Origin of the sequence: Arthrobacter sp. CAN_A2, from assembly GCF_015752045.1 — a bacterium.
Taxonomy (GTDB): Bacteria; Actinomycetota; Actinomycetes; order Actinomycetales; family Micrococcaceae; genus Arthrobacter_D.
In genome coordinates this window covers 1-230,686 of the sequence record NZ_JADOUS010000004.1, presented here as the reverse complement: position 1 = coordinate 230,686, position 230,686 = coordinate 1, and the positions used below count along the sequence as shown (strand labels likewise).

The 230,686-nt window shown below is 69.6% G+C and carries 206 protein-coding genes, 2 tRNA genes and 2 pseudogenes; 75 read left to right on the top strand and 135 right to left on the bottom strand.

All coding sequences use genetic code 11. The features are described from left to right. Positions 1-42 precede the first annotated feature (42 nt). Positions 43-345, bottom strand: a complete 303-nt coding sequence (locus IWX63_RS07010; protein WP_199277440.1) for a chorismate mutase — start codon at positions 343-345, stop codon at positions 43-45. A gap of 169 nt (positions 346-514) precedes the next feature. On the opposite strand from IWX63_RS07010, the gene IWX63_RS07005 reads away from it, so the two are divergent. The 3 genes from IWX63_RS07005 (at position 515) to IWX63_RS06995 (ending at position 2,581) form a co-directional block, all read left to right on the top strand. Continuing rightward, positions 515-772, top strand: coding sequence for a mycoredoxin (locus IWX63_RS07005; RefSeq protein WP_334685704.1), 258 nt, complete (start codon positions 515-517; stop codon positions 770-772). Between the two features lie 94 nt (positions 773-866). Next, positions 867-1,952, top strand: a complete 1,086-nt coding sequence (locus tag IWX63_RS07000; protein WP_199277439.1) for an S-(hydroxymethyl)mycothiol dehydrogenase — start codon at positions 867-869, stop codon at positions 1,950-1,952. Beyond that, complete coding sequence (locus IWX63_RS06995; RefSeq protein WP_199277438.1) at positions 1,952-2,581, top strand: MBL fold metallo-hydrolase; 630 nt, start codon at positions 1,952-1,954, stop codon at positions 2,579-2,581. The genes IWX63_RS07000 and IWX63_RS06995 overlap by 1 nt, the downstream gene beginning before the upstream one ends. 18 nt (positions 2,582-2,599) lie before the next feature. On the opposite strand, the gene IWX63_RS06990 is transcribed toward IWX63_RS06995, so the two are convergent. The 4 genes from IWX63_RS06990 to IWX63_RS06975 form a co-directional block, all read right to left on the bottom strand. Beyond that, entirely contained in the window at positions 2,600-3,415 is an 816-nt protein-coding gene (locus IWX63_RS06990; protein ID WP_442859106.1) for a lipoate--protein ligase family protein, read from the bottom strand. A gap of 49 nt (positions 3,416-3,464) precedes the next feature. Next, positions 3,465-4,496, bottom strand: a complete 1,032-nt coding sequence (locus IWX63_RS06985) for an aldo/keto reductase (protein WP_199277437.1) — start codon at positions 4,494-4,496, stop codon at positions 3,465-3,467. A gap of 108 nt (positions 4,497-4,604) precedes the next feature. Continuing rightward, a complete protein-coding gene (locus IWX63_RS06980) occupies positions 4,605-4,889 on the bottom strand; it encodes a DUF427 domain-containing protein (protein WP_199277436.1) in 285 nt (94 codons plus the stop codon). An 89-nt stretch (positions 4,890-4,978) separates the two neighbouring features. Beyond that, a complete protein-coding gene (locus IWX63_RS06975) occupies positions 4,979-5,761 on the bottom strand; it encodes a thioesterase family protein (RefSeq protein ID WP_199277435.1) in 783 nt (260 codons plus the stop codon). A 193-nt stretch (positions 5,762-5,954) separates the two neighbouring features. Here IWX63_RS06975 and IWX63_RS06970 point away from each other — a divergent pair, with 193 nt between their 5' ends. From IWX63_RS06970 to IWX63_RS06955, 4 genes are all read left to right on the top strand, one after another. After that, positions 5,955-7,484, top strand: a complete 1,530-nt coding sequence (locus IWX63_RS06970; RefSeq protein WP_199277434.1) for an MDR family MFS transporter — start codon at positions 5,955-5,957, stop codon at positions 7,482-7,484. Between the two features lie 111 nt (positions 7,485-7,595). Beyond that, on the top strand, positions 7,596-8,396 hold the full coding sequence (locus IWX63_RS06965) for an SGNH/GDSL hydrolase family protein (protein WP_199277433.1): 801 nt from the start codon (positions 7,596-7,598) through the stop codon (positions 8,394-8,396). 62 nt (positions 8,397-8,458) lie between these two features. After that, positions 8,459-9,367 (top strand): KPN_02809 family neutral zinc metallopeptidase, encoded by a 909-nt coding sequence (ypfJ, locus tag IWX63_RS06960; RefSeq protein WP_199277432.1) that lies wholly within the window; start codon positions 8,459-8,461, stop codon positions 9,365-9,367. A 43-nt stretch (positions 9,368-9,410) separates the two neighbouring features. Next, positions 9,411-10,172 (top strand): glycosyltransferase, encoded by a 762-nt coding sequence (locus IWX63_RS06955; RefSeq protein WP_199277431.1) that lies wholly within the window; start codon positions 9,411-9,413, stop codon positions 10,170-10,172. Positions 10,173-10,208: 36 nt separating this feature from the next. Here the strand turns inward: IWX63_RS06955 and IWX63_RS06950 are convergent, their stop codons facing one another. The 4 genes from IWX63_RS06950 to IWX63_RS06935 form a co-directional block, all read right to left on the bottom strand. Then, on the bottom strand, positions 10,209-10,829 hold the full coding sequence (locus tag IWX63_RS06950) for a DNA alkylation repair protein (RefSeq protein ID WP_334685702.1): 621 nt from the start codon (positions 10,827-10,829) through the stop codon (positions 10,209-10,211). Positions 10,830-10,966: 137 nt separating this feature from the next. Then, positions 10,967-12,223 carry a formamidase gene (fmdA, locus tag IWX63_RS06945; protein ID WP_199277430.1) on the bottom strand — a complete coding sequence of 419 codons (1,257 nt, stop codon included), beginning with the start codon at positions 12,221-12,223 and terminating at the stop codon, positions 10,967-10,969. 34 nt (positions 12,224-12,257) lie between these two features. Further along, positions 12,258-12,548: an FmdB family zinc ribbon protein gene (locus IWX63_RS06940; RefSeq protein WP_199277429.1), complete on the bottom strand. Its 291-nt coding sequence runs from the start codon at positions 12,546-12,548 to the stop codon at positions 12,258-12,260. 201 nt (positions 12,549-12,749) lie between these two features. Next, positions 12,750-13,577: a CPBP family intramembrane glutamic endopeptidase gene (locus tag IWX63_RS06935; protein WP_199277521.1), complete on the bottom strand. Its 828-nt coding sequence runs from the start codon at positions 13,575-13,577 to the stop codon at positions 12,750-12,752. A 477-nt stretch (positions 13,578-14,054) separates the two neighbouring features. Between IWX63_RS06935 and IWX63_RS06930 the strand changes: the two genes are divergently transcribed. From IWX63_RS06930 to IWX63_RS06920, 3 genes are read left to right on the top strand one after another with little or no spacing between them, the layout of a single operon-like run. Continuing rightward, the gene (locus IWX63_RS06930) at positions 14,055-15,206 is read left to right on the top strand and encodes an AI-2E family transporter (RefSeq protein WP_199277428.1); all 1,152 of its coding nucleotides are present in this window, start codon (positions 14,055-14,057) and stop codon (positions 15,204-15,206) included. 39 nt (positions 15,207-15,245) lie between these two features. Then, positions 15,246-15,920, top strand: coding sequence for a GAP family protein (locus tag IWX63_RS06925; RefSeq protein ID WP_199277427.1), 675 nt, complete (start codon positions 15,246-15,248; stop codon positions 15,918-15,920). A 45-nt stretch (positions 15,921-15,965) separates the two neighbouring features. Then, positions 15,966-16,847 (top strand): ribonuclease Z, encoded by an 882-nt coding sequence (locus IWX63_RS06920; RefSeq protein ID WP_199277426.1) that lies wholly within the window; start codon positions 15,966-15,968, stop codon positions 16,845-16,847. 70 nt (positions 16,848-16,917) lie between these two features. Here IWX63_RS06920 and IWX63_RS06915 read toward each other — a convergent pair whose 3' ends face one another. The 4 genes from IWX63_RS06915 to IWX63_RS06900 form a co-directional block, all read right to left on the bottom strand. Beyond that, positions 16,918-18,567, bottom strand: a complete 1,650-nt coding sequence (locus tag IWX63_RS06915; RefSeq protein WP_442859108.1) for an ABC-F family ATP-binding cassette domain-containing protein — start codon at positions 18,565-18,567, stop codon at positions 16,918-16,920. Between the two features lie 274 nt (positions 18,568-18,841). Next, positions 18,842-19,858, bottom strand: a complete 1,017-nt coding sequence (locus IWX63_RS06910; RefSeq protein WP_199277424.1) for a DUF808 domain-containing protein — start codon at positions 19,856-19,858, stop codon at positions 18,842-18,844. A 116-nt stretch (positions 19,859-19,974) separates the two neighbouring features. Then, the gene (locus IWX63_RS06905) at positions 19,975-21,036 is read right to left on the bottom strand and encodes an ion channel (RefSeq protein ID WP_199277423.1); all 1,062 of its coding nucleotides are present in this window, start codon (positions 21,034-21,036) and stop codon (positions 19,975-19,977) included. A gap of 150 nt (positions 21,037-21,186) precedes the next feature. Continuing rightward, positions 21,187-22,020: an SRPBCC family protein gene (locus IWX63_RS06900; RefSeq protein WP_199277422.1), complete on the bottom strand. Its 834-nt coding sequence runs from the start codon at positions 22,018-22,020 to the stop codon at positions 21,187-21,189. A gap of 247 nt (positions 22,021-22,267) precedes the next feature. On the opposite strand from IWX63_RS06900, the gene IWX63_RS06895 reads away from it, so the two are divergent. Together IWX63_RS06895 and IWX63_RS06890 are read left to right on the top strand one after the other, a co-directional pair. Beyond that, positions 22,268-23,314 carry an AAA family ATPase gene (locus IWX63_RS06895; RefSeq protein ID WP_199277421.1) on the top strand — a complete coding sequence of 349 codons (1,047 nt, stop codon included), beginning with the start codon at positions 22,268-22,270 and terminating at the stop codon, positions 23,312-23,314. Between the two features lie 618 nt (positions 23,315-23,932). After that, positions 23,933-25,384 carry an HNH endonuclease gene (locus IWX63_RS06890; RefSeq protein ID WP_199277420.1) on the top strand — a complete coding sequence of 484 codons (1,452 nt, stop codon included), beginning with the start codon at positions 23,933-23,935 and terminating at the stop codon, positions 25,382-25,384. 151 nt (positions 25,385-25,535) lie between these two features. Here the strand turns inward: IWX63_RS06890 and nrdF are convergent, their stop codons facing one another. From nrdF to IWX63_RS06850, 8 genes are all read right to left on the bottom strand, one after another. Further along, positions 25,536-26,510: a class 1b ribonucleoside-diphosphate reductase subunit beta gene (gene nrdF / locus IWX63_RS06885; RefSeq protein WP_199277419.1), complete on the bottom strand. Its 975-nt coding sequence runs from the start codon at positions 26,508-26,510 to the stop codon at positions 25,536-25,538. Positions 26,511-26,594: 84 nt separating this feature from the next. Further along, the gene (gene nrdE / locus IWX63_RS06880; protein ID WP_199277418.1) at positions 26,595-28,754 is read right to left on the bottom strand and encodes a class 1b ribonucleoside-diphosphate reductase subunit alpha; all 2,160 of its coding nucleotides are present in this window, start codon (positions 28,752-28,754) and stop codon (positions 26,595-26,597) included. Continuing rightward, on the bottom strand, positions 28,751-29,221 hold the full coding sequence (gene nrdI / locus IWX63_RS06875) for a class Ib ribonucleoside-diphosphate reductase assembly flavoprotein NrdI (RefSeq protein ID WP_199277417.1): 471 nt from the start codon (positions 29,219-29,221) through the stop codon (positions 28,751-28,753). The genes nrdE and nrdI overlap by 4 nt, the downstream gene beginning before the upstream one ends. A 37-nt stretch (positions 29,222-29,258) precedes the next feature. Beyond that, positions 29,259-29,504 (bottom strand): glutaredoxin-like protein NrdH, encoded by a 246-nt coding sequence (gene nrdH / locus IWX63_RS06870; protein WP_199277416.1) that lies wholly within the window; start codon positions 29,502-29,504, stop codon positions 29,259-29,261. A 471-nt stretch (positions 29,505-29,975) separates the two neighbouring features. After that, positions 29,976-31,262 (bottom strand): class I SAM-dependent methyltransferase, encoded by a 1,287-nt coding sequence (locus IWX63_RS06865; RefSeq protein ID WP_199277415.1) that lies wholly within the window; start codon positions 31,260-31,262, stop codon positions 29,976-29,978. A gap of 58 nt (positions 31,263-31,320) precedes the next feature. Continuing rightward, positions 31,321-32,601: a class I SAM-dependent methyltransferase gene (locus IWX63_RS06860; protein ID WP_199277414.1), complete on the bottom strand. Its 1,281-nt coding sequence runs from the start codon at positions 32,599-32,601 to the stop codon at positions 31,321-31,323. Further along, positions 32,598-33,323 (bottom strand): DUF1365 domain-containing protein, encoded by a 726-nt coding sequence (locus tag IWX63_RS06855; RefSeq protein ID WP_199277413.1) that lies wholly within the window; start codon positions 33,321-33,323, stop codon positions 32,598-32,600. Before IWX63_RS06855 ends, IWX63_RS06860 begins: the two co-directional genes overlap by 4 nt. Beyond that, positions 33,320-34,684 carry an NAD(P)/FAD-dependent oxidoreductase gene (locus tag IWX63_RS06850; protein WP_199277412.1) on the bottom strand — a complete coding sequence of 455 codons (1,365 nt, stop codon included), beginning with the start codon at positions 34,682-34,684 and terminating at the stop codon, positions 33,320-33,322. Before IWX63_RS06850 ends, IWX63_RS06855 begins: the two co-directional genes overlap by 4 nt. Before the next feature lie 190 nt (positions 34,685-34,874). On the opposite strand from IWX63_RS06850, the gene IWX63_RS06845 reads away from it, so the two are divergent. Further along, on the top strand, positions 34,875-35,807 hold the full coding sequence (locus IWX63_RS06845; RefSeq protein ID WP_199277411.1) for a LysR family transcriptional regulator: 933 nt from the start codon (positions 34,875-34,877) through the stop codon (positions 35,805-35,807). On the opposite strand, the gene IWX63_RS06840 is transcribed toward IWX63_RS06845, so the two are convergent. Together IWX63_RS06840 and IWX63_RS06835 are read right to left on the bottom strand one after the other, a co-directional pair. After that, positions 35,804-36,706 carry a methylenetetrahydrofolate reductase gene (locus tag IWX63_RS06840; RefSeq protein WP_199277410.1) on the bottom strand — a complete coding sequence of 301 codons (903 nt, stop codon included), beginning with the start codon at positions 36,704-36,706 and terminating at the stop codon, positions 35,804-35,806. The two genes, IWX63_RS06845 and IWX63_RS06840, sit on opposite strands and share 4 nt — an antisense overlap. Positions 36,707-36,822: 116 nt before the next feature. After that, a complete protein-coding gene (locus tag IWX63_RS06835; protein WP_199277409.1) occupies positions 36,823-37,974 on the bottom strand; it encodes an App1 family protein in 1,152 nt (383 codons plus the stop codon). 157 nt (positions 37,975-38,131) lie between these two features. On the opposite strand from IWX63_RS06835, the gene IWX63_RS06830 reads away from it, so the two are divergent. The 3 genes from IWX63_RS06830 to IWX63_RS06820 all read left to right on the top strand — a co-directional run bounded on the left by IWX63_RS06830 (position 38,132) and on the right by IWX63_RS06820 (position 40,018). Beyond that, complete coding sequence (locus tag IWX63_RS06830) at positions 38,132-38,485, top strand: hypothetical protein (protein WP_199277408.1); 354 nt, start codon at positions 38,132-38,134, stop codon at positions 38,483-38,485. A gap of 183 nt (positions 38,486-38,668) precedes the next feature. Next, positions 38,669-39,058, top strand: a complete 390-nt coding sequence (locus IWX63_RS06825; RefSeq protein WP_199277407.1) for a hypothetical protein — start codon at positions 38,669-38,671, stop codon at positions 39,056-39,058. A 33-nt stretch (positions 39,059-39,091) separates the two neighbouring features. Continuing rightward, positions 39,092-40,018 (top strand): HNH endonuclease, encoded by a 927-nt coding sequence (locus IWX63_RS06820; RefSeq protein ID WP_199277406.1) that lies wholly within the window; start codon positions 39,092-39,094, stop codon positions 40,016-40,018. Positions 40,019-40,092: 74 nt separating this feature from the next. On the opposite strand, the gene IWX63_RS06815 is transcribed toward IWX63_RS06820, so the two are convergent. Then, positions 40,093-40,272: a hypothetical protein gene (locus IWX63_RS06815; RefSeq protein ID WP_199277405.1), complete on the bottom strand. Its 180-nt coding sequence runs from the start codon at positions 40,270-40,272 to the stop codon at positions 40,093-40,095. A gap of 137 nt (positions 40,273-40,409) precedes the next feature. Next, on the bottom strand, positions 40,410-40,727 hold the full coding sequence (locus tag IWX63_RS06810; protein ID WP_199277404.1) for a hypothetical protein: 318 nt from the start codon (positions 40,725-40,727) through the stop codon (positions 40,410-40,412). Positions 40,728-40,984: 257 nt separating this feature from the next. Here IWX63_RS06810 and IWX63_RS06805 point away from each other — a divergent pair, with 257 nt between their 5' ends. Next, on the top strand, positions 40,985-41,389 hold the full coding sequence (locus IWX63_RS06805; protein ID WP_199277403.1) for a hypothetical protein: 405 nt from the start codon (positions 40,985-40,987) through the stop codon (positions 41,387-41,389). Between the two features lie 172 nt (positions 41,390-41,561). Here IWX63_RS06805 and IWX63_RS06800 read toward each other — a convergent pair whose 3' ends face one another. Next, a complete protein-coding gene (locus tag IWX63_RS06800) occupies positions 41,562-42,476 on the bottom strand; it encodes an alpha/beta fold hydrolase (RefSeq protein ID WP_199277402.1) in 915 nt (304 codons plus the stop codon). Positions 42,477-42,611: 135 nt separating this feature from the next. On the opposite strand from IWX63_RS06800, the gene cls reads away from it, so the two are divergent. Then, positions 42,612-44,096 carry a cardiolipin synthase gene (gene cls, locus IWX63_RS06795; RefSeq protein WP_199277401.1) on the top strand — a complete coding sequence of 495 codons (1,485 nt, stop codon included), beginning with the start codon at positions 42,612-42,614 and terminating at the stop codon, positions 44,094-44,096. 48 nt (positions 44,097-44,144) lie between these two features. Here the strand turns inward: cls and IWX63_RS06790 are convergent, their stop codons facing one another. Further along, positions 44,145-44,321, bottom strand: a complete 177-nt coding sequence (locus tag IWX63_RS06790) for a CsbD family protein (protein WP_199277400.1) — start codon at positions 44,319-44,321, stop codon at positions 44,145-44,147. A 246-nt stretch (positions 44,322-44,567) separates the two neighbouring features. On the opposite strand from IWX63_RS06790, the gene IWX63_RS06785 reads away from it, so the two are divergent. Next, positions 44,568-45,731 (top strand): fatty acid desaturase family protein, encoded by a 1,164-nt coding sequence (locus IWX63_RS06785; protein ID WP_199277399.1) that lies wholly within the window; start codon positions 44,568-44,570, stop codon positions 45,729-45,731. 112 nt (positions 45,732-45,843) lie between these two features. On the opposite strand, the gene IWX63_RS06780 is transcribed toward IWX63_RS06785, so the two are convergent. From IWX63_RS06780 to pnuC, 5 genes are all read right to left on the bottom strand, one after another. After that, positions 45,844-47,010, bottom strand: coding sequence for a phosphotransferase (locus tag IWX63_RS06780; RefSeq protein WP_199277398.1), 1,167 nt, complete (start codon positions 47,008-47,010; stop codon positions 45,844-45,846). Positions 47,011-47,100: 90 nt separating this feature from the next. Continuing rightward, positions 47,101-47,226: a hypothetical protein gene (locus IWX63_RS16765; protein WP_334685701.1), complete on the bottom strand. Its 126-nt coding sequence runs from the start codon at positions 47,224-47,226 to the stop codon at positions 47,101-47,103. A gap of 23 nt (positions 47,227-47,249) precedes the next feature. Further along, a complete protein-coding gene (locus tag IWX63_RS06775; RefSeq protein WP_199277397.1) occupies positions 47,250-47,999 on the bottom strand; it encodes an NUDIX hydrolase in 750 nt (249 codons plus the stop codon). Next, positions 47,996-49,105: an AAA family ATPase gene (locus IWX63_RS06770; RefSeq protein ID WP_199277396.1), complete on the bottom strand. Its 1,110-nt coding sequence runs from the start codon at positions 49,103-49,105 to the stop codon at positions 47,996-47,998. Before IWX63_RS06770 ends, IWX63_RS06775 begins: the two co-directional genes overlap by 4 nt. Next, a complete protein-coding gene (gene pnuC / locus IWX63_RS06765) occupies positions 49,102-49,764 on the bottom strand; it encodes a nicotinamide riboside transporter PnuC (RefSeq protein ID WP_199277395.1) in 663 nt (220 codons plus the stop codon). The genes IWX63_RS06770 and pnuC overlap by 4 nt, the downstream gene beginning before the upstream one ends. A 141-nt stretch (positions 49,765-49,905) precedes the next feature. On the opposite strand from pnuC, the gene IWX63_RS06760 reads away from it, so the two are divergent. The 3 genes from IWX63_RS06760 to IWX63_RS06750 all read left to right on the top strand — a co-directional run bounded on the left by IWX63_RS06760 (position 49,906) and on the right by IWX63_RS06750 (position 52,704). Then, a complete protein-coding gene (locus IWX63_RS06760; protein WP_199277394.1) occupies positions 49,906-50,079 on the top strand; it encodes a hypothetical protein in 174 nt (57 codons plus the stop codon). 87 nt (positions 50,080-50,166) lie between these two features. Next, positions 50,167-51,594: a pyridoxal phosphate-dependent decarboxylase family protein gene (locus IWX63_RS06755; protein WP_199277393.1), complete on the top strand. Its 1,428-nt coding sequence runs from the start codon at positions 50,167-50,169 to the stop codon at positions 51,592-51,594. Between the two features lie 621 nt (positions 51,595-52,215). Continuing rightward, the gene (locus IWX63_RS06750) at positions 52,216-52,704 is read left to right on the top strand and encodes a hypothetical protein (protein ID WP_199277392.1); all 489 of its coding nucleotides are present in this window, start codon (positions 52,216-52,218) and stop codon (positions 52,702-52,704) included. A 261-nt stretch (positions 52,705-52,965) separates the two neighbouring features. Here IWX63_RS06750 and IWX63_RS06745 read toward each other — a convergent pair whose 3' ends face one another. From IWX63_RS06745 to IWX63_RS06670, 16 genes are all read right to left on the bottom strand, one after another. Then, positions 52,966-53,286, bottom strand: a complete 321-nt coding sequence (locus IWX63_RS06745) for a GYD domain-containing protein (protein ID WP_199277391.1) — start codon at positions 53,284-53,286, stop codon at positions 52,966-52,968. 503 nt (positions 53,287-53,789) lie between these two features. Next, a tRNA-Ala gene (locus tag IWX63_RS06740) sits at positions 53,790-53,862 on the bottom strand. A 95-nt stretch (positions 53,863-53,957) separates the two neighbouring features. After that, positions 53,958-54,638, bottom strand: a complete 681-nt coding sequence (locus IWX63_RS06735; RefSeq protein ID WP_199277390.1) for a histidine phosphatase family protein — start codon at positions 54,636-54,638, stop codon at positions 53,958-53,960. After that, the gene (gene rsfS, locus IWX63_RS06730) at positions 54,635-55,045 is read right to left on the bottom strand and encodes a ribosome silencing factor (protein ID WP_199277389.1); all 411 of its coding nucleotides are present in this window, start codon (positions 55,043-55,045) and stop codon (positions 54,635-54,637) included. The genes IWX63_RS06735 and rsfS overlap by 4 nt, the downstream gene beginning before the upstream one ends. Positions 55,046-55,072: 27 nt before the next feature. Then, positions 55,073-56,194: a hypothetical protein gene (locus tag IWX63_RS06725; protein WP_199277388.1), complete on the bottom strand. Its 1,122-nt coding sequence runs from the start codon at positions 56,192-56,194 to the stop codon at positions 55,073-55,075. Between the two features lie 7 nt (positions 56,195-56,201). Further along, positions 56,202-56,864, bottom strand: a complete 663-nt coding sequence (gene nadD / locus IWX63_RS06720) for a nicotinate-nucleotide adenylyltransferase (RefSeq protein ID WP_199277520.1) — start codon at positions 56,862-56,864, stop codon at positions 56,202-56,204. A 92-nt stretch (positions 56,865-56,956) separates the two neighbouring features. After that, positions 56,957-57,184: a hypothetical protein gene (locus IWX63_RS06715; RefSeq protein ID WP_199277387.1), complete on the bottom strand. Its 228-nt coding sequence runs from the start codon at positions 57,182-57,184 to the stop codon at positions 56,957-56,959. Positions 57,185-57,289: 105 nt separating this feature from the next. Further along, complete coding sequence (locus tag IWX63_RS06710) at positions 57,290-58,609, bottom strand: glutamate-5-semialdehyde dehydrogenase (protein ID WP_199277386.1); 1,320 nt, start codon at positions 58,607-58,609, stop codon at positions 57,290-57,292. A 48-nt stretch (positions 58,610-58,657) separates the two neighbouring features. Beyond that, positions 58,658-59,815 (bottom strand): glutamate 5-kinase, encoded by a 1,158-nt coding sequence (gene proB / locus IWX63_RS06705; RefSeq protein WP_199277385.1) that lies wholly within the window; start codon positions 59,813-59,815, stop codon positions 58,658-58,660. Between the two features lie 6 nt (positions 59,816-59,821). Next, on the bottom strand, positions 59,822-61,405 hold the full coding sequence (gene obgE, locus IWX63_RS06700) for a GTPase ObgE (RefSeq protein WP_199277384.1): 1,584 nt from the start codon (positions 61,403-61,405) through the stop codon (positions 59,822-59,824). 114 nt (positions 61,406-61,519) lie between these two features. After that, the gene (rpmA, locus tag IWX63_RS06695; protein ID WP_028280075.1) at positions 61,520-61,780 is read right to left on the bottom strand and encodes a 50S ribosomal protein L27; all 261 of its coding nucleotides are present in this window, start codon (positions 61,778-61,780) and stop codon (positions 61,520-61,522) included. Positions 61,781-61,837: 57 nt separating this feature from the next. Beyond that, a complete protein-coding gene (gene rplU, locus IWX63_RS06690) occupies positions 61,838-62,146 on the bottom strand; it encodes a 50S ribosomal protein L21 (protein ID WP_043444935.1) in 309 nt (102 codons plus the stop codon). A 645-nt stretch (positions 62,147-62,791) separates the two neighbouring features. After that, a complete protein-coding gene (locus IWX63_RS06685; RefSeq protein ID WP_199277383.1) occupies positions 62,792-66,280 on the bottom strand; it encodes an Rne/Rng family ribonuclease in 3,489 nt (1,162 codons plus the stop codon). Between the two features lie 411 nt (positions 66,281-66,691). Beyond that, the gene (dxs, locus tag IWX63_RS06680) at positions 66,692-68,665 is read right to left on the bottom strand and encodes a 1-deoxy-D-xylulose-5-phosphate synthase (protein ID WP_199277382.1); all 1,974 of its coding nucleotides are present in this window, start codon (positions 68,663-68,665) and stop codon (positions 66,692-66,694) included. Positions 68,666-68,789: 124 nt separating this feature from the next. Next, the gene (locus IWX63_RS06675) at positions 68,790-70,163 is read right to left on the bottom strand and encodes a class I SAM-dependent RNA methyltransferase (RefSeq protein WP_199277381.1); all 1,374 of its coding nucleotides are present in this window, start codon (positions 70,161-70,163) and stop codon (positions 68,790-68,792) included. Positions 70,164-70,174: 11 nt separating this feature from the next. Next, positions 70,175-72,151 (bottom strand): APC family permease, encoded by a 1,977-nt coding sequence (locus IWX63_RS06670; RefSeq protein WP_199277380.1) that lies wholly within the window; start codon positions 72,149-72,151, stop codon positions 70,175-70,177. Between the two features lie 102 nt (positions 72,152-72,253). Between IWX63_RS06670 and IWX63_RS06665 the strand changes: the two genes are divergently transcribed. Continuing rightward, positions 72,254-72,928 carry a potassium channel family protein gene (locus IWX63_RS06665; RefSeq protein WP_199277379.1) on the top strand — a complete coding sequence of 225 codons (675 nt, stop codon included), beginning with the start codon at positions 72,254-72,256 and terminating at the stop codon, positions 72,926-72,928. Next, a complete protein-coding gene (locus IWX63_RS06660; RefSeq protein ID WP_199277378.1) occupies positions 72,925-73,596 on the top strand; it encodes a potassium channel family protein in 672 nt (223 codons plus the stop codon). The genes IWX63_RS06665 and IWX63_RS06660 overlap by 4 nt, the downstream gene beginning before the upstream one ends. Here the strand turns inward: IWX63_RS06660 and IWX63_RS06655 are convergent. The 4 genes from IWX63_RS06655 to dut form a co-directional block, all read right to left on the bottom strand. Further along, positions 73,593-74,369, bottom strand: coding sequence for a DUF3159 domain-containing protein (locus IWX63_RS06655; RefSeq protein WP_199277377.1), 777 nt, complete (start codon positions 74,367-74,369; stop codon positions 73,593-73,595). The genes IWX63_RS06660 and IWX63_RS06655 overlap by 4 nt on opposite strands. Positions 74,370-74,379: 10 nt before the next feature. After that, a complete protein-coding gene (locus tag IWX63_RS06650; RefSeq protein ID WP_334685700.1) occupies positions 74,380-74,733 on the bottom strand; it encodes a hypothetical protein in 354 nt (117 codons plus the stop codon). A 5-nt stretch (positions 74,734-74,738) separates the two neighbouring features. Continuing rightward, on the bottom strand, positions 74,739-75,563 hold the full coding sequence (locus IWX63_RS06645; protein WP_199277376.1) for a DUF3710 domain-containing protein: 825 nt from the start codon (positions 75,561-75,563) through the stop codon (positions 74,739-74,741). A 78-nt stretch (positions 75,564-75,641) separates the two neighbouring features. Beyond that, positions 75,642-76,133, bottom strand: a complete 492-nt coding sequence (dut, locus tag IWX63_RS06640) for a dUTP diphosphatase (RefSeq protein ID WP_199277375.1) — start codon at positions 76,131-76,133, stop codon at positions 75,642-75,644. A gap of 142 nt (positions 76,134-76,275) precedes the next feature. Between dut and IWX63_RS06635 the strand changes: the two genes are divergently transcribed. Then, positions 76,276-76,752 (top strand): DUF3093 domain-containing protein, encoded by a 477-nt coding sequence (locus IWX63_RS06635; RefSeq protein WP_199277374.1) that lies wholly within the window; start codon positions 76,276-76,278, stop codon positions 76,750-76,752. A gap of 3 nt (positions 76,753-76,755) precedes the next feature. On the opposite strand, the gene IWX63_RS06630 is transcribed toward IWX63_RS06635, so the two are convergent. Further along, on the bottom strand, positions 76,756-77,058 hold the full coding sequence (locus tag IWX63_RS06630) for a DUF4193 domain-containing protein (RefSeq protein WP_199277373.1): 303 nt from the start codon (positions 77,056-77,058) through the stop codon (positions 76,756-76,758). A 200-nt stretch (positions 77,059-77,258) separates the two neighbouring features. On the opposite strand from IWX63_RS06630, the gene sepH reads away from it, so the two are divergent. Continuing rightward, complete coding sequence (gene sepH, locus IWX63_RS06625) at positions 77,259-78,713, top strand: septation protein SepH (RefSeq protein ID WP_199277372.1); 1,455 nt, start codon at positions 77,259-77,261, stop codon at positions 78,711-78,713. A gap of 89 nt (positions 78,714-78,802) precedes the next feature. Here the strand turns inward: sepH and IWX63_RS06620 are convergent, their stop codons facing one another. The 4 genes from IWX63_RS06620 to IWX63_RS16760 are packed head-to-tail and all read right to left on the bottom strand — an operon-like array spanning position 78,803 to position 84,412. After that, the gene (locus IWX63_RS06620; protein ID WP_199277371.1) at positions 78,803-79,543 is read right to left on the bottom strand and encodes a thymidine kinase; all 741 of its coding nucleotides are present in this window, start codon (positions 79,541-79,543) and stop codon (positions 78,803-78,805) included. After that, on the bottom strand, positions 79,536-80,753 hold the full coding sequence (locus tag IWX63_RS06615; RefSeq protein ID WP_442859105.1) for an alkaline phosphatase family protein: 1,218 nt from the start codon (positions 80,751-80,753) through the stop codon (positions 79,536-79,538). The genes IWX63_RS06620 and IWX63_RS06615 overlap by 8 nt, the downstream gene beginning before the upstream one ends. 5 nt (positions 80,754-80,758) lie before the next feature. After that, positions 80,759-81,436, bottom strand: coding sequence for a DUF5998 family protein (locus IWX63_RS06610; protein ID WP_199277370.1), 678 nt, complete (start codon positions 81,434-81,436; stop codon positions 80,759-80,761). A 60-nt stretch (positions 81,437-81,496) separates the two neighbouring features. After that, positions 81,497-84,412, bottom strand: coding sequence for a bifunctional acetate--CoA ligase family protein/GNAT family N-acetyltransferase (locus IWX63_RS16760; protein ID WP_334685699.1), 2,916 nt, complete (start codon positions 84,410-84,412; stop codon positions 81,497-81,499). A gap of 124 nt (positions 84,413-84,536) precedes the next feature. On the opposite strand from IWX63_RS16760, the gene IWX63_RS06595 reads away from it, so the two are divergent. The 9 genes from IWX63_RS06595 (at position 84,537) to IWX63_RS06555 (ending at position 94,389) form a co-directional block, all read left to right on the top strand. Then, positions 84,537-87,134: a DNA gyrase/topoisomerase IV subunit A gene (locus IWX63_RS06595; RefSeq protein ID WP_199277369.1), complete on the top strand. Its 2,598-nt coding sequence runs from the start codon at positions 84,537-84,539 to the stop codon at positions 87,132-87,134. Positions 87,135-87,195: 61 nt separating this feature from the next. Then, positions 87,196-88,149 (top strand): ABC transporter ATP-binding protein, encoded by a 954-nt coding sequence (locus tag IWX63_RS06590; protein WP_199277368.1) that lies wholly within the window; start codon positions 87,196-87,198, stop codon positions 88,147-88,149. Continuing rightward, a complete protein-coding gene (locus IWX63_RS06585; protein ID WP_199277367.1) occupies positions 88,146-89,762 on the top strand; it encodes an ABC transporter permease in 1,617 nt (538 codons plus the stop codon). Before IWX63_RS06590 ends, IWX63_RS06585 begins: the two co-directional genes overlap by 4 nt. A 93-nt stretch (positions 89,763-89,855) precedes the next feature. Then, positions 89,856-91,136: an MFS transporter gene (locus IWX63_RS06580; protein WP_199277366.1), complete on the top strand. Its 1,281-nt coding sequence runs from the start codon at positions 89,856-89,858 to the stop codon at positions 91,134-91,136. A gap of 39 nt (positions 91,137-91,175) precedes the next feature. After that, positions 91,176-91,580: an ArsR/SmtB family transcription factor gene (locus IWX63_RS06575; protein WP_199277365.1), complete on the top strand. Its 405-nt coding sequence runs from the start codon at positions 91,176-91,178 to the stop codon at positions 91,578-91,580. A gap of 94 nt (positions 91,581-91,674) precedes the next feature. Continuing rightward, the gene (locus IWX63_RS06570) at positions 91,675-91,923 is read left to right on the top strand and encodes a hypothetical protein (protein ID WP_199277364.1); all 249 of its coding nucleotides are present in this window, start codon (positions 91,675-91,677) and stop codon (positions 91,921-91,923) included. Beyond that, positions 91,899-93,092, top strand: coding sequence for a ferredoxin reductase family protein (locus tag IWX63_RS06565; RefSeq protein ID WP_199277363.1), 1,194 nt, complete (start codon positions 91,899-91,901; stop codon positions 93,090-93,092). Before IWX63_RS06570 ends, IWX63_RS06565 begins: the two co-directional genes overlap by 25 nt. Further along, positions 93,089-93,562, top strand: a complete 474-nt coding sequence (locus IWX63_RS06560; protein WP_199277362.1) for an FMN-binding protein — start codon at positions 93,089-93,091, stop codon at positions 93,560-93,562. The genes IWX63_RS06565 and IWX63_RS06560 overlap by 4 nt, the downstream gene beginning before the upstream one ends. Then, positions 93,559-94,389, top strand: a complete 831-nt coding sequence (locus tag IWX63_RS06555; RefSeq protein ID WP_199277361.1) for an FAD:protein FMN transferase — start codon at positions 93,559-93,561, stop codon at positions 94,387-94,389. The genes IWX63_RS06560 and IWX63_RS06555 overlap by 4 nt, the downstream gene beginning before the upstream one ends. A gap of 105 nt (positions 94,390-94,494) precedes the next feature. On the opposite strand, the gene IWX63_RS06550 is transcribed toward IWX63_RS06555, so the two are convergent. The 6 genes from IWX63_RS06550 to IWX63_RS06525 form a co-directional block, all read right to left on the bottom strand. Beyond that, complete coding sequence (locus tag IWX63_RS06550) at positions 94,495-94,683, bottom strand: hypothetical protein (protein WP_334685698.1); 189 nt, start codon at positions 94,681-94,683, stop codon at positions 94,495-94,497. Further along, positions 94,680-95,825, bottom strand: a complete 1,146-nt coding sequence (locus IWX63_RS06545; RefSeq protein ID WP_199277360.1) for a TerC family protein — start codon at positions 95,823-95,825, stop codon at positions 94,680-94,682. The genes IWX63_RS06550 and IWX63_RS06545 overlap by 4 nt, the downstream gene beginning before the upstream one ends. Before the next feature lie 226 nt (positions 95,826-96,051). Beyond that, on the bottom strand, positions 96,052-97,101 hold the full coding sequence (locus IWX63_RS06540; protein ID WP_334685697.1) for a GNAT family N-acetyltransferase: 1,050 nt from the start codon (positions 97,099-97,101) through the stop codon (positions 96,052-96,054). Positions 97,102-97,197: 96 nt separating this feature from the next. After that, positions 97,198-100,764: a thiol reductant ABC exporter subunit CydC gene (cydC, locus tag IWX63_RS06535; protein ID WP_199277359.1), complete on the bottom strand. Its 3,567-nt coding sequence runs from the start codon at positions 100,762-100,764 to the stop codon at positions 97,198-97,200. Continuing rightward, entirely contained in the window at positions 100,761-101,783 is a 1,023-nt protein-coding gene (gene cydB, locus IWX63_RS06530) for a cytochrome d ubiquinol oxidase subunit II (RefSeq protein ID WP_199277358.1), read from the bottom strand. The genes cydC and cydB overlap by 4 nt, the downstream gene beginning before the upstream one ends. 66 nt (positions 101,784-101,849) lie before the next feature. Further along, a complete protein-coding gene (locus tag IWX63_RS06525; protein WP_199277357.1) occupies positions 101,850-103,424 on the bottom strand; it encodes a cytochrome ubiquinol oxidase subunit I in 1,575 nt (524 codons plus the stop codon). Positions 103,425-103,649: 225 nt separating this feature from the next. Between IWX63_RS06525 and IWX63_RS06520 the strand changes: the two genes are divergently transcribed. Next, the gene (locus IWX63_RS06520) at positions 103,650-104,018 is read left to right on the top strand and encodes a BlaI/MecI/CopY family transcriptional regulator (RefSeq protein WP_199277356.1); all 369 of its coding nucleotides are present in this window, start codon (positions 103,650-103,652) and stop codon (positions 104,016-104,018) included. 8 nt (positions 104,019-104,026) lie between these two features. Continuing rightward, on the top strand, positions 104,027-105,019 hold the full coding sequence (locus IWX63_RS06515) for a M56 family metallopeptidase (protein WP_199277355.1): 993 nt from the start codon (positions 104,027-104,029) through the stop codon (positions 105,017-105,019). 7 nt (positions 105,020-105,026) lie between these two features. On the opposite strand, the gene IWX63_RS06510 is transcribed toward IWX63_RS06515, so the two are convergent. Continuing rightward, entirely contained in the window at positions 105,027-107,132 is a 2,106-nt protein-coding gene (locus IWX63_RS06510) for a DNA gyrase/topoisomerase IV subunit B (RefSeq protein WP_199277354.1), read from the bottom strand. A 264-nt stretch (positions 107,133-107,396) separates the two neighbouring features. Here IWX63_RS06510 and IWX63_RS06505 point away from each other — a divergent pair, with 264 nt between their 5' ends. Then, entirely contained in the window at positions 107,397-107,618 is a 222-nt protein-coding gene (locus IWX63_RS06505) for a DUF7455 domain-containing protein (RefSeq protein WP_199277353.1), read from the top strand. Positions 107,619-107,827: 209 nt separating this feature from the next. Here IWX63_RS06505 and IWX63_RS06500 read toward each other — a convergent pair whose 3' ends face one another. The 4 genes and pseudogenes from IWX63_RS06500 to IWX63_RS06485 all read right to left on the bottom strand — a co-directional run. Continuing rightward, positions 107,828-109,039, bottom strand: coding sequence for an RNA polymerase sigma factor (locus tag IWX63_RS06500; RefSeq protein WP_199277352.1), 1,212 nt, complete (start codon positions 109,037-109,039; stop codon positions 107,828-107,830). Positions 109,040-109,442: 403 nt separating this feature from the next. Further along, entirely contained in the window at positions 109,443-110,840 is a 1,398-nt protein-coding gene (locus tag IWX63_RS06495; RefSeq protein ID WP_199277351.1) for a DUF4192 domain-containing protein, read from the bottom strand. A 79-nt stretch (positions 110,841-110,919) separates the two neighbouring features. Beyond that, entirely contained in the window at positions 110,920-112,251 is a 1,332-nt protein-coding gene (locus tag IWX63_RS06490; protein ID WP_199277350.1) for an MFS transporter, read from the bottom strand. Between the two features lie 332 nt (positions 112,252-112,583). Next, positions 112,584-113,477, bottom strand: a pseudogene (locus IWX63_RS06485) (proteasome assembly chaperone family protein); the annotation flags it as partial. Between the two features lie 173 nt (positions 113,478-113,650). Here IWX63_RS06485 and IWX63_RS06480 point away from each other — a divergent pair. From IWX63_RS06480 to IWX63_RS06460, 5 genes are all read left to right on the top strand, one after another. After that, positions 113,651-115,198 (top strand): leucyl aminopeptidase, encoded by a 1,548-nt coding sequence (locus tag IWX63_RS06480; protein WP_199277348.1) that lies wholly within the window; start codon positions 113,651-113,653, stop codon positions 115,196-115,198. Between the two features lie 270 nt (positions 115,199-115,468). Beyond that, entirely contained in the window at positions 115,469-116,851 is a 1,383-nt protein-coding gene (lpdA, locus tag IWX63_RS06475) for a dihydrolipoyl dehydrogenase (RefSeq protein ID WP_199277347.1), read from the top strand. A 153-nt stretch (positions 116,852-117,004) separates the two neighbouring features. After that, on the top strand, positions 117,005-118,831 hold the full coding sequence (sucB, locus tag IWX63_RS06470) for a 2-oxoglutarate dehydrogenase, E2 component, dihydrolipoamide succinyltransferase (RefSeq protein ID WP_199277346.1): 1,827 nt from the start codon (positions 117,005-117,007) through the stop codon (positions 118,829-118,831). 139 nt (positions 118,832-118,970) lie between these two features. Next, positions 118,971-119,402 (top strand): OsmC family protein, encoded by a 432-nt coding sequence (locus tag IWX63_RS06465; RefSeq protein ID WP_199277345.1) that lies wholly within the window; start codon positions 118,971-118,973, stop codon positions 119,400-119,402. Between the two features lie 144 nt (positions 119,403-119,546). Next, positions 119,547-120,443 (top strand): TIGR01777 family oxidoreductase, encoded by an 897-nt coding sequence (locus tag IWX63_RS06460; RefSeq protein WP_199277344.1) that lies wholly within the window; start codon positions 119,547-119,549, stop codon positions 120,441-120,443. Positions 120,444-120,461: 18 nt separating this feature from the next. Here IWX63_RS06460 and IWX63_RS06455 read toward each other — a convergent pair whose 3' ends face one another. Together IWX63_RS06455 and IWX63_RS06450 are read right to left on the bottom strand one after the other, a co-directional pair. Next, complete coding sequence (locus tag IWX63_RS06455) at positions 120,462-122,048, bottom strand: serine/threonine-protein kinase (RefSeq protein ID WP_199277343.1); 1,587 nt, start codon at positions 122,046-122,048, stop codon at positions 120,462-120,464. Then, positions 122,048-122,623, bottom strand: a complete 576-nt coding sequence (locus IWX63_RS06450; RefSeq protein WP_199277342.1) for a hypothetical protein — start codon at positions 122,621-122,623, stop codon at positions 122,048-122,050. The genes IWX63_RS06455 and IWX63_RS06450 overlap by 1 nt, the downstream gene beginning before the upstream one ends. Before the next feature lie 136 nt (positions 122,624-122,759). Here IWX63_RS06450 and IWX63_RS06445 point away from each other — a divergent pair, with 136 nt between their 5' ends. The 4 genes from IWX63_RS06445 (at position 122,760) to IWX63_RS06430 (ending at position 125,772) form a co-directional block, all read left to right on the top strand. Then, a complete protein-coding gene (locus tag IWX63_RS06445; RefSeq protein ID WP_199277341.1) occupies positions 122,760-123,137 on the top strand; it encodes a hypothetical protein in 378 nt (125 codons plus the stop codon). Positions 123,138-123,216: 79 nt separating this feature from the next. After that, positions 123,217-123,951 carry a lipoyl(octanoyl) transferase LipB gene (lipB, locus tag IWX63_RS06440; RefSeq protein ID WP_199277340.1) on the top strand — a complete coding sequence of 245 codons (735 nt, stop codon included), beginning with the start codon at positions 123,217-123,219 and terminating at the stop codon, positions 123,949-123,951. Continuing rightward, a complete protein-coding gene (gene lipA, locus IWX63_RS06435; protein ID WP_043446934.1) occupies positions 123,948-124,949 on the top strand; it encodes a lipoyl synthase in 1,002 nt (333 codons plus the stop codon). Before lipB ends, lipA begins: the two co-directional genes overlap by 4 nt. 70 nt (positions 124,950-125,019) lie before the next feature. Then, a complete protein-coding gene (locus IWX63_RS06430) occupies positions 125,020-125,772 on the top strand; it encodes a DUF4191 domain-containing protein (protein ID WP_199277339.1) in 753 nt (250 codons plus the stop codon). A 95-nt stretch (positions 125,773-125,867) separates the two neighbouring features. Here IWX63_RS06430 and IWX63_RS06425 read toward each other — a convergent pair whose 3' ends face one another. Continuing rightward, positions 125,868-126,305, bottom strand: coding sequence for an RDD family protein (locus IWX63_RS06425; RefSeq protein WP_199277338.1), 438 nt, complete (start codon positions 126,303-126,305; stop codon positions 125,868-125,870). Positions 126,306-126,562: 257 nt separating this feature from the next. Here IWX63_RS06425 and glnA (IWX63_RS06420) point away from each other — a divergent pair, with 257 nt between their 5' ends. Beyond that, positions 126,563-127,987 carry a type I glutamate--ammonia ligase gene (gene glnA, locus IWX63_RS06420; protein ID WP_043446939.1) on the top strand — a complete coding sequence of 475 codons (1,425 nt, stop codon included), beginning with the start codon at positions 126,563-126,565 and terminating at the stop codon, positions 127,985-127,987. A 5-nt stretch (positions 127,988-127,992) separates the two neighbouring features. Here glnA (IWX63_RS06420) and IWX63_RS06415 read toward each other — a convergent pair whose 3' ends face one another. After that, complete coding sequence (locus tag IWX63_RS06415) at positions 127,993-129,072, bottom strand: tyrosine-type recombinase/integrase (protein WP_199277337.1); 1,080 nt, start codon at positions 129,070-129,072, stop codon at positions 127,993-127,995. Continuing rightward, positions 129,047-129,433, bottom strand: a complete 387-nt coding sequence (locus IWX63_RS06410; protein WP_199277336.1) for a helix-turn-helix domain-containing protein — start codon at positions 129,431-129,433, stop codon at positions 129,047-129,049. The genes IWX63_RS06415 and IWX63_RS06410 overlap by 26 nt, the downstream gene beginning before the upstream one ends. Before the next feature lie 104 nt (positions 129,434-129,537). Here IWX63_RS06410 and IWX63_RS06405 point away from each other — a divergent pair, with 104 nt between their 5' ends. The 10 genes from IWX63_RS06405 to IWX63_RS06360 all read left to right on the top strand — a co-directional run bounded on the left by IWX63_RS06405 (position 129,538) and on the right by IWX63_RS06360 (position 137,526). Then, complete coding sequence (locus tag IWX63_RS06405; protein WP_199277335.1) at positions 129,538-129,735, top strand: helix-turn-helix transcriptional regulator; 198 nt, start codon at positions 129,538-129,540, stop codon at positions 129,733-129,735. Further along, complete coding sequence (locus tag IWX63_RS06400) at positions 129,732-130,034, top strand: hypothetical protein (RefSeq protein ID WP_199277334.1); 303 nt, start codon at positions 129,732-129,734, stop codon at positions 130,032-130,034. Before IWX63_RS06405 ends, IWX63_RS06400 begins: the two co-directional genes overlap by 4 nt. Before the next feature lie 231 nt (positions 130,035-130,265). Next, positions 130,266-131,351 (top strand): AAA family ATPase, encoded by a 1,086-nt coding sequence (locus tag IWX63_RS06395; protein ID WP_199277333.1) that lies wholly within the window; start codon positions 130,266-130,268, stop codon positions 131,349-131,351. After that, the gene (locus tag IWX63_RS06390) at positions 131,348-131,566 is read left to right on the top strand and encodes a hypothetical protein (protein WP_199277332.1); all 219 of its coding nucleotides are present in this window, start codon (positions 131,348-131,350) and stop codon (positions 131,564-131,566) included. The genes IWX63_RS06395 and IWX63_RS06390 overlap by 4 nt, the downstream gene beginning before the upstream one ends. Before the next feature lie 634 nt (positions 131,567-132,200). Next, entirely contained in the window at positions 132,201-133,523 is a 1,323-nt protein-coding gene (locus IWX63_RS06385) for a terminase large subunit domain-containing protein (protein WP_334685696.1), read from the top strand. Between the two features lies 1 nt (position 133,524). Beyond that, positions 133,525-134,850: a phage portal protein gene (locus tag IWX63_RS06380; RefSeq protein ID WP_199277330.1), complete on the top strand. Its 1,326-nt coding sequence runs from the start codon at positions 133,525-133,527 to the stop codon at positions 134,848-134,850. Next, entirely contained in the window at positions 134,847-135,371 is a 525-nt protein-coding gene (locus tag IWX63_RS06375; protein ID WP_199277329.1) for a VG15 protein, read from the top strand. The genes IWX63_RS06380 and IWX63_RS06375 overlap by 4 nt, the downstream gene beginning before the upstream one ends. Positions 135,372-135,857: 486 nt before the next feature. Then, on the top strand, positions 135,858-136,130 hold the full coding sequence (locus IWX63_RS06370) for a hypothetical protein (RefSeq protein ID WP_199277328.1): 273 nt from the start codon (positions 135,858-135,860) through the stop codon (positions 136,128-136,130). Positions 136,131-136,255: 125 nt separating this feature from the next. After that, positions 136,256-137,131 carry a phage major capsid protein gene (locus tag IWX63_RS06365; RefSeq protein ID WP_199277327.1) on the top strand — a complete coding sequence of 292 codons (876 nt, stop codon included), beginning with the start codon at positions 136,256-136,258 and terminating at the stop codon, positions 137,129-137,131. A gap of 68 nt (positions 137,132-137,199) precedes the next feature. Then, the gene (locus IWX63_RS06360) at positions 137,200-137,526 is read left to right on the top strand and encodes a hypothetical protein (RefSeq protein ID WP_199277326.1); all 327 of its coding nucleotides are present in this window, start codon (positions 137,200-137,202) and stop codon (positions 137,524-137,526) included. Between the two features lie 575 nt (positions 137,527-138,101). On the opposite strand, the gene IWX63_RS06355 is transcribed toward IWX63_RS06360, so the two are convergent. Together IWX63_RS06355 and glnA (IWX63_RS06350) are read right to left on the bottom strand one after the other, a co-directional pair. Next, on the bottom strand, positions 138,102-141,110 hold the full coding sequence (locus tag IWX63_RS06355; RefSeq protein WP_199277325.1) for a bifunctional [glutamine synthetase] adenylyltransferase/[glutamine synthetase]-adenylyl-L-tyrosine phosphorylase: 3,009 nt from the start codon (positions 141,108-141,110) through the stop codon (positions 138,102-138,104). A gap of 32 nt (positions 141,111-141,142) precedes the next feature. Then, on the bottom strand, positions 141,143-142,483 hold the full coding sequence (glnA, locus tag IWX63_RS06350; RefSeq protein ID WP_199277324.1) for a type I glutamate--ammonia ligase: 1,341 nt from the start codon (positions 142,481-142,483) through the stop codon (positions 141,143-141,145). Positions 142,484-142,813: 330 nt separating this feature from the next. Between glnA (IWX63_RS06350) and panB the strand changes: the two genes are divergently transcribed. Beyond that, positions 142,814-143,683 (top strand): 3-methyl-2-oxobutanoate hydroxymethyltransferase, encoded by an 870-nt coding sequence (gene panB / locus IWX63_RS06345; protein WP_199277323.1) that lies wholly within the window; start codon positions 142,814-142,816, stop codon positions 143,681-143,683. An 18-nt stretch (positions 143,684-143,701) separates the two neighbouring features. On the opposite strand, the gene IWX63_RS06340 is transcribed toward panB, so the two are convergent. Next, a complete protein-coding gene (locus tag IWX63_RS06340; RefSeq protein WP_199277322.1) occupies positions 143,702-143,866 on the bottom strand; it encodes an SPOR domain-containing protein in 165 nt (54 codons plus the stop codon). Between the two features lie 96 nt (positions 143,867-143,962). Here IWX63_RS06340 and map point away from each other — a divergent pair, with 96 nt between their 5' ends. Beyond that, entirely contained in the window at positions 143,963-144,841 is an 879-nt protein-coding gene (map, locus tag IWX63_RS06335; RefSeq protein WP_199277321.1) for a type I methionyl aminopeptidase, read from the top strand. A gap of 92 nt (positions 144,842-144,933) precedes the next feature. Continuing rightward, positions 144,934-145,746: a polyphosphate--glucose phosphotransferase gene (ppgK, locus tag IWX63_RS06330; protein WP_199277320.1), complete on the top strand. Its 813-nt coding sequence runs from the start codon at positions 144,934-144,936 to the stop codon at positions 145,744-145,746. 158 nt (positions 145,747-145,904) lie between these two features. On the opposite strand, the gene nrdR is transcribed toward ppgK, so the two are convergent. The 3 genes from nrdR to IWX63_RS06315 all read right to left on the bottom strand — a co-directional run bounded on the left by nrdR (position 145,905) and on the right by IWX63_RS06315 (position 148,502). Then, a complete protein-coding gene (gene nrdR / locus IWX63_RS06325) occupies positions 145,905-146,405 on the bottom strand; it encodes a transcriptional regulator NrdR (RefSeq protein ID WP_199277319.1) in 501 nt (166 codons plus the stop codon). A 139-nt stretch (positions 146,406-146,544) separates the two neighbouring features. Next, the gene (gene hisD, locus IWX63_RS06320; protein WP_334685695.1) at positions 146,545-147,909 is read right to left on the bottom strand and encodes a histidinol dehydrogenase; all 1,365 of its coding nucleotides are present in this window, start codon (positions 147,907-147,909) and stop codon (positions 146,545-146,547) included. Between the two features lie 65 nt (positions 147,910-147,974). Then, positions 147,975-148,502 (bottom strand): hypothetical protein, encoded by a 528-nt coding sequence (locus tag IWX63_RS06315; protein ID WP_199277318.1) that lies wholly within the window; start codon positions 148,500-148,502, stop codon positions 147,975-147,977. A 123-nt stretch (positions 148,503-148,625) separates the two neighbouring features. Here IWX63_RS06315 and IWX63_RS06310 point away from each other — a divergent pair, with 123 nt between their 5' ends. Next, entirely contained in the window at positions 148,626-149,120 is a 495-nt protein-coding gene (locus tag IWX63_RS06310; protein WP_199277514.1) for a flavin reductase family protein, read from the top strand. A gap of 36 nt (positions 149,121-149,156) precedes the next feature. Here IWX63_RS06310 and dnaE read toward each other — a convergent pair whose 3' ends face one another. The 23 genes from dnaE to dinB form a co-directional block, all read right to left on the bottom strand. Continuing rightward, positions 149,157-152,696 (bottom strand): DNA polymerase III subunit alpha, encoded by a 3,540-nt coding sequence (gene dnaE / locus IWX63_RS06305; RefSeq protein ID WP_334685693.1) that lies wholly within the window; start codon positions 152,694-152,696, stop codon positions 149,157-149,159. Between the two features lie 70 nt (positions 152,697-152,766). Continuing rightward, positions 152,767-153,702: an RluA family pseudouridine synthase gene (locus tag IWX63_RS06300; RefSeq protein ID WP_199277317.1), complete on the bottom strand. Its 936-nt coding sequence runs from the start codon at positions 153,700-153,702 to the stop codon at positions 152,767-152,769. Continuing rightward, the gene (lspA, locus tag IWX63_RS06295; RefSeq protein ID WP_334685712.1) at positions 153,692-154,231 is read right to left on the bottom strand and encodes a signal peptidase II; all 540 of its coding nucleotides are present in this window, start codon (positions 154,229-154,231) and stop codon (positions 153,692-153,694) included. The genes IWX63_RS06300 and lspA overlap by 11 nt, the downstream gene beginning before the upstream one ends. A gap of 278 nt (positions 154,232-154,509) precedes the next feature. Continuing rightward, the gene (locus IWX63_RS06290) at positions 154,510-155,151 is read right to left on the bottom strand and encodes a DivIVA domain-containing protein (protein ID WP_199277316.1); all 642 of its coding nucleotides are present in this window, start codon (positions 155,149-155,151) and stop codon (positions 154,510-154,512) included. A 147-nt stretch (positions 155,152-155,298) separates the two neighbouring features. Beyond that, positions 155,299-155,589, bottom strand: coding sequence for a YggT family protein (locus IWX63_RS06285; RefSeq protein ID WP_199277315.1), 291 nt, complete (start codon positions 155,587-155,589; stop codon positions 155,299-155,301). 57 nt (positions 155,590-155,646) lie between these two features. After that, a complete protein-coding gene (locus tag IWX63_RS06280; RefSeq protein WP_199277314.1) occupies positions 155,647-156,168 on the bottom strand; it encodes a cell division protein SepF in 522 nt (173 codons plus the stop codon). Between the two features lie 93 nt (positions 156,169-156,261). Beyond that, positions 156,262-157,029: a YggS family pyridoxal phosphate-dependent enzyme gene (locus IWX63_RS06275; protein WP_199277313.1), complete on the bottom strand. Its 768-nt coding sequence runs from the start codon at positions 157,027-157,029 to the stop codon at positions 156,262-156,264. After that, entirely contained in the window at positions 157,026-157,760 is a 735-nt protein-coding gene (locus IWX63_RS06270) for a polyphenol oxidase family protein (RefSeq protein ID WP_199277312.1), read from the bottom strand. The genes IWX63_RS06275 and IWX63_RS06270 overlap by 4 nt, the downstream gene beginning before the upstream one ends. Positions 157,761-157,778: 18 nt before the next feature. Further along, complete coding sequence (gene ftsZ, locus IWX63_RS06265; RefSeq protein WP_199277311.1) at positions 157,779-158,972, bottom strand: cell division protein FtsZ; 1,194 nt, start codon at positions 158,970-158,972, stop codon at positions 157,779-157,781. 221 nt (positions 158,973-159,193) lie between these two features. Further along, complete coding sequence (locus tag IWX63_RS06260; protein WP_199277310.1) at positions 159,194-160,075, bottom strand: cell division protein FtsQ/DivIB; 882 nt, start codon at positions 160,073-160,075, stop codon at positions 159,194-159,196. Further along, a complete protein-coding gene (gene murC / locus IWX63_RS06255; protein WP_199277309.1) occupies positions 160,072-161,559 on the bottom strand; it encodes a UDP-N-acetylmuramate--L-alanine ligase in 1,488 nt (495 codons plus the stop codon). Before murC ends, IWX63_RS06260 begins: the two co-directional genes overlap by 4 nt. A gap of 77 nt (positions 161,560-161,636) precedes the next feature. Further along, positions 161,637-162,758: an undecaprenyldiphospho-muramoylpentapeptide beta-N-acetylglucosaminyltransferase gene (murG, locus tag IWX63_RS06250; RefSeq protein WP_199277308.1), complete on the bottom strand. Its 1,122-nt coding sequence runs from the start codon at positions 162,756-162,758 to the stop codon at positions 161,637-161,639. A 25-nt stretch (positions 162,759-162,783) separates the two neighbouring features. Beyond that, positions 162,784-164,166 (bottom strand): putative lipid II flippase FtsW, encoded by a 1,383-nt coding sequence (gene ftsW / locus IWX63_RS06245; protein WP_199277307.1) that lies wholly within the window; start codon positions 164,164-164,166, stop codon positions 162,784-162,786. Beyond that, positions 164,166-165,746: a UDP-N-acetylmuramoyl-L-alanine--D-glutamate ligase gene (gene murD / locus IWX63_RS06240; protein ID WP_199277306.1), complete on the bottom strand. Its 1,581-nt coding sequence runs from the start codon at positions 165,744-165,746 to the stop codon at positions 164,166-164,168. Before murD ends, ftsW begins: the two co-directional genes overlap by 1 nt. Continuing rightward, positions 165,743-166,843, bottom strand: a complete 1,101-nt coding sequence (gene mraY, locus IWX63_RS06235) for a phospho-N-acetylmuramoyl-pentapeptide-transferase (RefSeq protein WP_199277305.1) — start codon at positions 166,841-166,843, stop codon at positions 165,743-165,745. Before mraY ends, murD begins: the two co-directional genes overlap by 4 nt. Continuing rightward, positions 166,840-168,393 carry a UDP-N-acetylmuramoyl-tripeptide--D-alanyl-D-alanine ligase gene (locus IWX63_RS06230; RefSeq protein ID WP_199277304.1) on the bottom strand — a complete coding sequence of 518 codons (1,554 nt, stop codon included), beginning with the start codon at positions 168,391-168,393 and terminating at the stop codon, positions 166,840-166,842. The genes mraY and IWX63_RS06230 overlap by 4 nt, the downstream gene beginning before the upstream one ends. A gap of 6 nt (positions 168,394-168,399) precedes the next feature. Then, a complete protein-coding gene (locus tag IWX63_RS06225; protein ID WP_199277511.1) occupies positions 168,400-170,055 on the bottom strand; it encodes a UDP-N-acetylmuramoyl-L-alanyl-D-glutamate--2,6-diaminopimelate ligase in 1,656 nt (551 codons plus the stop codon). A gap of 58 nt (positions 170,056-170,113) precedes the next feature. Continuing rightward, entirely contained in the window at positions 170,114-171,901 is a 1,788-nt protein-coding gene (locus IWX63_RS06220; protein ID WP_334685692.1) for a peptidoglycan D,D-transpeptidase FtsI family protein, read from the bottom strand. Between the two features lie 54 nt (positions 171,902-171,955). Continuing rightward, positions 171,956-172,537 carry a hypothetical protein gene (locus IWX63_RS06215; RefSeq protein ID WP_199277303.1) on the bottom strand — a complete coding sequence of 194 codons (582 nt, stop codon included), beginning with the start codon at positions 172,535-172,537 and terminating at the stop codon, positions 171,956-171,958. Further along, positions 172,534-173,535, bottom strand: coding sequence for a 16S rRNA (cytosine(1402)-N(4))-methyltransferase RsmH (gene rsmH, locus IWX63_RS06210; protein WP_199277302.1), 1,002 nt, complete (start codon positions 173,533-173,535; stop codon positions 172,534-172,536). The genes IWX63_RS06215 and rsmH overlap by 4 nt, the downstream gene beginning before the upstream one ends. A gap of 216 nt (positions 173,536-173,751) precedes the next feature. Then, positions 173,752-174,183, bottom strand: coding sequence for a division/cell wall cluster transcriptional repressor MraZ (mraZ, locus tag IWX63_RS06205; protein ID WP_199277301.1), 432 nt, complete (start codon positions 174,181-174,183; stop codon positions 173,752-173,754). A 301-nt stretch (positions 174,184-174,484) separates the two neighbouring features. Beyond that, on the bottom strand, positions 174,485-174,862 hold the full coding sequence (locus tag IWX63_RS06200; protein ID WP_199277300.1) for a DUF3040 domain-containing protein: 378 nt from the start codon (positions 174,860-174,862) through the stop codon (positions 174,485-174,487). Positions 174,863-175,092: 230 nt separating this feature from the next. Next, positions 175,093-176,460 (bottom strand): DNA polymerase IV, encoded by a 1,368-nt coding sequence (dinB, locus tag IWX63_RS06195; protein ID WP_334685691.1) that lies wholly within the window; start codon positions 176,458-176,460, stop codon positions 175,093-175,095. Between the two features lie 164 nt (positions 176,461-176,624). Between dinB and IWX63_RS06190 the strand changes: the two genes are divergently transcribed. Beyond that, positions 176,625-177,758 carry a polyprenyl synthetase family protein gene (locus IWX63_RS06190; protein ID WP_199277299.1) on the top strand — a complete coding sequence of 378 codons (1,134 nt, stop codon included), beginning with the start codon at positions 176,625-176,627 and terminating at the stop codon, positions 177,756-177,758. A gap of 57 nt (positions 177,759-177,815) precedes the next feature. Here IWX63_RS06190 and IWX63_RS06185 read toward each other — a convergent pair whose 3' ends face one another. Then, positions 177,816-178,169 (bottom strand): Rv2175c family DNA-binding protein, encoded by a 354-nt coding sequence (locus IWX63_RS06185; RefSeq protein WP_199277298.1) that lies wholly within the window; start codon positions 178,167-178,169, stop codon positions 177,816-177,818. Between the two features lie 285 nt (positions 178,170-178,454). Between IWX63_RS06185 and IWX63_RS06180 the strand changes: the two genes are divergently transcribed. Both IWX63_RS06180 and pknB read left to right on the top strand, forming a co-directional pair. Then, positions 178,455-180,029 (top strand): LysM peptidoglycan-binding domain-containing protein, encoded by a 1,575-nt coding sequence (locus tag IWX63_RS06180; RefSeq protein ID WP_199277297.1) that lies wholly within the window; start codon positions 178,455-178,457, stop codon positions 180,027-180,029. Between the two features lie 84 nt (positions 180,030-180,113). Continuing rightward, positions 180,114-182,285, top strand: coding sequence for a Stk1 family PASTA domain-containing Ser/Thr kinase (gene pknB / locus IWX63_RS06175; RefSeq protein WP_334685690.1), 2,172 nt, complete (start codon positions 180,114-180,116; stop codon positions 182,283-182,285). An 85-nt stretch (positions 182,286-182,370) separates the two neighbouring features. Here pknB and IWX63_RS06170 read toward each other — a convergent pair whose 3' ends face one another. After that, positions 182,371-183,753, bottom strand: a complete 1,383-nt coding sequence (locus IWX63_RS06170) for a class II 3-deoxy-7-phosphoheptulonate synthase (protein WP_199277296.1) — start codon at positions 183,751-183,753, stop codon at positions 182,371-182,373. Positions 183,754-183,871: 118 nt separating this feature from the next. Then, the gene (locus IWX63_RS06165; protein ID WP_199277295.1) at positions 183,872-184,741 is read right to left on the bottom strand and encodes a lysophospholipid acyltransferase family protein; all 870 of its coding nucleotides are present in this window, start codon (positions 184,739-184,741) and stop codon (positions 183,872-183,874) included. A gap of 261 nt (positions 184,742-185,002) precedes the next feature. Between IWX63_RS06165 and IWX63_RS06160 the strand changes: the two genes are divergently transcribed. Beyond that, a complete protein-coding gene (locus tag IWX63_RS06160; protein WP_199277294.1) occupies positions 185,003-185,590 on the top strand; it encodes a hypothetical protein in 588 nt (195 codons plus the stop codon). A 64-nt stretch (positions 185,591-185,654) separates the two neighbouring features. On the opposite strand, the gene IWX63_RS06155 is transcribed toward IWX63_RS06160, so the two are convergent. Continuing rightward, complete coding sequence (locus IWX63_RS06155; protein WP_442859104.1) at positions 185,655-186,743, bottom strand: ROK family glucokinase; 1,089 nt, start codon at positions 186,741-186,743, stop codon at positions 185,655-185,657. 130 nt (positions 186,744-186,873) lie between these two features. On the opposite strand from IWX63_RS06155, the gene IWX63_RS06150 reads away from it, so the two are divergent. Then, positions 186,874-188,682: an AMP-dependent synthetase/ligase gene (locus tag IWX63_RS06150; protein WP_199277293.1), complete on the top strand. Its 1,809-nt coding sequence runs from the start codon at positions 186,874-186,876 to the stop codon at positions 188,680-188,682. A gap of 42 nt (positions 188,683-188,724) precedes the next feature. Here the strand turns inward: IWX63_RS06150 and IWX63_RS06145 are convergent, their stop codons facing one another. Continuing rightward, a complete protein-coding gene (locus tag IWX63_RS06145) occupies positions 188,725-190,128 on the bottom strand; it encodes a mycothione reductase (RefSeq protein WP_199277292.1) in 1,404 nt (467 codons plus the stop codon). 110 nt (positions 190,129-190,238) lie between these two features. Next, entirely contained in the window at positions 190,239-193,661 is a 3,423-nt protein-coding gene (locus IWX63_RS06140; protein ID WP_199277291.1) for a pyruvate carboxylase, read from the bottom strand. A gap of 229 nt (positions 193,662-193,890) precedes the next feature. Between IWX63_RS06140 and IWX63_RS06135 the strand changes: the two genes are divergently transcribed. After that, positions 193,891-194,715, top strand: coding sequence for a ParA family protein (locus tag IWX63_RS06135; RefSeq protein ID WP_199277290.1), 825 nt, complete (start codon positions 193,891-193,893; stop codon positions 194,713-194,715). Positions 194,716-194,791: 76 nt separating this feature from the next. Here the strand turns inward: IWX63_RS06135 and IWX63_RS06130 are convergent, their stop codons facing one another. The 5 genes from IWX63_RS06130 to gcvH form a co-directional block, all read right to left on the bottom strand. Beyond that, entirely contained in the window at positions 194,792-195,379 is a 588-nt protein-coding gene (locus IWX63_RS06130; RefSeq protein ID WP_199277289.1) for a MerR family transcriptional regulator, read from the bottom strand. Between the two features lie 225 nt (positions 195,380-195,604). Further along, positions 195,605-196,108 (bottom strand): bifunctional nuclease family protein, encoded by a 504-nt coding sequence (locus IWX63_RS06125; RefSeq protein WP_199277288.1) that lies wholly within the window; start codon positions 196,106-196,108, stop codon positions 195,605-195,607. 10 nt (positions 196,109-196,118) lie between these two features. After that, entirely contained in the window at positions 196,119-196,868 is a 750-nt protein-coding gene (ftsR, locus tag IWX63_RS06120) for a transcriptional regulator FtsR (protein ID WP_199277287.1), read from the bottom strand. Between the two features lie 8 nt (positions 196,869-196,876). Further along, positions 196,877-197,368, bottom strand: coding sequence for an FHA domain-containing protein (locus tag IWX63_RS06115; protein WP_199277286.1), 492 nt, complete (start codon positions 197,366-197,368; stop codon positions 196,877-196,879). Positions 197,369-197,442: 74 nt separating this feature from the next. Then, positions 197,443-197,829, bottom strand: a complete 387-nt coding sequence (gcvH, locus tag IWX63_RS06110; protein ID WP_199277285.1) for a glycine cleavage system protein GcvH — start codon at positions 197,827-197,829, stop codon at positions 197,443-197,445. Positions 197,830-198,066: 237 nt separating this feature from the next. On the opposite strand from gcvH, the gene IWX63_RS06105 reads away from it, so the two are divergent. Further along, positions 198,067-198,600, top strand: coding sequence for a flavodoxin family protein (locus IWX63_RS06105; RefSeq protein WP_199277284.1), 534 nt, complete (start codon positions 198,067-198,069; stop codon positions 198,598-198,600). Here the strand turns inward: IWX63_RS06105 and IWX63_RS06100 are convergent. From IWX63_RS06100 to IWX63_RS06050, 11 genes and pseudogenes are all read right to left on the bottom strand, one after another. After that, entirely contained in the window at positions 198,591-199,907 is a 1,317-nt protein-coding gene (locus tag IWX63_RS06100; RefSeq protein ID WP_199277283.1) for a wax ester/triacylglycerol synthase domain-containing protein, read from the bottom strand. The two genes, IWX63_RS06105 and IWX63_RS06100, sit on opposite strands and share 10 nt — an antisense overlap. Further along, complete coding sequence (locus IWX63_RS06095) at positions 199,904-200,881, bottom strand: hypothetical protein (RefSeq protein ID WP_199277282.1); 978 nt, start codon at positions 200,879-200,881, stop codon at positions 199,904-199,906. Before IWX63_RS06095 ends, IWX63_RS06100 begins: the two co-directional genes overlap by 4 nt. 121 nt (positions 200,882-201,002) lie before the next feature. After that, positions 201,003-201,079, bottom strand: a tRNA-Pro gene (locus tag IWX63_RS06090). A 78-nt stretch (positions 201,080-201,157) separates the two neighbouring features. Next, complete coding sequence (gene der / locus IWX63_RS06085; RefSeq protein WP_199277281.1) at positions 201,158-202,708, bottom strand: ribosome biogenesis GTPase Der; 1,551 nt, start codon at positions 202,706-202,708, stop codon at positions 201,158-201,160. 95 nt (positions 202,709-202,803) lie between these two features. Beyond that, on the bottom strand, positions 202,804-203,556 hold the full coding sequence (gene cmk / locus IWX63_RS06080; protein ID WP_199277280.1) for a (d)CMP kinase: 753 nt from the start codon (positions 203,554-203,556) through the stop codon (positions 202,804-202,806). Further along, complete coding sequence (locus IWX63_RS06075) at positions 203,556-204,680, bottom strand: prephenate dehydrogenase (RefSeq protein WP_199277279.1); 1,125 nt, start codon at positions 204,678-204,680, stop codon at positions 203,556-203,558. Before IWX63_RS06075 ends, cmk begins: the two co-directional genes overlap by 1 nt. Before the next feature lie 3 nt (positions 204,681-204,683). Then, a pseudogene (locus IWX63_RS16755) lies at positions 204,684-205,952 on the bottom strand (pseudouridine synthase); the annotation flags it as partial. A gap of 195 nt (positions 205,953-206,147) precedes the next feature. Next, on the bottom strand, positions 206,148-206,783 hold the full coding sequence (gene scpB, locus IWX63_RS06065) for an SMC-Scp complex subunit ScpB (protein ID WP_199277277.1): 636 nt from the start codon (positions 206,781-206,783) through the stop codon (positions 206,148-206,150). Continuing rightward, a complete protein-coding gene (locus tag IWX63_RS06060; RefSeq protein WP_334685687.1) occupies positions 206,780-207,652 on the bottom strand; it encodes a segregation and condensation protein A in 873 nt (290 codons plus the stop codon). The genes scpB and IWX63_RS06060 overlap by 4 nt, the downstream gene beginning before the upstream one ends. Positions 207,653-207,698: 46 nt before the next feature. Beyond that, entirely contained in the window at positions 207,699-208,586 is an 888-nt protein-coding gene (locus IWX63_RS06055) for a ParA family protein (protein ID WP_199277275.1), read from the bottom strand. A 305-nt stretch (positions 208,587-208,891) separates the two neighbouring features. Then, positions 208,892-210,301 (bottom strand): cation:dicarboxylate symporter family transporter, encoded by a 1,410-nt coding sequence (locus IWX63_RS06050; RefSeq protein ID WP_442859107.1) that lies wholly within the window; start codon positions 210,299-210,301, stop codon positions 208,892-208,894. Between the two features lie 224 nt (positions 210,302-210,525). Here IWX63_RS06050 and IWX63_RS06045 point away from each other — a divergent pair, with 224 nt between their 5' ends. Beyond that, positions 210,526-212,172, top strand: a complete 1,647-nt coding sequence (locus tag IWX63_RS06045; protein WP_199277273.1) for a sensor histidine kinase — start codon at positions 210,526-210,528, stop codon at positions 212,170-212,172. Next, positions 212,169-212,891, top strand: a complete 723-nt coding sequence (locus tag IWX63_RS06040) for a response regulator (protein ID WP_199277272.1) — start codon at positions 212,169-212,171, stop codon at positions 212,889-212,891. Before IWX63_RS06045 ends, IWX63_RS06040 begins: the two co-directional genes overlap by 4 nt. 27 nt (positions 212,892-212,918) lie before the next feature. On the opposite strand, the gene IWX63_RS06035 is transcribed toward IWX63_RS06040, so the two are convergent. Continuing rightward, positions 212,919-214,862, bottom strand: a complete 1,944-nt coding sequence (locus tag IWX63_RS06035) for an AMP-binding protein (RefSeq protein WP_199277271.1) — start codon at positions 214,860-214,862, stop codon at positions 212,919-212,921. 192 nt (positions 214,863-215,054) lie between these two features. Here IWX63_RS06035 and IWX63_RS06030 point away from each other — a divergent pair, with 192 nt between their 5' ends. Genes IWX63_RS06030 through IWX63_RS06015 form a run of 4 tightly spaced genes read left to right on the top strand, consistent with a single transcriptional unit; the run spans position 215,055 to position 219,381 of the window. Further along, positions 215,055-215,699, top strand: a complete 645-nt coding sequence (locus IWX63_RS06030) for a GntR family transcriptional regulator (RefSeq protein WP_199277270.1) — start codon at positions 215,055-215,057, stop codon at positions 215,697-215,699. A 56-nt stretch (positions 215,700-215,755) separates the two neighbouring features. Continuing rightward, on the top strand, positions 215,756-217,276 hold the full coding sequence (locus IWX63_RS06025) for an MmgE/PrpD family protein (RefSeq protein ID WP_199277269.1): 1,521 nt from the start codon (positions 215,756-215,758) through the stop codon (positions 217,274-217,276). A gap of 9 nt (positions 217,277-217,285) precedes the next feature. Continuing rightward, entirely contained in the window at positions 217,286-218,242 is a 957-nt protein-coding gene (gene prpB, locus IWX63_RS06020) for a methylisocitrate lyase (RefSeq protein WP_199277268.1), read from the top strand. Beyond that, positions 218,239-219,381: a bifunctional 2-methylcitrate synthase/citrate synthase gene (locus IWX63_RS06015; RefSeq protein ID WP_199277267.1), complete on the top strand. Its 1,143-nt coding sequence runs from the start codon at positions 218,239-218,241 to the stop codon at positions 219,379-219,381. Before prpB ends, IWX63_RS06015 begins: the two co-directional genes overlap by 4 nt. A 20-nt stretch (positions 219,382-219,401) precedes the next feature. Here IWX63_RS06015 and IWX63_RS06010 read toward each other — a convergent pair whose 3' ends face one another. The 10 genes from IWX63_RS06010 to IWX63_RS16750 all read right to left on the bottom strand — a co-directional run bounded on the left by IWX63_RS06010 (position 219,402) and on the right by IWX63_RS16750 (position 229,460). Beyond that, the gene (locus tag IWX63_RS06010) at positions 219,402-219,968 is read right to left on the bottom strand and encodes an 8-oxo-dGTP diphosphatase (RefSeq protein ID WP_334685686.1); all 567 of its coding nucleotides are present in this window, start codon (positions 219,966-219,968) and stop codon (positions 219,402-219,404) included. Beyond that, entirely contained in the window at positions 219,961-220,920 is a 960-nt protein-coding gene (gene xerD, locus IWX63_RS06005; RefSeq protein ID WP_199277266.1) for a site-specific tyrosine recombinase XerD, read from the bottom strand. The genes IWX63_RS06010 and xerD overlap by 8 nt, the downstream gene beginning before the upstream one ends. 5 nt (positions 220,921-220,925) lie before the next feature. Next, entirely contained in the window at positions 220,926-221,612 is a 687-nt protein-coding gene (locus IWX63_RS06000) for an NUDIX domain-containing protein (protein WP_199277265.1), read from the bottom strand. A gap of 1 nt (position 221,613) precedes the next feature. Continuing rightward, positions 221,614-223,314 (bottom strand): CTP synthase, encoded by a 1,701-nt coding sequence (locus IWX63_RS05995; RefSeq protein ID WP_199277264.1) that lies wholly within the window; start codon positions 223,312-223,314, stop codon positions 221,614-221,616. Continuing rightward, the gene (gene recN / locus IWX63_RS05990) at positions 223,311-225,038 is read right to left on the bottom strand and encodes a DNA repair protein RecN (RefSeq protein ID WP_199277263.1); all 1,728 of its coding nucleotides are present in this window, start codon (positions 225,036-225,038) and stop codon (positions 223,311-223,313) included. Before recN ends, IWX63_RS05995 begins: the two co-directional genes overlap by 4 nt. After that, a complete protein-coding gene (locus IWX63_RS05985) occupies positions 225,035-225,961 on the bottom strand; it encodes an NAD kinase (RefSeq protein ID WP_199277262.1) in 927 nt (308 codons plus the stop codon). Before IWX63_RS05985 ends, recN begins: the two co-directional genes overlap by 4 nt. Further along, on the bottom strand, positions 225,954-226,802 hold the full coding sequence (locus IWX63_RS05980) for a TlyA family RNA methyltransferase (RefSeq protein ID WP_199277261.1): 849 nt from the start codon (positions 226,800-226,802) through the stop codon (positions 225,954-225,956). The genes IWX63_RS05985 and IWX63_RS05980 overlap by 8 nt, the downstream gene beginning before the upstream one ends. Beyond that, entirely contained in the window at positions 226,789-227,004 is a 216-nt protein-coding gene (locus IWX63_RS05975; protein ID WP_199277260.1) for a hypothetical protein, read from the bottom strand. The genes IWX63_RS05980 and IWX63_RS05975 overlap by 14 nt, the downstream gene beginning before the upstream one ends. Positions 227,005-227,086: 82 nt before the next feature. Next, complete coding sequence (locus tag IWX63_RS05970; RefSeq protein ID WP_199277259.1) at positions 227,087-228,076, bottom strand: HAD-IIA family hydrolase; 990 nt, start codon at positions 228,074-228,076, stop codon at positions 227,087-227,089. Continuing rightward, complete coding sequence (locus tag IWX63_RS16750) at positions 228,069-229,460, bottom strand: hypothetical protein (RefSeq protein ID WP_334685685.1); 1,392 nt, start codon at positions 229,458-229,460, stop codon at positions 228,069-228,071. The genes IWX63_RS05970 and IWX63_RS16750 overlap by 8 nt, the downstream gene beginning before the upstream one ends. Positions 229,461-230,686: the final 1,226 nt, after the last annotated feature.

Genomic DNA, 230,686 nt, shown 5'->3' with positions numbered 1-230,686 from the left:
CGCCCGCCACCGGACGACGGCGGAGCGTCGTCCGGGCGCGCCCTACTGCTCCCGCCGCACCCGCAGCTCGAACTCGATGAACGCCGCGATCATCGCGCGGTATGTCTGCTCGACGACGCTCGGGTCGACGCCCTGCTTCGAGGCATACTCGCGCACGTTGGTGATGACCCGCTCCACCCGCGCCGGGGCGCGCACCGAGGCGTCATCGTGCTTGAGGGAACCGGCCCGGCGGACGAGCCGTTCGCGCCGGGACATGAGGGACACGATCTGCTCGTCCACCTCGTCGATGGCCACCCGGACCGCGGCCAGCTGCTTCGCGCTCTGTTCTTCCTCTGCTTCAGCCATGGCGTGAGCCTACCCGGACCACCACCGACGGCAAGGGGGCTGCAGCAACGGGCCGGCCCGCAGGAATGGGCCGGCAGGATCAGGCGTTGTCGACGATGCGGGCAACACCGGGCCCGTTCTATTCCAACACCTGCGCGCGGTGGATCCGCGCGCACAGACGAGGAGCACCGTGGACTACACGCCAGAAGCAGGATCCATCACCATGTTCTCCACCACGTGGTGCGGGTACTGCCGTCGCCTGAAGTCACAGCTCTCCGCGCAGGGCATCGGCTACACCGAGATCAACATCGAGGAGGTCGAGGGGACCGCCGACCTCGTGGCGTCCCTGAACGGCGGCAACCAGACCGTGCCGACCGTGATCTTCCCCGACGGCAGCACCGCCACGAACCCGTCCGTCGCCGAGGTGAAGACCAGGCTCTCCGTCTAGGGACGCACCCGCCGCGCACCAGCGCCGTCCCCCATATGCTGGGAGCGGCAGGTCGGTCACCGGCCCGCCGCCCCCAGCGGAAGGACAGCAACACATGGTGCACAAAGTTCAGGGAGTCGTGGTGCGGGCGAAGGATGCCCCCGCCACCATCGAGACCATCCTGGTCCCGGATCCCGGGCCCGGCGAGGCGCTCGTCGACATCCTCACCTGCGGTGTCTGCCACACGGACCTGCACTACAAGCAGGGTGCCATCAACGACGAGTTCCCGTTCCTCCTCGGACACGAGGCCACCGGCGTCGTGAGCGCCGTCGGCGACGACGTCACGACGGTCGCCCCGGGCGACCGCGTGATCCTGAACTGGCGTGCCGTCTGCGGCGAGTGCCGGGCCTGCCGCCGGGGCGAGGCGCAGTACTGCTTCGACACGCACAACGCCACCCAGAAGATGACCCTGGAGGACGGGACCGTCCTCTCCGCGGCCCTCGGGATCGGCGCGTTCGCCGAGAAGACCCTCGTCGCCGCCGGCCAGTGCACCAAGGTGGATGCCGATGCCGACGCCGCCGCCGTGGGCCTGCTCGGCTGCGGCGTCATGGCCGGGATCGGCGCGGCGATCAACACGGGCAACGTCTCCCGCGGCGACTCGGTCGCCGTCATCGGCTGCGGCGGTGTGGGCATCGCCGCCGTCGCCGGAGCGAAGCTCGCCGGAGCCACCACGATCATCGCCGTCGACATCGACGACCGGAAGCTGGAGCTCGCGAGGGGCCTCGGTGCCACGCACGTCCTGAACTCGAAGGACGACGACCCGGTGGAGGCCATCCGTGCGCTGACCGGCGGCAACGGCGCGGACGTCGTGATCGACGCGGTCGGGCGCCCCGAGACCTACAAGCAGGCCTTCTACGCACGCGATCTCGCCGGGACCGTGGTGCTCGTGGGGGTCCCCACCCCCGAGATGACCGTCGAACTGCCGCTGCTGGATGTCTTCGGGCGCGGCGGCTCCCTCAAGTCCTCCTGGTACGGGGACTGCCTGCCGAGCCGGGACTTCCCGATGCTCGTCAGCCACTACCTGCAGGGCAACCTCGACCTGGACGCCTTCGTCACGGAGCGCATCCGGCTCGACCAGGTGGAGGAGGCCTTCGGGAAGATGCACGGCGGCGCCGTGCTCCGCTCGGTGGTGGAGCTCTGATGGCCGCACGGGTCGAGCACCTCGTCACCTCGGGCACCTTCTCGCTCGACGGCGGCACCTGGGACGTCGACAACAACGTCTGGATCGTGGGCGACGACGACGAGTGCGTGGTCATCGACGCCCCGCACGACGCGTCGGCGATCATCGAGCAGATCGACGGCCGTACGGTCCGGGCGATCCTGCTCACCCACGCGCACGACGACCACATCCGCGCGGTCGGCGACCTGGCCGACGCCGTCCACGCGCCGATCTACCTGCACGACGGCGATCGTGCGCTGTGGGACATGGTGTTCCCGGAGCTGAGCCCCGACCGGTCGATCGGGGACGGCGACACGATCGAGGTGGCCGGGGCGACCCTGAGGGCGCTGCATACGCCGGGCCACTCCCCGGGTTCCGTGTGCTACCACCTGGAGGAGGCGGGCACCGTCTTCACCGGCGACACCCTGTTCCAGGGCGGACCCGGCGCCACGGGCCGCTCCTACAGCGACTTCCCGACGATCATCGAATCCATCCGGACGAAGCTGCTCACGCTGCCGCCGGAGACCATCGCCCGGACCGGGCACGGGGACAGCACCACGATCGGCGACGAGGCCCCGCACCTGCAGGAGTGGATCCGGCGCGGCTCCTGACGCTCCCGGCGTCCGGCCTCACGACCGGCCGGACGCCGCTCGGGTGTCGGGCGCAGGCGGATCGAGCACAGGGTCACTGCGCAGGCGGGTATCGCTCGGGTGGGCGTGGGTCGGCCGGGGGTCGAGGCTGACGATGCCGGCGTACGCCGCGAGGAGCGCGTGCTCGACGTCGTCGACCGTCACCCCGGGCACAAGGTCCTCGGCCGCACCCGCGGTGGACGGCCGCCAGGCGAGACCCAGCGCCGAGTAGGTATCAGCCAGGACCGCCCGCAGGGACGCCGCATCGTCCACGACGATCACCGACGAGAACAGCCAGGCGCCCGCGACGACCCGCTGGGCGGTCCCGACGAGCTTGACCGCCGGGACGCCGTCGACCCGCCCGTGCACGCTGAACTCGCCCGGGCAGTACTCCCCCGGCACCTCGCCCACGCGGGCGTCGACTCCGACATCGGCGAGCACGCCCGCGAAGAAATCGCCGAACGCGGCGAAGCGCGTCCGCGTGCCCGCCACGGCGTCGGGCGCCGGTTCGATGTGGTCGACCACGAGGCACCCCCGGTGGTAGGCGGCGGCGCGACCGCCGGCGCGCCGGACGAGCGGCGCGAAGCCGTGCCGGGTCGCGGCGGTCGCGGCCTCCCCGAAGCCGGGCAGCCGGGCGTCGCGCTGCCCGAACGCGACGGTGGGGCTCGGACGGTACAGGCGCAGGGTCGGCGGCCGGTCCCCCGCGGCGACCTCGCGGAGGAGTCCGATCCCCCGGTCGAGTTCGGCGGCGGCATCGTCCGACACCGGATCGGGGACCAGTGCCATGTCGACTGCGCCCTGCCACGGAGTGCTCATCCTTCCATCGTAGGCAGTCGACGGCCCCGGCCGCGCCGGGGCGCCGAGGCTAGCGGCCGCCGTCGATCGCCCGGCTGCGCTGCTCGATGCCGGGGCCGCCGTACGGGTAGTCGGAGAAGGTCGGCGCGCTGACCTCGTCCAGGCGGGCGAGGTCCTCCGGCGTGAGGTCGAGGTCGGCGGAGGCGAGGTTGTCGGCCAGCTGCTCCTGCGTGCGGGCACCGAGGATCACGGACGTCACCCCGGGCTTCGCGGCGACCCACGCGAGCGCCACGTGCGAGGCGTTGACGCCGCGCTCGGAGGCGATACCGGTCACGGTGTCGATGATCCGCCAGGTGCGCTCCTGGGCGTTGCGCTGCTCCCAGGCCTCCATGCCGCGCTGCGGGTTCTCGCCCAGGCGGGTGGCGCCCGTCGGCTCGGTGTCGCGCGTGTACTTCCCCGTCAGCCAGCCACCGCCGAGCGGGGACCACGGGAGCATCCCCATGCCGGCGTCGAGCACGGCCGGAACGATCTCCGCTTCGATCTCACGGACGAGCAGGGAGTACTGGGGCTGCAGTGTGACCGGGAGGGAGTAGCCGCGCCGGCGGGCGATCATCACGGCCTTCGTGAGCTGCCAGCCGGTGTAGTTGGAGAACCCGTAGTAGCCTATCTTGCCCTGGACGACGGCCTCGTTGAGGAAGCCCAGGGTCTCCTCGAGCGGCGTCAGCGGGTCCCAGGAGTGCACCTGGTAGAGGTCGATGTGGTCGACGCCCAGGCGCGTGAGCGATGCGTCCAGGGCGCGGCGGAGGTGGCGCCGGGACAGGCCGAGGTCGTTGACGTCCTCGCCCATCGGGAACCGGCCCTTGGACGCGAGGACCATCCGGTCCCGCTCCGCGGGATTCTTCGCGAGCCAGCGCCCGATGATCTCCTCCGACGCACCGGCCGTGTAGACGTCGGCGGTGTCGATGAGGTTGCCGCCCGCGGCGGCGTAGTCCGACAGGATGGCATGGGAGCCCGCCTCGTCCGCTTCCGCACCGAAGGTCATCGTCCCGAGGGCGAGGTGTGACACCGAGGTGCCGCTGTTGCCGAGTTTCCGATACTGCATGGGTGCTCCTTCGTCAGGGCGCCGGTCGGCGCCGTCGTCGGTGGGGGTCCGCTCATCAGCGACACGCGAAAGGGCGCCGTCGACAGGACGGCGCCCTTTCGGGTGGTGTCAGTCGCTGATCGTGACGCCCTTCCAGAAAGCGTAGTGACCGCGGATGTTCTCCGCCGCTTCCTTCGGTTCCGGGTAGGTCCACGCCGCGTCCGTGTTCTGCTGGCCGTCCACGGTCAGCGTGAAGTAGCCGGCCGTCCCCTTCCAGGGGCAGACCGTGTGCGACTCGGTGGGTCGGAAGAATTCCTGCACGATGGACTCCGGGGGGAAGTAGTGGTTCCCCTCGACCATCACGGTCTCGTCCGACTGGGCCACGACCGTGTCTTTCCAGATTGCTTTCGGCATGCCTTCTCCTCCTCGACGGCGTCCCGCCGTGCGGCGCGGACTGCGTATCCCGTGCAACCCCCGGGCGGGCCGGGGCATTCCGGTGTGCGTCAGAGCCGGCGCACCGTGAGGATCTGCTCGAGCCGGCCGAAGGGCCCGTCGAGGTCGTGCACCACGCTGGAGGTCAGGCCCACGCCGTGCCCGCCGAAGGTCACGCGGGTGTCCAGGCCCAGCCACTCACCCCGCGGCATGCGGTGGAGATGGACCTGCAGGTCGACGTTGGGGAACATCCAGCTGTCACCGCCCGGGGCCACGCGGGAGGCGATCCCGTTCGCGGCGTCCATCATCCCGACAAGACGCACCACGTCGGAGGACGGCCTGCCCTCCACCATCGCGTGGGGGTTGCGCATCCAGACCTGGCCCCGGCCGGGCCGGTGCCCGGGGACCACGCGGACCTCGAGCGACCGGATGAAACCGCCCGGCCACGCGGTCATGCCCTCGTGGGGGCCGGCGTCGTCGGGACCGGGCATCCGTGGGTCCTCCACGCAGGCGACGTCGGCGGTGTCCTGTGTGCTGAGCCGCCAGGCCCTGGCGACGATCGCCGTCCGGCCGGCCGCCTCCATGCGGGCCTCGACCAGTTCGATGGTCCGCCCGGGACGGACGACGGCGGCGGTCACGTAGAACTCGCCGCCCGGGATCATCCCGAGGATGTCGAAGCTCACCCGGCTGAGCTGCATCCCCTCGCGCGGTTCGCACTCGAGCAGGCACTGCGTGAGCAGCCCCGAAATCGGGGCCATGTGCTGCTCCTGCGGATTCCAGGCGCCCTGGGCGTGGATCGTCGACTCGAATTTTCCGCTGCCGAGATCGCGGTAGAAAGAATTCACCCAGCCCATGCTAGGCGACGACGGGCGCGCTCCCCGGAGCGGGCGCGCCACGGGCCGGAATAGAGTCCGCCCGCCCGGGGTTCAGTTGATTGACCGGATCAACCATCGCGGGTTCCGGTCCAGTACACGACAGACAGAGGACGGCATCCGGCCGGCGCAAGCCCCGACGAGCCGCACAGCACACAGAACCGAGCGGATTCCCATGACCCAGAGCCCCCCGTCCCGCGTCACGGACGCCGATCCCGGCCGGGACGCACCACGCCCGGACACCGTCAGTCGGACCGGCGGTGCGCCGGCCGCGACCGCAGGCGCCCTCCCGGCCCGCGACAAGCTGGTCATCACGCTCCTGCTCATCTCGGCGTTCGTGGTGATCCTCAACGAGACGATCATGGGTGTCGCGATCCCCCGCCTCGTCTCGGATCTCGGGATCACGGTCGGAGCGGGCCAGTGGCTGACCACGGCGTTCATGCTCACCATGGCCGTGGTCATCCCGATCACCGGGTTCCTCCTGCAGCGGTTCAACACGCGGCCCGTCTTCATGGCGGCCATGAGCCTGTTCAGCCTCGGCACGCTCATCGCGGCGATGGCCCCGGGCTTCGAGATCCTGGTGGTCGGACGGGTGGTCCAGGCCAGCGGGACCGCCATCATGATGCCGCTGCTCATGACCACGGTCATGACGCTCGTGCCGCCGGCATCCCGGGGCAAGGTGATGGGCAACATCTCGATCGTCATCTCCGTCGCGCCCGCCCTCGGCCCCACCATCTCCGGCGCCATCCTCAGCGCGCTCGAGTGGCGCTGGCTGTTCTGGCTGGTCCTGCCGATCTCGCTCGCGGCACTGGCGATCGGCTCGGCCAAGATGCAGAACGTGGCCACCCCGCGGCGGTCCTCCATCGACGTCCCGTCGGTCGTCCTCTCCGCCGTCGCCTTCGGGGGCATCATCTACGGGCTGAGCCAGCTCGGCGAGGCGTCCACGGGCAGCGCGATCCCCGCCTGGGTCCCCCTCGTCGTCGGCCTGGCCGGCCTCGCGGTGTTCGTGACCCGCCAGCTCGTCCTGCAGCGGCGCGACGCCGCCCTCCTGGACCTGAGGGTGTTCACCTCCAGGAACTTCTCCATCTCGATCGTGGCGATCGCGGTCAGCATGATGGCGCTGTTCGGCACCATCATCCTGATCCCCATCTACGCGCAGTCCGTCCTCGGCCTGAGCCCCTTCCAGTCCGGGCTGCTCCTGCTCCCGGGCGGACTGGCCATGGGACTGCTCGGACCGGTCGTGGGACGCATCTACGACCGTCGCGGCCCCCGCGTCCTCCTGGTCCCGGGTGCGTTCCTGGTGAGCGCCGTCTTCTGGGCCATGACGCAGGTGACCGAGACGACCCCCGTACCCCTGGTCCTCACCGCGCACGTCCTGCTCAGCATCGGCCTCGCGCTGATGTTCACGCCGCTCCTGACCTCGGCCCTGGGCTCGGTGCGGCCACGGCTCTACTCGCACGGCAGCGCGGTCTTCGGCACCGTCCAGCAGCTGGCCGGCGCCGCCGGCACCGCGCTGTTCATCTCGGTCATGACCCTCCGGAGCACGTCACTGGCGGAGGGCGGGGCTGCCGCCGACGTCGCGCTCGCCGGGGGCATCCGGGCGGCGTTCCTGTACGGAGCGGTCATCTTCCTGCTCGCCGTCGTCGCCTCGTTCTTCGTCCGGGCACCCCGGATCGCCGACGACGCCCCGGCGCCCCTGCACTAGGACCCGACACGGTCCATTGGTTCGCCGCGCGCCGGTGCAGAGGCGGAGCCCTCGGCGATATGCTGGTGCAGACGCCTGTGGGGGCGGTGGGTGCGAGGATCGGGGGGCTCGATGAACGGCAGGACCAGTGGTGCCCGTGCCGCGGCCCTGTCGGCCCTCGTGTCCCTCGGCCTCCTGCTCGGATGCCTTCCTCCCGCCGCCGCGGACACCCCCGACAAGCCCCTCCCGGTCGGCAGCATCGTGAAGAACCCCTCCACGGACCGGCGGGAGGTCGTCGTCGCGGATCTCCAGCACACCGCCGTCCTCATCGGGGATTCCCAATCCTCCGGGCGCGAGAGCTGGCCGCAGGTAGCCCTGCGCAACCTCGGCTACTCGGTGAAATTCATGGGAGCGGGCGGCACCGGCTTCGTCGCCTCGAACCAGCGCGACCGCGTCCCCAACTACTACGACTCCCTCACGAGCAACCGGTGGATCCTGCCGCACGGGGATCCCGCGCTCGTCGTCATCGGCGGCGGAGGCAACGATGCAGCGCTCGGGGCGTCCGACGGCGACATCCTCGGGAGTGCGAATGCCCTGATCCTCGACCTCCAGCGCACGTATCCGTCGTCGCGCCTGGTCATGGTCGGCACCCTCAGCCGCAGCGCCGGGGACGGCGGCGGCCGGCGCAACCAGGTCGACGCCCTCCTGGGCGACCTCGCGGAGAAGCGCGGCATACCGTTCGTCTCGGCGGGTGACTGGCTGACGACCTACGGTCTCGAGGCCTTCCTCGCCGACAAGGTCCATCTGAATGCCGGCGGCCACCGGCGCGCGGCGGTGGTCCTCGAGGAGGACCTCCGGGCACTGCGGTTGAGCGCCGCGAACGTGATCGCCGCACGGACACCGCCGACTGCGGTGCTCACGCCGCTCGCCTAGCACCCGACGCGGACGGGCGGGCCGCGACACCGATGAACGCTAAGTCGGCTTATGGTTGGATCATGAGCTTCAATGACAAGGTCCAACTCGACCCCTCGCGTGTCAGCGACCGGCGGGGACGGGGGCGCGGTGCGGCCGTCGGCGGCGGCATTGGCGGCGGACTCCTCCTCATCCTCTCGCTGATCTTCGGTCCCGGCGTGGTGGACCAGCTGGGGCTCGACGACGGGTCCGCCACCGCGCAGGACCAGGGTGCCGGCACAGCCGGCGGCGCGATCAGCGAGTGCCTCACGGGCGCCGACGCCAACGAGCAGCTCGACTGCAGGATCCTCGCGACAGCGGAGAGCCTCGACGGGTTCTGGCTGCCCTACCTGGACCAGTTCGACGTGGCGTACACCCAGCCGGGCGTGGTCCTCTTCACCGGCCAGGAGGACACCGGCTGCGGCACGGCGACGAGCGCCGTCGGCCCCTTCTACTGCCCGGCGGACGAGCAGACCTACTACGACACGGCCTTCTTCGACGACCTGGTCACCCGCTTCGGCTCCTCCAGCGGACCACTCGCCCAGGAGTACGTGGTGGCCCACGAGTTCGGCCACCATATCCAGAACCTCATCGGGACCCTCGGCGCCGCGCAGCAGGACCCGCAGGGAGCGGAATCGGGCGGCGTCCGCGTCGAGCTGCAGGCGGACTGCTTCGCCGGGATGTGGGCAGCCCACGCCGTCTCCGTCCCCGACGCGGAATCCGGTGAGCCGTTCCTCCGGCCGTTCTCGGACACGGACCTCCAGGACGCCCTCTCGGCGGCGGCCTCCGTGGGCGACGACCGCATCCAGGAGTCAGCGACCGGGCAGGTCGACCCGGAGGGCTGGACGCACGGCTCCAGCGCCCAGCGCCAGGCCTGGTTCTCGCAGGGATTCGAGACCGGGGACCTGCAGTCCTGCGACACCTTCTCCGCGTCCGACCTCGACAGCCCGTGACCCCATGCCCGACGACACCCCCGCGTCCCCGAAGGACCAATCCATGACCGACCGCCTCGCCGTCGTCGTCCCCGTGTTCAACGAACCCGGGATCGCCCGCACGCTCGAAGCGCTCCGCGGACAGCACGACGCCGCGGACATGCGCATCTACGTCGTGGACAACGGCTCCACGGATGACACCGTGCGACGCGTCGAACGCTTCGCGGCCGCCCAGACCGCCCTCGACATCCGCGTCCTCGTGGAGCGGCAGAAGGGCACGGGCGCGGCGTGCGATACCGGGTTCCGTGCGGCCATCGCGGACGGTTCCACGCTCGTCGCCCGCACCGACGGCGACAGCGAGCCCGAAGCGGACTGGACCGGCCGCATCCGCACCCTCTTCGCGCACCACCCGGAGGTGCAGCTGGTCGGCGGCACGAGCATCCCGCTGCGGGACGAATACTTCCGGTGGGGCGACGACCTCCTCATGCCGGGTGCGCTGGCGACGCTACGGATCATGATGGCGGTCCAGCACCTGGACCCCGCCTACCTGCGCTTCGTCGCCGGCCACAACATGGCGGTCCGCTCCTCGGCCTATCTGGCGACCGGCGGGATCGAGCGGACCGCGATCGACGAGCGCGACGAGGACATCGACTTCTCCGTCAGGATCTCGCACCGCCTCGGCCTCGACGCCGTGAAGATCGATCCCGCGCTCAAGGTGGCGACGTCGATGCGGCGCGTCCGCCGCTACGGCCTCGGCCTGATGGGCGTCCACCACCTCCTGCCGGCCCTCCGGGGCAGACTCGTCCGGACCATCGACATCCGGTAGCAGGCGGCGCGGCAGCATTGCCGCCCTGCAGCCCGGTCAGGCCGCTCCGCCGTCCCGCACCAGCTCGATCGCGTCCTCGACGGCAGGCACCCGGCCGTGCCCGGCGCCCGTGACGAGACGGACCGTCCGGCGGAACGAGGCGTTGTCGCCCTGCCCCGCCCGGAAGGCCGGCAGATGGGCGAGGACCGCGGCCCGGCGCAGCGCGGCGTCCTGCCCCGCCGCCCACCGGTCCAGCACCGACGCCGCCCGGACGGCATCCTGGCCGCGCAGCCGCAGGAGCATCGGCCCCACGACGTCCACCGCGAGTGGATCCGCCAGATCGTGCAGCTGCGCCGAGCGGAGGAAGCCCTCGATGCGCGTGAGGTCGGAGTGGCGCAGCAGCCGGCCCGCCGATTGCAGCAGGACCACGGCCGCCAGGCGGCGCTCGAACACGGGACGGGACCAGAGCTCGGAGGCGAGGGCGGTGACGTCGTCGTGCCCGAGACCGGGATACCGGCGTTCCGCGTTGCGGACGGTCCCGCGGACCGCGCCCATCGAGGCCCCGTAGTACTCCAGTCCCGTCCCGAAGCGCCGCTCGTAGTCCTCGGCACGTTCCCACGAGCTCTCGTACTGGAGGGAGCCGTCGATGAAGTCGGCGGCGTCGGAGGGCATGGTCATCGGGCGGACATCCCGGTCAGGAGGTCCGCCCGACGAACGGACGCTGGGGTATCACCGATGGAGTCGATCCTACGGATCGCGGTGCTGGTTCAGGCACCCGCCGTCAGCGCGTCAGCCGCGCCCGGGCCTTCGCCCCCTCAGGTGTTGCGCGATCTCGGTGCGCCCATGCCGGCGTCGATCCTGTGCGGGCCGGCGGCGGAGGGGCGGATATCGAAGTCGAAGATCGCCGTGGGGAGGTAGACGGTCGAGCAGGAGTTGGGGATGTCCACGACGCCCGACAGCCGGCCCTCGATCGGCGCCGATCCCAGCAGCAGGTAGGCCTGCTCCGGGCTGTAGCCGAACTTCGTCAGGTAGTCGATGGCGTGCAGGCATGCCCGCTGGTAGGACAGGTGCGAATCCAGGTAGTGCTGCTTGCCGTCGAGGGTCACGGAGGTACCCGAGAAGGCGATCCATTCGCTGTATCGGGGTTCGACGATGCCGGGCATGAAGATGGCATTCTCGCTCACGCCGTAGGTGTCCATGCCGCCCTTGATGACATCGACGCGGAGGTCGATGAAGCCTCCCATCTCGATCGCACCACAGAAGGTGATCTCGCCGTCGCCCTGCGAGAAGTGGAGATCGCCGAGCGACAGGTTCGCACCGTCCACGAACACGGGGTAGAAGATCCGGGAGCCCTTCGACAGGTTCTTGATGTCCTGGTTGCCGCCGTTCTCCCGGGGAGGTGCGGTGCGGGCGGCTTCCCCCGCCACGCGGTCGAACTCGGACGCCGGCAGGCTCCCGAGCAGGGCGTGCTCCGCCTCGGGCGGCAGCGCGAGCGGGGGGACGCGGTGCGGGTCGGTGGCAATCAGGTCGCCCTCCCGCTTGTTCCACTTCGCCAGCAGGCCCGCCGAGGGCGCCGTGCCCATCAGGCCCGGATGGATGAGCCCGACGTAGGACACCTCCGGCACATGCCGCGAGGTCGCCACCTGCCCGCTGAAGTCCCAGATGGCCTTGTAGGCGTCGGGGAACTGCTCGGTCAGGAACCCGCCGCCGTTGTTCCGCGAGAAGATCCCGGTGTACCCCCACCCTTGCCCGGCGAGCGGGCCCGAGTCCTCCTGGGGGATGGGACCGACGTCCAGGATGTCGACGACGAGGAGGTCCCCCGGTTTCACGCCTTCCACGGCGAAGGGGCCGCTGAGTTTGTGGACGGTGAGGAGCGGGGCGTTCAGGATGTCATCGGCGGAATCGTCGTTGACGATGGCGCCGTCGAACCATTCCCGACAATGGACCCTGAAGGAATCGCCGGGCTTCACCGTGGCCACCGGGGGGATCTCCGGGTGCCACCGGTTGTGTCCGACTTTCTCCTGGTCCTCGAATTTCCTGCTCGAATCAAGGGGGAATATGACGTCAGGCATTTCATCTCCTTCGATGATTGTCGTCGGGTTATGACTAAGGTCGTGGCAGTTTCCTGTGAAGCGGATTCGTCGAATAGACAGGAGCGGCGCCTTTGCCCGTCGACGGGAGTGCCCCGGACACCACGTCGGGTTCCGACGCACTGCGCGTGGTCGAATCGATGAGCTGGAATGCCGCTGTCCCTGTCCTGGAGACATGGGGCGCACTGATCTTGCGCCGGGCAGGCTGCCCGCAGGTCGGGCAGGTGTCCTCCGCCGGAGCCGCTCCCATGCCCCGGATGATCTCGTACACCTTGCATCGGGGGCAGTGGTATTCGTAGATCGGCATGAGGCAGACCTTTCTTCCCGGCAAGGATCATGGACCGGCCCGGCACGTATGCAGGGATAAAAGCTCTTCCGACCCGCACATCGCGTCGGGCCGGAAAAGCGTGACATTCGCGGTGCGGGGTGGTGACGGCGATACTAGTCCCGCCCAAATTACGTGTCAACGCCGTGCAATTCGCCGAACACGGGCACCCCGGAGACGGCCTCAGTAGATGAAGATGTCGAACCACGCACGATTGTGCGCATGGAGGAGGACGAGGAACAGCACGAAGTCGAACAGGAGGTGCACGCAGATGATGTAGGACAGCGAGCGCGTCCGGGTGAAGATGAAGGCCTGCAGGAGCGCGAACGGGAAGATGAACAGCGGTGCCCACGCCGTGAAGCCCAGTTCCCAGAGGAACGATGTGAACAGCACCGCCTGCAGCACGTTGGCCTGCACCATGGGCAGGTGGCGGCGCAGGAGGGCGAAGACCGTACAGATGAAGAACAGCTCGTCCCAGATCCCGAGGCCGTTGGTGCCGATGAACAGGCGCGCGATCTCCGCCGGTTCCGAGGCCGCCGGCCAGTTCGTGTAGACCCCGGTGCTGATCAGGTAGAACGGCAGCAGGGCGTAGCCCATCACGACGACGACGGGCAGGTACCCTTTCTCCGCGCGGGTCCAGGGCACACCGGTCCGCAGCGGGAAGGTGACCGCGTGGTCACGGTACGCGAAGCGCGAGACGGTGTAGGGCACGCCGACGGCGAGGATCATGGCCGAACCCATGACCGCCATGTGCTCGACGCTGATATCCGTGGTGATGGGCACGAGGGTCATCACGGTGACGCCGAAGGCGATCAGCACGAGGTCCCTGAACAGGGCGCGGTCGACGACGGCGGCCACGGCGAGCGCCACGGCCAGCAGTCCGTAGCCGGACAGGGGCTGGTGGAGTACGAGCAGGACGAAGCCGGCGAGGGACACCAGTGCGGCCGGGACCAGTGCCCGGGAGGGCGTGTGCCAGGCGCCCTGCTTCCAGGACCGCGTCGCCGTGAGCATGGCTCCCGGGAGAGGCGCGTCCGGTGCCGGCGCTGCTGCGTGGTCCACGGTGGTGCTCCTTCGACGGTGTGCCGGGTCGATGCCCATTCTTTCCCTCGTCCGCCGGTCGGTCCACACCCTGGGCGCACGCCGAGTCTCATCCCCGACGGGTGAGACTGCATCACCTCCCCGCGTCGACAATGAGTGCAGCACTTGCGTGCCGTCAGATGGGCTGCGACACGGTCGTCAGGATCGGGGGTACTCCGTGCTCGCACATCGCCAGGATCCCGAAGGAGCGGCCCTGCCGGAGTCGGCGGTCCATGTCGTTCGGATCGCCGTGGCGGCCGTCCTCAGTCCCACGAACCCCCGGCCGTCCCCCGCGAGCGCCCGCTCCGCGCGCGTGTCCGCATCCACCGCTCCTGCTCCCCCGAGGTCCCGCACCCGGCGTTCGACGACCTCGCCCGTCCCACCGCATCCCTCCAGTAGAAGGAGAAGCCCATGATGCCGGACCCGCCTGCTCCCGATCCGCGATCAGCCCTCCCGCGCAGCACCACCGTCCTGCTCGCCCTCGGCGGAGCGACCGTGGCAGCGTTCGGGATCGCTGCCGTCCGGGGTGTCGTCGTCCCGGTGTTCCTGGCGGTCATCCTCACCCTGTGCGTGCACCCGCTCCGGAGTCGGTTGCACAGGCGCGGGGTCTCGCGGGGACTCGCCACGGCTGCGTCGACCGCTGCCGTCCTCGCCCTCGTCCTGGTCTTCGCCGTGGTCCTGGTCCTGGCCCTCGTCCAGTTCTCCGTCCTCCTCCCCCAGTACGCGCCGCAACTGGAGCAGGTGGGGGCATCTGTCTCCGGGCTGCTGGCGTCGGCCGGACTCGGCACGGGGCAGCCGGGCGCAGTCGAGGACACTTTCACACCGGAGAACATCCTCGCGTTCATCGGCGGCCTGCTGGGCGGCGTCACGAGCATCGTGGGCGGTCTTGTGGTGCTCCTGACCCTGCTCATCCTCATGGCTGTCGACGGATCCCGGGTGCCGGCGCTCCTCACCTACCTGACCCCCCACCGCCCGGCGCTGGTCCCCGCCCTCGTCGGGTTCGCAGCCGGGGCTCGCCGGTACATGGTCGCGACGACGGTGCTCGGCCTCGCCCAGGGTGCGTTCAACTGGCTGGTGCTCGTCCTCCTCCAGGTCCCGGGCGCCCTCCTCTGGGGCCTGCTGTCCTTCATCTGCAGCTTCATCCCCAACGTCGGCTACTTCATCGCCATCATCCCTCCCCTGTTCTTCGGGTTCCTCACCGGGGGCTGGCCGACCGTCGTCGCCGTCATCGTCGTCTACGGGGTGATCAACGGCGCCGTCCAGTCCATCGTCCAGCCGAAGTACATCGGTAACGCGGTGTCTCTCAGCGAGAGCCTGACCTTCGTCTCCGTGCTCTTCTGGGCCGTGGTCCTGGGGCCCGTCGGTGCCGTCCTGGCCGTGCCGCTGACCCTCCTGGTCCGGGCGATCCTCATCGACGCGGAACCGTCGACGGCGTGGCGCAGGGCCCTCACCGGGGACACATCGGACCTCCGGGGAATCCTCGAGGACGAGGCCGGCGAGACCCGTGCCCGGCGGGCCCAGCGGAGAGCGAAGCCCACCACCCCCCGCGAGGAGCAGGCATGACGTCCCCCGTCGTCGGCTCCGGCGCCAGGTGAGTCCTTGATGCTGAGCCTCCTGAGCCTGCTGGTCAGCCTGATACCCGTCGCCTTCGCGGGGACGATGAGCACGGTGCCCGCCACCGTGACCATCATCATCCTGCTGTCCCCCAACGCCCACCGCGGCGCCTTCCTGTTCTTCTTCGGGAGCTTCGCCGGGGCCCTCCTGCTGGTCGGCGGTGCGGCGGCCGGACTGCGCTTCCTTCCGATCCGGGAAGGTCCGGACCCGAACGCGCGCGCGGCGGCGGTCGGCCTGGTCGTGGCGGCGCTCGTGATCGGCTACGGCATCTACCTCCTGTCACGCGCCCCCAGGACCGACCGCGCGGCACTGAGCGGGTTGCGAGCCCGGGTCGACTCAGCCCATCCCTGGCAGTTCCTCATCCTGGGACTGGCCCTGAATCTGCGGCCGAAGGCAGTACTGCTCTCCTTGACCGCGGGCACGCTGATCGGGCTCCAGGACCTTCGCCTCCTTGCAGGCACGCTGGTCGTCCTCGCGTACGTCCTGCTCGCCCAGGCGGAGATCCTCGTACCGATCGTCCTGCGGATGCGCCGGCCCGAGCGTGCGGAAGCGATGCTGACCGGCCTGGACGCGTGGATGCAACGCCACAGCCAGACGATCACGGGTGTCACCCTCCTGATCGCCGGGCTGTTCATCGCGGGCCTGGGCATCGCACGGCTCTGACCACCCTGCACCCTCCCGCGCCCCTCCCGGTGCCAGACTGGGGTCATGCGTGAGCTCGTCATCCTCGGCACCTCCTCCCAGGCACCCACCCGGACCCGCAACCACAACGGGTACTTCCTGCAGTGGGAGCAGGAGGGGATCCTCCTCGATCCCGGCGAGGGCACGCAGCGGCAACTGATCCACGCCGGTCTCTCGGCGTCGAAGATCGACCGCATCTGCATCACCCACGTGCACGGGGACCACTGCTTCGGGCTGCCCGGCGTCCTCTCGCGCATGGTGCTCGACGGTGTCACGCACCCCGTGCACGTCCACTATCCGGCGTCCGGCGAGGACGTGGTGCGCGCGCTCGTGTTCCTTGCCACGCCGGGGCTCGACCTGCACCTGCACCCCCACGGCGCCGCCGGACCGATCGCCCCCGGACTGGAGGTGGAGAGGCTGCACCACCGCGTCGAGGCGTTGGGCTACCGCGTCATCGAGCCGGACGGGCGGACGTTCCTGCCGGACCGGCTCGCGGCAGCGGGCATCGCCGGGCCCGACGTCGGACGCCTGCAGCGCGAGGGGAGCCTCGGCTCCGTGAGGCTCGACGACGTCAGCGTGCACCGGGCCGGGCGCCGCTTCGCCTTCGTCATGGACACCGCACCCTGCGACGGCGCGTCCGCGCTCGCCGACGGCGCCGACCTCCTGGTCACCGAGAGCACCTTCAGCGACGACGACGCCACTCTCGCCGCGCAGTACCTGCACCTCACGGCCGGGCAGGCGGGCTCCCTCGCCGGTCACGGCGGAGCCGCCGCACTGGTCCTGACGCACTTCTCGTCCCGGTACGACGACGTCGGCCTGCTGGCCGAGCAGGCACGGGCCACGGCCGGCGAGGCGACCGTGATCGCGGCGTCGGACCTCGACCGCATCCCGTTCCCGGCGCGCCGCTGATACCGGCCCCGGTCGGCTCCCCTTGGTCCCCGGAAGCTCAGCGCCGCCGGTCGGCTGACCGTGGTCGCGCTCAGGTCCCCGAGGAGCCGTCCGCTAGCTCGAGGCGCCTGCCCCGCCAGGTGCGCCGGAGCCACCGGTCGTGCGAGGCGACGACGACCGTCCCGGGGTACCCGGGGATCAGGGCCTCGAGCTTGGTGGCGAGGAGCAGGGAGAAGTGGTTGGTCGGCTCGTCGAGGAGCAGCACGTCGGGAGGGACGGCCAGGAGGATCGCGAGAGCCAGCCTGCGCTGCTGGCCGACGCTCAGCACGTGGACGGGCCGGTTCTCGTCCCGCGGAGGGATGAGCCCGAACGTGCGGAGCGGGATCTGCGCGCAGGCCGGTCCGACGGCGTCGTCGTAGGCCTGCCGTGCCGTCCGTCCGGGACCGCGGCCGCGCGGATCGGGGAGCTCGGCGTCCTGGGTGAGCAGCCCGATGCGCAGTGACGGCTCCACGCTGACCGTGCCGGCGGTTGCGTGGAGGTCACCGGCCAGGAGGCGGAGGAGGGTCGACTTGCCGGATCCGTTGGGGCCCGTGACGAGCCACTTCTCCCCCGCGCAGAGCACCAGCGAGGTGGCGGCGAGCCGACCGTGCACCGAGGCCTCCGCGGCGGTGAGGACGGGACCCGTCCCGGCCGGTCCGGCGGGTGCACCGGCCGCGCCGAGGCCCTGGAACCGCAGCTCCTCGGGCGGTCTGCGGATCTGGCGGCTCTCGAGCGTCATGAGCCGGGAGGTGGCGTCGTCGACCCTGCGGGAGACCGCCTTCGCGTTGCGGTCGGAGTAGAACTTGAGGCTGGCGCGCCCTTCGGACCGCGGCGTCCAGTCCTCATGGCCCACGAGATGGCTGGCCGACACGGTGGCGCGGAGCCGTTTCAGCTCCCCCTGCTCGTCCCTGTAGCGGCGTTCCCACCGCTCCCGGGCGTCGAGCCGGGCATGCACGTAGTCGGTGTAGGTGCCGGTGAACCGGACGACACCGATGCCCGTGCCGTCGCCATCGGCTACGAGGGGTCCGGCGACCGACTGCGGCAGCGGTGCGGGGTCGAGGTCGATCAGGGTCGTCACGACGTCGTCCAGGAACGCCCGGTCGTGGCTCGCGATGAGCACGGGGCCCCGCCACTCCTCGAGCAGGGTCTTCAGGTACTCGGCGGCGTCGTCGTCGAGGTGGTTGGTCGGCTCGTCCAGGAGCAGCACGTCGGGTGCGCTGAGGAGGAGCCACGCCAGGGCGAGTCGGGAGCGCTGCCCGCCCGAGAGTTCGCCTGTCGTCCGGTCCGGCGCCAGGGCGGACAGGCCCAGCCCGGCGACGACGGCGGCGATGCGCGCATCGACGTCCCACGCACCCACGCGCTCCGCGGTCTCGAGGGCGGCCGAGTACGCCGCGCCGGCGGACGGGTCGTCGGGGGCGTGGGCCAGGGCGAGGCCTGCACTGGAGACCGCGTCGGCCGCGGCACGCACCGGGGCGACGGCGGATTCGAGCGCCTCTGCGACCGTGGCGGAGGGGGCGAACGGCGGTTCCTGGTGCAGCAGGCCGATACGCGGCCTCCCTCCCCCGGGAAGCGCCGCGGTCACGGTGCCGCCGTCGGGCGTGGTGATGTCGGCGATGATGCGCAGCAGGGTCGTCTTGCCGGAGCCGTTCTCGCCGATGAGTCCGGCGCGGTCGCCGGAGACGGTGAAGGACACGTCGGTCAGGACCCGACGCGCGCCGAAACTTTTGGAGAGGCCGTCCACGCGCAGATGGGCGGCAGCGTGCGGGGACGGGGAGGAGGAAGTGGTCACGGTGATCCTGGGGGCTGGCTGGTGTCCTGCCGGGCAGTGGCCGCGGGCGCAGGAGGGAGCGAGGATCTAGGAGAGCACGGCACCACTATAGACGCGGGTACGGGTCGCCCTCTACAGACTGCGGCGAACGGCTGACAGAAACGGCCCCCCGAATGCGGTTGCGTTCGGGGGGCCGGGTAATGCAGATCTAGGACGTGTGGTCCGCGCGGCGTTTGTCCGATCGGTAGCCGGAAACGGCGGCACGGATATCGCCCTCCTCGTGCTCGCCCTTCTTGCCGAACGGCAGCGCCTTCAGCAGCGGATGCACGACGGCCAGGACGATGAGCCCCCACGCGAGTCCGAGGATGGCCGAGCACAGCGTGTTCACGAGCCAGGCCAGGAAGCCGCCAAGGACCGGGATGCCGACGAACGGGGACTCGAGGACGTGGACGAGGTCGTACGGGAAGTGCCAGCCGAGGTCGTAGGCCCCCTGCAGCATGATGTGGCCGCCCACCCACAGCATGGCGATGGTTCCGATGAAGGTGATGCCGGCCAGGACCGCGGGCATCGACTTGACGAGCATCTCGCCGAAGCGCTGGGCGCCCGCGGAGTCCTTGGTGGTCAGGTGCAGGCCGATGTCGTCCATCTTCACGATGAGTGCGACGGCGCCGTACACGAGGACCGTGATCGCGAGGGCGACGACGACCAGGATGAGTGCCCGGGCCACCAGGGACTCGTCGGACACCTCGTTCATCGAGATGACCATGATCTCGCAGGACAGGATGAAGTCGGTGGTGATGGCGCCCTTCGTGACCTTCGCCTCCGCCTCGGGGCCGCGTTCGGTGGCCGGTGCCTTCTCGGCTGCGTGGCCGCGGAGCTTGTGCCAGACCTTCTCGGCGCCCTCGTAGCACAGGTAGGTACCGCCCAGCATGAGGATGAACGGGATGACCGCCGGGATGAAGGCGCTGATGAGCAGCAGCGCCGGCAGGATGATGAGCAGCTTGTTCCGGAGCGAACCCCAGAAGATCCGCTTGATCATCGGCAGCTCACGCGACGGATCCGCACCGGACACGTACTGCGGGGTGACCGCGGCGTCATCGATGACCACACCGGCAGCCTTGGCGCCCGCCTTCGCGGCTCCGGCAGCGACGTCGTCCACGGACGCGGCCGCGATGCGTGCGATCGCTGCGACGTCGTCGAGCAGGGCGACGAGACCGCCGCTCACAGGTCGACCCCGGACCGCTCGACGGCGGACGGCTGGACATGGAGGCCCCGGGCGGGGTGTCTGATCGGCATCCTCAGAGTATATGGGGCCGGGCTGCCCTCGACAGGCAGCGGGATTCAGTCGACGGAGGCGGCGCGTTGCCTGTAGGGCTCTCGCGCGACGACGCCGGCGATCTCCTCGGAGGTGAGCCTGCGCTCCCCCACGTAGTACAGGACGGCATCCGCGGGTAGTTGCGCGTCCCAGCCCGGGTTGATGACGGCTCCCTCGTGCTGCACCGCGAGCACCGTGGTGGTGAAGTGTCGTCCCAGGGCCTCCTGGACCTGCCCGAAGTCCATCTGCCGGAGCGCGTCGGGGAAGCGCGTGCTGTAGGTGTTCCGGCCTCCGTGGCTCATGAGGTCGGCATAGACGACGGCGATGCCCGGATCCTGCAGCTCTTCCGTGGCGAGGCGGGGCGAGTGCCACTGGACGCAGCGGACGTCGGCGGCGATGTAGGAGAAGTTGCGGGCCCGGCTCATGTCGCGCAGCGTGACGACCGTGTGGGCCTCCGGATTCACATGCGTGACGGCCACTGCGATGGCGAGTGCTTCGTTGTCGTCGCGCGCGTCGATGAGCAGGCGCGCGGCTCGGTGCACACCGGCGCGCCGCAGCACGCTCTCCTGGGCGAGGTCTCCGCGGACGAACCCGAGTTCGGGTTGCTGGGGCATCGGGTTCTCGGCGATGTCCTCCCAGGCGCAGAGGGCAATCGACTGGGCGTCGTCGGCGCTGATCTCACGGATCAGCCGTTCCGTGCGACCGGGCGTATAGCCCACGATCACGAGGTGATCCGACATGTCCAGATCCAGCTGGCCCTTCATGCGATGTCCCTTTACATTCTCGATCGCCGAAGCGATCCGGGTGAACAGGGTGGTCAGGGTGACGATGCCGCCGACGATGACGTAGGCCCCGACCACGCGACCACCGACCGAGGTCGGGAAGAAATCGCCGTATCCCACGGTGGCCGCGGTGACCAGGAACCACCACCAGTAATTCGCCACGGAGGTGATGGGGTTGCTGGAGGGCTCTGCCCACACCATGAGCGGCCAGCTGGTCAGGAACACCACGAGGATGATCACCGCCGGCAGGACCCAGACACGCGAACGCCCGAGGCCCCGGATCAGACGGATCAGTACGAATGGCACTCAGTGTTCCCTTCAGCCTCACGAGGTGATACCGGTCGGACGGTGCGGGCGTCCGACCACCGGAATGCCGTCAGCCACCCACTCCTGATGGAGTGGGTGGCTGCCCACGATCCTGGTTCCACCCGTTGCGGGGTGGGTGCTACTCGGTGGTCAGAGCACTCCGCCGGCGGGGCGGTTCTTGTTCAGCAGCGGGTCGGCCAGGGGATCCGCGGTAGTGCTGGTCTGCGGGCCGGTGGACGCCGGATCGACGTCCTCGACGGGCAGGAGGACGTCCTCGGTGCTGCGCGAGAGGACGGTGTCGTCGGTCGTGTACACCTCGGGCGCAACGTCGGCCACGGGTGTGAGCGTGACGCCTTCCTCCACGACGGTCGTGTCGTCGTCGTCCTTCTTCTTGCTGGCGGCGACCCCGACGGCCGCGGCGGCAGCAGCCAGGCCGATACCGGCAGCGACCTTGCCCGAGATTCCCGCCTTGCCGCTGTCACCGCGGGAAGCTGCAGCAGCATCGACGCCATGCTCACCGGTACCGACGCCGGTTCCCACCGATCCGCGCCATGCTCCCGTTGCGTACCCCTCATCTTCGATGAAAGCCTTGAACCGGTCGAGGTCTCCCTCGGCCTGGTTCTCGACGACGTTGAGCTTGTCGCCGATCTTCTCGACGAGGCCCTCGGCCTCGTACTCGAGGACGAGGTGAACCTGGGTCTGTCCGCCTCCGACGTCGTCGAAGGAGACCGTACCGGCATTCGTTGCACCTTCGGTCGCGGCCCAGGACACCTTCGTGTCGGGCACCTGCTCCAGGATGGTCGCGTCCCACTGCCGGCGGATGCCGCCGATTTCGACGACCCAGTTCAGGCGCTGGTTGTCGAGCTGCGTGACGGACTTGACGCCACCCATGAAGTGGGGGAATTCTTCGAACTGCGTCCACTGGTTATAGACGATGCTGACCGGGACGTTGACGAGAATGCTCTTTTCGACCTTCGTGCTCATGGCGTCTCCTTCGGGTTGGGACAAGGTACAGCTGGCGATACGATTACGGCTGAGCCAATTCATCAGCCTACTTAGTATAGCGCGGATCACGTTCCCCGCGGGAGAATCTTCGGACCCCGGCAGTGATCTCCCTGCGGTACTACAGTTGAGAAGCACTTCCAGGACCCGCGCCGACCGGCACACTGGTCCACCGCCGCGGATCCTGCGCTCCACGCCACGTCGTCCCACACCGCCCCAGGAGAACCCCATGGCTGCCAGCCGCAATCCACTCGACGAGTTGCGCGAGACGCTCGGTAATCTCGCCGATCAGATCAAGCTGCCGGGTTCGGACCGTGGGGATGACCGGGCCGGCGACCTCTTCAGCGCACGGCCCGGGCCGGCGCGGCCTCTCGCCGAGGTGCAGGCCGAGCTCGACGCGCTGGTCGGGCTGGAAAGCGTCAAGGAACAGGTGCGGGCTCTCGTCGCCCTGCTCCAGGTCCAGGCCCGCCGCAAGGCGCACGGCCTGCCGGAGGTGGCGACGTCCCAGCATCTGGTGTTCCTCGGGAACCCCGGCACCGGCAAGACCACCGTCGCGCGTCTCCTCGCCGAGATGTACCGCGCGGTCGGGCTGCTCCAGAAGGGCCATCTCGTCGAGGTGGACCGGTCGGCACTGGTCGGCCAGTACGTCGGCGCGACCGCGATGAAGACGGACCGGGTGATCCGCCGGGCGCTGGACGGCGTCCTGTTCATCGACGAGGCCTACGCCTTGTTCCCGGAGGACGGTCGAATGGACTTCGGCCCCGAGGCGATCGAGGTGCTGCTCAAGCGGATGGAGGATCACCGCCACCGCATGGTGGTGATCGTGGCCGGCTATCCGCGGCTGATGGAGGCGTTCCTGCTCTCCAACCCGGGCCTGCGCTCCCGGTTTGCACGCGAGATCACCTTCCCCGACTACTCCGTCGACGCGCTCGAGACGATCTTCAAGCAGATGCTGACGCAGCACGAGTACACCCTGGAGCCCGGGGCTGATCAGATGCTGCGGCGCATCCTCGCCAACATCCACGCCGGCGAGGATTCCGGCAACGCGCGCTTCGCCCGCACCCTGTTCGAGCAGGCCCTCAACCGCCAGGCGCTCAGGCTGTCGCTCGACGCCGGCCGGAGCCTCGACACCCTCGATCGCGACGCCGTCATGACCCTCACGACCGACGACCTCGTCGAGGCCGCGCAGGCTCTCGGTGAGGAACCCGAGCCGGAGCCGAAGCCCCGCCCGGAGTCCGAACCCTCCCGCTGGAAGAACTGGCGGACCTGGCCGTAGCGGCGTGACCGCCTGATGGTGGCGGGTGCGGTTCTCGCCGCGCCCGGGGATCGCCGGCGTAGCTTCTTCGGGCCGTGGTTGCTCGGTCCTAGGACTCGGCAAGACCCCTGCGGGCAGCCTGGGTCGACGTGTTGCGGCGCCTGCCCCGAGGTGGAGCAAAGCTCGTTCAGCGTGGCGCCAGTACACGACGGAATACGTCCCAAAAACCCCTTCCCCCGGGTGCTCGTAGCGACCTCATTATGTCGGTGGCGGCGGGGAGAATTCAGTATGGACAGCAGCCCGAACGCTCCGCTCGACACCACTGATCTCGGTGGTATTCCGCGGCTCGGTGCTGCACCATCCGCTACGGTTCCGTCGGACTCCGTGCAGGATGTGATCGATCTGGTGGCTTCCATTCCTGTCGGCCCCGGGAGTGCTGAATTCCTCCGGCACCTGCGCGAACAGATCCGTCGGTTCGACGCCAATGTATCCGGTGCTGCGCACCAGGGCGCAGGTTTGTCTGCTGATCTTCCGCCGGTCCCGGTCCCGCCTGATGCTGTCCCGTGTGACCGCGTCTCACCTAATGCTGTCCCGGCGGGTTTCGTGCGGGTGGGTTGTGTGCGGGATCTGATCGTCGCGATGACCTCCCTCCCCATGCCTGCGGATGGTGCGGGGCTGATCGATGAGGTGGGCGACCTGGAAGACCTGAAGTCGCTGGTCGCCGGTCGGCAGGCCCGGGATACGGTCGCCTTCGACCTCGACCAGCGGCACGCCCAGGCCGCCCCCGGTGTCCCGGCCCCTGAGCAGGGCAAGGGTGTGGCCGCGCAGATCGCCCTCGCCCGGAGGGAGTCCCCGGCCCGGGGCGGTCGGCTGCTCGGGTTCGCGCGGGCGCTGGTGACGGAGATGCCCCACACCAGGGCGGCCCTCGAGGCGGGGTTGTTGAACGAGTGGCGGGCGATGCTGCTGGTGCGGGAGACGGCGTGCCTGTCGGCGGCGGATCGGTGCGCGGTCGACGAGGAGTTGGCGCCGGACACGGGTGCTTTCGAGGGTGCCGGGGACCGGCAGATCGTCGCGGCCGCCCAGGCGGCGGCGTACCGCAAGGACCCCCGCTCGGTCACCCAGCGGGCCAGTCACGCAGCTTCAGACCGGCATGTGAGTCTGCGACCGGCCCCGGACACCATGACCTACCTGACCGCCCTGCTGCCGGTGGCCGAGGGGGTGGCGGTGCATGCGGAGCTGTCCCGGCACGCCGACACCTGCCGGGCGAAAGGGGATGAGCGCAGTCGAGGCCAGCTGATGGCGGATGCCCTCGTGGAACGGACCACGGGTACTCCGGGTGGGTTCTCCCGGGTCGAGGTGCAACTGATCATGACGGACCGGACCCTGTTCCAGGGTGACAGCGAACCGGCCCGGCTGCCGGGCTACGGCATCGTCCCCGCCGGCTGGGCCCGGAACCTCCTCACCACCCAGCAGGCCTCCGAGCAGCCCACCGGGCAGTCGATCGGACAGGCGTTCCACCGCGCACCGATGCAGTCCGCCAGGCGAGTAGCCGGATCCGCATCAGGGAACGCGTCCGATTCACTCACAGGGCACGCCGCCGGGAGGGCCTTCGAGGTCTGGCTCCGACGCCTCTACACCGCTCCTGAGAGTGGTGAGCTGGTGGCCGCCGACTCCCGGGCCCGGCTGTTCACTCCCGGGCAGCGCCGCTTCATCGAGGCCCGCGACCACCTGTGTCGGACCCCGTACTGTGACGCGCCGATCCGCCACTACGACCACATCATCCCCTGGCACAACGACGGGCCCACCAGCCTCACCAACGGTGCAGGGCTGTGTGAAGCCTGCAACCACACCAAGGAGCTCCCCGACTGGACAGCAACAGCCCCTCCCAACCCCGGTCCAGGGGCCCGGCATACCCTCGCGGCCCACACACCCACCGGCCACACCTACCACTCCACCGCGCCGACCCTCCCCGGAAGCAGCCACAGCGGTTCCAGCACACCGGAGGACCCTCTCGTCCACCAGCGTCGGGCCGCCCGTCGAAGAATCAAAGCGCTACGACAGGCACGGCGGGCAGAACCACTCCCCGCCTGACCCTCCGTGCTGCGGTACCAACACAGATTTAGGGCCGTTTAGGTGCACATGTCGAGCCGTGTGCCCGAAGCTGGAGCTCACAAGCCCTCAAGAAGAAGAACAGCCCCGCACGCGGTGGCGTGCGGGGCTGCTTCAAGCGGTGAAGGATCGACTAGAAGTCCCAGTCCTCGTCCTCGGTGTTGACGGCCTTACCGATCACGTACGAGGAGCCCGAACCGGAGAAGAAGTCGTGGTTCTCGTCGGCGTTCGGGGACAGCGCCGAGAGGATCGCCGGGTTCACATCGGTCACGGAGGACGGGAACATCGCCTCATAGCCCAGGTTCATCAGCGCCTTGTTGGCGTTGTAGTGCAGGAACTTCTTGACGTCCTCGGCCAGGCCCACGGAGTCGTAGAGATCGTGCGTGTATTGGACCTCGTTCTCGTACAGCTCGAAAAGCAGCTCGAACGTGTAGTCCTTGAGCTCCTGGCGGCGCTCCGGCGTCGCGCTCTCCAGCCCACGCTGGAACTTGTAGCCGATGTAGTACCCGTGCACGGCCTCGTCGCGGATGATGAGGCGGATGAGGTCCGCCGTGTTCGTGAGCTTGGCGCGCGAGGACCAGTACATCGGCAGGTAGAAGCCGGAGTAGAACAGGAAGGACTCGAGCAGCGTCGAGGCCACCTTGCGCTTCAGGGGATCGTCGCCACGATAGTAGTCCGTGACGATGTTCGCCTTCCGCTGCAGGTTCACATTCTCCTTGGACCAGCGGAACGCCTCGTCGATCTCCTTGGTGGAGGCCAGCGTGGAGAAGATGGACGAGTAGCTCTTGGCATGCACCGACTCCATGAACGCGATGTTCGTGAGGACGGCCTCCTCGTGCGGCGTGATCGCGTCGGGGATGAGGCTGACGGCGCCGACGGTCGCCTGCACGGTGTCGAGGAGCGTGAGTCCGGCGAAGACGCGCATGGTGAGCTGCTGCTCTTCCGGCGTCAGAGTGGCCCACGACTGCACGTCGTTGGACAGCGGCACCTTCTCGGGCAGCCAGAAGTTGTTCACCAGGCGGTTCCAGACATCCACGTCCTTGTCGTCCTGGATTCGGTTCCAGTTGATGGCCTGGACCTGGTCTACGAGCTTCAGCTTCTCGCTCATGGTGTGTTCCTTGTCTGCGTGGGTACTGCCTGGTGTGCCGGAAGCCAGGCCGGGCATGCAGCCCGGCCTGGCCAATTTAGTTGCCTAGAGCATGCAACTGACGCAGCCCTCTACCTCTGTCCCTTCCAGCGCGAGCTGGCGGAGACGGATGTAGTAGACGGTCTTGATGCCCTTGCGCCAGGCGTAGATCTGCGACTTGTTGATCTCACGCGTGGTGGCGGTGTCCTTGAAGAACAGCGTCAGGGACAGGCCCTGGTCCACGTGCTGCGTGGCAGCGGCGTAGGTGTCGATGATCTTCTCGTAGCCGATCTCGTACGCGTCCTGGTAGTACTCCAGGTTGTCGTTGGTGAGGTACGGCGCCGGGTAGTACACGCGGCCCAGCTTGCCTTCCTTACGGATCTCGATCTTCGACGCCACCGGGTGGATGGAGGACGTCGAGTTGTTGATGTACGAGATCGAGCCTGTCGGCGGGACAGCCTGCAGGTTCTGGTTGTAGATGCCGTGCTCCATGACCGAGGCCTTCAGTGCCCGCCAGTCCTCCTGCGTGGGGATGCTCACGTCCGCGAACAGCTCACGCACGCGGGGCGTCGCCGGCTCCCACACCTGGTCGGTGTACTTGTCGAAGAACTCGCCGCTGGCGTACTTGGACTTCTCGAAGCCGGCGAACGTGCGCCCGGTCTCGATGGCCATCAGGTTCGACGCCCGGATGCAGTGGTACACCACGGAGTAGAAGTAGATGTTCGTGAAGTCCAGGCCCTCGTCCGAGCCGTAGTGGACGCGTTCACGGGCCAGGTAGCCGTGCAGGTTCATCTGGCCGAGGCCGATGGCGTGCGAGGCGTCGTTGCCCTTGGCGATCGAGGGCACCGAGCCGATGTTGCTCATGTCCGAGACGGCCGAGAGGGTGCGGATCGCGGTCTCGATGGTCCGGCCGAAGTCGGGCGAGTCCATGGTCTTCGCGATATTCAGCGACCCCAGGTTGCAGGAGATGTCCTTGCCCACCTGGTCGTAGGTCAGGTCCTCGTTGTACGTGGTGGGCTCGGAGACCTGGAGGATCTCGGAGCACAGGTTGGACATGATGATCTTGCCGTCGATCGGGTTGGCCCGGTTCACGGTGTCCTCGAACATGATGTACGGGTAGCCGGACTCGAACTGGATTTCCGCGAGGGTCTGGAAGAACTCGCGCGCCTTGATCTTGGTCTTCTTGATCCGGGCGTCGTCCACCATCTCGTAGTACTTCTCGGTGACCGAGATGTCGGAGAACGGCATGCCGTAGACCTTCTCGACGTCGTACGGCGAGAACAGGTACATGTCCTCGTCGCGCTTGGCGAGCTCGAAGGTGATGTCGGGGACGACGACGCCGAGGGACAGCGTCTTGATGCGGATCTTCTCGTCGGCATTCTCGCGCTTGGTGTCGAGGAACCGGTTGATGTCCGGGTGGTGGGCGTGCAGGTACACCGCGCCCGCACCCTGGCGGGCGCCGAGCTGGTTGGCGTAGGAGAAGCTGTCCTCGAGGAGCTTCATCACGGGGATGACGCCGGAGGACTGGTTCTCGATCTGCTTGATCGGTGCGCCGACCTCGCGGATGTTGGTGAGGGCGAACGCGACGCCGCCGCCGCGCTTGGAGAGCTGCAGGGCCGAGTTGATGGACCGGCCGATCGACTCCATGTTGTCCTCGATGCGCAGGAGGAAGCAGGAGACGAGCTCGCCGCGCTGGCGCTTGCCGGCGTTGAGGAACGTGGGGGTGGCGGGCTGGAAGCGGCCGTCGATGATCTCGTCGACCATCTGCTGGGCCAGCGCCTCGTTGCCGCGGGCCAGGTGCAGGGCGACCATGCACACGCGGTCCTCGTAGCGCTCGAGGTACCGCTTGCCGTCGAACGTCTTGAGCGTGTACGAGGTGTAGTACTTGAAGGCGCCGAGGAAGGTCTCGAAGCGGAACTTCTTCGCGTACGCGCGCTTGAAGAGGTCGCGGATGAAGTTCATCGTGTACTGGTGGAGCGTCTCGCGCTCGTAGTACTCGTTCTTCACCAGGTAGTCGAGCTTCTCCTCGAGGTCGTGGAAGAACACCGTGTTGTTGTTCACGTGCTGCAGGAAGTACTGGTGTGCAGCCTCGCGATCGGCGTCGAACTGGATCTCCCCGTTCGCCCCGTACAGGTTCAGCATGGCGTTCAACTCGTGATAGCCCATGTCCTTGAAACGGTCCACCGCAGCTGCGGGAGCACCCGTCTCTGTCTCTGCAACACTCATGTCCAAAACTCTTCCAATCCTTTGGTTACCCGGTCCACGTCCTCGGACGTGCCCATGACTTCAAATCTGTAGAGAACGGGGACGTTGCACTTGGCGGCGACGATGTCGGCGGCAAGGCAGTAGGTCTCACCGAAATTGGTGTTACCGGCCCCGATCACCCCCCTGAGGAGGCTGCGGTTCTGCTGGTTGTTCAGGAACTTCACGACCTGGCGGGGTACGGCTCCGTTGCCGGTGGTCCCCCCGTAGGTGGGAAGAACCAGGACGTACGGCCGGGCTGCCCGCAGGGTGGGCTCCTTGGTGAGCAGCGGCATGCGGGCGGCCCGGACCCCCAGCTTCTTCACGAAGCGGTGGGTGTTGTCGGAGACCGACGAGAAGTAGATCAGCGGGGCATCGGTGAGGGGTCCCTCGGCGTCCCCGGCCGCAGCCGGTTCAGCGGAGGTTCCTCGGTTGTCCACGGTGGTGGTCATATCCGGATGCCTCGCCGGCGATCCCCGGAGGGATCGGTCAGGCTACCGAGCTGACAGCGGCGTCGGCCAGCGAGTTGATCTTGTCGGGGCGGAAGCCGGACCAGTGGTCGTTGTCCGTGATGACCACGGGGGCCTGCATGTACCCCATGGAACGCACGCGCTCGAGAGCGGCCGGGTCCTGCGAGATGTCGACGCTCTGGTAGGCGATGCCCTTCTTGTCCAGAGCGCGGTAGGTGGCGTTGCACTGTACGCAAGCCGGCTTCGTGTACACCGTGACGGTCATGTCCTGGTCCCCTTTTCTTCTACTACTCTTACGAGATTTTTCGACGAACAGCTGCCGTGTCATGAGCGGCGCGCGACCCCGGAAGGGGAAGAAATCCGGGGATTCCCGCGTCTGGCAAACCCATGCCGTCCAGCGGCTGTTTCTGTCCTTCGATACTACATCTAGTGCAGCCTCGTGATGCCAACCCCTAGATGATGTATTACAAGTATGTCATTCGGAGGGGTCGTAGTCCACACGATGTCCACAGATCGGGCCGATCGGAAAGCCCGGAAACGGGCCGATCCGGGGGTCTCGAGGGAGCGTCGTCCACAGGTCTGTGGAGGACTTCCGCACAGGCAGAAAATCTTCCGTGTCGCGTTTCTGCGGCGTGTCGCGCGGGCACGAATATGGCGGATGTCACGGTCGGACATCCGCCATACGTGCGCACCGAACGGGCCCGGGAGGAGTCTGTCGGAACGGAGGGAGAAGCGCCTACCGGACCGGGCGCTGCGTCAGGATCTGGTCCACGCCCATGCGGCCGTCGCGGAAGGTCATCGACGCGCCCACCAGGTACAGGCGCCACACGCGGGCGACCTCCTCGCCCATCATGGCCACGGCGTCGTCCCAGTTGGCCTCGAAGCGCTCGTGCCACGCGTCGATGGTCCGCACGTAGTGCTCGCGGAGGGCCTGCACGCCCCGGATCTCGAACCCCGCCCCCTCGATCAGGTTCACGGTGTCCCCCAGCGGCCGCATGTGCATGTCCGGGGCGATGAAGGACTCGATGAAGGGCCCGCCCCCGGGGTGCTTGCCGTGGCGTGACATCTGCTGGATGAGCACCTTGCCGCCGGGCCGCACATTGCGGAACAGCGTGGAGGTGTAGGTGCCGTAGTTCTCCTGGCCCACATGCTCGCCCATCTCCAGCGACGCGACGGCGTCGTACGGGCCGTCCCGCACGTCGCGGTAGTCCTGGAGCCGGATCTCCACGCGGTCGCCGAGGCCGCGCTCGGCGATCCGCTGGTCAATGAACGCCTTCTGCTCGCGGGAGATCGTGACGCCGGTGACCTTCGCTCCGAAATGCTCCGCCGCGTACAGGCTCAGCGATCCCCAGCCGCAGCCGACGTCGAGGAACCGCTGGCCGGGCTGCGCGTCGAGGCCCACCGTGCGGCACACGAGGTCCAGCTTGTCCCGCTGTGCGTCCTCGAGCGAGTAGTCGGGGTCCTCCGAAAGCCAGTAGCCGCAGGAGTACGCCATGTGGTCGTCGAGGATCAGGGCGTAGAAGTCATTCGAGAGGTCGTAGTGGTGGCTGATCGCCGCGCGGTCCCGGAGCAGGCTGTGCAGCCGGCCCCTGATCTTCGCCTGCGACGCCGGGGCGGGCAGCGGAGCGCCGAGGGCCCCGACCTCGCGCGCCACCTTCGTCAGCTGGACGATCAGCTGCGGGGTGAGCCGCGGCATGGACAGGCCGCGCTGCCCTATGACGGTCCAGAGGTGCGTGAGCGCCTGCTCCAGCGGGCCGGGGACGTCCAGCTCGCCGGTGACGTACGCCTGCGCGACCCCGAGCTCCCCCGGGCTCCAGAGGATCCGGCGCAGCGCGTTGGGGCTCGTGAGCCGCACCTCCGGCAGGGCCCGGTCCCCGGCCGAACTCCCGTCCCACGCCACGAGGTGCACGGGGAGCCCTCCCCCGACGATCGGGGCGAGGATCGACGCGAGCTTCGGGGCGACCCCCTCGGACGCATCGAAAGAGGAGGTAGCGGCAGCGGCGCCGTCGTCGAGGTCGGTCACGGGGAACTCCTTGATCGGGGTTGGTCCGGCCGCGGCGTGTGCGCGGCCGGTGCACGGCTCAGGGCCGTCGGTCGAAGATCAGCTGCTGCACGTCGAGGTAGCCGGCCTGGAAGCCCGCCCGCGAGTAGCAGAGGTAGAACTGCCACATGCGTTCGAACGTCTCGTCGAAGCCCAGGGCCGCGACCTCGTCGTGGCGGGCGAGGAAGCGTTCCTCCCAGAGGCGCAGGGTCTGCGCGTAGTGGTCCCCCATGGAGAGCCGCTCGCGGACGCGGAGGCTCGTGTGGCGGTGGGTGACGTCCTCGATGGCGCGGACGGACGGGATGAACCCGCCCGGGAAGATGTACTTGTGGATCCAGGTGTAGGACCGCCGCGTGGCCATCATGCGCTCGTGCGGCAGGGTGATGGCCTGGATGGCCACGCGCCCGCCTGGTGCGAGCACGCGGTCGATGGTCTGGAAGTACACCGCCCAGTACTCGTGCCCCACGGCCTCGATCATCTCCACGGACACGACGGCGTCGTACTGCCCCTCGACGAGGCGGTAGTCCTTCAGCTCCACCCGCACGCGATCGGAGAGACCGGCCTCGGCGATGCGCTGCTCGGCCAGCTCCTTCTGCTCGCTGGAGAGCGTGACCGAGACGACCGTCGCGCCGCGGCCGGCGGCCCGCAGCGAGAGTTCTCCCCAGCCGGTGCCGATCTCGAGCACCCGGGTCCCCTGGCCCACGTTGGCCTGATCCAGCAGCCGGTCGATCTTCCGATGCTGGGCGGACACCAGATCGTCCCAGTCGACGTTCAGCAGGTCCTTGCCGTGCGCGTCGAACAGTGCGCTCGAGTAGGACATGCTCGGGTCGAGGAACAGGGCGAAAAGATCGTTCGAGAGATCGTAATGCCGCGAAATATTCGTGCGCGTGTTGGCCGTGCTGTTGCGCTCCCGGCGGGGCGGCTTCGGCAGGTACAGGCCGCGCAGTTTCTGCAGCGGCACGGGCACCAGGTGCGCGGCCCGCGCGGCGAAGACCTCCATCACCTCGGTGAGGTCCGACGCCGTCCAGTCCTCCGCCATGTAGGACTCGCCGAGCCCGATCAGCCCGTTGTCGCCCAGCCGGGCGTAGAAGTCCGCGGGCCGGTGGATGCGCATCTCCGGCCGGGGGCCGCCCCCGGGCGCGCCCAGCACCGTACCGTCCTCGCAGATGACGCGCAGTTCGAGGGTGTTCACCGCAGCCACGAAGATCTTCTCCGCGGCGGCGGCCGCGATCCTGTTCCTCGGTCCGCTGGGGACACCGGCGATGCCCGGCCACACGGCCGGGTCGATCCCCGCTTTCGAGGGAACAAACGTGGTGCTCATCCAACTGCCTCCTGGGGTTCGTGGGGCGGCCTGGGACTGATGGGCAGCCGCCGAAGCCAGAGTCTAATGCCCTGCCATTTGATCTGGATCACCACGCGAAGCGGTGCGACCGGCACCGCGAGCGCCATCCTGACGAGGTTCCGGGGGGTTGCGGGGAGCCGGTGTCCGCTCATCGTCGCGGTGAAGGGCGCCTGGTCCGTCCGGTGCAGCACGATCGCGACGCCGAGCTTCTCCCCCGGCTCGGGGACGCGCATCTCGTACTCGCCGTCGACGGCGTTGAACGGCGACACGTAGAACTGCTTGGCGGTCCGCGCCGTGCCGCGGTCGTCGACGTCCAGCAGGTAGCAGTGCCGCTCGCCGTAGGTGTTGTGCACCTCGGCGACGACGGCGGTCAGCGCTCCGGTGCGGTCGTGGCACCAGAAGAGCGAGAGGGGGTTGAAGACGTGGCCGAGCACGCGCCCGCCGGCGAGCATGGTGACGCGCCCGCCGTCGTCGTCCCGCCCCTGCGAGCGCAGGTACTCCCCCACGTTCGCGCGGATGCTGCGCGCCGGGTCGCCGAGGTGGTCCTCGGGAAGGAACCGTGCGAGGGGCGCGAGCCAGCGGGGCAGGACCGGCAGGTCGTCGAGGTCCACGAGCCAGCTGTAGCTGCGGTACGTGAAGGCGTTGTGCAGGGGCTCGCGCCGCACGTGCCGGATCGTCGTCGGGTAGAGGACGGCGCTCATACCTGCACGTCGGCGAGTTCCGCGGCGGGGTTCCCGTCCCACGAGCCGCCGATCCGCTCGGCGGCGCGGAGGCCCGAGAGCGCGCCGTCCTCGTGGAATCCCCACCCGTGGTAGGCGCCGGCGAGGGCGATGCGCTCGTCGCCCAGTTCGGCGAGTTTGGCCTGCGCGGCGAGGGACGACGGCGTGTACTGGGGGTGCTCGTACACCATGGTCTTCAGCACGGTCGTGGGATCCACGAGATCGCCCTCGCCCAGGCTCACGATGAAGCGGTGGTTCGTCCGGCCCTCGAGGCGCTGCAGGCGCGTCATGTCGTAGGACACGAGGACGCGGTCCGGCGTGGCGTCGCAGGCGGGCAGTCGGTAGTTCCAGGACGCGCGGGCATCGGGTTCGCGCGGGAGCACGGACTCGTCCGTGTGGAACTGCGTGGTGTTCACGGAATACGGCATGTCGCCGAGGATGCCGGCGGCGGGCCCGACGGCGTCGCCGAGCATCGCGAGCGCCTGGTCGGGGTGGGTGGCGATCACGACGGCGTCGAACAGTTCGGTGCCGTCCGTACTCGTCACGAGCACCCCGTCGCCGCTCCGCCGGACCGCCGTGACCGGCGTGCCGAGGCGGACGTCGTCGAGGCGATCCACGATGCGTCGCACGTATTCGCCGGACCCGCCCGTCACGGTCCGCCACTGGGGCGAGTTCTTGATGGTGAGCATCCCGTGGTGGTCCATGAAGGCGAAGAGGTAGCGGGCGGGGTACGCCAGGGCGGTGGCGGGGTCGCAGGACCAGACGGCGGAGACGACGGGCGTCGTGAAGTGGGAGGTGAAGTAGTCGCTGAAGTCGCCCCGTCGGAGGAAGTCGCCGAGGGTGAGCTCCTCGGACGCATCCGCGTCGGCGCTGCGCAGGAGGGCCCGCGCAGACCTCTGGAACCGGAGGATCTCCAGCAGCATCCTCAGGTACCGGCCGCGGAGCAGCACTCCGGGCCGGGCGAACACGCCGCGGCGTCCCTTGGCCCCGGCGTACTCGAGGCCGCAGCCGTCACAGCGGACGGACATGCTCATGTCGGAGTCCTGCGTCGGGACGCCGAGCTCCTCGAACAGGCGGATCAGCGTGGGATAGGTACGGTCGTTGTGGACGATGAACCCGGTGTCCACCCCCGTGGTCGTGCCGTCCGCGAGATCCACCCGGTGCGTATGTGCGTGCCCCCCGGGCCGGTGGTCCGCCTCGAAGAGGGTGATGGCGCTGCCGCCGCGCAGGACCCACGCGGCGGTCAGCCCCGACACTCCGCTGCCGATCACGGCCACCCGGCGTCGGCCGGCGTCCGGGGTCCCGCGGGTAAGCTCGACGGGACCCGTATCGGCGTCGGACATGTGTTCTCCTGCTGGTGGTGGGGGGCTCGGCGCCAAGCCACGCCACCGGCACCGGGAGCCGGTGGATCGGACGGTGGAGACCTGTCGCAACGTTGAATCGGGAGAAGTTCGGAGTGACACACGTGCGGGATTGGTACAAGGACGTCCGGCCGGCCGATCCGGCATGGACCACGGGGATGGAGGGTGCTAAGTGGTGAACCCGATCCACCTGCGGACACTGCTCGAGGTGATCCGCCACGGGTCCTTCAGTGGCGCGGCGACCAGCCTCGGGTACACGGCGTCGGCGGTGTCGCAGCAGATGTCGGCGCTGGAGCGCGACACCGGTGCCGTCCTGTTCACGCGCTCGGCACGCAGCGCCGTCCCCACGGACGCCGCCGTCGCCATGTCCCGGCACGCCGCGAAGGTCCTCACGGACATCGACGCGCTGCTGGCCTCGACCGCCCGCGCCGGGTCGGGCCCCGCGCACGAGCTCCGGCTCGGGATCTTCCCCAGCCTGGCCACCTTCGCCCTGCCGAGGCTGCTCCGCATGCCCGACTGGCAGCGGCTCAGTGTGTCGCTGCGCGTGTTCGTCGGTGAGCCCGCCCACACCATCCAGGGGCTGCGCACCGGAGGCGACCTCGACCTCGCGCTCGTCTACCAGGTGGGCCAGGCCGGGCTCGCCTGGCCGTCGACCCTCAGCCGCCAGTGGATCGGCGACGACGACTTCCGCGTCATCCTGCCCGCGAGCTGGGGCATCCGCAGCGGAGCCCGGGTCAGCGCCGACCAGCTGGCCGACATGCCGTGGATCATGCACCACCCCGGGACGGCGGACGCGACCGTGATCGAACGGCTCTTCGCCAGCTGCAACCTCCACCCCCGCATCAGCGCGTACTGCGACGACTTCAACGCGAGCCTCGAGCTCACCGCTGCGGGCCTGGGGGCCGCGCTCGTGCCCGAGCTGGCCATGGTCAACCGGCCCGACGGCATCGTTGCACTCGACGTGCCCGAGATCAGGCTCGCCCGCAGCATCTTCGCGCTGCGCACCGGTGACGCCGACGACGCCCGGGTGCGGCTCTTCCTGGACCACCTGGCCGAGATCCTCCGCAGCCAGAGCATCGGGCCCCGGCACACGACGTCGGCCTAGAGGGACGCGGCGAGGCCTGCCTCGGGCGGCCGCTCCAGCTGGAGCGCGTCGAGGACGTCCAATGCGGCCGCATGCTCGTTGAAGGTGTAGAGGTGCAGGCCGGGGGCGCCGTCGTCCAGGGCCGCCCGGGCGAGCTCGACGGTGGCCGCGACGCCCACGCGACGGCGCTCGCCGTCGGTACGGGCTCCCTCCAGCCGGGCCCACAGGGCGTCGTCGACGTCGACGCCCGCGAGGCTGCTCAGCCTCTCCAGCCGCCGGGTGCTCGTCAGCGGCATGACGCCGGGGATGATCGGGATGGTGACCCCTGCACGGCGCGCGCGGGTGATGAGCCGGGAGTAGTCGGCGGGCTGGAAGAACACCTGGGTGATCGCGAAGTCTGCACCGGCGGCCTCCTTCGCCAGGAGCACCTCGATGTCCTGCTCCACGTTCGGCGAATCGGGGTGGCGGGTCGCGTACGCCGCGACGCCCACCGAGATGCGGCCGGCCGCGAGCTGCGCGGTCCGCCCGGCCTCGACGTCACGGATGAGCCGGATGAGGCCGTCAGCGTGCTCGACCCCGTCCGGGTCGGGTCCGTCCCCCTCCGGCGCATCCCCGCGCAGGGCGAGGATGCCGCGCACTCCTCCGCCGATCATCCGGTCGATGATCGCGGTGAGGTCGTCCCTGCTGGTGCCGACGCACGTGAGGTGGGCCAGCGGCTTCAGCGTGGTCTCCGCGAGCAGGCGCCGCAGGAGGGTGAACGCGGCATCCCGGTTGTGTCCGGCCGCGCCGTAGGTCACCGAGACGAAATCGGGCCGCGTCTCCTCGAGCCGGCGGATGGTCGTCCACAGGGAGTCCTCCGCTGCGGCGTTCCGCGGCGGGTACAGCTCGTAGGAGAGGGCCGGATAGGCGGGTGGCGACATGGGATCCTCATCGGGCGGGCCGCACTGCCGCGCGGAGGCGGACGGGCAGGAAGATGTGCGGTGGGAGGACGGCGACGGATCACCGTGGATCTACGCCGCGTCCGGCGCACGCCCGATCAGTCCGTCTCCGCCGCGATGTCCCCTTCCTCGGGTACGTCCGCCGTGCGCACGGTGTCCTCGATGATGCCCATCTCCTCGAGCCGGGCGGACATGCCGGCGCCGTCGGGGGCGTAGATCCACGGGACCCCCGGCGTCGGCTGGATGCCGGTCTTCGAACGGCCGCCTGCGAGGACCGCCTCGCTCGCGGACAGCTGGCGGATCGCGATGGCCCGCACGTTCTCCGGGTGGCGGCGGGCGAACTCCGCGTAGATCGCCTCGTCGTGCTGGCCGTCGTCACCCACCAGCAGCCACTTCATGTCGGGGAACTCCTCGGCGAGCCGCTCCAGGGAGAGCCGCTTGTGCTCCTGGCCGCTGCGGAACCACCGGTCGCGGGTGGGCCCCCAGTCGGTCAGCAGCTTGGGCCCCGCCGGGTAGAGGTTCCGGGAGAGGAAGCGGGACAGCGTCGGCGCCACGTTCCAGGCCCCGGTGGAGAGGTACAGCACGGGTGCCGACGGGAGGGTGCGCACGATCCGTTCGTACAGCACCGCCATACCGGGCGTGGGCGTCCGCGCGTGCTCGTCCAGCACGAAGGTGTTCCACGCGGCGAGGAACGGTCGGGGCAGCGCCGTCACCATGACGGTGTCGTCGATGTCGGACACGACGCCGAACCCGGTCCCGTCCGCGACGATCCGCACGGGTGCCTCGGCCGTCCTGGAACCGCCCGCCTGGAGGGTGATGTTGTGCCACCCGGCGTCGAGGTCCACCGGGATCCGGGCGTCCACCACGCCGCCGCGGTCCGCCTCAACGTCGTGCACCGTGTCACCGATGGTGACATGCACGACGGCGTGGGCCACCGGGGCGCTCGTGAAGTTGCGCCAGCCGCGCATGCCTTCCTGCAGCGGCTTCAAAGGGCCGTCCTGCGACCCCGGGACGGCGTCCCTCGGATCGCTGAGGACGACGCGCGCCAGTACCCGCACCCACGACGTCGTCCCGTACCCGGTGTAGGGGATGACGGTCTCGACCCGTCCGCGGCGGATCGCCAGCCGGGTCTGGAAACGGAGCCAGGCGTCGTCGAGGCGCATCGCGACATGACGTTCCTCGCCGGCGGGTGTCGTGGCACGGCTCGTGGGGGTGGAGCGCGCGTGCGGTTTCAGTGAATGGGGGCGCATGGTCCCAGTCTGGCACGCCCCACCGCGGCGGACGAGCGGAGTCCGCACAGGTCACGGGCGGCTAACAACTTGGCGTTCGGGATCGGCCGGTCTTGTCGGTGGGAGCAGCGACTGGGACGCTGGAATTTCTATTCAGCCAACGATCAGCGGGGACGTCATGGCACAGGAGTGGGGACGGACGAGCGTGCGCTTCAAGGAAGACCCCGTGCTGCGGAGCTGGGCCGCCGGAGCGGCACAGGACCCCGAGACGACGGCGATCGACCTCGCCCATGCGATCCTCTTCGGCCGGGCACAGGCAGCACTCGAGGCCGTCGCGGCGGGAGGGGTGGGCCTCTCGGCAGACCACGCGCGGGCCCTGCACTTCGCGAACGAGATGGCGGAGCTGCGGCACTACGGACCGCTGATCGCCGTCGACGACGGACTTCCCGTCCTCGCGCCGGGCGTGCGCGAGGTGATCGGCAGCTTCGACACCCTGATGCTGTGGCACGATCAGCCACCCTGGGAGCTGTGACGCCCCCACTCCCCTGACGGGAGCGATGAAGAATTCGCCGACTGTCCACCCATCCGTAGCGAAAGCGGACTCGAACATCCTGCGGTCTGCATTCCTGCGCGACCGGCCCCCCGCGCGGCCCGACTGATGTGCGGTGCAGTACCTCGCACGGGGTGACGCTTGTGAGTCAGGGGAGCTCTCGCTATGGATACGAACGTGATGCAGCGGTGTGACGCCCGGGGACTGGCGGACCGCCGGACAGGCCGATTCTCCCTCGCCGCCCGGCCACCCCTCCTCCGCCTGCGCTGGGGACCCCGCATCGCCATCGACCGGGACGACGTCGCGCGCGTCGGATCCGCCATCGCCGCGTCCGGCTCGCCCGCACTGCCACTGCTGGTTGAGGTCACCAAGCTCAAGGAGGTCACGTGGGAAGCGAGGACGGCGATCCTCGCCCACGACTTCCCCGCAAGGGTCGCCGTGCTCGGGGCCGACCCCGTCGACCTCGTCCTCACAGCCTTCCTGGTGAGGACCCGCACCGAGGTGAGATTCTTCACCGAGCCGGACCACGCCGAGAAATGGCTGCTGCAGGGCTGAACCCGGCGGGCGGTCATCTGTCACACTCGTGCCATGGCGGCAGTGATCATTCCCTGGAACCCGGACGAGCCCCACTGGGACGGCCCGTACGCCGCTGACGTCGATGCCGTGCGACGGGCCGGCGTCGTCCGGCAGCGCTGGACCCTCCCCTCGCACCTCGCCTCGTCGCACGCTGCCGCCTCGCACGTCTCCCCCTCGCATGGTGCCGGCCCGGTCATCACCACCGAGCGCGGGATGGACGTGTGGTTGGTGATCCTCACCGGCCCCCCGGCCGCGCAGGGGCTGATCGGCCACGGCACCCTCGCCGTCGTCGGCGGGACCGCGCCGGAGGACGAGCCGGTGACGCCGGTCGAGATCGACTTCGACGCGCTCCTCGCCCACGGCGATCAGCTGGCCCTGCCGCGGCTCGTGGAATGCGTGCCCGGCGTCCTGGCGGCCGACGGCCGGCCGGTCGTGATCGAGGGGGCCGACGAGGCAGCGATGCGTGCGGCCTGGCGGGAGGCTTTCACCCCCGACGTCGGATCCCTCGACCCCGCCCCGGGTTCCCTGCCGCCGACGGCCGGCATGCGGGTGCAGGTCAACCGGTTCGAGCGTGACCCGGATGTGCGGAGGGTCGTCGTCGCCCACCGGGGTGCCGCCTGCCATGCGTGCGGCCTCGATTTCGAGCAGAGGTACGGCCTCGACGGCGGCGACCTGGTCCAGATGCACCACATCACCCCGCCGGAGTACGTCGACGCCGACTACGCCGTCGATCCGCTCGTCGACCTCGTTCCGCTGTGCCCCAGCTGCCACGTGGTCGCGCACAGTCGATGGCCGCGCCCCTACGGGATCAGTGAGCTCCGGGTGATGCTCGCCCGGAGCGGCTTCCTGCGTGGAACCGCCTTGACGGATGAGCAGCTCGCCGCCGAATCGGGTGCGGCGCGCATCCTCGATGCGTCGTCGGACCCCGACGCTCCCTGACGTCGGCCTGCCCTCCGCCCGCTTCGTCGTCCATCACCTGTCCACCCGGCGTCCGGGCACGCCCTGTCCTGCCGTCAGCGGTGAAGGATCCTGGCCACGCCGATCCAGAGCATGAACCATCCGATCATGCAGGACGGGATGGCGCTGATGAGCGGGAAGAGTACGTTCGACGGTCGGACCCATCGAGGCGCGAGGCGGTCGTCGAGGAGGAAGCTCAGCGCCGCCAGCAGCGTGAGTGGGGGAAGGAAGCACATCAGGACGCCGGGCCCGGCGACGGTTCTCGGTCTGGATGGTCGCCGCGCCGATGACACGCTGCTTCGTCCTCCTACGATGCGACGACGTCGATGCCGGCATAGCGCTTCGTCGCTTCGAAGTCCGGGCCACCTCCGCCTTAGTCCGTGACGAAGGTCAGGACGCCGTAGGCCCCGGGCGGAAGGTCCGCCGCGATCGTGATGGTGAAGCTGTAGTGTCCTCCGGCGTCGGCCGTCGCTGACTGCTCGTCCATCACCCAGCCATCGCTCCTGTCGATCCCGAGGTTGATGAGGATCTGCTGCCCGGGCTCGTATCCGCTGCCGTTGCTGGTGAACGAGGCGCCCTGCGCGACGGTTGCCCTCACCACGCCCCATTCGGGATCCGGCGTGACGACGACGCCCTCAGCCACCTCGGGCTCGGGCTCACGGGTGGGCGGTGCAGCCGGAGCCTCGGCCATCGCCGATTCCGCCGGTAGAGCCGGCTCGACGGATGGCGAGGAATGACTCGGCAACACCCTGCACTGCTTCACCCCCCACGGGGACACTATCTCCGAATGAACCGTCCGCATACAGCCAGAACGCGAGGTACTCAAACCGTGATCGCAGTAGCGCGACAGCCGTCCGGCTCTCCCCGCACCTCGGGCGCCCCCTGGACCACGAAGGGATCAGAGGAGCTGAGGCGGATAGGCTTTCGGAAGCCGATGGAAGGGGCAGCATGCCGCACGCACGTACTGAGGAAGACCGGGCCGTCATCATGGAGGCTGCCCGCAGCATCATGGTCCACACCGCGCGGCGGCAGGAGCTGATCACCTACGCGGACCTCAATCAGAAGATCAGCGAGGACACCGATACGGAACCGTTCGACTTCTCCCGTGAGGCCGATCGCGACGCCCTCGGAGCGCTCCTCGCCGACGTCGTGAAGGACGACCTCCTGCACAGCCGGTTCATGCTCTCGTCGGTCGCGACGCTCTCGGATCTCGAGAGGGAGCCCGGGAACGAGTTCTATGCCCTTGCGGAGAACCTCGGCCATCTCGAACCCGGCGCCTCCCGGGAGCGGAAGTACGAGTTCTGGGCAGAGCAACTGAAGCTGACCCACGATCACTACAAGCGCCGGATCTAGGACACCAGAAGGTCAAGGACGCCCGAAGGCTTCGATCTGTCGGCACCATCCGACTGGAATGCCAGGCCGCAGCCTCCACCGACGGCACGCCGAACGAGGAACGAGCGTCAGCGCGCAGCAGGATTCCGCCGGGCCCGGCCACGGTGTCGGACCGACAGTTCTGCACCTAGTGTCATGGTGGTGGTTTGTGCTGCGGGTGGAGGGTTCCACGGTGAATCTCGTAGGAGCGCGAATGACCGGGCTCATCAGGATCATCGACGATCGGCTGATCCGACATGAACTGACGGATGACGTGGGCCAGTTCGCCGGGGTTGCTGAAATTGATCGCGTGCGCCGCCCCCTCCATGATCACCACGAGGACGTGGTTGTCCGTGCTGCTCGCGACCTCGCGCACCCGGTCAGGGCTCGGCATCAGCGGATCGCGGTCGCCGATGACCACCAGGGTCGGGATCTTCAACGCCAGCAGGCGATCGAGTGACGGGTACCGGGTGAGGGCGCGAAACATCCTGACGGTGCTGGGGACACCGAATCGGAGGTAATCCGGGGCGGCCACGCGGATCATCCCGGCCGGCTCGCGTGTGCCGTCCCGAGCGAGTTGCCGGACGGCGCGTCGTAGCGGCTGGTTGTTCAATCCCCCGGCCGGCGAGACGAGGACCGCCCGGTCCAGACGCTCGGGGTAGCGATAGGCGAACTCGCAGATGACCGGACAGCCCATGGAGTTGCCGACCAGGGTGGCCGAGGTGATCTGACGATCATCGAGGAACCTGGCGGCCGCGCGAGCGAGATCGGGTACGTCGAGAGGGGTGATCGGCTTCCCGCTGCGTCCGAACCCCGGAAGGTCAGGTACCAGGGTGTGGAACTCGTCACGGAGGAGTTCCGCTGTCGGCAGGAGGTACCGGCCTGACAGGCCGAAGCCGTGGACGTGCATCATGACGGGCGCATCAGGGCCGGCGGGTGATTCCCGGTAGAAGACGTCGACGCCGTCGATCCTCGTCCAATGTTCCGCCAACGCCGAGGCGGGCCGCCTGGGCAGCCGGCGTCCCCGACGTCGGAATCCCGGCAGGCCTCGCTGATAGCTGGACACCATGCGCCGACGGTAGCGCTCGGGCCGGCGTCCCACGTCACTCCCCGGGGGTGATGTGGGCGTCGGGGCGTCGCCCTACCGTAGATCGATGACCCCTGGACGGCGATACCGCACGAGCGACCACGTAAAGGCAGACCGGTGAGCCCGGTACTCACCACGAACCTCGCGTGGATCATCGCGGTGCTCGCACACCTTGCCGTGTTCATGACCGCGCTCATCATCATTCCCAGGCGGCGCAAGCCCACAGCCGCCATGGCCTGGCTTCTGACCATCGCGCTGCTCCCGGTCATCGGTGTGGTGCTCTACCTCGTCATCGGCTCGGCCAAACTCCCGAAGCGACGCCGTGCGGAACAGACGCGGATCACCGCTCTGATCGCTGCCGCTGCTGAAGGACTGGACCTGACCCCGCAGCGAGACAGCTGGCCTGGGTGGTTCGCCAATGTCACCCGCCAGAACCAGTTGCTCGGGGGCATCCCGGTGGTCGGCGGCAACACCGGCATTCTCCTGGGCGATTATCGGCAATCCATCGATGCCATGGCCGCGGAGATTGACACTGCAGTGCGGTTCGTGCACGTGGAGTTCTTCATCGTGTCCTTCGACGACACGACCAGGGGTTTCTTCGCAGCCATGGAAGCCGCCGTCGACCGCGGCGTGACGGTGCGCGTCCTCGCCGACCACATCTCCTCCGCCAAGACAGTGCACAGCCGGGAGACCTTCGCTGAACTCGATCGGATCGGTGTGCAATGGAGCTACATGTTGCCGGTGATGCCCTTGAAGGGGAAGTACCAGAGGCCCGACCTCCGCAACCACCGCAAGCTGGTGGTGGTCGACGGGCGGGTGGGCTTCATGGGCTCCCAGAACCTGATCGACCGCAGCTACAACGCCCCGAAGAACCTCAAACGCGGTCTGCAGTGGCAGGAGCTGGTGACCCGGCTCGAGGGACCGGTGGTGACGACCCTGAATGCCGTGTTCCACTCGGATTGGCTGACCGAGACCGGGGAACACCTCGACCCGGCATCGCCGACGGCGAATCTACCTATTCGTACTGCCGTCTTCGATCGTTCCGCGGAGGCGATCGAATGCCAGGTGGTGCCGAGCGGGCCGTCCTACGAGACCGAGAACAACCTGCGCCTGTTCCTGTCCCTGCTGTACGGGGCGTCGAAACGGGTGATCATCACGAGCCCGTACTTCGTTCCCGATGAGGCGATGATGTACGCCATCACGTCGGCCTGCCAGCGCGGCCTCGACGTCCAGCTCTTCGTCTCGGAGATCGGCGATCAGGGTCCGGTCTTCCATGCCCAGCGTTCCTATTACGGAGAGCTCCTCGACGCCGGGGTGCGGATCTTCCGCTACCCGGCGCCATACATCCTGCATGCGAAGCATTTGTCGATCGACGACGACATCGCGGTCATCGGGTCCAGCAACATGGACATTCGTTCCTTCAACCTGGATCTCGAAGTGTCGCTCCTGGTACGCGGCCGCGTCTTCGTGCAACGCATGCGCGACGTCGAGGAGCACTACCGATCCGTCTCGAGCGAGCTGACCCGTGACGAGTGGGCGCGGGAACCGCTCTCGTCGACCTCCCTGGACGGTATCGCGCGGCTGACGTCGGCACTGCAGTAGCGCTGCAGGGCGGACTCATTACCCCTACAGGACGACTACGCTCGGTCGTCAACGCTTCCTGAAGGCATCCTTCACCTTCTCGGCAGCCTGCCTCAGGTCCGCCTTGATCTGATCGCCCTTCCCCTCGGCTGCGAGCCGGTCATCTCCCGTCGCCTTGCCTGTGGCTTCCTTGGCCTTGCCTTCGAGCTTCGTCGCCGCGTTCTTGATCCTGTTGCGCAGATTCATGGTGTTCTCCTTCGGCGTGCAGACCGGACGGCCCGTCGGGCCGGGTGCCCTTGACGCAGGCATACCCGGATCTCCCGCCGGATGATAGATCAGGCGGCCCGTATTCGCAGGCCGAGCATCAACCTCCGTCCGGATCGCACCGGTGGTTCCGGGTCGACATATGCTGATGCTGCTGTCCCGGACCCTGCCAGCGATGCATTCGCCGTTGAGTCGGCGCCATGAGGCTGAGACAAAGGGGCCAGGCAGATGAACCCGCTGAACGATGCACTGTCCGGTGTCGTAGCCCCTGAACCAGGGGCTACCTCGACTCGGGTACCGGCCGGGCCCGAACCCGCTCCGTCGTTGAAGCGTAAGGTACGGATCGCTGCTGCGAATCAGGCCGTTGCTTCATATGCCACGCTCCTGAAGCAGATCCGGGCCGATGGGCTGCTCGAGAGGTGCCGACCGTTCTACATCAGCGTTTTTCTCCTGCTCATGGTGGCGCTGACCGCGATGGGAATGGGGTTCGTGCTGATCGGTGTCCATTGGGCCCAACTGCTCATCGCCGCGGCCCTGGGTGTCATCCTTACCCAGCTCGCGTTCCTCGGCCACGAAGCCTCCCACCATCAGATCTTCGCCTCCCGTACGGCCAATGAATGGGCGGGCAGGATACTCGCCGCTGGTTTCGTCGGGATCAGCTACGCCTGGTGGATCACCAAGCACACACGACACCACAACGCTCCGAACACCGTCGGGAAAGACCCTGACATCACCATGGGCACCCTCTCGTTCCGGGCCGAAGACGCCGCCGTCAAGACGGGCTTCGGCGCGTGGTTCACGCGGCGGCAGGGCTATTTGTTCTTTCCACTACTGACCCTTGAAGGCCTCAACCTGCATGTTCAGTCGTTGAGGACCTTGTTCGAGCGGAAACCGGTGTCGCGCCGCTGGGTTGAGCTGGCCCTGATCGGCGTGCGCTTCGGCGGCTACCTCGGCATCCTGTTCTGGTTCCTACCAGCTGGGATGGCGTGCGCGTTCCTCGGCGTGCAACTGGCGGTCTTCGGTGTGTACATGGGCGCTTCCTTCGCCCCCAACCACAAGGGGATGCCGATTCTGGCCAACGATACGACCGTGGACTTCCTCGACCGCCAGGTGCGCACCTCACGCAACATCACAGGCGGCGCGTTCATCGATTCGGCGTTCGGTGGCCTGAACTTCCAGATCGAGCACCACCTGTTCCCGAACATGCCCCGACCGAATCTGCGCCGAGCAAGTCTCATCGTCGAAGACCACTGCAAGATCCTCGGCATCCCCTACACACAGGTCCGCGTCCTGGCGTCCTACAGGGCGGTGATCGCTCATCTCAACCTCGTCGGCCTGTCTGCCCGGGACCCTTTCGACTGCCCCATGATCAGACGGTATCGCCGCCCGTGAACGCGCGCGGCCCTCTACGAGCCGCAGGCGACGTGAAAACCACGGTGCGTCGCCTTCACCGGAACCGGGACCCAACCGGGAGGTGAAGGGACGCCGGGACGACGACGGCACGTCACATGCCTCTGGTGGCGTCGAGTAGATCGAGTACGAACGAGGCTGCTCGCGCACGCTCCCGCACGACAGCTGCCGACCCCGGGGCGGGCGAACCGAAGAGCACCTCGAGCGGCACCGCGGTGAAGCCGAAGAACACCAGCATCAAGAGCGCGTGGGTGCGTCGGAGGACGTCAACAGAGACATCGCATCCCTCGTCGATCAGACCCCGATGGTAGGCGGGCAGGCACACGGCTTCGAGCTGGGAGAGCTCGGAGGCCGCACGCTCACCGGTCTGAATCTCACCGATCATGAGTTGGGTGAGGTCGAAGGACAGCGGCGCCTCGCACCAGAATCCGAAGTCGATCAGGACCAGCCTCTTCCGATCTCCGCTCGTCGCGAGCAGATTACGGGGACAGGCGTCACCGTGCGCGCTGCCCAGCGGAGCTCCGTCGAGCTCCTCCAGGAAGCTCGGCAGCGCGTCAACTGCCCCCATCAAGCGATGCCTCAGATCAGGACCGAACGCCGGCGCCACCAGGGGATGTGCCCAGAGTTCGTCGCTACGGAGCACCGGCAAGACCTGATGCTCGAGCCGACCACGGTCGTAGCCACGGACCACCTCCGTGCTCCCAAGACAGCGGAGCGGTCGAACAGTGGGGCTCGCGGCCAGTCTGCCCAGCAGGTAGGCGGCGCGCACGAAGGCCTCGACCCCCCATCGACGCGAGTCGTGGTCGATGAATTGCAGCCACAGACCGGCCGAGAGTTCGTCGATGTCGATAACGGAGTAGGCACGGGGCATCGCGAGACCATCGGGGAGGCGCCTGTGGAGATCGGACCGGTAGACAGCGGGCTCACTGCGCCAGGGAAGGCTGGCCGCTGCGATCTCACGGAACGACTCCGGAACGTGCTCGAACTGGGGCGAGCGGGTCCAGGATTGGACCACCTTGACGAAGAAGGAGTACGGGGAGATACCCCCGGCGTGTCTCGCCGTGCCATGGACCCGATAACGCCCTGCCGTGGTGAGGGCGTCAAGGTCGTATTCCGCCACCTCTGCGTGGCAACTCACCACCTCGACGCTACTGACGCCGAGATCATCGTCGATCATGGCCGCGAGAGCGTCGTCGCTGACATCCGCCGACCCGAGGATCGTCCGATCGAACATCGCGCCGTGCCCCGGCTCACTCTTCATTCGAAGCCCTCCTCTGACTACGGACCATCACTGGAGACCGACACCAGTGGAGTGGAAAGGATGAGTGGTGTCAAGAGGTGCCGTCGACGCTCACCTCGACCTCGCCGGCCACAGGGCGTCGTAGCGGAAGGCGCGCTCCCGGCGGCGCAGCCATCTAGAGCTCCGGTAGGAGGCCGTGGCGCGGAACGCGCGCGGGATCGGGTCTTTCTCCGGCACGGGCCTGCTTGGTCCTCTGTTGGTCATCGGTCCGCCGCCCCTGGGGGGCGAGTCATGGGTGGGCTGAGGTACTCGCTCCTGACGGTGAAGAGCGCGGCCGGGGCGCCCTTGGAGCGGCTCGTTTTGCGGCCGGTGTCGGCCAGGGCCCCGGTCATCTTGCGGGTGAAGTTGCCGGCGTCGAGCTTCTCCGTGTTCCAGACGGCCTCGTAGACGTGGCGCAGCTGGTACAGGGCGAACTCCTCGGGCAGCAGCTTCGCCGCGGTGAGGGTGTATTCGATCTTCCCGGCGAGGCGCTCGAGCGCGGCCGTGAGGATCTCGCGATGATCGAAGGCCAGTGCCTCCGTGGCAAGAACCTCGTGGACGGGATGCCAGTGGGCGGCGGTGGCGTCGCTGCCCGGGTCGAGCTCGGGCAGGGTCCGGCTGTCGGTCGCGAGCAGCGCCAGATGGGCGACAGAGACGACACGCATCCTCGGATCGCGCTTCGGCGCGCTGTAGGTGGCGAGCTGCTCGACGTGGGCGCGGTGCGCCCCGAGGTCCAGCCCAGTCTCCTCCTCGAGCTCCCGCCAGGCGGCATCCAGCGCGTCTTCGTCGGGCCCGACGAAGCCACCGGGCAGGGCGAGGGCTCCCTTGAACGGATGTCCGCCGCGGCGGACGAAGGCCGCGTACAGGGTGTCGCCGGTCACGGCCAGGACGACGAGGTCCACGGTCAGCGCGACGGAGGGGTAGTCCTCGGGCTCGTAGTCCTCGAGGAACTGCTTTTCCCCGGCGCTCATAGATCTCCTGCCAGTACCGTGCGGGTAGCCCAGGGCGGGGAGGTGAAACGGTTCTGCTGGGCGATGATCTGGTCGATGATCGCAGTCGCGGTAGCCATGCGCCGGTCATGGTCGCCGCTGACCAGGATCCAGGAGTGGCCTTCGCGGGTCAGTTCCTCCCTGAACCATTCGGTCATCTCCGCCCGGCGGTGTTCGCCCTCGCGCCAGCCGTCGTCCTCGAAGGACACACCCTCATGGTCGGTGATCAGGTAGATGTCCCGATGCGGCAGCTGGGTCAGGGCCCGGTAGGAGCCGTGGCTGCCGTCACCGAGGTAGAACCGCTCCCACAAGGTGGTGGCGAGGCTGTCGGTGTCGGCGATGACCAGGGGGCAGCGCGCGGCCGCCTCGTTCTCCATCTCGTTCTGGCGTTCGCCGATCGCGGTGAAGTCGGCGGCGTTCCAGACGAGGTCGGCGAGAACGGCGCCGGGATCCCGGGTCCGTGCGGCGGCGAACTTGTCATAGGTGTACTGGCGGCCGAACTCCGGCACGTCGACCAGCTCGGGGTAACGGTTCCGGTAGTGCCCGGTCAGGGCCGTCGTGAGGGTACTCGTGCCGGTGGATTCGGCGCCGACCAGGATGATGCGGACCGCCATGTCCTGCCGGGCCGGCTTGATGATGCTCCGCCAGGCCGCGGTGAGGTCGTCCCTGCATCGGGTCCCGCTCACGGGGTAGGCGGTGCGGGCTGCATCCACCGTGACGTGCACCGCGCCGAAGGCGGCGGCCAGTTCGGTGCCGTACTCCTCGGAGCTGTAGACGGCGTCGACTGTGGTGATGCCGCGGGCTTTCAGGGCCAGGCGCACGAGCTCGGTGTGGGCTTTCCAGATCTCATCGGAGTGGTAGTCCTCGGGGCTGTCGTCCGACATCCCGATGACGGTCACATGGGTCTCGTCGAACTCGGCGGTGAGCCATCTGACGCGGTCCGTCAGCCCGATGTTCTCGAAGCGGTTGCCGAGGACGACGACGGCGAGCCTCTCGGAGCCCTCAGCGGCTGTGGCGATGAGATGCCGGTGGCCGGCGTGGGGCGGGTAGAACTTGCCGATGACCAGGCCCTGCGGGTGGAGGCTCATGCCGGCACCTTCTCGCTCGTTGTCGACGGGGTGGTCTGGACCGGGCGGGCGCGCTTCCAGTCGATGAGGCCGTAGACGCACAGCGCGGTGAAGCCGATGTAGAGGATGGCGGTGAGATTCAGGCCGCGGGAGACGTACAGCGGGATGGACACCAGGTCGATGGCGATCCAGACGTACCAGTGCTGGAAGATCTTCCTGGCCTGCCCGTAGGTCGCCAGCAGCGAGGCGGCGAGGACGAAGGCGTCCGGCCAAGGCACCTGTGAGTCGGTACCGTGGGAGAGGATCATGGCGATCCCGACGGTCGCTGCGACGACGGCGACGAGACCGGTGAGCGCCTCGGCCCGGCCGGCATCGCGGATGGGCAGGTCGCCTGTCGCCTGGGTGTCCCGCGCTCCACGGACCCAGTTGTACCAGCCATAGACCGCGACGGCGGCGAACACGGCCTGCAGCAGGGTCTCCCCGTAGAGGCCTGCTCCGAAGAACAGGATCATGAACGCGATGTTGTTGATGATGCCGACCGGCCAGTTCCAGGCACGCTGCCGGGCGACGCCGTAGACACAGGCCGCGCCGGTGACAAAACCGATGACCTCGATCCAGCTGACGGGTGCCCGGAGCAGGGTCGCTGCCGGTGAGGTCATCCAGTCCAATACGGCGGTCATGTAGTGCTCCTTATTTATTGTCATACTGACAATAAATACTCTAGGCCCAAACCGGGCAGAACGGAAGACTCCGATACCGGCGATGCGCGAGCCGTCGGTGGACTGGCTCACGTTATGCTCGGGCCATCTGATCGTTCGTCAATGGGGGTAGCTGTGCGTCTGGATGGATTCGGGTTCTTCGTCATTCTCATCGTCTGGTTCATCGTGCCCGCAGTGACCGCCTTCGTCCTGTACTGGATCGTCCGGCTCGGAGTGAAGCACGGGCTGCGCTCGTACTACACCGACTCCCCCGGGCGGCCTACCTCCGTCGAATAGCGGAAGCTGTCGCTGGGGTGGAGATTCCGGCTCGATGCCTGTCCGCCAGCACTGCCACGCCAGGGATCGCGGGCGTAGCATGCCGCTATGTCAGCACCTGAAGAACGCTACGGAGATGCCCTGGCCGCGGCGGCCGGGCATGCACGCCGGTGGCTGGAGAGCCAGGAAGAGCGGCGCGTCGGCCCGAGCCGGACCGCCGCCGACCTCACGACGGATTTCGGCGGCCCCCTGCCGCAAGCCGGGAGCCCAGCGGCCGACGTCGTGGACTATCTGGCCGCGAAAGCGGAACCCGGACTGATGGCCATGCCCTCCGGGCGGTTCTTCGGGTGGGTCATCGGCGGCACGTTGCCCGCGGCGTTGGCTGCGGACTGGCTGGTCAGCGCCTGGGACCAGAACGCCGGGATGCGGTTCGCAACCCCTGCGACGGCAGCCATCGAGGAAGCTGCCGGTACCTGGCTGCTCGACCTCCTGAACCTCCCACGGGAAGCAGATGTCGGCTTCACCACGGGTGCCACGATGGCCAACTTCACGGGACTGGCCGCGGCCCGATGGCGGCTGATGGCGGACGCCGGCTGGGACCTGGACGCCGAGGGCCTTGCCGGCGCGCCCCGGATCCGGTGTTTCGTGGGCAGGGAGCGGCACGACACGATCGATCTGGGGCTCCGCTACCTCGGGCTGGGCCGGCCCACGGAGGTGCCGGTCGACCGACAGGGCCGCATCGACCCGGCGGAGCTGGGCCGCACTCTGGACCTCGCCGTCGCTGATGCAGGGCCCGGACATTCGACCCGATCAACCCGCACACCGCTGCTGGTCTGCCTGCAGGCCGGGAACCTGCACTCCGGCGCTTTCGACCCGTTCGGGGACGCGATCGCCGTCGCCAAAGCCCATGGTGCCTGGGTCCATGTGGACGGCGCCTTCGGACTATGGGCTGCCGCCGTGCCGGAACTGGCGGCGCTGACCGCAGGAGTGGAGGGTGCGGACTCCTGGGGTACCGACGCGCACAAGACGCTCAACGTCCCGTACGACTGCGGGATCGCGGTGGTCCGCGATGCCACCGCACTGCGTGCCGCCATGGGCGTGCACACCAGCTACCTCATCCACGACAAGGACGGCCCGGCGGACCCCTTCGACACTGTCCCCGAGCTCTCCCGGCGTGCCCGTGGAGTACCTGTGTGGGCGGCGCTCAAGTCGCTGGGCCGGGACGGCGTCGCCAGTCAGGTCCGGGGGCTGGTGTCACACGCCCAGCACCTCGCGGAACGGCTGGCCCTCCTGGACGGTGTCGAAGTGCTCAACGATGTCTCCTATACCCAGGTTTCGCTGGCGTTCGGCGACGACGCCACCACGCGGGCGGTGACGGCCCGCATTATGGCTGACGGCCGGGTGTGGATGTCCGGTTCGCGCTGGCACGACCGGGACATCCTGCGGATCTCGGTGAGCAACTGGAGCACGGACGACGCCGACACGGCCGTCGCCGTCGACGCCGTACGGGACGCCCTGGCGGCCGTCCGCGGTTGACGGGCCGGAGGAGCAATATCCACGGCGGTCTCCAGGAAGTGACGAACGATTTCCTGCAGTGGGCATCCAGGCTGAACGAGGCATTCGTCTCCGACCGCCTCGATGGGAACTACGCCAGGCACCACGTCGAGGGTGGCCGGGGTTCCATCGACGAACAGCGAACCAGCTCCCACTGTCACCTGTTACTTGCCTTGTCATTTCAGGGTGCAGAAGGTAGCGGCCCTGGGGGTGCAGACCGTAGCAATCGCTGGATAGACAGGTAGAGAGGCGCCCTGCAGAAGTAGCTCAAGTTCTCGACCATGGACGAAGTGCGGAATAGCATTTTCGCACTGCGCCGGTACGGCCGGTCAGGCGGCATCTTCGAAAGCCGCAGTCAGGGCCTCGGCCCGAATTCCGCATATACAAGTCCGGTTCCGCGTTGCTGCTGCATCGCCTGACACCTTCGAAAAACCGGAACAACATTGTTCTTTGAACGAGACCCGCTGAGCCTTGGATCCTCGACGTCGAAATTCGGGAGCGATCCGTCAGGAGCACGTTGGAAACAGCCTGCGGTTGGCACTTCAGTACAAGGCACCAACCGACTCGTGAAAAAGGCAAGCGTCGAATTGCAAGGAGCCAAGAATGAAGAACAGGATGATTCCTGCGGTTATTATTGCCGCGTTCGTTGCGACTGCCGGCCCACTAGCCACTGCGAATGCAGCGTCCCCGACTGATGCCGGCAGCAGCGGCACGCTGGCCGGCTTTTGCAGCTTCGATGTCGCTTTCACGGTGACCGGAAAGACGAAGACGATCACAAAGTCCCCCACAGAAAGGCTCATCACTTCTCCCGGCCAGAAGGTGACGCTGTCGGCCAATGGTAAGACGGTGAGCTACGTCGTGACCGGCTCACGCCTCGAGAAAGACGTAACAGTCGGTGGCCGAAAAATCACCGAGGTGCAAGTGCGAGGACGCAATATCCTGCTCAACGCGATCGGTGTCACCGAGACTCCCGGATTGATCCTCGTAGTGGGCAATTTCAATTATGCCCTCGATAGCGCCGGCAATGAGGTACGAGGGGTCAATGTGAACGGACCGGGCCAGGTGACAAACGTCTGCCAGGTGCTTTCCTGACAATTCCTCGGTAGTGCCTCTGTTGCTCGGTAATGGAGAGCAGCCTGACGGGTCCATCACCACCGATGGACCCGTCACGCAAGGAGTCAGTGGTCCGCTGCGGCAGGACGCTGCCATACAAAAATCAGCCGCTGCGGGGTTGTGAGTCCTGCACGGTGGTCGAGGAATCTACGTGACCACGAAGCGACCGGTCCCTCGGAACGGTGCTCGGCGGATCCTCGTCGAAACAGAGCCCGAGAGACAGGACGCTGCCCGGATCTGCTACTGGCCGGGTGCCCGATACGACGGCGTCTTGCTTGCTGCTGCGTCGAGATCCTCAGGCGTCATGAGGGGTGTGAGGCGCAGATTCACGGCGCCGCTGGAATTGATCATCAGCGACAACGACGCCGCGCCGGCTTGATCGGGTATGTCGAAGACCCCCAGGACATCCGTCTGGCCGAATGCGTAGTAGAAGCACTCGAGTGATCCGCCCACGGACTCCAGAGCGTTGACGACCGCGTCCCGGCGTTTGGATCCGCCCTCCTGCATCAAACCTCTGATGCCCTCGCCCACATAGTTTCCCTGGAAAAGATACTTGGTCATGTTCGTCCCTCTTCTGCTCAGGCCAGAACAGGAACCCATTCGCACGCCCAGTACATCCGATGAGTGGAGGGTTCTGGAGTTCTCCCCGACGGGGTTGTTCGCCGATTGTAGGCCCCTCGCGTGGGACTGACAACGGGCGGCATCCCCGTCTTTCCAGGCATCGTGCAACCGTTGCGCTCACAGCACGGATCGACGTCGGCGCCAGGGGCGAGACCCGCCAGGGGAAGAGCAGGGCTCCAGGGAACGCTGATTCCTCGGTTCCGCCCGTTGTCCTTCACCCCGGGCAGAGCGTCAGGATGGTGCTGATGGCCTTGTTGCCGAGGTCCACATAGCGGTGCTGCCGTGCATCGCGGCCGAGGTGGCCCTCGTTGATGCCGACAGTCTCCCAGCCGGCCTGACAGTCAAAGCCGGAGCCTTCCCATCCAAATGATGGCCTCGACGCTCACAGGGCAACAAAAAACCGCCGCACCAAGACTTTTGTCTTGGATTCCGGCGGTTCGTTGTGGAGCTAAGGGGATTCGAACCCCTGACCCCCTGCATGCCATGCAGGTGCGCTACCAGCTGCGCCATAGCCCCGAATCTGCATCGCTTCCTCCGGGCGGACCGGCCGAAGCAACTCGATCAGTCTAGTAAATTCTGGCGGCTTCGCCAAATCGGCTCTACCTGCACGCTCAACCCTCCAGTGGCTCCTCGGGCAGGGAACCGAGACCCACGTTGTGCTCGGTCAGCTGCCATGAGAACAGCGCATCGGCCCGGTCCACCACCTCGTGCACCTCGGACCAGTGGCAGTTGGACAGGCCCGCGAGAGCGCCCCAGCGTTCCGGCGGCAACCCCATCAGGGCCGCGAGGGCCGCCCTGATGGATCCTCCGTGGCTGACGACCACGAGCGTCTCGGCAGGGCCGATCCGCTCCACGGACTCCGTCACCGCCGCGAGCATGCGTTCGCCGACCTCGATACGATTCTCGGCACCCCCGGCACGCACCTCGGGATCTCCGCCTCGCCAGGCGGCATTGTCGTCCGGGAACCGGTCGTCGATCTCGGCGAAGGACAAGCCCTGCCACGAACCGGCGTTCGTCTCGCGAAGGCGCTCGTCGTAGGAGACCGGTAGTCCGGTGAGCTCCCCCAGCGTCCGCGCCGTATCAGCCGCACGGCGCAGGTCCGAGGAGATGATCAGCGACGGACCCCGCGTCAGCAGCACCTCGGCCGCCCGCACGGCCTGCTCCACGCCGGTCTCGTCCAGGTCGATGTCCTCCTGGCCCTGGAAGCGGCCGGAGTGGTTCCACTCGGTGCGGCCATGGCGCCAGAAGACGATGCGCCGTGCCGCGGGATGCGCGTGGGGGTACCGCGTCACTCCGGGACGACGTCGGACGCTGCGACCTGCGGTGAACTCTGCAGTGCGTCTTCGAGCTGGAGGTCCACGGACGGGCAGTCCTTCCACAGCCGGTCAAGGGCGTAGAACACGCGGTCCTCCTCGTGCTGCACGTGGACGATGACCTGCGCGTAGTCGAGGAGGACCCAGCGGCCCTCGCTGCGGCCTTCACGACGCACGGGCTTCAGGCCCTGCTTGGACAGCTCCTCCTCGATGCCGTCGACGATCGCATTGACCTGCCGCTCACTCGGCGCGGACGCGATCACGAAGATATCCGTGATCGCGAGCCTGTCACTGACGTCGATGGCGACGATGTCCTGGGCGATCTTGTCCACTGCGGCATGCGCCGCCGTGCGGGCTATGGCAATGGACTGTTCGGTAGCGCTCACTGATCTCCTTGTGTGTGGCCAGCAATTTCACCCATTGAGGGAGCTGACTGTCATTATTATCCCGGTCATGAGCGCGGTCGCGCCCACAACGAGCAATGAGTACTGCAGATACCGCACGCGCCGGAGTCTCCCGAGCCCTGCGGTCATCGCGTCGAGGGGGTCCAGGCCGAACGCATCCCGCGCCCCGATGGGCTCGGTGATCGTGCTGGGAGCGGAGCCGTCGGCACGGCCGCTCCCCTGCACCTGGAGCGGCGGGACGCTCTCGGGCTGCCGGGGACGCGACAGGACGATCGGGATGTGCGACGTCGTCGGCGCCCGCAGGACGGACTGCGTGCTGCCGGGCACCCGCACGAACTCGGGCGGGGTGACGATCGACAGGTTATGGGCCTCGGCCGGGTCGATGGGCGGTGGCGTGCGCTGCCGGTCCTGCTCGGACAGCTCCTGCATTCCGCGTGCACGGGCGTTGAGGATCGCTGCGCGGTCCGCCAGCGCCTTCTGCTGCGCCAGCACCCCGAGGTCGACGCCGAAGGGGTCAGCCGCTCCGGCAGCCTGCGGCCCGGCAAGGAGCTCGCCCGCATCCCTGGCGATCGCTTGCCGGGCGGCAAGGGCCTCCTCGACGCTCATGTCCCCGCTACGCACGGCGTCCGACGACGGCGGAGCGGCTTCGGACGCGGCGGGCTCCGATGCACCGGGCTCCGGCGCGGCCTGGGCCCCGTGCTGCCGACGACGGCGGTCCCTGCGTCCGCCGGGCAACGGCGTCCTGCCGACGTCCGCCGGCTGGTCGGCCGCCGGCACGGGCGCCACCGCCCGTCCGTCGACCTGCTGCAGCCGCAGCTGACGCCGCGTGGGGGTCTCCACCCGCACCACGCCGTCATTCGCTGCCTGGGACGGCGCCTGGGGCTGGGACTGGGTCTGCTCGCTGAGGGCGCTCGGCGCATCACGCTCTGCCACCGGCAGGGCGTCGACGTGCACCTCGGCGGCCCGTCGGCTGCGCCGGAGAGCAGGACTGTCAGCGTCCGCGCGCGCCTCGGCGTCGTTCCCGCTGACGTCTGTGGAACTGTTCCTGACTGCCATGTCCGGCCCCCCTGACGTGGCACGGTCCGCGGTGTGAGACCCGGTGACCCGTGCGTCGTCGTCTGCCTTGCTCATTGCTGCATCATCCAGTTGGTTGTTGTACGGAGTTCGGGCTGTCCCGGTGCTTTCGTTCCGTCGGTGGAGCCTGCTCGTCCCCCTGCTCCGACGCCGGTCCTGCCCCCGGCAGTCCCACGCGTCGATACAGGCGGTGCTTGGCGATGTACTGCACCACGCCGTCGGGCACCAGGTACCAGACCGGCTTCCCGTCGCCGACGCGGTGCCTGCAGTCCGTGCTCGAGATCGCCATCGCGGGCACCTCCAGCAGGCTGACGTCGCGGCCCCGCCCGTCCAGCTCGTGCCCGGGACGCGTCACCCCGATGAAGTGTGCAAGGGACCAGAGCTCCTCCGCGTTCTTCCAGGTGAGGATCTGGCCCATGGCATCGGCACCGGTGATGAAGAACAGCTGCGCATCCGGCCGCTCCGCCTTCAGGTCGCGCAGGGTGTCGATCGTGAACGTGGGACCGGGGCGCTCGATGTCCACGCGGCTCACCGTGAAGCTCGGATTCGACGCCGTCGCGATGACCGTCATCAGGTAGCGGTGTTCCGCGGCCGCCACGTCCTTGTCCGCCTTCTGCCAGGGCTGGCCCGTGGGGACGAAGACCACCTCGTCCAGGTCGAACACGGAGGCGACCTCGCTGGCTGCGACCAGGTGCCCGTGGTGGATGGGGTCGAACGTTCCGCCCATCACGCCCAGGCGCCAGGGCGATCCGTCATGGTGCCGCTGCCCGGAGCCGCCCATGACGTCCCGCTCGGTCGTGTCTGCTGCCACCTGGACCGCTAGTGCCGGTTCGCTTCGCCGTGATCGTGCTTGTTGGTGTGCTGCTTGTGCGGGTCGATGTGCTCCTCGACGGCCTCGTGGCGGTTCCGCACGTTGGAGAAGGACACGGTGACCAGCATCAGGGTGAGCAGGATCCCCATGACGATCAGCCCGTATGCGATGGCAGGCATCGGCAGTTCGGTGTGGGTTTCGGAGGCCAGCAGCATGCTGCCGAGGGAGTAGAGCATCGTCATTCCTCTGTCGGTTCAGGGTTCGCCGGTCCGCTGCGGACCGGCGCGGTCATCAGGTCTTATGGTACGCGCAAAGGGAGGCCGCCCCCACGCCCGGGGGCGTCAGCGCCGGACGTGCCCGGCGCCCTGCACGATCCACTTGGTGGTCGTGAGCTCCGCCAGTCCCATCGGACCGCGGGCGTGCATCTTCTGGGTGGAGATGCCCACCTCGGCGCCGAGGCCCAGCTCACCGCCGTCCACGAACCGCGTGGAGGCGTTGACCAGGACGGCGGCGGAGTCCACGCCCGCCACGAACGCCTCGGAGGAGGCGAGGTTGTTCGTGATGATCGCCTCGCTGTGGCCGGTGCTCCACCGGCGGATGTGCCGCAGCGCCTCGTCGACGTTGTCCACGGTCTTCACCGCGAGGTCGAGCTGCATGTACTCGCGCCCCCAGTCGTCGTCGGTCGCCGTCGGCGCGGCCGTCCCGGCCGGCAGGAAGCCCCGTGACCGCTCGTCCACGTGCAGCGTGACGCCGGCGCGAACGAGCGCGGCGAGGACCGCGGGAGCGGCGGTCGAACGGGCGTGGATGAGGAGGGTCTCGACCGTGTTGCAGACGCTGGGTCGCTGCGTCTTGGCGTTGAGCAGGATCTCCACCGCCATCTTCTGATCGGCGCTCTCGTCGAGCAGGATGTGCACGTTCCCCTCCCCCGTCTCGATCACGGGGACGCGCGCCGACGTCACGACGGACTGGATCAGCTCCCGCCCGCCGCGCGGGATCAGGACGTCCACCCGTCCACGGGCCTTCATCAGGACCTGGGCGCCGTCCCTGCCGAACTCGTCGATGGTGAGGACGGCGTCATCGGGCAACCCGTGGTCCTCGAGGGTGTCGCGGATGATCCCGACGAGCGCCGCGTTGGTCGCTGCTGCCGCACTGCCGCCGCGCAGGATCACGGCGTTGCCGCTCTTCAGCGCCAGGCCGGCGATGTCGACGGTCACGTTGGGGCGAGCCTCGTAGATCGCGGCGACGACGCCGAGGGGGACGCGGACCTGACTCATCCGGAGGCCGTTCGGAAGGGTCTCCGCGCGGACGACGGTGCCCACGGGATCCGGCAGGGCGGCGAGCTGGGCCAGCGCGTCGGCGAGTCTCCCGACGCGCTCGGCGTCGAGGCTCAGGCGGTCCAGGAGGTACGCGGAGGTCCCGGCGGCACGGCCGCGGTCGACGTCGATCCGGTTCGCGGCAAGCACGATGTCGCACCGGCGGACCAGGGCATCGGCGATCGCCAGGAGGACGCGGTCCTTGCGGGCGCGGGTGGCGCGGGCGAGGACGCGGGAGGCTTCACGGGCGCGGTCGGCGATGGCGTGGACGGCCTCGGTGAGCTCGTCCGGGGACAGTGCCGTGGCGTCGTCGTTGCGGTCGGTGGGCTCGGCCTGCAGGTCGGTCATCGCCTCAGTCTAGCGAGGAGCCGCCCCGGGCGTCGGGGGCCTGACCCTTCATGACGCGGGGGCCGCCTGGAGCACCACGAGATCGTTCACGTGGACCACCGAGCGCTCGTACTCGGCGCCGAGTTCCTCCGCGAGATCATGCGTCGACCGGCCGAGCATCCGGGGGAGCTCGGCCGAGCTGTAGTTCACGAGGCCGCGGGCCACCACCGTGCCGTCGCCGCTGACGAGCTGGACCGGGTCTCCGGCCTCGAACACGCCGTCCACGTCCACGACGCCCGCGGCCAGAAGGGACCGCCGTCGCTCCCCCACTGCGCGCACCGCGCCGTCGTCGAGCACCAGTGTGCCCAGGACCCGGGCGAGGTGGGCCAGCCAGAGCAGCCTGATGGGCTGACGCTTGCCCGTGGCGGTGAACCAGGTGCCGACGTCGTCGCCGCGCAGCGCGGCAGCGGCGTTCGCGGTGGATGTGACCAGCGCGGGGATGCCCGACGCCGCGGCGATCGTCGCGGCCTCGACCTTGGTGACCATGCCACCGGTGCCGACGCCGGCCCTGCTGACCCGCCCGATGGTAACGCCCTCGAGGTCGGCGGGCGATCCGACGAGAGGGATGCGGCTGGCCCCGGCACCCGGCGGGCCGTCGTAGAGGGCATCGACGTCGGACAGCAGGACGAGCGCCTCCGCCTTGACGAGGTGCGCGACGAGCGCCGCGAGGCGGTCGTTGTCCCCGAACCGGATCTCGTGGCTCGCGACGGTGTCGTTCTCGTTCACGATGGGCACGACGCCGAAGTTCAGCAGCCGCTCCATCGCGCGGTGCGCGTTGGCGTAGTGGGAGCGCCGGATGAGGTCGTCGGCCGTCAGCAGGATCTGGCTCACCGTGACGCCGTGCGCCGCGAAGGCCTGCGAGTACTGGGCCATCAGCAGGCCCTGCCCCACACTCGCCGCGGCCTGCTGCGCGGACAGCTGGGACGGACGCCGCGCCAGCCCCAGGGGCGCGAGTCCTGCGGCGATCGCACCGGAGGACACGAGGATGATCTCGGTCCCGGCCGTGCGCCGCTCCGCGAGGACGTCGGCCAGCCGGACGAGGGCCTCACCGGAGATGCCGCCGGACACCGAGGTCAGGGACGACGAGCCGACCTTGACGACGATCCGGCCCGCCGCGGCGAGCCCCGCGCGGGACGCGAGGGGGTGCCGGGAGTGGTCCGCAGTCAAGGGGGCCTAGTCCTCGGACTCGGTGTCTGCGCCCTTCTGGGCGGAGGCAGCCTGCTTGCGGTTCTGCACGGACTCGGTCCAGACGCCGGCCTTGCGGTCGGCCTCGAGGTCGGCGCGGGCCGCGGCCTTGGCCTCCTTGCGCTCCTGGTACTCCTCGCGCTTCTGCTCGCGCGTGGGCCGCACGTACTCGGCCAGGCGCAGGTCGGAGCCGCGGGGGCCGGCGAGCAGTTCGGCGCCGCCCATCATGGTCGGCTCCCAGTCGAAGACGACGCCGTCGCCCTCGCCGATCACCACGGTCTCGCCGGGCTTGGCGCCGGCCTTGAACAGCTGCTCCTCCACGCCGAGCTTGGCCAGGCGGTCCGCGAGGTAGCCGACGGCCTCGTCGTTCGTGAAGTCGGTCTGCTTGACCCAGCGCTCGGGCTTCTCGCCGAGGACGCGGAAGAGCGGCAGGGCGTCCTTCTCCTCGTGGCGGATCTTGAACGAGGCGGCATTGACGCCGCGGGGGCGGAGCACGGGGGGCTCGATCCTCGGCGGAGCGGTCGCCACGGCCTGGCGTGCGTTCTCGACGATCTCCGCCATCGCGAAGCCGAGCTGGCGCAGGCCCTCGTGGCTGGACGCGGACACCTCGAAGACGCGGTAGCCGCGTGCCTCGAGTTCGGGCCGGACGAAGCCGGCCATGTCCTTGCCGTCGGGCACGTCCACCTTGTTGAGCGCGACCAGGCGGGGGCGCTCGTTGAGGGGGACGACGTCGCCTTCGGGTCCGGCGAAGCTCATGTCGACGGCGTACTTGTCCAGTTCACGTTCGATGATCGCGAGGTCGTTGAGGGGATCGCGGTCCGTCTCGAGTGCCGCGCAGTCGAGCACGTGCACGAGGGCGGCACAGCGCTCCACGTGGCGGAGGAAGTGGTGGCCGAGGCCCTTGCCCTCGCTGGCACCCTCGATGAGGCCGGGGACGTCGGCGATGGTGAAGCGCGTGGAGCCCGCTTCGACGACGCCGAGGTTCGGGACCAGGGTGGTGAAGGGGTAGTCCGCGATCTTCGGACGGGCGGCCGACATGGCGGCGATGAGGCTGGACTTCCCGGCGGAGGGGAAGCCGACGAGGGCGATGTCCGCGATGGACTTCAGCTCGAGGACGACGTCGCGCTCGTCGCCCGGGATGCCGAGCAGCGCGAAGCCGGGTGCCTTGCGCTTCTGGGAGGACAGGGCGGCGTTGCCGAGTCCGCCCTGTCCGCCGGCGGCCGCGACGAATTCGGTGCCCTCGCCGACGAGGTCGGCGAGTACTTCGCCGTCCTTCGTCTTGACGACGGTGCCGTCCGGGACGGACAGGATGAGGGTCTCGCCGCTCTTGCCGCCGCGCCAGTCGCCCATGCCGTTGCCGCCGTTGGTGGCGTGCCGGTGGGGTGCGTGGTGGAAGTCGAGGAGCGTCGTGGTCTGGTGGTCCACGCGGAGGATCACGTCGCCGCCGTCGCCGCCGTTGCCGCCGTCGGGCCCGCCGAGGGGCTTGAACTTCTCGCGGTGGACGGAAACGCAGCCGTGGCCACCGGTGCCGCCGGATACGTGCAGGACTACGCGGTCAACGAAGCTCGCCACGTTGATCTCCTTCTACAAATGCTTCACTGTGCCGAGTCTGATCGGCTTAAAAGAAGGTGGGGCGAGCCGTAGAGGCTCACCCCACCCGAAATGCCTGGTGTACCGTGCGCAGAATTACTCTGCTGCGGCGCCCACGATGTTGACGACCTTGCGTCCGCGGCGCGTGCCGAACTCCACGGCACCTGCCTCGAGTGCGAAGAGGGTGTCGTCGCCGCCGCGGCCGACGTTGGCGCCCGGGTGGAAGTGGGTGCCGCGCTGGCGGACGATGATCTCGCCTGCCTTGACGACCTGGCCACCGAAGCGCTTCACGCCGAGGTACTGCGCGTTCGAGTCGCGGCCGTTGCGAGTGGAGCTTGCGCCCTTTTTATGTGCCATGGGTTATGCCTGCCTTCGCTGAGGTGTTCTACGTGACCGATCGGTAGCCCGACGGGACTACGCGATGCCTGTGATTTTGACGCGGGTCAGTTCCGAACGGTGACCCTGGCGCTTCTTGTAGCCGGTCTTGTTCTTGAACTTCTGGATGACAATCTTCGGTCCACGAAGATTCTCGACGATCTCGGCAGTGACGGAGACCTTTGCGAGGTCCTCCGCTGCGGAGGTGATCTTGGCGCCGTCTACCAGAAGGAGGGCGGGGAGCTTGAACGTGCTTCCTGCCTGACCGGTGACGCGGTCAAGGGTAACGAGGTCTCCTACAGAAACCTTTTCTTGGCGGCCGCCTGCGCGGACAATCGCGTACACCACTTGGGAACTCACTTCTCTCGACAATCTTGACTTCTGATGAAAAAACTAGGGTGCGCCTCGGCAGCAATCCTGAGGTTGCTCTCCGCGCCTGCCCCGCTCCATGTGTCCATGACACCGGACCCTGGGGCTGCTGGTGTCTTCAGGGTCTTCTGCACGAGTCAGAACCCCTGACGGATATCCACGGACATGCCGGTTAACAGGCGGATGCACCGAGGCTCAAGATTACGGCAGGACCGCCCGTTCCCGCAAATCAGCGGCGTCTCCCGACGCGCGACCCGGACCGTGGACGCGGGCGATGCCGGGCGCCGCGCCGTCGGGCGTCCTCCCGCACACTCCTGCGGACCCCCAGGCGGACACGCGTGCGCCCGCGCGGACGGGCGACCATGCACCCGCCTGGCGTCCGGCAGCACCACGGGAGGACACCCGCGACGAGCCGCAGAACGCGGCGCATTCGGGCGACGCCGCCGGGTGGTCGCCGTGGACCCGGGTGGCGGGACCCCACGGAGCCCCGAGGCGTGGACGAGGCGTACGGGGACGTGGTCCGTGCCGACGTCCAGCAGGGCACCCGTGAGGGAGCACAGGAGGGCCGGAGCCCTTCCGGACTCCGGCCCTCCTGACGGAACGGTTGTGCCGTTCCGCTGACGCCTACAGCTCGGAGGCAGGCACCCCGACGCCGAAGATCAGCGGCTCGGCGGCGGATGCCTCCGGCTTCCGCACCGGCGCCGCAGCCTTCGCCACATGCCGGGTACCGGCCGGCTCGACGGCGGGTTCCGCTCCCTGCGTCTCGATCGCCGTGTCCGCTGCCCCCTGTGCGCTGCGGGCCACACGACGGCGCGGACGCGAGGGGCGGGTGGAGTCGCCCGACGCCGGCCCGGAGACCGCCGCGCGGGAGGTCGTCGCCTCTTCGGTGCGCGACGTCGCCGCCAGCACCTGGTCGAGCTGCCCGACGCCGTCGGCCGATGACGCCGCAGGCTTCCGGTTGAAGGCCTCGCTCAGGCTGTCGAGGGTCAGGCGCGTCGCCGGAGCCTCGGCATCCTCCTGGACTTGCGGACGGCGGCTGTCCGCGCGGGGCAGGGTGACCGTCTCACCGTTGATGGTCAGGACGGCTTCCGTCACCTGGACGTCCGCCTCGGAGACGTGCTCGTCGGACGGCTCCTCGTGGGCGTGGTGGGTCGCCGCGGCGATGCTCGCCAGGGCCGCGCGGGCGGCCTCGGCCTTCGCGGCACGGTCAGGACTCTCGGCGACGGGCACCGGAGCCTGGGCCTGGCCCTCGTCCTGCTGGCTCCCGCGGCCACGGTTGCGCTTGCGCTCGCTCCGGGACGGCCTCTCCTGGCGCGGCTGCTGCTGGCTCTCCCCGGTCGTGGAGTGGCGGTGTTCCACGGGCTCCATGTAGGTGACCACACCGCGTCCTGCACAGTGCTCGCAGTCCTCTCCGAAGACCTCGAGCAGGCCGGTGCCCATGCGCTTGCGCGTCATCTGGACGAGTCCCAGCGAGGTGACCTCGGCGACCTGGTGCTTGGTCCGGTCCCGTCCGAGGCATTCCACGAGGCGCCGCAGCACGAGGTCGCGGTTCGCCTCGAGCACCATGTCGATGAAGTCGATGACGATGATGCCGCCGATGTCACGCAGGCGCAGCTGGCGCACCACCTCTTCGGCGGCCTCCAGGTTGTTCTTGGTGACGGTCTCCTCGAGGTTGCCGCCGCTGCCCGTGAACTTCCCGGTGTTGACGTCGACGACGGTCATGGCCTCGGTGCGGTCGATCACGAGGGATCCGCCGGAGGGCAGGAAGACCTTGCGCTCCAGGGCCTTCGAGATCTGCTCGTCGATACGGGACGCCGCGAAGATGTCCTCCTCGCTGTTCCACTTCTCCAGCCTGCCCACGAGGTCCGGTGCCACGTACATGACGTAGGCCTCGATGGTGTCCCACGCGTCCTCGCCCGAGACGACGAGCTTGGAGAAGTCCTCGTTGAAGACGTCGCGGACCACCTTGATGGTCAGGTCGGGCTCGCCGTACAGCAGTTCCGGAGCGAGGGTCTTGGTCGAGCCGGCCTTGCGCTCGATCTCCTCCCACTGGGCACGGAGGCGGTTGATGTCGTGGGTCAGCTCTTCCTCGCTGGCCCCTTCGGCCGCGGTGCGGACGATCACGCCGGCGTTCTCGGGGAGGCGGTCCTTGAGGATGCGCTTGAGGCGGTTCCGCTCGACGTCGGGCAGCTTGCGGGAGATGCCCGTCATCGATCCGCCCGGGACGTACACGAGGTAGCGGCCGGGCAGGGAGATCTGGCTCGTCAGCCGGGCACCCTTGTGCCCCACCGGGTCCTTCGTGACCTGCACGAGGACGGGGTCCCCCGACTTCAGGGCGAGTTCGATCCGGCGCGGCTGGCCGTCGAGGCCCGCCGCGTCCCAGTTGACCTCACCGGCGTAGAGCACGGCGTTGCGTCCTCGTCCGATGTCGACGAAGGCGGCCTCCATGCTCGGCAGCACGTTCTGGACCTTGCCGACGTACACATTGCCGATCAGCGAGTCCTGCTGCGTCCTGGAGACGAAGTGCTCGGCGAGCATGCCGTCCTCGAGCACGCCGATCTGGATCCTGTCGTCGGACTGGCGCACGATCATCTGCCGGTCGACGGACTCGCGACGGGCCAGGAACTCGGCCTCGGTGATGACGGTGCGGCGGCGGCCGGTGTCGCGCGATTCGCGGCGGCGCTGCTTCTTCGCCTCGAGGCGCGTCGATCCGCGCACGCTGGTCACGCGGTCGGAGACGGGCTCGCTGGCCTGCCGCGGAGCCCGGACACGGGTGACGGTGTTGGGCGGATCGTCGTCCTCTCCGCCGGTGAGTTCGAGGTCCTGGTCACCACGACGGCGGCGACGGCGACGGCGGGACGTCACGCTGGCGCCCTCCTCGGGTCCGTTCCCGTCCGCCCGGTCGTCCTGGCTCTCCGCAGCGGCGTCCTCGGTGCCGGCCTCGGACTGGCCCGAGTCTCCCCGGCTGCGGCCCCTGCTGCGACGGCTGCGGCGCGAGCGGCGGCCGGATTCGTCGGACTCGTCCTCCCCCGCCTCCTCCTCGCGCGGCGGGGCGACCTTCACGGACGGTACGGAGACCGTGGTGAGGTCCGGTGCATGGAACAGGAGGGACAGCGGCGACTCGGGGATGGCGAACGGATCGAGGCGGCCGCCGTCGGCGGTCTCTCCGGCCTGTGCGGCTTCCTGGACCTCGTCGACGCCCGCGGTGTCCTGCGTGGCGGGGGCTGCGGCGGTGCGGCTCGTAGCGGACGGCTCCGGTGCTGCGGGGGCCGAGGCCTGCCCGTCCACCTGCTCATCTGCCTGCTCGTCTGCCTGCACGGGCTCCGAGGCCCGTCGGCTGCGGGTCCGGGCGGAGCTGCGGCGAGCCCGGCTCGGCCTCTCCTCCGCTACGGCGTCGGGGGCCGGCGCCGCGGCGACGACTTCTGCCTCGGCCGGTTCGACGGCGCTCTCGATGGGGCTGGCGGGTCCGGCTGCGGCGCTGGCCGCACGACGCCGCGTGCGGGGTGCCCGTGCAGGCACAGCCGCCGTGTCGGCGGGGTCGCCGGTGACCGCTACGGGTGATCCGGCAGTCGGGGTATCCGCTGTTGGGGTGCTTCCGGTGCCGGCCGGTTCGACGGCGGCCTGCCCTTCAGCAGGCACTGCGGCGGTCTCTGCCGCCGGCTCGACGGGAGCGGGTGCTGCACTGGCAGGCCCGGCCTCGGCGGAGGCCGCCCGGCGGCGGGTGCGGGGTACCCGCGCCGGGGCGGCCGGGGCGGTCTCGGACCCGACCGGCGTCGCGTCCGCGGCGTTCCCGGGAGCCTCGGTGACGGTCTCGCTCGAAGGAGTCTCCTCGGCCGCAACGACAGGTTTGCGGGCGCGCGAGGCCCTCTTGCGGACCGGCGGGGCGGTCTCCGCGGGAAGCTCGTCAGGGATCTCTGTGACAGTCCCGGTGGCGGGCGCCGTAGCGGATGCTGAATCGGGTGTTGCCTGCGGCGCCGAGGGTGGTGCCCCGGCCGGTGAACTCGCCGTGCGGCGCTTCCTCGGCGTCCTCGCCGGTGCGGCCTCGGGTGCCTGCACGGTGGCGGATGCCTCCGTGGCGGTCTGGTCGTTCCCCTGCTGTTCTGACTGATCCATGAGGTGCTCGCTCCAAGCCCCTGCGGCACCGGCCACATTCCAGCGCCCTCGGGGGCGGTATGTCGGCCGGCCGCGGGCCTTTCGCCCGGCGGCAGACCGGAAGTCGATGTCATGTCGTCCGAGGTCGCACCGTCATGGGGGTGCTGAATCACTCGACGACCAGTGGCGCTTTTCCAACTCAGCCGCCGTGGTGGACGGTGGGTCCCGCCGGCGGATTCCGCCTACTTCCGCCGACGGGGCGGACTCGGTAGGACGGGAGCATCGCTTGCGGAACGGAAGCCTGTCACTGGACCGGCGGAGGAATGTGGTTCCCTCGCCAGCCTTGGTCATTGTCTCACACCACCCCTCGAGAGGGGCGTCCCGCGCGCCGTGCGCGCACTCGGGACGCCCCCGGGGAGGCCGTCCGGCAGGTCAGCGCCGAGGGAACTGATCCGTGGCCGGGGCGTGGTCGCCGGCGAGCGGCCGGGCCACGGGAACCTTCGTGCCGAGGACCTGCGCGACGACGTCGTGCGTGATCTTCTGCGCGGTCAGTCCCACGCGCTCGAGGACCTGGCTGCGCGAACCGTGGTCCAGGAACTCGACCGGGAGGCCCACCTCGTTGAGCGCGGTGTCCACACCCGCCGAGCGCATCTCCTGGCGGATCCTGGACCCCACGCCGCCGGCGCGGACGCCGTCCTCGATGACGATCACGATCCGGTGCTCGGCTGCCAGGTCGATCACCGAGCGGCGGACCGGCAGGAGCCACCGGGGATCGATGACCGTGGAGCTGATGCCCTGCGCGCCGAGCCTGTTCGACACGTCGAGCGCCAGTTCGCTCATGGCGCCGACACTGACGATCAGGACGTCGTTGGTGCGGGAGCCGGCAGGCCTGCGGGACAGGACGTCGACGCCGTCGTCGAGGCGCTCGACGGCCTCCACCTCGGCACCCACGGAGCCCTTGGAGTAGCGCACCACGCTGGGGGCGTCGGAGATGGAGACGGCCTCGCGCAGTTCCTCGCGGAGCCGGGACGCGTCCCGGGGAGCGGCGAGGTGCAGGCCGGGGATGGCCTGCAGCAGGGCGAGATCCCACATCCCGTGGTGGCTCGCGCCGTCGGGCCCCGTGACGCCGGACCGGTCGAGGACCACCGTGACCCCCGCCTTGTGCAGGGCGACGTCCATGAGGAGCTGGTCGAAGGCCCGGTTGAGGAAGGTGGCGTAGAGGGCGATCACCGGATGGAGCCCGCCGAACGCCATGCCGGCCGCACTGGTGACGGCGTGCTGCTCGGCGATGCCGACGTCGAACACACGGTCGGGGTGCCGGGCCGCGAAGCGGTGCAGTCCCACGGGGATCAGCATGGCCCCGGTGATACCGACGATGTCGGGGCGCTCGTCGGCGATGTCGGCGATCTCGTTCGCGAAGACCGCGGTCCAGGACTGCTTCCCGGCGCCGTCGACGGGTTCGCCGGTCTCGGGGTCGATGATCCCGACGGCGTGGAACTGGTCGGCCTCGTGGGCGCGGGCGGGGGCGTAGCCGTGGCCCTTCTCCGTGATCGCGTGGACGATCACCGGCCCCTCGTAGTTCTTGGCGAGGTGCAGGGCCTGTTCGACGGCGGACTGGTCGTGGCCGTCCACGGGGCCCACGTACTTCATGCCGAGGTCCTCGAAGAGGCCCTGGGGCGCCCACCAGTCCTTGATGCCCTTCTTCATGGCGTGCAGGCTCTTGTAGCTGAACTCCCCCACCGGTCCGCCGTTCTGCATGCGGTTCTTGACCCGGTCCAGCGTGCGTTCGTAGATGCGATGGGTCCGCACCGAGTCGAGGGTGGGCCGGAGCGAGGCGAGGTAATCGGCGACACCGCCGATGGTCGGGGCGTAGGAGCGGCCGTTGTCGTTGACCACGATCACGACGCGGCGGCGCTTGTCCGCGGCGATGTTGTTGATCGCCTCCCACGCCATGCCGCCGGTGAGGGCGCCGTCGCCCACGAGGACCACGGTGTAGCGGTCGCCTTCGCCGCTGAGGACGCGGGCCCGCGAGATGCCGTCGGCCCAGGAGAGCGAGGACGACGCGTGCGAGCTCTCGACGATGTCGTGGACCGACTCCGCCCGGGACGGGTAGCCGGACAGTCCGCCCTCCTGCCGGAGCGTGCTGAAGTCCTGGCGTCCGGTCACGAGCTTGTGCACGTAGGACTGGTGGCCGGTGTCGAAGATGATGCTGTCGCGCGGCGAGTCGAAGACACGGTGGATGCCGAGGGTGAGTTCGACGACTCCGAGATTCGGGCCGAGGTGGCCGCCGGTGCGCGAGACGTTGCTCACCAGGAAGGTGCGGATCTCCTGCGCGAGTGCCGTCAGTTGCGCGTCGCTGAGCTTGCTCAGGTCCTGTGGGCCGTGGATCGTCTCCAAGAGTCCCATCCGCGCCTCCTTGATTCGTTCGGCGGGGCGGCGAGGCCGCCCCGGGTGGTCCTTAACTCTAACGTTCGGGGTCCGGCGAGGGTGCCATTGACAGGCGTCCTCGCAGCGGCCGGGCGTACCCGCCTCAGGCGGGAGGGGGCAGGAGGCGCGCGAAGGACTCCATGTGGTGCGTGTGCGGGTAGAGGTCGAAGACCCGCAGGGCGTCGAGAGACCACCCGGCGGCGAGGAAGTAGCCGAGGTCGCGGGCGAAGGACGCCGGGTCGCAGGAGACGTAGCCGACGACCCTCGGGCGGGCCTCGACGATCTGCCGGACGACCTTTTTTCCGGCTCCGGCGCGGGGCGGGTCGAGCAGGATGCCGTCGAGGGGTTCCGTCCGGCGCCCGAGCACGGCGTCCACCCGGTCCTGGACGATCGCGACGTGGTCCTGGCCGTGCAGGTTGCGTTTCGCGTCGCGGCTCGTGCCCGGCGATCCCTCGACGGACAGCACCGAGCCCTCCGGTCCGACGGCGCGGGCGAGCGGCACGGTGAACAGTCCGGCACCGGCATAGAGGTCGGCGAGGCGTTCGCCCGCGGCCGGCTGGATCCCGTCGAGGACCGCGGCGACCAGGACCTCGGGTGCACTCCGGTGGATCTGCCAGAAGCCTGCACCGGTGACGCGGTAGTCGATGCCCAGCACGCTCTCCTGGAGCCAGGTGCGGCCCGCCAGGCGCTGCACCTGCCCGGACTCGAGGTCGAGGACGCCCACGGAGGCGCCGCTGATCGAGGACGCGACGGCCGCGACGCGTCGTGGGGAGGTCCGGGCGGCGGGCACGAGCAGCACGAGCGGCTCGCCCCCGCCGGACGGCACGGCGACGTCGACCCGCTCGATGCCGGTCAGGTCCAGCGTCCACAGGCGCAGGTCGTTGACGGCCGCGACCGCGAGCGGCATCTCCCGGACCGGGAGGACGTCGTGCGAGCGGTGCAGGTGCATGGCGAGCCGCCCGGCGCGGTCGACGGCGAAGGCCGCGCGGGTGCGCCAGCCGAGACCGTCCGCGGCCTCCCCCGGCGCCGCTTCCACGGTCACCGGGCGGTCGACCGACGCCAGCCGGGACAGCTGCTCCCCGAAGACCTCACCCTTGAGCCGGCGCTGCTCGTCGAGGGCGATATGCCCGAACTCGGCCCCGCCGACGGCCGAGCGTCCCCGGTCCGCGGCCTTCAGGGCGTCGGCGAGGGGCCAGGGGTGACGGACCCGGGAGGGCGAGGCCTCGAGCACCTCGACGACGTCGGCGCGCCAGAAGCTCGCGCCGTCGTCCGTCTCGGTGAACCGGACACGGACGCGCTCTCCCGGCAGGGCGTGCCGGACGAAGACGACGCGGCCCTCGTGCCGGGCCACGAAGTGGCCGCCGTGTGCGGCCTTCCCGACGGTCAGGTCGGCGGTGCCGGACCGGGCGGGCGCCGGCGCGGGATCGGGCCCGCCTCCCGGCGTCGAGGGATCGGGGGCTCGGACGGCGTCGCTCATGGGGCTTCTTCCTACTTCAGGTCCTGGTAGATCTGGGCCGCGTCGGAGGACGCGAGCTGCCACGGCACGCTGGCGACCATGACCCCGGGCACGAAGTGCAGGCGCGCCTTGATGCGCAGGGCGGTCTGGTTGTGCACCAGCTGCTCCCACCACTTTCCCACCACGTACTCGGGGATGTAGACCACGATCAGGTCCCGGGGCGAGTCCCGGCGGATCGATCGGATGTAGTCGAGGATCGGGGTGATGGTGTCGCGATAGGGCGAGGCGAGCACGGTGATCGGCACGGGGATCTCGTGCTTGTCCCAGTCGGCGAGGGTACGGCGGGTCTGCTCGGCGTCGACGTCGACCGTGATGGCGTCGAGCCGGGAGGGGCGGGAGGCACGCGCGAAGGCCAGGGCCCGCAGCACCGGCTTCCGCACGTGGGAGACGAGGATCACGGCGTGGACCCGTGAGGGCAGGGCGCGCAGGCGGACGGCGTCGTCGATCGCGAGCTCAGCGGCCACGGCGTCATAGTGCTTCTTGATGCTGCGCATGACGACGAACAGGACGGCCATGGCGAGTACCGCGATCCACGCACCGTATTCGAACTTGGTGACGAGGACGACCACGAGGACCGCCGCCGTGAGGCCGAAACCGAGCGAGTTGATGGCACGGGACTTGTGGATGGTCCACCGGTTCTGCTTGCCCACGGTGCTGCGGAGCACCCTGTTCCAGTGCCGGATGAGTCCGAGCTGGCCGGCCGTGAAGGAGACGAACACGCCGACGATGTACAGCTGGACCAGGGCGGTGACGTCCGCGCGGAAGACGACGATGAGGATGACGGCGCCGAGCCCGAGCAGGAGGATGCCGTTGCTGAAGGTCAAACGGTCTCCCCTGGTCCGCAGCTGGCGCGGCAGGTAGCCGTCCGTGGCGAGGATGGAGGCCAGGACGGGGAAGGCGTTGAAGGCCGCATGGCCCGCGAGCATCAGCATGAGCGCCGTCGCGGCGACGACCAGGTAGAAGACCGGCGAGCCGGCGTCGAAGACGGTGCGGGCGAGCTGGCTGACCACGGGGGCCTGGATGTAGTCCTCGGGCACCGGCCGGCCGTCGAGCAGCAGCTGCGCCGCGGGGTCCTGCACCACGTGCACGCGCGCGGCATTGGCGAGGTAGATGACGCCCGCGAGCATCGCGGAGGACACGAGACCGAGGATCAGGAGCGTCGTGGCGGCGTTGCGTGAGCGCGGCTTCTGGAAGCCCGGCACGTTGGAGCCGGGGCCCTCGAGCCCGGTCAGGGCGGCTGCGCCCGCCGAGAACGCCCGGAGGATCAGGAGGCCGCCCGCGAGGCCCACCAGGCCGGCGTCGAGCGCGGCATCGGGGACGATCTCGAAGCGCGCGCTCGGCGCGTCGGCCAGGGTCCCGGTGGATGCCTGGATCACGCCCGTGACGCACAGGGCGAGGATCCCGGCCAGGAAGGAGTACGTGACGACGGCGCGGGCGCGGACGCCCCGCGTGATGCCGCGCAGGTTCAGCAGCACGAGCACCGCGACGCCGACGACGGCGAGGGTCACCCGCACGTCCTCCAGCGCCGGGGCGAGCGAGACGACGTACTGTGCCGCCGCGGAGACGGACACCGCGACGGTGAGCAGGTAGTCGATCATGAGCGCCGAGGCCACGGTGGTGCCCGCCCGGGGTCCGAGGTTCCGCTTCGCGATCTCGTAGTCGCCGCCGCCGGAGGGATAGGCGTGGACCGCCTGGCGGTAGGAGGCGACGACGACGAGCAGGACGGCGATCACGGCGAGGCCCACCCACGGCGAGATGGCCACCGAGGCGACCCCGGCGAGGGCCAGCGTCAGGAGGATCTCGTCCGGCGCGTAGGCGACGGACGACAGCGCGCTGGCGGAGAACGCGGGCAGGGCGAGGCGCTTCGGCAGGCTCCTGTTCCTCAGCCTGTCGCTGGCGAAGGGCTTGCCCACCAGCACCCGCTTGACGGCCTCGAGAAAAGTCAGCACAGCCTGAACACTAGCGCGTCCGGGCGTCCGGGCAGCCACTAGGCTTGGTGCTGGTACGGCAGGGAACGGCAGGATCTACACCAAGAATCAGGGGTGCCCTCGGTGGCTCATTTTGTGATCATGGGTTGTGGCAGGGTGGGCGTCAGCCTCGCCCACACGCTCGACGAATCGGGGCACTCGGTGGCGATCATCGACCAGGACGACCGCGCCTTCCGTCGCCTCCGCTCGTCCTTCGGCGGCCGCAAGGTCACCGGCGTCGGCTTCGACCGGGAGACCCTGAAGTACGCCGAGATCCAGGACGCCTACGCCTTCGCCGCCGTGTCCAGCGGCGACAATTCGAACATCCTCGCGACGCGCGTGGCGCGCGAGACGTTCCACGTCCCGCACGTGGTGGCGCGCATCTACGACCCGGGACGCGCGGAGATCTACCAGCGCCTCGGCATCCCCACGGTCGCCGCCGTGCGCTGGAGCGCCGACCAGGTGCTCCGCCGGATCCTGCCCGAACAGACCATCAACGGTGATTTCCGGGAGACCTCCGGACGCCTGATCCTCGCCGAACTCGCGCTGAGCGATGCGTGGCTCGGCCGGTCGCTGAGGAACATCGAGGCCGCGAGCGGTGTGCGCATCGCCTACCTCACGCGCTTCGGCGAGGGGATCCTGCCCACCGGTGAGACGAGTTACCAGCAGGGTGACATCCTGCACGCCATGATGAAGACGACCGCGACGGGCGAGATCGGACGCATCCTCGCCGCCGCACCGAAAGAGGAGAACCAATGAGGGTCGTCATCGCCGGAGCAGGGAGCGTCGGCTCGTCGATCGCGCGGGAGCTGCTCGGCAACAAGCACGAGATCCTGCTCATCGACGAGAAGCCCGAGGCGATCGGCCGCAGCGGCCTCAAAGGGGCCAAATGGCTGATCGGGGACGCCTGCGAGCTCACGACGCTCAAGGACGCACGGCTCGACGAGGCCGACGTCGTGGTGTCCGCGACCGGCGACGACAAGGTGAACCTCGTGGTGTCGCTGCTCGCGAAGAGCGAGTTCGGCGTGGGGCGCACGGTCGGCCGGGTGAACAACCCGAAGAACGACTGGATGTTCGACGACTCCTGGGGGGTGGACGTCGCCGTCAACACGCCCCGACTCATGACGGCCCTCGTGGAGGAGGCGGTGGAGGTCGGCGACCTGGTGCGACTGCTGACGCTGCAGACCGGGGTGTCCTCGATCGTGGAGTTCACCGTCCCCCAGGACTCCCCCCTCGTCGGCGAGACGATCGGCTCCCTCCGCCTCCCGGAGGACTGCGCTGCGGTCGCCATCCTGCGCGACGACTCCCCCATCACGCCCAGCCCGGACGATCTGGTCGAGGGTGGCGACGAGCTGTTCTTCCTCGCGGCCATCGCGGCCGAGGACGAGCTCCGGGTGGCACTCTCCGCCCGGACCGAGGACGACTAGCTGTTTTGGGCCTCCGCTGACGGCCCGCCGGCTGAGGCCGGGCGGGGGCGCGAGACGATCCACGCGAACCAGAGGCCCAGCGCGTACAGCGGCAGGCCCATGGCCACGCGCGTCGACCCGAGGGCCGCGACGTTCCCGGCCAGGTAGAGCGGCACCTGGACGGCCAGGCGCAGCGCCAGGACCGCGACGATGATCCAGGTCGCGGTCGCATAGGCGCGGACCCGGACGGGGTCCTTGCGCCACTCGATGCCCTCGTTGCGGATGAAGCCGAAGAGCAGCCCGGCGAAGGGCCACCGGAACACCACCGACGCGGCCATCGCGATGATGTAGCCGCCGTTGATGAAGAAGCCCGGGAGGAAGAAGTCCTCCGCGTTGCCGGTGCGCTGGGCCACGATGGCGCAGAACGCGACGCCGATGAGCCCCGCGAGGGCCTGCGTCAGCGGTGTCCGCGTGACGAGCCGGAGGACGGTGAAGACGGCGGAGACCGCCAGGGCTGCGACGAGCGAGACCGTGAGGTCCCGGGTGAGGGTGAACAGGATCGTGAAGACCAGCCCGGGCGCGATGCTCTCGGCGAGCCCCTGGATTCCGCCGATCGAGGACAGCACGTCGATCTGGCCGTCGTCGGTGCGCTTCACCCCGGATTTCGCGGCGTACTGCCTGGCGAAGTCCGCCGCCGTCGGCCCGGCCTGCGGGCCGGGCCCGTCGTCGTCCGGGCGGGCGCCGTCGTCCCCGGGGCGTCGGGGGGCGTCGGGGTCATCGATCGGGTGGCTCATGTCGGGTTCCTCATCCGTTCTCGTCCGGGCGGCCGATGATCTCGTAGCGGGGGTTGTACACGGTGGGCGTGCCGTCCACCGTGGTGAGCATGCCCTCGAACCGGAGCGCGACGCCCGCCTCGACGCCCGGAACGCGCCGCTGGCCCATCCAGATGATGCGGACGGTCTTCCGCGCACCGTTCCAGTCGATCCCGGCGAGGACACTGAAGGACGGCGGGGACGTGACGGGCGCGATCGTGAGGCTGGTCACGACGCCGCGGGCCTTGATCCTGCCACGCTCCGGCAGCGCGGCCGGGACGGGGACGAGGACCCGCCCCGGGCCGTCGGGATCGGCGGGACCTCGCCCGTTCGGCAGGGCGGGCATGACGGTCAGCGGGTCTCGGTGATCTCGGGGCCGCGCTCGAGCGGGTTCAGATCAGGGCGGGCCGGGGCGGGAGCGGGCGCCGATCCTGCCGTGGCGTCCTTGGGCAGGCTGAGCTGGAGCAGCTCACGCGGCGGGAGCGGCTGGTCGCCGCGGACCACGACGACGCTGCGGAAGAGCTGCTCCATGGGTGCCGCGGCGGTCGCCTCGAGGGCCGCGGGTCCTCCGAAGACGCCCCGCAGGAACCAGCGCGGACCGTTGATGCCCACGAACCGCGCAACCCGGTACCCGGCCTGGCCGTCGGGTGTCTGCGCGGGCAGCTTGGCGAAGAGTTCCGTACCGAGCCTGCCCGGCCGCTCCTCGACGGTGCCACCCTGGGATCCGACCGAGGTGCCGATCTGCTCCCGGATCTCGTTCCACAGGCCTTCCGTCTTCGGCGCAGCGAAGGCCTGCAACTGGAGGGTCGATCCGCCGAGGTCCAGGGTCACGGCGATGACGCGCTTGCTGCGCTCCTCGACCTCGAGGCGCAACTGCAGCCCCTCGGCCGCATTGATCCGCAGGGCACCGAGGTTGATGTACCCGTTCGCGGTGTCCTGCTCGGAGAGGTCGAACGGGCCCTGGGTGGCGCGATCGTAGTCCGCACTGGACACGAGGTCGGCGGCCTGCGGCACACCGGGTGCAGCCACACCGGCCTCAGCCGGCACACCGGGGGTGACGGCGGTCGGCGCATCCGCGTCCTGCACGTCCGGCGCTCCCGTGGGGTCCTGGTCCTGCTGCTCCGATGCGACGGCGGCGTCGTCCTGCTTTTTCTTCCTGGGGCGCCCAAAAGCCATGTCCGGGTTCCTTTCCTGGTGGCGTGGTCAAGTTCGTGGGATCTTCGGTCGTCGCTGCTGCGACGCGGAGTGGGGGTGTCAGCCGCCGGACGGCGTCGTGACGGCGGTCGTGGGGACTCCGAATCCCCCGGTGGAACCGAAGCCATCCGTGCCCCGGGCGCTGTCGGGCAGCTGGTCGACGACGGCGAACACGGCACGCTCCACGCGCTGGATGACCAGCTGGGCGATCCTGTCGCCCCGCGAGAGGCGGACGGGATGGTGCCGGTCGGTGTTGAGGAGGCAGACCTTCACCTCTCCGCGGTAGCCGGCATCGATGGTGCCCGGAGCGTTGACGATCGTCAGCCCGTGGCGCGCGGCGAGCCCGGACCGCGGGTGCACGAGCCCCACGTAGCCCGCGGGGAGCGCCATGGCCACCCCGGTGGGGACGAGTGCGCGTTCGCCCGGCCCGAGGACGAGGTCGACGGCGGTACGCAGGTCCGCGCCCGCATCGCCGTCGGTGGCGTACGCGGGGGGCTCGAGGCCGTCGTCGAGCATCAAGATCTGGACCGGGAGGTCCTGCTGTGTACCCATGAACTGCATCTCCAAGGCGAGCTATCCGGTTACCAGCCCCCCACTTTAGCGCCTTTGCCCGGGCCCCACCTGACAGCCGGGAGACCCTCCGGGGACCCGCGGGGCGGATGAGACGGGGGCCAAAGGGTGGAATGCTGGTGTCATGTCCAGCGCGCCCGGGGAAGCACCCCAGAACACACCCGACCAGACCGTCCTCTACGACGAGCGCCTGTGGCCCACACCGTGGGTCTGGCTGATCGCGGCGGGGTTCTCCGCCGCCACGATCGTGATGTTCGCGCCCATCTCGATGTTCGTCGGCTACGCGGTCGCCGTCGTCGTCGCGATCATCGTCGTCACCATGCTCATCCTGTCCACGCCGCGGATCACGGTCACCCCGACCTCCCTCACCGTGGGTCGGGCGACCATCGAGCGGCAGTACCTAGGTGCGGTGGACTGGTTCGGCGGCGATGACGCGACCTACCAGCGCGGTCCGGGCCTGAACGGCCTCGCCTACCTGTGCATCAGGGGCTGGATCTCCCCGGTCGTGAAGATCGAGGTCACCGACCCCGAGGACCGCACGCCGTACTGGCTCGCGTCCTCCCGCACCCCGGAACGCCTCGTGGCCGCGCTGGCCGGCTGAGCCTCAGCCCTCGCAGTCCATGCAGTACAGCTGTCCGTCCCGGTCCAGGGCTATCTGCGACCGATGCCGGACGAGGAAGCAGGACGCGCACGTGAACTCGTCGGCCTGCGCCGCGAGGATCTGCACCGAGATCTCCTCGCTGGAGAGGTCCGCGCCGGGCAGGTCGAAGGAATCGGCGGCCTCGAGCTCGTCGTCGTCGATCACCGCCGTCTGCAGCGCGCCCTGCGTGCCGGGTCCCTCCAGTTCGTCGCTGCGGGTGTCGTCGTCGTCGACCGTCGTCCGCGGTGCGTCGTAGTCTGTCGCCATATCTGCCTTCTCACGCTCCATACCGTCCGGATTCTGTCCGGCCATCCGCGGGTCGTCTGCCCACGGCTGCCATAACGCTACGGCCTCCAGATTTGTGCCCGCCGCAGCGCCGCGGCCCGCCACGCCTGATCACGTAGTAGGAATGGCCGCCATTCAGTGGCACAGTTTCACCTAGGAATCATTGTCGGCTGGAGGAATTGATGCAGGAGTTACGCCTGGTGGGTGTCCATGAGGATGGCGGACATCTGCTGTTGAGCGGCGAGGAGGGCACGTCCTACCGGCTGCCCATCGACGACGCGCTGCGCAGTGCGAGCACCCCGGCCGACGCTCCGACCGCGACGCGGGATGCATCGCCGGAGCGGACCCGGCCGAAGCCGGCGAAGCCGCCGGTCCACCTGACCCCCCGCGACATCCAGGCCCGCATCCGGATGGGCGCCACGGCGGAGCAGGTCGCCGGCGAATCGGACCTCGACCTCGCGCACGTGCAGCGCTACGAGGGACCCGTCCGCGCCGAGCGCGACTACCTGGCCTACCTGGCGCAGCGCGTCGAGGTCGCCTCACCGCTTCCGAGCCATGACGGCTACCGGTCCGCGTTCGGCGACGACCCCGCCCTCCTCGGCGACATGGTCGCCTACCGCGTGCAGAGCTACGGGATCGACCCGGCCTCGCTCGAGTGGGACTCGTGGCGCCGGCAGGACGGGTCCTGGCACGTCGAGGTCTCGTTCGAGCTGCCCGACGGGTCGACGGTCGATCTGGGTGAGCAGCCGCCCGCGCAGTGGACCTACAACCCCACCCGCAGGACGGTGGTGAACGGGAACCGGTGGGCGCAGGTGCTCAGCGAGCTCGAGCCCCTCGACGGCCCGCTCCCCGCCCGGAGACTCAGCGCCGTGGCGGACCGTGTCTTCGACTTCGAGGCGGAGAAGGCCGACGAGGCCCCCGAATCGACCCCCGCGGACCAGGACGGCCTGCTGGACGTCCTGCGCTCTCGCCGCGGCCAGCGCCTCGGAGCCGACGAGGACGGCGACGACGCCCTCGCGGAACTCCTCACGCGGGGAAGCATCCCGGCCGCCCATCCCCGGGACGACGACGGGACCCAGGACAGCACGCAGGACGACACCCCGGACCGCGGGACCCTGACGGACGACGCCCGGGGCGGCGCCGACCAGGATGCGCCGACCGGACGTGATGCCTCGGCGCCGGGGCTCGCGCTCGCGCCGCGCCACGGCGAGGACGACGTGCTCGCCGGCGGCGATGCCGGGACCGACGAGGAAGCGGCCGACCCCTCGGCCCACCACGAGGACGGGAGCCCGAGGCTCTACGACGGGGTCAGCACGGACACCCGCGAGATCAGTATCTTCGCGCAGCCCTCGCGCCGGCTCCAGCCGCCGGCCGGGACCGGACGTGACGGCGGCAGCCGGGCTGCCCGCCCCGCGGGCCGGGACATGGGCCGGGACATGGGCAAGGACGCCTCCAGGGGCGCCGCCAAGGGTGCGGGGAGGGACCCGGGCAAGGAGACGAGCAAGGATTCCGCCAGGGACCCGGGCAAGGACACGGGCAGGGACACGGCGGACGCCGCGGCCGAGCGCCGGGTCAAGCCCAAGCGCTCGAGCGTGCCGAGCTGGGACGACATCGTCTTCGGGCGTAAGGGCGACTGACCCGCCCACCGCCCCGACCCGCCCCGACCGGTGGATCGTCCGGCCCGGCGCATCGTCCGGCCCGGCGCGTCGCCCCCGGTCGCCGCAGGTCAGAGCAGGTCGGATTCCTGGAATCGCGGCTCGAACGGCAGCGGCATCTCGTTGGCGTAGAGCGAGGGCGACGTCCTCGACGTCTGCCGGCGCATATGGTGCCGTCGGCACAGTGTCTCGTACCCCACGACGGGTCCACGGTCCCGACCGCCCGACAGCGGATCGACCGCGGGGTTCCGCGGGATCGCCGGAGCGTCGTCGTCGATCGGCTGGTCGACGTCGCCGACCACCATCTGGTCCCCCTCGACGACCATGACGCCGTCCACCGTCCGGGCGTTGTGGGTGGCCCTCTTGCCGCACCAGCACAACGCCTCGACCTGCAGCACCTGTACGCGGTCGGCGAGTTCGATCAGGCGCTGGGATCCGGGGAAGAGCCGCGTGCGGAAGTCCGAGGTGATCCCGAAGCCGAACACGTCGATGTCCATCTCGTCCACGATGCGCGCCAGCTGGTCGATCTGTTCGATCGTGTAGAACTGTGCCTCGTCGCAGATCACATAGTCGATCCGCGCCCCCATGGTCTGCCGCAGTGAGAGCTCGGTCCAGAAGTCGGTGTCCGGGAAGACCTCGACGGCCGGCACCTGGAGCCCGAGGCGGCTGGAGATCATCGACTCCCCCGCCCGGTCATGGGAGCTGAAGAGCACCCCCCGGCGGCCGCGGGCCTTGTGGTTGTGGTCCATCTGCAGCGCCAGGGTCGACTTCCCGCAGTCCATGGTGCCGGAGAAGAACAGGAGCTCAGCCACGGCGCGCCCCCCTGCTGCTCCTGGCGCGGCTGCTCCGGGAACGGCCGGTCGGTGCAGGTTTCGCCAGGGTGATGAGGGGGATGTCACGCTCGGAGCGTGTCAGGGAGCCGTGCTGTCCCACCATCTCGAACGCGGACGGCTGCACGCGCCGCCCGTCGATGAGGGCGACGCCCTCCCGTGCCAGCACGAGCAGGTCCCCGATCCGCGGCAGCACCTCGTCACGCACGGGACCGAAGTAACCGCCCGCGACGGCCTCGTCCCGCGTCAGGACCCACGCCCGGGACCCGAAGGCCTCGTGCCAGCGCAGCGCCAGGGCGTCGCGGTCCTCGGCGGGAAGACCAGGCGTGAGGTAGAGGTGGAGCATCCGCGGCTCGCCGCCCGTGTGGGCGACGCCCTCGAGGAGGTCGGGGTGCTCGGAGTAGTCGATCCGCTGCGGCGCCGGCACGTCCACCATGCCGTGGTCCGCCGTCAGGAGCAGGAGCGTGTCCGACGGCACGCGGCGGGCCAGGAGCTTCAGGGCGGCGTCCAGGTCCTCGAGCGCACGGAGCCAGTGCGGGGAGTCGATACCGTACCGGTGCCCTGCCTTGTCGAGGTCGTTGACGTAGAAGTACATGAGCATGGTGGGCGCGGCGGCCAGCTGCTCGGCGGCCGTGTCGATCTGCGCGTGGATGGTGCCCGCGCCGGCGAAGGCGCCGCCACGCAGCGCAGCGCGCGTCATGGGCGAGTCCTCGAAGCGGGGGTGGCTCACGGTGACGACGGGCAGGTGCCCGGCCACCCTCTCGAGCACCGTCGGGTGCGGCTGCCAGACGAGCGGATCCACCGCGGCGTCCCACCGGCCGAGCATGTTGACCACGGCATCCTGCGCGGGATCGAGGACGTCGTAGCCCACCATGCCGTGCTGCCCGGGGGCGAGGCCCGTGCCCAGGCTGGCCAGCGAGGCCGCCGTCGTCGACGGGAAGGCCGAGGAGAGGATCCGCGCGGACGCGAGGCTCTCCCGCAGGAACGGTGCGTGCGCCGCGTACTTCCGCAGCAGCGCCATCCCGAGGCCGTCCACCATGACGACGGCGACGCGCCGCGAGGAGGGCAGGCCGAGGGCATTGGTGAAGCCGTCCACGCCGAGCGCTGCGGCCGAGCTGGTCATCACCTCGGCCACCGTGGACACGCCGTAGGCCGGTGGGGCGGGAAGCGGCTCCCGGTGGACGAAAGGCAAGACCGCTACCGCTGGTGGTGCGGCCTGTTGAACCGGGCACCGAAGCCGGGCTGCCGGCGCGGCGTCACGTCCGGTGCGGCGACGTACCCGCCGGAGACGGGGCTCGCCGTGTTGACCTTGCGCAGGGCCCGGGCGAACGCCTTGGCGTTCTGCACCGCCTGCGCGCCGTCGGCTTCGGCACTGACGCGCAGGACGATGTCCTCCTGCGCCATCGTCCCGGTGAGGCCGTGGTCGGCGTCGCACTGCGGGTCGCCGCAGCTGGCGGGGCCGATGTCCAGGCGCTGCCCCCCGGACCAGGCGATCGCGAGCGTCATCTCGCGGACCTGGTCGGTGGGCTTGTAGTCCTGCGGCTGCGCGTAGAGGTAGCTGAGGACCACGGAGCGGATCTGGCTGACGGGGACCGACTCGGTGGAGATCTGCGCCATCACCTGCTCGCCGGCGTCGTCGAGCTGCTGGTCGTCCACGTGCGTGATGACCAGCATGTCCTCTGTGAGTACGAGGACCGTGATGTGGCGGTGCACCTCGGTGCGCTCGAAGTGCGTCTCGAGGTGCGCGACATGCGAGAGCGGCTCACGGCCGTCGAGGGCGTCATGGACGACGTCGGCCACGAGGCGCGGATAGAAGCCCGCCCGTTCGAGCGATGCGTCGAGGTCACGCCACTGGACGGAAAGCGATGGGGTCATGCCTCCAGTTTCCCCCACCGGCCCGCCTCCTGCCTAACCAACCCGCGCAGGCGCGTACCGTCAGTCGCGCATCGCCCGCCGTGCGCTGTCGGTGCGGCGCTGCGGATTGCCGACGTCGATCGCGGCGCTGAGCACCGTGAGCCCGGCCGCCGCGACGAGCACGGGGTTGAACTCGAGCCGCGCGATCTCCGGGTGGTTGTCCTTCAGCAGTGCCACGCGCGCCACGAGGTCCTCGAGGGCCGCGGTATCGGCGGGAGGCAGGCCCTGGTAGCCGAAGAGCTTGCGGGACGCGCGCGGCGCCCGCACGAGGTCCGCGATGTCCCCCGTGCTGAGGGGAGGGACGGCGTGAGCCCAGTCGTCGAGCAGGTTGACGGCATCGCCGGCCAGGCCGAAGGAGATCACCGGGCCCATGAGCGGGTCCTCGATGGCCCGGAGGCTGCATGCCTGGCCCGAGGGCGCCATGGCCTGCACCTCCATGCCGAAGCTGCCGAACGGCGCGAGGACCTTCTCCATCAGGGTGATGTTGCGCCGCAGCGACGGGGCGTCGTCGATGTTCAGCCGGACCCCGCCGAGGTCGAGGCGGTGGCGCAGGTGTTCGTCCATGGTCTTCAGCGCGACCGGCCAGCCCAGGCGTCCCGCCTCCTCGACCGCTTCGTCGGCGGAGGAGAAGCGGGCGGACGGCTGGAGGCGCAGGCCGTAGCAGCCCATCAGCGCGGCGCTCTCCTCCGCGGTGAGCCGCGTCAGTTCGACGTCGGCCACCCTGGTCCGCACGTCCGCCAGGATCCGCGCCGCGGCATCGACGTCGACACCGTCGGGGTCGACGAACTCCCCGTGGTCGCGGGAGCGCCAGTGCGAGTACCGGACGACGGCGCCGAGTGCCGCGAGGGCGGCTCCCGGGCTGGGGAAGCAGGGCAGTCCACGCTGCAGGGGCAGTGCACGGCCGGTCTCCGCCGCGGGCTGCCCGGCGCCGCCGAGGCGCCCCGCGGCACCGGCGGGAGTGGCAGCGGGCGTGGCGGCGGGCGTGGCGGCGGGCACCCGTACGGGGTCGGGAGGTGTGGCGGATGCAGCGGGCACTGCGAGCTCAGCGGGCTCAGCGGGCTCAGTGGATGCGGTGGCCGAGCCATCCGGCGCCGGCGACGACACCGGCGACGACACCGAGGACGACGGCGCGGCCACGAGCCCGTCGAGCTGGACCCGCGCATCGAGGATGCCGGTGAAGGACGCGATGACGGGTTTGCCCGCCGCTTCGGCACACTGCTGCAGGCACGCGGCCAGGGCCTCCGCGGTGAGCCCCCGGGCGGGCAGCGTGGTGACGATCGCCGTGTGGACGGCGTCGTCGCACAGCGCGTCCGCCACAGCCGTGGCGAGGGCGGGCAGGGCGACGGACTGCCCCGTGTCGAGCTGCAGCCCGGTCTCCAGCCGCGCGACCGTCATGCCCTGGGACACGACGCCATCGGCCACCACCTTGCCGAGCGCGGACGAATTGCTGAACACCGCCACGCCCGGGCCCTGCGGCAGGGGCTGGCTCGCCACGATCTGCGCGATGTCCATCAGCTGCTCGGTCGTCTCGACCCTCATCACGCCGGACTGCCGGAGCATGGAGTCGAGGGCGCCGGGCGGGGCCTGGCTGGTGCGGACGGCGTGGCCCGGCGGGAGCTGCAGGCCGGTGACATCGGATTTCGCGACGATGACGGGTTTCGACCGGGCCAGGCGGCGGGCGATCCGGGAGAACTTCCTGGGGTTGCCGATCGATTCGAAGTACAGGCCGACGGCGCGCGTGGTCGGGTCGTCCTCCCAGAACTGCATGGCGTCGTTGCCCGAGACGTCGGCCCGGTTCCCCGCGGAGATCACCGAGGAGACGCCGAGCCCGCGCCGGTGCGCGCTGGCGTAGAGGAGCACGCCGAGGCCCGCGGACTGGCTGAAGAGGGACAGCGCCCCGCGCGTCGGCAGTCCGGGCGCCATCGAGGCGTTGAGCCGGATCGCGGGATCCGTGTTCACGAGGCCGAGCGACGCCGGCCCGACCACGCGCATGCCCTGCGCCCTGGCCTTGTGCACGAGGGCGCGCTGGCGCGCGAGGCCGTCGCCGTCGTCGTCCCCGTAGCCCGCGGTGGCGACGAGCAGGCCCTTGACCCCGGCGCGGCCGCACTCGTCGACGACGGCCTCCACCTGGTCCTGCGGCACGGCGATGACCGCGAGGTCCACGGGTTCCGGGACCTCGGCGAGGGAGGCGTGGGAGAGCATGCCGTGCAGCTCGAAGGCCTCGGGGTTGACCGCGTACACCCGCCCGGTGAAACCGCCGTCCACCAGGTGGTCGAGCAGCGCGTAGCCCACGGTCCCCCATTCGCGGCTGGCGCCGATCACGGCCACGGACGACGGCGTCAGGAGTTCCGCCATGCTCCTCGCCTCTGCGCGGTGCTCACGGGACTCCATCACCGCCTGGGACTTCCGGGTGGGGTCGATGTCGAAGCTGAGCATCACGACGCCGTCGTCGAAGTGCCGCTCCACCTCGTAGCCGGCCTCGGCGAAGACCGTGATCATCTTGCGGTTCTCGGGCAGGACCTCCGCGGAGAACCGCCGGATGCCGTTCTCGCGGGCGGCGGCGGCGAGGTGCTCGAGCAGGATGGAGCCGACGCCGCGCCCCTGGTGGTAGTCGGAGACGTTGAAGGCCACCTCTGCCTCGAGCGGGTCGTCGAGCCGGTCGTAGCGGCCGATCCCGATGATGTCCCCGCCCCGGGTGATGACGAACGCGACCCGGTCGCGGTGGTCCACCTCGGTGAAGCGCCGGAGCTCCTTGGCGCTCAGCCTGGCCTTGTAGGTGAAGAACCTCAGGTAGATGGAGTTCTGCGACTGGCGGACGTGGAACGCCTGGACGGCGTCGGAGTCCGAGGGTGAGATGGGCCGCAGGTGGGCCGTCCCGCCGTCACGCAGGACGACATCAGCCTCCCAGTATTCGGGGTATTGTCCGTCTGCCACCATAGACTCAGGGTAGTCGGCATCCCCTCGGCCTGGCTGGGACCGCGGTCGGAACCGTCCCCGGGTCGCGGATGCCGTCCGACCATCCCGAATTGCACCCCTGAGTTGTTGAGGAACCGCCACGCACATGGCCAGGCGCCAGAACTCCGCACCGCCGGAGGATTTCACCGAGAAGATCATCGACATCGATGTCGAAACCGAGATGGAGGAGTCCTTCCTGGAGTACGCGTACTCCGTGATCTACTCCCGCGCCCTCCCCGACGCCCGCGACGGCCTGAAGCCCGTCCAGCGGCGCATCCTCTACATGATGACCGACATGGGCCTGCGCCCGGACCGGGGCCATGTGAAGTCCGCCCGCGTGGTGGGCGAGGTGATGGGCAAGCTCCACCCGCACGGGGACAGCGCCATCTACGACGCGATGGTGCGCATGGCCCAGGACTTCTCCCTGCGCCTCCCGCTGATCGACGGGCACGGCAACTTCGGCTCGCTCGACGACGGCCCGGCGGCCGCCCGGTACACGGAGGCCCGCCTGGCCGCCCCCGCCCTGACGATGACCGACCACCTCGACGAGGACGTCGTCGACTTCGTCCCGAACTACGACAACCAGCTCACCCAGCCGGAGGTGCTGCCCGCCGCCTTCCCGAACCTGCTGGTCAACGGCGCCAGCGGTATCGCCGTCGGCATGGCGACCAACATGCCGCCGCACAACCTCGGCGAGGTCGTCGCGGCCGCGCGCCACCTCATCGCACACCCGGAGGCCTCGCTCGAGGACCTGATGCGTTTCGTGCCCGGTCCTGACCTCCCCAGCGGCGGGAAGATCGTGGGGCTCGACGGCGTGCGGGACGCCTACGCGACGGGACGCGGCTCCTTCAAGACCCGCGCCACGGTCAAGGTGGAGCAGCTCTCGGCCCGCCGGACCGGCCTCGTGGTCACCGAGCTCCCCTACACCGTGGGCCCGGAGAAGGTGATCGAGAAGATCAAGGATGCCGTCACCGCCAAGAAGCTGCAGGGCATCTCCGACATCGTCGACCTCACGGACCGCAAGCACGGCCTGCGCCTCGTGATCGAGCTGAAGAACGGCTTCAACCCGAACGCGGTCCTCGCGCAGCTGTACCGCTTCACGCCCATGGAGGATTCCTTCGGCATCAACAATGTGGCCCTCGTCGACGGGCAGCCGCGCACGCTCGGACTGCTGGAGCTGCTGCAGGTCTACCTCACCCACCGGATCCTCGTGGTCCGCCGCCGCACCTCCTACCGCCTGCAGCGCAAGCGCGACCGCCTGCACCTCGTCGAGGGCCTGCTCGTCGCGATCGTCGACATCGACGAGGTCATCCAGATCATCCGATCCTCGGACGAGTCCGCCGCCGCGCGGGAGCGGCTGATGGCCATCTACGACCTGACCGAGATCCAGGCGAACTACATCCTCGAGCTGCGGCTGCGCCAGCTCACCAAGTACTCGCGCATCGAGCTCGAGAAGGAGCAGGAGCAGCTCCGCCTCGACATCGCGGAGCTCGAGGCCATCCTCGGATCGGAGGAACGGCTCCGCACCCTGGTGTCCGACGAGCTCGCCGCGCTGTCGGACCAGTTCGCCACACCCCGGCGCACCGTGCTGCTCGAATCCGAGGCCGCCGCACCGCTGAAGGGCTCCACGCTGCCGGCGCCCTCCGCCAGGGGCGCGAAGGCGATGATGCCGCTCGAGATCGCGGACGATCCCTGCTGGGTCCTGCTCTCGGCGTCCGGCCAGCTCGCCCGCACCTCGGACCGGCAGCCCTTCGGCGACGGGCAGCGCATCAAGCACGACGCCTTCCGGTCCGTCCTCGCCTCCACCGCGCGGGGCGAGGTGGGGGCCGTGACCTCGGCGGGCCGGATGATCCGCCTCCAGGTCATGGACATGCCAGCCCTGCCACCCACGGCCGGCGTCCCGAACCTGGCCGGCGGCGTGCCGTCGTCGGAGTTCATCACGCTCGAACGCGGCGAGAGCCTCGTGGGACTGGCTCCGCTGGGCGCGGTGGTGGCCCTCGGCACCGCGCAGGGCGTGGTGAAGCGCGTACAGCCCGACTACCCGTTGAACCGGGACGACTGGGAGGTCATCTCGCTCAAGCCGAAGGACAGGGTGGTGGGGATCGCGGCTGCGTCCGACGCCGACGACCTCGTCTTCATCACCCGCCTGGCCCAGCTCCTGCGGTTCCCCGCCTCGGTGGTGCGGCCGCAGGGCCGGACGGCCGGTGGGATGGCGGGCATCAAGCTTGCCGCCGGCGACGCCGTCCTGCACTTCGGGAGCGTGTCCCACGGTGACGGGCAGGGCGTGGTGGTGACGGTCGCCGCGGCGGGAGATGCGCTGCCCGGGACGACCGCGGGATCGGCGAAGGTCACCGAGCTCTCCGAGTATCCGATCAAGGGCCGCGCCACCGCCGGAGTGCGTGCACACCGCTTCCTCCGCGGCGAGGAGTCCCTGTCCCTGGCCTGGGCCGGCCACGGCCCCGCGCGCGCCGCGTCCGCCAACGGCGTGGCCCGCGCACTGCCCACCGAACACGGGCGGCGCGACGGCTCGGGAGTCTCCCTCGCCCAGCAGATCGACGCCATCGGTCCGAACCTGGTGGGTCTCATCGAGGCGACGCGCCCGGCCGTGGCGGAGGTGGGTGGACCCGTTGCGGCGGTGCCGTCGTCCGGCGGTCAGGCACGCAGCACGCAACCGGACGACGACGCCCAGGGCACGCTGCTCTAGAACCGTCGACAGGGCCCGAGGACTGTTCACAAGGTTCTGAAGCGGGCGTATGCTCCCCTGCATGGCCAGCGTCATTTCGGCCCGGAACCTCGCCAAGCACTACGGCCGAGTGCGTGCACTCGACGGGCTGGACCTTGACGTCGGAGAGGGCCAGATCCACGGATTCCTCGGCCCCAACGGCGCCGGGAAGTCCACCACGATCCGCGTGCTGCTCGGACTGGCCCGCGCGACGTCGGGCACCGTCGAGGTCTTCGGAACCGACCCCTGGCGCGAGGCCGCCGCCCTCCACGGGCGTATCGCGTCCATCCCCGGCGACGTCAGTGTCTGGCCGAACCTGTCCGGCGGGGAGACCATCGACTTCGTCTCGCGCCTGCGCGGGGCCCGGCGCCACGACCGCGGATACCTCCTCGAACGGGAGCGGCTGATGGAGGCCTTCCTCTTCGACCCGCACAAGAAGGGCCGGGCCTACTCCAAGGGCAACCGCCAGAAGCTGGCACTGATCGCAGCCTTCGCGGTGCCCGCCGAGCTCTACGTCCTCGACGAACCGACCAGCGGCCTCGACCCCTTGATGGCGATGGTGTTCCAGCACGAGATCGCCCGGGTCCGGGAGGGCGGGGCCACCGTCCTGCTCTCGAGCCATATCCTCTCGGAGGTCGAGCAGCTCTGCGACGTCGTCAGCATCGTGCGCGCCGGGAAGGTCGTGGAGTCCGGGACCCTCACCGACCTACGCCACCTCACGCGTACGGAGGTCTCGTTCGCAGCAACGGACGCCTCTCCCCTCGGGTCCATCCCGGACGCCCACGACGCGCGCTTCGACCACGGCAGGGCGAGGTTCACCGTCGACAGCGACCGTGTCTCCTCGGTGCTGCCGGCGCTGACCGCGCTGCGCGTCGAGGGTCTCCGCATCGAACCCCCCTCCCTGGAGGAGATGTTCCTCCGGCACTACGGCGACGACATCGCTGCGGCCGACCAGGACGGGACGGTCCGGGAGCGACGCGAGGCCGCGACGCGATGACGACCTTCCCGGCGCTCCTCGGCCAGCGACTGCGGCGCGACGGGGTGCAGCTGCTGCTATGGACGGTGGGCACCGCGCTGCTGGCCTACCTGACGTACGTGAGTGTCGCGCAGGCGTACGGGACCGACGAGGCGCGCGCCTCGATCCTGGCCGTGGTCATGGCCAATCCCGTGATCCTGCTCTTCCGCGGGCTGCCGTCAGGAGCCGGGGAGGGCGCCTTCATGCTCTTCCTGATCTTCCCGTTCCTGGCGCTCCTCGCGGGCATGATGAGCTCGTTCCTCGCCGTGCGGCACACGCGCGGCGACGAGGAGATCGGCCGGGCGGAACTGGTGGCGGCCACCCGGGCCGGCCGCCAGACACCGCTCCTGGCCACGCTGACCCACGGCATCCTCGCCAACGTCGTGCTCGCGGCGCTCAGCGCAGCGGCGCTGACGGCCACCGGGCTCGAGGTCCGGGGTTCACTCGTATCCGGTGCCGGTGCCGGCGCTGTGGGCCTGACCTTCCTCGGTGTGGGCCTCGTCTCCGCCCAGCTCATGAGGACCTCGTCGGGCGCGAACTCCCTCGCCGTCTGGACCCTGATGCTCTCGTTCCTCACAGCCGGCATCGGCAACGCCCTCGGCACGCCCAGCAACGACCTGCAGCGCATGGAGAGCTCGTGGCTCACCTGGTTGTCACCGTTCGGGTGGGGCGAGCAGACGCGGCCGTTCGCCGACGACAACGTGGGGCCGATCGTGCTGTGTGCTGCACTCGGGATGGTACTGGCCGGCGTCGCGGTCGCGCTGCAATCGGTCCGCGACCTCGGCGGGAGCTTCGTGCCCGAGCAGCGCGGCAGAGCCGGTGCTCCCGCGACGCTCTCGACCCCACCCGGTCTCGTCGCCCGTCTGACCCGACCCTCGATCATCGGGTGGGGCTTCGGAGGAATGGTCACGGGGCTCCTGGCGACCACCCTCGCGGCGGTGATCCGCGACATCGGGGCGGACAACCCCGCCCTGGAGCGGATCATCCGTGCGATCGCCGGCGGCACGGACATGGAACAGGCCACGGTCGTCGTCTTCTTCACCATGCTGGGCATCCTCGCCGCGTGCTGCGCGGTCCAGACGGTCTGCCGGGCACGCCAGGAGGAGACGCACGGCACGGCAGAGCTGGTGCTGAGTGGTCCGGTCGACCGCGTCCGGTGGCTCGCGAGCTTCATCGTCGTCGCCTTCATCGGCATCCTCGTGGTGATCGCGGCGGCCCTGGCGGGCGCAGCAGCGGGCCTCGCCTCGCGGGACGGCGACTGGGCGCTCCTGGGTGATATGGCCATCACCGGTGCGGGGCAGATCGCAGCGGCCTCCGTGTTCATCGCCACCACGGCGGTGATCTTCGTCGTCGCACCGCGGCTGACCATCCCGCTCGGTTGGGCCCTCGTCCTGGTCAGCATGGTGCTCGGCCTGTTCGGGCCGCTGTTCGGCTTCCCCGACTGGGTGGTCCGGCTGTCACCCATGGGTGTCGCGCCGATTGTCACGAGCGACGGCGTCGACGTGAAGGGCCTGTGGTGGCTGATCGCCGCCGTCGCCGTGGGTGGCGCGCTGGCGCTGGGTCTCATGCGCCGTCGGGAGCTCGCCGTCGGTTGAAGGGACCCGCGTCCGGGACGGGTAGGTAAACGAGTGCGTACTGGTGCACCTATAGTGGGATGACGTGCTCCTGCTCGAGACGGGCCCTCCGCCATGCTGTCAGTCCTGCGCCGCCCGGCGTACCGGAAGCTCTTCGCCGCCCAGGTCGTCGCCCTGCTGGGGACGGGACTGCTGACCGTGGCCCTGGGCCTGCTCGCCTTCGACCTGGCCGGCGGGCAGGCGGGTGCCGTCCTCGGCACAGCGCTGACGATCAAGATGGTGGCGTACGTCTTCGTGGCACCCGTCATGGCAGCGCTGGTCGAACGCCTCCCCCGCAAGGCCGTCCTCGTCGGCGCGGACCTGGTGCGCGCGGCCATCGCCCTGAGCCTGCCGTTCGTCGACCAGGTGTGGCAGATCTACGTGCTCGTCTTCGTCCTGCAGTCCGCGTCGGCGACCTTCACCCCGGCGTTCCAGGCCCTCATCCCGGTGGTGCTGCCGGAGGAGAGGGACTACACGAAGGCGCTGTCCCTGTCCCGGCTCGCCTACGACCTCGAGTCCCTGGTCAGCCCGCTGCTCGCCGCCGCCCTGCTGACCGTGATGAGCTTCCACAACCTGTTCGTGGGGACGATGCTCGGTTTCCTGGTGTCCGCGGCGATGGTCCTCGCGACCCGGCTGCCGGTGATCCCGCCCGCCCACCGGCAGGGCTCCCTGCTGCACCGCACCACCCTGGGCGCCCGGATCTTCCTGCGGGAGCCGACCCTGCGCGGGCTCATGGCCCTGAACCTCGTCGTCGCGGCCGCCACTGCCCTCGTGCTCGTCAACACCGTCGTCTATGCGCGGGACCTGTTCGGCGGCTCCAACACCGACGTCGCGATCGCCCTGGCGTTCTACGGGGCGGGGTCCATGCTCGTCGCGTTCATCGCACCCCGCGTGCTGGAGCAGACACCCGACCGGACGTTCATGCTCATCGGTGCAACGGTCCTGACGGTGGGGCTGCCGGCGGCAGCCTCCCTCGCCCTGACCGAGCAGAGCCGCGTGCCCCTCACGGGCAGTTCGTGGACGATCCTGCTCGGACTGTGGACCGTGCTCGGCATCGGCACGTCGATGATCAGCACCCCCTCGTCACGGCTGCTGCGCCGCGTCGCCACCGACAGCACCCGGAGCTATCTGTTCACCGCCCAGTTCTCGCTCTCCCACGCCTGCTTCATGCTCACCTACCCGGTCGCCGGCTGGGTGGGCGCGGCCGCGGGCCAGACGGCGGCCGCCCTCGTCCTCGCCGGACTCGCCCTCGCCGGGACCGTCGCCGCCCTCATGGCGTGGCCGTCGGAGGGGGCGGGGAGCGGGACGACGACGCCGGACGGGTCCGCGGCCAGCCCGGCGGGCACCGCACGATAGGTTAGGGGCATCACCGCAGGCGTAAGGGAAGGAGGGGACGTGACCGGCTCGGAAGCACCCTCCGCAGACTCCCTCGGGCCCGCCGTCCCCGGCGACCGGCCGCCCGGCCGGCCGAGCCTCGTCCACCAGGTCGAGCCCGACGCCGAGCGCCTCGAGGCCGGCGCGGCGACCTTCCGGATGCTCTCCGATCCCACCCGCCTGCACCTCCTCTGGATCCTCACCCGCGGGCCGGCCGACGTCGGGACACTCGTCACGGCCACCGGGGCGAACCGGACCGCCGTGAGCCAGCACCTGGCGAAGCTCCGGCTCTCCGGCCTGGTCTCGACGCGGCGGGACGCGCGCAACGTCATCTACAGCATCGTGGACGGACACCTGTCCCGCCTCATCCTCGAGGGCATGAACCACGCCGACCACCGCGTGACCGGAGAGCCCGTCCACGAGTAGCCGTCCCGTCCCGTCATGACGGGACGGGAGGGAGCACAGGCCCCCCATGAGCACGTCATAGCCTCGTCACAGGCTGCGCTCGCATGGTGGGTGTATGACCACCCAGTCCCCCCCGCGCGTGACCCCTTCGCAGCGATCCCCCGAGGCAGCGCCGTATCGTCGCCGGTCCCGGCGCCGCGCACGGGACCGTGACGTGATCGACGTCGCGACCATCGTCTCGGCGGCGGTCGCGGTGGCCCTGTTCCTCAGCCAGAGCGGCAGCGCACGCTTCGGGACGCTCGCCGGCGGGGTCACCGCCCTGGCATCATCAGCGGGCTCGTGGCCACCGACCTGGTCGTGGTGATGCTGCTCCTGGCCGCACGGGTCCCCTTCATCGACCGGACCATCGGCCATGACGGGGCGATCCGCCGTCACGGTGCACTCGGCAAGCCGGTGCTGTACCTCCTGCTCGCGCACGGGGTCCTGCTCACGCTCGGCTACGCGATGACCGGAGGCATCGATCCGGCGGCACAGACGGCGGCGCTGTGGGCGGCATCGGGTGATATGCAACTGGCCTACCTCGGCCTGGGACTGTTCTGCGTGGTGGCCGTCACCTCGCTGGTCGCGGTCCGACGCCGGTTCCCGCACGAGGTCTGGCACGCCATCCACCTGCTCACCTACGCGGCGGTCGCGGCTTCCCTGCCTCACCAGTTCAGTGCCGGGGGGCTGTTCAGCGAGCCCGGCTACCAGCGCTGGTACTGGCTCGCCCTCCTGACCGTCACCGGATCAGCGGTTCTCGTCTACCGCGTCCTGGTCCCACTCCTGCAGACCATGCGCTACGCCGTCCGGGTCACCGACGTCCACCCCGAGGGGCCCGGCACGGTCAGCATCACGATGACCGGCCGTCGGCTCGCCGAGCTGGACGCGCGGGCGGGCCAGTTCTTCAACTGGCGCTTCCTGGACTCCGCCTCCTGGTGGCAGAGCCATCCCTACTCCCTGTCCGCACCGGTGCGTGGGAACACGCTGCGGATCACGGTCCGGGATCTCGGCCGTGGATCACGACGCCTGGCGGGGCTCCGGCCCGGCACGCGGGTGGCGTTGGAGGGCCCGTACGGGGTCTTCACCGAGGGCGCCCGCACCGGGCCCCGCCTGGTCCTGGTCGCCTCCGGCATCGGTGTGTCCCCGGTGCGGGCGATCCTCGAGGAGGCGGCCTTCCTCCCCGGCGACGCCGTCGTCATCCTCCGGGCGTCCACCCCCGCCGGTCTCACCCTGCGGTCCGAGATCGAAGGGCTCTGCACCGCCCGAGGCGCGCGACTCCACTGCCTGGTCGGCCCACGGCACGCCGACATCCGCTCCTGGCTTCCCGCCGCCGAGGCAGCCCGCGGGACGACCCTGCGCTCCTACGTCCCCTCCGCCGAGCACGCCGATCTCTACGTCTGCGGCGCCCCGGCCTGGACCGCGCTCGTCGAGGCGGATGCCGCGGCCATGGGCTTCACCCAGGACTCGATCCACGTCGAAAGGTTCGCGCTATGAGAACCCGCGCCCTCTTCACCTCCGTCCTGGCCTCGGCGAGTATCCTCGTGGTCGGCTGGCAGCTCAGCGACCCGGGCCTGCAGACCGCCGCAGGGACGGCGGGCACCCCGGCTGCGTCCGGTGCTTCGGGTGCTTCGGGTGCTTCGGGTGCTTCGGGCGCTTCCGGCACCTCGGGCTCGTCCGGTGCGTCGGGCTCGTCCGGGACCTACACCGGCGCCACCTCGAACCACCCCTACGGCAGCGTCGCGGTGACGGTCAGCGTCGCGGGCGGAACCATCACCGATGCGACCGTCCAGGACGGGGCCCGCGACGGGCGGTCCCGGCAGATCGCCTCGCATGCCGAACCGATCCTCCGCAAGGAGGTCCTGGCGGCCCAGTCCGCCGACGTCAGCATGGTCAGCGGAGCCACCTACACCTCCCGGGCCTACCTGAGCTCGCTGCAGGCCGCCCTGGATGAGGCCGGGCTGTGACCGCCCGGACCGGCACACGCCGTGCAGACGGCGAGCCGGCGACATACCCCGCCGGGGTGTTCGACACCATGGGCACCACGGCCAGCCTCCGCGGCTCCGCCGTCCCGCCGGGGCTGATGAGCGGGCTGGTGGCGCTCTTCGGCGCCGCCGATCATCGGTTCAGCACCTATCGTGCCGACTCCGAACTGAGCCGCATCAACCGCGGCGAGATCCGCCTCACCCGTGCCTCCCGGCCGATGAAGGAGATGTACGAACTGGCCCTGGAGTGGCGCACGCGCACCGACGGGCGCTTCACCCCGCACGCCCCCGGTGGACTGCTCGATCTCAACGGCGTGGTCAAGGCCCACACCCTCGCCGGCGCGGAGTCGCTCCTCCTCTCGGCAGGCCACCGCGACTGGTGCCTCTCGGTCGGCGGGGACCTCGTCGCCGACGGGGCGCAGCCGGACGGCCGGCCCTGGACGATCGGCGTGACCGACCCCTTCGACCCGGATGGATACCTCACGAGCACCTGCGTCACACCCGACCGCCGGGCCGTGGCCACGTCGGGCATCCTGGAGCGGGGACACCACCTGTGGGACGGCACGCACCCGGGGAGGAGGTCCACCGGGTTCCTCCAGGCCACCGTCATGGCCTCCGACATCATCACCGCCGATGTCCTGGCCACCACCCTCGCAGCGGGCGGGCCGTCCGTCATCGGGGACCTGCTCCCCGCGCATGCCGTCGAGTTCGTCGCCGTCACCGTAGACGGCCGGTTCTACGCCTCGCCCGGCTTCCGGGAGCCGTCCGCAGACCGTCCGGGACCAGCACCCTGGACGATGCCTGCCTAGCGGGAGCCCCCGCTCAGGGTGCACCGCTGGTCGCCGCGCCCGTCGAGCAGAACGGGGGCAGGGACGACGGCGCGGCGTCCACCGGACAGGGATCGAAGGTGAAGATCACCGGTGGTTGATGCCGTCGCCCAGCACGGGGTTCACGAACAGGTGGACGAGGATCAGCACCACCAGCAGCGCGCCGGACCATCGCATGAACACCCACGCCATGAGCTCCCGGTTGCTGCCGGCCGTGACGCGGCTGCGCGGCGGGCTGATCCGCCCTCCCCCGGGGGGCCTCCGTTCCGGCGTCATGACCGGCGGTCCACGCCGCTCGTCCCGTCGTCCGCAGGCTCACCATGACCGGCGTCAGCGGTCGGCTGGGCGCCGTCGACCGTGGACTGCTCCGACCCGCCGTCCGCGGCGGTCCGGTCGCTCGTCGTGGCGCCTCGTCGCCGACCCCAGAGGGGTTCGAGGGCGGCGATCTCCTCCTGTCCGGCGGTGCGGAAGGGGGCGACGGCGGGTCCCGGCGGCTCGTGGCGCTGCTGGCCGCGGGTCCTGATGAGGCTCGCGACGACGGCGACGGCGAGGATGGTGGTGATGATTGCGAGAGAGACGGGCGTGGGGATGTAGTAGAGGTCGATCTTAAGGGCCATCTTGATGCCGACCCACACCAGGACCAGGGCGAGCCCGATCTTCAGGTACACGAAGCGGTGGATGAGGTCAGCCAGGAGGAAGTACATGGCACGCAGGCCCAGGATCGCGAACGCGTTGGCGGTGAAGACGAGGAACACCTCGTCGGTGACGGCGAAGATCGCGGGGATCGAGTCGACGGCGAAGACGATGTCCGTGACCTCCACCAGGACCAGCACGGCCAGCAGGGGCGTGGCGAGCAGGATCCCGCTCTTGCGGATGAGGAACCGCTGGCCGTGGAAGGCGTCCGTCATGGGCACGTACCGGCGGAACAGCTTCAGGGCCCGGGACTTCGACGGATCGATGTGCTCGTTGCGCTGGAGGAGCATCCGGATGCCGGTGAAGAGCAGGAAGGCCGCGAAGACGTAGAGGACCCAGGAGAAGTTCTGGATCAGCACCGATCCGGAGGCGATGAAGATCCCGCGGAAGACCAGGGCGCCGAGGACCCCGAAGAACAGGACGCGGTGCTGGTACTCGCGGGGGACGGCGAAGAACGTGAAGATGATGGCCCAGACGAAGACGTTGTCCACGGCGAGGGATTTCTCGATGAGGTAGCCGGCGAAGTACTGCTGCCCGAACTCGGCGCCCCAGACGCGCCACACGATGATCCCGAACACGACGCCGCAGAACACCCACACGCCCGACCAGGCGGCTGCCTCGCGGACACTGATGACGTGGGCGTGCCGGTGGGCGACGAGGTCGACGAGGAGCATGAGGAGGATGAAGCCGATGACGGCCAGCCAGACCCAGAGGGGGACGTCCATGAAGTGCTGCCTTCCAGTCAGTGAATACCAACTGGAGGTCTCTCCCGGCCACCGGGGTGGCCCTGTCCACCGGGAAGCGCTGGGGCTGCCGTAGTGACGATGGACGGGATGGGGGGATACTCCCCTCCGTGCCTACGAGTGAACCATGATCCGGCCGCTGAGGGAAGGAGGTTCGCCGTAGCAGGTCCCAGGCGAGCCCCTCCGTGCTCCCTCGACGGCGGTCGGGTCAGGCGGGATCCACGCGCAGCGGCAGGTCGAACACGATCGACCGCTGGGTCGGGACGTAGCCCATGCGCTCGTACAGACCGAGCGCCCCGGACGGGTTCTCGGTGTCGACGCCGAGCCCCGCGTTCTGCATGCCTGCCGCCCGGTACCTCCTCATCGCCTCGGCGAGCAGGGCCGGCGCGAGGCCGCGACCCCGCCAGGTCCGCCGGACCCCGAGCAGGTCGGTGTAGCCCTCGGTGCGGCCGAGGAGCTGCTGGGAATCGGGGTCATAGCTGGCCAGCTGGTAGGCGACCACCTCGTCCGTCGACGGGTCGAGGAGCGCGAGGCTCCAGTCCGCCCGGAACTCCGGGTGGCTGACGGTGAACTGCCAGGATTCCTGATCGCGGGGCTCACTCCCCCAGTGGTCCTGGAAGGCGTCGTTGTGGGCGAGGCGGACCAGTTCGGCGATGCCCCGATCGGCGCCTTCAGCGAAGGTGAGGAGCTGCAGCCCGTCGGGGAAGGGGAGATCGGGGATCGGCTGGTCCAGCGGCCTCGTCATCTCGGTGAAGTAGCGGACGATCCTGCTGCCGCTCGCGGTGAGCAGCGCCAGATGCGAGGGGTTGCGTTCCTCGACGTAGTTCCGGAAGACCCCCTCGGTCCGGCCGGTCTCCCGCAGGCGCATCTCGGCGCGCCAGGCCTGCCACGCGAGGACGGCCCGCCCGATGCCGCGGCCGCGCCATGCGTGATCGACGCCGCCGGCGCCGTGGATCAGCGACGAGCCGGGATTCCGGGACAGGCGCCCGAAGGCCTGCGGTTCGCCGTCGGCGTCGAACCCGGCGACCGTGTCCTTGCGGGGGTCGTTCTTCGAAGCCCGCAGCGCCTGCTCGAGGTCGGCGCGCTGTTCCACCCAGTCCGGCCGGTCCTGCTCCGCGATGCGCTGGATGAGCGCATGCCAGCGGGGGATGTCGGCGTAGGTGAGCGCCCGCCACAGCAGCCCGTCGGGCATCGGCGGAGCGCCCCGAGCCGGGGTGGCCGTCCCGGCGTCGTGTCCGGACGTGTCGGGCGTCGTCATGGTCCCAGCGTATTCCAGCGCGGGCGCGCCCGCCCTCACCCGGAGCCGGGTGGAACGGGCGTGGCGCACGCGGGCCGTCCCGGGTCTGCCCGCCGGTCAGGAATGCACGACGGTCCCCCCGTGCGTCCCGTCGAGGACGGCGGCGTCCAGCGCCACGACGTCGTCGCACAGCGCTGCCTCCGCGGGATCGTGCGTCACGAGGAGGACGGCGGTGTTCATGAGGCCGTGCCGGAGGTCCGCGAGGAGGGACCGCGCGCCGTCGGCGTCGAGATGGGCGGTGGGCTCGTCGAGGAGGAGGACGCCGGACCGCGTGAGCAGGGCGCGCGCCACGGCGAGCCGCTGCCGCTGTCCACCCGAGAGCCGCGATCCACCCGCTCCGGCGGGTGCATCGAGCCCGCCGTCGAGCCCGGCGACCAGCCCTGTCAGTCCGACGGCGTGGAGGACGGCGTCCAGCTCGGCGTCCGTGGCCGGGTCGCCGGGCGGACGGGCGAGCTGCAGGTTGGAGCGCAGGCTGGAGTCGAACAGGTGGCTCTCCTGCGGGCACCAGGCGATGCGCGGCCCGTCGACGTCGTCGCGGGATTCCCCGTTCACGAGGAGAGTCCCCCGCTCGAGGGGGAGGACCCCGAGAAGGGCGCCGATCACGGTGGACTTGCCGCTTCCCGACGGGCCCGTGAGCGCGGTCCAGCGCGCGGGCGCCAGCTCGAGGTCCAGGCCGGCGACCACGGGCCGGCCGGGCTCGTAGCCGATGCTGGCACGGCGGAGCACGGCGGAGTGCGCCGGGCGGCCATCGCGCCCGCCGCCGGTCTGCTGCAGGTCCTCCTCCCAGCCGGCGGGACTGAGGTGCGGGACGATCCGGCGTGTCACGGCTGCCAGCGGACCCCAGTGCTGGACGGCGGACGTTCCGGCGACGAACGGCTCGATCAGCGCGAGCTGCATGAGCACCAGGACGGCTGCGAGGTCGGCCGGAAGGCCGCCGGCACCGATGAGGATGCCGAGGGATGCGGTGCAGCAGGCGGCGACGATCACGGCCGTCGACGTGCCCGCCGCCGAGGCCGAGCGCCGGGCCGCCGCCGCGACCGATCCCGCGAGCTCACGGGTCTCGGCGAGCGCGGGCCGGTGGACGCCGTTCACCCGGAGATCGGGGGCGGCACGCAGCAGGCCCGTGACGCGTTCGAGGCCCTGTGCGCGCAGCCGGACGGCGGCGGCGCCCGCGGCCTGTTCGCGGATCACGGCGACGGCGGGTGCGACCACGAGGGCCGCGACGACGGACAGGGTCTGCCACCCGAGGGCGGCGGGGTGCAGCACGGCCGCGGTGACGAGCGCGGCGGCGCCGGTCAGCGCCGAGACGACGAACGGGAGCAGGGCTCGCGAGGACAGGTCCCGGAGCTCGTCGATGTCTCCGACCAGCCGCTCGATGCCCCCGGACCCTCGGGCGATCGTGCGCCACGAGCGTCCGGTGCCCAGCAGCCCGGTCCACAGCCGCAGCCGCGTGTCGTCCGCGCGGTGGAACACGGCGCGGTGCAGCCAGAGGCGTTCCTCGTACCGCAGGAGGGAGCGGCCGATGCCGAAGAAGCGGACCCCGACGATCGCGGTGAGCAGGTACAGGATGGGCGGCTGCTCGGCCGCCCGCACGATCAGCCAGCCACTGAGTGCGGTCAGGGCGACGGCGAACACCGAAGCGCCGAGCCCGAGTGCGGCGGCGGCGAGGAACCGCCGGTCCCACGGCCGGACCAGCAGGAGCACGTCGCGGGCCGAGTGGAGCCGCGACGCCGCAGCGGGTCCCGCAGGGGCGGGTCCGACGGCGGTGGTCCCGGGGACGGCGCCGGTCCGCGTGGTGAGCGGGGCTCCCGAGGGGAGATCAGCCGGCGCGTGGTCGGCCGGCATCTCCGCCATCGGGGAGGACTCGGATGCCGTCGCGCCGGCGCGTGACGGCATCCCTGTCAGGCGCACCTCGCCCGACGCCAGGCGCGCTGTCTCGTCGTCGTGTGCGATCAGGAGGACGGTCAGCCCGGTCCGGCGCGCCCTCACGGCTGACCGGATGGCGCGGGACGCGTCGTCGTCCACGTGGGCGGTCGGCTCGTCGAGGAGGAGGAGGGTGACCGACGGATCCTGCGCTCGCAGCAGGGCACGTGCGACGGCGACGCGCCGCAGTTCGCCGGGGCTCAGCTCCGTGCTGCTTCGGTCCGCGAGGCCGGCGGCGCCGACGGCGGCGAGCTGGGCGTCGAGGATGGGTGACTCCGGAGGGAGCCCTGCATAGAGCGCGAGTTCGGCGCGGACGGTCGTCATCAGGAGTTCGGGATGCTGCGGGACCCAGGCAACCGCGTCGCGCCGGAGCCCCACCACACGGCCCGCGAGGCGGAGCCCGGGAGGGACGGCCGCTCCCCCGGCCAGGGCCCGCATCAGGGTGGACTTCCCGGAGCCGCTCGGGCCCCCGAGCGCTGTGACGGTGCCGGGTTCGAGCACGAAGGAGACGCCGGCGACGACCGGCTCGAGGACGCCGTCGTACCGGGCGGTGAGGTCATCGACCCGGATGCCGTCCGGCCGATCCCCGGACGTGCCGTCGGCCGGCGGGACGCGCACCAGCAGGTCCTCCGGCGGGGAGGCGGGGGCGTCGGTCACCGCACGGACGCGGGCCCCTGCCTCCTCACCGTCCTCGCTGGCGTGGTGGGCCGCACCGACGTCGCGCAGTGGGCCGTAGCATTCGGGCGCGAGGATGAGGGCGATCAGCGCGGTCTCGAGGCTTAGGTCCCCGTGGATCAGGCGCACGCCCGCGAAGACCGCGACGACGGCCACCGAGATGGTGCTGATGAGCTCGAGGGCGAGGGAGGACAGGAAGACCGTGCGGAGGGTCGTCATGGTGCGCGAGGTGTAGGTGCCGGCGATCTCACGGAGGGCCCGGGTCTGTTCCCCGGCGCGGCCGAGCCCCACGAGGACGGGGAGTCCTCTCGCGAGTTCGAGCAGGTGGTCGGACAGGCGGCCCAGTGCGGTGGAGGCCTGCTGCGTGTGTTCCCGGGTGTGGAGGCCGATCAGCACCATGAACACGGGCACGAGCGGCACCGTGAGGAGGATGACGAGCGCGCTGACCCAGTCGGCGGCGAGGATGCGTGCCCCGATGAGCAGCGGGACCACGGCGCACGTGACGAGCGCGGGTAGGTACTGCGTGTAGTACTTGTCGATCCCGTCGAGCCCGCGGGTGAGGAGCACCGCGAGGGAGCCTGTACCGCCGCCGGCCGCGGCACGCGTGGTGCCGCCGTCGTCGAGCAGGCGCAGGAGCGCCGCCTCCCGCATCCGCTCCCGGGTTCCGAGGGCCAGGCGGGCGGCGGTCGCGTCCTGTCCCCACGCCGCGATGGTGCGCAGCCCGACACCGAGGATTCCCTGCAGCAGCACGCCGCGGACGTCCAGCGACCCGGCGGCGAGGGATCCGATGCCGAGTGCGAGGGCCTGCGCCAGGAGCACCAGACCTGCGGCGCGGACGGCGGCGAGGACGCCGAGGAGGTACAGCGCCGTCGTCGACCCTGCGCCGCCCGCGGGCCCTCCTGCCCTCAGCGTGGTCAGCGGGGAGACGCGCCGGCCGTCGGTCCGGGCGACGCCGGCCTCCTCCCGTGTCGTGGGTGTGCTGCCGGCATCCTGCCGGGGAACGTCGGTCCGGACGGAGCCGCTCACAGTGCGGTGACGGCGTGCACCGCCGGGATGCTGGACTCCGAGACCCGCCGCCGGAAGACCCAGTAGGTCCACGCCTGGTACGCCAGGACGAGGGGCACTCCGAAGCAGGCGACGACGCTCATCAGGCCGAGCGTGTAGGGCGAGGACGAGGCGTTCTGCACCGTTAGGTCGAAGGCGGGATCGATGGTCGACGGGAGGACCACGGGGAACACGGCGCCGAAGATCGACCCGACCAGCGCCAGCATCCCGAGACCCAGTGCTGCGAAGGCGCGGCCGTCACGGCCCACCGACGAGAAGCGGTAGGCAGCGCTCAGGGCGCCGACGGCGACGACCACGGCGAGCCAGGTGAGCACCGATCCCGTGTCGAGCTGGACGAGGAGCGCCCACGCGAGGAACGGGAGCATCGCGACGGGCAGGAGCCGCCGGAACAGGCGGTCCGCCTGCGCGCGCACTCCGCCGTCGGTCTTGAGGGCGAGGAACGCGGCGGCGTGGACGAGGCAGAACAGCACGACGGCGGCGGCACCGAGGAGGGCGGGCAGGGTGGCCCACGAGAAGGCGCCGCCCACGCGGTCGCCGTTCGCGTCGAGCGGCAGGCCCGTGGTGGTCAGGGCGAGCGCCGCGCCGATCCCGGCTGCGGCGGCGAACGATCCGAGCGCGATGGCCCAGTCCCAGCCGTTGCGCCAGGTGTCGCTGTGCCGCTTGCCACGCCACTCGAACCCGACGGCGCGGAAGATCAGGCCGAGGAGGACGAGCAGCAACGGCAGGTAGAGCGCGGACAGCAGGGAGGCGTACCAGTAGGGGAAGGCGGCGAAGGTGGCGCCCACCGCCGTGACGAGCCAGACCTCGTTCCCGTCCCACACCGGGCCCACGGTGTTGAGCAGCACGCGCCGCTGGGTGTCGTTGCGGGCCATGAGCTTCATCAGCATCCCCACCCCGAGGTCGAAGCCCTCGAGGAAGAGGTAGCCGGACCACAGCACGGCGATCAGGACGAACCAGATGGTGGGCAGGGCCTCGGTCATCGGGGAACCTTCCGGGTGGTCGATGGGGATTGGGGATCGGGGTGCCCGTCGGGCCCGGCGGGCCGGTCAGTACGCGAACGCGAGGACATCGCCGTCGTCCTTCCTGCCGCCGTCGGCCCCGGGGTCGCCGTCCGGGTGGGCGAGCTCGGGCATCGCGGAGGCGGTGCCGCCGCGGACATAGGTGAAGAGCAGCTTCACCTCCACGACGAGGAGGACGGCGTACACCAGGGTCAGCAGGACGAGCGAGGTGACCAGTTCGGGGAGCGACACGCCGGGTGAGACCGCAGCTGCCGTGAACATGAAGACGCCGTCGATGCCGCTCGCGTCCGGATTCGGCGCGACGACGAAGGGCTGCCGACCCATCTCCGTGAAGACCCAGCCCGCGATGTTCGCCCCGAACGGGGCGAGGATCCCGAAGACCGCCAGCCGCATCAGCCAGCGCGATCCCGGGACGGTTCCCTTCCGCAGGACCCACAGGGCGGCGGCGGCCGCCGCCGCGGCGATCGCCCCGAACCCGATCATGATGCGGAAGCCCCAGTAGGTGACCTCCATGACCGGCAGGTAGTCGATCTCCGCCCCCGCCAGGTCCCCGTACATCGGATCGTCCGGCAGGTAGGTGCCGTACTTCTCCTGGTACTCGGGCAGCAGGGTGTTGACGCCCTTGACCTCGGTCGTGAAGTCGCCGTTGGCGAGGAAGGACAGCACTCCCGGCACCTCGATGACCGCGGTGATGTCGTCACAGCTCTGTGCGCCGAGGTTGCCGACGGACAGGATCGAGAAACCCGTGCCGTCGTGGCAGGCCGCTTCGGCGGCCGCCATCTTCATGGGCTGCTGGTCGAACATGAGCTTGCCCTGCAGGTCGCCGGTGATGCCCGTGCCGGCGAACGCGATCATGGCGACGACGGCGCCGGCCCGTGCCGAGCGGAGCCACACGGTGTGATCCGCCGCGTCCCGCGCACCGCCGCCGTCACCGACGAGGACCTTCCCGTCCGGGCCGATCGTGTCCAGCCCGTCGTGGCGCCGCTTCCACAGGTGGTACCAGCTGATGCCGAGGAGGAAGGCACCGGCGACGGCGAGGCAGCCGAAGAGGGTGTGGGGGAAGGCGACCAGCGCCGTGTTGTTGGTGAAGACCGCCCAGGCATCCACCATGACGGGCCTGCCGTCGACCATCTCCACGCCGACCGGATGCTGCATCCAGGAGTTCGCGACGAGGATGAAGTAGGCGGAGAAGACGGAGGCGAGCACGGCGGTCCAGAGCGAGAGCAGGTGGACGAGGCGCGGAAGCCGTCCCCAGCCGAAAATCCACAGGCCGAGGAAGGTGGACTCGACGAAGAAGGCCAGGAGCGCCTCCATGGCGAGCGGCGCTCCGAACACGTCGCCGACGAAACGGCTGTACTCACTCCACGCCATGCCGAACTGGAACTCCTGCACCAGGCCCGTGGCGACGCCCACGATGAAGTTGATGAGGAAGAGCTTCCCCCAGAACTTCGTCATCCGGAGGTAGTGCTCCTTGCCTGTGCAGTACCACAGGGTCTGCATGACGGCCACGAGCAGCCCGAGCCCGATGGTCAGGGGGACCATGATGAAGTGGTAGACCGTCGTGATTCCGAATTGCCATCGGGCAATCTCCAAGGCTTCCATCGGGCCCTTCCAGCAGTGCTTCGCGTCGGTGACGACGGAACTTCTACGGATTGTAGAAAACGTTCTTCTACGTATCGTAGAACAAGTACGGGGACTCTTCTACGCAGGGTAGAATTGTTCGCTCAGAGGTTGTACGTTGGAGGTACCACGCTTCAGCACTCCCCTCATGGAAGTGCATCCCCGCCCCCCGATGGACGCGGATCGCGATTGATTGAAGGAAAGAACATGGCAACGCTCGGAGACCTGGAACGCACAGTGATGGACCTGCTGTGGACGATGCCGGAGGCAATGACCGCCAACGAGCTGCGGGATGCCATCGCCGAGGCGCCGTTCGGGGAGGTAGGACGCGAACTGGCCGTGACGACGGTCCTCACCGTGCTCTCGCGGCTGGAGAAGAAGGGCCTCGTCACGCGGGAGCGCGACAGCCGCCCGCACCGGTACATGTCGGTCACAAGCCGTGAGGACCACACGGCGGAGCTCATGCATGAAGTGCTCGTGACCGCACCGGACCGCGAAGCCGTCCTCGCCCGCTTCATCGGCAGCGTATCGGAAGCCGAAGCCCAGACCCTGCGCAAGCTGCTCGGCGGCAGCTGACCCGCCCCGTGTTCTGGGCCTCCTACCTGCTCGCGGCTCTCGCGATCATCCTCGCGTGGCCCGCACCCATCGCTCTCTCGCGTGCCGACTGGCCGGCGAGGGCGCCGTTCACGGCCATGGTGCTGTGGCAGTCGATAGCGCTCGCCGGCGGACTGTCCATGATCGGCGCCATGCTGGTGTGGGGCCTCGAACCCCTCGGCGACAATCTCGTCGTGGCGTCGGCGGCATTCCTGGACATCCTGCTCGATGACGGGTCGGCCGAATCGCTCGGCGTCATCCACGTCTTCGCGATCAGCGCCGCGATCCTCCTCTTCGGGCACCTCATCTTCACGCTGGCCCTGACGTTCGTGCGCATCCACCGGCAGCGTCGGCGCCACCGGGACATGCTCACCCTGCTCAGCTCCCCCGCGGCCGGCCAGCCCGCGACGCTCGTCATCAAGCACCCGGCGCCGGTCGCCTACTGCCTGCCGGGCGGTGCACGCTCCGTCACCGTCATGTCGGACGGGCTGATGGACCTGCTCAGCCAGGCGGAGCTCGACGCCGTCCTCACCCACGAGAGCGCACACCTGCACCAGCGCCACCATCTGCTGCTGTGGGCCTTCGCCGCCTGGCGGGCGGCGCTGCCCTGGCTGCCCACCTCCCGGCTCGCCCAGCAGGCCGTGAGCGAACTGATCGAGATGCTCGCCGATGACGAGGCCCTGCGCCACGTGGACGAGCCGACGCTGGTCCGCGCGATCGCCATCGTGGGTGCGGGGGCTCCGCCGTCGACACCGGATGCGCTCGACGACGCCCTGGCCGACCAGAGCGGTATCCCCCTGACGACCGCCAGGGCGGTGACCGGCGGGACCGCCGATGTGTCGTCGACGGCGCAACGCCTGCGCCGGCTGCTCACTCCGCTGCCGCCCCTCAGCAGGATCCAGCAGGCGCTGGCCCTGTCCTCCGCCGGCCTGCTCCTGGTGATTCCCCCGCTGCTCCTGGTGGCACCCGAACTGCTCGGCTGAGCGCCCGTCAGGCGTCGATGCGATCCCGGTCGAGGGATGCCGCGCCCGCGACGATGAAGTCCTTGCGGGGCGCGACGTCGCTGCCCATCAGCAGGTTGAAGACGCGTTCGGCGGATTCGGCCTCCTGGATGCGCACGCGCCGCAGCGTCCGGTGGCGCGGGTCCATGGTCGTCTCCGCGAGCTGGTCCGCGTCCATCTCCCCGAGCCCCTTGTAGCGCTGGATCGGCGACTTGTACCGCTTCCCCTGCTTCTCCATGGTCGCGAGGAGCCGCGTGAGCTCCGCCTCGGAATAGGTGTAGATCATCTCGTTGGCCTTGGATCCCCCGTTGATCACCTCGACCCGGTGCAGCGGAGGGACGGCGGCATAGACCCGCCCGGCCTCCACCAGCGGGCGCATGTACCGGAAGAAGAGGGTGAGGAGCAGCGTCCGGATGTGGGCGCCGTCGACGTCGGCATCGGTCATCAGGATGACCTTGCCGTACCGTCGCGCGTCCAGCTGGAAGCTCCGCCCCGAGCCCGCCCCGACGACCTGGATGAGGGCGGCACACTCGGCATTGGACAGCATGTCCCCCACCGACGCCTTCTGCACGTTGAGGATCTTGCCGCGGATCGGCAGCAGCGCCTGGTAGTCGGACGAGCGGGCGTTCTTCGCCGTACCGAGCGCACTGTCACCCTCGACGATGAAGAGCTCCGACCGCTCGGCGTCGTCGATCCGGCAGTCCGCGAGCTTGGCCGGCATGGTGGACGTCTCGAGTGCGTTCTTGCGACGCTGTGTCTCCTTGTGGACGCGCGCCGAGATGCGGGACTTCATCTCCGCGACGACCTTCTCCAGCAGCAGCGCCGACTGCGCCTTGTCGTTCCGCGCAGAGGAGGAGAGTCTCGCCTGCAGCTCCTTCTCGACGACCCTGGCGACGATCGCCCTGACGGCGGAGGTCCCGAGAATCTCCTTGGTCTGGCCCTCGAACTGGGGCTCCGCGAGGCGCACCGTGAGGACGGCCGTCAGTCCGGCGAAGACGTCGTCCTTCTCGATCTTGTCGTTGCCGGCCTTGAGCTTGCGCGCGTTGGTCTCGATCACCTTGCGGAAGGTCTTCAGGATCGCCTGCTCGAACCCGCTCTGATGCGTGCCGCCCTTGGGTGTCGCGATGATGTTGACGTAGCTGCGGACCGTCGTCTCGTAGCCGATGCCCCAGCGCAGCGCGATGTCCACCTCGCAGTCGCGCTCCACCTCCGCCATCTGGCTGTGGCCGCGCTCGTCGAGGACGGGCACGGACTCCTTGAACCGACCCGATCCGTGGATGCGCCAGACATCCGTGACCGCGGTGTCGAGGGCCAGGAATTCGGCGTATTCGGAGATGCCGCCGTCGTGCTGGAAGACCTCCTCCACGGGTCCGGACTCCGCCGGCGTGCCGGGGAGCCTCCGCTCGTCGCGGAGGGTGATGCGCAGGCCCGGCACCAGGAACGACGTCTGGCGTGCCCGGGTCTGCAGTTCCTCGTACGAGAAGGTCGCGTCAGGCGTGAAGATCTGGCGGTCGGCCCAGTACCTGATGCGGGTTCCCGTCACCCCGCGCTTGGCCGTCCCGACGACCTCGAGGCGCGAACCGTCGAGGAAGGGCTCGAAGGCGGCGGTGGGCGACGGCGTCCTGCCGTCCTTGAAGATGCCGGGCTCACCACGGCGGAAGGACATCGCGTAGGTCTTGCTGCCGCGATCGACGAAGACGTCCAGGCGGGAGGACAGCGCGTTGACCACGCTGGCACCGACGCCGTGGAGACCGCCGGAGGCCGTGTAGGAGCCGCCACCGAACTTGCCGCCGGCGTGGAGCTTGGTGAAGACCACCTCGACGCCGGTCAGGCCGGTCTTGGGTTCGATGTCCACGGGGATGCCGCGGCCGTCGTCGTGGATCTCCACCGAGCCGTCGCCGTGGAGGATGACCGTGATGCTCTGGCCGTGACCGGCCAGCGCCTCGTCGACCGAGTTGTCGATGATCTCCCACAGGCAGTGCATGATGCCTCGGGAGTCCGTGGACCCGATGTACATCCCGGGACGCTTGCGCACCGCTTCGAGGCCCTCGAGGACCGAGAGGTGCCGGGCGGTGTAATCCGAGGTGGGGGTCACGGTGGGTCAGTCTCCTTGGCGGAACGGGCACGATCCAGGACAGGCGTCAGGAGGGTGGTGGCCGGGATGGGTGGCTCCAGTTTATTACCTCCCGCCGACAGCGACCGGCAGGGGCCGTCCTGTGTGCACCCGGCACCACCCCGCCCACTCCGGGTGATGTGACCCATACCCCTGATACGCCGCCAGCGAAAGGGGGCCCAGCCTGCGAAGGAGCAGCAACGAATAGTGGTTATATGAATACACGATCCACATGAGGAGGCATTCATGACCACTGCAGTAGCCACTCGCGAGCTCACTGCCCTGGACCGCTGCGACCGCTGCGGCGCCCAGGCCTACGTTCGGGCAGTCCTTCAGTCCTCCGGTGGAGAGCTTCTGTTCTGCGGCCACCATGCGCGCGCCGTCGAAGCTAACCTCAAGCCGCTCACTTCCGAGTGGCAGGACGAGACCGAGCGGCTTCACACGAAGCCGGCCCTCGCCGGCGACTGATCGCCGCAGGGAACACCGACCACGAGCAACACCGGGCGCCCCGTGTACAGGCGCTGACGTAGGACGAAAGGCCCGCTCCGACGGAGCGGGCCTTTTCTCGTGCGGGGACGTCCCGGTCCGGGGAATCCCCCGGACTCCTGCGGGAGGAGTCCTCTACGACGAAGGGCCCCTCCCGCAGGAAGGGCCCTTCGTCCTAGAATGCCCGACGGTCAGTCGAGGTAGTCCCGCAGCACCTGGGACCGCGAGGGGTGACGCAGCTTCGACATCGTCTTCGACTCGATCTGGCGGATGCGCTCACGCGTGACGCCGTAGACCTTGCCGATCTCGTCCAGCGTCTTCGGCTGTCCGTCGGTCAGCCCGAAACGCATCGCCACGACGCCTGCCTCCCGCTCGGAGAGGGTGTCCAGCACGGAGTGGAGCTGCTCCTGCAGGAGGGTGAAGCTCACGGCGTCCGCCGGCACGACGGCCTCCGAGTCCTCGATCAGGTCACCGAACTCCGAATCGCCGTCCTCGCCGAGCGGCGTGTGCAGCGAGATGGGTTCACGGCCGTACTTCTGGACCTCGACGACCTTCTCCGGCGTCATGTCGAGCTCGAGCGCGAGCTCCTCGGGGGTCGGTTCGCGGCCGAGGTCCTGCAGCATCTGCCGCTGGACGCGGGCCAGCTTGTTGATGACCTCCACCATGTGCACGGGGATGCGGATGGTGCGGGCCTGGTCGGCCATGGCGCGGGTGATGGCCTGGCGGATCCACCAGGTCGCGTAAGTGGAGAACTTGAAGCCCTTGGTGTAGTCGAACTTCTCGACTGCACGGATCAGGCCGAGGTTGCCTTCCTGGATGAGGTCGAGGAAGAGCATGCCGCGCCCGGTGTAGCGCTTGGCCAGGGAGACGACGAGGCGGAGGTTCGCCTCGAGGAGGTGGTTCTTCGCCCGCTTGCCGTCGTGGATCACGAATTCCAGTTCGCGCTTCAGCTTCGGGTCCATCTCCGGGTCCGCGGCGATCTTCTCTTCAGCGAAAAGACCGGCCTCGATGCGGAGGGCCAGGTCCACTTCCTGCTCCGCGTTCAGCAGGGCGACCTTGCCGATCTGCTTCAGGTAGTCCTTGACGGGGTCCGCCGTGGCGCCGGCCGACACGACCTGCTGCGCGGGTGCGTCGTCGTCGTCGGCGTCGGAGTAGACGAAGCCGGTGCTCGTCCCGACCTCGGGCGTCTCGGGCTTCGCATTCTCGGCATCGACCTCGACCTCGACGGCGGGATCCGCTGCGTCGAGGGTGTCCACGGAACCCTGGGCATCCGCTGCCGATGCCTTGGCGGCCGCAGCGGACGAAGCGGTCTTCGTCGCGGGCTTCTTGGCCGCTACGCGTCGCTTGGTGGTGGTGGTACCAGCGTCTGGCGACGCCGGTGCTGCTGTCTTCTTGACCGGCACAGGAAACCTTTCGTACGGCGGTGTGTGGCGCCGTCAGAGGGACAACACCACTATGACCCTGTCAAGTCCGCGCTCGATACCAGACGACTACTGCCGGGTCAGTTCCCTAGGGAACGACCCCGCAGCCCTCGCTATTCCCCCCGGAGCCGCCCTGCGGCGACGACCGGCATGGAATGCTCGGAGATGTTCTGGTGCACGGACCCAACCGGGTCTCAGCTTTCATTGTCTCACGGCTGACCATCGGCCCGGAAATCACGGGATGGTCGACGGACTGCTCCCCCGGCCGCTCCCGGAGGGTCCGGCGGTCCGTCCCGGAAGCCACCCGCAGCCCTTCATGGGCCTCTCCTCCGGGACGCCCCCCGCTCCACCCTCCCCGCCGCCGGTCCCGCGGACCCGCACGGCCTCACGCCGCGTCGTGCAGGGCCGACGCGGCCCCCGCGGTCCAGGCAGTCGCACGGCTCCGGGCCCAGGTCGGCAGCCCTCCACGGCGCAGGAGCTCGTACAGCAGGCGCGCGAGGCGGTAACCGGGCACGGCCCGCTCCGCCGCGTCGAGGAAGACGGCCGCGCGTGATCCCCGACCCCGCGCGTATTCGAACCAGGCACTCATGGTCAGCGCCGCCGCACGGGACTCGCCCTCCGCCACCGCCGCGAGCCGCGCAAGAAGGATGCTCATCGCGTCGACGCGGTCCCAGGCGATCGCGCCGGAATACCTGCCGGCCAGGACATCCGCGTAGAGCAGGGCCTCGGCACCGCAGGGCACAGGTCCTGCCCTCCGCGTACCCGAAGGATGGGCGTCGGATCCGGCGTCGGCCGGGTCCGCCCGGAGTGCGGCGACGGCATCCCGGAGCGGGCCGCCACCCCGGACGTCCGGGAGGACCCGCGTACCGGCCTCCGGACCTCGCCCCTCGGGCGACGACGCGCCCGCCCCCTCCGCCGGCTCGAGCAATCCGCAGGCGGCGGCGCCGTCGACGGCTGCCGCGGATCCGAGGCACGCACTGGCGAGGAGGAAGTCGCGGACCGCCCGCGATTCCACGCTCGCCAGGAGGAAGCCCACGACGTCGGGCTCCGCCGCCACATCGAACGCGCCGGCGCCGGGCAGCACGGCGTCCCACAGCGCGGACGTCGCGTGGAACTGGACGGGCGCCGTCCACCGGCCCGCGCAGCACGCGGCATAGTGCGCCTGCGCGTCTTCGACGGCCCGGGCCACCGGGTCCGCGGCAGCCGACCCCGGGACGTCCCGCGCAGCGACGGAGGGTGCGGCGCGGAGGACGGCGTCGGGTGCGGATGCATCGAAGGCACTCCCGCCGAAGATCAGCTCGGCGTTCAGGGCGCTGTGCGCCACGGTGCCGAGGGATTGACCCGGCCAGGGGCAGCACTCCTCGTCCGGGCAGAAGACATCGCGCCACCTCGACTGCGAGACGAGCCAGCCGCCGCGGACGGGAAGGCCGGCGGCGCCGAGGACCGTCTCGATGGTCAGCAACAGCCCGCTGCGCGGCGCCGGCGCGAGCCTCTCCCAGCGCTCCTTCGTGTACACGACGACGAGGGTGCCGTCGGCGTCGACGTCGCCCTGCAGGAAGGAGAGCACACCGTCGGCGAACCCGGGCGGATCCACCCCGGCCTCGGGGAGATCCACCCGGAGGGTCGCCCCGAGCCTCCTGCCGGTGGTCGTCAGGACGACCAGGCTCTCGTCGGGCATGAAGCCGAGGGCATGCGGGATATAGGAGAGGATGTCCGCCGGTGAGGTGACGACGAAGGACGGTGACGCTGGGGTGCCCGGTGCCGGGCTCGTAGGAAATGACATGCCGCCAGCGTCCTCGCGTCGCACGCCGAGCACACGGGGGTTCCGGCCTATGTGGACAACCGCGGTCGGGACCGCGGGCCTACCGGTTCCGGGCCGCCCTCTGCTCCCGGCGGCGCCGGCGTTCGCGGGCCAGGGCGTCACGGATCGGCGGGACGACGACCCCCTGCTCGGCCATCCGGCGCCGGACCCTCCTGCGCACGACGACGACGGCGGTGGTGCCGAACGCCAGGACGAGGAGCTGCACGGACATCGCCAGGCGGAAGGACGGCAGCGCGTACAGGTCGCCCTGCGAGAACCCGTTCCCGAGCAGGACGTCGAGGACGACCCCGATGGCGAACATTGTGAGCAGGGACGCCATGAAGCCTCCGATGTTCACGATCCCGGTGGCGGTCCCCATACGTGCCGCCGGGTTGAACGTGCGGGCGAAGTCGAAGGCGATCATGGATCCCGGCCCTCCGACCGCGAGCGCCACCACCAGCAGGGTCAGGAGCGGGAGGGGCGCCGGTCCCGGGTAGAGGAGGACCGCGAGCCACGCACCGGCCATCAGGGCGGCGATCGCGAGCACCATGGTGGACCGCCGGAGGGGATGCCGGCCCACGTAGCGGCCGAGGAGCGGTCCGCAGACGATCCCGACCGCGACGAACAGGGTCATCAGCGCGGACGCGGCCCCTTCGCCCACCTTCTCGGCCCGCACCAGATAGGGGTAGCCCCACATCAGGACGAAGACGGTGCCGGGGAACTGGATGGTGAAGTGGGTCCACAGGCCCAGCCGCGTGCCGGGCTGCTTCCATGCGGCGGCGAGGGAGGTGCCGGTCTCCCGGATGGTCTGGGTGCTGCGCCGGCTCGCGACGGGCGAGTCCCGGATGAGGCCGACCGAGAGCACGACGGCGAGTACTGAGAGGCCGGCGGCCGCCAGGAACGCGGACTGCCAGCCGAAGGCGGACAGCACCGCGACGAACGGAATGACCGACACCACCTGCCCGAGCTGGCCGATGATCCCCGTCCACTGCGTCAGGACGGGGATCCGGCGCGGCTCGAACCACGCGGGCAGGAGCCTGAGGACACTGATGAACGTCATCGCGTCCCCCGCCCCGACGAACAGGCGGCCGACGATGCCGGCCCCGACGGAATCCGCGAACGCCAGGTGCGCCTGCCCGAGCGCCATGAGCACGCCGCCCGCGACGATCAGCGTCCGGGGGCCCCACCGGTCGACGAGGACGCCGACCGGCACCTGCAGGCCGGCGTAGACGAGCAGCTGGACGACGGTGAAGATCGACAGCTGCGACGCTGACGCGCTGAAGCGGTCCGTGGCCTCGAGGCCGGCCACGCCGAAGGTGGTGCGCTGCGTGACGGCGACGAGGTAGGCCGCGACCCCTGCCGCCCAGACCAGGAGTGCCCGCGAAGAATTCACCCGCCCATTATCCCGTCGCGGTGGCGCCTCCACGGTCCCGTGACGGGTCGGGCGTACGGCCCGGCCCCCGGTCCGGTCCGGAATGTGCAGCCGGTCCGGTCCGGAACGGGCGCTGTGCCGCGCTATGCCGCCGAGCGCGGACCGGACCCCGCGGGCCCGTCGTCGTGCCCCTCGGAGGCGCCGGGCTTCGACGTCGCGCCGGTCTCCGGGGAGGTGGTGTCGTCGGAGTCGGCGTCACGGCCCTCATCGCCGGAGCGGTCGTAGTCGATGGGGGTGGTCCCGAGGAATTCCGTGTCCCAGAGCAGCGTGGACTCCTCCTCCGCCTGCGGGCTGGCCAGGTAGGCCTCGACCGCGGCACCCAGCTCCTCCGCGCTGGCGAGCTCGCTGTTGTCCTTCACCAGCAGGGACTTGCGGGCGGCACCGTCCGCGTACTCGTCGTAGCGCTTCTCGAGGGACGCGACCACGGACTGCACCTCCGAGGAGTTGCCGACCTGCCGGGCGATCTGCCGCTCGACATCGCGCCCGGTCTCCCGCAGGCGGTCGGTGGGGAGGACGAGCCGGGCGGTCGCGCCCAGGTATTCGAGGCCCGCCACGGCGGCGGGCGGGTACTCGGCCTCGGCGAGGTAGTGCGGCACATGGATGACGTGCCCCACGACGTCGTGCCCGGCCTCGATCAGGCGCAGCTCCAGCACATGCCCGATGGAGGCCTGCAGCTCGGCCGTGGGACGCCATGCGTTCATGCCGTCGATGAGGTCGGACCGGTTGCCGTGCAGCGTGACGCCGATCGGACGCGTGTGCGGGACGGGCATCGGGATCGCGTGGATCCACGAGGTCATCGGCACGTCCAGGTCCTCGACCAGTCCGACGACGGCGCTCACGAAGCGCTCCCACTGGAGGTCGGGCTCGGCGCCGGTGAGCAGCAGGAACGGCTCCCCGAGCCCGTCGTACAGGCGGTGCAGTTCGAGCCGGTGCGGCCGGTAGTCGGTCAGGTGGTCCTCGGCGAAGGTGATCTTCGGGCGGCGGCCGCGGTAGTCCATGAGCTGGTCGGCGTCGAACTCGGCGACGGGCTCGTGCTCGAGCACCTCGAGGAGTTCCTCACTGACCTGCGAGACGACCTGTCCGGCGTCCGTGAAACCGGTCAGGCTCACCAGCAGGGGCAGCCCCTTGCTCCCGGGGTCGTCGAAGATCTCGGTGTCGGTGGTGTACAGGGTTCGTGGATCCAGCATGGCTCTCTCCTCCGGTCAGGTCCTGCTCTCCTCAACACCGTCCGCGCCGGCTTCATTCCGGGCCGCCGCGGCGTAGAGACTACGATCGTCAGGACGGTTCCCGGCCCACCGGATACCGGGACCACCTGCAACGCCGATCTGGACGACCAGCCGGACATGAGGAGACAGATTCCGTGATCAGAACCACCGAACTACACCTGACCGCTTCCGCGAAGGACCTCCGGAAGATCCCGAGCGACGCGCTCGTGATCGCCGTCGCCAAGGGGACCGACGGGCCCGTCCTGCTCGACAGCCCCCTCCCCGCGAAAGCCGCGCGTGCGCTCGGGGACTCCCTCCAGGTCCTCGGCATCACGGGTGCCGCGGATGAGGTACGCCGCTTCCCCGGCCTCCCCGAGACCGGCGCCGATTCGCTCGTGCTCTCCGGCGTGGGACCGGTGTCCACCGGTGAGGTGCTCGCACCCGAGACCCTCCGCCGCGCCGCGGGCGCCGCGATCCGCCAGCTGACCGGGCTCGAGACCGTCGTCCTGGCCCTGCCGGCGGACACCGTCATGGCCGCGACCGCCGTCGCGGAGGGCGCCGCCTTCGGCGCGTACAGCTACGAGGGCTTCAAATCCGGGCTCACGCCGGACGGCACGGTCGCCCCGGCCAAGGACAGGTCCGCCGTCCGCAGCGTCGTCGTATACACGCCGGTGGCCGACGACGCCGACCTGGCCGTGGCGCTCCGGCGCGCCGTCATCCTCGGCAAGAACGTCAACGCCACGCGCACGCTCGTGAACCAGCCGCCGAGCCACCTCTACCCGGAGACGTTCGCGCAGGCCGCGAAGGAACTCACCCGCGGCCTTCCCGTGAAGGTCACCGTGATGGACGAGAAGCGCCTCGAGCGTGACGGCTACGGCGGCATCCTCGGCGTCGGCAAGGGATCCTCGCGACCGCCGCGCATGGTGAAGGTGGAGTACTCCCCCGCCAAGTCCGCCGTCCACCTCGCCCTCGTGGGCAAGGGCATCACCTTCGATTCCGGCGGACTCTCGCTGAAGCCCGCCGCGGGCATGCAGACGATGAAGCTGGACATGGCGGGCGCCGCGGTCGTCCTGACCACGCTCCTCGCCGTCGCCGAGCTGGGCCTCCCCGCCAAGGTCACCGCCTGGCTGTGCCTGGCCGAGAACATGCCCTCCGGGACCGCGCAGCGCCCCGAGGACGTCCTGTCGATCTACGGCGGACGCACCGTCGAGGTCCTCAACACCGACGCCGAGGGCCGCCTGGTCCTCGCCGACGGCCTCGCGGCGGCGAGCGAGGAGGCGCCGGACGCCATCATCGACATCGCGACGCTCACGGGCGCGCAGATGATCGCCCTCGGCACCCGCGTGTCCGGGGTCATGGGCGACGACGGCGTCCGGGACGCCGTGAAGGCTGCGGCGGACCGCGCGGGCGAGCAGTTCTGGCCCATGCCCCTGCCGGAGGAGCTGCGCCCGAGCCTCGATTCGCAGGTCGCGGACATCGCCAACATCGGCGAGCGGAACGGCGGCATGATGACCGCCGCGGTGTTCCTCCGCGAGTTCGTCGGCCAGGTCGACGGCGAGAAGATCCCGTGGGCGCACCTCGACATCGCCGGGCCGGCCTTCAACGAGGGCGCGCCGTACGGGTACACCCCGAAGGCGGGCACCGGTGTGGGAGTCCGCACCCTGCTCGCGTACGTGGAGGACGTCCTCGCCCGCACCGCCTAGGGACAAGGGGGCGCCGGGCGGCACAGCCGGCGCGGCGCCCTCCATCCCCCTCGACCCCCTGCGCAGCCCCGGTGAGAATGCGCACATCGGCGAACTATGGCGTGCAGCGCCCGCGCCTCAAGTGGATGCGGGCAACATCTGGGGATAGGGTGAAAACGAGGGTACGAAGCACCTGCGACCGCACCGCGACCGCATCGGTGATCGATTCATCACCAGATCTATCAACCGACGCGCCCTGCGCGTCAACAGACCACGCGAGGGAGCGTCCAAGTGGCCGCATCGGCAACTGCGCAAGAATTCGACATCCTGGTACTGGGTGGAGGCAGCGGCGGCTACGCAGCGGCACTCCGCGCGGTGCAGCTGGGCTTCACCGTAGGGCTCATCGAGAAGGGCAAGCTCGGCGGCACCTGCCTCCACAACGGCTGCATCCCCACGAAGGCGCTCCTGCACTCGGCCGAGATCGCCGACGGCGCCCGCGACGCCGAGAAGTACGGCGTCAAGGCCACCTTCGAGTCGATCGACATGAATGCCGTCAACGCCTACAAGGACGGCATCATCGCCGGCAAGTACCGCGGCCTGCAGGGACTCATCAAGTCCAAGGGCATCACGGTCATCGAGGGCTCGGGCAAGCTCGCGTCCGAGAACACCATCGACGTCGACGGCACCGTCTACACCGGCAAGCACATCGTCCTCGCGACCGGCTCCTTCTCGCGCAGCCTCCCCGGCCTCGAGATCGGCGGCAAGGTCATCACCTCGGACCAGGCCCTGACCATGGACTTCGTGCCGAAGACCGCGATCATCCTCGGCGGCGGCGTCATCGGCTGCGAGTTCGCGTCCGTCTGGAAGTCCTTCGGCGTGGACGTCACCATCATCGAGGCCCTCCCCTCACTCGTCCCGAACGAGGACGCCTCGATCGTCAAGAACTTCGAACGGGCGTTCAAGAAGCGCGGCATCAAATTCAACACCGGCACCCGCTTCAAGTCGGTGGAGCAGAACGCGGACGGCGTCGTGGTGTCCCTCGAGGACGGCAAGACCTTCGAGGCGGACCTCATGCTCGTCGCCGTCGGACGCGGACCCGTCACGAAGGACCTCGGCTACGAGGAAGCCGGCATCACCATGGACCGCGGCTTCGTCATCACCAACGAGCGCCTCCACACCGGCGTGGGGAACATCTACGCGATCGGCGACATCGTCCCCGGCCTGCAGCTGGCCCACCGCGGCTTCCAGCAGGGCATCTTCGTGGCGGAGGAGATCGGCGGCCTGAAGCCCGTCGTCGTCGCCGACCTGAACATCCCCAAGGTCACCTACAGCGATCCCGAGATCGCGTCCGTGGGCTACACCGAGAAGGCCGCCCGCGAGAAGTTCGGCGACGACCGCGTCGAGACGCACGAGTACAACCTCGCCGGCAACGGCAAGAGCTCGATCATCGGCACGGGCGGGCTCGTGAAGCTCGTCCGCGAGAAGGACGGCCCCATCGTCGGTGTCCACATGCTCGGCAGCCGCATGGGCGAGCAGATCGGCGAGGCGCAGCTCATCGTCAACTGGGAGGCCTATCCCGAGGATGTGGCACCGCTCATCCACGCGCACCCGACACAGAACGAGGCCCTCGGCGAGGCCCACCTCGCACTCGCCGGCAAGCCGCTGCACGGCTGACGCACAACACCCCAGGCACCACACCGGCTTGGTCCACGCCCCGAGGGCGTGGACTAAGCTCGGAAGCAGGAAATCCGAGCACGTCCAGCTGAGCAGGCCCCGCACGTCGACCAGCTGCCAAGGAACGATCTACGAAGGAGAAACGGGCGCATTATGTCTGAATCCGTGAACTTGCCCGCTCTCGGTGAAAGCGTCACCGAAGGCACCGTGACCCGCTGGCTGAAGCAGGTCGGTGACCGTGTCGAGGTCGACGAGCCCCTCCTCGAGGTCTCCACCGACAAGGTCGACACCGAGATCCCGTCCCCGATCGCAGGCGTGATCGAGGAGATCCTGGTCGCCGAGGACGAGACCGCGGAGGTCGGCGCCCCGCTCGTGCGCATCGGTGACGGTTCCGGCAGCGGCGATTCCGGCAGCGCCGCTTCGGCCGCCGAGGAGGCACCTGCCGAGGACGCTCCCGCCGCGGAGGAGGCCCCCGCCGCAGAGGAAGCTCCTGCCGAGGAGGCCCCCGCGGATTCCTCCACGAGCGACTCCTCGGAGGACTCGTCCGAAGGCACCGAGGTCACCCTCCCCGCTCTCGGCGAAAGCGTCACCGAAGGGACCGTCACCCGCTGGCTCAAGGCGGTCGGCGACGACGTCGAGGTCGACGAGCCCCTCCTCGAGGTCTCGACCGACAAGGTCGACACCGAGATCCCCTCCCCCGTCGCCGGCAAGCTCCAGGAGATCCGCGTCAGCGAGGACGAGACGGCCGAGGTCGGCGCGGTCCTCGCCGTGATCGGCTCGGGCGCTGCCGCGCCCGGGAAGGTCGAAGCGGCGTCGGGCGAACCCCTGGCGGCAGCACCGGCCGAGGAACGCGCGGACGCTCCCACCGAGAAGGCCGGCTCCCACCACGAGGCGGAGCGGGCCCAGCAGACCTCGGAGTCCGACGACGAGTCCACTCCCGCGGCGAAGCCCGCCGCGACCGAGGAGAAGCCCGCCGAGAAGCCGGCAGCCGAGTCCGCGCCGTCGGAGGTGTCCGGGAGCTCGGACGCCGCAGCCTACGTGACGCCGCTGGTCCGCCGACTGGCCAACCAGAACGACGTCGACCTCTCGACCGTCAAGGGCACGGGCGTCGGAGGACGCATCCGCAAGCAGGACGTCCTCGAGGCAGCGGAGGCCAGGAAGGCCCGGAAGGCCGAGCCGGCAGCAGCACAGGCCGCCCCGGCACCCGCTGCCGCCGCACCGTCGAAGCCCGCGGCTCCCGCCGTCGAGCCCTCGAAGCTGCGCGGCACCGTGGAGAAGGCACCCCGCATCCGGCAGACGATCGCCAAGCGCATGCGCGAGTCGCTCGAGGTGTCCGCCCAGCTCACCCAGGTGATCGAGGTCGACATGACCCGCATCGCGAAGCTCCGAGCCGCATCGAAGGACACCTTCCAGGCGCAGAACGGCGCGAAGCTCACCTTCCTGCCCTTCCTCTCCAAGGCCGTCACCGAGGCGCTCAAGCAGCACCCGAAGCTGAACGCCTCGTTCGACGAGGAGAAGAAGGAAGTCACGTACCACGACGCCGAGCACCTGGCGATCGCGGTCGACACCGAGAAGGGCCTGCTCGTCCCGGTCATCAGGGACGCCGGCAACCTCAACCTCGGAGGACTGGCCAAGAAGATCGCCGACGTCGGTGCACGCACCCGCAGCGGCCAGATCGGCCCGGACGAACTCTCGGGTGGTACGTTCACGATCACGAACATCGGGTCGGCCGGAGCCCTGTTCGACACGCCGATCATCAACCAGCCGCAGGTGGGCATCCTCGGGACCGGCATCATCGTCAAGCGTCCCGTGGTCATCACCAGCCCCGACGGTGACGACACGATCGCGATCCGCTCCATGATGTACCTGAGCCTCACCTACGATCACCGCCTGGTGGACGGCGCGGACGCGGGTCGCTTCCTGCAGACGCTGAAGGCACGCCTCGAGGGTGGCGCGTTCGAGGCCGACCTCGGTCTGTAACGCCTGCCCGGTCCACCCCGGCCGCAGGAGAAGCCGCTTCCCGACAGGGAAGCGGCTTCTCCTGTTCTCCCCCGCTCCCTAGGATGGGGACCGAAGCACCGGATGCGACCTCCGCGTCCGTTCGACAGCAAGGAGAACCATGGCTACCGTTCGCACAGCCCACACCGTCTGGAGCGGGGACCTCCCCTCGGGCTCGGGGCAGGTCACACTCGATTCCTCCGGCCTCGGCACCTACGACGTCACCTGGAAGGCACGCGCCGAGCAGTCCGAGGGCAAGACCAGTCCGGAGGAGCTCATCGCGGCCGCGCACTCCGCATGCTTCTCGATGGCCTTCAGCAACGCCCTCGGCGAGGAGGGGAAGACCCCGGAGCGCGTGGAGACGAAGGCGGAGGTGGACTTCCAGCCCGGTACCGGGATCACCGCCATCCGCCTGACGCTCGACGCCACCGTACCCGGACTGTCGGAGGAGGATTTCCAGCGCGTGGCACAGGCCGCCAAGGAGGGCTGCCCCGTGTCGCAGGCGCTGGCAGCGGTCAAGGACATCTCGCTGACCGCCACGCTGCACGGCTGAGCACTTCCGCCCCGTCGGACGAAGGACCCCGGACGCCGTCCGGGGTCCTTCGTCCGACCCGCATGCCGTCGCTTCCGGCGTCGGGGGCACCTCCGCACAGCGGCTCCGTTACCGTTCACCTGTGACTAGTGGTTCGATGGATCCATGCGCATCCTCCTCGCCGGCGCGTCCGGGACCATCGGTACTGCCCTCATCCGCCAGCTCGAGACGACCCACGAGGTCCGACGCCTGGTGCGCCGTGCCCCCAAGGGTCCGCGGGAGGTCCAGTGGAACCCCGCGGCCGGCGCCCTCGAGGTCGAGGCCGTGGACTGGGCGGACGCCGTCATCAATCTCTCCGGGGCGGGCATCGCGGGCGGGCTCTGGACGAGGAGTTACGTGGAGACGCTCTACTCCTCGCGCATCACCGCGACCCGGACCCTCGTGGAGGCGATGCGGAAGTCCGCGAACCCGCCCCAGGTCTTCATCAGCCAGTCGGGGTCCAACTATTACGGCGATCGCGGGGACGACGTGCTGACCGAGGGGTCCGCCTCCGGTGATTCCCTCATGGCGGATATCTGCAGGCGCTGGGAAGCCGAAGCGCTGCGCGCTCCCGACGCCGTCCGCGTCGTCCTGACCCGGACCGGCGTCGTCATGGCGAAGGAGGGCGGGGCGCTGCCCGCACTCCTGACGCCGATCCGGTTCTTCGCCGGGACCTCGCTAGGCTCCGGCCGTCAGTGGTGGCCGTGGATCAGCCTCAATGACGAGGTCCGCGCCGTCGAGTTCCTCCTCACCGCGCCCCTCTCGGGTCCCGTCAACGTCAACGCTCCGACGCCGGCGACCGTGGACGCGATCACGCTGCAGCTCGGCGAGGCGTTCAACCGTCCGGTGTGGTTCCGCGTCCCCGGCGCCCTTCTCAGACTCGCCATGGGACAGCTCGCCACGAACCTCCTGCTCGCGAGCGTCCGGATGGAACCCCGCGCGCTGACCCGGGCCGGTTTCACCTTCGACCAGCCCACGCCGGAGGCTCTCGCCGCCTGGGTGCGCCGCACCATGACGTCCTGACCACGCGGGCACGACGACTCACGCGGGCGGCGCGACGACGGAGTGGATCCGCCATCCGTCGGCGGACTGCCACAGGATGAAGATCAGGTCCTGATGACCGGCCGCCATGAGCGGGCTCCGCTCGGGGCGCGGCTGCGGCGCCGCAGCGGTCTCGGTGTAGGACGACAGCGCCGCCGTCGCCCGGACCACGGACACCTCGATGGAGGGCGGCGGGGCCGTGACCGCCGCCCTGCTCGCGAGCGCAGGCACACCCGCCAGCTCCGCGTCCGTCAGGGCGACGGGATCCCGGATGTCGATCGACAGGTCACGCAGGGTCCTGGCCGTCTCCGCGAGCGCCCCCACCGCCTCCCGGTCCGCCGCCATCGCAGGGGACCCCTCGACGTCGACCATCGCGAGCAGGTCCGGATCGCCCTCCGCGAAGGCCCGTGCCCGCAGCGCGGCCAGACCATCCAGCGCGGCCACCGGGTCACCGGCGGGCGCTGCCCGGTCCCCCTCCAGTCCGCCCGCGCTCTCCTCGCGGGTCTGGTCCACGCCCGGCTGCCTGGTCCCGGGGGCGGCGCCGATCGGGACCGGCGGGTCCGCCTCCGGACGCCCCGTCCGGGCGTCGGACGGCGACCCCCCGGCGACGGCGCCGCGAGCAGCACCGACCCCTTGCCCCTGGAGGGGGACGTCGACGACGGTCAGGACCATCCCGGCGACGAGCAGCGCGACGGCTGCGACCCCGGCGAGGATCGCCAGCATCCCCCGGGTATGCCGCTCCTGCGCTCGGGGACGGCCGGGCTCCTGCGGAGGGACCGCGGCCACGCGGCGGATACCCGGCGGCGGTCCGGCATCCCGGGGACGTTCTGCCCGGGAGCGTCCACGGGTCGGGCGCCGTCCCGGGCGGAGCCCTTCCCACAGGAGCACTCCCCGCGGGCGCGGTCCCGGGGTAGGCGCTCCCCTCATGGCTCCGGGTGCGCTGCGTGCTCCCTCGCCGAGACGCGACCGGGGGCCCGTGATCCGCCTCCACCGGGAGGGCGGAGGGATGGGAGGTGCGTCCGCGCGTCGGGTCAGCAGGTCCGGCAGCACGCTCGCGTGCACGGCCGGGACGAGGTTGACGGGACCCGGGGTCGAACTGGCCAGCAGACCGCGGGCGAAGTGGTCCGCAGTGGGGCGTCGGTCGCGGCTGGAGCTCAGCGCGTCCTCGATCAGCTGCATGAGCTCCCGGGGTACCTCCGGGACGATCAGGGCCAGGGGTGGCCGCTGCTCGGTGGGTCCGGGAACCCGGCCCGTCAACGCGAACCAGGCGACGGCCGCCAGCGCGAAGACGTCAGCGCCGGCGTCGAAGGATCCGTCGTGGAGCGGATCGAGGAATCCTGGTGTCCCCGCGACGCCGCCCCGCTCGGCCCCGAGGAGGCGTCCGGTCCCGAGATCACCGAGGAGGGGCTTGCCCTCGGCCGTGAAGAGGATGTTCCCCGGCGTCACGTCCCCGTGCACGGCCCCGGCATGGTGCAGGTAGCCGAGCGCCTGCGCCACCGGGACGAGGGCCGTGACGACCTCGGGGATCGGCAGGGGTCCGCGGCTCGTCACGAGGCCGAGGAGCGAGCCACCCGGGGCGAGGTCCATCAGCAGACCGGGCCCCGATCCGTCTCGACGATGCTGTGCACCCTGACGAGGTGATCGTGGGTGAACCGCTGCAGGAGCCTGAGTTCACGCACCAGCTCGTCGGTGCCGGCGCCCGACGGCGGGCAGGGTGCCACCGCACCGACCGCCCCGGCCCCGGATGCGGGGAGGGGCGCCGCGCCGGTGGCAGCGCGTCGCCCGTGACGGATCGACGCCCCGGGGTGCTCTGCGACACGTACCTCCGCGGCGCCCGCAGGGACCGGTGCGATCACCTTCAGGGCGAGGCGCCGTCCACCGTCGTCCGTCACCAGCCACACCGCGGAGGAACCGCCGCGGCCCAGGAGTCGCCCGACCCGCAGCCCGACGACGGAAGGCCGCCCCGCGTCGGCGTCGGCGTCGGGGTCGGCATGATCGGCGTCGGCCCTCCACGGGCTGTCCGGCCTGCCCCGCATACTGGCCGACCATGCGGCATCTTCCGCTGCACCTCCCGCTCGGGTGCCCACCCCTGTGCCCGCTTCAGTGCCCACCTCGGCACCCACCGACGTCTTCGCCGCAGTCCACCCCGTGTCATCGCTCATGCTCCAGTTCTAGGTCACCGCGACGCCCCCGGCCGCGTTATCCACAGCCCGCGCTGCGAAGTCCTACCGGAACCGATTGCGGCAATAGAACATTTGTTCTATTTTTAAAGCTCACCTCCGCACGAGACAGGCAGTCATGAAACGCATCCCTACCGACGCAGCCGACGCCTGGCGTCCGGTGGACGAGGCCGTCGGGCTCACCTTCGAGGACATCGCCGGCATCCCGCAGCCCTGCCGTCTGCGCTGGCGCGGATCTCTGTGGCAGGTCGTGGGTCCCCGTCGCCACTGGTCCACCTGGCGGGCGCTGCCCGCCTCTCCAGCCGGCATGGAGGACGTGCGCCCGGTCCACCCGTGGCGGGCGGATTTCTGGAGGTTCCAGGCCCAGACCGGTCCCGTCTCCCCGATCCTCCACTTCGAGGTGCGGCGCGCGGGCACGGACTGGCGGCTGGTCCGCCTCGGCGCGACCTTCGAACTCCCCGGTCGGTCCGAGGACCAGCACGGACCGCCCCGCTGACCGTGCCGGTCCGGTCGCGCAGGCCTGGGCGGGGGCCTCACGGAAGGAAGGTGTCACCGCGCGGGACTAGGCTTGGGGCATGACTCTTGTGCTGTCGCGCGTCGGCCTCGCTCCGGATTACCTCGAGTACACGCAGGGGTGGGAGTTGCAGAAGGAACTCCACGCCCGGGTGGTGGAGGGCACCGCCCCGAGCACCGTCCTCCTCCTCGAGCATGCCGCCGTGTACACGGCGGGCAAGCGCACCGAGGATCACGAGCGGCCCTTCGACGGCACTCCCGTGGTGCCCGTCGATCGCGGCGGGAAACTCACCTGGCACGGCCCGGGACAGCTGATCGGATACCCGATCCTGGCGCTGCGGGAGCCGGCACGGGTCGCCGAGTACGTCCACACCCTCGAGGAAGTGATCATCGCCTCACTGCGCCCCCTCGGGATCGACGGCATCAGGATCGACGGGCGTTCCGGGGTCTGGCTCGCGGAGACCGACACGCAGCCCGCGCGCAAGATCGCCGCGCTCGGCATCCGCGTGAGGAACCGCGTCACCATGCACGGCTTCGCGGTCAACTGCAGCAACGATCTCGCGCCGTTCCAGCAGATCGTCCCCTGCGGCATCACCGACGCCGGCGTCACGTCCGTCTCCGCCGAATGCGGCCGCACGGTCACGCCGGCGGATCTCGTTTCGTCGATCGAGGCCGAACTGCGCAAGAATGAGGCGGTGCTGGTGGGCAAGGACGACACCGAGGCACCCCACCACCCTGCTGGTGCCGGCGACACACCCGGTCCCGCCCAGAACCAGTCAGAAGGAGCTTTCCTGTGAGTCTTGCACCCGAGGGCCGCCGCCTGCTGCGCGTCGAGGCGCGCAACGCCGAGACACCGGTGGAGCGAAAGCCCGACTGGATCAAGGCCAAGGTGAACATCGGCCCGGAGTTCGTGGCCATGAAGAACCTCGTGAAGAAGGAGGGCCTGCACACCGTCTGCGAGGAAGCAGGCTGCCCCAACATCTTCGAGTGCTGGGAGGATCGCGAGGCCACGTTCCTGATCGGCGGTTCCGAATGCACCCGACGGTGCGACTTCTGCCAGATCGATACCGGCAAGCCGCAGCCCCTCGACCGCAGCGAACCCTTCAAGGTCGCCCAGTCGGTGCAGTCGATGAACCTGCGCTATGCCACCGTCACCGGCGTCGCACGCGACGACCTGCCCGACGAGGGTGTCTGGCTCTACGCGGAGACCATCCGGCAGATCCACAGCATGAACCCGGGCACGGGCGTCGAGATCCTGATCCCCGACTTCTCCGGCCGTCCCGAGCACATCGCCGCGATCTGCGACGCCGCCCCCGAGGTCTTCGCCCACAACGTCGAGACCGTGCCCCGCATCTTCAAGCGCATCCGCCCGGCCTTCCGGTACGAGCGCTCCCTCGATGTCATCACCCAGGGGCGCGACCGCGGCATGGTGACGAAATCCAACCTCATCCTCGGGATGGGCGAGACCCGGGAAGAGATCTCCGAGGCCCTCCGCGACCTGCACGACGCCGGCTGCGACCTCATCACGATCACGCAGTACCTGCGCCCGAGCGAGCGCCACCTCCCCGTGGACCGCTGGGTGAAGCCCGCCGAGTTCGTCGAACTGAGTGAAGAAGCCGAGGCGATCGGCTTCCTCGGCGTCATGAGCGGGCCCCTCGTGCGCTCGTCGTACCGCGCGGGCCGCCTCTGGGCGCGCGCCATGCGCAAGAAGGGCCTCGAGCTCCCCCCGGAACTCGCCCACCTGGACGAGTCCGGATCCGCCCTGCAGGAAGCGTCCTCGCTCCTCGCCGGCTGACACACCCGCCGTGCAGGGCGGCGGGCAGTCCGGCCGCCGCTCCCCCGCCATCCCGTAGAATCGAAGAACTATGTCGCACACGATCGATCCTTCCGGTTCCCCCACGCCCAAACGCCGTCTATTCTCGCGCAAGCCGAAGGCCGCGAAGGGCCCGAAGAAGACCGGGCGGATGAAGCAGGTCTCCGAAGTCTTCAAGATGACGCGGCGCAACGATCCGAGCGTCGTCTGGTTCATGCTGCTGGCCTTCGTCGGCATCATCGCACTGGGCCTGCTGATCGGCTTGCTGATCGACAACGTCATCACCCTGATGATCATCGCCATCCCGCTCGCGTTCCTCGCGGCGATCTTCATCCTGTCCCGCCGGGCCGAACGCGCGGCGTTCTCGCAGATCGAGGGGAAGCCCGGCGCCGCCGGAGCCGCCCTCAGTGTCCTCCGCCGCGGCTGGATCCTCCAGGAGCAGCCCGTCGCAGTCAATCCGCGTACCCAGGACGCCGTGTTCCGCGTGATCGGCCGGCCGGGAGTCATCCTCGTCTCGGAGGGTCCGTCCACCCGGGTCAAGCAGCTCGTCGACGGCGAGAAGCGCAAGATGGCCCGCATCATCCCGAATGTTCCGGTCCATGTGATCGAGACCGGTCGCGACGATCGCCAGGTCCCCCTGTCGAAGCTCCCGAAGACGGTGCAGAAGCTCAAGAAGACCCTCACCAAGCAGGAGGTGTCCGCCGTCGACAAGCGGTTGAGCGCCCTCGGCACGAAGCTCCCGATCCCCAAGGGCGTGGACCCCTTCAAGGCCCGCCCAGACCGCAAGGCGATGCGCGGACGCTGACCGCCCGTCGCACGGACCACGCCGGACACACTAAGAGCCCCTCCCATCGGGAGGGGCTCTTCGTGTGTCACCGACGCGATGCGGCAGAGACGCCGCTAGATCCGGAAGAGCCCGGTCCCGCGCGCCCGGTCATGGAGTCCGCGCTGGTCCGCGTCGATGATGAGCGCCGGGATCACGAGGCACAGGAGCACGCTCCGGATGGTCGCGGTGAGGTAGCCGGCGGGCCTGCCGTCCAGGGTCTGCACCTGCATGCGCAGAATGCGATGCCCGATGCTGTAGCCGAAGAAGCCGACCAACAGGATCTGTTCGATGAGGAAGAGGTACAGCGTGGCGAAGGAGTCGTACCCGAAGAACGCAGCGGACAGCAGCGAACAGATGACCCAGTCGATCAGGAGCGCCGCAGCCCTCGGCTGGAATCGGGCGATCGACCCAGGACCCGATGCGGGCCGCCCGAGCCGCTGGCCGGGCCACTGCTGGTTGCCCGACGGCGGGGGGCCTTCCATCCACGAACCGATGTCGTCTCTATTTACCACGCCTCCAGCCTACCCGGCGGCGTGCGGCGACATTATGCCCCCCGACCTCAGGGACGCGCTAGGGTAGGAGGCGCACTTCCCCTCATGTAACGTCCCGGAAACAACGGCGACACCAGCGAGAAACTGCCCGCTCCTACAGTTGGAGCGAGACGGCGGCAGCGTTCCATTCCGCCAGAGCTCGTGACTTCCCGCGCGGTGCAGGGGCACGCGCTGGCGTCCAGTCTTCCTCCCCAGCCCTGCGATAGGAGCACCAATCGATGTTTAAGAATGCGGACGAGGTCCTCAAATTCATCGCCGACGAAGACATCAGGTTCGTCGATGTCCGGTTCACCGACCTGCCCGGCGTGCAGCAGCACTTCAACGTCCCCGCCAAGACGGTCGACGCGGACTTCTTCATCCACGGACAGCTCTTCGACGGCTCCTCCATCCGCGGCTTCCAGGGCATCGCCGAATCCGACATGCAGCTGATCCCCGACGTGACGACGGCGTTCATCGATACGTTCCGCGCCGAGAAGACCCTCGCGCTGAACTTCTCCATCGTCAACCCGCGCACCGGCGACCCCTACCACCGCGATCCGCGCAGCGTCGCCGAGCGGGCCGAGGCGTATCTCTCCTCGACCGGCATCGCGGACACGGCGTTCTTCGCCCCCGAGGCCGAGTTCTTCATCTTCGACAACGTGCAGTACGAGTCCTCCCCGCAGGGCAGCTTCTACAAGGTGGACTCCATCGAGGCTCCCTGGAACAGCGGCCGTGAGGAGGTCGGGGGCAACCTCGGCAACAAGACGCCGTTCAAGGGCGGCTACTTCCCGGTGTCCCCCGTCGACAAGCAGGCGGACCTGCGCGACGCGATCTGCGTCGAGCTGGACAAGGCGGGCCTCGAGGTCGAGCGCTCCCACCACGAGGTCGGCGGCGCCGGCCAGGCCGAGATCAACTACAAGTTCACGACCATGACGCACGCTGCGGATGACCTGCAGAAGTTCAAGTACATCGTGAAGAACGTCTCCAACGCCTGGGGCAAGTCGGCGACCTTCATGCCGAAGCCCGTCTTCGGCGACAACGGCTCCGGCATGCACTGCCACCAGTCGCTGTGGAGCAACGGCGTGCCGCTGTTCTACGACGAGCGCGGCTACGCCGGCCTCTCGGACATGGCCCGCTGGTACATCGGCGGCCTGCTCAAGCACGCCTCCGCCGTCCTGGCCTTCACCAACCCGACGGTCAACTCCTACCGCCGCCTGGTCAAGGGCTTCGAAGCCCCGGTCAACATGGTCTACTCGCAGGGCAACCGCTCCGCCGGCATCCGGATCCCCATCACCGGGTCCAACCCGAAGGCCAAGCGCATCGAGTTCCGCGCGCCGGACCCGTCGTCGAACCCGTACCTCGCCTTCGCCGCCCAGCTCATGGCGGGCCTCGACGGGATCAAGAACCGCATCGAGCCCGCGGATCCCATCGACAAGGACCTCTACGAGCTCCCCGCCGAGGAGGCCAAGGACATCCAGAAGGCCCCCGGCTCGCTCGAGGAGGCCCTCCTGGCCCTCGAGGCGGACAACGAGTTCCTGCAGGCAGGCGACGTCTTCACGCAGGACCTGATCGACACGTGGATCGAGTACAAGCGTGAGATGGAGATCAAGCCGCTCTCGCTGCGCCCGAACCCCTACGAGTTCGAGCTCTACTACGGTGTCTAGCTAGATCAAAGGGATGCAGCGGGTTTAGTCCGCAGAGAGTCCGCACGAGCTATCAGAACATTCTGAATTGCAGCTCGTGCGGACTCATCTTTGTCTGGCCACATGTGCCCGTAAGTGTCTAGCGTCGTCTTAGCGGACGCATGACGGAGGCGCGTCTGAACCACCTTCACGTCAAGCCCCGCAGCAATCAGCAGGGATGCAAAATAGTGCCGCAGATCGTGGAACCGGAAACCTTCGGGTAGGTCCTCCACTTCGTCCCTGATCGCCCGGAACTTATCCTCAATCCGGTGTGGCGACACGGACCGCCCAAACTCGCTTGTGACGAGTGTCTGGCTCCCCCACCGGGCCGGAACCTTGGAAAGCTCTGTTGCCAGGTCACGCGGGATAGGAATAGCCGTCTTAGAAATCTCGGTCTTCAGAGGCTCTGCCGGATACTGGATCGCTGGTGTGATGATCCCGCGCATGAAATCCACATCGTCAACCCGCAGCACGGCAACCTCCGCAATCCGCAGTCCAGCGAACGCGCCCAAGAGGACCGCTGGCCGCATACTCTCTGGCATCAAGTCATGGAGTGCCCACACTTGCTCTGTCGTCGCCACATAAGCGCGTTGCTTACCCGCGCCCGGTGACGTGCGACGACTCAGCGGGGAACGCATTATGATCCCGTCATGCACGGCGTCAGCCATGATCTGAGCAAACCGTGAATGGATCGCGTAGACGGTCGAATCAGCGTAGCCGTCAGCTTTGAGCTTTACCGTCCATGCTTTGACCTCAGACGGGCGAACCTGGGACAACTGACGGGACCCGAACGCGGCGACAATATGCTTCACATGGACGCTCGCCTGCCGAACGGTGGAAGCCCTCTTGCTGCCATACCCGGTCAACCATGTGGCGCACCACTCCCCCACAGTCAACCGTGCTTTTTTTGGGTCCACATACGAGCCGGTGACGACAGCGGCGGTAACCTCGTCAGTCCAGCGTTGAGCGTCTATCTTCCTGGGGAAGTGCCTAGCGTGTTCCTTGCCGTCCGCGTCCCTGTACCGGGCACGCCAACGGCCATCAGGCCTCTTCTGGATGCTCGCCATCTTTGCCCTCCATCCAGCCGAGCCACTTCAGGCCTTCAGGAATAGACATTGCGTTCTTGGGCCGTTGCTCAACATGTTGCAAGTCCGTGCCGTGAGCCAAGTTCTCAAGCGGAACCCCGTATAGGTCAGCTAGTGCGTACGCCTCGGACAATTTGATCATCCTCTGGCCCGACTCAACCTTGGCGACAACTGTTTGATGCCACTTGAAGCCGTACATTGCCGTCATGAGGCGTGCCACCGTGTTCTGTGGATAGTCCAAGAACTCCCGACGGATTCGTGCGTTCTGACCAAAGTTCTCATCCAATGTGCGGACAAACTCGTACCCATATTCGCCGCCGGGGCGCCAGTCTTGTTGATCCATGAACACCACTGTAACCGACTATCGGTTGACGTGCGCGATTGAAGGTGCTTTGATAGCCATACCCGGTTCAACCGATAGTCGGTTACTGAAGCCAAGGAGTAGTTATGGAAGTCAAGGCATATCACCTGATGACACTGGAGGAAGTCTCGGAAGAGACACGCGTCCCGATCAATACACTCAGGTTTTACCGACACAAGGGCGAAGGTCCGAAGTTTGCAAAAATTGCCGGCCGTCTTATGGCTCGCCGCGCTGACGTAGAGAGATGGCTCGACGCCGCGTTCGACTCTGAGGAATCAGCGTGAGCGCCAGAGCGGACATGGCCGAAGCCTGGGCAAGTGGCTACTGGCACGGTACCAGCCATACCGGGCCACTGAATGAGGCTGCAGTGAACGCAAAAAACCCCCACCGGAACGGCAATTCCAGTGAGGGCAAAGAATCAACTCCCGACAAGAAGAAGGTTCTAATGAATCAGGTTACCAAATGGCCCGCCACTGTTACAGACCTCGTAAACCTCGCCGTCGAGCGGGGGATGAAGCCCTCCGAACTGTGGGGACAGCTTGAGCAGGACCTGGGACCGGCAACCGCGGGAGTCACCAAGTGATTCAGACTGTCCTCGAACTTGACCTTGCAGACTACCCCAGCGACCACCCACGCCTCTATGACGTTTACCAGTTTGAACGGCAGAGCCAATGGTTCGTCGAAACCCTGGATCCGGGAAGCTACGTCCGCTTGCGGGTAGGCAGTTACATGCCGCACACGTCACGGGAGTTCTTCCGCGCAGACCTTATGTGGCAAATCACAGCCAAGGACCCCCAAACCCTCAAAGCGTGGCATGAAGCACTGGAAGGGGCACCCCAGCTTGCGGAGTTCTGAAACCTTACCCGACCCACTAGACAGCGCGTTCGCCGCAGACTGGCTGACGGAGCAGATCCTCCCTGCCGTCGAATACGTCGTCCCTGGAATCATCCCCGAGGGTCTGACCCTCCTTGTGGCACCCCCGAAAATTGGCAAGTCATGGATGGTGCTTGGCCTGGGAGTCTCTGCGGCAACAGGTGGACTCGCGTTCGGCACCATCCCCGTCGACGGTCGCCCCGTCCTCTATCTCGCTTTGGAGGACGGGGCGCGACGGCTCCAGTCACGACTCCACACGCTGGGAGTGAGCGAAGGGCCTAAAGGTCTGTACTTCATGACCGACGTTCCATCAGGACCACTCACCACCATTGCAGCCTTCCTCGACCGTCACGCCGAAGACAAGCCTTTGGTCATCCTCGACACGCTGGGCAAAGTGCGCGGCACCTACGGCGGAAACGACGCTTACGGCAACGACTACTCCCAAATGTCTGCACTCAAAGACTTGGTAGACAGACAACCAGGATCATCCCTGATCGTCGTACACCACACCAACAAGGGCGAAAAGTCAGACTTCCTCGACAGCGTTTCCGGCACACAAGGATTGGCTGGGGCTGCTGACAGCATCCTCCTGATCCAGAGGGACCGGCAAACCGAAAGCTCGACCCTTCACGTCACTTCCCGCGACGCAATGGAAGGTCAGTACGCGCTCAATCTTACTAACGGAACGTGGAACCTCGACGGCTCCAGTCTCCGTGATGCCGCTGAAGCTGTACGCAACCGGGCAGCAACCGAAGGTGTAGGCGACGACATGGCCGAGCTGGTCACCCTTATCAGCAAGTACCCCGAAGGTATGAAGCCAAAGGACGTGGCGGGACTGCTCCACTGGGAAGACAGCAAGACCCGGCTTTACCTCAGGAGGGCCACCGAAGCCGAACGCATCAGCAATCCGAAGCGGGGCCTCTACACACCTGTAACTACTGAAACAAGTGTAACTATGCTCCCTGCAGTTCCCGCTGAAAGTAACAGTAGTTACAGAAGTTACACCGATATACGGGAGGCATCGTGAACTGGGAACGGCTAGCCACAATCAGGCAGCGGATCATTGAGAGGCAGGACCGCCGGCTCACTGAGCGTGACCAGACCATCGTTGAACTGACAGCCTCAGTGGTTCAACTGGAGGACGACTACGACGCGATAGAGGCCGAGTTGAACGCGCTCACCATCATGCGCACACCACCCCGCGTCGTAACCGTCGAACTACCTACCTCGGATATCTGGTGAGCATCCTTAAGCCGTGCATCAACTGCGGCGACCTCAGTGAACAATCACGCTGCGCTGACCACCGACCCAAGCCAGCACCCAAGCCAAGCAACAAGCGTAAGTCTCTGGAGTACGACACGGCATGGGACAAGCTCAGTAGGCGAGCACGTAAGGCGCAACCATTCTGCCTATGGTGCGGTGCCACTAAGAACCTCCAGTGCGACCACACACCGACCGCATGGGAACTAAAAGCAGCAGGCAAAGTCATCCCACTATCAGCGGTGCGCGTTCTCTGTGGTCCATGCAATGTCCTCGCGGGGCAAGCACGACCGGGACCAGGACAACGCACCAGCGAAGACCGACCCGAACCACTAGTCGCACTTCCACCAGCCGGACGCAACTTGACAAACAGAACAACCAGGGGAGGAGACCCGAACGAGTCACGCGAGATCCCCCCGGCAAGGCAAAGTTTGAGTAACACCCCTAGGGGTATGTCTAATGGGGGTATGGTGGGCACGTGGTAGCCGGTCCTAAGGCCGCTATTACGGCTGAGCCACTGGACTTTAGCCACTACCCTACGGACGCAGCAGAGCGGCGTATACGGTTCATCCATGAATACCTGTTTGTCCCTCGTGGGCATGGTGCAGGTGAGTCAGTGGAGGTTCAGGACTTCCAGCAGGACATTATTCAGGGCAGCTACTCACCGGGTATCCGTAACGCGCTGGTAAGTATGCCGAGGGGTAACGGGAAAACGTCTCTCGCGGCAATGCTGGCGGTTGCTGAAATGTTTGTGGGGCAGTTCTCTGCTGAGGTTCTAGTCGTCGCCAGTGACCAGCGGCAGGCGAACGTCACGCTCAATCAGGCTAAACGGATGATCGCATTGAATCCTGAGCTGGCAGACCGCGTGCAGGTGTTCAGTGATCGTGTTTATGTTCCTCACACTGACTCGACGCTGACCCCGTTACCGGCTGAACCTGACTCATTGAACGGCTGGGACGCAACCTTGATTGTGGTCGACGAGCTCCACGTCGTAACCCGCTCTGTCTGGGAAGCAATCACCAGCGCATCGGGTAAACGTCCGCAATCCCTCACCCTGGCTATCAGCACACCGGGAACGTCTGAGGATTCGATTATGTGGGATCTCGTGAAGCTGGGACGCTCCGGTGAAGATCCCGCGTTTTTCCTGATTGAGTTCGCTTCTCCTGAGGGGTCAAGCTCCGACGATATGGACGCGGTGAAGGCCGGTAATCCTGCCATGACCTGTGCTAAGCCGTTTCTGTCTGAGGACGGTCTACTGGCGGCGCGCAAGACACTACGGGAACCCACTTTCAGGCAGCTTCGCATGGGCCTCTGGAGTAAAGGTGTGGAGTCTTGGCTGGAGTTCGGGCAATTCGAGGCACTGGCTGATTACGCGCTTACGGTACCGAACCGGGCGCGGGTAACGCTTGGCTTTGACGGCTCATCCTCTGGCGACTCGACCGCGCTAATTGCTTGCACCGTAGAACCTAATCCGCACGTCTTCGTGATCGGCATCTGGGAAAACGGCGGATTACCCGGCTGGCGCGTACCTCGTGAGGAAGTTTCCGCGCACGTAGACATGGCCTTTGAGCAGTTTGACGTAGTGGACATGGCCTGTGATCCCTGGGGCTGGAGGTCGGAAATGGAGCAATGGGCCAGTAAGTACGGCTCTAAACGAATCCTCGAATGGGACACCAGCCGGCGTACCCGTATGGCGCCGGCTACTGACCGGCTTTACCAGCTCATCAATACCAAAGAGATCTCCCATGACGGCGACACCCGGCTAATGACGCACTTCACCAATTGCGTAGCCGAGGTCACACCACAGGGAACCGTCGTAACCAAAGACAAGCGCGTATCCAAGAAAAAGATTGACGCTGCGGTAGCAACTATCGCCGCCGTGGACCGGGCGCAATTCCATAGCAACACCACCAAAAAGAAAAGGGCGATGAGCTTCTAATATGACGACACTTTCAGCACTGACGACCAAACTGGACACCGAGCAGCCGCGACTTGACAAGCTGGACCGCTACTGGCGCGGTGAGCAGCCTACAGCGTTTCTGTCACCTAAGAGCGTGGAAGCACTGGGCAACCGTCTGCGGTCCCTCACTGTGAACTACCCCAAGCTCTCCGTCTTGTCCCTCGTGGACCGTCTGCGGCTAACTGGCTTCCGTATCGGCGGCGACCCCACTAACCCACCAGACGCGGCTCTGTGGTCCCTCTGGCGGCGTAACGGGATGATTGAAGGCCAGTATGAGGCCATGAAGGATGCACTGGCTTACGGGCGCGGCTACGTCGTTGTTTGGGTCGGTCCTCGTGGTGTTCAGATCAGTGTTGAGTCACCCCGGCAGATGACCGTGAGGCGTGACCCGGCTACCCGCGAAATCATCGACGGCGTGAAGCGGTGGAAGGCTGACGGTCACGGATGGGCGACCATCTACACCGGGACTGAGATCACCACCTACAAGACCAGAAACACCGTAGGCGACGACTGGGCACTCATCCCCGGCAGCGATTGGGTACAGCAGGGCGACTCCGTGGCTAACCCATTGGGCGTACCTCCGATCGGTCAGATCCTGAACCGTGACCGTCTTCTCGACTTCGACGGCGTAAGCGAAATGAGCGGAATTCTCGACCTGACAGACGCACTGGGCAAGATCATGCAGGACGCAATGATTACCAGCGAGGACTACGCCCGACCGCGCCGCTGGGCTACCGGCCTGGAGGTCACAGAGGACGACGAGGGCAACGTCGTAAACCCGTTTGGTGACGACTCTAAGAAGGTGTGGACGAATGAGGCACCCGAGGGAAAGTTCGGACAGTTCGCACAAGCTGACATGTCCGGTTTTGAGACGATGGCTAACCTGCTGATTACTCAGATCGGCGCTATCAAGGGACTGCCTACTCATTACCTGGGCTTGCAGACTGACCAGCCGCCGTCCGCTGACGCTATCCGCTCTGCTGAGGCTTCCCTCGTGGCACACGCAAATACGTTGCTGCGCATGTTTGGCGCTGACTTCGCATGGATCGCTGCGCTAGTTGTGGCAGTGCGGGACGGCGTGGACCCCTACACCGTGGACGTGGAAAGCGTTTGGGCGAACCCTGAGACGCGGACCCCGGCCCAAGCTGCGGACGCTGCGGCCAAGCTGGCGGGTATCGGTGTCCCACTGGAAACCCTGCTGGCAGATGAGCTGGGATACGACCCTACCCGTATTGCCGACATCATGGCTAAGCGCCGTGGTGAGTCGCTGGAGAAGGCCGCCACTGACCTAAGCCGTCTGGTATGACCTACGAGCAGAACGTCTCTACCCTGGCGACGCGGACCGCTGACGCTATCGAGGGCCTATGGACGCGACACCGTGAAGGCCAGTTGAGCCTTGACGAGTTCAAACAGTCAACGTCACTACTCCTGACCGCTGCGAGGGCTAAGGGGGTAGCCGTGTCCGAGCTGACGTTAGCTGGCTACCTACAGGAGGCTCTAGGCTTCGTTCCCGCGTTCGCTGGACTACCGGTGGTCGACGTGACACCACGGCTGGAGAAAGCACTCACAACCATCACGACATCGGACCTAGACACTGTGATGCAACTCAGACGCCTAGGTGAGTCCGAGGTACTGGAGGCAGCGGCCAATGGATTCAGTGAAGCAATCCGGCTGAACCCCCGCGTGACCGGCTACACCAGGGGATTAGAGGCTGACCACTGCGAGCTTTGCATGTGGCTCTATAAGGACGGCTACGTGTATCCAGCAGACAAGCCAATGAACACCCATAAGGGTTGCAAATGCCACCCCGTACCCGTAACGAATTAGGAGATCCGCAATTGACTGCACAGCTCGAAGAATCCACCGAAGAACTGACCGAACCGACTACCCCCGTAATCGAACCGTCCGAACCGGTCGAACCGTCAGAACCGTCCGAACCGTCCGAACCGTCCGAGACCGAGGAACCCCCAGCAGAACCTAAGGTCTTTGACGAGTCCTACGTTAAGGCGCTGCGGAAAGAATCAGCAGGCTACCGTGAGAAAGCCAAGCGGGTAGACGAGATGGGCGCACGACTCCACACAGCCCTAGTCACGGCCACAGGACGGCTACAGGACGCCACAGACCTACCGTTTGACTCGGCACACCTGGACGACGCGGACGCGCTCACGACGGCGATAGATGCCCTCCTGACTTCCAAGCCGCACCTAGCGAGCCGGAGACCATCAGGCTTCATTCACCAAGGAGCCACACCTTCCGAGAGTAATGTGGGTCTCGCTGGGCTACTCAGAGCCCGCGCCAGCTGAGGGGGACGCAATGGCGAAAAAGCCGCATAACTTCGAATGGATCGGGTTCACCGAACAACAGCGCGAGTTGCTGAACTTCATTGACTTCATCGGTAACAACGGATGGGCCCGTAATAGCCAGACTGACGAAATTATGACCAAGCAGTTGGCAGAGTGTGCCGAAGAGGGTCTTTCAATAGATCAAATCATCGACGCAATGCAGGCCATTGGCTACGACGAACGAACCTGCCGCCAATTGAAGCGTTGGGAGAGCAAACGGCTTACCGGCAAGTTTGGCAGATAGTCCTATTGCGAATGATTCGCAATAGGTGTACCCTGAAGGGGATGGACCCGGAGTCCGTCCCCTTCGCTTGTCCTGGAGGCCAGCGTGAAAACCAGAAACCACTTTCACGTAAAGGACTACCTCTCATGGCACTTGACTCCACTACCAACGCTGCGGAACTGACCGAAGAAACAGTCATTAAGCAGCTTGTTCAGCCCCTCGCGGCCTCATCGCAGTTCCTTGCCGCCGGACCGCGCATGATCGACACCGCCGGCCCTGTCCGCATCCCCAAGCTTGGAAGCTCTACAGTCGCTACCCCTTGGATCGCACAGAACGAACTAATCCCGGACTCTGATGTTGATTTTGATGAGATCCAGCTCCTGCCCTCGACCATGAAGTCCCTGAAGACTCTGACGAAGTTCAGCAACGAACTATCCCGTCAGTCGGTCATCGCCCTTGACTCAGCGATCCAGCAGAAGCTGGTCTCAGACGTCGCGGCTGCAATGGATACTCAGCTCTTCAGTGCAAGCGGTGACGGCATCACCACACCCAAGGGTCTCTTCGCCTACACGGGCACACAGAACCTTGCCGTCGGCGGCGCTCTCACTCTCGACCACCTGCTAGACGCGCAGGGCCTACTCATGGGCGCCAATGCGAACGTGGACGGCGCCAAGTGGGTATTCACGTCTGGCGACTTCATCAAGCTCCGCAAGCTCAAGGACACGCAGGGCCACTACCTCGTGCAGCCCGACGTTGCCCGTGGCGCAGGGTTCACCCTCTTCGGAGTCCCCGTCATCATCAGCAACCGCGTCCCGAACACGACCGGCGCAACCCCGACTGGCCGCGCCGCACTTGTCGACTTCTCACAGATCACCGTCGCCCGCGACGTTGCTCCTGCCGTGAAGCTCCTTGACCAGACGTTCGGTGACTACGACCAGCAGGCCATCCGCGTGGTCTACCGTCTCGACGCCGCACCTGTGAACCCTGAGGCAATCGTCACGCTGACCGGCATCACTCGCTAGTCAGACCGTGACAACCGGGCAGGCAACTCTAACCGGGTTGCCTGCCCTTTCCTTTAGGAGGGAAACCAATGGATCCACTAGCAACAAAAGTTGCCGCACACATCGGGCGGCACAACGACGCAGACACCATCCAGCAGGCATCCGACCACCTCACCACCATCAGGGCCTTCGTCTGGGGATACACCAGGGGACGCGGCTTCGTAGGACGTGACATTGACCTACCGGTAGCATCCATTCAGGCTGTCATCGTGTCGGCCTGCACACGGCTAACAGCCAACCCCGAGCAAGTCACCACCTACACGGCAGGCGACTACTCCGAACGCGGGGCAACCCTACAGGGCTTCATCCTCCCCGAGCTGGCAGTCCTCAACGGCTACAGGCGGCGTGCAGCGTGAGACTCACTGACAAGGTAGAAATCTGGGAACCAGGTCCTCCCACGGTCGATCGATACGGCAACCAGGTGCCCGGTCAATACGAGTACGTTTCCACCGTCCCGGCTAACGTGTCCTATCAGCGGGTAGAGCGGGAAAGCGAACCGGGCCGCGTGGATCTCATCGAGGAACTACGGGCAATCATCGGACCCTACGACTTCGACCCCACCACCACGCGGCTTAAGTGGGATGGGCGCATGTTCTACACGGACGGACCACCAATGGTGCGACGCCGGGACGGGCGAACCCACCACCTCACAATCCCTCTGAGGTTCGTCTAGCAACACGCGGGGCCCGTCTAGTCCGCAGAAAGTCCGCAAGAGGTCCGCAAAGGGGTACTTATCCACAACCACGGCCAACCATAAAAAACCCGGAAACAAGCGGATCTAAGCACTTCTCAACTACAGCCAATTACCCTTGTTTAGTTCGAGCTCTACTACGGCGTCTAGCCTGCACTCTTCACCATGAGGCACCGACGACGGCGGCCGTCCCCCACCGGGGACGGCCGCCGTTGCCGTTCCCGGTGGGGGACCGGACCGCTAGTACCCGTAGAAATGCCGTTCGAAGATGCTCCGGCTGCGCCTGGTCATCCGGAGGTAGTCCTCCTCCAGGTGGGAACCGCTGTCCGGTCCGTAGCCGCACCACCGCGCCACCGCCTCCAGGTCGCGGCGTGAGGAGGGCAGCAGATCGGACCCGCGGCCGCTCCAGATGACATTCGCCCCGCGGATCCGGGTGGCGAGGGTCCAGCTGCCGCGCAGCGTGGCGACGTCCTCCGCCGGCACCAGCCCCTCGTCCTCGATCACCTGCAGGGCGGCGAGCGTGGACTGCACCTGCAGGGCAGGGAGCGCGTGCGCGTGCTGCAGCTGGAGGAGCTGCACCAGCCACTCGACGTCGCTGAGGGCACCGCGTCCCAGCTTCAGGTGCCTCGACGGGTCGGCGCCGCGCGGGAGCCGTTCCGCCTCGACGCGCGCCTTGATGCGCCGGATCTCGCGGACATCGTTCTCACCGAGTTCCCGCGGGTACCGCACCGGGTCGATGACGTCGAGGAATTCGGTGGCGAGTCCGTCGTCGCCCGCCAGGGGCCGCGCCCTCAGGAGCGCCTGCGCCTCCCACACGAGGGACCAGCGGCGGTAGTACTCGCGATAGGAGTCGATGGAGCGCACCATCGGGCCCTGCTTGCCCTCCGGGCGGAGGGCTGCGTCGATCTCCAGCACGCGCTCGGCCAGCACGGGCGGCTTGCAGGGCTGCGTGAGCAGCGCGACCAGTCGCGCGACGATGGCCTCCGCCTGCTTCTGTGCCGCCGACTCGTCCGCCCCGGGCCGCGGCCGGTGCACGTAGATGACGTCGGCATCGGACCCGTAGGTAATCTCGCGGCCGCCCTGGCGACCCATCGCCATCACGACGACGTCGGTGAGCTGTTCCTCCCCCGCGAGCACCTGCTTCTCGGCCACGTGCAGGGCGCCGAGGATCGCCGCCCGATCAGCGTCGGACAGCGCCTCCCCCACCTCCGCCTGGGACAGCAGGCTGGAACTGTCGGCGATGGCGATCCGCAGCAGCTCACGACGCCGGATGAGCCGGATCAGGCGGATGGCTTCCTCCGGCTCGGGATGCCGCGACATCTTCGACCGGATCTCGTGCCACTGGGCCTCGAAGGTGTCCGGGACGAGTTCGGTGTCGGAGCCGAGCCACTGGGTCGACTCCGGCGACACCTCCAGCAGGTCGGTGATGAACCGGCTGCTCGACAGGACGGCGCAGAGCCGCTCCGCCGCGGCGTTGGAATCGCGCAGCATGCCGAGGTACCAGTGGCTCTCGCCGAGTGATTCGCTGAGGCGGCGGAACCCGAGGAGCCCGGCGTCGGGATCCACGCCGTCCGCGAACCAGCCCAGCAGGATGGGCAGGAGCTGCCGCTGCAGCAGCGCGCGGCGCCGGAGCCCGCCGGTGAGCGCCTCGATGTGGCGCATCGCGCCGCGCGGATCCTGGTAGCCGAGGGCCGCGAGGCGGGCCTGCGCCGCCTCCGCCGTGAGCTGCACGTCCTCGGGCTGGAGCGTCGCCGCGTTGTTGAGCAGCGGCCGGTAGAAGATGGACTCGTGGAGCCGCTTGACGAGCCGCCGCGTGGACTGCCACTTGTCGTGGAGGCTCTGGGCGCTCGGACGCACCGTCACCATGCACCCCTCGGAGGACCGCGCCAGGGCGCGCAGGGACGTCTCGTCCTCGGGCATCAGGTGGGTGCGGCGCATCTGCATCAGCTGGATCCGGTGCTCGAGGACCCGCAGGTAGCGGTACGCGTCGTCGAGGTCCAGGGCGTCGGAGCGCCCCACGTACCCGGCAGCGCTCAGGGCGGCGATGGCGGAGACGGTGTCGCGCACGCGCAGCGACTCGTCCAGCCGTCCGTGGACCAGCTGCAGCAGCTGCACGGTGAACTCGACGTCGCGGAGGCCTCCCGGCCCGAGCTTGAGCTGGCGTGCCTCCTCGTTCCGCGCGATGTTGTCCGTGACGCGGCGGCGCATGGCCCGGACGCCCTCGACGAATCCCTCCCGCTGGGACGACGCCCAGATGAGCGGGGCGATGGCTTCCTCGTACCGCCGGCCGAGGTCCGGATCCCCCGCCGCGGCGCGGGCCTTCAGGAGGGCCTGGAACTCCCAGGTCTTCGCCCATCGCTCGTAGTAGGACACATGCGACTGCAGCGTCCGGACGAGCTGACCGTCCTTGCCCTCGGGGCGGAGGTTCGCGTCGACCTCCCACAGGGCCGGCTCCTGTCCGGGCGAGTAGACGCCCCTGGACATCCCGGACGCGAGCCCCGTCCCGATCCGCGTGAGCGTCGTGTCGTCGAGGTCCTCCCCCTCCACCACGTAGACGACGTCGACGTCGGAGATGTAGTTGAGCTCGCGGGCTCCGCACTTGCCCATCGCGATCACGGCGAGCCTGACCCGGGCGACGACGTCGGACCCGTACACGTCACCCAGTTCCGCCCGCGCGACGGCGAGGGAGGCCTCCAGCGCGGCGGCGGCGAGGTCCGCGAGTTCCCGCGCGACGACGGGCAGGTAGTCGACGGGCGCGCAGTGGCCGAGGTCGCGGACGGCGAGGTCCGTCAGGCGCCTGCGATAGGCGACCCGGAGCCGGCAGTACGCGTCGACGCCGATGGCGCCCGCGACGGGATTGGCCGCAGCCGGGTCGGCGTAGACGGAGCGGAGGAGTTCCGCGCGCAGGTCCTCCGGGGCGATGATCGGCGGTGTCGCCGGCCGGGTCCTCACGACGTCCAGGTGTTCCGGGTGACGCATGAGGAACTCCCCGAGCGCCTCGGTGGCGCCCAGCAGGCGGAACAGCAGGCCGCGCCGGCCCCCGTCGGAGAAGGCCGCCGTGACCGCCGTGCGATCGACGGCCAGGAGCCTCACGAAGGACTGCAGCGCCATGTCCGGGCTGGCGGCCATGGCGAGACCCGCGAAGAGGTCGTCGTCGTTGAGGCCCCGCAGCTCCGGGGCGTCGAGGAAACGCCGGCTCTTCTCGAGGTCCGTGAAGCCGTAACTGATCAGCTTGCGGTTGAGGCTCATCCCCCAACCCTAGCCATGTCCCCGGACGGGCCTTACAGGATGTTGAGGTTCCGGCGCAGCTCGTAGGGGGTCACCTGGATGCGGTAGTCGTGCCACTCGGCGCGCTTGTTCCGCAGGAAGTTCTCGAAGACCTGCTCCCCCAGGATGTCCGCGACGAGCTCGGACTCCTCCATGACGCGGATGGCATCGTGCAGGCTGGCGGGCAGCGGGTCGTGGCCCATGGCGCGGCGCTCGGCGGCGGTCAGGCTCCAGACGTCGTCCTCGGCGGCCGGCGGCAGGTCGTAGCCCTCCTCGATCCCCTTCAGGCCCGCCCCCAGGAGCACCGAGTAGGCGAGGTAGGGGTTGCTCGCGGAGTCGATGCCGCGGTACTCGATGCGTGCGGACTGGCCCTTGTTGGGCTTGTACAGGGGCACCCGGACCAGGGCGGAGCGGTTGTTGTGGCCCCACGACAGGTAGCTGGGCGCCTCGCCGCCGCCCCAGAGCCGCTTGAACGAGTTCACGAACTGGTTGGTCACGGCGGTGAACTCGGGGGCGTGCCGGAGGATACCGGCGATGAACTGGCGTGCGGTCTTCGACAGCTGGAACTCGGCCCCGGCCTCGTAGAACGCGTTCGTATCACCCTCGAACAGCGAGAAGTGGGTGTGCATCCCGGACCCGGGGTGCTCCGAGAACGGCTTCGGCATGAAGGTCGCGTAGCTGCCCGAGGTCAGCGCGACCTCCTTGATGATGGTGCGGAACGTCATGATGTTGTCGGCGGTCTGCAGTGCGTCGGCGTAGCGCAGGTCGATCTCGTTCTGCCCGGGGCCCGCCTCGTGGTGGCTGAACTCGACGGAGATGCCCACCGATTCGAGCATCGCGACGGCGGTCCGGCGGAAATCCTGGGCCACGCCGCCCGGCACGTGGTCGAAGTAGCCCGCGTGGTCCACCGGCACGGGCTGGCCGTCGGCGCCCGGCTCGGCGGACTTCAGCAGGTAGAACTCGATCTCGGGGTGCGTGTAGCAGGTGAAGCCCATGTCGGCGGCCTTCGCGAGCGTCTTCTTGAGGACCCCGCGCGGGTCGGCGGTGGACGGCTGGCCGTCCGGAGTGAGGATGTCGCAGAACATCCGGGACGTCTGCTCCTTCTCGCCGCGCCAGGGCAGGATCTGGAACGTGGACGGGTCCGGCTGGGCCAGCATGTCCGACTCGTACACCCGCGCGAGCCCTTCGATGGAGGAGCCGTCGAACCCGAGGCCCTCCTCGAACGCGCCCTCGACCTCGGCCGGGGCGAGGGCCACCGATTTGAGGGAGCCGACGACGTCGGTGAACCACAGCCGCACGTAGCGCACGTCCCGCTCCTCGATGGTGCGCAGTACGAACTCCTGCTGCCGGTCCATGACAACCTCATTCCTCGAATCGATGCCCGGACCGCGCGGTCGGGGCGGCAGGCAGTCCCTGCCCGGCGTCGTGCACGTCCTGTTCCGGCGCCACGGGAACACCCGCACGGCCCGGGGCCGCATCGGCCACGCGTGCGCCGCCGTCATCACTCTACTGATCCGCGGGCGCGGATCAGCCGCGGACGCTCGTCGCCATTCTCGCGCGTCCGTGTTAACAGCCGGTTACGGCCGCACCGGCGGCCGATGCCGCACGGGTCCGGGCGTCCGGGACGGGTCCGCACCCGCGGGACCGGCCACGGACGACGCAGGGCCGTCCGATAGTCTCGTGTCATGACTTCCGCCGAATTGCCCGCCCCCTACGGAGCGGGAGCAGGCACGACGCCGACCCCGCCGACAGGCACCCCGACCGGTCGCATCCGTATCCACCACCTGCAGCAGGCGAAGGAGAACGGCACGCGCTTCGCGATGCTGACGGCCTACGACCAGTACGCGGCACAGGTGTTCGACGAGGCCGGCATCGAGATACTCCTGGTCGGCGATTCGGCGGCCAACAACGTCCTCGGGCATGCCACGACGCTGCCCATCACGTTGGACGAGATGATCCTCTTCAGCCGGGCGGTGAGCACGGCGGCCCGGCGGGCCCTCGTCGTCGCCGACCTGCCGTTCGGCAGCTACGAGGTATCACCCCAGCAGGCCGTCGAGTCCTCGGTGCGCCTCCTCAAGGAGGGCCTGGTGCACGCGGTGAAGATGGAGGGCGGCGCCGACTACGCGGAGACGGTGCGGGCACTCGTGCGAGCGGGCATCCCGGTCATGGCGCACGTCGGCTTCACGCCGCAGAGCGAGCACGCGCTCGGCGGGTACCGGGTCCAGGGCCGCGGGGACACGTCGCAGCGGATCGTCGACGACGCCGTCGCCCTCGCCGACGCGGGTGCGTTCTGCGTGCTCATGGAGATGGTGCCCAGCGGGACGGCGGACGCCGTCGAGGCCGCCGTCCACGTGCCGACGATCGGCATCGGGGCCGGGCCCGGCACGACGGGCCAGGTGCTGGTCTGGCAGGACATGGCGGGGCTGCGCGGTGGGCGGCAGGCGAGGTTCGTCAAGCAGTACGCGGACGTCCGGAGCGTCCTCACCGAGGCCGCCCGTGCCTACGCCGACGAGGTCCGGGCGGGCACGTTCCCCGGCCCCGAGCACACGTTCTAGCCGCTGGAGGGACGGAGCCTACGCGTCGTCGTCCCGGTCCCAGGCCTCGTTGCGCTGCTGGACCTTCTCGAGGGCCTTCTCGGCCTCGGCCCTCGTGGTGTACGGGCCGATGAGCTGCGACCAGTCCGACTGCCGGTCCTCCTCGACCTCGTGCGTGCGCACGTTGAACCAGTACTCCGTCATGTCGACCTCCTCGCTCCGGGCGCGGAACGTGTCATCCGCCGGCCGGTACGGCGGCGCCTTTCGGCGACCGACCAGCGCCCACTATAGGATCAGGGTATGCCCCAGACTTCCGCCACCGCGCCCCTTGGGACCCTGACACCCGGCACCGTCTCGCCCCAACGCCCCGTTCCCCGGGGCATCGCGCGCCCGGAGTACGTCGGCCGCAAGGCGCCGGCGCCCTTCACTGGGTCCGAGGTGAAGACGCCGGAGACGATCGAGAAGATCCGCGTGGCCGGCAGGATCGCGGCGCAGGCCATAGTCGAGGTCGGCAACCAGGCGAAGCCCGGCGTGACCACCGACCACCTCGACCGGGTCGGGCACGAATTCCTGCTCGACCACGGCGCCTACCCCTCGACCCTCGGCTACCGGGGGTTCCCCAAGTCGCTGTGCTCGTCGCTCAACGAGGTCATCTGCCACGGCATCCCCGACTCGACGGTGATCGAGGACGGGGACATCCTGAACATCGACATCACGGCCTACAAGGACGGTGTCCACGGCGACACGAACTACACGTTCTGCATCGGCGACGTGGACGAGGAATCCCGCCTGCTCGTCGAGCGCACGAAGGAATCCCTCAGCCGCGCCATCCGCGCGGTCGCGCCGGGGCGCGAGATCAACGTCATCGGCCGCACCATCGAGTCCTATGCGAAGCGCTTCGGTTATGGTGTTGTCCGTGACTTCACCGGGCACGGCGTCGGCGAGGCGTTCCACACCGGCCTGATCATCCCGCACTACGACGCCGCCCCTGCGTACAACCGCGTGATCGAGCCGGGGATGGTCTTCACGATCGAACCGATGCTCACGCTCGGGACCGTCGACTGGAGCATGTGGGCGGACGACTGGACCGTCGTCACGAAGGACCGGAAGAGGACGGCGCAGTTCGAGCACACTCTCCTGGTCACCGACCGCGGCGCCGAGATCCTGACCCTCCCGTAGCATCAGGCCTGCGGTCCCCGACCGGACGCCGCACCACGACCACGTCCGGCACGCGCCGGACGACGCCTCTATCCATCCGTCGAGAGAGAATCATGGCCAAGGACACCGACAAGAAGAAATCGAAGAAGCTTCCCGCCACCGTCATCGGCGTGGACATCGGCGGCACGGGCATCAAGGGCGGCATCGTCGACCTCGAGAAGGGCGTGATCGTCGGCGATCGATACCGGATCCCCACTCCGAAGCCGTCGACGCCCGAGGCCGTCGCCGAGGTGGTGGCCAAGATCGTCGCAGAGCTCTCCTCCCGGCCCGAAGGCCCCGCGGCCGATGTCCCGGTCGGCGTCACCTTCCCCGCCATCATCCAGCACGGTATCGCCCGGTCCGCGGCGAACGTGGACAAGAGCTGGGTCGACACCGACGTCGACGGCCTGTTCAGCCGGGTGCTCGGGCGGGACGTCCACGTGATCAACGACGCCGACGCCGCCGGCCTCGCCGAGGTCCGCTACGGGGCCGGCAAGGGCAGGATGGGCACGGTCCTCGTGATCACCCTGGGCACGGGCATCGGCTCGGCGTTCATCTTCGACGGCAAGCTCGTGCCGAACGCGGAGCTCGGCCACCTCGAGATCGACGGGCACGACGCCGAGACGAAGGCGTCCGCCGTCGCCCGTGAGCGGGAAGGCATCGGCTGGGACGAGTACGCCGTCCGCCTCCAGCGCTACTTCTCCCACGTGGAGTTCCTGTTCTCCCCCGAGCTGTTCATCGTGGGCGGCGGGATCTCGAAGCGGAGCAGCGAGTACCTGCCGTCGCTGGAGCTGCGCACCCCGATCATCCCCGCACAGCTGAAGAACCACGCCGGGATCGTCGGTGGGGCGCTGCAGGCCGCACTGCTCTCCGGCACGAAGGACTGATCCCACGGTAGACCTCGGTACGCAGAAGCCCGGTACGGAGACGATCCGCACCGGGCTTCTGCACCGTTCGTCCGACCCGGCATCGCAGCGGGCCGGACGTGGAACCGGTGGTGGCGTCGGCTTCCCCTCCGCAGCCACCACCGGGGTCTGTAGGGGCGCTAGTGCGCCGTCAACGGTCGCTGCAGCCCGGTGGGGACCCGCTGCCCGTTCTCCTCGTCCTGCCTGCGCAGGGTACCGATGGCCTCTTCGAAGTCCTCGAGGGACTCGAAGCCCTGGTACACGCTGGCGAACCGCAGATAGGCGATCTGGTCGAGCTTCCGGAGCGGTTCGAGGATGGCGAGCCCCACCTCGTGCGCGTCGATCTCCGCGACGCCGCTGGCCCGCACGTTCTCCTCGACCTCCTGCGCCAGCAGGGCGAGGTCGTCCTCGGTCACGGGGCGGCCCTGGCAGGCCTTGCGCACACCGTTGATGATCTTCGACCGGCTGAACGGTTCGCCGGCCCCGGAGCGCTTGATGACGCTGAGGCTCGTCGTCTCCACCGTGCTGAAGCGGCGGCCGCACTGGGGGCACTGGCGACGGCGTCGGATCGCCGATCCGTCGTCGGCGAGGCGGCTGTCGACGACGCGGGAGTCGGCGTTGCGGCAGTAGGGACAGTACATGGCTTCCCTCCCGCTCCGTGGGCCGTTCCGACAACGTGTCGTGACCAGTTTAGGACTACATGTAGTGAAACAACAACACTGTAATTACCAGATGTAGTGGCTGCTGTCGTGGCTGCCGCGAAGCGTGGCCGGCGGCGGATCAGGACGCGTCGGCCCCGAAACGGGCCGCGACGGCTTCCCCGTGCGCGGGGAGGTTCTCCGCCTCCGAGAGCGAGAGGATCGAGGATGCGACCTCGCGCAGCGCCTCGCGGTCGTAGTGCACGAGCTGGACGGCGCGCAGGAACGTCGTCACGTTGAGCCCGGACGCGAAGGCGGCCGTCCCGCCGGTGGGCAGGACGTGGTTGGACCCCGCGCAGTAGTCCCCGAGGCTGACCGGGCTGTACGCGCCGATGAAGACGGCACCCGCGTTGCGGATGCGCCCGGCCACGACCGCCGCGTCGGCCGTCTGGATCTCGAGGTGCTCGGCCGCGTAGGCGTCGCACACGGCGATGCCGTGCTCGACGTCGTCGACCAGGATCACGCCGGACTGCGGCCCGGACAGGGCGGTCCGGACCCGATCCGCGTGCCGCGTCCGGGCGGCACGGACCCCGAGCGCACCGACGACGGCGGCGGCGAGGTCCTCCGAGTCCGTCACCAGGACGGACGCGGCCTGGGGATCGTGCTCGGCCTGGCTCACGAGGTCGGCGGCCACGAGGTCGGGGTCGGCCGTCGCGTCGGCGAGGACGGCGATCTCCGTGGTGCCGGCCTCCGAGTCGATGCCGACCTGGCCGCGGACCAGCCGCTTGGCGGTGGCCACGAACACGTTGCCGGGGCCCGTGATGACGTCGACGGGGTCGATGTCCCGCCCGGTCCCCGCATCGTCCCGGATCCCGTAGGCGAGGGCGGCGACGGCCTGCGCTCCGCCCATCGCGTACACCTCCGTGACGCCGAGCATGGCGGCGGCGGCGAGGATCACGGGGTGCGGCCAGCCGCCGAACTCCTTCTGCGGGGGTGAGGCGAGGGCGATCGATCCGACACCGGCGGCCTGGGCGGGCACCACGTTCATGACCACGGAGGACGGGTACACGGCGAGCCCGCCGGGCACGTACAGGCCCACGCGGTCCACGGGGATCCACTTGTGGGTCAGGAGCGCCCCGGGGGCCACCTGCACCTCGACGTCGTCCGGCACCTGCGCGCGGGCGAAGACGCGCGCCCGCCGGATGGCCTCCTCGAGCGCTGCCCGGACGTCGTCGTCGAGGTCCGCGAGGGCGGCGTCGATGACCTCGGTCGGCACCCGCGGGTGCTCCTGCTCGACGCCGTCGAAGCGCAGGGCGAGCTCGCTGAGGGCCTTCGTCCCGCGGGCGCGGACGTCGTCGATGATGGCCTGCACGGCGGCCTCCGAGGACCCGGCGTTCGCGGCGGCGCGCGGCATCCGGTCCTTCAGGTCACCCGGCGACAGGGCCCGGCCCCGCAGATCGATGGTGCGGAAGCCGACGGTCGGGGAGGTGCTGGACGCTGGATTCACCCTGAGAGTCTATCGGGAGCCCCGCCCGCGGATTCACCGTCGGGCGGCCGCGGACCGTGCGGCTGTCAGGTCGGGCGGCGCGCGAGGCCGATGAGGGCAGTGACGAAGATGATGATGGCGGCGACGGCCGGCCAGATCGCGAGGGCGCCGTAGGAGTGCAGCAGGAAGTCGGAGCCGGGCAGGCCGTCCTGCCCGTGAGGTCCGAGCACGTAGGCCAGGCCTTCCCCGACCCCGAGCGCGAGGAGCGAGCCGAGGACCGACCCGCCGACGGCGGCCAGGATGCGCGCCACCGCAGCGGGCAGCGTGAGCCGCAGCGCGACCACCGTGCCGACGGCGATGCCGGCGGCGAGTTCGAGGCCCGCGAGGGTGAGGTCCCGGAGCAGCCACTGGTCGGCGGAGGACGGATCGCCGAACAGGCGCCCGGTGGGGGCGAGCAGCCACCACGCGGCGCCCAGGAGGGCGCCCAGGAGGATCGTGGACCCGAGCCACCAGAAGACGCCCGCCGGCGGGACCGATCGCCGGTCCTCGGCCACGGAGTACACGGGAGGCGGGTAGTTGCTCGGTCCGGTGGCCGGCTCCTTGCTTGCACGCATGACTTCTACATTAACAAACCGTTACGCGTCCGGGGTGCCCGCCTAGGGTGGGGGTGTCCGTCGCCGTCGATCCCCCGGAGGAACCCCGTGAGCAACCCAGGCACCAGAGCACCGGCCGCGGCCCTGCCGCCGGGCGTGCACGCGGAGTCCTTCCGCGAGGTCTTCCGCCGCCACGCCGCCGGCGTGGCCATCATCACCGCCACCTACGACGGCGTGCCCTACGGCTTCACGGCGACGTCCGTGGCGTCGCTGTCCGCGGAGCCGCCGCGCTTCTCGTTCAACATGGCGCGGTCCTCGTCCTCCTGGCCGGCGGTCGCGAACACCAGTTTCGTGGGCGTCCACATGCTCAGCACCGAGAACGAGGGCCTGGCGAACCGTTTCGCGCGCACGAAGGACCGGTTCACCGGCGACCACTGGGAGCCGGGTCCCGAGGGCGTGCCGATCCTCCGGGACGTCGCCGGCTGGCTCGTGGGACGCATCAGCATGCGCCTGTCCTTCGAGAACAACGCCGTCGTCGTCGCGGAGGTGGTCGCAGGGACCGTCGGCCCCGACGGCGCGCCCCTGCTCTACCACGGCGGCAGCTATGGCACGCCGACGGCCACCGACTACGTCATCTGACGCGGTCCGTCGCCAGGACCTGTCAGGAGTCGAGGGTCAGGCGTCGAGGCAGGCGGGGCCGAGCAGCACCTTCAGGTCCCCGAAGAGGCCCGGCGTCGGGTTGACCCGCAGGTCCACGCCCAGTTTCATGACCTCGACCTTGCGTGATCCGTTGAGCCGGATCAGCACCTCACTGGTCCCGGGGTGCGTCCTCAGCACGTCGCCGAGCGCCGTGACCGCGGTCTCCGTCGCCTTGTGCTGCAGCATCGAGATCACCACCGGCCCGGAATGCCCCTCGCTGAGGTCCGGCACCGTCAGTTCCTGCGCGTTGAGCATCACCGCGCCGTCGTCACGGCGCTGCAGGCGGCCCCGGACGACGACGATGAGGTCCTCCGCGAGGACCCCCGAGATGGGGCCGTAGACCTGTCCGAAGAACATGACCTCCATGGACCCGGCCAGGTCCTCCACCTCGGCCCGCGCGTATGCGTTGCCGCTGTTCTTCGCGATCCTGCGCTGCAGGGAGGTGATCATGCCGGCGATGGTGACGATCGCGCCGTCCGCCGGACCCTCCTCGCTGATGATCGACGGGATGGAGGAATCGGCGTGCTGGCTGAGGATGCCCTCCAGCCCCTGCAGGGGGTGGTCCGAGACGTACAGGCCGAGCATGTCCCGTTCGAAGGACAGCTTGTCCTTCTTGTCCCACTCGGGCAGGTCCGGCACCTCGACGGACAGGCCGCCCACGGCGCCCCCGGCGTCGTCGAACGCGCTGAAGAGATCGAACTGGTTGGCCGCCTCGTTGCGCTTGAGGACGATCACCGAGTCCACGGCCTCCTCGTGGATCATCGCCAGGGCCCGCCGCGGATGCCGGAGGGAGTCGAAGGCGCCGGCCTTGATCAGGGATTCGATGGTGCGCTTGTTGCACACGACGGCGGGCACCTTCTGCAGGAAGTCGCTGAACGAGGTGAACGCCCCCTTCTCCTCCCTGGCCCCCACCATCGCGCCGACGACGTTCGCGCCGACGTTGCGGATGGCGCCCATGCCGAAGCGGATGTCCTTGCCGACCGGGGTGAAGTTCACGCTCGACTCGTTGACGTCCGGCGGCAGGACGGTGATGCCCATGCGGCGGCACTCGTTGAGGTAGATCGCCAGCTTGTCCTTGTCGTCGCCGACGCTCGTGAGCAGTGCCGCCATGTACTCGGCCGGGAAGTGCGCCTTGAGGTACGCGGTCCAGTAGGACACGAGGCCGTACGCCGCGGTGTGCGCCTTGTTGAACGCGTAGTCGGAGAAGGATTCGAGGACGATCCACAGCTTGTCCATCGCGGCCTGCGAATAGCCGTTGGCCTTCATGCCCGCGAAGAAGTCGGCCTGCTGCTTGTCCAGCTCGGACTTCTTCTTCTTGCCCATCGCGCGGCGGAGCATGTCCGCCTGGCCGAGCGTGAAGTTCGCCAGCTTCTGGGCGGCGCTCATCACCTGCTCCTGGTAGACGATGAGGCCGTACGTCCCGCCGAGGATCTCCTCGAGCGGCCCCTCGAGCTCGGGGTGGATCGGCTCGATGTCCTGCAGGCCGTTCTTGCGCAGGGCGTAGTTCGTGTGCGAGTTCACGCCCATCGGACCCGGCCGGTACAGCGCCAGGACGGCGGAGATGTCCTCGAAGTTGTCGGGGCGCATGAGCTTCAGCAGCGACCGCATGGGGCCGCCGTCGAGCTGGAACACACCAAGCGTGTCGCCGCGCGCCAGGAGTTCGTAGGACCCCTTGTCGTCGAGCTCGAGGTCCTCGAGGACGAGGTCGGTGCCCTTGTTGGCCTTGATGTTCTCGACGGCGTCCGTGATGATCGTCAGGTTCCTCAGGCCGAGGAAGTCCATCTTGATCAGCCCGAGGCCCTCGCACGTGGGGTAGTCGAACTGCGTGATGATCTGGCCGTCCTGCTCACGGCGCATGATCGGGATGATGTCGATCAGCGGGTCGGAGGACATGATGACGCCGGCGGCGTGCACGCCCCACTGGCGCTTCAGCCCCTCGAGGCCGAGGGCCGTCTCGAACACCTTCTCGGAGTCGGCGTCGGTCTTCAGGAGCTCACGCAGCTCCTCGGCCTCGGAGTACCTCTTGGCGTCCTTGTTGTGCACGTCGGCCAGGGCCAGGCCCTTGCCCATCACGTCCGGCGGCATGGCCTTGGTGAGCCGCTCCCCCGTGGAGAACGGGTACCCCATCACGCGGGAGGAGTCCTTGAGCGCCTGCTTCGCCTTGATGGTGCCGTACGTGACGATCATGGCCACGCGCTCGTCGCCGTACTTCTCGGTCACGTAGCGGATGACCTCGGAGCGGCGCCGATCATCGAAGTCGACGTCGAAGTCGGGCATGGAGACGCGCTCCGGGTTGAGGAAACGCTCGAAGATCAGGCCGTGCTTCAGGGGGTCGAGGTCGGTGATACGCATCGCGTACGCCACCATGGAACCCGCACCCGAGCCGCGGCCCGGCCCCACGCGGATCCCGTTGTTCTTCGCCCAGTTGATGAAGTCGGCGACCACGAGGAAGTAGCCGGGGAAGCCCATCTGCGTGATGACGCCGACCTCGAACTCCGCCTGCTTGCGGACGTCGTCGGGCACGCCGGCCGGGTAGCGGTACTGGAGGCCGATCTCGACCTCCTTGACGAACCAGGACTGCTCGTTCTCGCCCTCCGGCACGGGGAACCGGGGCATGTAGTTGGCCTTGGTGTTGAACTCGACCTCGCACCGTTCGGCGATGAGCAGCGTGTTGTCGCACGCCTCCGGGTAGTCGCGGAAGATCGCGCGCATCTCGGCGGGCGACTTCAGGTAGAACTCGTCGGCGTCGAACTTGAAGCGCTTCGGGTCCGCGAGGGTGGACCCGGACTGGACGCACAGCAGGGCGGCGTGGGCCTTGGAATCCTCGGCGTGCGTGTAGTGCAGGTCGTTGGTGGCCACGAGCGGCAGCCCGAGGTCCTTCGCGAGCCTGATCAGGTCCGCCTTGACGTTCCGCTCGATGTCAAGCCCGTGGTCCATGAGCTCGCAGAAGTAGTTCTCGGCCCCGAAGATGTCGCGGAAGTCCGACGCCGCCTGCCGCGCCTCGTCGTACAGGCCGAGCCGCAGCTTCGTCTGGACCTCGCCGGACGGGCAGCCCGTCGTCGCGATCAGGCCCTTCCCGTAGGTCTGCAGGAGGTCGCGGTCCATGCGGGGCTTGTAGAGGTACCCCTCGAGGGAGGCGAGCGAGGACATCCGGAAGAGGTTGTGCATGCCCTGGGTGGTCTCGGACCACAGCGTCATGTGCGTGTAGGCGCCGGCGCCGGAGACGTCGTCGCGCCCGCCGCCGCCCCACTGGACGCGGGTGCGGTCGTTCCGGGCGGTCCCCGGGGTGAGGTAGGCCTCCACGCCGATGATCGGCTTGATGCCCGCGCTGGTGGCCTTGCTCCAGAAGTCGAAGGCCCCGAACACGAACCCGTGGTCGGTGGTAGCGAGGGCCTTCATACCGAGTTCCTCGGTGTGGCTGAAGAGATCCGTCAGCCGGGCGGCGCCGTCGAGCATCGAGTACTCGGTGTGGTTGTGGAGATGGACGAATGAATCTGTTGATGCAGGAGTAGCCACCCCCAGAGTCTAGTGCTCCCCTACCCCCGGACGGGCCGTCCGGCCCGTCGCCCGAGGTCGCCCCGGCGTGTCACACCAGGCCCTCGGACAGGGCCGTCAGGGCGTACGCGAGGTCCACCGGATACGGGCTCGTCGCACTGACCGGCTCACCCGTGCGCGGATGGGCGAAGCCGAGGCGGTGGGCGTGGAGCCATTGCCGGGTGAGGCCGAGTTCCGCGGCCAGGCGGGGGTCCGCGCCGTAGGTGAGGTCCCCTGCGCAGGGGTGGCGGAGTGCGGAGAAATGGACGCGGATCTGGTGGGTCCGGCCGGTCTCGAGGTGCACCTCGACGAGGCTCGCCCGGCCGAAGGCCTCGAGCACCTCGTAGTGCGTCACGGAGTCGCGGCCGCCCTCCATGACCGCGAAGCGCCACTCGTGGTGCGGGTGCCGTCCGATCGGCGCGTCGATGGTGCCCTTGAGCGGCTCCGGCAGTCCCTGGACGACGGCGTGGTACACCTTGTCGACCGTGCGCTCCTTGAAGGCGCGCTTCAGGGCCGTGTAGGCGGGCTCGGTCTTGGCGACCACCATCGCACCTGAGGTGCCGACGTCGAGCCGGTGGACGATCCCGACGCGCTCCGGGGCTCCCGACGTCGAGATGCGGTAGCCGGCCGCGGCGAGTGCCCCCACGACGGTGGGCCCCACCCAGCCCGGCGACGGATGGGCGGCGACGCCGACGGGCTTGTCCACGACCACGAAGTCCTCGTCGTCGAGCAGGATCCCCATGCCGTCGACCGCTTCCGGGATGACGCGGTGCCTGTCCTCGGGATCCGGCAGGTCGACGTCGATGCGGTCGTCGGCGTGGACGCGGTCCGACTTCGCCAGCGGCGTGCCCCCGCGCAGCACGCGCCCGTCCGCGCACCACTGCGCGACGGCGGAGCGTGAGGCGTCCAGCAGGCGGGCGAGGACGGCGTCAGCACGATTCCCGGCCTCCGCTCCGGGGATCACGACCTCCCGGCGGTCACCGGCCACGATCGTCCCGCTTCGTCGGGTCCGTCGTCGGGTCCGTCGGCTCGTCGTCGGTGCGGCGACCGTCCAGCCCGATGCCGCGCAGGGTCAGGATGCAGATGAGCGCCACGCCGCTGACGACCGCCGAGTCGGCGATGTTGAAGATGGCGAAGTTCGGCAGGGCGATGAAGTCCACCACGTGGCCCTGGCCGAACGACGGTTCCCGCAGGAGGCGGTCCGTCAGGTTGCCGAGCGCACCTCCGAGGACGAGTCCGAGCGCCACGGACCACCCCCGCGAGGCGACCTTCGTCACCTGGAGGATGAGGGCGATGGACACGACGACCATGATGATCGTGAAGACCCACGTGTAGTCCGTCCCGATCGAGAAGGCGGCTCCCGGGTTGCGGAAGAAACGCCAGCTGAGCAGGGGCGGGAGGACCGGAGTGATCTGGCCCTCGGTCATCGTGGACACGACCCACCATTTGGTGAGCTGGTCGGCGACGTAGACGAGCAGGGCGCACGCGATCATCAGGAGCCCGAAGCGGGCCGGGATGCGACGTCCGTGTCCCGGCCGGCCCGCTGGGGCGCTGTCCGCTGCGCCCGACGGGTCGCCGTCGGGCTCGGGGGTGGTGTCGGCGGGCTGGTGCTCGTTCACGGTCCATCCAAGGGGTCGTTGCTGTGTGGTCTGTCGTCGGGAGTCCCGGAGGCCGGAACGGCTCCCGGGCGCGTGGCGCGGTGGCTCCGACGCCGGAAGGGCCGGTCCCCGGGGTCGTGCCCCGGCAACCGGCCCTTCCACTGCTGTCCCGACGCGGGTCGGGCCAGGATGTCTCGCTAGGAGGCGGACTCGGTCGCGAGGGAATCGCGGGCGTCGAGGTCGTTGAGCTGGCCCTCGATGTAGGCCTTGAGGCGTGCACGGTAGTCGCGCTCGAAACCGCGGAGCTGCTCCACCTTGCGCTCGAGGACCGACTTCTGCTCCTCGAGGTCCCCGAGGGTCTTCCGGCTCTTCTCCTCGGCGTCGTCGACGAGGACGTTCGCCTCGAGCTGCGCCTCGGCGATGATCTTGTCGCGCTGCTCGACGCCCGCGTTCACGTACTCGTCGTGGAGGCGCTGCGCCATGGCGAGGACGCCGGCGGCGGATTCGGCCGAGGTGACGGACGTCGCGGGGGCTGCGGTCGCCGCGACGGCGGGAATCGCAGCAGGGCTGGTCTCGTCGTCGGCCTGGGCGGCCTTCCCGTCGGTCGCGCTCTCGGTGTGGGTGCTCGCCGCGACGGGCGCGGGGATCGCGGTGGCCTGCGGGGCGTCCTTGGAGTCGTCCCCGAGCCGGCGGCGCAGGTCCTCGTTCTCGGAGGTCAGGCGGCGGAGTTCGACGACGATCTCGTCGAGGAAGTCGTCCACCTCGTCCTGGTCGTAGCCCTCGCGGAACTTCGTCGGCTGGAACCTCTTGTTGACAACGTCTTCTGGCGTCAAAGCCATGTGGTCACCTCATAGTCATAGGAGCCGGCCCGCCGACTGGCGGTCATGGCTGCGGTACCGGATTGTGGACATGAACCGCTGGACTCACGTCGAACTGTGAATCAGCGTATATGGTCCCGGGCATCATTGCCGAAATGGACGCGGGCGCTAGCTCGCGAGGCCTGCCGCCACGGACATCAGGATCAGCACCACGATGAACAGCACGAGGAACGCGAGATCGAGCTGGACCCCGCCCAGGCGGAGGGGCGGAATGAGCCTGCGGAGGCCCTTGATGGGCGGGTCCGTCACCGAGTAGATGCCGGAGGCCAGCACCAGGGCGGACTTCTGGGGACGCCAGTCCCGGGCGAATCCCTGGACGGCGTCGTAGACGATGCGCAGGATCAGGGCGAGCTGGAACAGCATCAGTACCAGGTAGATCAGGGCGAATACCAGACTCACAGAGCAGTTTCAGTCCTTCGGGCCTTGGAGGGTCTTGCGCGACCGGAGGGCCGCAGCTCAGCTCTGGTTGAAGAAGCTGGTCTGTCCTTCGCTGGCCTTCAGGTCCTCGCCGAGTACCTCAATATACGACGGCGACAGCAGGAACACCTTATTCGTGACCCTCTCGATGCTTCCGTGCAGGCCGAAGACGAGGCCGGCCGAGAAGTCGACGAGGCGCTTGGCGTCGGCCTCGCCCATGTCGGTGACGTTCATGATCACCGGGATGCCGTCGCGGAAGCTCTCGCCGATGAGCTTCGCGTCGTTGTAGGAGCGGGGGTGGATCGTGGTGATCTGGCGCAGGGCGCCGGAGTCCTCGCGGGAGGACGGCGCCCGCTTGATCGGCGTGACGGGGGCACGGTACTCCTCGGCGGAGGCCACGCGTACTGCGGCCGGAGCCGGCTCGAGGTGACGCTCGTCGCGATCGTAATCCACCGTGTAGTCCTCGTTCCTGCTCTGCGCGTTTTTCGTTTCGGGCTCGTAGTGCTCGTCACCATCGGCGAGCCCAAGGTAGATCATCGTCTTGCGCAGTGCGCCGGCCATGGTGACTCCTGTCATGAGAGTGGATCGGTGGGTCCGGGGATGTGCCACAGGCCACCAACCCGGTGCCCGTCGTACCGCCGTTCCAGCACGACGCTACCGCACGGCCGGACGCGGACCGAGGACATCAGAACCGATCCTGAGGTGTGTCGCCCCGGCGGCGATGGCCTCCTCGAGATCTCCGCTCATCCCCGCCGAGACGGCGGATGCCGCCGGGGCGACGGCGCGGATCTCCGCGGAGATCCGCAGGAGTCGTTCGAACGCTTCGGCCGGGTCGGCCCCCAGGGGAGCCACGGCCATCACCCCCGCGAGCCGCAGGCCCTCTGTCGCGGCGCAGGCCTCGGCCAGTGCCGTCGCGTCGATCGGCAGGGCCCCTCCCCTGCCCGCGGGCGCCTCCGTGGGGTCGGCGCCGGCGTCGAGGGTGAACTGGAGGAAGCAGTGCAGGTCCTCCCGGGCTCCCAGTCCTGCCGCGTCCCGCCGCTCCCGCTCTCCCCTGACCGCTTTGCCCAGGGCCGTGATGAGCGGGAGGCGGTCCACGGAGTGCACGCTGTGTGCGTAGCGCACCACGGACCTGGCCTTGTTGGTCTGCAGCTGCCCGATGAAGTGCCACGCGAGGTCCAGGTCCTCGAGCTCGGCCGCCTTCGCCGCGGCCTCCTGGTCGCGGTTCTCCCCGACGTCGGTGACACCGAGCCCCGCGAGGATCCGCACGTCGGAGGCCGGGAAGTACTTGGTGACGACGATCAGTCCGGGTTCGGTGCGTCCGGCCGCCGCGGCGGCGGACGAGATGCGCGCCCGGACGGCCCGCAGGCGTTCGCCCAGCTCACGGGTACGGTCACCGTGGTCCGGACCCCCGTCGTCGCTCATGTCCGCCATACGAGGCCTGCGATGCGCCCCGCTCCCGGCGCCCGCCGGTGGGAGTACAGCTCCGGGTTCTCGACGGTGCAGGCGATGCCGCTCCCGCCCAGGCGTTCGACCCTCGCCCCGGCCCGCGTGAGCTGTACGTGGACGGCCCTCGGCAGGTCGAGCGCCGGAGTGCCCCGACGCGTCCGGGCTGCGGCCTCGGGCAGGACCCTCGCGATGGTCTCCATCATGTCGTCGGGGACCTCGTAGCAGGACCCGCACACAGACGGGCCGACCCACGCCGCGAGGTCGTGTGCGCCCTGGCGGTGGAGCGCCCCGACGGCGAGCTCGACGATCCCGTTGGCAACGCCCGCGCGCCCGGCATGCACCACCGCCGTGGCGCCCGTCCCGCCGTCCGAGACCGCGGCGTCCGCCAGGACGATCGGGACGCAGTCGGCGACGAGGACGGCGAGCGGCTCGCTCCCGTCCGGCGAGACCATGCCGTCGGCGTCCGGTGCGTCCTTCGTGGTCCGGTCGACGACGGCGACGCGGTCCGAGTGGGTCTGGCTCATGAAACGCAGGGCGCCACCGGGCACGCCCATCACGGACTCCAGCCGGCGGCGGTTGCCGCGGACGGCGTCGGGCTCATCGCCGACATGGAGGGCGAGGTTTCCCGCGCCGACCGCCGTGAACGCGACCCTGAGGCCCGGGCGGACCTCCGCGTTCCAGTGGAACGCAGGGGTCCGCGCGGGCACGCCGGCTGTGTCCACCGACTACTTGAGGAAGTCGGGTACGTCGAGATCGTCGGAGCGACCGGCCGACAGGTCGGGCTCGACGATCGCCGGCAGGTCGACGTCGAAGCCGGAATCGGCCGGGACCGCCTGGACGTTCTGTGCACGCTGCTGCGACCAGGCACCGAGGCCCGCGGTCGCCGCGCCGGCCATGCGCTGCTGGTCCCCGCCCACGCGGGGGGCGACGGCCGGTCGTGCCGGTGCTGCTGCTGCTGGCTGGGATGTGACGTCCACCTGGTCGAACCCGGCCGCGATGACCGTCACCCGCGCCTCGTCACCGAGGGCGTCGTCGATGACGGCGCCGAAGATGATGTTGGCCTCGGGGTGCGCGACCTCCTGGACGAGGCGCGCGGCCTCGTTGATCTCGAAGAGGCCGAGGTCGGAACCGCCCTGGATGGACAGGAGGACGCCGTGCGCGCCGTCGATGGAGGCCTCGAGCAGCGGCGACGCGATGGCGAGCTCGGCCGCCTTGACGGCACGGTCCTCGCCGCGGGCGGACCCGATGCCCATGAGCGCGGAGCCTGCGCCCTGCATGACGGACTTCACGTCGGCGAAGTCGAGGTTGATCAGGCCCGGCGTGGTGATGAGGTCGGTGATGCCCTGGACACCGGAGAGCAGGACCTGGTCCGCCGAGCGGAAGGCGTCGAGCATCGAGACGTTGCGGTCGCTGATGGACAGCAGGCGGTCGTTCGGGATCACGATGAGCGTGTCGACCTCCTCGCGGAGCGTGTCGATGCCGCTCTCCGCCTGGTTCGACCGGCGGCGTCCCTCGAAGGTGAACGGACGCGTGACCACGCCGATCGTGAGGGCGCCGAGGGACCGGGCGATCCGGGCGACGACGGGCGCGCCACCGGTACCGGTCCCGCCACCCTCACCCGCGGTGACGAAGACCATGTCCGCCCCGCGCAGGACCTCCTCGATCTCCTCGGAGTGGTCCTCGGCGGCACGGCGGCCGACCTCGGGATCCGCCCCGGCGCCGAGGCCGCGTGTGAGCTCCCGCCCGACGTCGAGCTTGACGTCGGCGTCGCTCATGAGCAGGGCCTGGGCGTCGGTGTTGATGGCAATGAACTCCACGCCACGGAGTCCGACCTCGATCATCCGGTTGATGGCGTTGACACCGCCGCCGCCGATGCCGACGACCTTGATGACGGCCAAGTAATTCTGAGGTGCTGCCACGTCCTGTGTCCCTTGTTCGAATCTGTGTGCTGTACGGGGGCCCGCCGGTGCTCCGGCGTCGACCTTCACCCGAGATAACGTTAACGTTCAGGTTGAGGGTTAACGTTATGTCAAGTAACTTCTATGTTTGACGCTAGGGGTATAAGCAGCGCGTTGCAAAGACCGGGAGCCGCGTGTCGGCGTGTCGGCCCCGATCGTCCGTGTCGCGGGGCCACACGGAGTCACCGGGTCACGGGCCGGTCCGGGGTGCTGACGTCGAACTCCTTCACGGGTGGGTCCGTCGCCGGGAGCGACAGCATCGCCTCGAGGACACGCGCCTTCTCCGCACTCCGCTCGGCGCTGCCCCAGAAGATCCTCTGCTCCCCCGACAGGGACAGCTGGATGGAATCGACGCTCGACGCCGACGCACTGTTGAGCCGCGACAGGATGCCGGCCGGCAGTTCCACCAGGACGGCGGTGATCGAGGAGAACACCTCGGAATTGACGGCGTTCGCTCCGCCGTCGATGAGGGGCAGTTTGACGTCGCCGCGCTGGGCGACGCGCGTGAGCTGCCGGCCCTCCGCGTCGATGAGCACGAACTCGCGGCCGGTCTGCAGGACCGCGACGGGCACGCGTTCCTCCACCGTCACGACGAGCGTCGACGGCGGCTCCGCCGCGATCCGGACGTCCTCGATGGGAGCATTGTCGGCCAGCAGGTCCGCGACCTGCTCGCGGGAGATCCGGGTGAGCGGCGTGCCGGTCAGCGGCGCGAGGGCCGCTTCGACCTCCGCCGTCGTGACCAGGGCGTTGCCCTGCACGGAGACCGTGCGCAGGGCGAGGGCCGGCGAGAAGATCACGTACGCGACGACCCCGCCGAGGACGAGCGCCACGGAGACGACCGCGATGAGGGTGTTCCTCAGCCGGTGCGACCGCCGCGGGGCCGGGAAGTCGAGGACCGTCCCCGAGGCGCCGCGCTCCGGGCGTCCCGTGAGCATGGCCGTGCCGCCGCGGGTGGCGGTCGCGCCGCCGGCACCGGTCGCGCCGCCGGCCGTGCCTCCCGGGCCCGGGGGCCGGGCCCCCTTCACGCCGAGCGCCCGCGTTGCAGGGGGCTTCCTCGGCGTCATCCGGCAGCTCCCGCGGCCCGCTCCGTCAGCAACCCGACGAGGCGGGTGCCGTACTGGGTGACGTCGCCTGCGCCGATCGTGAGGATGATGTCGCCGGACCGGGCCCCACCGATAAGGGCCTGCAGGGCCTCGTCCGGGTCCGCGACGTACGCCCCGCCGGGGCCGCGCATCAGGTCGGTGATCGTCCAGCCTCCCACGTCGTCGACCGGGTCCTCCCGCGCCGCGTAGACCGGGAGGACGACGGCAGTGTCGGCGAGGGAGAGCGCGTCGGCGAATCCGGCGGCGAACTCGCGCGTGCGGGAGAAGAGATGCGGCTGGAAGAGGACGTGGACGCGGTGGTCCCCCGCCACCGTGCGCGCCGCGGTGAGCGCCGCGTGCACCTCGGTCGGGTGGTGCGCGTAGTCGTCGAAGACCCGCACGCCGTCGCCGGCGCCGCGAGCCTCGAACCGGCGTGCGGCGCCGGAGAACAGGGCGAGTCCGGTCGCGGCGACGGCCGGGTCGACACCGAGTTCCAGCGCGACCGTGAACGCCGCGGCGGCGTTCAGGATGTTGTGGCGCCCCGGCACGCTCAGCTGCAGTTCCTGCTCGGCGTCCAGGCCGTCGACGGCGAAGGAGAGCACGCTGTTCGTGGTGCTGCCGACCGAGCGCGTCGCCCCGATCCGGATGTCGGCCGTGTCGGCGTAGCCGTAGGTGCGGACCCGGCGCGTCCCGGGGATGGAGGCGGCCAGCGCGGCGGCCCCGGGGTCATCGGCGCAGGCGACCAGCAGGCCGTCCTCGGGCAGCAGCTCCGCGAACCGACGGAACGCTGCATGCACGGCCTCGGCGGTGCCGTAGTGGTCCAGGTGGTCCGCTTCGGCGTTCGTCACGACACTGATGCGCGGCGAGTAGTTCAGGAAGGAGCCGTCGGATTCGTCCGCCTCGGCGACGAAGACGTCCCCGCCGGTCCACTCGGCGTTGACGCCGAGGGCGGCCACGTCTCCCCCGATCGCGAACGACGGGTCGAGCCCCGCCTCCCGCAGCAGGACGGTAGTCATGGCCGTCGTCGTCGTCTTGCCGTGGGTACCGGCGACGGCGACGGCGAGCCGGCCGCTCATCGCGGCCGCGAGTGCCTCCGACCGGTGGAGCACCGGCAGCCCCCGGCGCCGCGCCTCGGCGAGTTCCGGGTTGCTCTCGCGGATCGCCGAGGAGACGACGACGGTCCCGTCCTCGGGGACGGCTGCCGCGGCGTGGCCCACGTGCACGTCGGCGCCGAGGGCAGCGAGGGCACGGAGGCCCCTGGAATCCGCCGCATCGGAGCCCGAGACACGGAGGCCGCGGCCGAGGAGCACGCGGGCGACGGCGGACATGCCGGCCCCACCCAGCCCGATGAAATGGACGGGTTCCCGCAGGACGGCGTCGGCCGCCCCTGTGCTGCGCGCGGTGCTGCTCGTGCTACTGGTCGCGGTGATGCCCGTGCCTTCCGTCGTGCCGTCAGCCGGCGTCATGGTCTCATCGCCTGTCGTACCGGAGCCTGTCGTACCGGAGCCCGTCGTCCCGTCCCGTCCCGCGTCGTGTCCGGCGCTCATCGGCGGGACCCCGCCACGGCCAGGACGAGCTCCGCCATGCGCCGGTCCGCGTCACGGACGCCCTGCGCGTAGGACGCCGTCGACATCGCGGCCAGCCGCGGGGCGTCCGAGACCAGCGGCAGGACGTTCCGCCGGATCCAGTCGGCGGTGAACGCGGCGTCGTCGACGAGGATCCCCCCGCCGCACGCCACGAGGCCCGCCGCGTTGAGCCGCTGCTCGCCGTTGCCGTGCGGCAGCGGGACCAGCACGACGGGCAGCCCGACGGCGCCGACCTCGCTCACGGTGGCGGCACCCGCGCGTGCGACCAGCAGGTCGGCCGCCGCGTACACGCGCTCCATGCCGTCGACGAACTCGACCTGGTGGTACCCGGGCACCGCCAGGGGCGCCCCGTCGTCGCCGAGGACCCGCTTACCCCGGCCGGTGATGTGGAGGATCTGTATCCCGGCCGCGGTGAGCTCGGCCACCGAGCCGGCCACGGCGCGGTTCATGCTCGCCGCGCCGGAGGATCCGCCCGTGACGATGAGCGTGGGCCGGTCCGGGTCGAGCCCGAGGGAGGTGCGGGCGTCGATGCGTCCGGCGGCGCGGTCGAGATCGGCGATGCTGCGCCGCATGGGCATGCCCACCAGCACCGCGTCGGTGAGGCCGGTGCCGTCGAACGCCACGGCGACGCGTGCCGCGATCCGGGCGCCCACCCGGTTGGCGATCCCGGGCCGGGCGTTCGCCTCGTGGATCACGACGGGGATGCGGCGGGTCCACGCGGCGAGGTACACGGGCGTCGAGACGTACCCGCCCACCCCGACGATGACGTCGGCTCCCGCGTCCGCCACGATGGCCCGCGCCTGGCGGACCGCCCGGAGGAGGCGCACCGGGAGCTTGAGGAGGTCCGTGGACGGTCGTCGCGGCATCGGCACCCGGTCGATGGTCCGGAGCTCGAAGCCTGCAGCCGGCACGAGGCGCGTCTCCATGCCCGTCTCGGTGCCGACCGCGGTGATGCGCGCACCGGGCCGTTCGTCGACGATCGCCCCGGCGATGGCGAGCAGCGGGCTGATGTGGCCGGCCGTACCGCCGCCGGCGAGGACCACGGACACCGCGCGGTCTGGAGTGGAGGGGTGAGTCATGAAGGTGCGAGGCCTCTTCCGGAGGTCAGGGCGCGGACCGGTCCGGCGCCGCGGCGGCGGAGTGCGGGGTCTTCCGAGCGAAGGAGAGCAGGACGCCGACGGCGGCGAGCGTGAAGGTCAGCGCGGACCCGCCGTAGGAGATGAAGGGCAGCGGCACGCCGATGACGGGCAGCAGGCCCGTCACCATGCCGATGTTGACGAACGCCTGGCCGATGAGCCAGACGAGGATGGAGCCCATCAGGATCCGCACGAAGGGATCGGTGTAGCGCATCGCCACCCGGATGGTCGCCACGGCGAGGATGCCGAACAGCAGCACGACGACGACGGTGCCCAGCAGCCCGAACTCCTCGCCGATGATGGCGAAGATGAAGTCGTTGTGGGCTTCGGGGATCCAGTTCCACTTCTGCCGGCTCTGGCCGATCCCGACCCCGAACCAGCCGCCGGACGCCATGGCGAACAGCCCGTTGTCCGACTGCATGCACAGGTCCGTCCCGTCGTCGCAGTTCAGCCGGAGCCAGGCGGCGATGCGCCCGCCACGGTTCGAGCTCGTCGCGATCATCAGGAGGGCGACGGCGGCGCCCACGGCGCCCACGAGGGAGAACAGCTTGAGCGGTGCACCGGCGAAGAAGAGCGCTGCGGCGGCGATCATCATAAGCACGAGCCCCGTCCCGAGGTCACCGCCGACGAGGACGAGGATGATGGGCAGGCCCCCCAACGGCACCGCGGGGATCAGGGCGTGCTTCCAGTCGCGGATCAGGGCCTTCTTGCGCTCGAGCACCGCGGCGAACCAGATGGCCAGCGCGAGCTTCGCGGGTTCGGAGGGCTGGAGCGTCTGGGACCCGATCCGGATCCAGTTCTTGTTGCCGTTGATCTCGACACCGATGACCAGCACGAGCACGAGCAGCACGATCGCGATCCCGAGGCTCGGCCACGCGAGCGCCTTGTAGGCGCGGGGTCCGAGCCTGGACAGCACCAGCATCAGGATCAGGCCGGCACCGGCCCAGACGGCCTGCTTGAGGAAGAGGTCGAACGTGTCGTTGCCCTCGGAGATCGCCTCGACGGAGGACGCCGAGAGCACCATCATGAGTCCGATGGCGGTGAGGGCCAGGGCGGTCCCCAGGATCAGGTAGTAGCTGGAACCGGACGGCGAGTGGTCCGAGCCCTCGAGGACCTCCCAGCCGCGCCGCACCCGGCCCCGCAGGCCCTTGGCCGGCTGGCGGGTGGGGACGCCTGCGGGTCCGCTCGGCGGAACCGCGGTCCCGCCCCGGACCGTCCGTCCCTTCGCCGCGGGACGGGCCGTCGTCGGGGACGACGGCGTCCCACCGGGAACGGTGGACCGCCCCGTCCCCGTGGTCCGGGCAGGCCGGACGGAGGGCTTGCGCCCCCCTGAACGGGTTGGCGTGGTCATTACGACTCCTTCGCGGTTGTCCCCTGTCCGCCACGGGCGTGGACGGCCGCCATGAAGGCCGCCCCCCGATGCGCGTAGGAGGAGAACTGGTCCATGGACGCGGCGGCCGGCGCCATCAGCACCGTGTCGCCGTCCTGGGCGAGTCGCGCTGCTTCAGCGACGGCCCACTGCATCAGGGCGTCTCCGGCGACCGGGTCGGCTGACCCGCCGGCGTCGCGCCCCCGTCCAGTGTGAAGGCTCGGCGGGAGGGAGACCGGAACATCGGGTGCGTGTCGGGAGAGCGCCCCCTGGAGGGGCGCTGGATCCTCGCCGAGCAGCACGACGGCGCGGAGCCTCCCGGCGTGGTCCCTCACGAGGTCCTCGTAGGAGACTCCCTTGGACAGGCCGCCGGCGATCCAGACGACCGACTGGAAGGAGGCGAGCGACGCCGAGGCGGCGTGCGGGTTGGTGGCCTTCGAATCGTTGATCCAGAGCACCCCGCCCTCGTTCGCGACCACCTGGATGCGGTGGTCACCCGGCTGGAAGGCACGGATGCCGTCGCGCACCGCTGCAGCGGGGACTCCCGCGGCGCGTACCAGCGCGGCGGCGGCCAGCGCGTTGGCGACGAGGTGGCGGGGCACCACGTCGCCGAGTTCACTGATGGACGCCAGCTCGGCGGCGGAGTCCTTGCGCTGCTCGATGAACGCGCGGTCGACCAGCAGGTCCTCGACGACGCCCATCATGCTGATCGAGGGCATGCCGGTCGTGAAGCCGACGGCGCGGCAGCCGTCCCTGACCTCGGCGTCCTCGACCATGGTCTCCGTCTCGCGCTGCTCCGCGTTGTAGATGCAGGCGATCTTCGTCCGCTCGTAGACCGAGCCCTTCGCCGCGAAGTAGGCCTCGTAGCTGCCGTGCCAGTCGACGTGGTCCTCGGCGATGTTGAGGCACACGCTCGCGAGGGGCTCGATCGACCGGGCCCAGTGCAGCTGGAAGCTGGACAGTTCGACGGCGAGGAAGTCGTAGCCCTGCGGGTCGCGGATGACATCGAGGATGGGGGTTCCGACGTTGCCCGCGGCGACCGCACGTCTGCCGGCCGCGATCAGCATGGACTCGGTCAGGCCGACCGTGGTCGTCTTCCCATTGGTCCCGGTGATCGTGAGCCATTCCGCGGTGGGGCGGCCCTCGCGGATCCGTACGCGCCACGCCAGCTCGACGTCGCCCCAGATGGGCACTCCTGCGGCCGCGGCTTCGGCGAGCATCGGCTGGGTGGGCGGCCACCCGGGCGAGGTGACGACGAGGTCGGGCTGCTCGCCGTCGACCAGGGGCAGGGCCGTCGCGTGGCCGGCGCCCAGCAGGACGTCCCGGGCACCGACGATCCGCAGCGTGTCGGCCTTCGCCTCGTTACCGGGCGTCAGGCCGGCATCGACCACGACGACGGCGGCACCGAGCTCGACGAGGGTGTCCGCCGCGGAGAAGCCGGAGGCCCCGAGGCCGGCGACGACGACCCTGAGGCCGGCCCAGTCGGCGTCCCACGAGGTGAGTCCCTCGAGGCGGGGGGTCTCCCAGGTGTTGGGGATCGCTGCCCCGTCCGATCCGCTCATCCCACGACCCACTCCGCATAGAAGATGCCGAGCGCCGCGGCGACGAAGAGGCCGGCCAGGATCCAGAACCGGACCACCACGGTGACCTCCTGCCAGCCCTTGAGCTCGAAGTGGTGCTGGAGCGGAGCCATCTTGAAGACGCGCTTGCCGCCCGAGAGTTTGAAGTAGCCGACCTGGATGATGACGGACAGCGTGATCATGACGAACAGGCCGGCGAGGATCACCAGGAGCAGCTCGGTGCGGGAGAGGATCGCGAAGCCGGCGATCGCGCCGCCGATCGCGAGGGACCCGGTGTCACCCATGAAGATCCTGGCGGGCGACGTGTTCCACCACAGGAAACCGACGAGCGCGCCGCACATGGCACCGGCGATCAGGGCGAGGTCCAGGGGGTCGCGCACCTCGTAGCAGACGCTCCCTGCGCCGGGCGAGCCGCAGCTCTGGTTGCTCTGCCAGATGCCGATCAGCATGTAGGCGCCGAAGACGAGGATGGAGGCGCCCGCGGCGAGCCCGTCCAGGCCGTCCGCCAGGTTCACGCCATTGCTGGCCCCGGTGATGATGAGGTTGGACCAGATGACGAAGAGGATCGCCCCGCTGACCGTTCCTGCGAAGGCCAGGTCGATCGGGGTGTCACGGATGAACGAGATCGCGGTGGAGGCCGGGGTGCGCCCTTCCTCGTTGGGGAACATCAGGGCCATGACACCGAAGGCGATGCCGACGCCGGTCTGGCCGGCGATCTTCGCCGGGGCGGACAGCCCGAGGCTGCGCTGCTTGGAGATCTTGATGTAGTCGTCGGCGAAGCCCACCAGGCCCATGCCGGCGGCGAGGAAGAGGAGCAGCAGCCCCGACGCGCTCGGCCCGGAGGCGGGAGCTCCGATCGCCATCATCAGGAGGTGGGTGAGGAAGTAGGCCAGCAGCACGGACCCGACGATGACGGCGCCACCCATGGTGGGCGTGCCGCGCTTGGTGTGGTGCGCCGTCGGTCCGTCGTCGCGGATGAACTGGCCATAGCTCTTCTTCACGAGGAGCCTGATGAACAGGGGCGTCCCGACGAAGGCGAAGATCAGGGCGGAGGCCGAGCCTATGAGGATTGCGATCACGGCTGGGGGGCCTTTCCGGAAGCGTCAGGGTCGCTGGCCGCTTCAGAGTCTGCTGCAGGGTGGTTCAGGGTGTGATGGGGGCTGTGGTCGAGGCTGTGGTCCCGGCCGTCGTCCTGGCCGGACGGCTGTGCGATCCGATCGCCGAGGAACCGGAGGCCGGCTCCGTTCGAGGACTTGAAGAGGACGATGTCCCCCGGCTCGAGCTCCGCGGCGAGCAGCCGCTCCGCCGCCTCGGCGTCGTCGACGTGCACGGCTTCGCTGCCCCAGGACCCCTCGAGCACCGCGCCGTTGAACAGTGCTCGGGTGTTGGATCCCACGCAGACGAGCTTCGAGATGTTGAGCCGGACCACCACGCGTCCGAGGAGGTCGTGCTCCTCGATGGAGGTGTCGCCCAGTTCGAGCATCTCCCCCAGCACGGCCCAGGTCCGCCGGTGCCCTCGGCCGAGCTCCGCGAGGGTCCGCAGGGCCGCGCGCATCGACTCGGGGTTGGCGTTGTAGGCGTCGTTGATGACGGTCACCCCGTCGGCGCGCTCGGTGCGCTCCATGCGCCAGCGGCTCGCGGCGGCGAGGCTGCGGAGGCCCTCCGCGATCTGCTCGGGGGCGCACCCCACCTCGTAGGCGACGGTCGCCGCGGCCAGGAGGTTGACGGTGTGGTGCAGGCCGAGGAGCGGGGAGACGACGTCGTGCTCGCCGCCGTCCGGGAAGGTGAGGGTGAAGGAGGGGTTGCCCTCCGGCGTCGTCGTGCTGTTCCTCGCCCGCACCACGCCGCCCTCCGCCGCGAAGTCGTCCGAGGACGTGAAGAACACGGTGCGTGCACCGGTCCGGGACCGCATGGCGAGGACGCGCTCGTCGTCGGCGTTGATGACGGCCGTGCCCGTCACGGCGAGGGCCTCGAAGAGCTCCCCCTTCGCCCGCGCGATGTTCTCGACGCCGCCGAACTCGCCGGCGTGGGCCGAACCCACACCGAGGACGACGCCGACGTCCGGCTGGACCAGCGAGGCGAGGTACGCGATGTGCCCGGGCTTGGTGGCACCCATCTCGATCACGAGGTAGCGGGTGTCCCAGGTCGCCTGGAAGACGGTCAGCGGGACGCCGACCTCGCCGTTGTAGGACCCCCTGGGCGCGACCGTGGGACCCGCCGTAGCGAGGATGCCCGCGAGGAGGTCCTTGGTGGTGGTCTTCCCCGCCGAGCCGGTGATGCCGATGACGGTGAGATCGCCGGCGGCCCGCAGCCTGCGGACCGTCTCCGCGGCGAGTTCGCCCATCGCGAGGATCGCGTCGGGGACGACGACGGAGGGGTAGGGGGCGTCGTCCGGTCCGGTCACCTCCCGCTCGGCCAGCGCCAGGACCGCGCCGCCGTCGAAGGCCGACCCGATATAGAGGTGCCCGTCGGATTCTTCGCCGGGCTTGGCGACGAACAGGGATCCGTCGACGCACTCGCGCGAATCGGTGGCGGCGGAGGTGACGGTGATGGCGGGGCCGGCAGGATCGATCCCGACCAGTCGTCCGCCCGTGAGTGCCGCGATCTCGGCTGCGCTGAATTCAATCATGACGGTTCAGGACTCTATCCCGGGGCGGGAAAGCCCAGAGAATCCATGTCTTGTCAACGCGGAACGCAGTTCCTCCCGATCGTCGAGCGCCAGGTTGACGCCCTTGACCTCCTGCCACACCTCATGGCCGCGGCCCGCGACGATGATGGTGTCGGCCGGGCGGGCGAGGGCCACGGCGCGCTCGATCGCCGCCGCCCGGGGGAAGACCTCCAGCACTTCGCACGCGAGCCCGTCGGCGCGGATCGCCGCTTCGGCGCCGGCCCGGACGGCACGCCGGATGACGGCCTCGTCCTCGTCGTGGGGGTCGTCGTCGGTGACGATGAGGATGTCGGACAGCCGTGCTCCGACGGCCCCCATGATGGGCCGCTTGGATTCGTCCCGCTGCCCGGTGGCTCCGAACACGGCGATGACGCGGCCGCCGGGCCGTCGGACCGAGGCGAGGGTCCGCTCGAGCGCGTCGGGGTTGTGCGCGAAGTCGACGATCGCCGCAGGCTCCTCGCCGATGAGCTGCATGCGTCCGGGGACCTCGGTGGTGAACGGGTCGTGGTCGTCCAGTGCGCGCTGAACGTCCTCGGGGGCGACGCCCGAGGCGAGGACCATGACCGTGGCCAGGGCGGCGTTGGAGACGTTGAACGTCCCGGGGAGGCCGGTACGGACCCGCAGCCGCTCCCCCGCGCGTCCCTCGAGGGCGAAGGTGTGCCCCAGGCCGCTGGGCCGGACGGTGTTGACGGTCCAGTCCGCCACCGGGTCGCCACCGGTGGCCTGCTCGGTCCGCAGCGAGAGGACGGGCACGCCTGCCGTTCCTGCGAGGCGACGTCCCCAGGCGTCGTCGACCAGGACGACGGCGCGGCGGCAGCGTTCCGGCGTGAAGAGGGTCGCCTTCACGCCGAAGTAGTCCTCCATGGTCCCGTGCAGGTCGAGGTGGTCCTGCGTGAGGTTGGTGAAGCCCGCGACGTCGAACCGGACGCCGTCGACGCGCCCGAACTCGAGGGCGTGCGAGGAGACCTCCATGGAGGCCGCGTGGAGTCCGCGTTCCCGCATGAGGGCGAGCAGCGAGTGGACCTGCGGGGATTCGGGGGTGGTCAGCGCGCTCGGGATGGCGTCCTCGCCGGCGCGGATCTCGATCGTGCCGATGAGCCCCGTGGTCCGGCCGAGCGCACCGAGGAGCGCATTGAGGAAGTAGGTCGACGTCGTCTTGCCGTTGGTCCCCGTGATCCCGAAGAGGACGGGGCCCGCGGCGGGGGCGTCCGGCTGGCTGTCGAAGATCACTCCCGCGAGCGGTCCGGCAGCCCGGCGGGGGTCGGGGACCACGACGACGGGAGGCGCATCGAAACCGGACGCGGCCGCCGCACGGGCCACGATCGCCGCACCTGCCGCGTCCGTCAGGATGGCCACGGCACCCGCCCGGACGGCCTGCTCGGTGAAGTCCGCCCCGTGACGGGTGGCTCCGGGAACGGCCGCATAGACGTCCCCGGGAAGCACGGACCGCGAATCGAGGGTGAGGCCCGTGACCACGGGGAGTCCCGCTGGTCCGGCCGATCCAGCCGGTCCAGCCGGTCCAGCCGGTCCAGCCGGTCCAGCCGGTCCAGCCGGTCCGGCCAATGGTCCGATCGCGGCCAGGGCGGCGGACAGGGCGACCGCGTGCGGGGCACGCGGTCGCATCAAGGAGGCGCCGCCTCCCTGCGAGATGTTCGATTGCACGATGCTCCGGCCTCCGGGGTCAGTACTTGACCGGATAGATGTCCGGCTTCGTCGTGGACGCCGGGACGTTGTTCGAATTGAGGACCTGCTTCATCACCTTCTGGAACGACCATCCCGGGACGAGGTAGTACAGGTCACCCTGCGGGCGCTGGAGCGTGACGACGACCACGTACTTGGGGTCCTCGATCGGTGCGATCCCGGCGTAGGACAGGGTGTAGCCATCGTAGCCGCCGGTAGGGCTGGGAGCCTCGGCGGTTCCCGTCTTCGATCCCACGCGGTATTGGTCGAGTTGCCCGGTCTTGCCCGAGCCTTCCACGGTCACCGTCTCGAGCATCTTCCGCGTCTTCGCGGCCGTCTCGGGGGACACCACCTCGATGCCCTCCGCCTGGGGGACGGTGTGCTCGGTGCCATCCGGGTCGATGTACGCGTCGATCAGCCGGGGCTGCAGGCGCACGCCGTCATTGGCGATCGTCTGGTACACCATGGCGGTGTGCAGCGCAGTCTGCGCGAGGCCCTGGCCGAACAGGACGGTGTACTGCTGGCGCTCGTCCCACTTGTCGGGCGTCGTCAGCAGTCCCTGGTTCTCCTCGTTCAGCCCGGTTCCGAGCGGCTCGCCGATGCCGAACTTCTTCAGCCAGTCGTACCGCTCCTGGTTGGTCAGCTTCTGGCCCACCTGCACGGTCCCGGTGTTCATCGACTTCGCCAGGATGCCCGCGGCGGTGCGCTTCTCGGTGCCGTGCTCCCAGGCGTCCTTGAAGGTCTGGTTGTCCACGGTGTAGCGGTTGTCGAGGGTGAACCTGGAGGTCGGCTCGATGAGTCCCTGCTCCAGCGCGGCGGCCATCGTGATGACCTTGGTCGTGGAGCCGGGTTCGAAGGAGGCGCTGACGGAGTTGGGTCGGCGCTGCTCGGCCGGCGTCGCCGTCGGGTCGTTGGGATCGGGTGTCGTGGACTCGGCCATCGCACGGATGGCGCCGGTGGCTGTCTCGACGACGACGATGTTCCCCCATTCGGCGTCGTACTCCTCCACCTGCGACGCGATCGTCTGCTGCGCGAACCACTGCAGGTCCTGGTCGATGGTGAGCCGCACATTCTGGCCGTCGACCGCCGGGACGTCCTCGTTCGTGGCGTACGGGATCCGGATGCCGTCGCCGCCGATCTCGAAGGTCCTGCTGCCCGCGGTCCCCTCGAGTGCGTCGTTGAGCGAGTACTCGAGGCCTTCCTGCGGGTCACCGTTCTCGGACACGAAGCCGACGATCGACCCGCCGACGGCGCCCGCCGGGTAGGTCCGGACACTCGTCTCGTCGGCGTAGACGCCGGGGATCTTGACGGCGAGAGCCCTGTTCTTGACCTCGGGTGTCACCGATTTGAGGATGTAGTTGAAGCTCTTGTCGCCGAGGACGGCCCCCGTGAGTGTCGCCGCCTCGACGCCGATGACCGCGGAGAGTTCCGAGAGCGCCTGGTCGATGGGGATGACCTCCCATTCCTCCAGCTCCTCGTTGTAACGGCGGAACTCCTCGACGTCGCTCAGGCGCTGGTCGACCACGAGGTCGTAGCGCTCGACACTCCGTGCGAAGTACTTGCCGTTCGTGTCCACGATCGATCCGCGGACGGGCTGGACGGCGGTAGTGGTCAGCCGCTTGGACAGGCCCACCTGTGCCATGCCGTTGAGATCGAGGGCCTGCAGCTGGAAGAGGCGCACGCCGAGGACCATCAGGAGGACGAGGACGAAGGCGAGCCCCACGCGGAGCCGCCTGGAGCCCAGGGCCAGGCGGAGGCTGTCGGGGCTGCCGAGGCGTGCAGGGGTCACGAAGGGTCCTTGTCGATCAGTACGTCTGGTGCGGAGGTGCTGGAGCCATGCCTGCTACTGGTCGGATTCCGCCTGTTCGGGACCGGGGATCGTCCCCGATCCTGCGTCCCCGGCCGCGTTCGAGGCCGGGTTCGTGCCGAGGTTCGGCGCAGCGATGAGGACCTCGGGCTTGGGACCCTCCGTCGCAGGTTCCGGCGTGCCGGTCACCTTCTTCGAATCTAGCTCAATGGTCCCGAACGTCGGGGAGGACACCATGCCGAGTTTCGTCGCTGCTGCGGCCAGGTTCTGGGGCGCCTCCCGCGCTTCGATGGCGAGTACGAGCGCCTCGTTCTCCTGGCTCAGGGCCGTCTGCTGGTTCCGCAGCTGCACGAGTTCGTACTGGGTGCCCGAGACGGAGATGTTGAGCATGAGCACCGCAGCAAGCGCCGCGGCGAGCACGAGCAGGCTGAAGACGGCGAAGGGCACTTTGCGCCGGGCCGGCCGCGCCGGGACCACGGACAGCGGCGTCCGGGTCCTCGTGGTGCCGATGCCCTCGGTGGACGGTCCGGTCAGCCGACCCGGGGCGAGCGCGAGAGCGCCGTTCCCGGAGAAGGCCGCGGCGCTGTATCGCTTCTCCACGGTCAGTGCCTGGCTCATATGGTTTTCCTGTCGACGGGTCCGGCTTTGATTCGTTCAACTGCCCGCAGCTTGGCCGAGGCCGCACGCGGGTTCTCCTCGATCTCCGCCGCGGTGGGCGCTTCGGTGCCGCGGGTGAGCGATCGGAGGTAGGGCTTGTGCTCCTCGAGTTCCACGGGGAATCCGACGGGCGCTGAGGACTTCGTTCCCGCGGTGAAGGCCTTCTTCACGATGCGGTCCTCCAGGGAGTGGTAGGACATCGCGACGACGCGGCCGCCGACCAGGAGGGATCCGATGGCCGCGGGGACGGCCCGCTCGAGGACGGTGAGTTCCTCGTTGACCTCGATGCGCAGCGCCTGGAAGGTCCGCTTGGCGGGGTGGCCCCCGGTGCGGGCCGCCGCGGCGGGTACGACGCCGCGGATGACGTCCACGAGCTGGGACGTGGTCCGGAACGGATCTGTCTCCCTCGCCCGCACGATCGCCGAGGCGATCCGCCCGGCGAACTTCTCCTCGCCCCACGTGCGGATGATGCGGAGGAGGTCGTCCGCGCCGTAGGTGTTGACCACCTCGGCCGCCGTGATCCCCCGGCTCGTGTCCATGCGCATGTCGAGGGGCGCGTCGTAGGAATAGGCGAACCCCCGATCGCGCTCGTCGAGCTGCAGGGAGGAGACCCCGAGGTCGAAGAGGACGGCGTCGACGCCGTCGATGCCCAGGTCTTCGAGCACCTCAGGCAGTTCGTCGTAGACGGCGTGGACCAGGTCGGTGCGGCCGGCGTAGGGGGCGAGCCGTTCGCCGGCGAGGCCGAGCGCCTCGGTGTCGCGGTCGATCCCGACGAGGTGCGCCTCGGGGAAGCGCTGGAGCATGGTCTCGGAGTGGCCCCCCATGCCGAGCGTGGCGTCGACGACGACCGCGCGCCGACCGGCGGCTTCCGCGGCAGCGACGGAGGGGGCGATGAGGGAGACGCAGCGCTCGCGGAGGACGGGGACATGGCGCTCCCCCGTCGGCCGGTCACCGGTCATCCGCTCTCCCCCTCCTGCAGTTCGTACTCGTCTCGGGTCCCACTGCAGGCACGTAGGGAGTGCGGCCTTTTGGATCAGACCCCCATCCGGCCGGAGGGTCGTCGCCTGGCTCCGGGGAAGTGGAGCCAGGAGGCGTACCGAATCCGGCGGCTGGAGATCTCATCCAAGGGACGTTCCCACCTGCGCCGTCGTGCTGTGTGCTGGTCCTGCTGCTGTTCAGATGATGCCCGGGAAGGCATCCTCGTCCGTCTCGGAGAAAGCCGTCTCCTTCTCCATGAGGTAGGAGTCCCAGGCGTCTGCAGCCCAGATCTCCGCACGGCTTCCTGCCCCGATGACCGCGAGGTCCCGGTCGAGTCCCGCGTAGGCCCTCAGCGCGGGCGGGATGGTGATCCTGCCCTGCTTGTCGGGTACCTCGTCCGAAGCGCCCGACAGGAAGATGCGGTTGTAGTCCCTCGCCTGGCGTGACGAGATGGGAGCCGTGCGCATCTGTTCGTGAACCCTTTCGAATTCACTCATGCTGAAGACGTAGATGCACCGTTCCTGACCCCTCGTGAGGACCAGCCCTTCACTCAGTTCCTCGCGGAACTTTGCAGGGAGAATGAGCCTGCCTTTCTCGTCCAGGCGGGGGCTATGGGTTCCGAGGAACATCCCTGACCGCCTGTTCTGAGTCCGCCAAGCCCAGCTTGGTGCCGCTTTGCTCTTATATTCCCCACTTTACTCCACAAGTCTCCCCGGTCAACGTCTTCGGGGCGCGCCGCGCCCCTTTTCCCCGGCGCGTGTCGCGGTCCGTGGCGGGGACGACGGCGCGACGGCGTGCGGGGCCCCCGCGGGGAGCGAAGTGGAGGGCGTCACCGATGCGAGGATCTGCCGGCACCCCGTCATGGCCTTAAACGACGAAGGACCCGCCGGGGCGGGTCCTTCGTCGATGCGGTCGGGGCGATCCTGACTTCTATGTCTGGTCGCGCTTCCGTTCGTCCCATTTGTCTTCCAGGCTGGACATGAAACCGCTCTTGCCTCCGGTCGGCGTCTTGGACGGTTTGCCGAGTGGCTGGCCGGCATCGACCTGCTTCGACTTCGTCGTGGCGAAGTACACTCCACCGCCCATGATCAGGAAGCCCACGACGCCGATGATGATGATCTGATAGACGATGCCCGCCAGAAGGACGAGGATGCCTGCGATCGTGATGAGCGACCCGATGACCAGGCGTCGGGTCGACATCGACTTACGACTGTCCGAGGCCATGGAGTGCGCGAACTTGGGATCGTCGGCGTGCAACTGCTGTTCAAGCTGATCAAGCAACCTCTGCTCGTGTTCCGAGAGTGCCATGACCGCCTCCTTGATGTGGGTACCAACGTTCCTCCACCCAACCAACGCTCCTGACGCTGCCCCGGTTCCCGATGAAGGGGTCCGGGACCGCAGGTTCCGGGTGGTGGATTTGCGTCATGACCGGCAGTTGGACTACCGAGTTAAAGACTAGTGTGCTACTGCGTCGGCGCAAAGTCACAATGCGGTGTTCGGAGCCACCTCTTCTGGATGATAAGGGCCCCTCGCGGCGCTCAACGGTGCGGATCCGGATCGCTCTGCGCCGGTCCCCGCGACGACGCTCCAGGGTGACCGGGTCGCTGTGCCCGGCCGCCGCCGCGGTCCTTCCTCGACGCCCTGGTGCCGTCGTCGTCGGCGTCCGCCGGCAGCCCGTCACCGGGCCCGTCGAGGGATACTCGCGGGCGCGCCCGGGCGAGAAGGCCCGCCGGGACGACGCCCGCCTCCCCGAACTTCCGGTTCACGTCGTCGAGGGCCCGTTCGGCGAGCCTCCAGTTGTCGTCCTGCCGGTCGATCGTCAACTGGGTGGAGCCGTCACCTCCGGTCTCGAGCGACTCGGCCCGGAGGCCGATCAGCCGCACCGCCATGGGCCTGTCGCCGAGGCCGGCGAGCAGGGCCGTGGCGGCCCGGTAGAGCGCGTTCGCGTTGTCCACGGGCTCGTCGAGCTTCCTGGATCGCGTGAGGGTCGAGAAATCCGCGTAGCGGAGCTTGAGCGCCACTCCCCCGGCGCGGTGGCCGGACGCCCGCAACCTCGTCGCCGTGCGGTGGGCGAGCCTCAGCAGCTCGCGACGGAGGACGTCCGAGTCCTCGACGTCGCGGGAGAACGTCTCCTCCGCGCCGATGCTCTTCTCGGGGCGTGAGACCACGACCCGCCGGGGGTCGCGGCCCCAGGCGAGGTGGTGTACGTGCTCGCCGGAGGCACCGAGCAGCCGTCGGAGTGTGGTCACCGGGGTGTGGGCGACATCCTCCACCGTGCGGATGCCGATGCGGGCCAGCACGTCCTGCGTCTTGGCCCCCACGCCCCAGAGCGCGGACACGGGCAGTGTGTGGAGGTACGCCACCGTCCGGTCCCCGGGGATGAGCAGGAGCCCGTCCGGCTTGGCCCTCGTGGAGGCGATCTTCGCCACGAATTTCGTCGTGGCGGCGCCGACGCTCGCGGTGATGCCCAGCGTCGAGTGGATCTCGGCGCGGACCTGCTCCCCGATCTCGCGCGGGCTGCCCAGCCTCCGGAGGGAGCCGGCGACGTCGAGGAAGGCCTCGTCCACGCTCAGCTGCTCGACCTCCGGCGTGACCGAGCGGAAGATCCTCATCACCTGCCCCGAGACCTCCGAGTACCGCCCGTGGTGCGGAGGGAGGATGACCGCGGTGGGGCACTGCCGCATCGCGACCGCCATCGGCATCGCCGACCGCACGCCGTACCGGCGGGCCTCGTAGGAGGCGGACAGGACCACCGACCGTCCGGACGGGGAACCGACGACCACCGGCACGCCGCGCAGGTGCGGGTGGTCGAGCAGTTCCACGGAGACGTAGAAGGCATCCATGTCGATATGCAGGATGTGGCACTCCGCATACTCGACAGCTTCCTGTCCCGCGTCCTTTGGCACGCTTTCATCGTACGCACCGGCACCGACACCGTGTGGGGCGCACAGGGGTTCCCGGCGCGATCCCCCGTCGCCGACCGCCAGCGACCACCGCCGCCCCGGCAGGACCGGGCGGGGCGCCCGTTAGAGTGGAGGCACCACCGAAAGACGAGCTGCACGGGAGATTCATGCTGTCCGCACCTGCCATCCCCGACCAGGGCGGTCCCGCTCCCGACGCCATCACCGTGGAGCAGGAACGGTTCCGATCCTCCCTCACCCGGACCATCGAGGACTTCCTCGCCGAGCAGCGCACCGTGCTGGGGTCCATCTCCGACGAGGCGCTTCCACTGATCTCGAGCATCGCCACCTTGACGAGCGGCGGGAAGAGGATGCGGGCGCTGCTGTGTTACTGGGGCTGGCGGGCGGCGGGTGGATCGCCGCAGGCGTCCGCTCCGGTGACGGCAGGCACGGCCCTCGAGTTCTTCCAGGCCGCCGCCCTGATCCACGACGACATCATCGACCGGTCCGACACCCGACGCGGGCGCCCGAGTGTCCACCGGCAATTCACGGCCCGGCACACCGACGCGGGATGGCACCTCGACGCCGAGCGGTTCGGGGTCGCAGCCGCCATCCTGGCCGGCGACCTCTGCCTCGCCTTCAGCGAGGAGCTCTTCACGGGCTGCTGCTCCGGCGTCACGGGTGACGCCGGGTACGCGGCGCGCACGATCTTCAACCGCATGCGCACGGAGGTGATGGCAGGCCAGTACCTGGACTTGCTGGAAGAGGCCGTCGGCCCGGACCAGACCCCGGCGGTCGCCGAGGAGCGGGCCCTCAACATCCTCCGCTTCAAGTCCGCGAAGTACTCGATGGAGCGGCCCCTCATGCTCGGCGGAGCCCTCGCCGGCGCGGACGACGCACTGCTCGCCGCCTACTCGGCGTTCTCGCTCCCCCTGGGCGAGGCGTTCCAGCTGCGCGACGACGTCCTCGGTGTCTTCGGTGATCCGTCCGTGACGGGCAAACCCGCCGGAGACGACCTGCGCGAGGGGAAGCGGACCTTCCTGATCGCGCGTGCGCTCGGCTCCAGCACCGAGGCCGGGCGCACCCGGATCAACGCGATGCTCGGCGACACCTCGCTCGACGCGGATGCCATCGACACGCTGCGGGCGCTGATCGTGGACAGCGGAGCGCTGGCGCATACGGAGCAGCTCATCGGGCGGAAATCGGAGGAGGCCTTCGTAGCGCTCGGAGACCTCGCGGTGGACCCCGTCTCGCTGCGGGCGCTGCGACTGCTCGCGGACGCGGCGGTCACCCGGACCGCCTGACGGTCCCGCACCCCGCACCCTGTCCGCCCCGGACAATCCTGAGCGGGAAGGGTGTTCCTACCAGGCGGCTGCCTGCGCGCGCCGGCGGATCTCCGTCTTCCGACCCTCCCGCAGGGCGTCGATGGGCCGACCCGGCAGGGACTCGTCCTCGGTATACAGCCACCGGATAATGTCCTCGTCGCCGTAGCCGCTGTCCGCGAGGACCACCACGGTGCCCTTGAGGCTGTCGAGGATCGCCCCGTCGACCAGGAAATCCGCCGGCACGCTGCGGATGTTGCGCTCACCGATCCGCACGCTCACGAGTGATCGTTCGGTGACGAGCGAGTGCACGCGGGTGATGGGCAGATCGAGTGCTTCGGCCACCTCGGGGAGATTGAGCCAGGCGGGAACGAGTTGTTCGAGTTCAGTCACCGTCCAAGGGTGCCATGCTCCCGCACCCAACTCCACTCGGCCGCCTTTTCGGCAAGGACTCCTCAAGATGCACCGGGAGGGACACGCCGATCTTGACGATTCCCTGCATTTTCACTCCCTTGTGCTAGCGAACCCATCGTGTAGATTCACTTAAGTCACACAAGTCACACTATCAACACGTGAAACATCAGCATCACGAGCACCTGCATGGCCCCCGGACAGGAAGAGTCACCCCGGGAGCATGCGTCCGCGCGGACTCACCCGCCAACAGACGAGGAACGAAACATGACAGCCCAGCGATCGAACGCACCGCTGAACGGCGCCCGCAGGAAGGCCGACGGCGCACGCCGGCGCGGCCTGAACGTCGCCGTGACCACCGCTGCCCTGCCCGCGGTGATCTTCTCCTCCGTAGCCCTGGCCCAGCCGGCGACGGCCGCTCCCGCCGCGCAGGCCTCGGTCGCCCGGCACCTCGGAGCGGCAGCAACCCCCCTTCCCTCGCGGGCCGTGGTGCCCGCCACGCTCGTCGCCGCGCAGATCCCGGCACAGAAGGTCGCGGTCGTCACGCAGACGGTGCCCAGCACCCACACCGTGAAGCCCGGTGACACGATCGGGGCGATCGCCAGGCGGTACGGACTGTCCACCGACTCCGTCCTCACACGTAACGGCATGACCGCGCGCACCATCATCTACCCCGGACAGAAGATCAAGCTCACCGGGGGTCCCGCGCCGGTAGCGAAGCCCGCCCGCCCGGCAGCGCCCGCCCCGACAGCGGGATCGACCTACGTCGTCAAGCCCGGCGACACGCTGGGCGCCATCGCCTCCCGCCATGGCGTGAGCCTGCAGAGCGTCCTCACGGCCAACAGGCTCTCGATGAACTCGATCATCTACCCCGGTCAGAAGCTCGACCTCGGCGGTAAGGCCCCCGCTTCCACGCCGGCACCCGCCCCCGTCAAGCCGGCGCCCGCGCCGGCACCGTCGGGTGGTACGTACGTCGTGAAGTCCGGCGACACGCTCGGCGCCATCGCCTCGCGCAGCGGCGTCGCCCTGGACTCGCTGCTGACGGCGAACGGCCTCTCGAGGTCGTCGATCATCTACCCGGGCCAGAAGCTGAAGCTCACCGGTTCCCTCACGCCGCAGTCGACCCCCCCGAAGACGCAGGCGCCTGCCCCGGCCCCCGCACCCACCTCCGGGTCCTATGTCGTGAAGTCGGGCGACACGCTGGGGGCCATCGCCTCCCGGAACGGGGTCGGGCTCTCCAGCCTGCTCACCGCCAACCGCATGAGCATGACGACGGTCATCTACCCGGGCCAGAAGCTCACCATCCCGGGCAAGGGCGCCACTCCCGCACCCGCCCCGGCCCCCGCGCCGACCGATCTCGTGCCCTCGTCGTTCCTCGGTTACACGTACCCGGACCGGGTGGTGGCGGACGCCAACGCGAACAAGGCGCTGCTCAACGCGCTTCCTGCGCCGTCGCAGGCCGAGATGAGGAAGATCGTCGCCGACACAGCACGCTCCATGGGCGTCGACCCGAGCCTCGCCCTGGCATTCGCCCACCAGGAATCGGGCTTCAACCAGCGCGCGGTCTCGCCGGCGAACGCCATCGGCACCATGCAGGTCATCCCCTCGTCCGGCCAGTGGGCGAGCGACCTCGTCGGGCGCAAGCTCAACCTCCTGGATCCGTACGACAACGCCACGGCCGGCGTCGCGATCATCCGCTCGCTCGTCCGCACCAGTCCGTCGATGGATATCGCCATCGCGTCCTACTACCAGGGCCAGTACTCCGTGCAGACCCGGGGCATGTTCGCGGACACCAAGCAGTACGTCGCCTCGATCAAGGCCCACCAGAAGAACTTCCGGTAGGGCGGGCCCGGCCCGGTGCCGGTGAGGGGGTGGGACCGCGTGTGGTCCCACCCCCTTTTCGCTGCTCCCGTTTAGTATCGAAGGGTGCACCAGCAACGGAAGGACCCCCTCGAAGGAGCAACGGTCGACGGGCGCTATGTGGTCCAGTCGCGGTTGGCCCGCGGGGGCATGTCCACCGTCTACCTCGCCACCGACCGCCGCCTGGATCGGCGCGTGGCGCTCAAGGTGCTGTACCCGCACCTGGCCGAGGAGCCCGGCTTCATCGACCGCTTCGAGCAGGAGGCGAAATCGGCGGCACGGCTGTCCCACCCGCACGTGGTCGGCGTCCTCGACCAGGGCGTGGACGACGTCGACGGGCAGCCGGTCGCCTACCTCGTCATGGAGTTCGTCCGGGGCAGGACCCTGCGCGACGTCCTGCGCGACCACGGCCGGCTCACACCCCGCCATGCGCTCGACCTGCTGGATGCCGTCGTCGAGGGGCTGGCGGCCGCCCATGAGGCAGGACTCATCCACCGTGACGTGAAGCCGGAGAACGTCCTCCTCTCCGACACGGGCCAGGTGAAGATCGCCGACTTCGGGCTCGCCCGCGCGGTGTCCGCGACCACGGGCACCGCGACCCTCGTGGGGACGGTCGCCTATCTCTCCCCCGAGCTCGTGCTCGGCCGGCCCGCCGAAGCGCAGAGCGACATCTACTCGACGGGCATCATGCTCTTCGAGCTCCTCACCGGGCAGCAGCCCTTCACGGGCGACACGCCCATCCAGGTCGCCATCCAGCACGCGCAGGCGGACGTGCCCGCGCCCTCCGAGCTCCTTCCCGGCCTCGCCCCGGACATCGACGAACTGGTGCAGTGGTGCACCTCCAGGGATCCCGAGGACCGCCCGGTGGACGGGTCCGCGCTCCTCGGCGAGCTCCGGCACATCCGCGAGACGCTCACCGACGAGGAGCTGGACTTCGCGCCCGACGACGCACCCGACGTCGTCCCGCAGCAGGATCAGCTCACCGTCGCCGTCGTTCCGCGGCTCCCGGACGACGGCGCCCGGACCGTGGCGCTGTCACGCCCGGCCCGGGCGGCGGGTTCCGGCGACGCCGCGGGGACCTCCGGTCGGACGGAGGTCCTACCGGGCGCGGCGCGCGAGGAGAATCCCACGAGCGTCATCGGCAGGGACCGCAACGCGACCCGCGTGATCGGGGCGATGCCCGCCGTCCCGCCGTCGTCTGGCCTGCCGGCTCCTTCCGGGGAGCAGCAGCGCCCGGGCAGCACGGCCGCCCCCGGACGTACCGGAGGAAGCACGGTCCGCCCGCTGTCGAAGCGGCAACAGGCGAGGGAGGCCCAGCGCCCGCAGAAGGCGCTGCGCGGGCGGGCCGGGCGCCGCTCGGTGCGGCTGCTCGTGGCCCTGCTGATCGTCCTCGCCGGCCTGGTCGCAGGGCTGGGCTGGGTCTTCGGGGCCGGGCCGGCCGGAGTGGTCACCCTCCCCGACGTCGCGAACGTCCCCCTCGGCGAGGCGCGTGCCGTCCTCGAGGAACAGGGACTCGGCTCCGTGTCCACGGAGGAGGCCTTCGACGAGGAGGTCCTCCCCGGCCTGGTGATCGGCACGGACCCGGCAGCGAACACGGAGGTCCGGCGCTTCGAAAGAGTCGACCTCCTCGTCTCCAGGGGGCCGGAGCTGTTCGCCGTACCGGACCTCACCGGACGGACCCAGGTCGAGGCCGCCGCTGAGCTCGGGGCCGCAGGACTCGCCGTCGGCGCACTGGACGAGGAGTACAGCGAGAGCGTGCCGGCCGGCGGCATCCTGCGGCAGGACCCGGAGCAGGGCGCCGAGCGCCGCCGCGGGTCCGTCGTGGATCTCGTGGTGTCACTCGGTCCGGCGCCGATCGCCGTCCCCGACGTCGTCGGGCTCCCCGAGCAGGACGCCGTGGACGCGCTCGAGGAGGCGGGTCTCGTGCCCGTGGTGGGAGACGCCCGCGAGTACAGCCGGACGGTGCCGGCCGGTGCCGTCGTCGGCCAGAGCCCTTCCGGCTCGGACGTCCAGCGCGGGACCGGCGTCACGCTCACGCTCTCCCGCGGCCCGCGCCTGGTGGAGGTCCCCAGCGTCTTCTCGCTGTCCGAGGAGCGCGCCGTCGACGTCCTGGAGGCGGCCGGCTTCGAGGTGCAGGTCGACTACACCTTCGGCAGCGCGGTCCTCGGACTCGTCGCCGGGCAGAGTCCGGCGGGCGAACAGCCCGAGGGGACCGTCATCCGCATCACCGTCACCTGAGGCCCGGCTTCCCCGGAACGCCGAAGGCGGCCACCGGGGTGACCGCCTTCGGACATAATCAGCGCCGACATGCGCCGTCGGGTGTTCAGCTCTTCGATAGCGCGCCCGCGACGAGGAACGCCATCTCGAGCGACTGCATGTGGTTCAGGCGGGGATCGCACACGGACTCGTACCGCTCCAGGAACGCCTCCTGGTCGACCGGATCGGCGCCACCGAGGCACTCGGCGACGTCGTCCCCGGTCATCTCGACGTGCAGCCCGCCCGGGAACGTCCCGAGGGAGTTGTGCACCTCGAAGAACCCGCGCACCTCGTCGATGACGTCGTCGAAGTTGCGGGTCTTGTAGCCGTTGGGGGAGGTCACCGTGTTGCCGTGCATCGGATCCGTCACCCAGAGGACCTGCGCACCCGACGCCGTGACGCGCTCCACGAGCGTCGGCAGCTTCTCGCGGATGTTCTTCGCGCCCATGCGCGTGATGAACGTGAGCCTGCCGGGCTCGCGGTTCGGGTCCAGCTTGTCGATGAGCGCCAGGGCGTCATCCCCCGACGTCGACGGGCCGAGCTTGACGCCGATCGGGTTCCGTACCCGGGACAGGAAGTCCACGTGCGCGCCGTCGATCTCGCGGGTGCGCTCCCCGATCCACAGGAAGTGCGCGGAGGTGTCGTACGGGAGCGAGGTGCGGGAGTCGATCCGGGTCAGCGCGCGTTCGTAGTCGAGGAGCAGGGCTTCGTGGCTGGCGAAGAACTCGACGCGCTTGAGCGCTTCGAAGTCCGTTCCGCAGGCGTCCATGAAGCGGACGGCGCGGTCGATCTCCCCGGCGAGCGATTCGTAGCGGGAGTGCGCCGGGTTGGCCATGAAGCCCTTGTTCCAGTGGTGGACCAGCCGAAGGTCAGCGAATCCCCCCTGCGTGAACGCGCGGATCAGGTTCAGCGTCGAGGCCGACGTGTGGTACGCCTTGACCATCCGGGAGGCGTCGTGCCCGCGGCTCTCCGGGCTGAAGTCGTAGCCGTTGACCATGTCCCCCCGGTAGGCCGGCAGGGTGATGCCGTCGCGCGTCTCGTCGTTGGAGGAACGTGGCTTGGCGAACTGGCCGGCCATGCGCCCCATCTTGATGACGGGCAGGGAGGCGCCGTAGGTCAGGACGACGGCCATCTGCAGGATCGTGCGGACACGGGCACTGATCTTGTCCGCCGTCGCACCGTCGAATGTCTCCGCGCAGTCCCCGCCCTGGAGCAGGAACGCCTTGCCCTGGGCGGCCGCGGCGAGCCGCTCGCGCAGGACGTCGACCTCTCCGGCGAAGACGAGGGGCGGGAGGCTCGAGAGTTCTTTGACCGACGCCGAATAGACTCCGGGATCCTGCCACGAGGGCTGCTGCGCTGCGGTCATCGAGCGCCAGGCATCGAGGCCGGCAGTGGTGGACGAAGCGGATTCCGCGGCACGCGGGAGGACGGGAGCTAGTGAGTCGGTCACACCCGAATTCTACCGGCTGGGCGGTGCCGTCCCGATTCGGCCCGTCATGGCCGCCTGGCGCGATGTCATAGAGCGACACCTCCGCGGGCGGGGACGCCCTCCCTCCAGCGGGCAGGCCCTACGCGGGACCGGTGGTGCCGTCGCCCGTGGTGTCCTGGCCCTCGCCGGCCGTGCGCTGCTCGTCCGACGGCGTGCGGCCGATCTCGGTGACGGCGCCCGGCGCGGGGGTGGCGGCGTCGTTCGAGATCCTGACGGCGGCCCTCCGCGTGTCGGCGCCGGGCCTGGGCGCCTTCCGGCCGGCGGCTTTCTCCGCGGCGAGGCGCTCCTTGACCGTACTGGCGTACGCGTCGACGTACTCCTGCCCGGAGAGGCGCATCAGTTCGTACATGATCTCGTCGGTGACGGACCGCTGGACGAAGCGATCGTCCTCGAGCCCCTCGTACCGGGTGAAGTCGAGCGGCTCGCCGATGATGATGCCGACCCGGCGGATGTTGGGGATGCGGCGGCCGATGGGCTGCACCTTGTCCGTGCCGATCATCGCCACCGGGATCACCGGGACGCCCGTGGCGAGGACCAGCTTCGCCACGCCCGTCTTGCCACGGTAGAGGCGGCCGTCGGGGCTGCGCGTGCCCTCCGGGTAGATGCCGAGGACGCCGCCGTCGTTGAGGATGTCCATCCCGGCGCTCAGCGACGAGGACGACGCCGCCCCGCCGGAACGATCCATGGGCAGCTGGTTGGACAGGCGGAAGAAGAGCGCGGTCAGCCGTCCCTTGAGGCTCTTGCCCGTGAAGTACTCGGATTTCGCGAGGAACACGACTTTCCGGGGAACGACGATCGGCAGGAAGATCGAATCGGAGAACGACAGGTGGTTGCTGACGATCACGGCAGGGCCGGAGGCCGGGACGTTGTCGAGTCCCTTGACCCACGGCCGGAAGAGGAGGTTGAGGATCGGACCGACGATGATCCGCTTCATCACCCAATAGAACACGCTGCCAGCCTCCCTGCATGGACGGTGCGGCACTCGGCGATGCCGCCCGCTTTTCCATGTGGAAGCCTACTCTAAGGGTGTTGGCGCGACCGACTGCGTCGCCACGGTCACCACCGCCGAGGAATACCGACACGCTGGCGATCGGTTGACGTAGCGCCGCGCGGTGTCCACGATTGAACGAGCACGCCCACTGATGTCAGAAAATGCCGGGCGGAGATCCTCCGAACCCTGGCCGCAGCACGCGACGGCAGGTAGCAAAGTATGGGCCCCCGAGGTCAGGAACCGAACGAATCCACGGATGACGCCGTCTGGCAGGATCTCGTGGCGCGGCTGGAAGGGACGTCCACCGATCCCGACTCCCCCGCCGCGCCCGGCCGCGCCCGGATCGACGGAGCCCCCGCCCCCCGGACGGACGATCCGGTGGGCCAGGAGCCGGCACCCTCGCGCGGGCGCGGCGACGGCGCACGCGATGTCGTCCGCGATGCGGATGACGCCCCCGGGGACACAGCCGGAACCACCAACCGCGAGCGTGCGGACGCCATCTTCCGCAACCAGCCCCTGCGGTCGACCGGCCCGCGCGATTACGCTGCACCGGACGGTCCGGACGAGGACGAAGGGTTCACGCCCGATGACCCGCCACCCCTCGGATCAGGCGACCCGCTGACGGTCCTCGCGTGGATCGGCGCGGCCGGCGGACCGATCATGCTGCTGCTCATCGCCATGTTCTGGCGGACGGCGCCCCTGGCCGCGACGCTCGGCCTGCTCGTGCTGTTCCTGGCAGGCGCCGGATACCTGGTCACCAAGCTGCCCAAACACCGGGACATCGGGGACGACGGCGCCGAGGTCTGACGCGGGCAGCCTATGACGCGGGACGCCGCTGTCGGCTGCCCGTGACCTCGGGTGCCGCTGCTCCTCAGGTGCCGCTGCGGGAGAGCAGCCGGGACAGGTCCGCAGCTCCGATGAGTCCCGCGGCCGGCCCGAGGGCGGCCCGCTCGATCCGGGCCACGGGTCGGAAGCCCCGACCTGTCAGGTTCCTCCCGAAGGCACGGCGGGCCGGCTCCAGCAGGAGGTCACCCGCCGCGCTCAGCCCGCCGCCGATCACGAACGTCCCCGGGTCGAGGGCCGCCGCCAGGTTGGCGAGCCCCAGTCCCAGCCACTGGCCGACGTCGTCCACGAGTTCGCGCGACGTCGGATCTCCCTCCATGGCGAGCCGGGTGACGAGGGCACCGGTGAGGGCGCCGTCATCAGCCGCCGCGGCGTCGACGATGGTCTGCGCCACGGGGGAATGCGCTGCGGCAAGCTCGCGGGCCTCGCGTCCCAGCGCATTGCCCGAGGCGTACTGCTCCCAGCACCCCCGGTTGCCGCATTCGCAGCGGTGCCCCTGCGGGACGACGATCTGGTGGCCGAACTCGCCGGCGACACCGTACCGGCCGCGCTCGACGCGGCCGCCCATGATCATGGCCCCTCCGATACCGGTCCCGAGGGTCACGCAAACGAGGCGGGACTCCCCGCGCCCCGCGCCGAACCGCCACTCGGCCCAGGCCGCTGCGTCGGCGTCGTTCACCACCGTCACGCGCCGGCGGAGCAGTCTCTCGAGGTTGCGCCGCACCGGCTCGTTGCGCCACGCAAGATGCGGGCTGAACAGCACTGTGCTGTTCGACAGGTCCATCCACCCGGCGGCCCCGATGCCCACCGAGCGGACACGGTAGTCCCGCGACAGTTCGCGGACGAGCTCGGTGACGGTCGCCTCCACGGCGCGTGCGTCCTGGCCCGGCGTCGGCCTGCGCGCCTCGGCGAGGATCCGGCCGTGGACGTCCACCACGCCGGCCGCGATCTTGGTGCCGCCGATGTCCACGCCGACCGACAGGCCACGGCGCGCCGGATTGGGGAAGGCGGTGCGGGCCGGACGGGCGGCCATCGGCCCGGGGCCCCTCCACGGAAGGCCCGTCTCGGAGCGCGGCCGCCGGACACGGGGGGCGCCCGGCTCGGGCATGATCGGCATGCGGTCCTCCTCTGGATGGCAGGACGCGCGTGCACCCGTTACCGATTCGTACAGTACTGGAGAGCGTTTCGGTCAGGTAACGCTATAGGGTTAAACCACCTCAGTGTGGGGTGATATCAAAGGAGCTATCGTGCGCGACATCAGCGTCCCCGTCCTTGTCGACGTCCCCCGCCGGACGAATACCACCGATCTCGTGGTCAGGCAGGCGACCAAGCCGTCCAATCCGGCCCTGTTCGCCGTCAAGGGAGCATCGGGCGAGTGGGAGGACATCTCGGCCACCGAGTTCCGCCGCCAGGTCGAGGACGTCGCGAAGGGCCTGATCGCCTCCGGTGTCCAGGCCGGGGACCGCGTGGCCATCATGGCCCGCACACGGTACGAGTGGTCGCTGGCCGACTTCGCGATCTGGTTCGCCGGCGCGGTGTCCGTCCCCGTCTACGAGACCTCCTCCCCCGCGCAGGTGGCCTGGATCCTCAGCGACTCCGGCGCGGTCGGAGTCTTCGTCGAGTCGGCCCGCCACGAGGACGTGGTCCGTGAGGCCGTCGCACTGGAAGGCATCGGATCCCTGCAGCACGTCTGGCAGTTCGACGGCGGAGGCCTGGACACGCTGCGGACGGCCGGGGTGGGGACGGACGAGCAGACGCTCTCGGACCGCCGGGCGTACGCGGGGCTCGACGACGTCGCCACGATCATCTACACCTCGGGCACCACGGGCAAGCCCAAGGGCTGCGAACTGACGCACGGCAACTTCGTCGAGCTGTCGGAGAACGCCGCAGCAGCACTCCCGGAGGTGGCGCGCGAGGGTGCCCAGACCATCATGTTCCTCCCCCTCGCCCACGTCTTCGCGCGCTTCATCTCGGTACTGTGCGTCGCAGCCGGAGCCACCGTGGCCCACACCCCCGACGTCAAGAACCTGCTCCCCGACCTGCAGAGCTACCAGCCCACGTTCATCCTGGCCGTGCCCCGCGTCTTCGAGAAGGTCTACAACAACTCGATGCTCAAGGCCGAGGACGCCGGCAAGGGCAAGATCTTCCACGCGGGTGCCGATGTGGCCATCGCGTGGTCGAAGGCCGAGCAGGCCGGGAAGATCCCCCTGGCCCTCAGGGTCAAGCACGCGGTCTTCGACAGGCTGCTCTACGGCAAGATCCGCACGGCCATGGGCGGCCGCGTGCAGCACGCGGTGTCCGGCGGGGCGCCCCTGGGAGACCGCCTCGGGCACTTCTTCCACGGCATCGGGCTCATGGTGCTCGAGGGCTACGGCCTGACGGAGACCACCGCCCCCATCACGGTGAACACCCCGAAGCGGATCAAGATCGGCACCGTGGGCGCCCCCCTCCCGGGCAACGCGGTGAAGATCGCGGACGACGGCGAGATCCTCGCGAAGGGCGTCTGCGTCATGAAGGGGTACTACAACCGCCCGGACCTGACCGCGGAGGCCTTCCTCGACGGATGGTTCCGCACCGGCGACATCGGCGAGCTCGACGACGACGGCTTCCTCCGGATCACGGGCCGCAAGAAGGAGATCATCGTGACGGCCAGCGGGAAGAACGTGATCCCGGCGCTGCTCGAGGACGCGATCCGCGCCAACGCCCTGGTCTCCCAGTGCGTCGTCGTCGGGGACGCACGGCCCTTCATCTCGGCCCTCATCACGATCGACGAGGAAGCCCTCCCGGGCTGGCTGGACCGGCACCAGTTGCCGGCCGGCACCACGACGGCGGACGCCGCGGCGCACCCGAAGGTCCTGGCGGAGATCCAGGTACTGGTGGACCAGGCCAACTCGACCGTGTCGCGGGCGGAGGCCATCAAGGTGTTCCGGATCGTGACGACCGACTTCACCGAGACCACGGGCCATCTGACGCCGTCCCTGAAGATCAAGCGCGCCCAGGTCCTCAAGGACTACTCGGACGTGGTGGAGTCCATCTACACGACGACCACTGTCTGACCGGAGCGGGGGTCCCCCTCCGTGGGCGGCGGGACCCCCGGGTCAGTCGATCGCCAGATGCAGCAGCGCGTTCTCGACCACCTCGGTGAGGGCCGGGTGGATCCAGTACTGGCCCCGCGCCATCGTGTGCGCGTCCAGTCCGAAGGACATCGCCTGGACGAGCGGCTGGATGATCATGGACGCCTCATGACCGAGGATATGGGCGCCGAGGATGCGTCCGGTGTGCCGCTCGGCGATGATCTTCGCGAAGCCGAGCGAGTCCTCCATCGCCCACCCGTAGGCGGTCGAGCCGTAGTGCTGCACGGCCGTGACGACGGCCGTCCCTTCGGCCTCGGCGTACGTGAGGGCCTGCCCCTCCGTCATGCCGACGGACGCCGCCTGCGGGTGGGAGAACACCGCGGCGGGCACGAACCGGTGGTCGCTCGCCCGCAGCGCCTCGGGATGGAGCAGGTTGTGGGCGACGATCTTCGCCTCGTGGTTCGCGACGTGCTTGAGCTGGTAGGGGCTGCTCACATCGCCGAGGGACCATAGTCCGTCCACCGGCGTCCCGTTGCGCAGGACCCGCTGGAATTCGTCGACGGCGAGGCGGCCGTCGTCGTGCAGGTCGAGGCCCGCCTCGGATGCCCCCAGGCGGTCGGTGTTCGGCGTGCGGCCGATGGCCACGAGCACGGCGTCGACCTCGAGCTCGGCGGGCCCGGCCGGACCGCTGAGCCGGGCCGTGACGCTGCCGTCGTCGTTCGCGGCGATGGCCGTGACATCGGTGTCCAATCGAAGGTCCCACTGGTGCGCGGCCTGCGCGGTGAAGGACTCGGACACGGTCTCGTCGAGGTGGCGGAGCATGCCGGCGGAGCGCACCGCGAGGGTCACGCGCGTGCCGAACGAGCCGAACACGTGCGCGAACTCCGCCGCGATGTAGCCCCCGCCGATGATGAGCAGGCGCCGCGGCTGCTCCTCGAGGCGCATCACGGAGTCCGAGGTGTGCACCTGGGGCAGGGTGATGCCCGGGATGTCCGGGAGCGCGGCACGCGAACCGGTGGCCAGGACCAGCTGGTCGGCCGTGATGACGTCCCCGCCGGGCGTCTCGAAGGACTTCTCCCCCGTCAGCCGGACGTACTCCTCGATGAGGGTGACATTCGCGAGTTCCTCCGCGCGATACGTGCGCCCGCCCTCCGAGATGGCGTCGATCCGGGTGAAGATGCGGTCCCTGATGTCCGACCAGCGCACCCCGTCCAGGGAGAGGTCCACGCCGAGGCGCGAGGAGTGCGAGGGCGCAGAGGCCAGCCCGGCGGGATAGACGAACATCTTCGTGGGGATGCAGCCCACGTTGAGGCATGTGCCGCCGAAGGTCCCGCCCTCCACGAGCACCACCTTGCGGTCGTCCCATTCCGGGGAGATGAGGGTGTTGCCCGAGCCGGAGCCGATGATCGCGAGGTCGTAATGGGTCACACCCGCAGTCTAGCGGCGGACGGGATGCCGGCGGCTCGGCGGCGGGGCCGCGAGCCCGGTCGGGATGCCGGCGGCGGGGCCGCGAGCCCGGTCGGGGCCCGCCGCCCCGCTCAGGACGCCGAGACCACGAGCAGGAGATCGCCGCCCTGCGCGGGCGCGGGGCCGGAGAAGGCGACCCGCTGGACCGTGCCTGCCACGGGGGTGGTGATGCTCGCCTCCATCTTCATGGCCTCGATGGTCGCGACCGTGTCTCCCGCGGCGACACTGTCCCCTTCGGCACGCGCGATGGTGACGGACCCGGCGAACGGGGCGGCGATCTGGCCCGGCGTTCCCGGGTCGGCCTTCTCCGCGGCCACGACGTCGCTGCGGATACTCCTGTCCCGCACGCTGACCGGCCGCATCTGGCCGTTGAGCGTGCACATGACGGTCCGCATGCCCTTCTCGTCGGGCTCCGAGACCGCTTCGAGGGTGGCGATGAGGCGGACGCCCTTCTCGAGCTCGATGATGTGCTCGGTGTTGGGCTGGAGTCCGTAGAGGTAGTCGGCCGTGCCCAGGAGGGACACGTCCCCGTAGGTGTCGCGCGTGGCCCTGAAGTCCTTCGTCGGCCCGGCGAACAGCAGCGTGTTCAGCGCGGACCGGCGCTCCGACGAGGAACCGGCGAGCTTCGCCTCGTCGTCGGCGGTGAGGTCGACGTCGCGCGGCTTGAACTCGCGGCCCTGCAGGGCCTTGGTGCGGAAGGGCTCCGGCCAGCCGCCGGGCGGGTTGCCGAGCTCCCCGTTGAGGAACCCGATGACCGAGTCCGGGATGTCGAAGGCCTGGGGGTTCTCCTCGAACTCGGCGGGATCCGCGTCCCGGCCCACCAGGGCCAGCGCGAGGTCTCCCACGACCTTGGAGGACGGTGTCACCTTCACGAGCCGGCCGAGGATGCGGTCGGCCGCGGTGTACATGTCCTCGATCGCCTCGAACCTCTCGCCCAGGCCGAGCGCGATGGCCTGCTGCTTCAGGTTGGACAGCTGGCCGCCGGGGATCTCGTGGCGGTAGACGCGGCCGGTGGGCCCGGGCAGCCCGGATTCGAACGGCGCGTACATGCGGCGCACGGCCTCCCAGTAGGGTTCCAGCGAGCAGACCGCGTCGAGGTCCAGGCCGGTGTCCCGGGGCGTGTGGGCCAGGGCAGCGACGAGGGCGGACGCCGAGGGCTGGCTCGTCGTCCCGGCCAGGGCGGCGCTGGCGACGTCGACGGCGTCCACCCCGGCGTGCACGGCCGCGAGGAGCGTGGCGAGCTGGCCACCGGCGGTGTCGTGGGTGTGCAGGTGGACGGGCAGGTCGAAGCGCTCCCGCAGGGCGGTCACGAGACGCGTGGCGGCGGCCGGGCGGAGCAGCCCGGCCATGTCCTTGATGGCCAGGATGTGGGCGCCGGCGTCGACCATCCTCTGCGCGAGGTCGAGGTAGTACTCCAGCGTGTACAGCTTCTCCGCCGGGTCGAGCATGTCGGAGGTGTAGCAGAGGGCCACCTCCGCGATCGCCGTCCCGGTCGCACGGACCGCCCGGATGGCGGGCTCCATCTGCGTGACGTCGTTCAGGGCGTCGAAGATCCGGAAGATGTCGATCCCTGACGCCGCGGCCTCCTGCACGAACGCCGTCGTCACCGCCTCGGGGTACGGCGTGTAACCGACGGTGTTCCGCCCGCGCAGCAGCATCTGGAGGCAGATGTTCGGGACCTCGCGGCGCAGCGCGTCCAGGCGCTCCCACGGATCCTCGCCGAGGAAGCGGAGTGCGACGTCGTAGGTGGCCCCGCCCCAGGCCTCCACCGACAGCAGCCCGGGGGTCAGCCGGGACACGCTCGCGCCGGCCGCGACGAGGTCGCGGGTCCGGACACGGGTGGCGAGCAGGGACTGGTGGGCGTCGCGGAACGTGGTGTCCGTGACAGCGACGGCGGTCTGCTCCCGCAGCTGCCGGGCGAAACCCTCCGGACCGAGCTCGAGCAGCCGCTGCCGGCTCCCGGCCGGCGGTGCGTCGGCCTCGGCTGCACTCCGGTCCTCGGGGAGCGGCGGCAGCTTCACCCTCGGGTCGAGGTGCGCCGGCCGGGCGCCGTTGGGCTGGTTGACGGTCACGTCGGCGAGCCAGGTGAGCAGCTTGGTGCCGCGGTCGGCGGGCACCCGCGCCGTCAGGAGTTCGGGGCGTTCGTCGATGAACGACGTCGCCACGTTGCCCGCGATGAAGTCCGGGTCGTCCAGGACGGCCTGCAGGAAGGAGATGTTCGTCGACACGCCTCGGACGCGGAACTCCGCGAGTGCCCGCCGCGCCCGGGTGACGGCCGAGGGGTAGTCCCGGCCCCTGCAGGTGAGCTTGACGAGCATCGAGTCGAAGTGAGGGCTGATCTCGGCACCCGCGTAGACGGTGCCGCCGTCGAGCCTCACCCCGGCGCCGCCGGCCGACCGGTAGGCGGAGATCCTGCCGACGTCGGGCCGGAACCCGTTCGCGGGATCCTCCGTGGTGATGCGGCTCTGCAGGGCCGCCCCGCGCAGGGTCACGGTGTCCTGGCTCAGGCCGAGGTCCGCGAGGGTCTCCCCCGCGGCGATCCGCAGCTGGGACTGGACGAGGTCGACGTCGGTCACCTCCTCGGTGACCGTGTGTTCGACCTGGATGCGCGGGTTCATCTCGATGAACACGTGCTGGCCCGCCCGTTCCCCGACCGTGTCCACGAGGAACTCGACCGTTCCGGCGTTCACATAGCCCAGCGCGGTCGCGAACTTCACGGCGTCGCGATGCAGCGCCTGGCGGATCGACTCGTCCAGGTTCGGGGCGGGCGCGATCTCGATGACCTTCTGGTGCCGTCGCTGGAGGGAGCAGTCGCGTTCGAACAGGTGCATCACGTTGCCCTCGGCGTCCGCGAGGATCTGCACCTCGATGTGGCGCGGGCGGAGGACTGCCTGCTCCAGGAACATGGTGGCGTCCCCGAACGCGGATTCGGCCTCGCGCATCGCGGCCTCCAGCGCCTCGGGCAGCGCCTCGCGCGTGTCCACCCGGCGCATCCCGCGACCGCCGCCACCGGCCACCGCCTTCGCGAAGACCGGGAACCCGATCTCCTCCGCCGCCGCGATCAGTTCCGCGACGTCGGCACTCGGACGGGACGACGCGAGGACCGGGATGCCGGCCGCGCGGGCGGCGTCGAGGGCCTTGACCTTGTTCCCGGCGAGCTCCAGCACATCGGCCGGCGGTCCCACGAACGTGATCCCCGCCTCGGCCGCGGCCCGGGCGAGGCCGGGATTCTCGGACAGGAAGCCGTACCCGGGGTAGATGGCGTCGCAGCCGGACTCCCGGGCCACGCGGATGATCTCCTCGATGTCCAGGTATGCCCGGACCGGGTGGCCCTCCTCACCGATGAGGTACGCCTCATCGGCCTTCTGGCGGTGGATCGAGTTCCTGTCCTCGTAGGGGAAGACGGCCACGGTCTTCGCCCCCACCTCGTGCCCGGCCCGAAAAGCGCGGATGGCGATCTCGCCACGGTTAGCTACCAGAATTTTCGAGAACATCGCACTCCTGCATCCTTGCCGGTCGGGTCCTTCAGGCTGGCTCGATCCTACCCGTGGGGCCGCGCCGGTCCATGACGGTGCCGCCATGTGGACGGGCGACGCGCGGGGACCGCCCGGCGCGGCGACGGACGGCACCGTCCGGGCGGCAAGCCGCGCCACCCTATGATGGACGGGATCACAAGGACATCGGGCCGCCCGTCGCGGCCAGGGATAGGTATGGGTTCCACACGTGCAGGTAGTGAGCATCAGCAGCCTCAAAGGCGGCGTCGGCAAGACGTCGATGACCCTGGGGCTCGCGTCGGCCGCCCTGGCGGCCGGGATCCCCACCCTCGTCGTCGATCTCGACCCGCACGCCGATGCGACCACGGGCCTCGGCGTCAGGCCCTCGGGTCAGACCGACATCGGGCGCCTGCTGAAGGACGCACGGCGCGCCGATCTCGGCGCCCACACCGTCCCCAGTGGCTGGGTGGCGACAGCCGCGAAGCAGCCGGGCGCCCGGAAGGCGACCCTCGACGTGGCGATGGGGTCGGCCTACTCGGGCATCTACGACCGGCCGGACCTCGGACGCCGCGACCAGCGGCGCCTGTCCTCGCTGCTGTCGCGGGTCGAGGGCTACAGCCTCGTCCTGATCGACTGCCCGCCGTCGCTGAACGGCCTGACCCGCATGGCATGGACGGCGAGCAGCAAGGTGCTCCTCGTGGCTGAACCCGGCCTCTTCTCCGTGGCGGGCACGGAGCGCACGATGCGCGCCCTCGAGCTGTTCCGCCGCGAATTCGCGCCGGGCCTGCAGACCGCGGGCATCCTCGCGAACCGGGTCCGCTCGACCTCCCACGAGCACGCGTTCCGCCTCGGCGAGATGCGGCAGATGTTCGGTGACCTGCTGTTGAGTCCCACCATGCCGGAGCAGGCCAACTGGCAGCAGATCCAGGGCGCCGCCCACTCGGTGCACCACTGGCCCGGCGAGTCCGCGCAGCAGGCGGCGGGCTATTTCGACGAGCTCCTCACCAACGTCGTGGATCCTGGCCGGATGCGCAGCCGGACCGCTCGGCGGTAGACCGGGTCGACACCGCGTCCCACGCGGTCAGACGGGGATCATGGGCGACGCCGTCCGCAGGGCCGGATAGGGCGCGTCAGCTGATCCTGCGGGTGGCGCGGCGCTTGCTGAGTTCGTCACCGGGGAAATCCTGGTCCACCACATGCTCGCTGGGCAGGGCCGCGAGGCTTCCCTCGACCTCGCGCCACACGCGACCGACGGCGATGCCGAAGACTCCCTGCCCGCCCTGGACGAGGTCGATGACCTCGTCCGCGGAGGTGCATTCGTAGACGCTCGCGCCGTCGCTCATGAGGGTGATCTGGGCGAGGTCCTCGACCCCGCGCTCGCGGAGGTGCTCGACGGCGGTGCGGATCTGCTGGAGTGATACACCGGTGTCCAGCAGGCGCTTGACCACCTTGAGGACGAGGATGTCGCGGAAACCGTAGAGGCGCTGCGTGCCCGAGCCGGATGCGCCGCGGACGGCCGGTTCGACGAGTCCGGTCCGCGCCCAGTAATCGAGCTGGCGGTAGGTGATCCCTGCGGCCTTGCAGGCGGTGGGACCGCGATACCCGGCGTCCTCGTCGAGGACGGGGAGGTCTTCCGTGAAGAGTAAGCCCTGAGCGCTCGCCGGGACACCGGTGCCTGATGGGCTGGCTGCCTTGCCGGCGTCACCCTTCGGACTCACGTGTTGCCTCCTCGTCGGGTTCCCCGGGACGTCTGCTGACCGGGCGGAACCTCGGGATGTGCACTCAAGTGTGCCCCGGGCCCCGCGCACGCGCAATGGGAACTGTATTCTTCGACGTTAGATCGCGGGAGGACCAAGGTCAAAGACGAGGACCCTCAAGAATCAGCGTGTCGTCGGCGGCCCACGGAAAGCCGCCGGAACGACCGGTCCCACGATCCGGGGTGCTCACCGTTCGAAGTCCTCGGGCTCCACATCGGCGAGGAACTCGCGGAACTGGAGGACCTCCTTCTCGGCCGTCTCCTCCGTGCCGCCGTCAGCGGAATCCTCACCCTCCGCCTCCGCGATCTCGACGCCGGCCACGGCCAGCACCTCGTCGGCGCAGAAGATGGGACACGGCACGCGCAGCGCGATGGCCAGCGCGTCCGACGCACGTGAGCCGACCGTCACGCCGTCATCGAACACGAGCTCCGCGTGGTAGACCGTGTCCTCCACCGAGGTGATGCGCACTTCCCTGATCCGCTTCCCCGCCGCGGCGACGACGTCGACCAGCAGGTCGTGCGTCATGGGGCGGGGCGGGACGATCCCCTGCTGCACGAAGGCGATGGCGCTGGCCTCGGGGGCTCCGATCCAGATGGGCAGATGCCGCTCCCCCGCAGTCTCGCGCAGGAGGACCAGAGGCTGGTTGGACGGCAGCTCGATCCGCACGCCGACCACTTCTACTTCGATCACGGGAAGCCGCCTAACTGTCCATCCGGGCTATGTGGCTGTGCACCAGGGCGCTGTGGAGGCCGAGGCAGAGTTCACTGATCTCGCGTGCGGTCTCCGCGGCGCGGGCCTTCGAGGCTACATCCCTGCGCGAGGCCATGGGAGCGACGACGCTCTCGACGAGCCCCAGCTCGCGGTCCGCGGCGGCACGGAAGGGCCGCAGGTGGCGGGGTTCGATGCCGTGGCCCTCGAGCTGCAGGCAGGCCTTCGTGATCTTCAGGGCGTGCTCGTCGAAACGGTTGTCGACGGCTGTGATCAGGCCGAAGCTCACGAGGTCGTCGACCAGCCTGCGCGGCGCCCCCGCCTCCGCGGCGAGGGTCTCCGCGGTGAGCCGTCGCGCGTGCCCCTGCAGTTCGCGGGAGAGCTGGTCGGAGACGACGCGCGGTGAGAGGGTCATCCCGCCGGGCAGCGACTCCGGCCGCTCGCCGCGATCGATCGCGTCGACGTAGTCCTTGATCACCTTGAGCGGAAGGTACTGGTCGCGCTGGAGGGCGAGTACGAACCGGAGGCGCTCGACGTCGTGCGCCGCGTACTTCCGGTATCCGGCCCGCGTGCGCTGCGGCGTGATCAGGCCCTTCTCCTCGAGGAACCGGATCTTCGACGCCGTGACCTGGGGGAACTCCTCGGCGAGCTCACGCAGGACCTCACCGATGTTGAGGACGCCGCCGCCGGAGGAACCGGTGACGACGCCGGCCGGACGGCGGGCGGGTTGGGAGACAGGCATGAAGCGGACTACGCCTGCGCTGTCGTGTGCTGGCCGCCCTGGCTGGGGACGGTGCGGGCTGCATAGAAGGTCAGGCGGAACTTGCCGATCTGCACCTCGTTGCCGTTGCGCAGTGCCACACTGTCGACGCGGTCGTTGTTGACGTACGTGCCGTTGAGGCTGCGTGTGTCGACGACCATGAACCCGTTCCCGGAACGGCGGAACTCGGCGTGCTGGCGTGACACCGTCACGTCGTCGAGGAAGATGTCGGCGTTCGGATGGCGGCCGGCCTTCGTGACGTCCTCGTCCAGCAGGAACCGTGCACCGGCGTTGGGGCCGGAGTGGGCGATCAGCAGCGCCGAGCCCGCGGGCAGCGCCGCGACGGACGCCTGCTCCTCGCGGGTCAGGAGCCGTTCCAGTTCGGTCACCGCGACCTGCGGGGGCAGGCCGATCGTCGTTGTCTCGGGAGACGTCATGTTCGGCTCTTCTCCGTTTCCGGCTGGATTCACGTCGGGCACCATGGTCCTTCCTCCACCTACTGCACGGAAGACGGGCGTGACGCCGGCCATACCGTCCCTGCCTTTGCGAGGTGGATCTAGCCTACCTGCTGCGAGTAGTCGGCCGAACTCAGCAGGCCCTGGACGACCGCGGGGTCCGCGACCTTGATCTCCAGCAGCCAGCCCTCGCCGTAGGGGTCGGAGTTGATCAGGGCGGGATCGTCGTCGAGCGCCTCGTTGCGCGCCACGACCTCACCGGTGACCGGGGCGTAGATGTCGCTGACGCTCTTGGTGGACTCCACCTCGCCGATGACGTCCGACCCGGTGACGCCGGTCCCGGCCTCGGGCATCTGTACATAGACGACGTCCCCGAGCGCGTCCTGCGCGAAATCGGTGATGCCGACGCGGACCGTGCCGTCGACGGCCGGCTCACTGACCCACTCGTGCTCCGCGGTGTAGTAGAGGCCGTCTGGGATGTTGCTCATGGTTGCCTTTCGGACGCGGGGTGCAGCAGCGGCGGCTGGAAGCGCCGCCCGGTACAAGTACTGGTCGAGTATAGGCACAACGCGCGACGCCGTGACGCGCCTCTCATCCCGTGGGGATGACGCCTGCCGGCAGGGTGTCGGACCCCCGGATCAGCGCTGCCACGGGACGTTCGACCCTTATGGTGTCCCGGCCGCCGGTGGAGACTTTTCTGCGCAGACCGACGGAAGGTACCGGAGATGAACACGCTGATCGTGTACGAATCGATGTTCGGCAACACCCGCATGATCGCCGAGGCCGTCGCTGAGGCCCTCCGACCATCCGGCTCGGGCGTCACGGTGACCACTGCCGCCGACGCCCCGACGGACCTGTCCGGGTACGGCCTCGTCGTCGTCGGCGCGCCGACCCACGCGCACACGCTCCCGCAGGCGTCGTCGCGGACGGAGGCGGCCGCCTGGGCCGACGACGCGGACCGGGATCTGACGCTCGAGGCGGACGCCCTGCGGTCCGGGATCAGGGAATGGCTGGAGCGCATGAGTCCGTCCGCACCGGGACCCCGCTTCGCAGCGTTCTCGACGCGGGCGGACTTCCCCCGCATCTTCGCCGGCGATGCCACCGCCGCGATCAGGCGGAGGCTCCACCATCGCGACATCGCCGTCGACGCGCACGAGGACTTCCTGGTCGACTCCGACAGCCACCTCCTGAGGGGAGAGCAGCAGCGTGCCCGCGACTGGGCGCTGACGCTCGTCCCGGTGACGACCCGTCAGGAGTGATCCGGCGGCAGGCGGCGGTCCCGGTCACCCGGGGCGGTCGGCCGCCCTTCGAGCCGGGCCAGCTCCTCCCCCATCCCGCGGGAGAACGGGACCCCGGGCACCCACGCCGCGTCGAAGTGGACACTGCAGCGCAGCGGGCCGTCGTGGGAGAGCGCGGCGACCCCGAGCCGGACATTCGCCGCGAGGACCCCGACGGGCCAGAGCGCCGTCACCGGCGCGCCGGCGAGCCGGAGAGCCCCGGCCGGACCTGGGACGTCGGTCACGAAACCGGCCACCAGGTGCTGGCTGCGCCCCACCCGGTCCAGGATCCGGGCACCGATGGGTCCGCGCATGAACTCGAGTGTGCCCTGCTGTCGCGCCGGCACCTTCTCGGAGCGCGTCCGGGCGGCGATGAGCCGCAGGCGGTCCGCCGGATCGGCTTCGCCGAGCGGCAGGAGTACGAGCATGACCCCCACGTGATTGCCCGACGGTCCGCGACGCTGCAGCGCCACCGGGACCGACACGGGCAGGCTGTCAGGGACGTCTTCACCGGCAGCCGCGAGGGCGGCCAGGTAGCCGGACGCCGCCGCGGAGAGCAGGGCGTCGTTCACCGTGGCACCCACGGATCGCGCATGCGCCCCGAGGGCGGGGAGATCGGCGTCGAGGAAGGCGACACCGCGGCGCGGGCTGCGCTCGCCGAGGAGCATGGTGGGCCCCACCTCGCGGCCGCCGAGGGTCATCCGGATGCGGCGCCAGCCCGCGGCGCCCCGGCCGAGGACACCGCGCAGGTCCGGCTTGCCGCCGGCTGTCGCAGCTGGCGGGGGCGGCACGGTCCGCGTCGCGGCTCCGTCGTCCGGATCGAAGAGCTGCTGCACGATGGACACCGCCCCGAGGCCATCGGCCAACGCATGGTGGACGCGGAGCACCATCCCCACCCCCACGGCGCCCGCCCCAGGCACCAGCAACAGTTCCCACAGCGGGCGGTGCTGCGGCAGCGGCACACCCATCAGCTCCCCGCACAGGCGCTCGAGCCCGGCCCGTCCCGCCACGGCGTCCACCAGGCGGATGTGCTGGTCCAGATCCGGCGCCGCCTCCGCCCACCGGTGTCGGCGGCCATCCCGCACCGCGAAACGGCGCAGCCGTGGCACCGCGGAGATCCGCTCGCCCACGGCGGTGCGCAGCACGGTCAGGTCGGGGACGCCGTCGCCCACGAACCCGCCCGTCCCGAGCAGACCGGCGACGAGGAAGACGTTCACCTGCCCGGCGTGGTCCAGGACGAGGTTCGCCTCGTCGACGGGGGCCAGCCGCGGTCCCGTGGTCGTGGTCATGCGTGCCGCAAGGAACCGGACGCCTTCCCGCGATCCGCGTCCAGGTGGCGGAGATAGACGAGGAGCGGCACCATGCCGATCACGACGAGGGCGGCGAACAGGGGGACGGCCGACATCGAAGCGAAGGGCGTACCCGGGTCCGCGACCGCACCGAACCACTGGTCGGCGGCGACGCCGATGCCCTCGATCACCAGCATGACGAGCAGCGCGCCGACGATGAGCCGACCGAGCGGGCGGGCCCTGACCAGCCACCACGAGGCGACCATCAGCAGCGGAAGCCAGACGGCGAGATCCTGCACGAAGACCGGGTTGGTGGTCATGCCCGACCCGTCCAGGAAAGCGGGCGGTGAATCGCTGAGGATCGCGGGGACGATCGTCCGCAGCCAGACCAGCGCGTTGAGGGCGGCCATCACGCACGCGTAGGCCGCCAGGCCACGTGCCGGCAGGCGCTCGTCGAAGCGGGCATCGAACCCCGCCAGATCGATCTGCCACATCAGCGCCGCCGCGGACCAGAGCGCGAGCGACAGCATCGCCACATAGACGGGGAACAGGGCGTTGAAGGGGGTGCCGAACAGGAACAGCACGGCCTGGTAGACGATGTAGGCCACCACTCCCAGCCACACCACGAGGGCCCGGGCGGAGTTCCTCGACGCGACGGACATCGCGGCGAAGAGCAGCGGGACGGCGAGGACCATCATCACCAGCGCGGTGCCGCGGACGGTCCCCCGCGTCACGGCAGGCCCCTGCAGCACCCCGGGAAGGAAGAAGGACGCGGAGGCCGCGAGCAGCGTGACCGCTCCCAGTGCGGCGGACAGACCGTACGCTGCCCCGGGCCGCAGGACGACCGTGGGCCCAGGGGGCTCCTGCAGGAGGCCCGAACCCGGCCGCCGACCTGACGGTGTGTCGTTGGTGCGGGCCGGGGCCGCCTCCGGGCGTGCCCCTCCGGCGACGGCGGGTGGCTGGTCGCTCTTCATCCGTCGATACTCGCCCCCGGAGCGGGGTCGGCCTAGGGCCGAGAGTCCCTGAGGGACCCGGAAAACACGAAACGCCCTCCCGAGGGAAGGCGTTCCGTGGACGATGTCCGAGGACATCTCATGGTCGGGATGACAGGATTTGAACCTGCGACCCCTTGACCCCCAGTCAAGTGCGCTACCAAGCTGCGCCACATCCCGAACGGCCTGCTCAGCAGGCCAAACCACTCGGATAACGATACAGCATTCTCCGGGCGGAGCCGCACACCGCCGGAGGGGTCAGCGCTTGCGGCTGCGCTTCTCGCGGACGCGCATGCTGACCTCGATGGGCGTGCCGTCGAAGCCGAACGTCTCGCGCAGGCGGCGCGTGATGAAGCGGCGGTAGCCGGGGTCCAGGAACCCGGTGGTGAACAGCACGAACCTCGGCGGGCGGCTCGAGGCCTGCGTCCCGAAGAGGATGCGTGGCTGCTTCCCGCCACGCACGGGGTGCGGGTGGGCGGCCACGAGTTCGCCGAGGAACGCATTGAGGCGGCCCGTGGGGATGCGGCGGTCCCAGGATTCGAGGGCGATGTCGAGCGCGGGCACCAGGCGGTCCTTGTGCCACCCGGTGAGCGCCGAGATGTTCACGCGCGGGGCCCAGTCCACGTGGGCCAGGTCCTGCTCGATCTCGCGCTCGAGGTAGCGGCGTCGCTCGTCGTCGAGCAGGTCCCACTTGTTGAACGCCAGCACGATCGACCGTCCGGATTCGATCGCGAGGTTCAGGATGCGGATGTCCTGCTCGCTGAGCACCTCGTCGACGGCGAGGAGCACGACGGCCACCTCGGCCTTCTCCAGTGCGGACTGGGTGCGCAGGGAGGCATAGAAGTCGGCGCCCTGCTGCATGTGGACGCGGCGGCGGATGCCCGCGGTGTCCACGAAGCGCCAGGTCCGCCCGCCGAGCTCGATCATCTCGTCCACGGGGTCGCGCGTGGTCCCGGCCAGCGGGTCGACGACCACGCGGTCGGTGCCCGCGAGCTTGTTCAGCAGCGAGGACTTGCCCACGTTGGGCCGGCCGATCAGCGCGATGCGCCGGGGGCCGCCCGAGCGCTCGATGCCGCCGTGCTCGGAGAACTCCGGGAGGATCTCGTTGACCTGGTCGAGCATGTCGGCGGTGCCGCGGCCGTGGAGCGCGGACACCGGCCAGGGCTGTCCGAAGCCGAGCCCCCACAGCGCCGAGGCGTCGGCCTCGTTCTGGATGTCGTCCACCTTGTTGGCCACGAGGATGACGGGCCTGTTCTTGCGGCGCAGCATCCGCACCACGGCCTCGTCGGTCGCGGTGGCGCCGACGGTGGCGTCGACGACGAACAGGACGGCGTCCGCCATGTCGACGGCGATCTCCGCCTGGTCGGCGACGCGCGCGGCGATGCCCTTGGCGTCCTGCTCCCAACCGCCCGTGTCCACGAGGGTGAAGTTCCGTCCGGACCACTGGGCCGGGTAGGAGACGCGGTCACGGGTCACGCCGGGCGTGTCCTCGACGACGGCCTCGCGGCGGCCGAGGATGCGGTTGACCAACGTGGACTTGCCGACGTTCGGACGGCCGACGATGGCGAGCACGGGGTTGAGCCGGCCCTCCGCCTCGTCGTCGAAATCCTCGTCTTCGCGGTTCAGGAGTGCGGCGTCCTCGTCGTCGAGCTCGTAGTCCTCGAGGCCCGCGCGGAGGGAGGCGGCGCGCTGCTCGGCCTCGGCGTCGTCGAGGGTGTCGAGCACTGCGCCGACCTGGTCCTCGCCGCTCGGCTCGTAGTCCTCGTCGGCTCCGGCGCCCTGCTCGTCCGGCGAAAGGTTCTCGCTCATCTGGTATTTCCTTCGGTTGGTGTTCACCGTCTCCCGACGGCAATCCTGGTGGGCTCGCGCCCGGGAGCTTGCGGTGGTGTCCCGTTGCGGGACGGTCAGTGCGCCACCGTGCGCACGATGCCGAGGACCGCGGTCACGGTCTGCTCGAAGTCGAGGTCCGAGGAGTCGAGCGTCACGACCCCGTCCGCCGCCTGCTGGAAGTTGACGACGGCCGAGTCCCGGGCGTCCCGCTCGGTGACCTGTCGCTTCAGCTGCGCGTCGGACTGGGTGCCGCCGAGCTGGTCCCCGCGGCGGCGCAGGCGCGCCTCCTCGCTCGCGGTGAGGAGGATGCGCACCTCGGCGTCGGGGGCGACGACGGTGGTGATGTCGCGCCCCTCGGCGACGATGCGGTGGCCGGCACCCGCGATCAGGGCGCGCTGGCGCCGGATCAGCTCGGCCCTGGCGCCCATGGTCGTCGCGACGGCGCTCACCGCGGACGAGACGTCGGGCTCGCGGATGGCGGCCGTGACGTCGTCGCCCTCGATGGTCACCGACTCGCGGTCCGGGCTGGTGCTGATGAACAGCTCGATCTGCCGCGCCGCCGCCTCGACCGCGGCGCTGTCCTCGAGGTCGATCCCCTGCGAGACGCAGTGGAGGGTGACGGCCCGGTACATCGCCCCGGTGTCGAGGTACGCGGCGCGGAGCCGTCGGGCGACTTCCCTGCTGACGCTCGACTTCCCGGAGCCGGAGGGCCCGTCGATCGCGACGACGAGGGATTTCCCGAGCCGGAAGCCCGAATACGGGCCGGCCGGTGCGGATTCGCCCGTCGCCTCGGGAGCGGTGGGCGCCTGGACTGCTGAAACCTGCATCACTGCACTACCTTCCAGCCCCGTTGCGTCAGGGACTCCGTGAGTTCTTGTCGTTTGCCCGGGATGACCGACAGCTCGGCGAGCCCCACCTGGCGCCCGGGAGAGTGTTCGAGGCGGAAATCCTCGACATTGATGCCGGTGAGCCCGATCTCCGTCAGGAGTTTCGCGATCTGCCCGGGCACGTCGTCGACGAGCACGGTCAGGCGCGCGAAGGAGTTCGGCGGCGTCCCGTGCTTGCCGGGCACACGCGCCTGGCCGGCGTTCCCCTCGGACATCAGCTGGGCCATGTCGAGGCGGGAACCGCCGCCCGTAGGATCCTCGAGGGTGCTGATCAGGCGGTTCAGGTCCTCGCGCACGCCGTAGAGGATCTCGACGAGGCGGCCGGCGTTCGCGGCGAGGATCTGCACCCACAGGCGCGGGTCGCTCGCCGCGATGCGCGTCACGTCCCGCAGGCCGTTGCCCGCGAGCGAGAGCGCCTGCACGGGCGAATCCTGCAGCCTGCTCGCGACGAGCGAGGACACCACCTGCGGGAGGTGGGAGATGAGCGCCACGGCCTGGTCGTGCTCCTCGACGGACATCCGCGCGGGCACGGCCCCGAGGTCCACGGCGAGCCGTTCGGCGCACAGGACGGCCTCCGCGGAGCTGTCCGCCCCGCAGAGCACCCAGGGCGCACCGGTGAACAGCTCGGCACGCGCCGCGACGGGTCCGGAGGTCTCGCGGCCCGCCATCGGATGCGTCCCGACATAGCGCGAGAGGTGCGGTGCGGCACCGGGGGTGGCTTCGAGCTCGCGCAGGATCGCTTCCTTCACGCTGCAGATGTCCATGACGACGGCGTCCGGGTAGTCCCGGAGCGCGGCCGCCACGACCCGCGCGGTGACGTCGGGAGGCGTCGCGACGACGACGAGCTCCGGGGCCAGCTGCTCCCCCGCGTCCTGCAGCTCCGCGAGGAGCCGGCCGGCTCCGATGTCGCGGGCGACGGCCTCGGTGGAGGGCGAGCTGTCGGACAGGACGACATCGAGCCCGCGGGCCCTCAGGCCCAGCCCGATGCTGGCACCCAGCAGCCCGGCCCCGATGACGAGGACCGGTCCGGCGAGGTGCGTTCCCTGCTCCGTGCGCATGGCCATGGTCTAGAGGCCCACCGATGCCAGCAGGTGCCCGACCTCCTGGCGTCCGAGCACGCGGATGCTGCCCTGGCGCTGGTCGCCCACGCGGATGGGACCGAGCTGGGTCCGGACGAGGCGTTCCACGGGATGCCCGACGGCGTCGAAGAGCCGGCGGACCACGCGGTTGCGGCCCGAGTGCAGCACGACCTCGACGAGGATGTGGCCGGGCGTGGAGTCGACGAGCTTGAAGGAGTCGACCTTCGCGACGCCGTCCTCGAGTTCGATGCCCGCCTTCATCTGCGTGCCGACGCCCTGGGCCATGGGGCCGCGGACCTGCACGAGGTAGGTCTTGGGGACCTCGTAGGAGGGGTGGGTCAGGCGGTTGGTGAGTTCGCCGTCGTTGGTGAGCAGGAGCAGGCCCTCGGTCTCGGCATCCAGGCGGCCCACATGGAAGAGACGCTCGTTCTTGTTCTTGTTCTTCAGGAAGTCGCTGATGCACGGGCGGCCCTCGGGGTCCTCCATGGTGGAGACGACGCCGCGGGGCTTGTTGAAGACGTAGTACTTGAGGTTCTCGTCGAGCTGGAGGCGGATGCCGTCCACATGGATGGCGACCTGCTCGGGGACGACGCGCACGCCGAGCTCGGTGACGACGGTGCCGTCCACCTCCACGCGGCCGTCGAGGATCATCTCCTCGCAGACACGGCGCGAGGCGACGCCGGCGAGTGCCATGACCTTCTGCAGGCGGACGCCCTCCGGGTTGTGCACGTCGACCTCGTCGGCAGGACGGCTCGCACGCTTCGGTGTGGCCGCACGCACGGGTCCGAGGTTCTGCCCGAAGCGCTCACGCCCGAAGGGCCTGGCGCCGGCCGGCTTCTGCCGCGGCGCGCCCTTCTGGTCGCCGGTACGTCCGCCGGTTGCGGCACCCGGGCGGCCGGGCTTGCCGCCTGCACGCCCTCCGGTCTTCGCCCCGGAACGGCTCGACGGCGTCCCCGCGGAGGGGCGACCGGCGGCCGAACGGGCGCGTCCGTCAGCGGAGTCGCGACGGTCCCCGGATTCGCGACGGTCGCCTGCACCGGAGGTGCGACCACCGGACGAGCGGGCGTCATCCCTCGGAGGGCGACCACCGGACGAGCGGGCGTCATCCCTCGGAGGGCGACCCTCGGCCGGACGGGCGTCATCCCTCGAAGGGCGACCACCGGACGAGCGGGCGTCATCCCTCGAAGGGCGACCACCGGACGAGCGGGCGTCATCCCTCGGAGGGCGACCCTCGGCCGGACGGCCGCCCTGCGCCGAACCGCTGCGCTCCTGAAAGGGACGGCCCTCACCGGAGCGTCCGCCGCCCTGCGCCGAACCGGTACGGGGGGCGGGCTTCCTGGTGCGGGCAGCGTCGGATGGGCGCCCGGCCGACCCGCCGCGGCGCGGCGTATTGCGTCCGGAACCGGATCCTGGCTGCTGTGTCATGTAGAAAGTCCTTCTCGTCGGTCGTGCTCAGTACGTCGTTTCGTCATACTCCCCAAGGCTCTCGAGGCCCGGCAGATGGGGAGCGATCCGGGGCAGTTCGTCGACGCTGCCCAGCCCCAATCTTTCCAGAAAGAGGGTGGTGGTCCCGTAGAGGACGGCACCGGTCTCCGGATCGGTCTCGAGCTCGACTGCCAGTCCGCGCTGAAGCAGCGTGCGGACCACGGAATCGACATTGACACCCCGAATCGCGGAAACCCGGGCGCGGGACACGGGTTGGCGGTACGCGATGACCGCCAGGGTCTCGAGTGCTGCCTGTGACAGCCGGGCCGACTGGCCGTCGAGCACGAAGTCTGCGACGACGGACGCGAAGTGCTGCCGCGAGAAGATACGCCACCCGCCAGCGATGTTCCTGAGTTCGAAACCGCGCGGCATCAGAGGTTCGGCGCTCCGGGAGCCTGATCCAGTATAGCCGTCATACTCCCGCTGCAGGTCCACGAGCACCGCGTTCACCTGCCCGGCCGGCCGGTCGAGCACGGCGGCGACCTGCTCGTCGGTGACGGGCCGGTCCGCGACCATGAGGATCGCCTCCACCGCCGCCCGCAGCCCGCCGGGCAGTTCCTCGACGGGGACGTCCTGCCCGGCCGGCGTTGTCTCCCCGGTCATGCGGCACCTCTTTCGTCGTCGCCCATGTCCACCGCGACCCCGTCACCGGCTGTCGCGTCGGTCCTCCCCGGCCCGTCCTCGGCGCTCCACCGCACCAGCAGCTCGGACAGGGGTGCCGCCTGCTCGAAGGAGATGGCACCGTCCCGGTAGAGCTCCAGCAGGGCGAGGAATCTCACCACGAGCACCAGCCGGGATCCGGCGTCCTCCGTGAGGCGCCGGAAGGAGAGCGCTCCCCGGCCGTGCAGGAGATCCTGCAGGAGAAGGGCCTGCTCCCGCACGCTGACCACCGGGTCGTGCAGGTGCCCGGTGTCCACCTCGGCAGGCTGTTCCTGGCGCGGTGCGAGCACGCGGGCGGCGAGGGCTGCGAACTCCTCGGGAGAGTGCCGCCAGACGAGCTCGGGGAGGAGGCGGGTGAATTCCGGCTCGAGCGGGACGACCCGCGGGTGTCGGGCGTCCTCTTCCTCCAGGCGGGCCGCGAGGTGCCGGGCCATCTCCTTGAAGGCCCGGTACTGCAGGAGCCGGGCGAACAGCAGGTCACGGGCCTCGAGCAGCGCGACGTCCTCCGCGTCCTCGACGGCCCCGGCCGGCAGCAGACGGGCCGCCTTCAGATCCAGGAGGGTCGCTGCGACCACGAGGAACTCACTCGCCTCGTCGAGCTTCCACTCCCCCTCTGCAGCCTGGATACGGCGGATGTGGGCGATGAACTCGTCCGTCACCTGGGCCAGGGCGATCTCCGTGATGTCGAGCTCACGCCGGGAGATGAGATTGAGCAGCAGGTCGAAGGGCCCGCTGAAGTTGGTCAGCTGGACCTCGAAGACCCGCCGGGCTCCGGCGTCCACCGGCCGGCCGGCCCCCGGGGCGGCCGCCACGCGCACCACCCTATCGGGACCGGGAGGATCCGGAGGAGACCTGCACCTAGGGTGCCCCGCCCCTGCTGATGAGCTCCTTCGCGAGGCGGCGGTAGGCGTCCGCGCCGGAGTGGTTGGCTGCGTAGGACGTGATGGGCTCGGCCGCCACGGTCGCGTCGGCGAACTTGATGGTGCGCTTGATGACGGTCTCGAAGACCTTGTCGCCGAACGCCTCGACGAGGCGCGCGATGACCTCGCGGCTGTGGAGCGTGCGGGCGTCGTACATGGTCGCGAGTACGCCGTCGATCTGCAGCCGCGGGTTCAGGCGGTCCTGCACCTTCTCGATGGTCTCGACCAGCAGGGCCACCGCGCGCAGCGCGAAGAACTCGCAGATCAGCGGGATGATGACGCCGTGCGCCGCGGTGAGCGCGTTCACGGTGAGCAGCCCCAGCGACGGCTGGCAGTCGATCAGGATGACGTCGTAGTCGTCCGAGACCTTGCGCAGCGCGCGGTCGAGCACCTGTTCGCGCGCCACCTCGTTGACCAGCTGCACCTCGGCGGCGGAGAGGTCGATGTTGGCGGGCAGCAGGTCGATGTTCTCGATCGCGGTGTGCTGGATGGCGTCCTGGATGGAGACCTTGCGGTCCATGAGGACGTTGTAGACGGTGACGTCGAGCTCGTGCGGGTTCGTGCCGAGGCCGGCGGAGAGCGCCCCCTGCGGATCGAAGTCCACCAGCAGGACCTTGCGGCCCGCTTCGGCGAGCGCGGCACCGAGGTTGATGGTCGACGTCGTCTTGCCGACACCGCCCTTCTGGTTCACCATCGCGATGACCCTCGCCGGGCCGTGCGAGTCCAGGGCCCTGGGCTCCGGGAACTCCGTCACGGGGCGGCCGGTGGGGCCCAGTTCCGTGTCCGCTGCGCTGGGCAGGGTCGCTGAACCCTGTTCGCTACTCACGTATGTCTCCACGCTTCCATCGATGTCGGTGCAGGCCGGCCCATGATGACCCAGGGCCGCTTTCCTCTAGGTCAACGGTACAACGCCGAGGGCGGCCGCCGTGAAGATCGACGCCGGAGGGCGACGAGCCTTGATCCTCAACCTGAGGTCGAAGCTTCGCGCGGGGGCGGGTCGCCCCGGGGAACGACGATGGCGACGGGCCGGGGGTTCCCGGTCCGTCGCCATCGGTCCTACTCGTGCGGTCCTACCCGTGCGGTGCTACCCGTGCGGTTGCTGCGCGGCGGGCCGCACCCGCAGTCCGTCGGTCAGCGCGCGGTCGGCGCGCTGATCGCGGCCTCGGTCTTGACGGCCGAGCTCTCCTCGATGCCGTCGTCGTCGGCGTCGTTGTCGAAGCGGTGGTCGGTGCTCATGGTCGACTCGTCGAAGGGCTCGCGGCCCTCGAGGACCTCGTCCACCCGGGCGCGGTCGATCTCCTTGGTCCACGTCCCGATGAGGACGGTCGCGACGGCATTGCCGGTGAAGTTGGTCAGCGCGCGGGCCTCGGACATGAAGCGGTCGATGCCGACGATCAGGCCGACGCCGTCGACCAGGTCGGGGCGGTGCGACTGCAGTCCACCCGCGAGGGTGGCCAGGCCGGCGCCGGTGACGCCCGCCGCACCCTTGGAGGCGATGATCATGAAGACGAGCAGCGAGATCTGCTCACCGAGGGCCAGCGGCTTGCCGAGGGCCTCGGCGACGAACAGCGAGGCCATCGTGAGGTAGATGGCGGTGCCGTCGAGGTTGAAGGAGTACCCGGTGGGCACGGTGACGCCGACGACGGGCTTGGAGATGCCGAGGTGCTCCATCTTCGCGATCAGGCGGGGCAGGGCGGCCTCGGAGGAGGAGGTGCTGAAGATCAGCAGGTATTCGCGGCCCAGGTACTTCATGAGCTTGAAGATGCTGACGCCGGTGACGAGCTTCAGCAGTCCGCCCAGGATGACCACGATGAACAGGATGCAGGTGATGTAGAACGCGACCATGAGGGTGGCCATGCTGATGATCGCCTGGACGCCGGTCTCGCCGACGACGGCGGCGATGGCGCCGAAGGCACCGATCGGCGCGAGCCACATGATCATGACGAGGATCCGGAAGACCAGGGCCTGGATGTGCCCGATCCCCCGGAGGATCGGCTTCCCGGCCGGTCCCATCTTCTGCAGCGCGAAGCCCACGAGCAGGGCGACGAACAGCGTCTGCAGGATGCTGGGGCCGGTCAGCGCGGCGAGCAGCGTGATCGGGATGATGCTGAGCAGGAAACCGACGGTGCCCTCGGGTGCACCCTCGGCGGTCGCCGGGACCTCGTAGGTCGACGACGAGATGTCCAGGCCCTCACCGGGCTGGATGAGGTTGCCGACGACGAGCCCGATCGCGAGTGCGAAGGTCGACATCAGCATGAAGTAGCCGAGCGCCAGTCCGCCCACCTTGCCGACGGTCGCGGCCTTGGCGATCGAACCGACCCCGAGCACGATGGTGCAGAAGATGATCGGGGCGATCATCATCTTGATGAGGTTGATGAACCCGGTGCCGAGGGGCTTGAGGGCCTTGGCGAACTCGGGGGCGACGAGTCCGAGGATCGCTCCGAGGATCACGGCCGCGATGACGGCGATGTAGAGGAAGTGGGTCTTGTCGACCCGCTTCCGGGGTTGTACTGGTCCGCTGTCGGACCGCGCTGGCGCCATGGCCATGCTGTTCTCCCTTGGTGTCGGCCGCCCGGCGGCGCCGGCGGGGAAGGTCGTTCTTCATCCGCGGGGGTATGGCCAGGAAGCGTAGTGTTGAGTCGTTCCTCCCCATCGTGCCAGCGCGAGTGACCCGGATCACGATTGAGTTCATACTGGTCATGGCCGCGCGGCAGTGGGGACCATCCGGCGGTGCCGGCAGCATTCGGAAGGAGCGGGATCGCCGCGTGAGTCGATGGAGCCTCGCCCGCCAGTTCTTCCTGGCCCAGCTCGTCTTCATCGTGGTCCTCTCGGCGTCGCTGTCGGTGATCCTGTACCTCGACGCGGCGCGGGGCGTGAACGACGCCGCGGCCGAGCGGATGGTCGCGGTCTCTACGTCGATCGCGCTCGAGCCCGCCGTCCTGGCGGCCGTGCAGGGTCCGGACCCCTCGGCGACGCTGCAGCCCTACGCGGTGGAGGTGATGGATCGCCTGGGCGTGGACTTCATCACGATCATGGCGTCCGACCGCACGCGCTTCACGCACCGGAACCCGGAAGAGATCGGCAGGCCCTACATCGGGTCCGTGACCGAGGCCCTGGCCGGGACCACGTACTCGGAGACCTACGCCGGGACCCTCGGCCCGTCCATCCGCGCGATCGTCCCCATCGTGGATGAACGCGGGACCGTGCGCGCCATGGTCGCCTCGGGCATCACCGTGGACCGCGCCGCCATCGCCCGGAACGCGCAGCTCCCGCTCGTGGCCTTCATCGCCCTGGGCGCACTGGTCCTGGGAGCCCTCGGCTCGTTCCTCCTCAGCCGGCGCCTCCGCGACGCGACGCTGGGCATGGGCCCGGCCGACCTCTCCCGGACGTTCGTCTTCTACGACTCGGTGCTGCATTCCGTGAGGGAAGGGCTGCTCCTGACCGACGCGGCGGGGCGCCTGGTGCTCTACAACGACCAGGCGGCGCGACTCCTCGGCCTCGACGGGTCGCAGGAGCCCGTCCCGGCGTCCTGTCTGGCGGTACCGCCGTCGCTGCGCGAGCTGCTCGCCTCGGGCCGGCGGGCGCGGGACGAGGTGCACCTCACGGACTCCCGGGTCCTGGTGGTCAACCAGGAGCCGGCCGTGCCGCCCACTCCCCCGGGCCGCACCCCCCAGGCCCAGGGCGCCCTGGGCACCGTCACGACCCTGCGCGACCACACCGAGATCGAAGCCCTCACCGGGCAGGTCGAGACCATGCGGACGCTGACGGACGCGCTGCGCTCGCAGACGCACGAACACGCCAACCGCCTCCACACCATCGTCTCGCTGGTGGAACTCGGCAGGGACGCCGAGGCCGTGGACTTCGCGACCCGGGACCTGCAGCAGTCGCAGCGCCTCACGGACGAGGTGGTGCAGGCCGTCGACGAGCCGTTCATCGCGGCGCTCCTGGTCGGGAAGGCAGCCCAGGCCAACGAGCGCGGGATCGAGCTCACCTCGGACATCGCGCCGGATGCGCAGGCGGGCTCCCTCAACCCCGTGGACCTCGTGACGGTCATCGGGAACCTCCTCGACAACGCCTTCGACGAGGCCGCCCGGTCGGAGGAGCCCCGCGTCCGGCTGACGGTGCGGCGCGTGCCGGGCGGCGACGCCCCTGCGCTGGAGATCGTCGTGGAGGACAACGGGAACGGCCTGCCCGATTCCGAGAAGGCGAGGATCTTCGACTTCGGCTACAGCACGAAGCCGCCGCACGAGGCGGGCGGCGGGACGCCCCCGGGACGCGGCATCGGCCTGGCCCTCGTCCGCCAGGCGGTGCGGCGCTTCGCCGGGTCCATCGAGGTGACGGACACGGACGACGGCGGGGCGCGGTTCACCGCACGGCTGCCCTTCGCCGCCGGCGGCCGGGGCGCCGCATGAGCGCCATCCGGGTCCTCGTCGTGGAGGACGATCCGGTCGCGGCGGACGCGCACGCCGAATACGTGCGGCGCCTCGAGGGGTTCGAGCTCGCGGGGATCGCCCGGAGCGGCGCCGAGCTCGCGGCCTTCCTCCGTTTGGCGGGCGCGGAACCGGGGCGGGGCGGGGCCGCCGTCGACCTCATCCTGCTCGACATGAACCTGCCGGACGCGCACGGGCTGGACATCATCCGCCGGGTCCGCGGCCTGGGCCTCCCGGTGGACATCATCGCGATCACCGCCGTGCGGGACCTGCAAGTGGTGCGCTCGGCGATCTCCTCCGGGATCGTGCAGTACCTCATCAAACCGTTCACCTTCTCGGCCTTCCGCGAGAAGCTCGACGCCTACCGGGACTTCCGCCGGAACCTCGTGGAGCAGGCCTCCGCCACCACGCAGGAGGAGGTGGACCAGGCGTTCGCGTCCCTCCGGCCCGCTACGGTGGCGGCACTCCCCAAGGGCCTCTCGGCGGAGACGCTGCGCGCCGTCTCCGGGGTGCTGAAGCAGCTCCACGCACCGACCTCGGCCGTCGAGGTGTCCGAGGCCCTGTCCATGTCCCGCGTCACGGCGCGGCGGTATCTCGAGTACCTCGCCGACCGGAGGTCGGTCCTCCGGACACCCCGCTACGGCACGCGGGGGCGCCCCGAGTTCGAGTACACCTGGGCGCGGACCCCGCCGGAACGCTAGCGCCCGCGCCAGGCCGTGCCCGTCGGGTCACCCGGCCGGCGTCGGGCGCAGCAGGGGCTCCAGCGCCTCGAGCACCGAGGGGTCCTCGATGGTGGACGGGATGGCGTACGCGGCGCCGGCCGCCATCTGCCGCATCGTCTTGCGCAGGATCTTGCCGGACCGCGTCTTGGGCAGCGCCTCGACGACGACGGCGGACCGGAAGTCGGCCACGGGGCCGATCGTGCGGCGCACCATGGCCACGAGCTCGGCCTCGAGCGTCGCCGGGTCGATGGAGACCCCTGCCTTGAGGACCACGTAGCCGCTCGCGCGCTGTCCCTTGACCGGGTCGTGCAGCCCGAGTACGGCGCATTCGGCCACGGCGGGGTGCTGGGCGATCACCTGCTCGATCGCGCCGGTCGAGAGCCGGTGGCCTGCCACGTTGATGACGTCGTCGGTGCGGCCCATGACGAACAGGTAGCCGTCCTCGTCCAGGTACCCGGAGTCACCGCTCGTGTAGAAGCCCTCGAAGTCGCTGAGGTACGCGTCCCGGTAGCGGTCGTCGCTGCCCCACAGGGTCGTGAGGGTGCCGGGCGGGAGCGGGAGGCGGAGGGCGATGCTCCCCTCGCTCCCGGCCGGAGCGGGTGACCCGCCGGGGTCGAGGATCACGACGTCGAACCCCGGAGAGGGCAGGGACGGCGAGCCGGCCTTCAGCGGCACGCCGCCCAGCCCGCGCGGGTTCGCGCAGATGGGCCACCCGGTCTCCGTCTGCCACCAGTTGTCGACGACGGGCACGCCGAGGACGTCCCCGATCCACTCCGAGGTCCCCGTGTCGAGGCGCTCCCCGGCCGAGAAGAGCGTCTCCAGCGAGGAGAGGTCGTGGGAGCGGACGGCCGCGCCGTCGGGGTCCGCGCGGCGGATGGACCGCAGCGCGGTGGGCGCGGTGAACAGCGCCCTGACGCGGTGCTGTTCGATGAGCCGGCCGAAGGCCCCGGCGTCGGGGGTGCCCACGGGCTTCCCCTCGTACAGGACCGTCGTCGCCCCGGCCAGGAGCGGGCCGTAGACGATGTACGAGTGGCCCACCACCCAGCCGACGTCGGACGCCGTCAGCATCGTGTCACCCGGGCCCACGCCGAAGATCGCCCGCATGGACCAGGCCAGTGCGACGGCGTGCCCGCCGTTGTCGCGCACCACGCCCTTCGGGGATCCGGTGGTGCCGGAGGTGTAGAGGATGTAGAGCGGGTCGGTCGCGGCGACCTCCACCGGCGGGACGGCCTCCGCGGCGGAGACGGCTTCGTCCCAGTCCAGCCACCGCGTCCCGGGCTCCTGGTACCCGGCGACCCCGTGGCCGAAACCGTCGCGCGCCTTGACGACGACGGGGGTCCCCGCGCTGTCGGCGAGCGCGAGCGCTTCCTGGACCGCGGGGAGGTACTCGACGCGCCGGGCGGGTTCGATGCCGCCGTCCGCCGTCACGATCGCCGATGGCCGCGCGTCCCTGATGCGGGCGGCCAGTTCGACGGCGGCGAAGCCCCCGAAGACCACGGAGTGGACGGCGCCGATCCGGGCGCAGGCGAGCATGGCGACGGCGGCCTCGGGGATCATCGGCAGGTAGACGAGCACCCGATCGCCCTTGCCGACACCGAGGCCTGTGAGGACGCCCGCGAAGACGGCGACCTCGTCGCGGAGCTCGGCGTACGTGATGGTGCGGACCGTCCCGAGCATCGCGGAGTCGTGGACGAGGGCCGCCTGGTCACCCCGGCCGGCCTCGACGTGGCGGTCGAGCGCGTTGTAGCTCGTGTTGAGGGAGGCCCCGGGGAACCAGCGGTGCAGCGGGGCCGCGGAGCTGTCCACGGCGACCGTGGGTGGGTTCACCCAGTCGATCGCGCCTGCGGCCTCGAGCCAGAACCGCTCCGGGTCCGCGAGGCTCTGCGCGTGCAGTCGTCGGTAGTCCTGTCCGGGAAGAGCCCCGGGTCCTGCATCGTGTTCAGCAGCCATGGTCGCCCCTCGTCGCGCGTGGATGGTGAGGACCAGTATCCACCATCCCGTTCTGTATACATAGGGGTCATCATCTCCGGTCCAGATCCGTAGATTCTTGTACTTGCGCGCTTCTTTGCATACATTGGAGCCGGTGCTGCGCCGTGACAGCGGGCTGATCGGTACCACCAGGACGAGCCGGAGGAGGCGAGGATGCGGGCCAGTGATCGTGCCTATGCCCTCCTGCGCGCGGACATCGTCGAATGGCGGCTGGCCCCGGGAGACCTGCTCGCCGAGGTGGAGCAGTCGGCGCGGCTCGGAGTCTCGAGGACCCCCCTGCGTGAAGCGCTCTCCCGGCTCGTCGCCGAAGGCCTCGCGAGCCCGCACGCCGGGCGCGGCGTCGTGGTCTCCGCGATCTCGCTGGCGGCCGTCGCCGATCTCTTCGACGTCCGCCTGCCCCTGGAATGCGCCGCCGTCCGGCTCGCCGCCGTGCGCGGCGACCGCGCCGTCTTCGCGGCGCTCGCCGAGGAGTTCGCCCGCGCCGGTCAGCTCATCGGGGACGACGACGGCGGCCAGGAAGCGTACTACGCCCTCGTCGCGCGGCTGGACCAGCAGATCGACGACGCCGCCGCGAACCCCTATCTGCTGCAGGCCCAGAAACCGATCCGCACCCATCTCGCCAGGGTCCGGCGGCTGGCCCGGGACCATCCGTCCCGCCTCCTGGCCTCGGCCCGCGAGCACGAGCAGGTCGCCCTCGCCCTGAGCACCGGCAACGCCGAGCTCGCCGAGGCCTCGATGCGCGTGCACCTCCACACCAGCCTCCACCACCTGCTCGCCCCGGACCCGAGCACGCCCTGAGCCGGCCCGACCCCGCACCATCCCTGAACCAGCCCTGCAGCACCGAGAGGAACACCATGGTCGAACTCCACCCCGTCCGCGTCCACCGCAGTGAGGAGAACCTCCCCCGGGAGGGCCAGCTCGCCTGGAAGATCGCCGAGGTCGCCACGGATCCCGTCGAGGTCACGGCCGATGTCACGGACATGGTCATCAACCGGATCATCGACAACGCCTCCGTCGCGATCGCGTCCCTGAACCGCGCCCCCGTCGTCGCGGCCCGCGCCCAGGCCCTGAGCCACCCGGTGTCCGTCCATGGCTCGGGCGCCGCCGTCTTCGGCGTCGACTCCCCCGTCTCTGCCGAATGGGCCGCGTGGGCCAACGGCGTCGCCGTCCGCGAGCTCGACTACCACGACACGTTCCTCGCCGCGGACTACTCCCATCCGGGCGACAACATCCCGCCCATCCTCGCCGCTGCGCAGCACACCGGCGCCTCGGGCCGGGACCTCGTCCGGGCGATCGCCACCGGCTACGAGATCCAGGTGGACCTCGTGAAGGCCATCTGCCTGCACAAGCACAAGATCGACCACGTCGCCCACCTCGGCCCGTCCGCCGCAGCCGGTATCGGCACGCTGCTCGGCCTGGACGCCGCCGTCATCTTCCACGCCGTCGGACAGGCCCTGCACACCACGACGGCGACCCGCCAGTCCCGCAAGGGCGAGATCTCCACGTGGAAGGCCCACGCCCCTGCCTTCGCCGGGAAGATGGCCGTCGAGGCGATCGACCGCGCCATGCGCGGGCAGACCTCCCCCACGCCCATCTACGAGGGCGAGGACGGCGTGATCGCCTGGCTCCTCGACGGGCCCGAAGCCGCCTACGAGGTGCCCCTGCCCGCGCACGGCGAAGCGAAGCGCGCCATCCTGGACACGTACACCAAGGAGCACTCCGCCGAGTACCAGGCGCAGGCCTGGATCGACCTCGCCCGGCGCCTCCACGGCTCGCACCCCGAGGCCACGGACCCTGCGAACGTCGCCTCCGTCGTCATCCACACGTCCCACCACACCCACTTCGTGATCGGCTCCGGCGCCAACGATCCGCAGAAGTACGATCCCACCGCCTCCCGGGAGACGCTCGACCACTCGATCCCGTACATCTTCACCGTCGCGCTGCAGGACGGCCGCTGGCACCACGAGGACTCCTACGCCCCCGAGCGGGCCGCACGGCCCGACACGGTCGCGCTCTGGCACAAGGTGACCACGCTCGAGGACCCCGAGTGGACCCGCCGCTACCACTCCCTGGACATCGCGGAGAAGGCCTTCGGCGGGCGGGTCGAGATCACGCTCACCGATGGCACCGTCATCACCGACGAGATCGCGGTGGCGGACGCGCACCCCCTCGGTGCCCGGCCGTTCGCCCGTGCGGACTACGTCGCCAAGCTGCGGATGCTCGCGGCGGGCGTCGTCGACGACGCCGAGCTGGACCGCTTCCTCGCCGCCGTCGAGCAGGTGCCGGACCTGCCGGCCGGCTCGCTGGGGCAGCTCAACATCCTCGCGCGCCCCGGCGTCATCGATGCGGCCTCCGCGCCGCAGGGACTCCTCTAGGAGGCGGCCGTGCTGTACTCGAGCGTCACCCCCGAACAGAAGCGCCGGGATCTCAGGGACGGGCTCGCCTCCGGGCGCATCCAGCAGTTCCCGGGCGCCTTCAACCCGCTCTCCGCCCGCCTGATCGCCGACAAGGGATTCGACGGCGTCTACATCTCCGGGGCGGTCATCGCGGCCGATCTCGGCCTGCCGGACATCGGCCTCACGACGCTGACGGAGGTCGCGCAGCGCGCCGGGCAGATCGCGCGCATGACCGACCTGCCGTGCATCGTCGACGCGGACACGGGCTTCGGCGAGCCGATGAACGTGGCCCGCAGCGTGCAGGAGCTCGAGAACGTAGGACTCGCGGGCTGCCACATCGAGGACCAGTTCAACCCGAAGCGCTGCGGGCACCTCGACGGGAAGAACGTCGTCGACCTCGACACGGCCGTGAAGCGGATCCGTGCGGCCGCCGATGCCCGCCGGGACCCGAACTTCCTCATCATGGCGCGCACCGACATCCGCGGCACGGACACGCTGGAGGCCGCCTGCGAGCGGTCGCGGGCCCTCGTCGAGGCCGGTGCCGACGCCATCTTCCCCGAGGCGATGCGGAGCCTCGAGGAGTTCCGCGCCATCCGCGACGCCGTGGATGTGCCGATCCTGGCCAACATGACGGAGTTCGGCAAGAGCGGGCTCTTCACCGTGGAGCAGCTGCAGGAGGTCGGCGTCACCATGGTGATCTACCCCGTCACGCTGCTGCGCAGTGCGATGGGCGCCGCCGAGCGTACGCTGGACTCGATCAGGACGCAGGGCACGCAGGAGCCGGCCGTGGCAGACATGCAGACACGGAGCCGGCTCTATGAACTGGTGGACTACGAGGGGTACAACCGCTTCGACTCCTCCGTCTTCAACTTCGAGATTCCCGACGGCCGCCCGCCGGGCGGCCCCGGATCCACACGACCGACTGCACAGGAGGACCAGGCGTGACAGAACCACAGATCCACAAGGGGCTTGCGGGAGTCGTGGTGGACTACACCGCGGTCTCGAAGGTCAATCCGGACACCAACTCCCTCCTGTACCGGGGATACCCCGTGCAGGAACTCGCCGGGCACCGTGACGTCGAGGACGTCGCCTACCTGCTGTGGAACGGCGAGCTGCCCGATGCCGACGAGCGGGCGCAGTTCGACGCCTTCGAGCGCGCACACCGGGCGCTCCCGGAGCAGGTGGTCGCGGCGATCGACCTGCTGCCGCTGACGGCCCACCCCATGGACGTGGCGCGGACCGCGGTCTCCGTGCTGGGTGCCTGCCACCCGCTGGCGAACGACAACTCGGTCGAGGCGAACATGGAGAAGGCCGCCACGCTCTTCGCGGTGTTCCCCGCCGTCGTCGCCTACGACCAGCGCCGCCGCCGCGGGCAGGCCCGCATGGAGCCCCGCGACGACCTCGGCTACTCGGCGAACTTCCTGTGGATGACCTTCGGCGAGGAGGCCCCCGCCGAGGTGGTGCACGCGTTCGACGTCTCGATGGTCCTGTATGCGGAGCACTCCTTCAACGCGTCCACCTTCACCGCCAGGGTCATCACCTCCACCCTGTCCGACCTGCACTCGGCCGTGACCGGCGCGATCGGCGCCCTCAAGGGCGCACTGCACGGCGGGGCGAACGAGGCCGTCATGCACACCTTCGAGGAGATCGGCATCCGGAAGGACGAGTCCTCCGAGGAGGCCGCCGCCCGCGCGAAGGCGTGGATGGAGGAGGCGCTGGCCTCGAAGAAGAAGGTCATGGGGTTCGGCCACCGCGTGTACAAGAACGGCGATTCGCGGGTCCCGACCATGAAGGCGGCGCTCGACGCCATGATCGGCTACTACGGACGCAGCGAGATCCTGGGGCTGTACTCGGGCCTCGAGACGGCCATGGACGAGGCCAAGGGCATCAAGCCGAACCTGGACTACCCGGCCGGACCCACCTACCACCTGATGGGGTTCGACACCGAGATGTTCACGCCGCTGTTCATCGCCGCGCGCATCACCGGCTGGACGGCGCACATCATGGAGCAGACGGCCTCCAACTCGCTCATCCGGCCCCTGAGCCTCTACGACGGGCCGGACGAGCGGCACGTCGAGGGCTGATCCCGGCGTCGCCGTCGTCCTCAGTCGACGACGGCGACGGCGACGCCCTCGTTGTCGGTGGCCATCACGATCCGGGCCTGCACCGGCCGCCCGGCGAGCAGCGTCGGGATCCAGTGCGGCGCGTCCTGCCACATGTCCTGCCAGGGGATGGCACCGACGCCGTACCAGCGGGGTTCGATCTCCTCGCAGGGCACAGCCGTGGCATCCCCTGCGTCGGCCGCGAACAGGGACGCCGCCATGTTCCAGGCGGGCTGTGCGGGGAACTGCCAGGTGATCGACCCGGCCGCCCGGACCTCGGCCGGCACGAGGTCGATGCCGCTCTCCTCCGCGACCTCACGCACCGCCGCCTCGCGCGCGGTCTCCTGCCCGTCGATCTTCCCGCCGAGGGCCACGACCCGGCCGGTACCGAACCCGGTGCGCTTGAGGCCGAGCAGGACCTGCCTGCCACCGTCCCTGCCAGCGTCCCTGCCAGCGTCCCGGAAGAGGAAGCACAGGACCACCCGCCGGTAGCCGACGCCGTCGATGGTCACCCACTCGCCCGACGGCGCAGGATCGGCTCCCGGGCCCGGCGCCCCGGTGTCAGGCAAGGGCCCGCGGATGAGCCGCCGCGTACACTTCCCGCAGCGTGTCGGCAGTGACGAGCGTGTAGACCTGCGTGGTGGTGACCGACGCGTGGCCGAGGAGTTCCTGCACCACGCGCACGTCCGCCCCGCCCTCGAGCAGGTGCGTCGCGAAGGAGTGCCGGAGGGTGTGGGGCGAGACCTCGCGGGTGACCCCGGCGCGTTCGGCCGCGGTCTTCAGGATGGTCCACGCGCTCTGGCGGCTGAGGCGCCCTCCCCTCATGTTGAGGAAGAGGGCGGGGCTGCCCGTGCCCTTCGCAGCCAGCCCCGGGCGGCCCTGCACGAGGTACGCGTCGACGGCGCGGGCCGCGTAGGAGCCGACGGGCACGAGGCGCTCCTTCGATCCCTTGCCGGTGAGCCGGACGACGGCGGGCCCGTCCGCGGCGTCGTGCACGGAGACGTCGTCGACGTCCAGGCCGACCGCCTCGCTGATCCTGGCCCCGGTCGAGTACAGGAATTCGAGCAGGGCGCGGTCCCGCTGGCCCGACGGCGAGCCGGTGTCGACGGCCTCGAGGATCCGCACGACCTCCGGGACCGGGATGGCCTTCGGCAGGCGACGTCCCGCCATGGGCGGGTGCACGTCGCGGGCCGGGTCCCCCTCGGTGATGCCCTCCAGGGCCCAGAACCGGTGCAGACCCCGGACCGCGACGATGGTCCGTGCGGCGGACCGCGGGCTCAGGGGTGACAGGCCGTCCTCCCCCGAGACGACGGCCTGCGCGAAGGCGGAGACGTCATGGCGCGTGACGCGGGCGGCGTCCTCCACGTCCCGGGAGCCGAGGAACGCCTCGTACCGCCGCAGGTCGCGCCGGTAGGCCGCGAGCGTGTTGGCCGACAGACCGCGTTCCACGGACATGTGCTGCAGGTAGTTGCGGACGAGCACCGTCAGCGGCCCGTCGTCCGCGGGTGCCGTTCCCGGCATGGCCGTCAGTCCCCGAGCACCGCACCGCGCGGCCAGGCGGAGTGCTGGCTGGGGTGCTCGGGCCAGGGCGTCGACGCCGGGCGGAGGCCGGCGAAGCCGTCCTCGCGTGCCACCCGCGCCGCGAGGATCGCGGCCGCCGCGGACGGGCTGTGGATGCGCCCCTCGAGGACCGCATCCACGGCGGCGTCCAGGTCCACCCACTTCAGCTCGATCTCGGCCTCCTCGTGGGTACGCGTGTGCCGGTCCGCCTCGGGGACGTCCCCGATGTCGCGTGCCAGGTAGACGCGCAGGGCCTCCGAGGAGGAGCCCGGCGAGAGGAACAGGTCGACGAGCACGTGCCACCGCCCGGCCGTGAGGTCGGCTTCCTCGGCGAGCTCGCGCGCAGCGGCATCGACGAAGTCCTCGCCCTCCTCGTCGAGCAGGCCGGCGGGGATCTCCCACAGCGCCATCCGTACCGGGTGCCGATACTGGCGCAGCAGGAGGACCTTGCCGTCGTCGTCGAGCACGAGCACGGCGACCGCGCCCGGGTGCTGGATGAAGTCCCGGGTGATGGCCTCGCCGTCGCCGGTCAGCGTGAACTGCTCGCTGACGACGTCCCACACCCGCCCCTCGTAGACCGTGGTGGTCCCGAGGAGCCGGCGCGGGCTCTGCTCGTCACCGAAACCGGCGTCGCCGGCCCCCGAGGGCTGCACGTCAGACCTTCGCGCCGCGGCGGTCGAGGGCCGCCTTGACCAGGCCGGCGAACAGCGGGTGCGGCCGTGTGGGCCGCGAGCTCAGTTCGGGGTGGGCCTGCGTCGCGACGTAGTACGGGTGGACGTCCTTCGGCAGCTCCGCGAACTCGACCAGCTTGCCGTCCGTCGTCGTGCCGGAGAACACCAGGCCGGCATCGGCGATCTGCTCGCGGTACTCGTTGTTCACCTCGTAGCGGTGGCGGTGGCGTTCGAACACCGTCGTCCTGCCGTAGGTCCCGGCGACCACGGAGCCTTCCTGGAGCTTGGCCTCCCAGCGTCCCAGGCGCATGGTGCCGCCCATGTCGCCCTCGCCGCTGACGATGTGGAGCTGCTCGGCCATGGTCGCGATGACCGGGTACTCCGTGTCCGGCTCGAACTCGGTCGACGACGCGCCCTCGAGGCCGACGACGTTCCGTGCGTATTCGATGACCATGCACTGCAGTCCGAGGCAGAGGCCCAGGGTGGGGATCTTGTTCTCCCGGGCGTAGGTGAGCGCGCCGAGCTTGCCCTCCAGGCCGCGGATGCCGAAGCCGCCCGGGATGCAGATGGCGTCGACGCCGTCGAGGGCCTGCCTGGCACCCTCCGGGGTCTGGCAATCGTCCGAGGGCACCCACTTGATGGTGACCTTCGTCTTGTTCGCGAAACCGCCGGCGCGCAGCGCCTCGGTCACGGAGAGGTACGCGTCGGGCAGGTCGATGTACTTGCCGACGAGCGCCACCTCGACGTGGTGCTTCGGGTTGTGGACGACGTCGAGGAGCTTGTTCCACCGGGTCCAGTTGACGTCCTTGAACTTCAGGTCGAGCGCCTGGACGATGTACGCGTCGAGGCCCTGGGCGTGGAGCGTCTTCGGGATGTCGTAGATGCTCGGCGCGTCGGCCGCGTTCACGACCGCGTCGACGTCGACGTCGCACATCCGGCCGATCTTCTCGCGCATCGCCATCGGCACCTCACGGTCCGAACGGATCACGATGGCGTCGGGCTGGATACCGATGGAGCGCAGCATCGCCACGGAGTGCTGGGTGGGCTTGGTCTTGAGTTCCTGCGAGGGCCCGATGTACGGGACCAGGGAGACATGGAGGAAGAAGACGTTGTTCCGGCCGATGTCCTGGCGGACCTGACGGGCCGACTCGAGGAAGGGCTGCGACTCGATGTCGCCGACCGTCCCGCCGATCTCGGTGATGATGACGTCCGGCGCCTTCTTGCCCTGCACGTGCTCGGCCGGCAGGCGCATGCGGCGCTTGATCTCGTCGGTGATGTGAGGGATGACCTGCACGGTGTCGCCGAGGTACTCGCCGCGGCGTTCCTTCGCGATGACCGTCGAATACACCTGGCCGGTCGTGACGTTCGCCGACCCGTCGAGGTTCTCGTCGAGGAACCGCTCGTAGTGTCCGATGTCGAGGTCGGTCTCTGCGCCGTCGTCCGTCACGAAGACTTCACCGTGCTGGAACGGGTTCATCGTGCCGGGGTCGACATTGAGGTAGGGATCAAGCTTCTGCATCGTCACGGAGAGGCCGCGCGCCCTCAGGAGGTGACCCAGGCTGGAGGCCGTCAGTCCCTTGCCGAGTGAGGAGGCCACGCCGCCAGTCACGAAGATGTGCTTGGTCGTTGCGGATTTAAGGAACCGGGAGTTTAGTTGCTGCGCCACGGAATTCGAGACTATCACCGAGCGGCCGTCCGGGCAGCATCGGCCAGCAGTTCCTCGGCGTGGGCGCGCGCCGAGGCCGAGTCCTCCTGGCCCGCGAGCATCCTCGCGAGCTCGCGGACGCGTTCGTCGTCGGACAGCACCTCGACGTCGCTGGCCGTCACGCCCCCGCCCTCGCCGTCCCGGGAGACGTTCTTCGTGACCCGGATGTGGCGGGCGGCGAAGGCGGCGACCTGCGGCAGGTGGGTCACGACGATGACCTGCACGTGCTCGGCCAGCATGGCCAGCCGGCGTCCGATCTCGACGGCGGCCTTCCCTCCCACGCCCGCGTCCACCTCGTCGAACACGAAGGTGGGCACCGGGTCGACGGCGGCGAGGACCACCTCGATCGCGAGCATGACACGCGAGAGCTCTCCACCGGATGCCCCCTTGCCGAGGGCGCGTGGCGCCGAGCCGGGATGCGGCTGCAGGTTGAAGGCGATCTCGTCCGCGCCGTGGACGGTCAGCGACTCGCCCGGCGTGACCTCGATCAGCAGTTCGGCGTCCGGCATGGCCAGCGCCGTCAGCTCGTCGCTCACCTTCCGCGCGAGGCTCTCGGCCGAGGCGCGGCGCAGGGAGGACAGCGTGTCGGCGAATCCGTGCACCTGCCCGTCCAGGTCGGCGATGACGTCGTCGAGCTCCTCCACGCGGGAGGAGTCGCCGCTGAGTTCGAGCAGCCGTTCGACGGCGTCCTCCTGCCAGGCGAGCACCTCGTCGATGGTGGGGGCGTACTTCCGGACGAGGACGGAGAGCGCGGCCCTGCGCGACTCGACCTCCTCGAGCCGGCCGGCACCCTCGCTGTCGAGCGCCGTCCCGTAGCCGGCGAGCTCTGCGGAGATGTCGGCCAGGAGGTAGCCCACCTCCGCGAGCCGCTCGGCGAGCCGGCCCAGGTCGGCGTCGTGCTCGGCGACCGCCTCGAGCTGGCGCTTCGCCTCGTCGACCAGGGAGACCGCGTCGGCGCTGGCTCCGATCTCCTCGGACACGAGGGCCTGATGGGCCACGAGCGCCGCGGTGCGCAGCTCCTCGACGTTGCCGAGGCGCATCGACTCGGCCTTCAGGGCGGCGTCCTCCCCCGGCTGGGGTTCGAGGTCGCCGATCTCCGTCAGCGCCGCTTCGAGGCCCTCGGCCTCCCGCAGGCGTTCCCGCGCCTCGCTCCTCAGCCGGTCCCGCTCGGCAAGGGCATCGCGCCACTGGCGGAACGCCTCACCGTAGGCACGGAGGGCCTCCTCGACGGGCCTGCCGCCGAACTTGTCGAGCGCCTGCCGCTGCGCGGCGGCGCCCTTCAGCCGCAGCTGGTCCGACTGCCCGTGCACGACGACGAGTTCGTCGCCCAGCTCGGCGAGGACCCCGACGGGCGCGGCACGGCCGCCCACGTAGGCGCGGCTGCGACCCTCGCTGGTCACGGTGCGGGCGAGGATCAGTTCCGCGACGCCGTCGTACTCCTCCAGGGCGGCACCAGCCTCGGCGGCCCGCAGGGCGGCCGGACTCGTCGGTTCGAGCCGCAGCACCGCCTCGGCGGACGCCGACCCGGCGCCGAGCCGGACGGCGCCGGCGTCGGACCGGGCACCGCGGAGAAGTCCGAGGGCCGTGATGACCATCGTCTTGCCCGCGCCGGTCTCCCCGGTGACGACCGTCAGGCCGGGACCGAGGCGGAGGGTGGCGTCGGTGATGACGCCGAGGTCGCGGATGCGCATTTCCTCGATCATCGTATGGGTCCGTCCTGGTGCTGCACGGGGCCCCGCCAGCCCTGGGTGGGCAGTTCGAACTTGCGGACGAGGCGCTCGGAGAACGGCGTCTGCCGGGTGCGGGCGAGGCGCACCGGGTTGTCGGAGCGCCGCACCTCGACGCGTGCCCCGGGCGGGAGGTCGATGCTCCGCCGGCCGTCGCACCACAGCACGCCCGCGGCATTGGTCCGGGTCAGCAGCTCGACGGCGAGCACGGAGGTGGGGGCGACCACGAGCGGCTTCGCGAACAGGGCGTGGGCGCTGATGGGCACCATGAGCAGCGCCTCCACCTCCGGCCACACGATGGGTCCGCCGGCGGAGAACGCATACGCGGTCGATCCGGTCGGGGTGGCGAGGACCACGCCGTCGCAGCCGAAGGAGCTGACCGGGCGGCCGTCGACCTCCATGACCACCTCGATCATCCGTTCACGGCTCGCCTTCTCGATGGCGGCCTCGTTCAGCGCCCAGCTGCGCCCGAGCAGGGTGTCGCCCTGCCAGACGAGGACCTCGATGGTGGTCCTCTCCTCGACGGTGTAGCTGCGCTCCGCGATCCAGCGCACCGTCTCGGCGAGATCCGCCCGCTCGCTCTCCGCGAGGAAGCCCACATGCCCGAGGTTGACGCCGAGCAGCGGGATGTCGGCCTCCCGCACGAGCTCCGCGGCGCGCAGGATCGTGCCGTCACCGCCGAGGACCATGACGAGCTCGACATCGCCGAAGTCGACGCCGTCCCCCAACTCCTCGGCGGGCGCGGCGAGGGCGCCGTACTCTCCCTGGAGATCGGCGAGTTCCTCCTGACGCATGACGGGCTGGAGCCCGAGGTCGTGGAGGCGCGTACACGCCTCCTGCGCCGCGATCATCGCGTTCCTGCGGCCGGTGTGCGCGAGCACCAGAATTCGTCTACTCATCAAGCTCCGTCTGATTGGTCGGTCGGGGCGGCGGGAAGAGTGCTGCCTGGGCGAGCGCCTGTTCCGTCAGCCGGTCGAGCTCCCCCTCGATCCTAGGCACCATCGCCCGGCTCGGCATCTTTATCCACACGAAGTACTCGAGGTTGCCATCCTGTCCGGGCAATTCGCTCTGCGCGAGGCCGGCGATATCGAGACCGCGTTCGAGGGCGCTGCGCAGCACTCCGGCCACGGCGCGACGGCGGGCCTCCGGTGAGGTGACGACGCCGAGCCGGTTGAGGCCGCTGCGACCCACCTCGAACTGGGGTTTGACCATCAGGAGCAGGTCCCCGCCGGGGAGCGTAGCGCCCGCGAGGGCGGCCATTACCAGCCGGAGGGAGATGAACGAGAGATCGGCGACGGTCAGCTGCACCGGCCCGCCGATGTCGCCCGGCTCGAGGTGGCGGACGTTCATGCCCTCGAAGACGTGCACCCGCGGGTCGTCGCGGAGCTGCTGCACGAGCTGCCCGTGTCCGACGTCGACCGCCGCCACCTCGCGCGCGCCGCGCCGGAGCAGGACATCCGTGAACCCGCCGGTGGAGGCCCCGGCGTCGAGGCAGCGCCTGGCCGCCGGGTCGATGGCGGGGAAGGCGCGGAGGGCGCCGTCGAGCTTGGTGCCCGCACGGCTCACGTAGTCCTCGCCCTGCTCCTCGACGGAGAGGATGTCCTCGGGCGGCACCGGGATCGAGGGCTTCCGCACGACGACGTCGCCGCGGAGCACCCTGCCCGCGGTGATGAGCTGGGCCGCGTGCGAGCGGGAGCGTGCAAGCCCCCGGGCCACGAGTTCCTGGTCAAGGCGAGCCATGGGCTCCCGCCTGACGGAGTGTCCGGTCCGGGTCCAGCTCGCCGGCCAGGCGGTCGTGGACATCCAGGTACAGGCCGGTGTGCTCCGTGACCGGGAGGTCCTCCAGTCCGTCGAGGAGGGCGATGATCCGATCGACGGTCGCATCTCCCGTCGACGAGGACGGCGTGCTGCCATCCGCAGCGGTGGCCTGCGCCTCGTCCATCGGGTCCCTTCCTGTTGCCCTGCCGGGTGTCCGCCCGGGTGCTGCTGCCGCGCCCTGCGCGTGCTGTTCGCGCCGTTCCAGCCTAGCCAGCGCTCTCGAAGCCCACGTCAGGCGCGGCCGCCGTCGTGATCGTCGGGTGAGCTGCCCACCAGGCGCCGCAGGCCGCGCGCCAGCTGTCGACGTCGTCCTCGCGGCCGGTCACGGTCACCGTCGAGCCCGAGACGCGGGCCGTCGCACCGTTGCACGTGTAGGTGCCGTCGTCGCCGGTGACCACGGGGTAGGCCTCGTACAGCTCCGCGAGGGATCCGAGGAGGTAGTCCGGACGCTCGTCGGCGCGTGCCGCCAGGGCCGTCCTGACCGAGTCCACACCGGTGAGGACGAGGGCCGTGGCCATGCCTGCCCGGTTGCCGCCCAGGATGTCCGTGTCAAGGCGGTCCCCCACGACGAGGGCGCGCTCGGCGCCGGAGTGGCGGGCAGCCGTCCGGAAGAGGGCCGCCTCCGGCTTGCCCGCCACCGAGGGCGACTGTCCGGTCGCAGCGGCGACCGCGGCGACCAGGGTCCCGTTGCCGGGCGCGATCCCCCGCTCCTGCGGGATGGACATGTCCGTGTTGGTCGCAACCCACACGGCGCCCGCAGCGACGGCGTAGGCAGCCTCGGCGAGGTCCTTCCAGCCGAGTGCGGGTGAGAATCCCTGGATGACGGCGTCCGGCCGGTCGTCGGCCGATCGGACGACGACGAGCCCCTGCTCCCGGACGCACTCCGCGAGGGTCTCGCTGCCGACCACGAGCACCGACGAGCCGGCGGGCACCAGGCCGGCCAGCAGTTCGGCGCCCGCCCGTGCGGAACCGAAGACCTGCTCGGCACGGGCCGGCGCGCCGAGTTCACGCAAGTGCGTGGCCACCTGCTCGGAGGACCGCGATGCGTTGTTCGTGACGTAGGCGAGGCTCTTGCCTTCGTCCGCGAGCCGGTCCAGGGCGGCCGTGGCGCCCGGAATCGCGCTCGGTCCGGCGTACACGACACCGTCGAGGTCCGCGAGGACGCCGTCGTAGGCATCGATCAGCCGATCAGTCATCGACAGCATCCTTCGACTGCGTCGGGGCCGACGCCTCGGAGAACTCGATCGGAAGCGACGGGGCCGCAGCAGTGCCCTGATCTCGGGCACCCTCGGCACCCTCAGCACCCTCAGCACCCTTGCCGGCCTCGCCGGCCGACCGCGCGAAGTCCGCGTCCCCCGCGTCATCCATGCTGAACAGCATCTCGGTCTGGAGCGGCTGGGCCGACGCGACGGACTCACCGGCCGGGATGGCGTCTACGCGCACCGGGCCGGCCGAGCCGTCCGCCGACTGGTCCTCGCCTGCCCGGACGTCAGCGGATTCATGGTCTTCCACGGCTGCTGCCGGCACACCCTCTTCTGTCAGGGCACCCTCTTCTTTCGGGGCAGCGGCCGGCTCATTCCCGCCCTGGTGCTCCCCGTCGATCGCGTGCCCGGTGGCGTGCGTGTCCTGCTCCACGGCCTCGGTCGAGGTGCCATCGGAGGGCTGCTCGTTTCCAGCGGGTGCTTCGGCCCCGGCCACCGCGTCGACGGCTCCGACCTCCACGCTGTCCGCATCATCCGCTGCGCCAGCGCGGGCCGTCGTGTCTGCGCTGTCCACGGGGTCAGCGCCGCCCACGGGGTCAGCAGCGTCGGAGAGCGAATCAGCCTCCGAGGGTTCACCGGCGTGCTCGTCGGTCCCTGCCGACGCCTCGTCCCCAGGCACATCAGCACCTTCTGTGCTGCGTGCGGGAGTACCGAGGATCTCCGCCACCTTCGGCACCGGCATCGGAGCGGGCTCGTCGTCCTCGCCGAGGTCGATGATGTCGGGCTCGAGCTCGTCGTCCAGACCGAGGGCCTTCTCAGCGACCCGCGCCTGACGGCGCCACTTCTCCGACTCTCCGGATCGGCCGACCGCATCGAGCGCCGCCGCATACGCGCGGAACAGACGGGGGGTGAAGGAGAACGCCCTGTGCAGGTCGAGCTGGGGGATCTCCAGGGCAGCGACGGCCGCATCGAGCTGGCCCAGGTCCGCCCGTGCACCGGAGACGACCATCGCGAGTTCAGCCTTGCCCGCGGCATCCAGCGACTCGGCCTCCTCGCTGCGGGCAAGGTCCAGCGCCCTGTCGGGACGCCCCAGACCGCGCTCACAGTCGGCCATGACCGGGAGGTGGACGTTCGAGCCGCTGATCCTGCGGAACGTCCGGAATTCGCGCAGTGCTTCGCCGTAGTGGCCCGCTCCGTACGCGGTCAGCCCGACGGCTTCCCGGACCGCGGCCAATCGTCCACCGCGGCGGCTGGCAGCCAGAGCGTGCTGGAAGGCCAGCTCCGGGTCGAGGTCGAGGAGGCGACCCGCCATCACGAGGTGCTTGGCGACCCAGAGAGCGCTTCGTTCCTCGAGGTTACGGATCTGGGCCCTCGTCACACGGTCGAGCTCGTCGCCTTTGACGTCCTCGTCGATCTCCGGGGAACGCTCGCGATCAGGTCGGTTGGCACTCCGGAGATCCCGCGCATTGTGGGGTCGCGGTGCTGCAGACTCTTCCGATCCGTACCCCTGGTGCCGATCGCTGTCCCGGCGGTCGGAGCCGGCGCCCCTCTCCGGGCGATCCGATGGTCGACGGTAGGAGCTGCCGCGCTCGGGTGAACGCCGCTGCCCGGCGGACTGCCCCTCTCCGGAGGCGGAACGAGACTGCCAGGGACGCTCGCGGCCCTCGTCCGACCGCCGCGTCGGTGCCTGGCCCTGTCCTGCAGACCGTGGCTGCCGGTCGGCAGCCGACCCCGACGACGACCCGCCTCGGGACGCGGATCCCCTCAACTGGGCACCTCGGCCGTCCCCGGAACCCCTCGCCGGTCGCTCAGCAGATCGGGGTGCCGTCCGGTCCGGATTCTGGCCCCTGCGGTCACTTCCCGGCTGACTGCCGGCACCGTCCCTGCCCTGACCCGTCCGGCCCTCGCGTGGTCGATCCGGACGGTCACGCCGATCATCCTGGCCGGCTCGTTCCGGTCGCCCGCTCCGGGGGCCCGAACCACGTGTGTCCGATTGCCCCTTCCAGGCCGGTCGATCGCCCGGGGGGCGTCCTGTGCTGCCCGACCCCCGGGTGCCGTCATCACTCGAAGCTCGGCCACCGCTTCCGGCGCGATCGTCGCTCCCCGCGCGATCGTCGTTCTCGGTGCGCGGCGTCGTCGAGCGGGCGCCCTGGCCGGCCGACTTCGAGCCCCAGGAGTGACGGCGTTCGGACTGACCCGACCCTCCCTGACTACCATCCGCTGCCTCATCCGACCGGCGGGGGTTTCCGTCTCGTCCGGCGGTGGGCTCCTGCTCAGTCATGGCAGCGCGGTCCTCTCATCAAGTTCCGGCATCTCTACCGGCGGGTCTCTATTTTGCTATGGGTGTTACCTCTCTATGGAACCACGAAGCAGCCGGCCCAACTCCATCGGGATCCCAGAATCGGCCCCTTGTGATGCACGCCTCTGCTTCCCGGAGCCGGCGGCCGCCCGTCCCCGTATCGCGTGACGACCCGTCATGGGTTCCCGGCCTTATGTGGCCCTTCGCATTTAGGCGTGGTTGGTTCGTTTCGCGCGGTAGGGGCGGTGGCCGCCGGCAGCGAGTAGGCAGCGGAGTCTGTAGTTGGTGAAGTTACGGAATCCGCG

Bases quoted from the DNA above. Each gene is read 5' to 3' on its own strand.
- IWX63_RS07010 (WP_199277440.1), bottom strand. From the start codon at position 345: ATGGCTGAAGCAGAGGAAGAACAGAGCGCGAAGCAGCTGGCCGCGGTC.
- IWX63_RS07000 (WP_199277439.1), top strand. From the start codon at position 867: ATGGTGCACAAAGTTCAGGGAGTCGTGGTGCGGGCGAAGGATGCCCCC.
- IWX63_RS06995 (WP_199277438.1), top strand. From the start codon at position 1,952: ATGGCCGCACGGGTCGAGCACCTCGTCACCTCGGGCACCTTCTCGCTC.
- IWX63_RS06990 (WP_442859106.1), bottom strand. From the start codon at position 3,415: ATGAGCACTCCGTGGCAGGGCGCAGTCGACATGGCACTGGTCCCCGAT.
- IWX63_RS06985 (WP_199277437.1), bottom strand. From the start codon at position 4,496: ATGCAGTATCGGAAACTCGGCAACAGCGGCACCTCGGTGTCACACCTC.
- IWX63_RS06980 (WP_199277436.1), bottom strand. From the start codon at position 4,889: ATGCCGAAAGCAATCTGGAAAGACACGGTCGTGGCCCAGTCGGACGAG.
- IWX63_RS06975 (WP_199277435.1), bottom strand. From the start codon at position 5,761: ATGGGCTGGGTGAATTCTTTCTACCGCGATCTCGGCAGCGGAAAATTC.
- IWX63_RS06970 (WP_199277434.1), top strand. From the start codon at position 5,955: ATGACCCAGAGCCCCCCGTCCCGCGTCACGGACGCCGATCCCGGCCGG.
- IWX63_RS06965 (WP_199277433.1), top strand. From the start codon at position 7,596: ATGAACGGCAGGACCAGTGGTGCCCGTGCCGCGGCCCTGTCGGCCCTC.
- ypfJ (WP_199277432.1), top strand. From the start codon at position 8,459: ATGAGCTTCAATGACAAGGTCCAACTCGACCCCTCGCGTGTCAGCGAC.
- IWX63_RS06955 (WP_199277431.1), top strand. From the start codon at position 9,411: ATGACCGACCGCCTCGCCGTCGTCGTCCCCGTGTTCAACGAACCCGGG.
- IWX63_RS06950 (WP_334685702.1), bottom strand. From the start codon at position 10,829: ATGACCATGCCCTCCGACGCCGCCGACTTCATCGACGGCTCCCTCCAG.
- fmdA (WP_199277430.1), bottom strand. From the start codon at position 12,223: ATGCCTGACGTCATATTCCCCCTTGATTCGAGCAGGAAATTCGAGGAC.
- IWX63_RS06940 (WP_199277429.1), bottom strand. From the start codon at position 12,548: ATGCCGATCTACGAATACCACTGCCCCCGATGCAAGGTGTACGAGATC.
- IWX63_RS06935 (WP_199277521.1), bottom strand. From the start codon at position 13,577: ATGCTCACGGCGACGCGGTCCTGGAAGCAGGGCGCCTGGCACACGCCC.
- IWX63_RS06930 (WP_199277428.1), top strand. From the start codon at position 14,055: ATGATGCCGGACCCGCCTGCTCCCGATCCGCGATCAGCCCTCCCGCGC.
- IWX63_RS06925 (WP_199277427.1), top strand. From the start codon at position 15,246: ATGCTGAGCCTCCTGAGCCTGCTGGTCAGCCTGATACCCGTCGCCTTC.
- IWX63_RS06920 (WP_199277426.1), top strand. From the start codon at position 15,966: ATGCGTGAGCTCGTCATCCTCGGCACCTCCTCCCAGGCACCCACCCGG.
- IWX63_RS06900 (WP_199277422.1), bottom strand. From the start codon at position 22,020: ATGAGCACGAAGGTCGAAAAGAGCATTCTCGTCAACGTCCCGGTCAGC.
- IWX63_RS06895 (WP_199277421.1), top strand. From the start codon at position 22,268: ATGGCTGCCAGCCGCAATCCACTCGACGAGTTGCGCGAGACGCTCGGT.
- IWX63_RS06890 (WP_199277420.1), top strand. From the start codon at position 23,933: ATGACCTCCCTCCCCATGCCTGCGGATGGTGCGGGGCTGATCGATGAG.
- nrdF (WP_199277419.1), bottom strand. From the start codon at position 26,510: ATGAGCGAGAAGCTGAAGCTCGTAGACCAGGTCCAGGCCATCAACTGG.
- nrdE (WP_199277418.1), bottom strand. From the start codon at position 28,754: ATGAGTGTTGCAGAGACAGAGACGGGTGCTCCCGCAGCTGCGGTGGAC.
- nrdI (WP_199277417.1), bottom strand. From the start codon at position 29,221: ATGACCACCACCGTGGACAACCGAGGAACCTCCGCTGAACCGGCTGCG.
- nrdH (WP_199277416.1), bottom strand. From the start codon at position 29,504: ATGACCGTCACGGTGTACACGAAGCCGGCTTGCGTACAGTGCAACGCC.
- IWX63_RS06860 (WP_199277414.1), bottom strand. From the start codon at position 32,601: ATGAGCACCACGTTTGTTCCCTCGAAAGCGGGGATCGACCCGGCCGTG.
- IWX63_RS06855 (WP_199277413.1), bottom strand. From the start codon at position 33,323: ATGAGCGCCGTCCTCTACCCGACGACGATCCGGCACGTGCGGCGCGAG.
- IWX63_RS06850 (WP_199277412.1), bottom strand. From the start codon at position 34,684: ATGTCCGACGCCGATACGGGTCCCGTCGAGCTTACCCGCGGGACCCCG.
- IWX63_RS06840 (WP_199277410.1), bottom strand. From the start codon at position 36,706: ATGTCGCCACCCGCCTATCCGGCCCTCTCCTACGAGCTGTACCCGCCG.
- IWX63_RS06835 (WP_199277409.1), bottom strand. From the start codon at position 37,974: ATGCGCCCCCATTCACTGAAACCGCACGCGCGCTCCACCCCCACGAGC.
- IWX63_RS06830 (WP_199277408.1), top strand. From the start codon at position 38,132: ATGGCACAGGAGTGGGGACGGACGAGCGTGCGCTTCAAGGAAGACCCC.
- IWX63_RS06825 (WP_199277407.1), top strand. From the start codon at position 38,669: ATGGATACGAACGTGATGCAGCGGTGTGACGCCCGGGGACTGGCGGAC.
- IWX63_RS06820 (WP_199277406.1), top strand. From the start codon at position 39,092: ATGGCGGCAGTGATCATTCCCTGGAACCCGGACGAGCCCCACTGGGAC.
- IWX63_RS06815 (WP_199277405.1), bottom strand. From the start codon at position 40,272: ATGTGCTTCCTTCCCCCACTCACGCTGCTGGCGGCGCTGAGCTTCCTC.
- IWX63_RS06810 (WP_199277404.1), bottom strand. From the start codon at position 40,727: ATGGCCGAGGCTCCGGCTGCACCGCCCACCCGTGAGCCCGAGCCCGAG.
- IWX63_RS06805 (WP_199277403.1), top strand. From the start codon at position 40,985: ATGCCGCACGCACGTACTGAGGAAGACCGGGCCGTCATCATGGAGGCT.
- IWX63_RS06800 (WP_199277402.1), bottom strand. From the start codon at position 42,476: ATGGTGTCCAGCTATCAGCGAGGCCTGCCGGGATTCCGACGTCGGGGA.
- IWX63_RS06790 (WP_199277400.1), bottom strand. From the start codon at position 44,321: ATGAATCTGCGCAACAGGATCAAGAACGCGGCGACGAAGCTCGAAGGC.
- IWX63_RS06785 (WP_199277399.1), top strand. From the start codon at position 44,568: ATGAACCCGCTGAACGATGCACTGTCCGGTGTCGTAGCCCCTGAACCA.
- IWX63_RS06780 (WP_199277398.1), bottom strand. From the start codon at position 47,010: ATGAAGAGTGAGCCGGGGCACGGCGCGATGTTCGATCGGACGATCCTC.
- IWX63_RS06775 (WP_199277397.1), bottom strand. From the start codon at position 47,999: ATGAGCGCCGGGGAAAAGCAGTTCCTCGAGGACTACGAGCCCGAGGAC.
- IWX63_RS06770 (WP_199277396.1), bottom strand. From the start codon at position 49,105: ATGAGCCTCCACCCGCAGGGCCTGGTCATCGGCAAGTTCTACCCGCCC.
- pnuC (WP_199277395.1), bottom strand. From the start codon at position 49,764: ATGACCGCCGTATTGGACTGGATGACCTCACCGGCAGCGACCCTGCTC.
- IWX63_RS06760 (WP_199277394.1), top strand. From the start codon at position 49,906: ATGGGGGTAGCTGTGCGTCTGGATGGATTCGGGTTCTTCGTCATTCTC.
- IWX63_RS06755 (WP_199277393.1), top strand. From the start codon at position 50,167: ATGTCAGCACCTGAAGAACGCTACGGAGATGCCCTGGCCGCGGCGGCC.
- IWX63_RS06750 (WP_199277392.1), top strand. From the start codon at position 52,216: ATGAAGAACAGGATGATTCCTGCGGTTATTATTGCCGCGTTCGTTGCG.
- IWX63_RS06745 (WP_199277391.1), bottom strand. From the start codon at position 53,286: ATGACCAAGTATCTTTTCCAGGGAAACTATGTGGGCGAGGGCATCAGA.
- IWX63_RS06725 (WP_199277388.1), bottom strand. From the start codon at position 56,194: ATGAGCAAGGCAGACGACGACGCACGGGTCACCGGGTCTCACACCGCG.
- nadD (WP_199277520.1), bottom strand. From the start codon at position 56,864: ATGGGCGGAACGTTCGACCCCATCCACCACGGGCACCTGGTCGCAGCC.
- IWX63_RS06715 (WP_199277387.1), bottom strand. From the start codon at position 57,184: ATGCTCTACTCCCTCGGCAGCATGCTGCTGGCCTCCGAAACCCACACC.
- IWX63_RS06710 (WP_199277386.1), bottom strand. From the start codon at position 58,609: ATGACCGACCTGCAGGCCGAGCCCACCGACCGCAACGACGACGCCACG.
- rpmA (WP_028280075.1), bottom strand. From the start codon at position 61,780: ATGGCACATAAAAAGGGCGCAAGCTCCACTCGCAACGGCCGCGACTCG.
- IWX63_RS06685 (WP_199277383.1), bottom strand. From the start codon at position 66,280: ATGGATCAGTCAGAACAGCAGGGGAACGACCAGACCGCCACGGAGGCA.
- dxs (WP_199277382.1), bottom strand. From the start codon at position 68,665: ATGGGACTCTTGGAGACGATCCACGGCCCACAGGACCTGAGCAAGCTC.
- IWX63_RS06675 (WP_199277381.1), bottom strand. From the start codon at position 70,163: ATGAGCGACGCCGTCCGAGCCCCCGATCCCTCGACGCCGGGAGGCGGG.
- IWX63_RS06660 (WP_199277378.1), top strand. From the start codon at position 72,925: ATGAGGGTCGTCATCGCCGGAGCAGGGAGCGTCGGCTCGTCGATCGCG.
- IWX63_RS06655 (WP_199277377.1), bottom strand. From the start codon at position 74,369: ATGAGCCACCCGATCGATGACCCCGACGCCCCCCGACGCCCCGGGGAC.
- IWX63_RS06650 (WP_334685700.1), bottom strand. From the start codon at position 74,733: ATGCCCGCCCTGCCGAACGGGCGAGGTCCCGCCGATCCCGACGGCCCG.
- IWX63_RS06645 (WP_199277376.1), bottom strand. From the start codon at position 75,563: ATGGCTTTTGGGCGCCCCAGGAAGAAAAAGCAGGACGACGCCGCCGTC.
- dut (WP_199277375.1), bottom strand. From the start codon at position 76,133: ATGGGTACACAGCAGGACCTCCCGGTCCAGATCTTGATGCTCGACGAC.
- IWX63_RS06635 (WP_199277374.1), top strand. From the start codon at position 76,276: ATGTCCAGCGCGCCCGGGGAAGCACCCCAGAACACACCCGACCAGACC.
- IWX63_RS06630 (WP_199277373.1), bottom strand. From the start codon at position 77,058: ATGGCGACAGACTACGACGCACCGCGGACGACGGTCGACGACGACGAC.
- sepH (WP_199277372.1), top strand. From the start codon at position 77,259: ATGCAGGAGTTACGCCTGGTGGGTGTCCATGAGGATGGCGGACATCTG.
- IWX63_RS06610 (WP_199277370.1), bottom strand. From the start codon at position 81,436: ATGACCCCATCGCTTTCCGTCCAGTGGCGTGACCTCGACGCATCGCTC.
- IWX63_RS16760 (WP_334685699.1), bottom strand. From the start codon at position 84,412: ATGGTGGCAGACGGACAATACCCCGAATACTGGGAGGCTGATGTCGTC.
- IWX63_RS06595 (WP_199277369.1), top strand. From the start codon at position 84,537: ATGGCCAGGCGCCAGAACTCCGCACCGCCGGAGGATTTCACCGAGAAG.
- IWX63_RS06590 (WP_199277368.1), top strand. From the start codon at position 87,196: ATGGCCAGCGTCATTTCGGCCCGGAACCTCGCCAAGCACTACGGCCGA.
- IWX63_RS06585 (WP_199277367.1), top strand. From the start codon at position 88,146: ATGACGACCTTCCCGGCGCTCCTCGGCCAGCGACTGCGGCGCGACGGG.
- IWX63_RS06580 (WP_199277366.1), top strand. From the start codon at position 89,856: ATGCTGTCAGTCCTGCGCCGCCCGGCGTACCGGAAGCTCTTCGCCGCC.
- IWX63_RS06570 (WP_199277364.1), top strand. From the start codon at position 91,675: ATGACCACCCAGTCCCCCCCGCGCGTGACCCCTTCGCAGCGATCCCCC.
- IWX63_RS06560 (WP_199277362.1), top strand. From the start codon at position 93,089: ATGAGAACCCGCGCCCTCTTCACCTCCGTCCTGGCCTCGGCGAGTATC.
- IWX63_RS06550 (WP_334685698.1), bottom strand. From the start codon at position 94,683: ATGACGCCGGAACGGAGGCCCCCCGGGGGAGGGCGGATCAGCCCGCCG.
- IWX63_RS06545 (WP_199277360.1), bottom strand. From the start codon at position 95,825: ATGGACGTCCCCCTCTGGGTCTGGCTGGCCGTCATCGGCTTCATCCTC.
- IWX63_RS06540 (WP_334685697.1), bottom strand. From the start codon at position 97,101: ATGACGACGCCCGACACGTCCGGACACGACGCCGGGACGGCCACCCCG.
- cydB (WP_199277358.1), bottom strand. From the start codon at position 101,783: ATGACCGAGGCCCTGCCCACCATCTGGTTCGTCCTGATCGCCGTGCTG.
- IWX63_RS06525 (WP_199277357.1), bottom strand. From the start codon at position 103,424: ATGGAAGCCTTGGAGATTGCCCGATGGCAATTCGGAATCACGACGGTC.
- IWX63_RS06520 (WP_199277356.1), top strand. From the start codon at position 103,650: ATGGCAACGCTCGGAGACCTGGAACGCACAGTGATGGACCTGCTGTGG.
- IWX63_RS06505 (WP_199277353.1), top strand. From the start codon at position 107,397: ATGACCACTGCAGTAGCCACTCGCGAGCTCACTGCCCTGGACCGCTGC.
- IWX63_RS06495 (WP_199277351.1), bottom strand. From the start codon at position 110,840: ATGTCATTTCCTACGAGCCCGGCACCGGGCACCCCAGCGTCACCGTCC.
- sucB (WP_199277346.1), top strand. From the start codon at position 117,005: ATGTCTGAATCCGTGAACTTGCCCGCTCTCGGTGAAAGCGTCACCGAA.
- IWX63_RS06465 (WP_199277345.1), top strand. From the start codon at position 118,971: ATGGCTACCGTTCGCACAGCCCACACCGTCTGGAGCGGGGACCTCCCC.
- IWX63_RS06460 (WP_199277344.1), top strand. From the start codon at position 119,547: ATGCGCATCCTCCTCGCCGGCGCGTCCGGGACCATCGGTACTGCCCTC.
- IWX63_RS06455 (WP_199277343.1), bottom strand. From the start codon at position 122,048: ATGGACCTCGCCCCGGGTGGCTCGCTCCTCGGCCTCGTGACGAGCCGC.
- IWX63_RS06450 (WP_199277342.1), bottom strand. From the start codon at position 122,623: ATGAGCGATGACACGGGGTGGACTGCGGCGAAGACGTCGGTGGGTGCC.
- IWX63_RS06445 (WP_199277341.1), top strand. From the start codon at position 122,760: ATGAAACGCATCCCTACCGACGCAGCCGACGCCTGGCGTCCGGTGGAC.
- lipB (WP_199277340.1), top strand. From the start codon at position 123,217: ATGACTCTTGTGCTGTCGCGCGTCGGCCTCGCTCCGGATTACCTCGAG.
- IWX63_RS06430 (WP_199277339.1), top strand. From the start codon at position 125,020: ATGTCGCACACGATCGATCCTTCCGGTTCCCCCACGCCCAAACGCCGT.
- glnA (WP_043446939.1), top strand. From the start codon at position 126,563: ATGTTTAAGAATGCGGACGAGGTCCTCAAATTCATCGCCGACGAAGAC.
- IWX63_RS06415 (WP_199277337.1), bottom strand. From the start codon at position 129,072: ATGGCGAGCATCCAGAAGAGGCCTGATGGCCGTTGGCGTGCCCGGTAC.
- IWX63_RS06410 (WP_199277336.1), bottom strand. From the start codon at position 129,433: ATGGATCAACAAGACTGGCGCCCCGGCGGCGAATATGGGTACGAGTTT.
- IWX63_RS06405 (WP_199277335.1), top strand. From the start codon at position 129,538: ATGGAAGTCAAGGCATATCACCTGATGACACTGGAGGAAGTCTCGGAA.
- IWX63_RS06395 (WP_199277333.1), top strand. From the start codon at position 130,266: ATGAAGCACTGGAAGGGGCACCCCAGCTTGCGGAGTTCTGAAACCTTA.
- IWX63_RS06380 (WP_199277330.1), top strand. From the start codon at position 133,525: ATGACGACACTTTCAGCACTGACGACCAAACTGGACACCGAGCAGCCG.
- IWX63_RS06375 (WP_199277329.1), top strand. From the start codon at position 134,847: ATGACCTACGAGCAGAACGTCTCTACCCTGGCGACGCGGACCGCTGAC.
- IWX63_RS06370 (WP_199277328.1), top strand. From the start codon at position 135,858: ATGGCGAAAAAGCCGCATAACTTCGAATGGATCGGGTTCACCGAACAA.
- IWX63_RS06365 (WP_199277327.1), top strand. From the start codon at position 136,256: ATGGCACTTGACTCCACTACCAACGCTGCGGAACTGACCGAAGAAACA.
- IWX63_RS06360 (WP_199277326.1), top strand. From the start codon at position 137,200: ATGGATCCACTAGCAACAAAAGTTGCCGCACACATCGGGCGGCACAAC.
- IWX63_RS06355 (WP_199277325.1), bottom strand. From the start codon at position 141,110: ATGAGCCTCAACCGCAAGCTGATCAGTTACGGCTTCACGGACCTCGAG.
- glnA (WP_199277324.1), bottom strand. From the start codon at position 142,483: ATGGACCGGCAGCAGGAGTTCGTACTGCGCACCATCGAGGAGCGGGAC.
- panB (WP_199277323.1), top strand. From the start codon at position 142,814: ATGACTTCCGCCGAATTGCCCGCCCCCTACGGAGCGGGAGCAGGCACG.
- IWX63_RS06340 (WP_199277322.1), bottom strand. From the start codon at position 143,866: ATGACGGAGTACTGGTTCAACGTGCGCACGCACGAGGTCGAGGAGGAC.
- map (WP_199277321.1), top strand. From the start codon at position 143,963: ATGCCCCAGACTTCCGCCACCGCGCCCCTTGGGACCCTGACACCCGGC.
- ppgK (WP_199277320.1), top strand. From the start codon at position 144,934: ATGGCCAAGGACACCGACAAGAAGAAATCGAAGAAGCTTCCCGCCACC.
- nrdR (WP_199277319.1), bottom strand. From the start codon at position 146,405: ATGTACTGTCCCTACTGCCGCAACGCCGACTCCCGCGTCGTCGACAGC.
- IWX63_RS06315 (WP_199277318.1), bottom strand. From the start codon at position 148,502: ATGCGTGCAAGCAAGGAGCCGGCCACCGGACCGAGCAACTACCCGCCT.
- IWX63_RS06290 (WP_199277316.1), bottom strand. From the start codon at position 155,151: ATGGCTTTGACGCCAGAAGACGTTGTCAACAAGAGGTTCCAGCCGACG.
- IWX63_RS06280 (WP_199277314.1), bottom strand. From the start codon at position 156,168: ATGGCCGGCGCACTGCGCAAGACGATGATCTACCTTGGGCTCGCCGAT.
- IWX63_RS06275 (WP_199277313.1), bottom strand. From the start codon at position 157,029: ATGAGCGACGACGGGGGTCCGGACCACGGTGACCGTACCCGTGAGCTG.
- IWX63_RS06260 (WP_199277310.1), bottom strand. From the start codon at position 160,075: ATGACGCCGAGGAAGCCCCCTGCAACGCGGGCGCTCGGCGTGAAGGGG.
- murC (WP_199277309.1), bottom strand. From the start codon at position 161,559: ATGACGCCGGCTGACGGCACGACGGAAGGCACGGGCATCACCGCGACC.
- murG (WP_199277308.1), bottom strand. From the start codon at position 162,758: ATGACTCACCCCTCCACTCCAGACCGCGCGGTGTCCGTGGTCCTCGCC.
- ftsW (WP_199277307.1), bottom strand. From the start codon at position 164,166: ATGACCACGCCAACCCGTTCAGGGGGGCGCAAGCCCTCCGTCCGGCCT.
- murD (WP_199277306.1), bottom strand. From the start codon at position 165,746: ATGAGCGGATCGGACGGGGCAGCGATCCCCAACACCTGGGAGACCCCC.
- IWX63_RS06230 (WP_199277304.1), bottom strand. From the start codon at position 168,393: ATGATTGAATTCAGCGCAGCCGAGATCGCGGCACTCACGGGCGGACGA.
- IWX63_RS06225 (WP_199277511.1), bottom strand. From the start codon at position 170,055: ATGCGACCGCGTGCCCCGCACGCGGTCGCCCTGTCCGCCGCCCTGGCC.
- IWX63_RS06215 (WP_199277303.1), bottom strand. From the start codon at position 172,537: ATGAGCCAGGCACTGACCGTGGAGAAGCGATACAGCGCCGCGGCCTTC.
- rsmH (WP_199277302.1), bottom strand. From the start codon at position 173,535: ATGACCGGTGACCGGCCGACGGGGGAGCGCCATGTCCCCGTCCTCCGC.
- mraZ (WP_199277301.1), bottom strand. From the start codon at position 174,183: ATGTTCCTCGGAACCCATAGCCCCCGCCTGGACGAGAAAGGCAGGCTC.
- IWX63_RS06200 (WP_199277300.1), bottom strand. From the start codon at position 174,862: ATGGCACTCTCGGAACACGAGCAGAGGTTGCTTGATCAGCTTGAACAG.
- IWX63_RS06190 (WP_199277299.1), top strand. From the start codon at position 176,625: ATGCTGTCCGCACCTGCCATCCCCGACCAGGGCGGTCCCGCTCCCGAC.
- IWX63_RS06180 (WP_199277297.1), top strand. From the start codon at position 178,455: ATGACAGCCCAGCGATCGAACGCACCGCTGAACGGCGCCCGCAGGAAG.
- IWX63_RS06160 (WP_199277294.1), top strand. From the start codon at position 185,003: ATGGGCCCCCGAGGTCAGGAACCGAACGAATCCACGGATGACGCCGTC.
- IWX63_RS06155 (WP_442859104.1), bottom strand. From the start codon at position 186,743: ATGCCGATCATGCCCGAGCCGGGCGCCCCCCGTGTCCGGCGGCCGCGC.
- IWX63_RS06140 (WP_199277291.1), bottom strand. From the start codon at position 193,661: ATGTTCTCGAAAATTCTGGTAGCTAACCGTGGCGAGATCGCCATCCGC.
- ftsR (WP_199277287.1), bottom strand. From the start codon at position 196,868: ATGCCTGTCTCCCAACCCGCCCGCCGTCCGGCCGGCGTCGTCACCGGT.
- IWX63_RS06115 (WP_199277286.1), bottom strand. From the start codon at position 197,368: ATGGTGCCCGACGTGAATCCAGCCGGAAACGGAGAAGAGCCGAACATG.
- gcvH (WP_199277285.1), bottom strand. From the start codon at position 197,829: ATGAGCAACATCCCAGACGGCCTCTACTACACCGCGGAGCACGAGTGG.
- IWX63_RS06105 (WP_199277284.1), top strand. From the start codon at position 198,067: ATGAACACGCTGATCGTGTACGAATCGATGTTCGGCAACACCCGCATG.
- IWX63_RS06100 (WP_199277283.1), bottom strand. From the start codon at position 199,907: ATGACCACGACCACGGGACCGCGGCTGGCCCCCGTCGACGAGGCGAAC.
- IWX63_RS06095 (WP_199277282.1), bottom strand. From the start codon at position 200,881: ATGAAGAGCGACCAGCCACCCGCCGTCGCCGGAGGGGCACGCCCGGAG.
- der (WP_199277281.1), bottom strand. From the start codon at position 202,708: ATGAGCGAGAACCTTTCGCCGGACGAGCAGGGCGCCGGAGCCGACGAG.
- cmk (WP_199277280.1), bottom strand. From the start codon at position 203,556: ATGCAGGTTTCAGCAGTCCAGGCGCCCACCGCTCCCGAGGCGACGGGC.
- IWX63_RS06075 (WP_199277279.1), bottom strand. From the start codon at position 204,680: ATGGCCATGCGCACGGAGCAGGGAACGCACCTCGCCGGACCGGTCCTC.
- scpB (WP_199277277.1), bottom strand. From the start codon at position 206,783: ATGACCGGGGAGACAACGCCGGCCGGGCAGGACGTCCCCGTCGAGGAA.
- IWX63_RS06050 (WP_442859107.1), bottom strand. From the start codon at position 210,301: ATGGCGCCAGCGCGGTCCGACAGCGGACCAGTACAACCCCGGAAGCGG.
- IWX63_RS06040 (WP_199277272.1), top strand. From the start codon at position 212,169: ATGAGCGCCATCCGGGTCCTCGTCGTGGAGGACGATCCGGTCGCGGCG.
- IWX63_RS06035 (WP_199277271.1), bottom strand. From the start codon at position 214,862: ATGGCTGCTGAACACGATGCAGGACCCGGGGCTCTTCCCGGACAGGAC.
- IWX63_RS06030 (WP_199277270.1), top strand. From the start codon at position 215,055: ATGCGGGCCAGTGATCGTGCCTATGCCCTCCTGCGCGCGGACATCGTC.
- IWX63_RS06025 (WP_199277269.1), top strand. From the start codon at position 215,756: ATGGTCGAACTCCACCCCGTCCGCGTCCACCGCAGTGAGGAGAACCTC.
- xerD (WP_199277266.1), bottom strand. From the start codon at position 220,920: ATGCCGGGAACGGCACCCGCGGACGACGGGCCGCTGACGGTGCTCGTC.
- recN (WP_199277263.1), bottom strand. From the start codon at position 225,038: ATGATCGAGGAAATGCGCATCCGCGACCTCGGCGTCATCACCGACGCC.
- IWX63_RS05985 (WP_199277262.1), bottom strand. From the start codon at position 225,961: ATGAGTAGACGAATTCTGGTGCTCGCGCACACCGGCCGCAGGAACGCG.
- IWX63_RS05980 (WP_199277261.1), bottom strand. From the start codon at position 226,802: ATGGCTCGCCTTGACCAGGAACTCGTGGCCCGGGGGCTTGCACGCTCC.
- IWX63_RS05975 (WP_199277260.1), bottom strand. From the start codon at position 227,004: ATGGACGAGGCGCAGGCCACCGCTGCGGATGGCAGCACGCCGTCCTCG.
- IWX63_RS05970 (WP_199277259.1), bottom strand. From the start codon at position 228,076: ATGACTGATCGGCTGATCGATGCCTACGACGGCGTCCTCGCGGACCTC.